Raw genomic sequence first — 226531 nt, 5'->3', positions numbered from 1 at the left:
CGGGTCTTGCCGTCGCGACCTTATTCCTGGCGGCGCCTGCCAATGCGCTGACCATGGCCGAGTGCAGCACCAAGTATAACGCGGCCAAGGATGCGGGAACGCTTGGCGGGCAGAACTGGAACCAGTTCCGCAAGGCCCAATGCGGCACCGATGCCACCGCCGCTACAACCGAACCCGCGCCAGCCAAAGCCACGGCCAAGGCCGCCGACACGACCAAGGCAGCCGCCGCCGACGGTGCGGCGCCGGGCCTGACGGCGAAGGAGTGCAGCACCAAATACCAGGCCGCCAAGGCTGCCGGCACGCTCAACGGCATGAAGTGGAACGATTTCCGCAAGACCCAGTGCGCCGCCGGCGCGACGGCAGCCGCACAACCCGCCGCCACGACCAAAGCAGCGGCGGCCAGCAGCGATGACGCGGCGCCTGGGCTGACGGCCAAGGAATGCAGCACCAAATACCAGGCCGCCAAGGCTGCCGGCACGCTCAACGGCATGAAATGGAACGACTTCCGCAAGAGTGAATGCGCCGCCGGCGCAACTGCAGCCGCACAGCCTGCCGCGGCACCTGCCAAGGCGACGACAGCCGCCGCGACCGATACCGACAAAGGCCTCAGCATGGCGGATTGCAGCGCCAAATATCAGGCTGCCAAGGCCGGCAACACGCTGAACGGCATGAAGTGGAACGACTTCCGCAAGAGCCAATGCGGCGCCGGCGCAGCCGACGACGACACCCTGCCGGCTCCCGATGCCAAGTACACCGGCGATCCGCAACCGCCGACCATCACCGCCCCCCAGGGCGTGAAATTCCCGACGGCGATCTCCAAGAAGTATGCAACCGAGACCCCGGCCAAGGGCCGCATGCACACCTGCCTCGACCTCTACTACGCCAACAAGGACGCCAACACGCTGGGCGGCCTCAGGTGGATCCAGAAGGGCGGCGGCTTCTACAGCCTCTGCAACGCCAAGCTGAAGAGCTGACCGGCGCCACCGTCCGACGACATGAGCCCGCGAGCCGCAAGGTTCGCGGGCTTTTTTGTTGCTGCCGAACACGTGCGAGGAGCGCCATCCGCGCGCAAGCGGCGCCGCTGCCAATCTGCCCCTCGTGGGGGAGATGTCCGGCAGGACAGAGGAGGGCGCTGTCCTGGGACACTGTCCCGCCGACATCGATGGTCGCCAGCACGCGCGACGCTTGGTCGAAAAGGAGCCTGAAATAAAAAAACCCGCCTCGGCGGGCGGGTCATCAGCGCCAATTGGCACCATACCTAAATTAGTAGCATAGCTGCCGGCACAAAGCAAGAACAAAATGTGGCGCCGCCGGCAAAAAATGCGAGCTTCATTCTCCGGCGCGCTTTGTCGATCTTCCCGAAATCGTCAACGAGGACGATAGAAGGCCCCGTTCCTTCGCGCCCCGCTCTGGCCTGCCGGACATCTCCCCACGAGGGGGGAGATTGGCCGTCATCGTCACTTTCGCCAATTTCCAGCGATGCAGGAAGGGTCGCATTCCCCAAGAGAAAACGCCGCGGTTAGAGCCGCGGCGTTTCGAAGTCGATCTGTCCTGGGCCGGAGCCTAGCTTGATGGCTGGGGTTCCATGCCGCCTTCGGGCTCGGGGCCCTTCTTGCGGCGGCCGGACTTCGGCACGGCCGAGCCGCGGCTCGGCGGCGTGTCGTCGCCAAGGTCGCGCGCGGGCTTATTGCCGGCGATCAGCTGCTTGATCTCCTCGCCGGACAGCGTCTCGTATTCGAGCAGGCCCTGCGCCAGCGCGATCCATTCCTTCTTTTTCTTGGTCAGGATGGACCTTGCCGTCGAATAGGCCTCGTCGATCAGCCGGCGCACTTCGGCGTCGATGATCTGCGCCGTCTCTTCCGAGATGTTCTGCGTGCGCGCCACCGAATGGCCGAGGAACACCTCCTCCTGGTTGTCGCCATAGGCGACATGGCCGAGCTTGTCGGAGAAGCCCCAGCGCGTCACCATGGCACGCGCCAGCTTGGTCGCCTGCTCGATATCGGAGGAGGCGCCGGAGGTGATGTTCTCCTTGCCGAATTTGAACTCCTCCGCGACACGGCCGCCCATCATGATGGCGAGGCGCGAGATCATGTATTTGTAGCTCATCGAATAGCGGTCGCCTTCCGGCAGCTGCATGACCATGCCGAGTGCCCGGCCGCGCGGGATGATGGTCGCCTTGTGCAGCGGATCGGCCGACGGCACGTTGAGCGCCAGGATGGCATGGCCGGCCTCATGATAGGCGGTCAGCTCCTTCTCGGCCTGCGTCATCGCCGACGAGCGGCGCTCGGCGCCCATCATGATCTTGTCCTTGGCGTCCTCGAATTCGGCCATGGTGACGAGGCGCTTGTTGCGCCGCGCCGCCATCAGGGCGGATTCGTTGACCAGGTTCATCAGGTCGGCGCCGGAAAAGCCCGGCGTGCCGCGCGCGATCACCTTGAGGTCGACATTGGGCGCCAGCGGCACGTTGCGCACATGCACTTTCAGGATCTTCTCGCGGCCGACGATGTCGGGGTTCGGCACCACCACCTGGCGGTCGAAGCGGCCCGGCCTCAGCAGCGCCGGATCGAGCACGTCTGGCCGGTTGGTGGCGGCGATCAGGATGATGCTTTCGTTGGATTCGAAGCCATCCATCTCGACCAGCAGCTGGTTCAGCGTCTGCTCGCGTTCATCATTGCCGCCGCCGAGGCCGGCGCCGCGATGGCGGCCGACCGCGTCGATTTCGTCGATGAAGATGATGCAAGGCGCGTTCTTCTTGGCCTGGTCGAACATGTCGCGGACGCGGCTTGCGCCGACGCCGACGAACATCTCGACGAAGTCCGAGCCCGAAATGGTGAAGAACGGCACGTTGGCTTCACCCGCGACCGAGCGGGCGAGCAGCGTCTTGCCGGTTCCGGGAGGACCGACGAGCAGCACGCCGCGTGGGATCTTGCCGCCGAGCCGCTGGAATTTCTGCGGGTCGCGAAGGAACTCGACGATCTCTTCCAGATCTTCCTTGGCTTCGTCGACGCCGGCGACATCCTGGAAGGTGACGCGGCCATGTGCTTCGGTCAAAAGCTTGGCCTTCGACTTGCCGAAGCCCATGGCGCGGCCGGAACCGGACTGCATCTGGCGCATGAAGAATATCCAGACGCCGAGGATGAGGATCATCGGCAGCCAGGAGATCAGGGTGCCGAACAGCGAATTGGAGCCGTCGGATTCAGGACGCGCATTGATGGTGACGTTCTTGTCCTGCAGACGCGAAACCAGTGACGGGTCCCCAGGCGAATAGGTCTGGAAGCCGTTGGAACTGTCCGTGTAATTGCCGGAAATACGGGCGCCGGCGATGGTCACCGACTTGATCCGTCCCGCCGCGACTTCCTGCAGGAACTGCGAATAGGGGACATCGCTCGAGGCTCCACGCGTCTGCGGCGTCTGGAAAAGATTGAAGAGAGCGATGAGCAGGACCGCTATGATCGCCCAGAGCGCGAGGTTGCGATAATTTGGATTCATCAATTGTCCCGTTGGCGCCGCTGGGCGGACACGCGTCGTGAGAGGAAACTTGGCCCTAACATAGGGAGAGCGTTCCCCCTTGCCAAGCATAACAGCAGGTCTCGGTTAAGCATTCGCCCGTGGTAGGCCGGCACTGTGGCCACCGAATGGCGAGGCTGGAACCGGCGCCGCGCCAAGCAAGGCGGCGACGGCATCGGCCGGCGCCAGATCGAAGGACGGCAGGAAACGGGCGAAGGGCGCGACTGCCGGATATGCGGCGACAGCCGCCGGCATCGGGCCTTCCCCGGGCAAACCCGGGCCTTCCCCAGGCAGACCAAGGCATTCGCCATCCCGCCATAGCGCCGGCTCGGCGGCCAGGGCTGCGCGTACAAGGCTTGCCGGCGTGCCATGCCCGGCAATTGCCCGCTTTGCGGCAAGAGCCGCCCCGAGCGGGGCTACCAACAGCGGCGCGATCAACAATGCACCTGGACTGTCGCCCAACGTGATCCGTCTGCGGCCGTCCCACAGGGCATTGTCGGAAAACGCAACAGCGGGCGGCAGATCCCGCAATTCGCGGTGCAGAAAGATGCCGGTACGCCGGGCATCGATCACGGTCCGCGACAATGTGGCACAAAGCGGCCCGGTGCGGAACCGGCCGAAAAGGGCTTCGCTGCGGGCCTGGTCGGGAAGGAAGGCGGTGCCGCCGGTCGCCGCCAGCAGGATGCGCAGCGCATAAATGGCCGCCCGGCTGTCGGCGGCCGTCGCAAAATCCCGATCGAGGCGGACGAGGCCGGCGGCCGGCCTGGAGGCCAAGCTGCGGATCAGCATGGCCGCGCGATGTCCCAGCTGCTCACGCTCGGCCGCCGCCTTTCTGGCCAGCGCTATCGCTTCAGCCACGCGAGGCGCACCATCGCCTTCGGCAAGTGCTGCGCGGACGCGCGGCCGCTCGAAAGCGGTGTCGGCATTGGTCGGATCTTCGATCCAGGCGACCTGTTCACGCCGCAGGAATTCGCGCAGCTCAGCACGCCTTACGCCGAGCAGCGGCCGCACGATCCAGTGCCGCCACTCGTAGAGGGTTGCCGGCGCCATGCCGGCAAGGCCCCGCCCTTCCTCGCGCGGCCTCTCCTCACCTGGCCCGTCGTCACGTGCTTGCCGCATCAGCACGGTCTCGGCCTGGTCGTCGGCTGTGTGGCCGGTCAGGATCAGGCCGATGTCTTCCGCGTCGGCGGCCTCGGCGAGCAGCCGGTATCGGGCTTCGCGCGCGGCGGCGGGCAGGCCGGTCGATGGTTTGTGCCCCGACCAGGCGAGGATGCGATGGGCAATGCCGCGCGCCGCACACAGCCTGGCCACGGCTTGCGCTTCCGCTGCCGCTTGCGGCCGCAATTGATGATCGATCGTTACCGCCAGCAATTTCGTTGCCGGGGCGTTACGGTCGAGATGGGCTTTGAGGAGGAGGAGAAGGGCGGTCGAGTCGCTGCCGCCGGACACGGCTGCAACAGCGCCGTTGGAAAAGTCGATCCGTGAAAAATCCGAAAGGTCAGGCTCGGTGTCGAGCGTCATGCATGTCGTCCAAAAGTGGACCCGGTTTTGGGGCTACGACATGCAACAGAAATACTAGCACGCCGCGAGCGCCCTTTCCTGCTTGACCCGCTCCTTGAGCGCGCCGGAAATATCGGGGTAGCGCTTGCCGATCTCGCTGAAGGTGGCACAGGCCACGTCGCGCTGCTTCAGCCCGACAAGTGAAACGCCGAGCTTCAGCAGCATGTCGGGCGCCTTCTTGGCCTTGGGATAGTCCTTGCTGGCAGCGAGGAAAGTCTCGGCCGCATCGCGGTATTTCTGCTGGCCGAGCAGCGATTCACCGAGCCAGTAATGCGCGTCCGCCGCCTTGGCGTCTCTGGGAAAACGGGCGATATGGTCGCGGAAACCCTGTTCGGCGGTGCTGTAGTCGCCCGACAGGATGAACTGGTAAGAGTTGCGGTAAAGCTCCTCCGGATCGTTGGTCGACGGGAGTGCCGCGACCACCGTATCGTCGGATTTACCGGCCTTGTTGCCGGCTGCGCTGGCGCCGTTGGCTGGGGCCGTATTCTGCTCCGGCGCATTGCCGTCGGCTTCGACGACATTGCCGTTTTTGTCGACGGTGATGGTGCCGAACGTCTTGGGCGGCGCGCCGGGGATCAGCTTGCCGGGATCGCCGCTGGGCGATTCGACGATGACGTCCTCGACGCTCTTGTCGCCGTCTGCCGCCTTGCCCGCATCGGCCGGAGCCGGCGTCCCCGGCGCCTCCGCCACGTTACTGTCGCCGCTGGGGCTGTCGCTGCTAGGCGCCGCCTCGGACTTCTTCTGCTCGGCCGGCTGCTGCGCGCCTTGCGGACCGCCTTCCAACTGCTGGAAGCGGAATTCGTTGTCTTCCTGCTGCTTGCGGATCTGCTCCTGCATCTGCAGGACCTGGAAATTGAGTTCCTCGATCTTGCCATTCATCTGCCGGAGCTGTTCCTCCAGCGCCGGAGTGCCGGTGCCATCCTGTTGCGCGAATTGAACCTGATCCGGCTTTTTCTTTTCGCCGAAAATGCCGGGCAGTTTGATCGTCGGCAGGTGGAAGGAAAAACCGCTTTCCGATGACTGCCCGGTGCCGTTTGCCCCGTCAGCAAGTGCCGCGATACTTGATACGAGCAGCAGCGCAAGCGTGCCGCTCAAGACCGATCTGAAATGCATGTGCCTCTCGCCGTGAAACCATTGTTGCGCGCCTCTCATTCGAAGTAGACCAGTCAACCGGGGACTAGCCAGACGCTCTCGGCTCTTAACAGGACGTGAGACTTCGGCCAAATTTTGTTTGGAGCGAGCAGATATGAAAAAGGCGGCCTTTTGGCCGCCTTTCGCACCAAGTGTTGCATTTATGCCGATCAAGAACCGGCGCCGCCCAGCGTGGTTACGGCGCGGCGGTTCTGCGACCAGCAGGAGATGTCGTCGCAAACCGCGACCGGACGCTCCTTGCCGTAGGAAATGGTCTTCAGGCGCTGCGCCGAAACACCCTTGGCGACCAGGAAGTCGCGTGTGGCGGCAGCACGGCGGGCGCCGAGCGCCAGATTGTATTCGCGCGTGCCGCGCTCGTCGGCATGGCCTTCGATGACGATGGCATACTGCTTGTACTGGTTCAGCCACTGCGCCTGGCGCGACAGCGTCGTCTGCGCATCGGCGCGGATCGAGGACGAATCGGTATCGAAGAAGATGCGGTCGCCGATGTTGACGGTAAAGTCCTGGGCCGACCCGGGCGTTGCCGCGCCGGCGCCGTTGAGGCCGAGATCGGCGGCGCTGTTCGGCGTCTTCTTCGAGGCGCAACCGGTGATCGCGAGCATAGCGACCAGCGCGATCATGACCGGGTTTGTGGTAAGTGCTGCGATACGGCCCATGCCGCCTCTCCTTCGCAATTCGAGTGATTTCATTGATCGTCCAGTAACCAGGTTTGGGTTAACCGGCGCTCAAGAAACACGGTTAAAATTTGGTTTCGGCTGCCGTCCGCAACCGTTCTGCCGAGGGGCGACAATGAGCGCGGACCGTAGGCGGAAATGCGGCCAAAACATGAAAAAGAGGGAATTGAGGAACTGAAGAACTGAGGAATTGAAGAAAAAGGAATTACGTCAGCTTCTCTCTGAGGCTCACGAGCATCCCATGGATTTGGGCATAAGATTGCCGCCAGGCGTCGAGTTGGGACTGCGTGATGTATTGAAGATCGAACGCGTAACATATCCACGTCTCCACTTCGCTGCATGACCCAACGCCATCGAAACGAAGCGAGCGAATTCGGCTTTGGAATGGCTCTGCTTGGCAAATCCCTCAGCTAAATTGGCGCAGATTGCCTTACTCGAGCGACGCAATTGATCGGCTAGCGCGTATTGCTCAATTTTCGGAAAAGCAAGCGTGGCTCTATGCACCTCAAGAGAAACCGCGTAGGCGCGTTTGTAGACCTCCAGGTCCCTCGCGCGCTCAACGTAGCGCCCCGGCTTCTCCATCTCCTCAGTTCTTCAGTTCTTCAATTCCTCAGTTCTTCTTCCATCACTCCAGCAGCGGCGACCAGGCCGGATCCGAGGCGAAGTTCGCCGTCGGGATCGACTGTTCGTTGCGGCCGGTGAGATCGACCGAAACAAGTTTTGGTCCGCCATTGGAATCGCGGAAGAACATCAGCACCCGGCCGTTGGGCGCCCAGGTCGGCCCTTCCTGCTGAAAGCCGGTGGACAGGATGCGCTCACCCGAACCGTCGGTGCGCATGACGCCGATCTGGAATTCGCCGCCGGTCTGCTTGGTGAAGGCGATGAGATCGCCGCGCGGCGACCACACCGGCGTCGAATAGACGCCGTCGCCGAACGAGATGCGGGTCTGGCCCGAGCCGTCGGCGCCCATCACATAGATCTGCGCGCGGCCGCCACGATCCGAGGTGAACACCACCTTGCTGCCGTCAGGCGAGTAGGACGGTGAGGTGTCGATGGCGGTCGAGTTGGTGAGCCTGGTTGTCGAGCGGCTTCTCAGATCCATGGCGAAGATGTTGGAATTGCCGTCATCGCGCAGCAGGCTCATGATTACCTTCTGGCCGTCCGGCGAAAAGCGCGGCGCAAACGTCATGCCGGGGAAATTGCCGACCAGCTCGCGCTGCCCCGTCTCGATCTGCAGCAGGTACACCCGCGGCTGACCGCTTTCATAGGACATGTAGGTGATTTCCTGCCGGTTCGGCGAAAAGCGCGGCGTCAGCACGATCGATTTGCCGTTCGAGAGATAGCGGACGTTGGCGCCGTCCTGGTCCATGATGGCTAGCCGCTTCTTGCGCGCATTCTTGGCACCGGACTCGTCGATGAAGACGACGCGCGTGTCGAAATAGCCCTTCTCGCCGGTCAGCCGCTCGTAGATCGCATCGGCGATGATATGGCCGACGCGCCTGGTATTGGCGTCGTTGGCGAAGAACTGTTCGCCCGAGAGCTGCTGGCCGGCAAAGGCGTCCCACAGCCGGTACTGGGCGCGGACACGGCCGTCGGCTTCCTTGCCGACGCTGCCGGTGACCAAAGCCTGGGCGTTGATTACCTTCCAGTCCTCGAAGCGGGGCGTGGCATCCGGGTTGGAGATCTTTTCAATGAAAGCGCTCTTGTCGATCGGAGCAAACAGGCCCGAGCGCTTCAAATCGTCGATGACGATCCCCGATATCTCCGCGCCCAATGCGTCGCCCGATTGAAAGTCGGTGATGGCGATCGGCAGAGGCTCGATATTGGGTTGAGTCAAATCGAGTTGGACCAACGCCTTTGCCGGCAGCGTGGCGAGCCCGCTCATGGCGGTCGCAATCGTGCCGATCAGTATCAGCGTCGTAAGCAACTTCTTCATTCGTTCAGCCTCGTTGTTCTCTCGGCAATCAATACATGTCGCTGGGGATGAAATTGACCTCGACCTCGTTCCATCCCAGCTCGCCGTCATATTTTGCGACGGGCAGATTGTAGGGCGCACATCGCAGCACTGCGCGCCGCGCTGCTTCCGAGGCGACTCGGGAGCCCATTGAGCCATCGCCCGCGGATCCGACTTCCGGAGCGCCGTCGATCTCGCCATTTTGCGTGAGCTTCATCCTGATGGTGACTTTTTGGCTGTCGCCATCGAATGTGCCGGGTGTCACACTCCAGCAGCGTTTGATCTGGGCCTTCAGGCCATCAAGCTCGCTCTGCGAGAGTTTGGTGCCTTGGTTCTTCTCGCCGCCGAGCGAAGCCTGCTGGGTCGAGCGCTTGGCGCCGCCGCCGGACGGCTTCCGCTTGTCGAGCAGAGCCGAAATCTCGTCGGCGTTGAATTGCTTGTCGTCCGATTTCGGCTTGGATGAGGCTTCCTTGATCGGCTTGTCGGCGTCCTTGCGCTCCGGTGCCTTGGCGCTCTCGGCCTGGGCCGGCTGCGGCTTTGGCCGAGCCTCGGGTGCTGGCGCCGAGTCCGGAAGCTGCGCCTCCTCGGTTGGCGGTTGCTTGGCAATCGCCTCGGCGACGGCATCCGGCTTGACCTCGGGCTGCGGATCGATCGCGGCAGTCTTGTCCTGCGGCGGCGTGGGCGTCGGCTCCTTGGCCGGCGTCGGCTTGGGCTCGGTCTGCTTGACAGGTTCGGGCTTGACCTCTTCCTTCGGCTGCGGCACCGGCGCCACCTCCGTAGCGGGAATAGGCTTCGGCTCTTCCTTCGGCTTCGGCACGTCCTCGGGCTTGGGCTTTTCGACCGGCGTCGGCGCGGGTGGCGGAGCCGCCGTCATGTCGACTGGCTGGGGCTTGGGCTCAGGTGTCGGCGGCTTGTCGGTGTCGACGCTGTTATCGCCGACTTTCTGGGCATCGGGAACGATGTCGGGACGCTGCGTCGGTACCGGCGCCGGCTTGTCGTGCATTACAGCCTTCTTGTCGCCTTGCAGGACCTGTGCCGTCGCTTCCATCGGCACGATCTCGACCGACACCGATTCCGCGTCGGACGCAGGCATCGCGGGCGGCGAGGACAACGTGAACAGCCCGAAGGCGATCGCCACCGTATGCAAGATCACCGATGTGGTGAGGCCGGTCCTCATCTTGCGTCTACTGATCCTGTTCCTGCAGTGAAACCAGGCCGATATTCTTGTAGCCAGCAGCCGAGATGCGGGCCATCACCTTCATGGCAGTGCCATAGTCGGTGGACTTGTCACCCCTGATGAAAATGCGCTCGTCATAGCCGGTCTTCGAGATCGCCTGCAGCTTTGCCACCAGCTCCTCGATCGGGGTCTCGGTTTCCTGGAGGTAGATCTGACCGGCCGAGTTGATGGACACGGTTATAGGCTGGGTATCGGCGTTCATCGCTTTGGCCTGGGTATCCGGCAGGTCGATCGGCACGCCGACCGTCAGCAACGGCGCCGCGACCATGAAGATGATCAGCAGCACCAGCATCACGTCGACCATCGGCGTGACGTTGATCTCCGATATCAAGGCGTGATGGCGGCCGCGCCGCCTGTGGCCGCGCCCGCCGCGTCCTCCGCCACCTGCGCTTACGGACATTCCCATGATCGTTCCTCAGGCCTTCTGCGCGACTTTTTCATCGATTTGGCGCGAGAGTATGGCGGAGAACTCGTCCGCGAACCCTTCCATGCGCACCGCGATCTTGCTCGCGTCGGACGACAGCTTGTTGTAGGCGATGACGGCCGGGATGGCGGCTAGCAGGCCGATCGCGGTCGCCAGCAGCGCTTCGGCGATGCCGGGCGCGACCACCGACAGGCTGGTGTTCTTCGAGGCGGCGATCGCCTGGAACGAGGTCATGATGCCGATAACCGTGCCGAACAGGCCGATGAAGGGCGCCGCCGAGCCGGTGGTGGCGAGGAAGCCGAGCCGCCCTTCCAGCTTTTCCATCTCGCGGGTCAACGCCAGATCCATAGCTTTGTCGATGCGGGTCTGCAGGCCCAGCGGCGATTTCGCGCCCTTCTCGAAGCTTTTCTTCCATTCGCGCATGGCGGCGACGAAGATCGCGCTCATGCCGGTCGTCTTGCGGTCGGCGAGCGTGCGGTAAAGTTCTTCCAGCGACTGTCCCGACCAGAACACCTGTTCGAAGCGGTTGAGCGCCAGCCGCATGCGGGCATAGGCGACGAGCTTGTCGACGATGATCGCCCAGGTCCAGATCGAGGCGCAGAGCAAGCCGATCATGACCAGCTTGACCACCCAACCGGCCTGCATGAACAAGGCCCAAATCGATAAATGCGCGCCCGGGTCGGCGAGAGCGATGTTTTCCATGTTACGTCCTTAAAGATTTTCCGGGCATGGCTGGCGGCTGGCCCATGGGCATCCCTTGTGGTCCGTTCGCGTTAAGCTTGCGGAATAACCCCAAATGCACCGTTGGCGGCCTTTTCGGGGCAAATATTGGTGAAAGGAAGGCGCTTGGATTCTTCCAATCTTAACCAATCCCTTCATGGACCGTTATGGTTAAGGATGGGTTAGGACGTACAGCGCGGCGCATTGCCGCGCCTTGTGGGCCGCCCGGCGATCCTGGCCCGGACGAGAGCTCCGAGATCGACCGCCTCTGAACCCTTATTTGCTCGCCCTGGGCATGAAGGCTGCGATCCAGTCCTTGGGAAAGCGCCGCGGCCGCCCGTTCTCGCCGACGATCGCCGCTTCGACACGCGCCTCGACCAGCACTTCGCTGCCGCGCTTCAATTGCTGCGCCATGACGATGCGCGCACCGGAAATCTCGTCGGTGCGCGTGTCGATGGTCAGGATGTCGTCCATGCGGGCCGAACCGCGGAAATCGATCTCCATGCGCCGCACCACCCAGACTATTTTCTCGCCATGCTTGCCGTCGGCAAGCTCGGTGTGGTGGACGCCGGCCAGCCGCAGATAGTCGGAACGGCCGCGCTCGAAGAATTCGAGATAGCGTGCGTGGTAGACGACGCCGGAAAAATCGGTATCGGCATAATAGACCCGCGCCATCAATCGATGGCCGAATTCCGTCAGCGCGCCGGAAAGTCCGGCGGACAATGCCGATTCACCGTGATCGTCCATTGCGCTGTCCTTTTGGCCCGACAGGCCCTGTTTCAAGCAACACCTGTTTTGCGCATAGACCGGCGATGATCAAGACCTGGAGGGCTGGGCCGGGGAACTGCCAGCACCGAAGCCATAAGCAGCGGAACTTAGGGTTCTTCCTGGAACAGGCTGATCTGCTGCTGCGCCAGGTCCTTTGGCGCGTCGAGGCCGAGATGCCGCCAGGCATTGGCCGCCAGCACGCGGCCGCGCGGGGTACGCATGATGAAGCCTTGCTGGATCAGAAAGGGTTCGATGATGTCCTCGATGGCATCGCGTGGCTCGGAAAGCCCGGCAGCGATTGTCTCGATGCCGACCGGCCCGCCGCCGAAATTCCGGGCGATCATCGACAGATAACGGCGGTCGAGCGCGTCGAGGCCGAGCCCGTCGACCTCCAGCCGCGTCAGCGCCTCGTCGGCGACCTTGCGGTCGACATGACCCTCGCCGGCAACGCTGGCGAAGTCGCGCACCCGGCGCAACAGCCGGCCGGCGATGCGCGGCGTGCCGCGCGCCCGCCGGGCGATCTCCAAGGCACCGTCGTCGCCGAGCGGCATGGCAAGGATGCGGGCGCCACGCCGCACGATCTGCTCGAGTTCCTCGACCGAGTAAAAATTGAGCCGCACCGGAATGCCGAACCGGTCGCGCAGCGGGTTGGTCAAAAGGCCGAGCCGGGTGGTGGCGGCGACAAGCGTGAAGCGGGCCAGGTCGATCTTGACCGAGCGCGCCGCCGGCCCCTCGCCGATGATCAGGTCGAGCTGGAAATCCTCCATCGCCGGATAGAGGATTTCCTCGACCGCCGGGTTGAGCCGGTGGATCTCATCGATGAACAGCACGTCACGGTCTTCGAGGTTGGTGAGCAGCGCCGCGAGATCGCCGGCCTTGGCGATGACCGGACCCGAGGTCGAGCGGAAATTCACGCCGAGCTCGCGCGCCATGATTTGCGCCAGCGTCGTCTTGCCGAGGCCGGGCGGGCCGACGAACAGCACATGGTCGAGCGCTTCGCTGCGCCCCTTGGCGGCCTCGATGAACACTTTGAGATTGGCCCGCACCGCCGCCTGGCCGACGAAGTCGCCAAGCGTCTGCGGCCGCAAGGTCTGCTCGGCGTCCTCGCCGCGTCTGTCGGGAGCAATGAGGCGTGGCGAAAGGCTCATGCGCATACCGCCCGAAAGAAAAAGTTTGTATCGATACCGATCAACGTCACCCGGCACCCTCTCGTTCGTCGCCGTGCTCCTCGCCAACAACATGGCGGCCCACTGCATCTCTTACCACCGCGTCGATCTGTTCCAGCGCAGCAGGCCCGTCAGGTGGATCGCCTAGAAATCCAGCGAGGTCGGCAAATTCGAGATTGCGCGGCGTTCCTATCAGGAGACCATCCACGACCGTCCACGCAACAGTATCGCCTGACTTGAGCGACAACTCGTTCCGGACTTTCTTTGGAATCGTAAGCTGCCCCCTGGAGGTCAAGCTTGCATATCCGACCATGCTCTTGTTCCTAGTCGGAATTTATTTGTCGGGCAACGTCTCACCGTGCCAGCTCCTTCAGGCCGAAGCGGATCAGCTTCGAGGCGTCCGCCTCCTCGCCTGCCGTCTTCAGCGCCGCCGCCACCGCATTGGCGGCGGTGTCGCGCGAATAGCCGAGATTGACCAGCGCCGAGACGGCGTCGGTGATCGGCGCCGAGGCGACGCCCTCGCCGAGCTCCTGCTTCAGGCCGATGGTGCCGGAGGCAGTGCCCGCATAGGCCGGCGCCTTGTTCTTCAATTCGGTGACGATGCGCTCCGCGACCTTCTTGCCGACGCCCGGCGCACGGCTGACCATGGCGATATCGCGCAACGCAATCGCATTGGCGAGATCGGCCGGCGCCAGCGTCGACAGGATGGCCAGCGCCACCTTGGCGCCGACGCCTTGCACATTGTTCATCAACAGCCGGAACCATTCGCGCTCCAGCACCGACTGGAACCCATAGAGCCGCAGCATGTCCTCGCGCACATAGGTCTCGATGAACAGCACGACCGCCTCGCCCGGCCGCGGCAATGCCGCCAGCGTGCGCGCCGAGCAGTAGGCGACATAGCCGACGCCATGCACGTCGACGATGCAGAAATCCTCGTCGATCTCATCCAGCGTGCCTTTTAGCTTGCCGATCATTTGAGCGTGCCGATCATGCCGGGTGGGTTTCCGGAGAGATGATATCGAGGTCCGGGAAATAGCCGCGATAGCGCGCAGCATTGCGCGTCAGCAGGCGATGCCCAGCGACAACCGCATGGGCTCCAATAAAGAAATCCGGCAAGGTTCGTTCGCGAATGCCGCCGGCGCGGCGATAGCGCGAGTGCGTGACACCAGCGAGGAAGGCTGCTTCCCACGGCAGAAATTCGCGATCCATCTTGAGCATGTCGGCTGCTTGACGAAGAGCCTGTTCGGTCGCAATCAACGGCGCGAGCTCGGACCAGACGATTGCATTGATTACGAGTGCGCCGTCGCGCCGGCATGCGGTAATCGCGGATGCCGACCATTTCGTCTCCCGTCCGGCAGGACCCCAAACGTCGATCAAGACATTTGTGTCAATCAATGTCGAGATCTTCACGTGGGCCCCTCAGCCATTCCACATATTCATCCGCCGTCAAGCCTCCCAGATCCAGCGTACCGGCCATACGATCGAGCATCTGGCTGAATCTGCGCGAGGCTTCCTCCTCCGACACGTTTTCGTCGACGGCTATGACACGAGCGCCGTCCTCGGTGGGGACGAACTCCACCTCCGAGCCCGGGCCGATACCGAGATGATCCCGTATTTCCTTCGGGATGGTCACTTGGCCCTTGGTGGTAACGCGCATGGTAATACCTCGTTGGTATTACTTATTGCCCACTGGAGACAAGTCAAGAACATACTTATCCGGCCAGCGCCGCCATCCTGTAGGCGATGCTCTGCCGGTGATGCGCGTGACAGATGGCGATAGCCAGCGCGTCGGCGGCGTCATCGCTGTCGAAAGTCGCCTTCGGCATCAGCACCTTGACCATCATGTGGATCTGCTTCTTGTCGCCATGGCCGACGCCGATTACCGCCTTTTTGACGGCGTTTGGCGCATATTCGGCAACGACAAGGCCGGCACGCGCCGGCACCAGCATGGCGATGCCGCGCGCCTGGCCGAGTTTCAGCGTCGCCGCCGCGTCCTTGTTGACGAAAGTTTGCTCGACCGCCGCCTCGTGCGGCATCGCGGCATGCAGGATTTCGGAGAGCCCGTCATGCAACTGGCAAAGACGCACCGCCAGCGCGGCCTTGTCGTCGGACCGCACTGTGCCGGAAGCGACGAAGCGCAGCGAATTGCCGAGGCTTTCGACGATGCCCCAGCCGGTGCGCCTCAGCCCTGGATCGATGCCGATGATGCGAATCGCTTCCCCCATCCGTCAACTTTAACCCCGGCGAGCAGCGATGCCAGCGAAATGTGAACAAACCAGAAACCAGGGCTCGTCATGTCCAGAGAGCCTCTGAGACCGTTTCGAAAGTCGCTCCGGCGAGTCATATGGTGGTGGTTTCGAGAACCGGAGCGCAGCGGACATTTGGGTCCGTGAGCCCACGCGTGATCCCGAGGGGATCATGCTCAATCAAAGTGCTGCAGCGTCCTTTGCGCGTCCAAAAGGACGCGGCGCTGCAGGGGTAGAGTTTCCAAACGTTCTCTCAGCCGCGGGCGAAAGCCGTGTTGAGCAGCGTGATCTGGTCCGACACCGGATTGACGCGACGGCTCGACGGCGGCACCTCGGCGAGGCCGCCGTAGATCTCCTCGTCCATGCGGCGCACCAGCGCCTGCAGCCGCAGCGAGCGGTTGACGAGGTCGATGAAATCCGTCGGCAGCTCGGCCCAGCCGGGCGCCTCCTCATGCGCCGAGGCAGTGTCGAGACGCACCTTGGATTTTTCTGAGGCCACCTGATCGCGGGTCATCTCGCCGGAATTCGCCGCCCGCTGCAAAAGCAGCCACGAGGCGACCTGCATCAGCCTGGTGGTCAGCCGCATCGATTCGGCCGCATAAAGCGTCGCCGCCAGCCTCGACAGCTTCTTGGCCTCGGCGCGGCCCTTGCCGTCGAGATATTCGGCGGCCTGCTCGACCAGGCCCATGCCTTCCTGATAGAGCGGCTTGAAGGATTGGGAGAAAACCCGGCGCTCCGCCAGCTTGATGGTTTTCGCGCTCGCCTTCGAAGGCTCGTTCATCGCTACGCCCCTGCACTTGCCTGACAGCCGGCCGATTCGGCTCTTGGCCGCCATATCCGGCAGCCTAAACGACTGAAGCTTGAAAATGCGCTTCGCTGCCAGCGAAGGCAAGCACATGTTTAACAAACGGTTAACGGCCGCATTTAGCCGGAAGAACGCCCATGCCGGCGGACAAAAAAAGAGCCGCGGATAAGGCGGCTCTCAGGAGTTTAACAGGGAGGCGTCAAACAAAGTGGCTCCAACCACTCGGTAAGAATCCAGATCACTGGATGGACATAGTAAACGCCTGTAAAGCTTAACGAAGCCTTAACGCGGGGCATATTTTTCGATCAAGCGCCCAGCATCTGTGCCGTAACAGCACAGCTGACTGGCCACGGCGCCGTTCACACCACCGGCTGGAAAGTCGGGGCGACGCTTGCGCCGTGGTTTCCTCCAAATGGTGACCGGCTTACCGAAACAAAACGGCACTGCGCGCGACATCGTTCCGAAACAGGCGCCGCGCTAAACGCCCGTTCCTCGCAACGAGGCGGAGCAAACCTTGCGCTCCGGCAAATCATCAAATCTCTCAAGGAGCGAATAATGGACTGGTACTCGGCCGTTAAATTTCTGCACATCGTCTCGGCGATCCTCTGGGTCGGCGGCGGCTTCACGCTGATGCTGCTCGCGGTACGCGCCGGCCGCGCTGGAAACGTCGAAGGCATGCTGCAGGCGATGCGCGCCACCGGCGAGCTCGGCAACCGGTTCTTCGCGCCGATGTCGATGCTGACATTGCTTTTCGGCCTCATCATGTGCGGCTTCTGGGTCGGCTTTTCCGATCTGTGGGTGCTGATCGGCCTTGCCGGTTATGCGACGACCTTCTGCATCGGCATGTTCATCTTCAAGCCGACTGCCGACCGCATGGCAGGCATGATCGCCAAGGATGGCGTGACGCCGGCGGTGCTTGCCCAGGGCCAGCGCGTCCTCAGCGCCGCGCGCTTCGACTATTCGGTGATGCTGGTGATCATCGCGGACATGGTGCTGAAGCCGACGCTGCACGACATCACCATTCTGGGCTGCATGGCGTTCGTACTGGCAACCGGCATTGCCCTGGCGCTTGGCAGGACGCGGCAGCTGCTGCCGAGTGCCGCCTGAGGTTTTAGGAATCCGGCGGCGGCCGAATGGGGCCGCCGTCTTACAGGAGGCCGGCGATGCCGTCCCACAGAAGCTTGACCGCGACGACCGCCACGGTCGCATAGGTGAAGGGATAGAACAGCTCCGGCCGCATCCGCCGCACCAGCCAGGCGCCGGCGATTGTCGACAGCGGCGCCAGTGGCATCAGCACCGCCGACGCGGTCAAATTGGTGGTGTCGAACTGGCCGAGCGCGAAATAAGGGATGAGCTTCAGCGCATTGGTGACGGCGAAAAAGATCGCCGCGGTGCCCGACAGCACCTTCGGATCGAGCCTGATCGGCAGCGCATAGACCTGAAAAGGCGGGCCGCCGACATGGGCGACGAAGCTGGTGAACCCGGCAACGGTACCCCAGAAGCCCGCGGCGACGCGGTTGGGCTCCGCTGCGTGGCCGGCACCGTGGCGGAGTTGCAAATAGAGCCAGCGCAGCACGAAAATCAGGGCAACCGCGCCGACGATCAGCCGCACCATCTCTTCGGTTACAAGTGCCGCCGTCAGCCAGCCAAGGGCGATGCCGATCACGGCGCCCGGCATCATGTCGGCCAGCATCTTGCGGTCGAAGATGCCCCACCACGTCCACACCGAGACAATGTCCATCAGGCACAGAATTGGCAGAAGGATTGCGGCAGCCTGAACCGGCGGCATGGTCAGCGCCATCAACGGCACGCCGACAAAACCGACGGCGCCGCCGAAGCCGCCTTTCGACAGGCCGACGAGGATAACGGCCGGAATAGCCGCGGCATAGAACCAGGGATCGACGAGCAGGCCTGACATGGGGAAAGGACGCTGGAGGGAAAGTTGAACTCTGGAATAGACCAGAAATGGCCAGACCGCGACCGCAAATATGTGGGCCACGCCACCGAAACCCGTCACATGTTTGGCATGTCGAGCGGCGGCGGGCGTCTCCGGATCGGCTGCGCCTTGATGATGGCGGTGCTGGTTTCGGCCTTGTCGGCGATGCGGTCGAGAATCCGGTCGAGCTCGCCGATCGAGCGGACGAACAGCCGGGCAACGAAGCAGTCATCGCCCGTCACCTTGTCGCATTCGCCGAATTCCGGGATTTCCTCGATCAGCTTCTGGACGATGTGCAGCTTGCCCGGCAATGGCCGGATGCGAACGATCGCCTGCAAGGCGTAGCCGAGCGCCTGCGGATCGATGTCGATGGTGAACGCGCGGATGACGCCGCGATCCTCAAGCCGCCGAAGCCGCTCCGAAACGCTTGGCGACGACAACCCGACCTGCAGCGCCAGTTCCTTCAGCGAGGTCCGTGAATCCTTGACCAGGATATCGAGGAGCTTTCTATCGAGCTCGTCCAGCATTTTACAATTCCAAGAAAGCCGATGTTTACCTAATTTAATGAGGTTCGTCCTGCATATCACCAGCTAGAAGTCATGGAAAGACCCGATCCGCTGTGGGATTATAAAATCTCAACGGGTTTCAGGAGCATCCATGGACAACACGGTACGCGGCACGATCGAAATGACGGCGGCGATGGCGATCCTCGGCACGATCGGCTGGTTCGTCGTCCTTTCCGGCCAACCTATTATGGACGTGGTGTTCTGGCGCTGTGCTTTCGGGGCGGTAACGCTGCTGATCATCTGCGCGGCGCTGGGACTGCTGCGTGGCAGGCTGTCGCTTCGCATTGTCGCGATCGCGGCTCTCGGCGGTGCTGCCATCGTTATCAACTGGCTGTTGCTGTTCAGCGCGTTTTCCCGCGCGTCGATCTCGATCGCCACGGCCGTTTACAACACGCAGCCCTTCATGCTGGTGGGTTTTGGCGCGCTCTTCTTCTCCGAACGGCTGACGGTGACCAAGCTGACCTGGCTCGGCATCGCCTTTTCCGGCATGCTGCTGATCGTGCAGGCCGCGCCCGATGCAGGCGATCATGGTACGGATTACTTTACCGGCATTGCGATGGCGCTGGCCGCGGCTTTCTTCTGGGCCGTTGCGGCTATCGTCACCAAGAAGCTCAAAGGCACGCCGCCGCACCTGATCGCCCTGATCCAGGTCTGCGTCGGCGTTCTCATGCTGGCACCCTTCGCCAATCTCACCCACCTTCCCGTCGATGCGCGGAGCTGGGTCATGCTGGCGACACTCGGCATCGTCCATACCGGCCTGATGTACATCCTCATGTACGGTGCCATCCAGAAGCTGCCGACGCATCTGCAGGGATCGCTGTCCTTCATCTACCCAGTCGTCGCCATCCTCGTCGATGTCGTCGCCTTCGGCCATCGGCTGCATCCGGCGCAGATCGTCGGCGCCGCCGCCATCCTGGTCGCCGCCGCCGGCATGAATCTCGGCTGGTCGCTGTGGAAATCGAAGGTGCCTGCGTAGGGCCGCAAGCGACCAGGCGAAGAGAATTTCGGCCAACGGCAGCCATGCGCCGAGCCCTATGGAATCGTTGACGGCAAACGTGATCCCCCTGCCGCCTGTTCAATCCCCGCACTTTGCTCTATGCCGCAATGCAACCATCTTCGCCCGGCATAGGCGATAACCGGGATCGAATTCAATGAATGACGCAACGCCGCCCAACCGCTGCCGTATCGTGCTGATCGCGCCGCCGAACGTGCCGGCCGCGCGCATCGCCGCGGCCTTCGACGGCGGTGACGTCGCCTCGCTCATCCTGCCGGAAAACGGTCTGGACGAGGCCTCTTTCCAAGCCTTTGCCGAGCAGATCGTGCCGGTGGCGCAAGCGGCCGGCATTGCCGTCATCATTGCCGGCGACACCCGCATCGCCGGCCGTGTCCAGGCCGACGGCATCCATGTCGAGGTCGGCAAGGACGAGCTCGCCGAAACGATCGAACACTTCCAGGCCAGGATGATGGTCGGCACCGGCGGCGCCAAGACCCGCGACGATGCGCTGGAACTCGGCGAGGTCAGGCCTGATTACATTTTCTTCGGCCGCTTCGGCTACGACAACAAGCCTGAGCCGCACCCCCGCAATTTGTCGCTCGGGCAATGGTGGGCGGACGTCATCCAGATCCCCTGCATCGTCATGGCCGGATCGGATCTTGCCTCGGTGGAAGCGGTCGCCGCCACCGGCGCTGAATTCGTGGCGCTGTCCAGCGCCGTTTTCGCCGACGGCGTCGATCCGAAGATGGCGGTCGCCGCCGCCAACGCGCTGCTCGACGAAACCGCGCCGCGCTTCGAGGACTGACGTGCTCTCGCGGAATATCCTTTTCAGCGCCTTTCTTGCAACGGCCGTGACGCAGGCGATAGCGGCGGAACCCGTTCCTCTGCCGCAGCCCAGGCCGGATTCCAGCGAACCTGCCGACAAGCCCATCGCCGCACAATTGCCGCAGCCCGCCACCACCACCCCGTTGCCGTCGGCCGACACCATCAACCCCGACCGCTTCGGCGCAAAGCCGTCCGACGCTGCCTACGGCGCCTTTCAACGCGGGCTCTACAAGACGGCCTACAACCTTGCGCTCTCCCGTGCTCAAAACGGCGATCCGGCGGCACAGACGCTGGTGGCCGAGATAATGTCGCGCGGCCTCGGCGTGCCGGTCGACGCGGCAGGGGCGGCGAAGTGGTATGCGCTTGCCGCCGAGCAGGGCGTGCCGGAATCGCAATTCCAGTATGCGCTGATGCTGCTCGACGGCCGCTACGTCAAAAAGGACGAGAAGGAGGCCTATGCGCTGATGCAGGCCGCCGCCGAGGCTGGCAACCGCCTGGCGCAGTTCAATTTTGCGCAGCTGATGGTCGAACAGGAGCCCGGCGATGCCGGTATTGCCAAAGCCGTGTCCTATTACGAGCGCGCTGCCGCGACCGGGCTTGCCGACGCACAATATGCGATGGCACAGGTCTACGCCAACGGCGCCGGCGGCAAGCCGCGCGACGATGTCCGCGCCCGCGGCCTGCTGGCACAGGCCGCGCGGCAGAACTACGACACCGCACAGATCGATCTCGCAACCTGGATGATCGAGGGGCGCGGCGGCGCCCGCGACCTGAAATCCGGCTTCAACTGGATGAAGCAGGCCGCAGAAGGCGGCAATGTCGCCGCCCAGAACCGTCTCGCGAAGCTCTACATGAACGGCATCGGCACCAACCCGGATCTGATCCTCGCCGGCGCCTGGTATGTTGTCGCCCGCCGCGCCGGGCTCATCGACCAAGAGATGGACGATTTCCTGCAGGGCCTGACCGACGAGCAGACGCAGCAGGCGCTGCAACGGGCCAACCGCCTGCCCTGACCGCGATCTCGGGACTCATTGCACCAGGGTCGTCAGGCGGACTCATTGGGTATGATCGAGCACGACCTTGCCGAAGGGAGAGCCGTGTTCAAGGTACCGAAAGGCTTCGGCGGCCCGGCTCCATGGCACGACCCGGTCGATCACCGGTCTCAACCGGTTGACGACAATGGCGCGGTTCATCGCCTCGAAGGATTCGCGTGAGCCCACCGGTATGCCTCGCGCCCGGACCTGCCGGCGGAAGATGTCGAGCGGGTTGATGGCGCCGTCACTGCCGCCGAGATAGCCGATGACGTTGATCTGGGCGCCGCGCGCCGCTGCCCTCAGCGATTGTGCAAAACTCTGCGGTCCGCCAACCTCGATGATATGGTCGGCGCCGCGGCCATCCGTTAATCCCAGCACGGCCGATGCCCAATCGGGGACGCTGCGATAGTTCACGCCATCCTGCGCGCCAAGTTGCTTTGCCCGCGCAAGCTTCTCGTCGCTGCTCGACGTCACGATGACGCGCGCCCCGGCAGCGGCGGCGAACTGCACCGCAAACAGCGAAACGCCGCCGGTGCCGAGGCAAAGCACGGTGTCGCCGGGTTTGACGCTGCCCTCCGTAAACAGCGCGTGCCATGCCGTCACGCCGGCGCATGGCAGCGTCGCCGCTTCGAGGTCGCTCAGATTGGCCGGCGCCAGCACCGCCGCCTGTTCGTCGAGCCGGGCAAATTCGCTGAGCAGCCCGTCGATCGGGCCGCCACGTTGATAGGATGGCTCGGCCATGGCGAAACTGCCGCCGACCCAGCGCTGCCAGAACGTGCCGCAGACCCGGTCGCCGATCTTGAACCGGCTGACCTCGGCGCCGATGGCAACGACTTCGCCGACGCCGTCCGACAGCGGCACCAGCGGCAATGCAAACTTCGTGTGATAGCTGCCGCGAACGATCTCGGCATCGCGGTAGTTCAGCGCCGTCGTCTTGACCTTCACAATCATCTCCTGGCGCCCTGGCTCAGGCATCGGCCGCTCGACCATTCTGAGGTTCTCGAGGCCGCCCGGGCTCTGCAATTCGATCGCCTTCATCGTCGTTCCTTTCCAGCTGGGGTCCTGCCGGAAGAAAATCGCTTGCCATCCATCGGATTTCAAATTCATAATGTTCAGGATAATTATGCTTCTATGACATGTTCGGGTGTGTCGTGCTTGAAGAACTGAAAACACTGGCCCTCTTTGCCGAGGAGGGTTCGATTCAGAAGGTGGCGCAACGCCTGCCATTGACGCAGCCGGCCGTCACCCGCCAGATCCAGCGGCTGGAGGAGATGCTCGGCACGGAATTGCTCGACCGCCGGCTAAAGCCGTCGCGACTGACCCCGGCCGGCGTAGAGGTGCTGGCACGCGGCAAGGAAATTCTCGCCGCCGTCGCCGCGCTGAGATCATTCGCCAAGGGCGACGAGCCGGAGGGCCTGCTGCGGCTCGGCCTCGCGCATGGACTTTGCGACAAAGCCGTGGCCGCCGCCATTGGTGATGCCGTGGCCCGGTTTCCGAAGGTCTCGCTGCGTCTGAAGAGCGGCTGGAGCCTTGAGTTGGCCGACCAGCACAAGCGCGGACAGCTTGACCTCGCCGTCATCCTGGACGGCAGCAATTCCAAAGCTGGCGACGGCGTTGTCGGAACCGAGGCCCTCGGCGTCATCGCTGCCGAAAGCACTGTCCGGCAAGCCGACGTCAAGACCATGCCCTGGATCCTCAGCCCTGAGCCTTGCGACGCGCGCCGGCGGCTGACGGCTGCCCTTGCTGAGGGCGGGAACAGATTGACTGTCGGCGCCGAGATTCAGGACAGCGCGCTGCAGATCGACTGGGTTCGTCGAGGCCAAGGCCTTGGCCTGCTGCCCAGGCGGCTGCTGCGGGAAAAGCTGCCGCAGGGCATTGCCCTGGTCGACGCTCCCGGCCTCGAGCTGTCGCTGCGAATTGTCGTCCTGCGTTCGCCGCACCTGCATCTTTTGAGAGAGGTCGCCGACGCAGTGACCGAGGCCGTCACCGCGACTGTCAGGACGGACTGAGGCCGCCACGCCGCGCTGCCGGGCCAGCTTCGTTCCCGCTTCATCGGAAGGCGCTCCTTGCCTCTGCTGGCGATTTGTGGTCTTGGAGGCGCCAAATTGCCCTTTGCGGCGATCATCTCATTTCCGGATCACCTCACCATGGCCAAGATCAATGGCAACGAAATCCGTCCCGGCAACGTCATCGAGCACGATGGCGGCCTTTGGGTGGCGGTCAGGACCAACACCGTCAAGCCCGGCAAGGGCGGCGCCTACAACCAGGTCGAACTCAAGAACCTGATCAACGGCACCAAGCTCAACGAGCGCTTCCGTTCGGCCGAGACGGTCGAGCAGATCCGGCTCGATCTGAAGGATTTTTCTTTCCTCTACGAGCAGGGGGACGCGCTGGTGTTCATGGACACCGAAAGCTACGAGCAGCTCGAATTGCAAAAGGAGTTCGTCGGCGATCGCGCCGCCTTCCTGCAGGACGGCATGATGGTGACGGTCCAGCTCTATGACGAAAGGCCGATCGGCATTTCGCTGCCCGACCAGGTGACGCTGACCATCACCGAGGCCGACCCGGTGGTGAGGGGCCAGACGGCAGCCTCGTCCTACAAGCCGGCGATACTCGAAAACGGCATCCGCGTGCTGGTGCCGCCGTTCATCGGCTCGGGCGAGCGCATCATCGTCGATACCAACGAAATCACTTACGTGCGCCGCGCCGACTAAGGCGTGATCCCAAAGAGTTGCAGACTTTTTGGAAAGATGATGCGTCAAGGCAAATAGGCGCAGCGACAGGAAGAACAGCAATGGCGCGTTCCGCGATCCTCAATGTCATGGTCCAGGCCGCAATGAAGGCCGGCCGCTCGCTGTCGCGTGACTTCGGCGAAGTGCAGAACCTGCAGGTCTCGATGAAGGGGCCGGGCGACTATGTCAGCCAGGCCGACCGCAAGGCCGAAGACATCGTCTTTGCCGAACTCTCCAAGGCGCGGCCCGGCTACGCCTTCCTGATGGAGGAACGCGGCGTGATCGAGGGCGACGACGGCCAGCACCGCTGGATCGTCGACCCGCTCGACGGCACCACCAATTTCCTGCACGGCATTCCGCTCTTTGCCGTTTCGATCGCGCTGGAGCGCCAGGGCCAGATCGTCGCCGGCGTCGTCTACAATCCGGCGATGGATGAGCTCTATACCGCCGAGCGCGGCGGCGGCGCTTTCATGAACGACCGCCGGCTGCGCGTCGCCGGCCGCACCAAGCTGGTCGATGCGGTGATCGGCTGCGGCATGCCGCATCTCGGGCGTGGCCAGCACGGCAATTTCCTCATCGAATTGCGCAATGTCATGGCCGAGGTCTCTGGCGTCCGCCGTCTCGGCTCCGCCTCGCTCGATCTCGCCTACGTCGCCGCCGGCCGCATGGACGGGTTCTGGGAAACCGGCCTGTCGGCCTGGGATGTCGCCGCCGGCATTTTGCTGATCCGCGAGGCGGGCGGTTTCGTCTCCGATTTCGCCGGGGGACAGGATGTGCTGAACGCCGGTTCACTGGTCGCCGGCAACGAACTCATCCAGCGCGCGCTGTTGAAGACTATCAAAAGGCCACTCTCAGCCGGCTGATACAGGCACGCCGCGCTGAACCGCCGCAGTCGCAAAACCGCAACCAAAGCTTGAAATACTGTCCCGCGGCCGCCCAGATAAGGTGGCGCAGGATCATCGATGACGAACAGCCGGCCCCAACCCCAGAGCGAACTCTCCCAGCTCGACATTCCCTTTATGGGGCGCTGGCATTACTCGCGCGCCGAGATCATCGCCGACGGCATTGTCCACGCCGTGGGCATCGTGCTGGCGATCGCTGCCGGCTCGACGCTGCTGGCACTGGCCGCCTATCGAACCGGCCCCGGCGAATACGTCGCCGCCGCCTTCTATGTAGTCTCGCTGCTCACCGTGCTGTCGGTTTCGCTGGCCTACAATGTCTGGCCGGTGTCGTCGCCGGCAAAATGGATATTGCGGCGCTTCGACCATGCCGCGATCTATCTGCTGATCGCTGCCACCTACACGCCTTTCCTAGCCCAGCTCGGCGGCTCGCCGCAGGCCGTTTCCATGATCGTCCTGGTCTGGACCGCCGCGGCGGTCGGCATCGCCATCAAGGTCTTTCTTCCCGGCCGTTTCGACCGGCTGGCGATCGTGTTTTATCTGGCTATCGGCTGGAGCGGCATCGTTCTGGTGGAGCCGCTCGTGCGGACGCTGCCGGCGACATCGATCGCGCTCATCGTTGCCGGCGGCATCGTCTACTCCTGTGGCGTGATCTTCTTCGCCTGGAAGGGCCTGCGTTTCCACAATGCGCTGTGGCATGGCTTTGTCGTCACCGGCGCCGGCCTGCATCTGGCCGCCATGGTCGACTGCCTGGTCATCAACCGGCTTTGACCTCCGGTCGCGGACAGTGGCAATATTGCCAAGCGCCATTCAATTTCGTCACAATTCCGTTTAGAGTCGCAAACACAAATTGATCGGCGGCGACGGCATCGGAAACGGGGCACGGATGACTCTTCTCAGATCCTTCGGCATGGGCAGGCGCTCCGACGTTCTGATCTACGACCCGCACAAATTGTCGAGCCCGCAGGTGTTTCTGCTGACCATGGTGATCTTTCTGTTCATCGTGGCCTTCATCGCCGCCATCCTGACCCGCCAGATCTCGACCGCCTTCGTCACCAATCCCGGCCTCAACGGCCTGATCATCGGCGTGCTGGCGGTCGGCATCCTGCTGGCCTTCGTCCAGGTCGGCCGGCTGTTCCGCGAGGTGCGCTGGGTCAACTCGTTCCGCGCCGGTTCCGAAACCACCGAACCGGTGTTGCTGGCGCCGATGAAGGCGATGATCGGCCGCTCCTCGACGATTGCTTTCTCGACCAGTTCGATGCGCACCATGCTGGATTCGATCGCCACCCGCCTCGACGAAAGCCGCGACACGTCGCGCTACCTTGTCGGACTGCTGGTGTTCCTCGGCCTGCTCGGCACCTTCTGGGGCCTGCTCAACACGATCGGCTCGATCCGCGAAACCATCGAGTCGCTCGATCCCGGCACCGGCGATGCCGCGGCCGTGCTCGAATCCCTGAAGCAGGGGCTTTCCGCTCCGTTGGCCGGCATGGGCACCGCCTTCTCGTCCTCGCTGTTCGGCCTCTCCGGCTCGCTGGTGCTCGGCTTCCTCGACCTGCAGGCCGGCCGTGCCCAGACGCGCTTCTATACCGAACTCGAAAACTGGCTATCCTCGGTCACCGACCTGTCCTCCGACATCGTCGTTGCCGACGCGGCCAAGACCGAACCCTCCGAGGAAATCCGGCTGTTGTCGGAAAAGCTGCGCACCCTGCAGGAGAATGGCGGCGGCTCCAATCCGCGCGTGGCCACCGCCATGGCCAATCTCGCCGACGGCATTTCCGGCCTAGTCAAGAACATGCGCTCGGAGCAGCAGATCATGCGCGACTGGGTCGAGGCCCAGTCCGACGAGCAGAAGGCGATGCGCAACACCCTGGAGAAGATCGCCGACGCCTTGAAGAAGCCTGGAGTGCATTGACGTGGCGTTGGCACGAGGCCGGCGCTCCGACCGCCGCATCGATTACTGGCCGGGCTTCGTCGATGCGCTGTCGACGCTGCTGTTGGCGATCATGTTCCTGCTCACGGTTTTCGTGCTGGCGCAGTTCCTGCTCGGCCGCGAGATCTCCGGCAAGGACACGGTGCTCAACCGCCTCAACTCGCAGATCAACGAGTTGACCCAGCTTCTGGCGCTGGAGCGCTCGACGACGCAGGACAAGGAGGACACCCTTGCCAATTTGCAGGCGTCGCTGTCCGCGTCGGAGGCGGAAAAGAGCCGGCTCGAGCAATTGCTGGCGCAAGGCGCCGGTGCCGGCGATGCCGCCAACCAGCGCGCGACGGCACTTTCCGGCGAGCTCGACAGCCAGCGCCAGATCAGCCAGCAGGCGCTGAGCCAGGTCGAGATCCTCAACCAGCAGATTTCGGCGCTGCGCAGGCAGATCGCAGCGCTCGAACAAGCGCTCGACGTGTCCGAAACGCGCGACCGCGAATCCAACACCAAGATCGCCGATCTCGGCCGCCGCCTCAACGTCGCACTGGCGCAACGCGTGCAGGAGCTAAACCGCTACCGCTCCGATTTCTTCGGCCGCTTACGTGAAATTCTTGCCGACCGCGAGAACATCCGCATCGTCGGCGACCGCTTCGTCTTCCAGTCGGAAGTACTTTTCCCGACCGGCTCCGAGGTGATCAACGATGCCGGCAAGGTCGAGATGAAGAAGCTCGCCGATGCCATCATCGAATTGCAAAAGGAAATCCCGCCGGAGATCAACTGGGTGCTGCGCGTCGACGGCCACACCGACAACAAGCCGCTCTCCGGCACCGGCCGCTACCGCGACAATTGGGAATTGTCGACGGCGCGCTCGACGTCGGTGGTCAAGTTCCTGATCGAGAACGGCGTGCCGGCCAACCGGCTGGTCGCGGCCGGCTTCGGCGAATTCCAGCCGCTCGACCCCGCCGATACCGAAGAGGCGCGCAACAAGAACCGCCGCATCGAGTTGAAGCTGACCGAGCGGTGATCTGCAGGCCTTTGGCTTGTATCATGCGCCAGGTCGGGCCAGGTCGAGCCGGCTCAAGTCGGCGGCATTTAGGGCACTGGTGCGGCAGCGGCAAGAGCTGAAAAAAATTACCTTTTTTTAATTACACTTTGCCGCCATGGCCTTTTAGCCTTGGTCATGGGCCGAGAACCGCCGGCGGTGGAACCGCTCATCGCGACGCGACGGAACCTGACGGCCCGCGGCCGGAAGGCAGGACCCTCCCAACCACCGCCTTCCCCAGTAAAGGAGACGCAACCATGCGCTTCTTCGCTCCCAGGAATCTCAGGACTGCTACGCTCGCCACACTGCTCCTCGCCGTTCCGTTTGCTGGCGCTTACGCCGGCCCGCGTGCGACGGCCTTGATCAATCAGATCCAGAGCGTGGAGACGGGTATCCAGGGCGCCATCCGGGCGAACAAGCTAGAGCCGGGCGAGGCGCGCGACTTGCGCACGCAGGTCGCTCAACTCGATCGGGCCGCCCAGAGGGCCGCCCGCCGTGGAACGATGCCGAGCACGCAATATCAGCAGTTGATGGCGCAGCTCGACGATGTCAGCCAAAAGCTGCGCGCTGACACCGGCAGCGCCTTCCTCATCGGCAACGGCGCCGATGGCGGATACTATCCCAACGGCTATGGCCCAACTTATCCAGGCGGCTGAAATCGGCCGCAGTGCCCGGCGCTGTGGCAATTGATTTTGCGCATGATCCTTTTCCAGCTTTCGGTTCAGGGATCATGCGCTAGCCCAACGCCAGCGCAATCAGCGCCAGCACTGCCGGCACTGTCTGGATGAACAGGATTTTACGGCCCGCCGTCGCTGCGCCGTAAAGGCCGGCGATGGCGACGCAGAGCAAGAAGAAGACTTTGAACTGGAAACCGGCTTCGCCGAAGTAAAGCCCCCAGATCAGCCCGGCTGCGAGAAAGCCGTTGTAAAGCCCCTGATTGGCAGCAAGCACTTTCGAGGCACTGGCGAATTCCGGCGTCAGCCTGAATACCATATGGCCGCGCGGCGTGTCCCACAGCACCATCTCAAGATAGACGATGCAGAGGTGGATCACGGCCACCAGCCCGACCAGCACATTGGCGATCATGTTTCGTCTCCGCATCGCGGTCTGCCGCCGCCGGACGACATTGATCACGCACGCCACCGCTTCCACAAGATGCTTTTCGGCCGTTGCAGCTGGCAGTCGATGCGTCGACCGCGGACGGCTTCGGGGTTGCCAACAGTTTTGCATTGGTATCTTTTCCCGCCGTCAAATCAGCGGAACCCACAATGTCCTTTCAAAAACTCGACGACCTCGGCCACAAGCTCGAAGCGCTGGAACACGCCCTCGCCATCCTCGGCGCCGACGAGGCGACCCATATGGCGGTCGGCGGCGGCGAGAAGCGCGCAGAGGCAATGTCGGCGCTTGCGGGCATGCACCATGCCCGGGCGACTGCGCCGGAGATTGCCGACTGGATCGCGGCGGCCGAGCAGGAGGCGCTGAACGAAGAGCAGCAGGCCGCGGTCAGGGAATTCCGCCGGCAATACACCAACCTGACCTGCCTGCCGGTCGAGTTCGTCGAGCGCCAGACGACCGCGCGCATGCGCTCCGAGCAGCTCTGGCGCGACCTGCGCGCCAAGAACGACTGGGCGGGTTTCCTACCGGCGCTCGAAGGCGTCGTGGCGCTGGTCCGCGAGGAGGCGGCCCTTCGCGCCGAGGTGCTCGGGCTCGAGCCTTACGACGCGCTGATGGAGCAATATGACCCGGGCAATCGCGCCGCCGACATCACGCCTGTGTTTGTCGAGTTGAAGACCTTCCTGAAAGGCTTCGTGCCGGAGGCACTGGCCGTGCAGGAAGAGCGGCTGGCGAAACATCCGCTGAAGCCGCTTTCCGGCAGATACCCCTTGGACAAGCAGCGCGAGCTTGGCCTCGCCATGATGGCGGCGGTCGGCTTCGACCTCACCCACGGCTCGCTATCGGTTTCGCACCATCCCTTCTGCGGCGGCGTGCCGAGCGACGTGCGCATCACCACCCGCTACAAGACCTCGGATTTCCTGTCGGCGCTGATGGGCGTGCTGCACGAGACCGGCCATGCGCTGTACGAGCAGAACCTGCCGAAGGCGTGGGCGCATTGGCCTCTGGGCAGAGCGCGCGGCATGGCGGTGCATGAAAGCCAGAGCCTGTTCGTCGAAAAGCAGATCGGCCGCAATCCAGAATTCTGGCGCTGGGCGCTGCCGGTGGTCGAAAGACACCTCGGCGAGAGCTGGACGATCGACGACATCCTGCCGCATGTACACCGGGTCGAGCGCGGCCTGATCCGCGTCGATGCCGACGAGGTCACCTATCCGCTGCACGTCATCCTGCGCTACGAGCTGGAGCAGGAGCTTGTCTCGGGACGGCTGGAAGCAGCCGACCTGCCCGAAGCCTGGGATGCCAAGATGCGCGATTATCTCGGCCTGTCGACATCAGACAATCCGGCTGACGGTCCGATGCAGGACGTCCACTGGCCGGGTGCCGCCTTCGGCTATTTCCCCTCCTACACGCTGGGCGCCATGATGGCGGCGCAGCAATGGGCGGCGCTGACCAGGGATCATCCTTCAGCCGACGAAGACCTCGCCAAGGGAGATTTCGCCGCGATCAACGACTGGCGCCACAAAAGGATCTGGTCGCAAGGCTCGCGCTGGTCGACACCGGAACTGCTCGAACGCGCTACCGGCGAAAAGCTCGATGCCGCACATTTCACTGACCATCTGAAGAAGCGGTACGGGAACTGAGCCGCTTCGTCTATTCCAGGTTCTTGCCGCGGTGACTGCAGAAATCCGCGAAACTGGCCTTTACTTTGGTGGGAAAGGCTCTGAAAAAGGAGTTCTTCCAAGTTGGGCGAGCGTAGATGTCTGTCTGTTACAGTTTTCATAGGATGAAGTCTTTCTGGCCCCGCTTGGTATTTTTCATCTTATTGATCGGCCTGAGTTCTCCGGCCATGTCCGACGACATGGTTCTCAAGGGTCCGGCAGAAAGCTGGGTAAAGCAGCTTGATATTCCGGCTGCCGATCCCACCCGATCGGATCAAATCAAGAATGGCGTTTCATGGCTGCTCTCGGACGATCAGATCAAGCATCGCGCCGGCGGCTATGTCGAGTACTCGCGCACCGTCTATAAAATCGTCGACCGTCCCGGCCTGGATCGTGGCGCGAGTATCGATCTGCAGTTCGATCCGTCCCGGCACAAGGTCACGCTCAACCATCTTCACATCATCCGCGATGGTGCCGTTTTGGACCGGCTGGAAGGCGTCGAATTCGACATCTTCCGCAGGGAAAGAGACGCCGAGAAAGGCGTCTTCGACGGCTGGCTGACAGCACATGTCAACATCGATGACGTGCGTGCCGGCGACATCGTCGATTACGGGTCGACCTACGAAGTAACACCGCTGGTCGGCAAGGGCCTTTTCTTCAAGAATTTCTCCACCGAATGGGAAGAGCCGGTAGCGCTTATCCGCACAAGCATCATTTGGCCTTCGGGCCAGCCGCTCCAGATCAAGACAAGGGGAACCCGACTCAAGCCTTCAATCTCCCCGACTGGGCCGGACACCACCTATCTATGGGAAATTCCAAACCCGAAACCGGTCAATGTCGAGGATAACCTGCCCGTGACCTATCCAGGCTGGGGCTCCATCGATGTCGCGTCTACCGCGAATTGGCAAAGTGTGGTCGATGCCGTTGCGCCCTATTACAAGCCAGCGACCGTTTTTCCCTCGGCTTTTGCCGCAAAGCTCGACGACATCGCTCTGCGGTATCCGGTGCCCGAAGACCGGATGGTCGAGGCAATGCGGTTGGTGCAGGACCAGATCCGCTATGTAAGCCTGTCGATGGGTGCCGGTTCCTACGTTCCGCGTGATCCCGCGACGGTCATCCTGAGCGGGTTCGGTGACTGCAAGGACAAGGCCCTGCTGCTGGTTTCGTCGCTTGTGCGGCTTGGCATTGCTGCCGAGATCGCCTTGGCCGATCTCGACGAGGGACGGGCCCTGGACCAGCATCTGCCGGCGCTCCGCGATTTCGACCATGCCATCGTCAAGGCAAGGATCGGAGCAAAGACATATTGGCTGGACGCCACGAACTATCTTCAGGGCGGCAGGGCGCACAATCTCGCACAGCCCGACTACGGCTTCGCGCTGCCGCTTTCCAGCACCGGCGGGTTGGAGAAGATGCCGAGCCCTCTGCTTACCAGCCCGTCGATCCAGATCGCCGAGGAATTCGACTTTCCGCGGAAACCGGGCGATCCCCTCGTGCTGACGGTCTTCTCGACATATGAGGACGCCGATGCCGATTGGATGCGCGGCAATTTCGCCAGCCGGTCGCTGAGCGAGGTGTCGGACGCCTACCTGAAATACTACAACAAGCAATATCCGGGCATCCAAACCATCGCCAAGCCGGAAATCGTGGATCGCCGCGACGGCAACATAGTGAGCGTGAAGGAAAGTTATCGCTTGCCAGCGGAGGCGCTGACGGCCAACGATCTGGCAAAGAATTTCCCGATCCGCGCGGCCGATCTCGGCAACAACTCTCTTCCAACCCCGACAATCGTCGACCGAACCGGGCCCGTCTCCCTCGGCCCCCAGTTCTACCGCCGCCACAAGGTGACCGTGCGCAACCTCAAGGCGAGGTTTTCCGGCGAGTCGATGAAAAACGTCGTGACGCCCTATCTGTCTCTCAAGGCGTCCTGGTCCAACACGCCCACCGAATTTCAAGTTGAATGGAACTTTCAGACGCTGGCGACTGAAGTACCGGCCAAGGCGATTGCCGATTATCTGAAAACCGTCGATGACGTCGCAGACCAAATTCGCTGGCAGTACGATTTTACCTATGAAGAGCCGCCTGCCGATGTGCAGCTCAGCGATCCGGCAAAGGAGCAGCGACAGACCGTCGCCAGCATGCTTTTGTTGTCGTTGCTTGTCGGCGTTCCCCTGTTCATCGCCTATCGACGCGGCAAACGCCGAGCTTTCGGTAGCTGAAGAATCTCGGCGGCCGCTGGGGACCATGATCCCGAAAAGTGGATGCCGGTTTTCGGAAAAGATCATGGTCAAACAAGAAGATGGAGCCTCATCCCGATTTCATCGGGATGGAGCGATGCTACTCGGCCGCGCCCCTGAAAGCATTCGCCCCGGTATCGAACTGCAGCTTGGCCAGCCGCGCATAGATGCCGCCCTTGGCGACCAGGCTCTGATGCGTGCCTTCCTCGACGATGCGGCCGCCATCCATGACCAGGATGCGATCGGCCTTCAGCACGGTTGCCAGCCGATGGGCGATGACGATCGTGGTGCGGCCCTTCATCAGCCGGTCCAGCGCCGTCTGCACCAGCGTCTCGCTTTCGGCATCTAGCGCCGAGGTCGCCTCGTCGAGCAGCAGGATGGGCGCATCGCGCAAAATGGCGCGGGCGATCGCCACGCGCTGGCGCTGGCCGCCCGACAGCGTCACGCCGCGCTCGCCGACCTGGCTGTCATAGCCCTTTTCGAGTTTCAGGATGAACTCGTCGGCCAGCGCGTCCTTCGCCGCCGCCTCGATCTCGGCCTGGCTGGCGCCAGGCCGGCCAAAGCCGATATTGTCGCGCGCGCTTGCGGCAAAGATGGTGACGTCCTGCGGCACGATGGCGATGCGCGCGCGGATCGCGGCCGGATCGGCCTCGCGCAGATCGACCCCGTCGATGACGATCCTGCCGGCCTCCGGATCGTAGAAGCGCAGAAGCAGCGAAAACACCGTGCTCTTGCCGGCGCCGGATGGCCCGACGATCGCCACCGTCTCACCGGGTTTGATCTGAAAGCTCAGGCCATGGACGGCGGCGCGGTCGGGCCGGGCCGGATAGGAGAAGGAGACATCGTCGAAACTGATCGCGCCTCTCGCCTTTGCCGGCAGCGGCTTCGGATCGGCGGGCGCCTGGATCGCGGGTTTCTCGGCCAGAATCTCGGTCAGCCGTTCGGCAGCGCCCGCTGCCTGGGACAGTTCGCCCCAGACCTCCGACAGGGCGCCGAGCGCGCCGGCGGCGAACACCGAATAGAGCAGGAATTGACCGAGCGTGCCCGGCGACAGCGTGCCGTCGAGCACGTCGCGCGAACCGAACCACAGCACCGCCACGACTGACGAAAAGATCATGAAGATGGCGAAGAAGGTGAGAAAGGAGCGGGCAAAGATCGAGGCCCGCGCCGCTTCGAACGCTGCTTCCACGGCGGATGAAAAATACCCGGTGACAAGCTTCTCGTTGGTGAAGGCCTGCAGGGTGCGCACCGCGCCGATCTGCTCGCTGGCGTAGGCGGTGGCATTGGCCAGCGTATCCTGCGCCAGCCGTGACTTGCGCCGCACCGAGCGGCCGAAGGCGACCAGCGGCAGCACGATTAGCGGAATGGCCGCGATGACCAGGCCGGACAGTTTTGGGCTGGTGAAGACCATCATCGCCACGGCGCCAAGGCCGAGGATGACGTTGCGCAAAGCCACCGAGGCGGTGGCACCGACGGCCGATTTGACCTGTGTCGTGTCGGCGGCGAGCCGCGAGACGATCTCGCCCGACTGGGCCGTGTCGAAAAAGGATGGCGACAGCGTGGTGACGTGGGCAAAGACATCGCGGCGGATATCGGCAACGACGCGCTCGCCGAGCGTGATGACGAAATAGTAGCGGCTGGCCGACGCCGCCGCCAGAACGGCGGCCATCACCACCAGCATGGCGAAATATTCGGCAATGAAGCTGGAATCGGAAGCGGAAAAACCGTGGTCGATCATCCGCCGCACGGCCAGCGGCAGCGCCAGCGTCGTCGCCGCCGCGACGGCCAGTGAGACGATCGCGCCGATGACCATTTTGCGGTAATGCGTGATGTAGGGAAACAGGCGCTGCAGCGGCCTCAGCGAGCGCCTGCGCTCGTCTGCATCGCCGCTGATGTTCGCCATGACCGTTTCCTTTGGCCCTTTGGGGTTTGCGCCATCAATATGCGCTTGCCGCGGCCTTGTGATTCAATTCCGGCTGATGTATAGGCTCGCCGACCGTTTTAGAAGCCGTGGCTCCTCAATAGCTGCGGCTTCGAGTTTTAAAAAGGGGCGCATCGACGCAGGCTTTAGCCCGTCGGCAGCACCCGGCAGCCAGGAACAGACCCATGAAGACCGATATCCATCCCGACTACCACACCATCAAGGTCGTCATGACCGACGGCACCGAGTACATGACCCGTTCGACCTGGGGCAAGGAAGGCGATACGATGAACCTCGACATCGACCCGACCACCCATCCGGCCTGGACCGGCGGCCAGCAGACCCTGCTCGACCGCGGCGGCCGCCTGTCGAAGTTCAAGAAGCGTTTCGAAGGTTTCGGCCTCTAAGCCGCATTGGCGTTTCGCAGATCGAGAAACCCGCCTTCGTGGCGGGTTTTTTGTTGCGAAAATACGGCCCTACTCGCCGAGCAACTCGCGCAGGGCCATGCGCTTGTAGGCTGCGACCAGCCTGTCGCCTTCTTGCCGCCCGACCGAGATCGCCAGCCGCATGGTGGCCTCGCCCAGTTGCCAGATGAGAAACGCCGTCGTTTCGAGCGCTTCCGGATCGGCGGACGGCCGCAGCCGCTTCAGCACTGTGGTGAGGAATTCGGCGTTGGCCCGGCTATCGGCAAGCTCGAGTTCGCGCAACGCCTTGTCGGCCTGCGTGCCCGACCAGATGTCGCGCATCACCGGCTCCGCCAGGAACAACCGGTAATAGATATCCACCAACTCCGAAAACGCCTTGCGCAAGCCGTCGGCGTCACTGACGTCGGCAAGTGCCGCGGCAATGCAGGCCTGGCTTTCGGCGGTATAACGTTCGGCCAGTGCCCAGATGATCGCTCTCTTGTCGGGGAAGAACTGGTAGAGCGAGCCGATCGACACGCCGGCCCTCTCCGCAACCTCGCCCATGCGCATGGCGTCGCTGCCTTGCTCGGCGATCAGCGCCGAGGCGGCAGCCAGCATGCGCTCGACCCGCTCGCGGCTGCGCTGCTGGCTCGGCGCCCGGCGCGGCGATGCGATCTGGCCGTCCTGTGAATCCGATACGGCAGAGCCTTCCATCACTGTCTCCAGACGAACAATCAACAAATTGGCTTGACTCGCAAAATACGAGCGTTTATCACGTTTTGCAAATGTGAGGATTACTCACATTTTCAAACTGAGGAAAATCGACATGAACCCTACTATAACGAAACCAACTTTGATCCTCGGCGGCACCGGCAAGACCGGCCGTCGCCTCGCCGAGCGGCTGACGGCGCGGGGCCTGCCGGTACGGATAGGCTCGCGCTCGGGCACGCCACCCTTCGACTGGGAAAACAAAGCCACTTGGGAACCCGCGCTTGATGGTGTCGGCGCCGTCTACATCAGCTACTATCCTGATCTTGCGGTGCCCGGCGCGGCCGACACGGTCGGCGCCTTCTCTCGTCTTGCTGTGGAGTGTGGTGTGCGCCGGCTGGTGCTGCTGTCGGGGCGCGGCGAAACGGAAGCGCAACGTGCCGAAGAGATGCTGAAAGCCACATGCGCCGATTGGACGATCCTGCGCTGCGCCTGGTTTTCCCAGAACTTCAGTGAAGGCTTCCTCGTCGAATCTTTGGTGGAGGGCGAGGTGGCGTTGCCGGTCGGCAATGTCGGTGAGCCATTCGTCGATGCCGACGATATCGCGGAGGCCGCCTTTGCCGTACTAACCCGGCAGGGCCATATCGGCCAGCTCTACGAGTTGGCCGGGCCGCGGCTGCTGAGCTTCGCCGACGCGGTCGCCGAGATCGGCAGGGCCGCCGGCCGCGACATTCGTTTCAAGCGGATTTCAAACGCCGAGTTCACCGCCGCCATCGCCGAGCATGAGTTGCCGGCCGAGTTCGCGTGGCTGCTCAACGAGCTGTTCACCGAAGTCCTCGACGGCCGCAACGAGTCGCTGACCGACGGCGTCGAGCGCGTGCTCGGCCGCGCCCCAAAGGACTTTTCCGCCTACGCAACCGAAACCGCCTCAACCGGCATCTGGAGCAACTGACATGATCATGAAACTGCTTCCCACCCTCACCTTCGTCGCTGCCATTGGCTCAGGCGTTGTCGGCGGCGTTTTCTTCGCCTTCTCCAACTTTATCATGCCGGCGCTCGCCCGCTTGCCTGCCGGAGGCGGCATCGCCGCCATGAATTCGATCAACATCACCGTGATTACGCCGGCATTCATGACCGCACTTTTCGGCACCGGGCTGATCTGTCTTGTCCTCGCCGCCAGCGCTCTTATCGGCTGGAGCCAACCGGGTTCGTTCTGGCTTCTCGCCGGCGCCCTGATCTATGTCGTCGGCACTCCGATCGTGACGATGATGTTCAACGTGCCGCTCAACAACGCCCTGGCTGCGGTCGATCCGGCAAGCGCCAACGGCGCCGCCGTGTGGGCCACCTATCTCAAGGACTGGGTGATGTGGAACCATGTCCGCACCATCACCGCCATCGTGGCGCTGGGCTGCTTCATCTTCGCGTGGCGGTGAATGCAGGACGGAAGTGTAAAAGGCCTTCAGGCAGGATCTTTTGACTTATCGCCCTTGCGGTCGGCATGGCCGAGATCGCGATCCGGATCGATGACATCGCGAACCAGTTGCTTGAGCTTTGCGGCGTCGGGAAAACCGCCGTCACGCTTGCGGTCCCAGACCAGCGTGTCATTGCAGGAAATGGTGAAGATGCCGCCGGTGCCGGGCACCAGCGTCACCTCGCCGAGATCGGTGCCGAAGGTGGACAGCAGTTCCTGCGCCATCCAGCCGGCCCGGAGCAGCCACTGGCACTGGGTGCAATAGGTGATGCGGACGGTGGGCGCCTGTTCGCTCATGTCTCGGTCTCATCTGCGCGGACTGTGGTTACGGCAAATCGATCGTGTATCGGGTCGTTGCCAAGAGCTATGGATATTGCGATCCAGATCGGCCAGACCATAACTAAGACTAACGCAGCGTATGCACCGACAATCTCCAGCTGGGAGAAGTCCTGCGCGACCCCAGGAGCGCTGCCCCAAGCTTGAAAAGCGTACCACCCTCCTGTGGCCATTATAGGCAAAGCGCCGAGAAATTTCATTCCCTGCCGCCGAACAGCCTTTCGTACGGGTAGTCCGATTCTATTTTTGTCATCCTGGTCATGCACTATGAGCGCCGCGAACCGCTTGCCGATTGGCTGGCCAGAGGTCAACTCCATGACAAGGAGATAAGACGCGAGAACGACCAGTTCGAGGAAACCCAAATCCAATGCTGCCGGTCGGAAATTGCCCTGCGAATCCAAATCAAATGAGACGGAGGGATTTCCTTCAGACTGTGAGCCCGAAGCCGTTCCCAGGGCCCATTCGGCGACCGTCAAACCGAACAGCGACGTTCTGCATACCTGCCAATCGTAACGGGCAAGTGATGGATCACTTGCTCCGTTTAACGAAGCCGCCTGACATATTCTCCAGTTCAACCAAAAGCTGCCTTTGACTCCGCCGTCAGTCAGCAGAAACAAACCCGCTACCAGTGCGTAAAGAGGTATCAGGACGATAAGATAGTCGATGATCGAAGCGAACAGCCGGCGCCATATGTCACCCCGGCGAGGCCAGGACATCGCGTCAGCAAAACGAGCCTCGTCAGTGTCAGTCATCCGTCCCCCATCAGTAACTGACAGCTCTAGAAGAAAGATACGTGATCGGTGCGCGGCGTTCTGAACTTACGCCGCGCTGAGCTTTGCCAAGGTCTCCTCGTCGACCTCGAAATTGGCGTAGACGCTTTGCACGTCGTCGTCGTCCTCGAGCGTCGCAACCAGCTTCATCAGCGATTGTGCCCGCTCCTCGTCGACCGCGATATTGGTCTGCGGCTTCCAGATCGGCTTCACCGATTCAGCCTCGCCGAGCGCGCCTTCCAGCGCCTTCGACACTTCGCCAAGATTCTCGAAAGCGCAGTAGATCGTGTGGCCTTCCTCGTCCGACTGGACGTCGTCGGCACCGGCTTCGATCGCCGCGTCCATCACCTTCTCGGCGCTGCCGGCCGATGCCGGATAGTAGATCTCGCCGACGCGGTCCCACATGAACGATACCGAGCCGGTCTCGCCCATCGCCCCGCCCGCCTTGGTGAAGGCAGCGCGCACATTCGACGCCGAGCGGTTGCGGTTGTCGGTCAGCGCCTCGACGATCAGCGCGACGCCGCCTGGCCCGTAACCCTCGTAGCGCACGGCTTCGTAGGTCTCGGCATCGCCCATCGACGCCTTGTTGATGGCGCGCTGGATATTGTCCTTCGGCATCGACACCGCCTTGGCGTTCTGCACCGCAAGGCGCAGGCGCGGGTTCATCGATGGATCGGGCGTGCCGCTCTTGGCGGCGACGGTGATTTCGCGCGCCAGCTTGGAAAACATCTTCGACCGCACCGCATCCTGGCGGCCCTTGCGGTGCATGATGTTCTTGAACTGTGAATGGCCAGCCATGGCACCCCTGTCATCTTCTCGGCTAGAGCATCTGCCGCCTGGTGAACCACCCGGCATCTTGCAAAATGCTCGAATTCAAAATTTCAGAACGTCCTGCTGCGTCCCTGACGGACGGACGGCGCTCGCTGTCGGAATGGCCGGCTTATAGATAAATCGGCTCAATTCGTCCAGCCGCGCCATTGCTGCCGGCACGCAAGGCTTTCAAGATCCGAAAATCGGCAGGCTTCGGCAAACCTTTCATCCCTCAAGATCGGATTTCAGCCGGTCGAGGATGCTGATCGCGTGCGTGGCATATTGACTGATCCAGCGGTCGTGGATGTGCTTGATCGGCAGCGCGTTGAGATGGTTCCAGCGTTCGCGCCCCTCGCGCCGCGCCACGACCAGGTCGGCCTCCTCCAGCACCTTCAGGTGCAGCATGACCGTGCAGCGGTCCATGTCGGGGAAGGCATCGCACAACATGCCGGTGGTCTGCGGCGCATCCTTCAGCCGGTCCAGCAACGCACGCCGGCGCGGATGCGCCAGCGCCTTGAAAACATTGTCGTCTCGCGATTGGCTTGACATGTTATATATCTATAACATATCCTTGAGCCATTCAAGGAAGGAGCTGTGGATATGTCTCTTGGATTCAGGGTTTCTGGCCGCATCGGCAAACCCGTCGCCGAAGTCTTCGATGCGGTCGTCAATCCGAAGAAACTTAGCGGCTACTTCACCACGATCGGCGGCGCCAGCGCACTGCTGGTGGCGGGCGCCACCGTCATCTGGTGGGGCAAGGTTCCCGTCGAGGTCGACGAGGTGAAGAAAGACAGCCGCATCGTGCTGCGCTGGGATGCCACCGACGCCGACGGCAAGCCAGCCTACAAGACCCGCATCGAGATGAATTTCGAGCCGCTCGACGATGGCGGCACCTTCGTCACCATCGCCGAAACCGGCTGGCACGAGAACGCGGTCGGCCTGAAGAAATCCTACCTCAATTGCGAGGGCTGGTCGCAGATGCTGGCCTGCATGAAGGCCTATGTCGAATACGGCATCAATCTGCGCGACGGCTATTACCGCAGCGAGATGAAGGGCGAGCCGGCCAACGAGAACAACATCTGAAAAGCCACCAAGATGACGGAGGCCTGCGATGAAGCAAGTGACGCCATTTCTGATGTTCGAGGGCAAGGCCGAAGAGGCAATGACCTTCTATTGCGAGACGATCCCCGACAGCAGCGTCCTTGACGTCACACGTTACGGCTCCGGCGAAGACGGCCCGGAAGGAACGGTCAAGCTGGCGCGCGTGTCCATAAGCGGTCTGGAAGTGATGGTCTACAACAGCCCCGTGCACCATGTCTTCACGTTCACGCCATCGGTCTCGCTGTATGTGAATTGCTCCACGGAGGCAGAGCTGAACGGCATTGTCGAGGCTCTGGCCAAGGACGGCAAATTTCTGATGGCGCTGGACAATTATGGTTTCAGCCGCCGGTTTGCATGGCTCAACGACAGGTTCGGAGTCTCCTGGCAAATCAATTTGGCATAGCGAGTTCTGGACCGAACCGGCCAATCGAACCTGAACACGGCAATGGAGTCAGCAAATGACCGCGAAGATCACCGGCGGCATCAACATCGCGATGAAAGTCCCGCCGCATCAATACCAGGCAACGATCGCCTTCTATCGCGACGTCATCGGCCTGAAGCCATTCACGGCCAAATCGCCGGCCGTCGGGTTCGAACTCGGTCCCAATCGGCTGTGGATCGACGAGGCGCCGATGATGAGCCAGGCCGAGATCTGGCTGGAACTGTTCACCGATGATTTTCCGGCCGCTGCGGAGCATCTCGCCGAGGCCGGCGTCGTGCGCTGCGATGCCATTGAGGCACTGGGTGAAGGCTTTCGCGGCGGCTGGATCACCAATCCGGCCAACATCATTCACCTCGTGCGCGAACCCGATGCCTGGTGAACAGGGCGGCGCCGTGGAAAGGAGGACGCTATGAAAATCCGTGAAACACCGACCGCCGAAGCCGGCATGCTGATAAGGCGGCCGGTCGCCGACGTATTCGAAGCCTTCGTCGATCCGGCGATCACGACGAAATTCTGGTTCACCCATGGCAGCGACAAGTTGGACAGCGGCAAGGAAATCAGTTGGGAATGGCGCATGTATGGCGTCTCGACGACGGTCAATGTCAGTGAGATCGTCGATAACAAGAAGATCGTCATGCAATGGAGCGATCCGCCGACCACGGTAGTGTGGACTTTCGCCGAGATGCCGGGCGGCACGACCTTTGTCGAGGTCCGCAATTTCGGCTTTGTCGGCAGCCCCGATGAGCAGGTCAAGCAGGCGATCGGCTCGACCGGCGGTTTTGCGCTGGTGCTCGCCGGCGCCAAGGCGTGGCTGGAGCAAGGCGTGATGCTCGGCCTGATCGGCGACCGCCATCCGAAGGGTGTGCCGGGGAATTAGGTCAGCCGCGGTGGGCCATCCTCAGTGCCCGCCGCCTTTTGCCTTCTTCCGCCGCCGCGCCAGCATGTTGAGCCCTTCGACCAGTGCCGAAAAGCCCATGGCGGCGTAGATGTAGCCTTTCGGCACGTGGTAACCCATGCCGTCGGCGATCAGCGTCATGCCGATCATCAGCAGGAAGCCGAGGGCCAGCATGACGATGCTGGGGTTCCTGGCGATAAAGTCGGCCAGCGGCCCGGCCGCCAGCATCATCACGCTCACCGCCACGATCACCGCGATGTACATGATCGCGATTTCGTCGGTCATGCCGACGGCGGTGATGATCGAGTCGATCGAGAAGACGAGGTCGAGCAGCAATATCTGGAAAATCGCGCCGGCCAGCGAAAGCTGCAGCGTCTCGCCCATCATGGTGTCCTGGTGATCATCGAGATCGACCGTGTGGTGGATCTCCTTGGTCGCCTTCCAGACGAGAAACAGGCCGCCGGCGATCAGGATCAGGTCGCGCCATGAAAAGCCGTGGCCGAAGGCGGTGAATATCGGCGTCGTCAGTTGGACGATGATTGAGATGGTGGCCAGTAGGATCAGCCGCATCACCAGCGCGGCCGAGATGCCGAGCCGCCGGGCGCGGGCCCGCTGCGCTACCGGCAATTTGTTGGTCAGGATCGAGATGAAGATCAGATTATCGATGCCGAGCACGACCTCCAGCACGATCAGCGTCAGCAGCGCGACCCATGCCGTCGGGTCGGAGACAAAGGCGAAATGCGGCGCCAGGAATTCGACTTGCTGCATGGAGGTCGTCCCCTCTACGATCTAGAGCAGTTTCGCCGGCAATTGGGTATTGCAAGCGTCTATATCAATGTCACGACCAGAAGGATGGAGCCGTTTCCTCCAGCCGCGGGCCGCGGCGAAACGGCGCGATCCGTTCGGTCAGGCCGCTACGGTCGGAAATGTCGACGCCGACGCCGCACAATGTCGCCGGTCCGGTCGACGCCTCGAAGCGGCCTTTCGGCACCTTGGACAAGAACCGGTTGAGCGGCTCCTCCTTGTCCATGCCGAGCGAGGAATCGTAATCGCCGCACATGCCGGCATCGGAAATATAACCGGTGCCGCCATTGAGGATCTGGTGATCGCCGGTCGGCTGATGCGTATGGGTGCCGACAACAAGGCTGGCACGGCCGTCGACGAAATGAGCGAAGCACATTTTTTCCGAGGTCGCCTCGGCATGGAAATCGATGACGATCGCATCGGCCTGCTCGCCAAGCGGGCAAGCGGCAAGTTCGCGCTCGCCGGCCTGGAACGGATCGTCGAGCTCGGGATGCATGAACACCCGGCCCATGATGTTGGCGACCAGCACGCGCGCGCCGTTCCTGGCGATGTAGACGCCTGAGCCGCGCCCCGGCGTACCCTTGGGGAAATTAGACGGACGCAGGAAGCGCTCTTCGCGCGGCGCGAAAATCAGCGCATCGCGCTGGTCCCAGACATGGTTGCCGGTGGTGACGACATCGGCGCCGGCCGAGATCGTCTCGCGAAAAATTTCCTCGGTGATGCCGAAGCCGCCGGCGGCGTTCTCGCCATTGACGATGACGAAGTCGAGCTTGAAATCCGAGATCAGGCCAGGCAGTTGTTCCCACACCGCCGTACGTCCTGTCTTGCCGACCATGTCGCCGAGAAAGAGAAGTCTCATATAAGCGTGATCCCGAACCGAAGGTCAGCGAAGCAACAAGCTGCATGATTTTCGGAAAAGACCATGCGTCCAGGAACTTATCTACAATTTCGGCGCGAAGCGACGCAACCCGCTCTCGGTGAGTATTTCCGGAATGATCACGTCATGCGGCTCGTCAGGCACCACGGCCACCTCCTGGCAGTCGAAGGCAATGCCGATCAGCCGCGGCTGCTGCCCCTTGTCGACCAGCCGCGCGATCGCCCGGTCGTAATAGCCGGCGCCATAGCCGATGCGGTGGCCGCGCGCATCGAAGGCGGCAAGCGGCACCAGCATCAGCTGGGGATCGAGCACCTCGGCTTCCTCGTGTGGCCCGACGGTGCCGAAGCCCATGTCGACCATCGGCGCGCCGCGCACCAGTTCGCGAAAGACGATGATGGTTTTGTCGAGAATGGCCGGCAGGCAGAGCCTTGCCCCCTTTTCGCGCAAGGCAAACATCAGCGGCCGGACGTCGACTTCCGAGCGCATCGGCCAGAAGCCTGAGACGATCTGGCCCGGCGCGACGGTGATCCGGTCGCGCGCCGTCTCGGCCATTTCGAGTGCTGCCTCCACCCGCCAGAAAGGATCGAGCGCGTCGCGGCGCCCGAGGGCTTGGTTGCGGAGATTTTTTTTCAGGTCTTTTGGGGATGTCATGCGCCGACGTTAGAAAAGGTCAGATTTGGATGGAGTTTTACGAGCGACGTTTTGGAGGAGCGGGGCGAACTTTTCGTTCGTGAGAGCACCGCACAAAGCGGCGCGACGACAAGATCCGCCAGACATGGCCTTTTCGATAGGTGACGATCCACACAACCGGTGGAGAGAGCGATCCCGGGAACCTACAAAGTAGGTGGGCGCCGTATGAGAAAACCCACGGGTCTTCCCAGGGACAGCTCCCTAGGGATCATTAAGGCCCCGGGGAAAATGTTCTCCTGCCGGGAAGCGCAGACCGTCTCCGCCAATATAGGCAGACGGCAGACCAAGCGCCAGAGAGACGACATGTTTCGAGTCTTAAATCGACGCAGAACCGCTCGACGAGGGTCGCGCCGGCAAGATCCCCGCTTTGCCAGCAGCGCCTTGCACAGCGAAGGCCGCGTCCTTAGGGTCGCGCGATGAACCCGGGAGCAAAAATGCGTTTCGAAGGCACGGCAGCCTATGTTGCCGACAAGGATCTGATGGTGGCGGTCAACGCGGCGATCGCGCTGGAGCGGCCGTTGCTGGTCAAGGGCGAGCCCGGTACCGGCAAGACCGAACTTGCCCGCCAGATGGCGGCGGCGCTCGGCCTGGATCTGATCGAATGGCACGTCAAGTCGACCACGCCGGCGCAGCAGGGCCTCTATGAATATGATGCCGTCTCGCGGCTGCGCGACAGCCAGCTCGGCGACGAGCGCTTCAACGACATCCGCAATTACATCAAGCGCGGCAAGCTGTGGGACGCCTTTGCTGCCGGCAAGAAAGTCGTGCTTCTGATCGACGAGATCGACAAGGCCGATATCGAGTTCCCCAACGATCTGTTGCAGGAACTGGACCGGATGGAGTTCTTCGTCTACGAGACCGGCGAGACCATCCGCGCCACCGTCCGGCCGATCGTCATCATCACCTCCAACAACGAAAAAGAGCTGCCGGACGCCTTCCTGCGCCGCTGCTTCTTCCACTACATCCGCTTTCCCGACGTCGAGACGCTGCACAAAATTGTCGACGTGCACTATCCCGGCATCAAGCAGAACCTGGTGCGCGCCGCACTCACGCAATTCTATGAAATCCGTGACGTGCCGGGCCTCAAGAAGAAGCCGTCGACCTCCGAGGCACTCGACTGGATCCGCCTGCTGGTCGCCGACGACATCGCGCCCGAAGACCTGCGCGCCGACCCGAAGAACGCGCTGCCGAAACTGCACGGCGCCTTGCTGAAGAACGAACAGGACGTGCATCTGTTCGAGCGCCTGGCTTTCATGGCGAGACGGCAGGGGTGAGGGGCCGGTCGGCCGGAAGCCCACGAAGTCACCGGACAGCGCTTTCCCGGTGCTGGACCGTTGCCTCCAGCCGGGCACGGAGGCAGCTTCAGGTTGCCGACTTCAGAGGGAAACGAAATGACCGAGATCACCGTCCGCCCGCTTGTGCAATCCGACCACGCCGATTGGCGGCGTCTTTGGACCGCCTATCTCACCTTCTACGAAACCAAGCTGCCGGAAGAGGTTTACGCCGTCACCTGGAAGCGGCTGTTCACGGCGGGTGAGTTCGAGCCGAAGGGTTTCATCGCCGCCCTCGACGGCAAGGCCGTCGGCCTGACGCACTATCTCTACCACCGCTCCTGCTGGTCGCAGATAAACAACTGTTATCTGCAGGACCTGTTCGCCGACCCCGATGTGCGCGGCAAGGGCGTCGGCGCCGCCCTGATCGAAGCGGTCAAACAGGAAGCCGGCAAGATCGGTGTCAAGAACGTCTACTGGATGACCCACGAGACCAACACCACCGCACGCAAGCTCTACGACCACGTGGCGCGCAGGACCGGCTTCATCGAATATGATCTGCTGTAGACGGTGAGATGTTCATCCCCTTCTTCCTCGAACTGAAGGCAGCGCGGGTTCCGGTCTCGCTCCGCGAATATCTGTCGCTGCTGGAGGGGCTGGAGGCCGGGCTGGTCGACTATGATGTCGAGGGCTTTTACTATCTCGCCCGCGCCGCTCTGGTGAAGGACGAGCGCCACATCGACCGCTTCGACCAGGTCTTTTCGCACATCTTCAAAGGTGTCGAGGCGCAGGCCGGCGAAAACGCGGTCGATGTCGCAAACATCCCGGAGGAATGGCTGCGGAGGCTCGCTGAAAAGCACCTCTCCGACGAGGAGAAGAAGCTGATCGAGGCGCTGGGCGGCTTCGGAAAGCTGATGGAGACGCTGAAGAAGCGGTTGGAGGAGCAGAAGGGCCGGCATCAGGGCGGTTCGAAATGGATCGGCACCGGCGGCACCTCGCCCTTCGGCGCCTATGGCTACAATCCCGAAGGCGTGCGCATCGGCCAGCACGAGAGCCGCAACCGCCGCGCGGTAAAAGTCTGGGACAGGCGCGAGTTCAGGAATTTCGACGATGCCGTCGAACTCGGCACCCGCAACATCAAGGTCGCGCTGAAGCGCTTGCGCCGCTGGATGCGCGAAGGCGCCGAAGAGGAATTCGACCTGCCCGGCACCATCCACGCCACCGCCGAGCACGGTTATCTTGACGTTAAGACACAACCCGAACGTCGCAATGCCGTGAAGCTGCTGATGTTCTTCGATGTCGGCGGCTCGATGGACGACCATGTCAGGAGCGTCGAGGAGCTGTTTTCGGCCGCCCGCGCCGAATTCCGCCAGCTCGAATATTTCTACTTCCACAACTGCCTCTACGAAGGCGTGTGGAAGGACAATCGCCGCCGCCATGCCGAGGTGATTCCGACCTTCGATCTCCTCCATAAATATGGCCCCGACTACAAGGTGATCGTCGTCGGCGACGCCTCGATGAGCCCCTATGAGATCGCCCAACCCGGCGGCTCGGTCGAGCATTGGAACAAGGAGGCCGGTGCCGTCTGGCTCGACAGGCTGCTGCAGCAATGGCCGAACGCCATTTGGCTCAATCCGGAAGACGCGAAGAACTGGGGCTATACCCATTCGATTGCCATGATCCGCGATATCTTTGGCGGCCGCATGTTTCCGCTGACGCTCGCCGGCCTCGAAGCCGCGACGAAGCAACTTTCAAGGAAGCACTGAATGGATCCACGCAAAACAGGACGGTCGACCTGTTTCCTTTGCCTGCAATGCGGTGTCCAGTTCGCGGCGACAGCGACGCCGCCGCGACATTGCCCGATCTGCGAGGACGAGCGGCAATATGTGCGCTGGGAGGGCCAGGCCTGGACCACGCCGGAAGAGCTCGCCGCCGGGCATCGGCTCGTGATCAAGGATGATGCCGGCGTGCTCGCCTTCGGCATCGAGCCGCGCTTCGCTATCGGCCAGCGCGCATTGCTGGCGCAAACGCCGCACGGCAATGTGCTGTGGGACTGCATCTCAATGGTAAGCGACGAGGCGGTGGCGGAGATCAACCGCCGGGGCGGCCTGGCCGCCATCGCCATTTCGCACTGCCATTATTATTCGGCAATGGTCGAATGGAGCGCGGCGTTTGGCGGCGTGCCGATTTATCTGCACGCCGATGATCGTCAGTGGATCATGCGGCCGCATCCGGCAATCATCAGCTGGGAAGGCGAGACGCGCGCCATAAACCCGTCGCTGACGCTCATCCGCTGCGGCGGCCACTTTGCCGGTGGCCAGGTGCTGCACTGGAAGCACGACGGCGGCAATGCGATGCTGGCCGGCGACATCCTGCAGGTGACGCCGACTCGCCGGCATGTCAGCTTTATGTACAGCTATCCGAACTATATCCCGCTCAACGCGACGAAAGTGCTCGGCATCAAGGCCGCGCTGGAGCCTTTCACGTTCGACCATATCTACGGCGCATGGTGGAACCAGAACGTCATCGGAGATGCAAAGGCGGCATTTTCAGCATCGGTTGCGCGCTATCTCGCGGCCATCGCCTGAGGAATTCGTCGCAGCAGGATAGGAAATACGAGCAAACGCCGTAGCAAATGCCTATTTCAGGCGAAGTTGGGAAGGCAACCCAAATAGCGACATAAGCTAAGAGGAAAAAATGGACAGCCACACCTACCCCGTCACCCGTACCGATGCCGAATGGCGCGCCCGGCTGACGCCTGAGCAATATGCGGTGATGCGCAACCACGGCACCGAGCGGCCGGGAAGCTGCGCCCTGCTGCACGAGAAGCGCGCCGGCACCTTTTCCTGTGTCGGCTGCGACCAGCCCTTGTTTGAATCCAAGCTGAAATTCGAGAGCGGCACCGGTTGGCCAAGCTTCAACGATCCGGTGCCGGGCTCGGTCGAGACCACCGTCGACCGCAGCTACGGCATGGTCCGCACCGAATGCCATTGCGCTCGCTGCGGCAGCCATCTCGGCCATGTCTTCGACGACGGCCCGCCGCCGACCGGCCTGCGCTATTGCATCAACGGCGTGGCGCTCAAATTCGAGCCGGCCGCCTGATCGTCAGGCCACGACCACCAGGATCAGCCACAACGTGGCGCCAAGCGTCATCAGCGAGGCCTTGGTGCCACTCGATTTTCCGGCAGTTCGCCAAACGGCAAAGGTCAGGAAGATATTGTAGGGCACCGGCGCGAAATGCACCGCCAGGACGAGCGCAAGCGGCAGCTTCAGCCCGAGCAGAATGAGTGCCGCCACCGACGACGCGACGTTGATCGCTGTGCCGACAACAACCAGATCGCGCCAGAACAGCCGATCGAGCGGCACCATGCTCAGCCAGCGTGAGCGGAAGAAGGCGGCAACGCGCGACATGATCGTCATCGATCGACCGGCTCCCTCGCTCTGCTCACCAGAGCGATTCTAAGGATTGCGTCTGGAAACCCTGCTTTATTCCTGACCCAGAACTTCGGCAATCGCGCGCTCGAAACGCGAGGCTTCCGTCACCAGCCAGTCGGTCATCGCCGGCCAATTGTCTTCGGCAAAACAATTCACCCGCCACATCGAATTGATGCCGAGGCCGTCGCAACTTTGTTCTGGCCTGAGCTTCAGCCTGTCTTCGATGGCCGGCTGGAACGGCTTCAACCGCGACCAGGCTTGCGTGGCACCGAACTTCTCGTTGCGGCCGAAGAAGACGCCGACATGATTCTGCGCAGGCGCGACATACATGGAAAGGACCAATGCGAAATCGGGCAGCCCACGCTGCCAGAACCACGGTCCGCGCCTCGCCAGCAGAGCCCTTTCATCCGGATGCCGTTCCGCGAACAGCGTCCAGAAGCTGCGTTGGCGGAATTCAGAGGCGCGGCGGCCGCCAAAATCGAATTCGCTCATGGCTGGAATCCATGGTCAGAACCGCTTCTCCCGCGATCGTCTCCGGCGCCGAGGCCGGCCTTCACACCATGCCGAGCGCGGCCTTGTACAGATCGAGAATGGATTCCTCTTCCTGCCGCTCGGCCTGGTCCTTCTTGCGCAGCCGGATGATCGACCGCATCGCCTTGGTGTCGAAGCCGGTGCCCTTGGCCTCGGCGAACACTTCCTTGATGTCGTCGGCAATCGTCTTTTTCTCTTCCTCGAGCCGCTCGATGCGTTCGATGAAGGCGCGCAGCTGGCCGGCGGCAACAGTCTGGCTGGTCTCGGTGATGTCGTCGGCCATAGTCTTCTCTCCGCGTCGTTTTCTCACCGCGACTCGGGGTGACCCGAGCGGCGAATTGCAGCGGTTCGATGCCCGACCGGGCGCGGCGGGTCAAGGTGCTATCGATGCGGCATGAAGGGTTGCTGCCAGGCGCCGACAAGGCTGTCTGATGCCGGCCTATTCACCCGAACGCGATCAGCAGATCCTTGGCATCGATCTGGTCGCCGGCCTTGACCAGCACCTCGGCTATGGTGCCGTCGCGTTCGGCATGCAACGCCGTTTCCATCTTCATCGCTTCGATCGACAGCAGCACGTCGCCGGCCTTCACCGCCTGGCCGGCAGCGACCGCAAGCGCCGAGACGACGCCAGGCATCGGCGCGCCGACATGCGCCTCATTGCCCGGCTCCGCCTTGCGCCGTGCCTTGGCAGCGGACGCGCCATGCGCCCGGTCCGGCACCTTCACCCGGCGCGGCTGCCCGTTGAGCTCGAAGAACACGGTGACCATGCCCTTTTCGTCGACATCGCCCATGGCAAGGCAGCGCACCACCAGCGTCTTGCCTTTTTCGATGTCGACGAAAATCTCGTCTTCCGGCTTCATGCCGTAGAAATAGGTCGGCGTCGGCAGCACGCTGACCGGCCCGTAGGTCTCCTGCGCGGCGGCAAAATCGGAAAACACCTTCGGATACATCAGCCACGACGCGAACTCGAACTCGCTGAGCTTGCGCTCGAGCTTTTCCTCGACCTCCGCGCGACTGGCCTTGAGGTCCGCCGGTTTGAGCAGCGAACCCGGCCGCACCGTGATCGGCTTTTCGCCCTTCAGCACCTTCTTCTGCAATGGCTTTGGCCAGCCGCCCGGCGACTGGCCGAGATCGCCGCGCAACATCGACACCACCGAATCCGGGAAGGCGATGTCCCTCGCCGGATTCTCGACGTCGGCGACGGTCAGGTCCTGGCTCACCATCATCAGCGCCATGTCGCCGACGACCTTGGACGACGGCGTCACCTTGACGATGTCGCCGAACATCAGATTGACGTCCTGATAGGTCTGCGCCACTTCGTGCCAGCGTGTCTCCAGCCCGAGCGAGCGCGCCTGTTCCTTGAGGTTGGTGAACTGACCGCCCGGCATTTCATGCAGATAGACCTCCGATGCCGGCCCCTTCAGGTCGCTTTCGAAGGCTGAATACTGGTTGCGCACCGCCTCCCAGTAGAACGAGATGTTCCTGATCCACTGCGGGTCGAGGCCCGGATCGCGCTCGGTGCCCTTCAGCGCCTCCACGATCGAACCGAGGCACGGCTGCGAGGTGTTGCCGGATAGCGAATCCATCGCCGCGTCGATGGCGTCGACGCCGCTCTCCACCGCCGCCAGCACGGTTGCCGCCGACAGGCCGGATGTGTCGTGGGTGTGGAAGTGGATCGGCAGGTCCGTCGCCTCGCGCAGTGCCTTGAACAGCACGCGGGCAGCGCTCGGCTTTAGAAGCCCAGCCATGTCCTTGACGGCGATGATATGGGCGCCTGCCGCCTGCAATTCCCTGGCCAGGCCGACATAGTATTTCAGATCGTATTTGGCCCGCGCCGGATCGAGTATGTCGCCGGTATAACAGATCGCCGCTTCGATCAGTCTGCCCTCGGCGCCGACCGCATCCATGGCCACGCGCATGTTCTCGACCCAGTTCAGGCAGTCGAAGACCCGGAACAGGTCGATGCCGCCGGCAGCGGCCTGGCGAACGAAATGCTGGACGACATTGTCGGGATAGTTGGTATAGCCAACGCCGTTGGCACCGCGCAGGAGCATCTGCAGCAGAAGGTTGGGTGCTGCCTCGCGCACCAGTGACAGCCGCTCCCATGGGTCTTCGGTGAGAAAGCGCATGGCGACGTCGAATGTGGCGCCGCCCCAGCATTCGAGCGACAAAAGCTGCGGCAGAGCACGCGCATAGGTGCCTGCAATTCCGGCGATGTCATAGGTGCGCATACGCGTCGCGAGCAAGGATTGATGCCCGTCGCGCATTGTCGTGTCGGTGACCAGCACCTCTTTTTGTTCGCGCATCCACGCGGCGAATTTCTCCGGCCCGAGCACGTCGAGCTTCTGCTTGCTGCCTTGAGGCACATTGCCGTTGAGATATGGCACCACCGGTGGCGCCGCATCGGCCTTTGGCTGCGGCCGGCCGCGCGTCTCGGGATGACCATTGACCGAAACGTCGGCAAGGTAGTTGAGCAGCTTGGTCGCGCGGTCCTGCCGCTTCACACTGGCGAACAGTTCCGGCGTCGTGTCGATGAACTTGGTGGTGTAGGAATTGTCGGCGAAGCTCGGGTGATTGATGATCGCCTCGAGGAACGTGAGGTTGGTCGCCACGCCGCGGATGCGGAATTCGCGCAGCGCCCGGTTCATGCGGGCGATGGTCTCGGCCGGCGTCGGCGCCCACGCCGTTACCTTTTCCAGCAGCGGATCGTAGAAGCGGGTGATGACCGCGCCCGAATAGGCGGTGCCGCCATCAAGGCGGATACCGAAGCCGGTGGCACCGCGATAGGCGGTGATGCGGCCATAGTCGGGGATGAAATTATGCTCGGGATCTTCCGTGGTGATGCGGCACTGCAGCGCGTGACCGTTGAGCCTGATGTCCTTCTGCGCCGGAACGCCCGATTCCGCCGTGCCGATGGCAAAGCCATCGAGGATATGGATCTGCGCCTTGACGATGTCGATGCCGGTCACCTGTTCGGTGACGGTGTGCTCGACCTGGATACGCGGATTGACCTCGATGAAGTAGAATTTTCCGGTGTCGGCATCCTGCAAGAACTCGACCGTGCCGGCGCCGATATAGCTGGTTTCGCGCGCGATCCTCAGCGCGTAGCCGCAAAGCTCCTCGCGCTGTGACATTTCGAGGTAGGGCGCCGGCGCCCGCTCGACCACTTTCTGGTTGCGACGCTGGATCGAACAATCGCGCTCGAACAGGTGCACGGCGTTGCCATGTGTGTCGCCCAGCACCTGCACCTCGACATGGCGCGCGCGCTCGATCAGCTTTTCGAGATAGACCTCGTCCTTGCCGAAAGCGGCCTTCGCCTCACGCTTGCCTTCCATCACCTCGCGGGCGAGATCGGCCTCGGACCGGATGGCGCGCATGCCCCGGCCGCCGCCGCCCCAGGACGCCTTGAGCATCACCGGGTAGCCGATCGTCTTGGCGAGTTCCTTTACCGCCGCCATGTCGTCCGGCAAGGGATCGGTAGCGGGAATTACCGGCACACCGACTTCGATTGCGAGATTGCGGGCGGCGACCTTGTTGCCCAGCCTGCGCATCGTATCCGGCTTTGGCCCGATGAAGATGATGCCGGCCTTGGCGCAGGCTTCGGCGAATTCCGGGCTTTCCGACAGCAGGCCGTACCCTGGATGGATGGCATCGGCGCCCGATAGCCTGGCGACGCGGATAACCTCCTCGATCGACAGATAGCTTTCGATCGGCCCCATATCCCTGGCCAAATGCGGCCCGCGCCCGACCTGGTAGCTTTCGTCGGCCTTGAAGCGATGCAGGGAGTATTTGTCCTCCTCTGCCCAGATCGCCACGGTTTTGAGGCCGAGCTCGTTTGCCGCGCGGAAGACGCGGATGGCTATTTCGGAGCGGTTGGCGACAAGGATCTTCGAGATTGCCAAGGACAGGGCTCCGGACGCGGGGAAGGGAACTGCCGGACATGATTAGCGCGAAAATGCTGCAGTGCAAACAAAATCGAAAAGAGGATTAAACCGATTTAATTTGATCTATCGCGCTGACACATTGCGTGTCGATCCGAAGAACGCCTGGGCAGTTCCGATCCAGGCTTTCGGGAACTCTCATAAAAAATGCCCGGCGCGAGGCGCCGGGCATTCTCATGTAGCAACGTCCGGTTATTTGCCGGGTGCGTTCTCGACATAGGTGTACTTGCCGTCGTCACCCTTCTTCCAGGTGTACATGACGTAGTCAGGACGGGTGATATCGCCCTTCGTGTCGTAGCCGATCTCGCCGATCGCGGTCTTCCAGGGGCCGGCCGACTTGATGGTCTCGGCTACCTTCTGAGCGTCATCGGCTGAACCGGTCTTGGTGATGGCGGCCGCGATGATTTCCATCGCCGCGTAGGAGTAAAGGGTATAGGCCTCAGGCTCGAAGCCGGCCGCACGGAACTTCTCGACGAGTTCCTTGGCGTTCGGATTCTTGCGCGGATCCGGAGCGAACGTCATCAGCGTGCCCTCGACGGCGTCGCCGGCGATGGAGGCCAATTCGTTCGACACAATGCCGTCGCCGGACATGAAGGTTGCCTTGAGGCCCTGGTCAGCGAGCTGGCGTATGATCAGGCCGGCTTCGGTGTGCAGGCCGCCATAGTAGACGACCGAGACGCCCGCGTCCTTCATCTTGGCGATGAGGGCCGAGAAATCCTTGTCGCCGACATTGATGCCTTCATACATGGCCTCAGTCACGCCGTTGGCTGCGAGCGCCTTCTTGGTTTCGTCGGCGAGGCCCTGGCCATAAGGCGTCTTGTCATGGATGACAGCGATCTTGGCATCCTTGAAGTTCGCGGCGAGATAGTCGCCAGCGACCTTGCCCTGCTGATCGTCGCGTCCGCAGGTGCGGAAGGTGTTCCACATGCCACGTTCCGTCAACTTCGGATTGGTCGCGGCCGGCGTGATCTCAAGGATGCCGTTCTCGGCGTAGACTTCCGACGCCGGGATCGAGACGCCGGAGTTGAAGTGGCCATCGACATACTTGACGCCGTCGGCGACGAACTTGTTGGCGACCGAGATGCCTTGCTTGGGATCGGAGACGTCGTCGCCGACTTCAAGCTTGAGCTGCTGGCCAAGAACGCCGCCGGCCGCATTGATATCGGCGACTGCCTGTTCGGCACCCTTCTGAAGCTGGGCGCCGAACGCTGCGTTCGGACCGGTGATCGGACCGGCAACGCCGATCAGGATGTCAGCCCACGCGTTGCCGCTGAACGCGACAAGCGCGGTCAGGGCGACGGCGGACAAAAGTGACTTTTTCATTGAAACGCTCCCATTTACCGAGTGGGCGTGGATGTTGCTTTCATGCGATGCCCACTCTTGCTCGCAGAAAGAGTACTTTGCCGATTTTCAGGCACTTGTCACGCCGATTCATCCCTGAAACGCCGTTAATGATAAATGTCAACCTTTTGGTTTCCAGCTCAAAAGAGAGGCTCTTTCGTAAAGCCAATTATACTGCGTTACCATCTGGTTGGTGCGCGTGTATTGGTAGCCGATGAAGCCCAAGATCATCAGCACAATGGTATCGACGATGTAGTAATGCAGCGAGAACATCGTTCCGCCGAACAGCGCGTGATGAATGAACCTTATGCCGATGCCGAGCCCCAGCATGAAGGCGAACAACTGGGCGAAGCTGCGCCACGTCTGCGCACACGCCTTGCCCGTCATCCACGCCGCCCAGCCGCCGAGCAGGCAGGTGACGAAGAAGAACTGCCAGATCGAGGGTTCCTCATAGAGAATGCCCTGCATGATTGATGCCTCCTGAAACTCAGTGATGGCCGCCTTCGAGATAGGCGGCGCGCACTTCCGGATTGGCGAGCAACTCCTTGCCGGTGCCGCTCATCGTCACATTGCCGTTGACCATGACATAGCCGCGCGTGGCGAGTTTCAGCGCGCCGAAGGCGTTCTGCTCGACCAGGAACACGGTCAGGCCTTGAGTCCGGTTCAACTCGCGGATTGCGTCGAATATCTGCTTGACGACCAGCGGCGCCAGGCCGAGCGACGGCTCGTCGAGCAAAAGCAGCTTCGGCCGCGCCATCAGCGCGCGCCCGATCGACAGCATCTGCTGCTCGCCGCCGGACAGCGTGCCGCCACGCTGGGCAATGCGTTCCTTCAGGCGTGGAAACAGCGTGAACACCTTCTCGACGTCCTCGTCATAATGCTCGAGGTTGTCGAGGCTGGCGCCCATTTGCAGATTTTCCATCACCGTCATGCGCGGGAAAATGCGGCGCCCTTCCGGCGACTGGGCGATGCGCATGCGCGCGATCTCGTGGGTCGGCAGTTGGGTGATGTCGGTACCGGCGAATGTGATAGTACCCGCGCGGGCGCGGGGAGCACCGAAGATGGTCATCATCAGCGTCGACTTGCCGGCGCCGTTGGCACCGATCAGCGCTACGATCTCACCTTGCCTGACGGTGACGTCGACACCGTTCAGCGCCCTGATGTTGCCGTAGTAGGTCTGAACGCCCTTGATATCGAGCAGCGTTGTGCCGGCCATCACTTGCGCCCTCCGCGCCGATTGGAGACGCGCGGCGTCTTCGGCTTCACCGGAGCCTTGGTGGCCGGCTTTGCTGCAGAGGATTTCGCGGCAGAAGATTTCGCCGTCGGTTTGGCTTTGGCCTGCGCTGCCGCCTTGCTTGCTGCGGCACTCGACCTCGCATCGAACTGCCCGGCTTTCGAGGCACCTTTCGACACGGTGACGCGCTCGCCCTCGCTATGGCCGACCGTGTCGGCCACCGGTCCGGCGAGATACGAAGCCGATGTGCCTGGGCCGTGGGCGGCATCCGGACCCGTATCCAATTGCTCGATGACGTCTTCGTCGCCGACTTCGGTGAGCACCGTCTCGACCTCCTCGTCGTCGACGCCAAGATAGGCGGCGATGACGCGCGGGTCGGTTCGCACCGATTGCGGGTTGCCGTCCGAGATTTTGCGCCCGTATTCGAGCACCACGACATGGTCTGAAATCTGCATCACCACCGCCATGTCGTGCTCGATCAAAAGGATCGACGTGCCGGTGTTGTCCTTGATGTCCATCAGCAGCGCATTGAGCCCCGCCGATTCTTTCGGATTGAGACCAGCGGCCGGCTCGTCGAGGCACAGAAGCTCAGGCCCGGTGCACATGGCGCGAGCGATTTCGAGCCGCCGCTGCGCGCCATAGGGCAGATCGCCGGCCGGATCGTCGGCGCGGTCGACAAGATCGGCCTTCTCCAGCCAGTGCTCGGCCAGTTCAACCGATTCCGCCGAGGCCTGTCTGTAGCCGCTAAAGCCGAACAGGCCGAGAATGGTGTAACCGGAGGCCTTCATCAGCTTGTTGTGCTGGGCGACGAGAAGGTTCTCCAGCAGCGTCATGCCCGAGAACAGGCGGATGTTCTGGAAGGTGCGCGCCACCTTGGCGCGCGCCGGGATCTCATGGTTGGGCAAGCGTTCGAGCAGGAACGTGGAGCCGTCGCGCCGGTTGAGCGTGATCATGCCTTCCGACGGCTTGTAGAAACCGGTGATGCAATTGAACACGGTGGTCTTGCCGGCGCCGTTGGGACCGATCAACGCGGTGATCTCGCCGCGCTTGGCCTGGAAGGAAAGGTCGCCGATGGCGACGAGACCGCCGAACTTCATCGACAAATGCTCGACCTGCAGGATGGCATTGTTCACGGAGGGGCTCGCGTTCATCAGCCGTGTCCCTCCTTGGTGAAGGACCCAGACACCGCCCTGCGCACCTTGAGGAAAGCTGTCGGCTCGCGGCTGCCGACGAAGCCGCGCGGCTTCCACAGCATGACGATGACCATCGCCATGCCGAACAGCAGCATGCGATACAGTTCCGGCGTGAAGCCGGACCCGAAACCGGGTATGACCGTAGTGTTGCCCCACCTGAGGCCGGTCTTGAGGAAATCCAGTTCGCGCAGGACTTCGGTGCCGCCGATCATCACCATGGCGGCGACGGCAATGCCGACCAGCGAGCCCATGCCGCCAAGCACGACGATGGCGAGGATGATCGCCGATTCCAGGAAGACGAAGGATTCCGGGCTGACGAAGCCTTGCCGCGCGGCAAAGAACGAGCCAGCGAAGCCGCCGAACATCGCGCCCGTGGCAAAGGCGGTGAGCTTGGTGGTGGTGGTGTTGATGCCGAGCGAACGGCAGGCGATCTCGTCCTCGCGCAGCGCTTCCCAGGCACGGCCGACCGGCATCCGCCTGAGCCTCACGGTGACGAAGGCCGTCAGCAGGCAGAGCCCGAGGATCAAATAGTAGAGGAATATCTTGTAGTAGGCACCCGATTGGGCGATGCCGAGCACCTTCGAGATGTAGTTCGGGTCGGAGACGTTGAATGACATCAGGCCGAAGAAAGACACCTTCGGGATGCCGGAAATGCCGGCCGAGCCGTTGGTCACCTCGCGCCAGTTGATGATCACCAGCCTTATGATTTCGCCGAAGGCGAGCGTCACGATCGCCAGATAGTCACCGCGCAAGCGCAGCACCGGGAAGCCTAGCATCACCCCCCAAAACGCAGCCATCAGGCCGGCGGCGGGCAGCAGGATCCAGAAGGAGAGGCCGAAATGCGTGCCGAGCAGCGCATAGGCGTAGGCACCGACGGCGTAGAAGGCGACATAGCCGAGATCGAGCAGGCCGGCCAAACCGATAACGATATTCAGCCCCCAGGCCAGCATCACGTAGATCAGGATCTGGATGCCGTAATTGTCGACATATTTCAGCGAGCCCTGGAAACCGGCGGCCATCGACCCGGCATATAGCGCTAGCACCAACACCACCACGATCGGGTAGAGCGCCAGTGCAGTTATGCCCAATGCCGAGAAATGAGCATGAATGAAGGCCCGGAAATGATAAATCAGCCAGGCCAGCGCATAGATGATTGCAAGCGCCCGCACGAACCGCACGAAATCGGAAAGTTCCGGCCCTAAGGCCTCGGTCAGAAAGCCGCTGAGCGCGAGCAGAATAACGGCGACGGCGAGCGCCACGATGAACGCGGGAAAGCGGAAGAATCGCGAAGCCAGGCTGACCGGCAGCAGGCCGGTGGCGACGTCGACGATCTTCTGGTTCGCCAGGAAGGGTTGGCCATAGGCGACGTAAAGGAAGCGTCCGGCCATGGTGGCGATCACGACGCCGGCGAGCAAGCCCCAGCGCTGCACCAGGATCAGTTCGTTGGAGATGTTCTGGTCGGTCTTCAGGCCGATGAACAGCACGAACAGGCCAAGCGAGATGGCGCCGGCATAGAGCGCTTCGCGAAAAGCGCGCTGGACCGGGGTGGCGACGACGGTGCTTTCCGGAGACACGGTAACCGCCATGATCTCAGACCTTTTCGACTTCTGGCCGGCCGAGAATGCCGGAAGGCAGGAAGATCAGCACGATCGCCAGGATGGAGAAGGCGGCGACGTCCTTGTAGTCGATCGAGAAATAAGCCGACCACATGCTTTCGATGAAGCCAATCATCAGCCCGCCGAGCACGGCGCCGGGCAGTGAGCCGATGCCGCCGAGCACCGCGGCAGTAAACGCCTTCACACCGGGCGTAAAGCCGTCGGAAAACACCACAACGCCGTAATACATCAGGAACAACGTGCCGGCGACGGCGGCAAGGGCGGCGCCCATGATGAAGGTGATCGAGATGGTGCGATCGACGTCGACGCCGAGCAGTGCGGCCATCTTGCGATCCTGCTCGCAGGCGCGCTGCGCCCGGCCGAGCGAGGTCTTGTTGACCAGGTACCAGAACAGCGCGAGCAGGACTATGGTGACCAGGACGATGATGATCTGCTTCAGCGAGACGCTGATGCCTTCGATGTTGTAGACCTTGGACACCATTGGCGGGACCGGCTTGTTGCGCGGCCCTTGCGTCACCTGGACGAAATTGGACAGCGCAATCGACATGCCAATCGCGGTGATCAGCGGCGCCAGCCGGAATGAACCGCGCAAAGGCCGGTAGGCCACCTTCTCGATCGTCCAATTATACAGGCTGGTCAGCAGCATCGCGACGATCATCATGATCAGCAGCGCAACGACGATCGGCAGCGAATAGAACAACGCACCGAGAATAAGGAAAACGATGAGCGCCGTGAAAGCGCCGATCATGAAAATGTCGCCATGGGCGAAATTGATCATGCCGATGATGCCGTAGACCATCGTATAGCCGATCGCGATCAGCCCATAGATCGATCCCAGCGTCAGCCCATTGATAAGCTGCTGGACAAAATACTGCATGCTGTCGTGGCTCCCCTGGAATGTCGCCCATGCAGACGCATTCCTTTTCGTATTTCCCCTAGTCGTAAAGTTTCGAGCCCGGATTGCAACGTGATTTTTCGATCATTATGCGTGTTTTCGCCGCACGCCGTTCGATTGCCCGTTTTGTTCCCGTCCGCCCCCTGGACCATCGCGGACCCTACCATTGGCCTAACGCAAAGTCTTTGACGATTCAATCGCAGCATGCGCTCCATTTCGAAGAAATCGCCGTCAAAATAAGTTGATGAGCGGGATCGTTGCGCCGTTGACGTCAATCCGCTTGCGCTCTCTCTCTTTCCCTTGCGTCAGTGTTTTTTCTATTTGACGACGAAGCCGTGCGCGAACGGGTCGCGGTCGTCGATGAAGATCGTGTTCAATCCGGTCATTCGTGCCCAGCCGCCGATCGACGGAATGATTGCCGGCTTGCCGGCGACGGTGACCTCTTCCTCGACCCCGCCCTTGAACAGCGAACCAATGATCGATTCGTGGACGAAGTCGTCGCCAACCCCAAGCTTGCCCTTGGCGTGAAGCTGCGCCATACGCGCCGAGGTGCCGGTGCCGCAGGGCGACCGGTCGATTGCCTTGTCGCCGTAGAAGACGGCGTTGCGGGCATCGGCTTGCGGGTTGGTCGGCGCGCCGGTCCACAATATGTGCGACAGCGTATTGATGCCGGGATTCTCTGGATGCACGAAGGTATATTTTTCGTTGAGCCGCTGCCGCACCACCGGGCTCCAGGCGATCAGTTCGCCGGCCGAATGGTCGGCCATGTCGCGATAGGTCTTTTGCGGTTCGACGATGGCGTAGAAATTGCCGCCATAGGCGACATCGACGCTGATCTCGCCGAGCCCGGGGCATTCGACGGTCAGTGCCTCGGCATAGAGGAAGGAAGGCACATTGGTGATGCGCACCTCCTCGACATAGTCGCCGACTTGGCTGTACTCCGCTACGACCACGCCCGCCGGCGTATCCAGCCTGAGCACGCCCGGTGTCTTCGGCTTGATCAGCCCATGCTCGACGGCAAAAGTTACCGTGCCGATGGTGCCGTGGCCGCACATCGGCAAGCAGCCCGAGGTTTCGATGAACAGGATGGCGATGTCGCAATCTTCACGCGTCGGCGGATAGAGGATCGAGCCGGACATCACGTCATGGCCGCGCGGCTCGAACATCAGCCCGGTGCGGATCCAGTCATATTCGGCCAGGAAATGCGCTCGCCGCTCCATCATCGTTGAGCCCTTGAGCAAAGGCCCACCGCCGGCGACCAGCCGCACCGGATTGCCGCAGGTGTGGCCGTCTATGCAGAAGAAGGAATTCTTGGCCATACCGGCTCCCAACTGAATGTCTTCGAACTCAAAACCGTTGCGGGCTGAACGGGCCGAGATCGAGCGATGGATTCTGCCCGAGAACGAGCTCGCGGATCAAGCGCCCGGTCGCCGCAGCCTGGGTCAGGCCGAGGTGACCGTGGCCGAAACCATACACCACCGACGGCGTTTGTTGCGACCGCCCGATCACCGGCAGCGAATCCGGCAGCGACGGCCGGAACCCCATCCATTCGCGTCCATTGGCCGGATCCAGTCCCGGCAGGAATTTCTGCGCCTTTTCGAGCAGCGCTTTCGAGCGCGCATAATTGGGCGGCCTCTCAAGGCCGCCGAGTTCGACCGCACCGCCGACGCGCAGGCCCGTCTCGAGCGGCGTGATGACGAAGCCATGCCCGGAGAAGATCAATTGCCGCTTTACGTCGAAGGCAGTCTTCGGCAACGTCGTGTTGTAGCCACGCTCGGTCTCCAGCGGGATTCCGTCGCCGAGATGTCTCGCCAGCAGATGCGACCAGGCCCCGGCAGCGATGACGACGTGCTTCGCCCGTCGCCGCGTGCCGTCGGCCGTGGTCAAGATCGCGCCGTCCTGTCCCGCCTTGACACGCTCGATCCGGGCCCTTTCGAACCCGGCGCCCAACCTCTCGGCATAGGCCCACAAGGCCTTTCCAAGCAGCTTGGGATCGGCAACGGTTTTCCACCCCGGCACGAACGTTCCCTTGACGAAGCGCGGCGACAGACCGGGCTGCAGGGCTGTGAGAGCGCTCCCCTCGACATGGCTGAAGCCGATGCCGAAGCGCTGCCTTGCCGCCCAGCCGGTCAGCGAGGCCTTGAACTCGGCCTCGCTGTCGTAGAGTTCGAGCGAGCCGTCCTCATGCAGCATCGGCCGTGTGCCGGAACGGTCGAGCAAGCCCATCCATTCCGCCTCGGCGAGCTTCATCATCCCGGCCTGCGCGGCAAGGCCGGCTTCGTAGCGGTCGCTTCGGCCGGCGCGCCAGAAGCGGACCAGCCAGGGCAGCAGCTTCGGCAGATACGCGGGTGGGATGCTGAGCGGGCCGAGCGGGTCGGCGAGCCATTTCGGCAACTGCTTGATCATGCCCTTGTGGGCGAGCGGCAGCACATCGGAGAAGGCAAAGGCAGCGGCATTGCCGGAGCTGGTTTCCTCACAGATCCCCGTCCGATCGAAGATCGTGACATTTTGGCCCGCCTCTGCCAGAAAGGCGGCGGCGCAGATGCCGATGATGCCGCCACCAATGATGGCGACATCGAGCGTAGCATTATCATTCATTGCCATGCGCCGCGCTGCACATCTGCAAATGCCTTCAAAGCGACTGGATCAGAATGTCGGCAGCTCTGGCCGCACCGCCAGCGCATCCCTGACGATCTTTTCGACTGCCTTGCGCTGCTCGCCCGACAATGGCTGGCGCGGCATGCGCACGCGGTCGTTGGTGTTGATCGCCAACACTTCGGCGAGCTTGATGTTCTGCACCAGATAGGTCGAGACGTCGAGGTCGAGCAGCGGCCGGAACCAGCGGTAGATCTTCAACGCCTCCTCGCGGCGGCCCTGTCTCATCAGCTGGTAGATGGCGACGGTCTCGCGCGGGAACGCGGTGACCAGGCCCGCCACCCAGCCGATGGCGCCGACCGACAGCGCCTCGAAGGCGAGATTGTCTACGCCGGTGAACAGGTCGTAGCGGTCGCCGAGGCGGTTGATGATCTCGATCGAGCGGCGGATATCGTCGGAGGACTCTTTTATGGCGACGAAGCGTTGGTCCTTCGCCAACTCCTCCATCTGGTCGACGGTGACGTCGACGCGGTAGGCAAGCCGGTTGGAGTAGATCATCACCGGCAGGTCGCCGGCCGCGGCGACGGCGCTGAGTGCCGCGACCGTCTCCTCGGCATTGGTATGGTAGATCGGGCTCGGCACCACCATCAAACCGTTGGCGCCTTCCTTGGCGGCGCGGCGCGCGATCGCCGCCGCCTCGCGTGTACCGGCCTCGTTGACCGTCAACAGCACCGGTTTCTTGCCGGCGATCTTCTGCGCGGTCTTCAGCACCGCGATCTTCTCGTCGTGCGACAGCATCGGGCCTTCGCCGAGCGACCCGCAGACGATGATGCCGTCACAGCCGGCCTCCATCTGCAGCGCAAAGCAGCGCTCCATCTCGGCATGGTCGAGGCCGTCGTCCTCGGTGAATTTGGTCGTAACGGCGGGGAAGACTCCGGCCCACATGTCGATCGCTCCATCTGATATATCAGTCGTATATTTCTTAAGAAGCCGGCTGTCAACGTTGAATCTGATATGATATATCAACAATATATCAGGAGATGTCGCATTGGTATATGACAGACCGGGCTCCGAGCCGGCGACCGCGAAGGCCTACCGCAGGCTCGAGCACATGATCGTAACTCTCGAACTGGCGCCCGCGAGCTTCATCACCGAGGGGGCGCTGATCGACAGGCTCGGCCTCGGCCGCACCCCGGTGCGCGAAGCGATCCAGCGGCTGGCCTGGGAGGGGCTGCTCGAAGTCCGGCCGCGTGCCGGCATTGCCATTGCCCCGCTTCACCCTGGCGACTGGCTGCGTGTCCTCGACGCCCGCCGTGGCATCGAGGTGGTGCTTGCCCGCTCGGCCGCCCGCTTCGTCACCCGCGAGGCCGCCGACCTGTTCCATGACGCTGCCCTTGCCATGCAAAAGGCGGTGATTTCGGAAAATGTGTTTTACTTCATCCAGGCCGACAAGGCGCTTGATGAGGCGCTGGCGCTGGCTGCCGACAACCCGTTCGCCGCGCGCCTGGCGGCGCCCTTGCAAACCCACAGCCGCCGCTTCTGGTTTCGCTACAAGGCCGATACCGGCTTGGCCGAATCAGCCGAGCACCATGTCGCGCTGATCCGCTCGATCCTCGCCGGCGACGAAGAGGCCGCGGCCAAGGACGCCAAGCGGCTGATGGCGCTTTTGCGCGGCCATGCCGAGGCGGCTGCTACGCGCTGAGCCTGCCATTTCGTCATGCGCCCTGGCCGGGCAGGGCCATCACGTTTTCCCAATTGTCGCCGGCCGCGACGATGCAGCTTCTGCCGGCGATATCGGTGACGACGATGGTCCAGGTTCCGGTCTCGGCGACAAAGACTTCCATGACCGCCTCATGACCGATCAGCCCCAAAGCAAACTGCCTTTCCTGGAACTTCTCGCTCAAATGGGCGACGATCTCGCCATGTTCAACGCAGTATTGATACTGCGCGCCTGCGGTGTTCGTACCCACCGCCAATGCGCCAGCAAGAACTAGGGTTTTCACCCATCTCAACAGCGATTTGCGTGCCATAGGGCACCTCCTTTGCCATCACGTTCCGGCAAAGGAGGGGTTTGACGGCCTCATTTTGCCGGAGCGATTCAGGCCGGTTCCGACGTCATCATCATCGCGTCGTTCCTTTCTGTGTTCCGGTCTGCCATTGGTGGGAACAATTCCAGATGTTCCCATTATGTTCTCGATATATGGTATCGGCAATGGAAAAGCGCAAGCAGGCGCCCAAGCGGGCGCCTGCAGATCCGTTTTACGGATGTCGCCGAAAGAATGGGCCACAGGCTGTGCGGCCATGCCGAGGCGCGCAGACCCGTGATAAATCGTTCAGATGCCTGGCAGCGCCGCTGTCGTCATCGCGCTTTCCCAGCCTTCGCCGACTGAAATCACGCAGCTTTGACCTTTTGTGTCGCTGGCGAGGATGGTCCATGTGCCCTTGTCGGAAACGAAGACTTCAAGCACCACATTCGGATTGACGACGCCGACTGCGCTCGGGTTTTCATGAAACTTCTCGCCGAGCGCCTTGACCATATCGGCGCGAGCCGCGCATTGCTCGGCAGCCATTGCCGGTATCGCGGAAACTGCCACTGCAGCGCAAGCTATTGTCGCCATGAGACGTGCCATCTGACACCTCCTTTGCGCCGGACGATATCCCCCGGAGCCGTCACCAGCGCCGTTGGTTGATCTGCCAGCGTCTCCTTCGCGGCAGGACTGCAACCTAAGAAGATTGCTGCCTTCTTGGTTCCATCACATTAGTGTTCATGCCAATGAAGACGGCGACAAAAAAGCCCGGACTCAGAGCCCGGGCCTTTCTCGCGGTCTGTCTTCGCGCGCCCGCAACCGGAAGCGAGGACACGCAAACGGATCGTTCGGTCAGTTCATCGTCGGGATGACGAACTCGGCACCATCCTTCACGCCGGACGGCCAGCGCGACGTTACCGTCTTGGTCTTGGTGTAGAAGCGGAACGCGTCCGGCCCGTGCTGGTTGAGGTCGCCGAAGGAGGACGCCTTCCAGCCGCCGAAGGTGTAGTAGGCGATCGGCACCGGGATCGGCACGTTGATGCCGACCATGCCGACCTGAACCCGCGAGGCGAAGTCGCGCGCCGCATCGCCGTCGCGGGTGAAGATGGCAACGCCATTGCCCATCTCGTGCTCGTTGGCGAGCTTGATGGCGTTCTCGTAGGTCGGTGCGCGCACCACCGACAGCACCGGCCCAAAGATCTCTTCCTTGTAGATGCGCATGTCGGCGGTCACATTGTCGAACAGGCAGCCGCCCATATAGTAGCCGTTCTCGTAGCCCTGCATGGAAAAGCCGCGGCCGTCGACGACCAGCTTGGCGCCTTCCTTGACGCCGGTGTCGACATAGGATTTGACCCGTTCCAACGCCTGCGCCGTCACCAGCGGGCCGAAATCGGCGGAAGAATCCGTCGACGGACCGACCTTCAGGCTCTCGACGCGCGGCACCAGTCTTTCCATCAGCCGGTTAGCGGTGTCGTTGCCGACCGGGACGGCCACCGAGATCGCCATGCAGCGCTCGCCGGCCGAGCCGTAGCCGGCGCCGATCAGCGCGTCGACGGTCTGATCCATGTCGGCATCGGGCATGATGATCATGTGGTTCTTGGCGCCGCCGAAGCACTGCACGCGCTTGCCGGCCGCGCAGCCGCGCGAATAGATGTACTGGGCGATCGGTGTCGAGCCTACGAAACCGATGGCCTTGATGTCGGGATCGTCGAGGATGGCGTCGACCACTTCCTTGTCGCCGTTGACGACATTAAGGATGCCCGCCGGCAGACCGGCCTCGATGAACAGTTCGGCAATCCGCATCGGCACGCCCGGATCGCGCTCCGACGGCTTGAGGATGTAGGCATTGCCGCAGGCGATGGCCGGCGCGATCTTCCACAACGGGATCATCGCCGGAAAATTGAACGGCGTGATGCCGGCGACGACGCCGAGCGGCTGGCGCATCGAATAGACGTCGATGCCGGGGCCGGCGCCATCGGTGAACTCGCCCTTCATCATATGCGGCGCACCGATGCAGACCTCGACCACTTCGAGGCCGCGCTGGATGTCGCCCTTGGCGTCGGCGATGGTCTTGCCGTGTTCGCGCGCCAATATCTCGGCCAGCGCGTCATACTCCTTGGCGACCAGCTCGAGGAACCGCATCAGGACGCGTACGCGTCGCTGCGGATTGGTCGCCGCCCAGCCGGGCTGTGCGGCCTTGGCGTTTTCGACCGCCGCGCGCAATTCCGCCTGCGAAGCCAGCGCCACCGTGCCGCGCACCGTGCCGTCCATCGGCTGCATGACGTCCTGCTTGCGGCCGCTGGTTCCGGCGACGCGCTTGCCGCCGATGAAATGACCGTATTCGATCATGGTCTCTCTCCCTGGTTCGTGATGAGGCATTGTCCGCCTTTGCGGGAGCGATGGCAACGCGAGCGAAAACGCAACCGTTGTGCGGAGAATAGATAGCGGTTGACGGCAGAGCATCAATTCTCGCAAATAGGAAGAATGCAGGTCCCCAGCAGCAAGGATTGAGATTGAGTTCCTTCACCGCCCCCCTCTGTCCTGCCGGACATCTCCCCCTCAAGGGGGGAGATTGGCTGTCACGCCCGCCTTCGGAAATCTTCACCGCGGCAAGAAAGACGCCTGCGGCGAAACTGCCAATCTCCCCCCTTGAGGGGGAGATGTCCGGCAGGACAGAGGGGGGCGCGAAGGAACGCGGTTTTGATCGTTATCGCCAGGACCACCCTCATGAACTGGGATGATGCCCGTATCTTCCTTGCCGTAGCGCGGGCCGGCCAGATCCTCGGCGCCGCCAGGCGGCTGGAGCTTAATCACGCGACCGTCTCGCGCCGCATTGCCGCCCTCGAGGATGCGCTCAGGACAAAACTGTTTCGCCGGCTTACCACCGGCAGCGAGCTGACGCCGGCGGGCGAGCGTTTCCTCGAGATTGCCGAACGCATGGAGGGCGACATGATCGCCGCGCGCTCGACCGTTTCAGGCGAAGGCGACGACGTCTCGGGCACCGTGCGCATCGGCGCGCCGGATGGCTTTGGCGTCGCCTTCCTGGCCAGGCGCCTCGGCGCGCTGACCGCTCTGCACCGTGAGCTCACCATCCAGCTGGTGCCGGTGCCACGCTCCTTCTCTTTGTCCCGGCGCGAGGCCGACATTGCCATCACCGTCGAACGGCCGACGGAAGGCCGCCTGGTGGCGGGAAAGCTGGTCGACTACACGCTCGGCCTGTTCGCGTCGCGGGCCTACGCCGACACCCATGGCCTGCCCGGAACCGCCGCCGAGCTAGGCCAGCATACGCTGATCGGCTACGTGCCGGACCTGATCGTCAGTCGCTCGCTCGACTACGCGGCCGAATTCAGCCCCGACTGGCGCACCAGCTTCGCTATTTCCTCCGCGCTCGGCCAGGCCGAAGCAGTGCGTTCCGGCGCCGGCATCGGCATCCTGCACACCTTCGTTGCCCGCTCGATGCCGGAGCTGGTGCCTCTCGATATCGTCGCACCCATACGCCGCGCCTACTGGCTGGTCTATCATGAATCGGTCAGGCCGCTGCGCCGCGTCCAGGTCGTCGCGAGCTTCATTACCAAGGCCGTCGAACGGGACAGGGGTTTGTTTGCGTGAGCCTGCCGGCCGCTGGCTGTCTTAGCTGGTGGGCGTCTTACTTGGCGTATCGTCCGGGCCCGAGATCGCCGACGTCGATGTCCGGCACCCGGCTGGAGATGATGTCGGCCAGAACTTTGGCCGAGCCGCAGGCCATGGTCCAGCCGAGTGTGCCATGGCCGGTGTTGAGATAGAGATTGGAGAAATCGGTGCGGCCGATCAGCGGCGGCCCGTCGGGTGTCATCGGCCGCAGCCCGCACCAGAAGGTCGCCGATCGCATGTCGCCGCTGCCCGGAAACAGGTCGCCGACCGAATGTTCGAGCGTGCGCCGCCGCGATTCGTGCAGCCGCAGGTCGAAGCCGGAAATCTCCGCCGTGCCGCCGACCCGGATACGGTCGCCGAGCCGGGTGATCGCTACTTTGTAGCTCTCGTCCATCACGGTCGAGACCGGTGCGGCGGCGGCGTCCTTGATCGGCAGGGTGATCGAATAGCCCTTGACCGGGTAGACCGGGATGGGCCGCTTCAGCATGCGCATGAACCGTGCCGAATAGCTGCCCATCGCCATCACATAGGCATCAGCGACCATCCAGCCCTTGCTGGTGCTGACGTTGGTGATGCGATCGCGCTTCTTGACGACGCGCCGTATCTCCGTGTCGTATTCGAAGGTGACGCCGCGTACCGCGCAAAGCTTGGCAAGCCTGTCGGTGAACATCTTGCAGTCGCCGGTTTCGTCGCCGGGCAACCGCAGGCCACCGACGAATTTTTCGCGCACGCCGGCCAGCCCAGGCTCGGCCGCAATGCAGCCGTCGGGGTCGAGGACCTCGTAGGGGACGCCATAGGCCTTCAGCACCTCGACATCGCCGCCGACGCCGTCGATCTGCTTTTGCGTTCGGAAGAGCTGCAGCGTGCCCTTGGCGCGCTCGTCATAGGCGATGCCGGTCGCCTCGCGCAGCGCCTTCAGCGTGTCGCGGCTGTACTCGGCCAGCGGCACCATGCGCGCCTTGTTCAGCGCGTAGCGTTCAGCCGTGCAATTGCGCAGCATCTTGACCAGCCACATCCACATATGCGGATCGAGGGCCGGTCGCACCACCAGTGGACCGTGCTTCATCAAAAGCCATTTGATGGCCTTCAGCGGAACGCCGGGCCCGGCCCAGGGCGAGGCATAGCCGGGCGAGATCTCGCCGGCATTGGCAAAGCTGGTTTCCAGCGCCGGGCCTTTCTGGCGATCGATCACCGTCACCTGATGACCGGCCTCGGCAAGAAAATAGGCGGTGGTGACCCCGATCACGCCGCCGCCCAGCACGAAGATCTTCATCGTTTGGTTCTCCGCGGCGGCATCTCGTCGGGATTCGAGACCGGGATCATCGCCGCCTCATGTCTGCCGGATTCTGTGGCGTCAGCCAAGTGCCGATGCTTAGGGAAAAGACATGCGTGAGGACAACAACCTTGCGTCCTAGCCATTCACATAGCGCCGGTGGAAACGGTGGCCGAGGCTGGTCAAGACCTCATAGCCGATGGTGCCGGCTTGGCCGGCTACCTGGTCCACCGTCTGCGACGACGGTCCAATGAGTTCGACGAGGTCGCCGGCCTTCAGCCTGCCGGGCGGCAATGCGGAAATGTCGAGGATGATCGAATCCATCGAAACCCGGCCGACGAAGGGCAGCCGCACATTTTCGAGCCAGGCGGAGGAAGCGGCGCGTCGATGCCAGCCATCGCCATAGCCGAGCGAAATCGTAGCCGCGGCAAGCGGAGCCTTGGTGTGGAAAGTGTGACCGTAGCCGACACCGGCGCCGGCCTCCAATATCCGCGTCTGGATGACCTTGGCTTGCAATCGCACCACCGGCAGCATCGGATTGTCCTTCGCCGGCGTCGGATTGACGCCATAGAGAGCGGCACCCGGACGAACGAGGTCGTAGTGATAGCGCTGCCCGAGAAAAATGCCTGATGAATTGGCAAAGGAAGCCGGCGCTTCCGGCAGCATCCGGCGCAGCCGTTCGAATTCCAGCCGCTGCCGCTCGTTGGCCGGCTGCTCGGGTTCATCGGCGCAGGCGAGATGGCTCATCACGAACGTCAATTCGACACCGTCGAAAGCCTGCGGATCCTGCGCGACTGCCTTCACCTCGGATGGCGTCATGCCGAGCCGCGACATGCCGCTGTCGACCTGGACGGCGGCTGGCAATTTGCGGCCCACCCGCCCCGCCGCTTCACGCCATGCCGAGAGCTGGCTGGCGCTGTTGAGTACGGTGCAAAGCCCTGCCGCAACCGCTTCCCTTTCCGCACCCGGCGGAATGCCGTTCAGCACATAAATGGCCGGGTCTGAGCCGAGCGCCTTGCGCAGCAAGATGCCGCCGGCCAAATGCGCAACAAAGAAAGTATTACAGCCCTCACCCATCAGCGCCGCCGCCACCGGCGCCGCGCCAATCCCATAGCCGTCGGCCTTGACCACTCCAGCACAGCCGACGCCGCCCAGCCGCGCCTTCAGCCGCCGGTAGTTCTCACGGACGGCGCCGAGATCGATGGTCAGGATCGCCCCTGCCGCGGCTTCGCTGATCGGTTCGCCCAGGGTGACGGTCGGCGGAAGAGATTTGCTGGAGATGTCGTTCATGCCGACCTGTTTTAACGGAAGGCCGGCGGCTACGCCACCAGGTGCCGGAACGCCGCCACCACGTCTTCGTAGACCTTGCGCTTGAACGGCACGATTAGGCCCGGCAATTCCAGCATCGGCCGCCACGCCCACCGGTCGAACTCGGCCTTGTGGCCACCCGGCGGCGGATTGATCGCGATCTCGGTTTCGTCGCCGTGGAAACGGAAGGCAAACCATTTCTGCGTCTGGCCGCGATATCGTCCCTTGAAGGCGACGCCGACCAGATGCGCCGGCAGGTCGTATTTGATCCAGTGCGGCGCCTCGGCCAGCAGCGACACCGAGCGCATGCCGGTCTCTTCGTAAAGTTCACGCGCCGCCGCGGGCAGCGGCTCCTCGCCATCATCGATGCCGCCCTGCGGCATCTGCCAGAGCTGCGTCGTTCCAGCGAATTCGCTGTCCGGCTCGGCAATGCGACGGCCGACCCAGACCAGGCCGGCCTCATTGAGGACCATCACCCCTACGCAGGGCCGGTAGGGCAGCGTCTCGGGGTCAACGAGCTTGTTCTTTGCCATCTCAGCCTTTTTCCGGATCTATGGCCACCGCCGAAACCGGCACGATCTCGATGCCACGCTTCTTGGCCTCGGTCACCCAGGAAGACACGGTATCCACCGTCAGGTCGAAAGCCGAGCCGATGCCGACGGCAAACCCTTTCGCCCGTGCCGTCGCTTCCAGCCCATCCAGTTTCTTCAATATGGCGCCGCGGTCCTGCACCGCATCGATCGCCGTATCGCCGCCGACGAACGGCACGCCGTCCTTCAGCGCCAGTTCGGGTGCCAGGCTGCGCGCCGACGAACCGTCGTCGACATAGGCCAGACCACGCTTGCCAAGCTCGGCCATCAACGGCCCCATCGCCGTCGCGTCGGCCGAAAAGCGGGCGCCCATATAGTTCATGACGCCGGTGTAGTTGGTCGTTCGCGACAGCGCCCAGCGTAAATTCTTCAAATTCTCGTCCGGCGTTGCAGCCACGGTCAGCGTGTTACGGCCGGGATTGACGTTCGGATAGTCGAACGGCTCAAGCGGTACCTGCATGATGACCTCATGGCCGCTCTGCCGCGCCACCTGCATCCAGCGGCCGATGCTGTTGCCTTGCGGCGCGAAGGCCAGCGTCACTTCCGCCGGCAGCTTGGCGATGGCTGCCTGCGTGCCGGTCTGCGACACGGCAAGCCCGCCGATGACGAGCGCGACGCGTGCACCGCGAGCCCCGGACCACGGCCGCGCATAGACATCGAACGGGCGCCTGCCGTCGGCGGCGCGGATCGGCAACGGACCGGTTTCGCTGGCCTCGACCAGCGCCTTGTCGGGAATGTGCGCGATCCTGAGGTTCTGGCCGATCGTCGAAGGGTCGCGGATGACTATGGCCTCGGGTGGACCGTCGCCCCCCTCGGTCTGGACATGGATGATCTGCGGACCGCCCATCTTCGGCCCGCTTACGTTGGCCCCACTTGCGTTGCTTGGCGCAGCCATTTCGGGCGTCGCCTTGGCGGGCGCGGCGGCGGTATCCGCCGCCGGCGTCTTCGGCGTCGAAACGGCTACTTCTTGCAGCTTCCGGAACGGCTTGTCTCGCAAGGCGATGGCGCTGGAGACGCCGACCACGGACAGCACGACAAGCGCGGCCGCGACCGCACCGGCGCTGATCCCGCTGCCTGAGCGCGGCAGCCGGATCGCCTGTCCGAGAGGTCGTTCTATGTCCTTGCCGATATCAGCCAAGCCCGCACCCCCCGGCGTGCATCCCCGAAGTAAACCTTCTCCGGAGGCGCAAAATCCAAAATGTCGGCGCGTCCCCTTGCTTCACTGGACGCGCAGCATGCCGGCCGCGGCCCCCGAATCAAACTGCCGGAGCCTCGCGGCCCCGGCAGCATCGCATCGCTTCGCTCAGGCAGCCAGACCTGTTTGGCCCGGCTTGCCCGCCCTTACTGGTTCAACACGGCCTTTTGCGGATTCGGCGGGAACGCCGGATCGGTCTTCTGGCCGCGCAGCAGTTGCTCGGCATAGATGAGCTGCAAATCGTCCTTGGGTTCCGGCGGCACATAGGCGGCCGAGCCCGAACCGGTCGTGCTTTCGTCGGCGCCCTTGATATGGCCCTTGAGGTCCGATTCGCCGCGCGTCAGGTCCCTGCCCTGCAGTTCCGCCGGCAGCGGCTGGTCGACCTTGATGTCGGGCGTGATGCCCTTGCCCTGGATCGACTTGCCGGACGGCGTGTAATAGAGCGCCGTCGTCAACCGCAGTGCCCCGTTCTCGCCGAGCGGAATGATGGTCTGCACCGAACCCTTGCCGAAGGACTGCGTGCCGACCACGGTGGCGCGGCGCAGATCCTGCAGCGCGCCGGCAACGATTTCCGATGCGCTGGCCGAGCCGCCATTGACGAGCACGATCAGCGGCTTGCCGCCGATGTCGTCGCCGGCCCGCGCGTCGAAGCGGGTGACGTCCTTCGGGTCGCGGCCGCGCGTCGAGACGATCTCGCCACGGTCGAGGAAGGCATCCGACACGCTCACCGCCTGGTCGAGCAAACCGCCCGGATTGAGGCGCAGGTCGAGCACGTAGCCCTTGAGCTTGTCGTTCGGCACCTGCTTCTTGATGGTGTCGATGGCATTCTCGAGGTCGTCATAGGTTTTTTCGGTAAAGGAGGTGATCTTCATGTAGCCGATGTCGTTTTCGACCCGGAACTTGACCGCCTTGACCTTGATGATATCGCGCACGACGGTCAGTTCGATCGGCTTGTCGGCGCCCTGGCGCAGGATGGTGAGCTTGATCGGCGTATTGACCAGCCCGCGCATCTTCTCGACAGCGTCGTTGAGCGTCAGGCCGCGGACCTCCTCGCCGTCGATCTTGGCGATATAGTCGCCGGCGAGCACGCCTGCCTTGGCGGCCGGCGTATCGTCGATCGGCGTGATCACCTTGACCAGGTCGTTCTCCATGGTGACCTCGATGCCGAGGCCGCCGAATTCGCCCTTGGTCTGCACGCGCATGTCCTGCGCTTCTTCGGCATTCATGTAGGAGGAGTGTGGGTCGAGCGACGACAGCATGCCGTTGATGGCATTTTCAACCAGCGACTTGTCGTCGGGCGGCGTCACATAATTCGCCCGTACCCGTTCGAAGATATCGCCGAAGATCGCCAGTTGCTTATAGGTCACGGAGCCCGCAGCCTTCGCTGTCGAGCCGGGCGCGCCATAGACCAGGCTCATCGCCGATGCACCCATCAGCGCACCGGCAAACAGAAGCGACAGTTTCCGCATCATTCACGTCCTTCCAGAAAAACGGTCCGCCCACCATGGGGCCGGATCGACGGGTTTTCCATCCTTGCGGAACTCGACATAGAGCTCCGGCGTGGCATTTCCATTCTTCGATGCCGAGGTGCTCGCCACCCGGGCCTCTCCCATCGCGCCGACCGGCTCACCTGCGAGCACCGACTGGCCAGACGCGACGCTGATTCTGCTCATCCCCGCCAGGACGACATGATAGCCGTCACCCGCATTCAGGATCAAGAGTTGACCGTAAGAGCGGAAAGGCCCCGCATAAAGCACATTTCCATCCGCCGGCGCTGTGACGATGGCTCCCGATTGTGTCGCAACCATGTCACCGAGCATCACCGCGCCGTTACCATCGTTGGCGCCGAAGCGCCGCTTGATCCTGCCGGTGACCGGCAGCGCGATCTGCCCTTGAAGCGCGGAAAACGGCGCGGCAGCGGTGAGCCTGTTGCTCTCCGGCACCGGCAGCGAGGCCAATTCCGTCGGCGCCGCAGCCGATGCCGGGCCCTTGTCGGCGTCGGCCGTCTTTTGCTCGGCTGCCTTGGCCGCATCCGCCGCCTTGCGGGCTCTGTCGGCCTCGAGCGAGGCGATCAGTTCTTTCAGGCTGCCGGCCTTGGCCGCCAGCGTCGCGGACCGCTGCTTTTCGGCGGCCAGCGCGGTTTGCGTATCGGCGGCGAGCTTCTGCTTGGCTTCGAGCAGCATGCCGAGCCGCTTTTTTTCCGCCGCCTGCTCGCCGACAGCTGCCGTCAGCCGCGCCCGTTCGGCCTCGATCGAGGCCGTCACCCGCGACTGCTCCTTGAGGTCGGCCAGCAACATGTCGGTCTGCTGGCGCAGTTCCGGCACCACGGCACCGAGCAGGATGGCGCTGCGCACCGACGACAATGCGTCCTCCGGCTTGACCAGGATCGCCGGCGGCGGATTGAGCCCCATGCGCTGCAGCGCGCCGAGCACTTCGGCCAGAACGTCGCGTCTGGCGGCCAGTGAGGCGCGGATCTTCTGCTCCTGCGCCTTCAGCCCTTCCAGCTTGCCGCCAATGTCCTCGATGTCCTGGCCGAGCTTCTGCTCGGTCATCGCCGACTGGATCAGCGCCGCGGTGATCGAGGCGTGGTCCTTCTTGACAGCCGCTATGTCGGCGGCGAGCTTGGCCAGCCGCTCGGACGACAGCGTGATCTCTTTCGATACTTTTTCGTATTCGGCGCGGCTCTGGTCCGGGTCGGGCGCCAGGTCGAGCGTGTTCTCGGCCCGCGCGACGCCGAGCGAAAGCGCGATCGTCGCCACGGCGATGCCGTAGCGCACGCGCCAGGAGCCCGTTCGTGATTTCCGGTCTTCAGACATTGAAGCCTAACTCTATGCGCGGCTTCGTTAACGAACCATCAACCATGTTCGAGCCCCGGCCGCCATCCGCAAACCCCATGAGCCCAAACTGTCGATGAGCATTGGGGCAAAAATCCGGGCGGCTGGCATCAATTCGCCGACGGAGCCGACTTCATGAACGATGGTAGGGGTGACCGGAAAGGATCGTGGCCGCCCGGTAAAGCTGCTCGCCCAGCATCACGCGGACCAGCTGATGCGGCCAGGTCAGCGCGCCGAGCGACACCGTCAGATCAGCCAGGTCGCGCAGTGACTGGTCATGGCCGTCGGCGCCGCCAATGGCGATCACCAGCGCCTTGCGCCCGCCATCGCGCAGCGAACCTATGCGGCCGGCGAAATCCTCGGAGGAAAGGTTCTTGCCGCGCTCATCCAGCAGCATCAGCGCCGTGCCCGGTTGCAAGTGCGTCTGCAGCTTCTGGCCTTCCTCGCGCCGGCGCTCATTGGCCGTCTGCGCGCGACCTTCCGCAATCTCGACGATCCCGGCGAATTCGAAGCCTACGGCAGGACCGCTCCTGGCAAAACGCTCGAAATAGCGGTCGGCCAACTGCTTCTCGGGGCCGGCTTTCATTCGGCCCACGGCATGAACCGTAATCTTCATCCCTGCCTCGAAGAGCCGCTGATGCATGTCGAACAACGACATACATCAAGACGAATACGGCTCAGTGGAGGGTCTCCTCCTCGAGATCGGGCGCCTGCCACATCTTTTCGAGATTGTAGAAGTCGCGGACCTCGGGACGGAAGACATGGACGATGATGTCGCCCGAATCGATCAGGACCCAGTCGGCGCCAGCCAGCCCCTCGACGCGCGCCGTGCCGAGCCCGGCATCCTTCAGCGCCTTGAGGAGATGATCGGCAACAGCCGAGACATGACGGTGCGATCGGCCCGATGCGACGACCATGTAGTCGCCGAGGCTCGATTTCCCCTGAATATCGATTGAGACGATGTTTTCGGCCTTGGAGTCTTCCAGACTGGCAAGGACTGTCTTGATGGCGCGGGACACGGCGTCGTTTACGCTGATCCCGGCCGGCGAAGGCACGATGTCGGCCTTCTTCCGCAGTGCTGTTCTCAGTGTATTTCCTTTCGCAGCAAGAACAACCAAATCACCTCTGAAATCAGGTGACACTGCTTAGATAGGCAGAGTTAGGTTGCAGTTTCAAGACACCGCTCGCAAGCAGGCACCCGGCAGCGGCCGAATATCCGGCTTTTCGGGCCAGAAAATCGGAACCGCCTCGCCCCGCAGCGGTTATCGGCTCATCCACGAACCGGAATCCCGACATGCCGATCGATCCCCAGAACGCCCTCCTCACCGTGCAATCCGGCCTGGCGCAACTCAGCACGCTGATCGTCTCCTACTCGCTTTCGGCGGTCGGCGCCGTCATCCTGCTGGTCATCGGCTACATCGTCGCCGGCCTCGCCGAGCGTTCGATCTATGCCGGCCTCGGCCATATCAGCGGCTTCGACGAAACGCTCCGCCATTTCTTCTCGCAGGTCGTCCGCTACGCCATCCTGGGACTGGTCGTGATCATGGTTCTCGGCCAGTTCGGCGTGCAGACGGCTTCGATCATTGCCGCTATCGGTGCCGCCGGCCTGGCCATCGGCCTGGCGCTGCAAGGCACGCTGCAGAACATTGCCGCCGGCATCATGCTCCTGGCGCTGCGGCCGTTCCGCATCGGCGAATATGTCGAAGTCGGCGCGATATCCGGCACCGTCGAGGAGATCGGGCTGTTTGCCACAACGCTGAGGACGGTCGAAGGCGTCTACGTGCTTGCACCCAACTCGACCCTGTGGAACCAGCCGGTCCGCAATTTCACCCGCAACGGTGTGCGCCGCGGCGACATCACGCTCAGCATCGGCTCCTGGAACGACATCGATTTTGCGCAGAAGACCATGCTCGGTGTCGCCGCCGCCGACCGGCGCGTCAGGCGGCAGCCGGCGCCGATCGCCTTTGTCGCGACCGTCGGCGACAGCACCGTCGCCATCACCTTGCGCTACTGGACGGCGGCTGCCGATTTCTTCGCCGCCCAGATCGACCTCACCAAGAGCGTCAAGCAAGCGTTCGATGCCGAAGGCCTTTCAATCCCGGCACCGGCGCCGCAAGTGCCGCAGCCGGAGGCCTCAGCCACGCAGCAATAGAGCATTTGAACCCGGCCGGCAGATGGCCCTCAAAGCTCTCCGCGCCCGCGCTGATCTTCGGGCGCGAAGGCGAGATCGACAGGCAACGGCGCCTGCGCCGTCATTGGCGCGAAACTGCCGGTCTCGGTGGCGGGCACCGGCCGGACCATGACGACGCGCCAGAGAACGAACAGGCAGTAGGCGGTGGCAATGACGATTGCCACATAGATGAAGGCCTGCGTGCCGTAGACGGCGGAAAGTCCGGTCACAATGCCGGGTACGACGAAGCCGGATAGCGACCAGGCAAACAAAAGCGAGCTCGACAACGCCACCATGTCGTCCTTGCCGGCGCGGTCGCCGGCATGGGCGCTGGCAAGCGAATAGATCGATTCCGAGGCGCCGTCCCAGACCACATAGATGACGAGCAGCGCCGCCAGCGCGCCGCCGTCGAAACCGAGGGCAAACAGGCCCGCCGCGGCGGCAAGCGCCGACGCCGCGATCAGCACAAAGCGCCGGTCGGTGCGGTCGGAAATCCAGCCGAGCGGAATCTGCAGGATCAGCGTGCCGACCGGCATTGCCGAAAGCAGCAAGGCGACGTCGGCCTGGCTGTAGCCCTTGGCCGTGGCATGGATCGGCGCAAAACCCGAGATCGTCATCGACAGGCCGCCGACGGCAAGCATACCGGCAACGCCGACCGGGGAGATCCGCCAGGCGCGGCCAAGCGCCACGGACGCCGCTTGCGGCGCCGGCGGCTGCGCAAGCCGCGTCAGCCCGACGGGAAGGATCGACAGCGCGGTGAAGGCAATGCCGATCAGCGGCGCGTCGGCCGCGCGGATATCGATCAACGCCAGCGTCGAGTAGCCGACGCCCAGTCCGGCGACATAGGCAACGTAGAAGATAGCCATGACCCGGCCGCGGATGGCGTTGGCGACGACATCGTTCAGCCAGCTCTGCGCGACAATGAACAGGCCGCATATGGCAAAGCCGTAGAGTGCCCGTGCAGCGATCCATGGCAATGGGTGCGGCCCGGCGCCGACCGCGGCGTTGGACAGCACGATCAGCGCCGACAGCACCATGAACACGCGGGCATGGCCGACACGCCGCACCAGCGGCCCCGTCAGGATGCAGCCGGCGAGGCCGCCAGCCGAAAGGCCGGTGACGATCAGCCCCGCCCATGTCGGATCGAAGCCCTCGGCGCCGAGCCGGACTGGGATATAGGCGAACATCAGCCCATTGCCGACGGCGATCAGCGCCATCGACAAAACGATGCTGGCAATGGCGATCGACGGCGCCGGCTGCCCTAGACCGTTCTTGTCCTGGTCGCGCTCGAGAATCGTCATGACCGAGGATCGCCCATCAAGCAGGTCAAGGCAGCGGCAAAAGCGACATCACCGGACTTACCTTCTCCCCTTGTGGGAGAAGGTGGATCGGCGCGTAGCGCCGAGACGGATGAGGGGTGCTGGAAGAAATGCAGCGTAAAAAGACCGAGGGATTTTAAGTGCTTAGTTCTTCAAGATAGCGATCATTCCAGCAACCCTCATCCGACCGAGCTTCGCTCGGCCACCTTCTCCCACAAGGGGACCCACAGGGGGAAAAGGAGACTCCTATCCCTTTGCCACCTTGCGGATCGCGCTCGACGACAGCGACGAACGCGGGCCGTGGATGAAGGTCCAGGCCGGCGCCGTCATGCGGGCGAGCCGCGGTGCGTCGCCTTCGTCGACGCGGGCATAGTCGAAGGTCTTGGCGACCACCGACGACAGGAACGACAGCGTCGCACCTGGCCGGTCGACCACCGCGATCGGAAACGTCATCACGATGCGGCGCCAGCGCTGCCAGCGGTGGAAGTCGCGAAGCGAGTCGGCGCCCATGATCCAGACAAAATCGACGCCCGGGTTACGCGCCTTGACCAGCGCCAGCGTGTCGGCGGTGAAGCGGACGCGGTGGGCCGCCTCGAATGCGGTGACCTTGATCTTCGGGTTCTTCGCGATCTTTTCGGATAGCTGCAGCCGCTCGGCCAGCGGCGCCAGGTCTCCGGCATTCTTGAGCGGATTGCCGGGCGTCACCATCCACCACAGCTGATCGAGCGCAAGGCGTCTGAGTGCGATCTCGGCGACCAGCGCATGGCCGGCATGCGGCGGGTTGAACGAACCGCCGAACAGCCCGACCGCCACGCCTTTCCCGGCATGCGGCATCTTGAGATAGCGGGAGGATATGGCATGTTCGGACAAGGCAAGCATGCGTCAAGCACCCCCCTCTGCCGCGCCGGGCGTCTCCCCCTCAAGGGGGGAGATTGTCAGCTTCATCGCAGGCGCAAATCTTGCAACGCCGCCGATTGGCGAAATCAGAAATGACAGCCAATCTCCCCCCCTGAGGGGGGTGAGGCGTGGTCCGCGTAGCGGACGGAAAGCCAATTGCTTGGCTTTCCGAACGACGAACGCCCGGAGCGACAGCGAAGGGCCGGGTCCGGCAGGACAGAGGGGGGTGGCTGGGCGCACGTCTCAGGCTCTGACTGAGAACAGTTTCAAGGCCTCACCTGTCCCGACCCGCGCACGCGATATTTGAACGAGGTCAGTTGCTCGACGCCGACCGGCCCGCGTGCATGCATCTTGCCGGTGGCGATGCCGATCTCGGCGCCCATGCCGAACTCACCGCCATCGGCAAACTGGGTCGAGGCGTTGTGCAGAAGAATCGCCGAATCGACCTCGTTGAAGAACCGGTCGACCGCTGTGGCGTCCTCGGCGATGATCGCCTCGGTGTGATGCGAGGAAAACGTCTCGATATGCTCGATGGCGCCGCCAATGCCGTCGACCAGCTTCACCGCAATGATGGCATCGAGATACTCGGTCACCCAGTCTGCATCGGTCGCGGGCTGGGCATCGGCATAAAGCCTCAGCGCCTCGGCATCGGCATGGATCTCGCAGCCTGCCGCCCGCAAGGCCTCGAGGATCGGCACCAGGTGCGTGCCGGCGGCGGCACGGTCGACCAGCAGCGTCTCGGCAGCACCGCACACCCCGGTGCGCCGCATCTTGGCATTGACCGCGATCTTGACCGCCATGTCGAGATCGGCCGATCGGTCGATATAGAGATGGCAGATGCCCTCGAGATGCGCGAAGACCGGCACCCGTGCCTCGTTCTGCACACGCTCGACCAGGCTGCGGCCGCCGCGCGGAATGATGACCTCGAGATTGCCGGAAAGTCCTTTCAGCATTTCGCCGACGGCGGCGCGATCGGTGGTCGGCACCAATTGTATGGCATCCTCCGGCAGCCCGGCTGCCTTCAGCCCCTCGACCAGGCAGGCATGGATAGCGGCGGAAGAATTCGCCGAATCCGAGCCGCCGCGCAGGATCACCGGATTGCCCGCCTTGAGGCAGAGCGCGCCGGCATCGGCGGTCACGTTAGGCCGGCTCTCATAGATGACGCCGACGACGCCGAGCGGCGTGCGCACCCGTTCGATATGCAACCCGTTCGGCCGGTCCCATGCGGCAATGACATCGCCGACCGGATCGCGTAACCCGGCGATCTCGCTGATACCGTCTGCCATGGCGCGGATGCGGGCGGGATCGAGCTTCAGCCGATCCATCGACGCTGCCGATAGGCCAGCCTCCCTGCCATTTCTGATGTCGATGGCATTGGCGTCGAGGATGTCCTGCTCATGCCGAAGGATCGCCTGAGCCATGCCGATCAGCGCCGCGTGCTTGCGCTCGGCCGCAGCTATGGCCAGCGGGCGGGCCGCGGCACGCGCGCGGCGGCCGATATCGGCCATCAGCGCCACGGTATCATCCCGGGATTTTTCATGCAGCGTCAGCATGGCTCATCCTCCGCTATGTAACCTGGTCACCGACTACTTGCTCGCCACCGGCATGGCTCACCACAAGATCGTCGCGGTGGATCATCGCCGAACGCGCCTCGCAGCCGAGCACGGTTTCGATCTCGGCCGTCTTCAGGCCAGCGATCCTTACGGCATCAGCGGCATCATAGGCAACCAGCCCGCGCGCGATCTCGCGGCCCTCGGGCGACAGGATCGCCACCGTGTCGCCACGCGCAAAATTGCCGCTGACCAGTTTGACCCCGGCCGGCAGCAGCGACTTGCCGGAGAGCAGCGCGCCGATGGCGCCGGCATCGACGGTCAGCCGGCCGGCCGGTTCGAGCTGCCCGGCGATCCAGGTCTTGTAGCCCTTGACCGGATTGGCGCTCGGCCGGAAGAAGGTGGCACGCTCGCCGCGCTCGATTGCCAGCAGCGGCGACAGCCGCGTGCCCGATGTGATGATCATGGCGGTGCCGGCGGCGGTCGCGATCTTGCCGGCGTCGAGCTTGGTGCGCATGCCGCCGCGCGACAATTCCGAAGCAGGGGCACCCGCCATCGCTTCGATGTCGGGGGTGATGCGGTCGACGACCTGAATGAATCGAGCTTGCGGGTCACGCGCCGGCGGTGCCGTGTAGAGCCCGTCAACGTCGGAGAGCAGCACCAAAAGGTCGGCGCCCATCATGGTGGCGACGCGCGCCGCCAGCCGGTCGTTGTCGCCATAGCGGATTTCGGAGGTGGCCACCGTATCGTTCTCGTTGATGACCGGCACCGCCTTCATCTTGAGCAGTGTCGAAATCGTCGCCCGCGCGTTGAGATAGCGGCGGCGCTCTTCGGTGTCGCCGAGCGTCAGCAGGATCTGGCCCGATTTCAAGCCATTCTTGCCGAGCGCATCCGACCAGGCGCCGGCCAGCGCGATTTGCCCGACGGCGGCCGCCGCCTGACTCTCCTCGAGCTTCAGCGCCCGCTTGCCGAGGCCGAGAATGGTGCGGCCAAGTGCAATCGCGCCCGAAGACACGACGAGAATTTCGGCGCCGCCATTGGCCAGCACGGCGATGTCGTCCGCAAGCGAGGCCAGCCAGTCGCGCTTCAGGCCCGTCGTGCGGTCGACAAGCAGCGCCGAGCCGATCTTGACGGCAATGCGCCGATAATTTTTCAGCGATTGCGCGGCCATGGCTATGTGTTCCAGCGCGTCTCGACCGGCGCAGCGACAGCCTCGCGTGCATCGGCCACCACAGCGATCAGCGCGCGCAACACCGCCTCGACGCCTTCGCCGGTGACCGCCGAAAGCAGCATCGGCGCGCGGCCGGCGGCACGTTTCAGCGAGGCGGTCTTTTTCTTGCGTGCGTCGGCATCGAGTATGTCGACCTGGGAAAGCGCGACGATTTCGACCTTGTCGGTCAGCCCATTGCCGTAGGCTTCGAGCTCGGCACGCACGGTCTTGTAGGCATTGGCCGGATTTTCTTCCTGCGCCGAGACAAGATGCAGAAGGACACGCGTGCGCTCGACATGGCCAAGGAAGCGGTCGCCGATGCCGACACCTTCATGCGCGCCTTCGATCAGGCCCGGAATATCGGCAATGACGAATTCGCGACCGTCGATGCGGGCCACGCCAAGGCCCGGATGCAGCGTGGTGAAGGGATAGTCGGCGATCTTCGGCTTGGCCGCGGTGACCGCCGCCAGGAAGGTCGACTTGCCGGCGTTGGGCAGCCCGACAAGGCCGGCATCGGCGATCAGCTTCAGCCTGAGCCAGATGTTGAGCTCTTCGCCCGGCAGTCCGGGATTGGCGCGGCGCGGCGCCTGGTTGGTCGAGGTCTTGAAGTGCTGGTTGCCGAAACCGCCATTGCCGCCCTTGGCCAACAGAAAGCGCTGGCCGACGACCGTCAGATCGCAGATAAGCGTCTCATTGTCCTCGGCAAAGACCTGTGTTCCGGCCGGCACTTTCAGCGTTACGTCGGCACCCTTGGCGCCGGTCATGTTGCGGCCCATGCCGTGCGTCCCGGTCTTGGCCTTGAAATGCTGCTGGTAACGATAGTCGATCAGCGTGTTCAGCCCATCGACCGCCTCGACCCATACATCGCCGCCGCGACCGCCGTCGCCGCCGTCCGGGCCGCCGAACTCGATGAACTTTTCGCGCCGGAACGACACCGAACCGGCGCCGCCGTCGCCGGAGCGGATGTAGACCTTGGCTTGATCGAGAAATTTCATCGGATTGTATGGTTTCTGCTATTGGCTTTGCGGGATTGCTCTAAACCAAGGCGGGTCGAAGGGCGAGGGCCGTTTTTGCTACTGTAACGTCGCGCGTAGCTCTGGACGCGTACCATTTGGTTGACCCTTGCCGAAAATCGATCCTCGGCTTCCAAGCGCGAGATGTCGGAATGAAGCTGGTAACTTACAATATCCACTACGGCGTCGGCCTCGACGCCCGCTATGATGTCGGCCGTATCGCCGATGCCGTGCGCGGCGCCGACGTGATCGCGCTGCAGGAGGTCACCCGCGCCAACCCGAAGAATGGCGGCCGCGACATGGTGGCCGAGCTCGGCGAGGCGCTGCCCGACTATTTCGTCGTCTACGGCAGCAATTTCGAGGCCGACGCCGGCTCGCGCCTGGAGAACGGCCGTGCCATCACGACCACCTTCCAGCTCGGCAACATGGTGCTGTCGAGGACGCCGATCCATCTGTCGCGCAATCTCCTTTTGCCGCGCAGCCGCAGTGTCGAGGCGATGAACTTCCAGCGCGGCGCGCTGGAGGCGCTGATCGAAACGCCGCTTGGTCCGATCCGCTTCTATTCCACCCATCTCGACCACCGCAGCCCGGTTGAACGGCTGAGCCAGATCCGCTTTCTGCGCCAGCGCCTGTTGAAATACCCGCTCGAGGGCGGCGGGCTCTCCGGCGTCGCCGAGATCGGCTTGCCGGACCTGCCTTGTCCCGAAGCCTTCGTCGTCATGGGCGACTTCAACATGCTGGCCGGATCGCCGGAACATGTCGAACTCGCCGGCCAGGCTGACCATGAATTCGGCATGCCGGTGACCGCTGACCTCGCCGTCGATGCCGCCACGCGCCTCGGCGCCGCCGGCGCCGATCTCGTCACCTGGGTCGACCCCAAGCGGCCGGGCGATACCAGCCGCTACAAGCGCATCGACTACGTCTTCACCAGCGCCTCGCTTGCCAAATCGCTGAGGCGCCTGTGGGTCGACCGGCAAGCGGCCGGTTCGGACCACTTGCCGGTCTGGCTCGAGATGACGTGAGCCGCATCCATCAAAAATGCACCCAGTTCCGCAGGCTGGTCCAGGTCTTGCGATCGAGGCGGTAGCGCTCGACCGGCACCTGACCGGCAACGATCGAGTTCAGCATGCCCTGGCCGGCATACTGGAAGCCGCATTTGTGGATGACCCGGCGCGAGGCCGGATTGATAACCCGGGTCGAGGCGTGCAGCACCTGGATCGTGGTTCTCTGGAAGGCAAGATCGACCAGTGCGTGCGCTGCTTCCGTCGCGTAGCCGCGTTTCCAGTACGGCTCGCCGATCCAGTAGCCGAGCTCCAGCCCACGATCCGTAGTGTTGAGCCCGGCACAGCCGACGAAGGTCTCGGTGCCGGCCAGCGTCAACGCATAGGCGATTCCGGCCCGGCGCGATGCCGTCATGGCCAGGAAAGCGCGTGCCTCCGCCTCGCCATAGGGATGCGGCATGCGAGCCAGCATTTCCGCGACATGGCGGTTGTCGGCGAGCGCCACCAATTGCTCGATGTCGCTTTCACGCGGGGCACGCATGACCAGCCGCTCGGTCGCGAGCACCGGGCAATCTATCGTGTAACTTTCGTCGTCTGTCGCTTCCGCTTCGGCAACCATGTCAGTCCTCCAGGCAAGAAAAAAGGGAGATGGAAACCCATCTCCCCTGATCCATTTCCTGGCTTGGCCAGACACCGGTCCCGAGATGGGTGCCGGTGTTCTCGTGCGGAACCGGCTACTCCGCTGCCTTCGTCATCGGGTTCACCGATACGTAGGTTCGGCCATTGGCTTTTTTGTTGAAGGTGACTGCGCCAGCTTCGAGCGCAAACAGCGTGTGGTCCGTGCCAATGCCGACATTGGTGCCGGGATGCCACGTCGTGCCACGCTGACGAATGATGATGTTGCCCGGAATCACGGCTTCGCCACCGAACTTCTTCACGCCGAGCCGCTTGGAATGGGAGTCGCGACCATTGCGCGACGATCCGCCAGCTTTCTTGTGTGCCATCTAACTACTCCGATGCGCCGCGAGGCGCCTAAACGATCTTATGAACGCGTTCGCGTTCCGTTTCAAGTCCGATCCGGCGCCGATTGCGCCGGTTCGTTCTACTTCTTCGCCAATTCCTTGGCCTGCTCGCGCCAGTCCTTGATCTGGTCGGCGCTGAACGGCATGTGCTCGTCGATCTTGGCGACGTCCTTGTCGGACAGCTTGGCGATCTGGGCAAAGGTGGTGATGCCCTGTTCGTTGAGCTGGCCGGCGGCGACCGGGCCGATGCCCTTGATCACGGTCAGGTCGTCCGGCTCGCCCTTCGGCGCCTTGAACAACGGCGCGGCGGCTTCGGCAGCCTTGTCCTCGGTCGTCTCGGCTTTGGCTTCCTTCTTCGGCGCAGCCTCTGCCTTCGCTGCTGCCTTCGGCGCGGCTTCAGCCTTCGCCTCGGTCTTGGCTGCAACTTCGGCCTTCGCTTCGGTCTTGGCGGCGGCCTTCTTCGCCGGCTTGGCGCCACCCAGCAGGATTTCGGCAATCCTGACGGTGGTCAAAAGCTGGCGATGGCCGATCTTGCGGCGCGAATTCTGCCGGCGGCGCTTCTTGAAGGCGATGACGGTGCGGTTCTTGCCTTGCTCGACGACTTCGGCGGTGACCATCGCACCATCCACGAACGGCGCGCCGAACGTGACGTTTTCGCCTTCGCCATGCGCGAGCACATTACCGATCTCGACGATGTCGCCGACATTGGCTTCGAGTTTTTCGATCTTCAGGAGATCGTTGGCGGCAACGCGATACTGCTTGCCGCCCGTTTTGATGACTGCGAACATTTTTTGCCTTTCGCTGTTCGGTCGGCCTTGATGAACCGCCACAGGCGGTTCGGCCGTCTTTTTGTCAGTCTGCGGGTTCAAAAAACAAGCGGCGCGGAAGATCCCTCCACGCCGATTGCGCGCTGTCCCTAACCGAAGGTTCGGCTTGAGTCAAGGCAAGCGCCGCGGGCAAGCTGCGAACGGGTTGAGCCCAGTCCTTGCAAATATCGAGCAACGGCCACCGGAGCCTCAAGGAAGCACGGACAGAAGCTGCGGTGCCGGGGCAGATTGGCCCTTGTAACCTGCCTGTCCAGTCGTTATCTAGTGCGCCGCGCCGGCAACGGCGGACCATGACCGCGGAGAGGTGGCAGAGTGGTCGAATGCACCGCACTCGAAATGCGGCATGGGTGCAAGCCCATCGGGGGTTCGAATCCCTCCCTCTCCGCCACTTCGGAATGTGTCCATTCCGGACCCATAGGTAACAGCATCTCTCATCGCGCCGGCAATGGCTTAAGATCGCGGGCCTATGCAGCCTTCCGCCGCAATTGGCTCACGCTCAGCCACACCGCCGAAACCAGGAAGTAGAGGGCGCCTACTGCGGCATAGCCGGCCACGTTGGTGATGGATGGCGGCATCGGCATCCGCGCCTGCGCGATGAAAAACGTGCCTGCCAGTGCTGATTGCCCTCCGCTCAGGACCATCGCCCACTGCGCACCAGAGCTCTTCCAACGGCGGACAGCGGTGCCGAGTTGAAGCAGGCCGGACAGGATCGCCCATAGGCCGAACACCCCGAGCACCCAATTCATGCTCATCTTCAGCGCAAAAACGACCGCGAGCGTTGTCGCCACACTGACCACGACGTTGATGGTCTGGGTGCGATTCTGTCCCAATCCTCCGCTGCGCGATGCGTCGACAAAATTGGCCAGGGCATCCCATGCAGGATAAGCCACGAGCAAAACCGCCGCGACCACCCCGGAATGCTGTCCCACCGTAAAGGCAGCCGCCACCCAGACAGCCGAGAACGCCGTCCGAGCGAAGAAATAAAGCTTGAGCCATTGTTCCTGGCTGGCGCGGGAAAGATCGCCACTGTGAACCGTCATTGGATTGTCCTTTCGACTAGTAGGTAGGGACTCTCGACGAACGTCGCAGAGTGATTGCTATTATGGTTAGTTGAGATCTAGGCCCGCATCCGGGGGGAAGCGCGGAGCCGCTCCAGGAGCGGGCCCGTCACGACGGCGAATGCCTTCGGATCGCCATAGGCCCGTGCTGAAAGCATCGCGCCGTGAACGGTCGCCATGAACGCTTCAGCCTCGGCACGAGGGGTACTCATCAGTCGAAATTGGCCGTGCCGCGCACCGCGCTCCATCACGGACGTCAGCCAAGCCGACAGCGAGCGGAAATGCGCCCGGACCTCAAGGCCAACTTCCTCGGGCAGCACGGGGAGCTCGCTTGCCAACAGCGCGCAGATACAAAACGGGGCGCTGGCGTTCGCGATGCAAGCTTCCCAATACCCGGCATAGATCCGCAACTGTTCGAGCGGATCGGATTCGTGAAGTTCGACATTTGTCATCCCCGCTTCAGTTTCTTCGCGATACCGCGCAACCAGCGTCCGAACCAGATCGACCTTGCTTGGGAAATGGTGATGGATGCTCGCCTTACGGATCCCGACCACTTCAGCAATGTCGGCATAACTGAAACCGTTATAGCCGCCAGCGACGATCAGTGAACGTGCACAAGCCAGGATGGCATCAGAGGTGGTAGACAAGTTGCTCATGCTTTTACCTACCTTCTGGTAGGATGGCAGTCAAGCCTCCTTGCACCGCGAGTAGCGTGAAATTGCGTGGCTATGGCGTAGACGTCATTCGATCTTCATTGTTTTCGGCCCGCCATCCATTCAGAAAGCTCCGGGTGTTTGTCGATCGAGGTAGCCATCCCACTTCGAGGACGAGGCAACACCCTCCGGCCGACCGGACCACCGCTAATCGCCGTGCGGCACTAGGCGTTTGCACCGACTGCGCTATCTCCCCATCGTTAGCTTGTTCTATCGCTGGTTGAAGACTGGGAGGTTTCCATGGATCGGCGGCTATTTTTGACAGGAATGTTTGGCATTGCCGGGGCCGCGGCCCTTGCAAGCACAGTTCGGCCAATCAACGCAGTGGCCGGCGTTCCAACTGCCAGAAGCGGCATTCTCGATGAACTCGAGGCGCCGGATGTCGAGACCTTCGACGACGACGAAACTCAAGCAGAGTTGCAACCAGTCTATCATCGCCGGTGGCACCGGCCGCGCCGGCGCCGCCGGCGCGCTTGGAGAAGGGTCTGTCGCGTTTACTGGCGAAATGGCTATCGGCGCAGGCGGTGCTTCCGCAGGCGCGTTTGGGTCTGGTTTCGATTCTAGCAACTGGCCGGCTTGAACCCTGGCCATCGCGGCCGGGGTTTTCGCCCCAGGCGGCCGTTAGCGCCCTTAGGGAGCTTTCCTAAGGGCGCGGAGGAGGCTGACGGTGTTTGCAGGTTTCAGAGCCACCAGCCTACGACTGGACGATACGACGATTTTCGCAAGGGTCGGAGGCACCGGTCCGCCGCTGCTGCTTCTTCACGGTTTTCCAGAAACGCATCTGATGTGGAGGGATATCGCCGCAGCCTTGGCGCTCCGCTTCACGGTGGTCGCCGCCGACCTTCGAGGCTATGGGCAAAGCGGATGTCCGATTTCCTCTGCCGATCATAGCCCATACGCCAAACGCGCCATGGCCGGCGACATGGTTCAGGCCATGAAGCAAGTGGGTTTTGAGCGGTTCATGGTTGCCGGGCATGATCGTGGCGGGCGGGTTGCCTATCGCCTGGCGCTGGACCATCCCGACAAAGTGCTCAAAATCGCCGTCCTCGACATCATCCCCACCGCCGCAACATGGGATCGGGCGGATGCCAGACTGGCGCTTGGCTTCTGGCCCTGGAACCTTCTTGCCCAGCCGGAGCCCCTACCGGAGCGTCTGATCGGCGCGGCTCCCGATGCTGTCGTCGACGATGCAATAACGCAGTGGGGATCGTCAGCGAAAATGGTCTCCAAAGAGGTCAGGAACGCCTATGTTGATGCGCTTCGCGATCCCGCGCATATTCATGCCATCTGCGAAGAGTATCGCGCCGCTGCGACGATCGATCGTGAACATGACGCGTTGGACCACGCAAACGGTCGTCGCATCGACTGTCCGCTACTGGCGCTATGGAGTGGCGAAGGCGCCCTGGAGAACTGGTATGCGCAAGAAGGCGGGCCGCTGGCCATCTGGAGGAAATGGGCCGACAGAGTGGCAGGACGCGCTGTCCAAGGCGGGCACTTTTTCCCGGAAGAGCACCCCGACAAGACGGCAGCGGCTCTCTCGGAATTCTTTGAAGACAAACAGGTCGGTCAGCACAGAGTATTGTAGAGGTCACATGCTTCAGTTACGCGGAACCTCGCGAGCGCTTCGCGGCCCTAAATCGAGAACCCTCCGAAAATCCGCCCGTCCGGCATCAACGTGCTTGATAAGGGAATGAAGGCGATCTCCACGGCCACGCCTCTGATATGCAGCCTCATGTTTGTCGGAAGTTGCGCATCGCCTTTGCCGGCATCCTTTGATGCTGCGAAATACGACAAGATGAGTTGCGTCGAGCTCAACGTGGCGATAGGCGCGGTCGCCGACGAAATGTCGGCGACAGCCATCGCTCGTGGCAAAGTCGTCCACACCAACATTCCGGGCTGGCTGTTGGGAGGGCAGCGTGTCGCCTCGACCGTGGCTGCTCGCCAGAGTGCGAAGATCGAGCGCTTGCGGCAGCAGGAGGCTGCGATTGCCGCGGCGAGACGAAGCCGGTGCTAATCGTCTCTTAGCCGTTCGATAAAACGCCTCTTATGGATATGCCGATCGCGGATCGCCTGCAGCCTGCGAGCAAAATCGTGGGTCGTGCCACATTCCTCGGCGATTGCCTTGAGGTCGAGCAGAAGGCTGGCGGCCTCATCGTAGCCGGGAGGGTTGCGGCGTTCGATCTCGCTCTCCACCTCACGCCAGACGCTTTCGCCGCGCCGCGAGAGCGCATCGAGCCGAATACGGCGGGCGCGCGCCTCTTCCGCCGCCTGCCGTTTTCTTTCAGCCTCTCGTTGCTCCTCCTGCGCGCGCTCGCGGGCCTGACGGATCGCCTCGGCACGGGCTCGCAGTTCGCCGGCCGAGCGGGGAACAGTGGCCATGGGGCTTCCAACAGAGACTTTCAACATCGAGCGATTCCGGACGAACGCCCGAAGCTCGTTTTCAACATGCCGATCGCCGTCGACGAGACGAACGAGCAGCGTCGTCTTTTCATGATCGGACAAGGCGCCGACTGAACGCCGGACCATATCCGGCGACAATTCCATTGTCGTGCCGGCGGGACGCTCGGCCGCCGCAGCGACGAGGTCGGCGTCGAGCTGAAAGAAGCGCGCGAAAGCGTCGAGCGCGGGCGTCATCGGGCCGATCCCCGGCAAAGGCTCCGCCTCGTCCGGCTTGACGGAACCGATCTCGGCCGCCTTCAGCCACAGCAGGTAGAAAAGCCTCAGATCGCCGCCGAGCACGTCGGCGCGCAGCGGCGCCAGTGCTTCGAGCCAGTGCGAGTCGTCGTCCCAATTATCCCAATCGTCCGCAGGTTCCAGTTCTTCGCACAGGATATCGACGATCAGGTTCTCGCCGGACGTGCTGATCTCGAGGCAATCGACCGCATGCAGGAATCCCTCGAGACGCTGCCGGTCGATTAATCGCGCTGGAAACCGGATCATCAGCCGGTGGGTGCCCCAATTCGCCAAATAGAGATGAAGATCGAACCAACGCCGCATCAACGCGACCGGATCGCCTTTGAAGTCGCCCCACTCGTAGAAATTCGTGAAGCTCGTGGCCGTAATCCGCGCCCGCGTCGACACATCGCGCAAGTCCCGGCGATCCGCTTCGCTGAGTGGGCGGTCGACCGCCCGAAACTCGTAGTATTGATATTCGCTCATGCTTGCTTGGCTGCTGGCCGATCCTCGTCCCACAGGTCAGTTCAGGATAGAGCTGTGTCGAGATCGAACTCGCCCCGTCTGGCACTTTCTGCACAGGAATTTGCCGTTTGTGCGGATGAACTGTTGAAAGGCAGCCGGCCTGTCGTAGATTTGGCAAGCGCGAACGGCAGCGAGGATGCCATGAAGAAGGAAGAACTGGACTCCGTCCTTGGCCGGGGCAAGCCCGGCTTCGATCTCGGTCCGATAGAAGATCAACTACATGCCGTGGCAAACGAGCAGCAATTGCCGGATGTCGCAATCATTCACTGCATAGCGAGGATTGAAGAATCGGCTCCCGCGCTGCGTGCCGTCGTCACAAGAGCGGCCGAAGGAGAGGCTCTGTCGCGGGATGATCAGATGCTGCTCTTGCGAGGCATCTACATTCTGGGCGGCGCTCGCGACACTAGAACGTTCGGGCCCTTGTTGCGCCTGCTGCGCCGGCCGGGACGCGACCTCGATGACCTGCTCGGCGACGTGGTGACCGAGAGCATGGCGCGTATCGTCGCCGGCGTATTTGATGGCGACGCCGACGCTTTGTTCAGCTTGATCAGCGACCGCTCCGTCGATGAATTCGTCCGCGATGCAGTTTTGGGCGCAGCGACCTTCCTGACCTGGGAAGGCCGCATCGAGCGTGACCGAATGCGAGATTTTCTCGAGCGGTTCCACACCGAGAGGCTGGCCGATGACGACGATTTCGCCTGGATCGCCTGGCTGGGGGCGATCGCCCTGCTTGGCTTGCGCGATCTGGCGTCACTTGTTCACAGCGCATGGAACGACGGCCGCATCCCCGAAGGGGTAATCGACCGCCGCGATTTCGAAGACGATCTCCTGGCCGCCGAGCAAAGCCCAAACGACATCGATCGATTCGAGCGCGCCGCTTTCGGCTATATCGACGACGTGCTTGAAGCGTTGGAATGGACCAGCCACCTTGAGTATTTTGGCGAGGAAGATTGGCAATCGCCCTTGCCGGAACAAACTTGGCTCGACGAGTTATCGAGATTGACAGCGCCGGTCACAAATCCTTGGCGCCATGTCGGACGCAATGATCCGTGTCCCTGTGGAAGCGGCAAGAAAGCAAAGAAATGCTGCCTGGCAAACTAACCTGTTACAGTGTCGCGCAATTGCGAGTTTGATTTTTGGCTACCCTCACGCCGACACACCGGATTGATGCGCAGCGATCGCGCCGAGGAATATCTCGCCGAAATCCTTGAGCTTGGCGGCGCCGACGCCGTTGACCGCGGCGAAGGCGTCCAGATCACGCGGGCAGCGTTCGGCCATATCGATCAGTGTACGATCCGAAAAGATCACGAAGGCCGGCACCTGGCGTTCCCGGGCAAGACGCAGCCGTACAGCCTTGAGCGCGGCCAGCAGCACCGAATCCAGACCTTCCGTGCCTGCTGCGGTATCCTGTATGTTGCGTATCTTGCCTCGCGATGACTGGCGCGCGTCCACGCGATACCGGAATGAGGCCTCGCCCCGAGCCAGCGCACGGCCCTTCTCGGCAATGGCGAGGCCGCCATGGCCGGCTGAGTCCAATGTCAGGAACCCTCCCGCGACGAGTTGGCGGAGCAGCGACAGCAAGAAACTCCTTTTATGCGCGACACCGGTGCCGAAGCTGGCAAGCCTGTGGTGGTTCCTGTCCAGGACCTTCTCGGTCTCATGGCCGAGCAGGACATCGACGACATGGGCGACGCCGAAGCGCTCGCCGGTCTGTGCGATCGCCGCCAGGATGATCCGCGCCTCCGCCTCGCCATCCGCATGCGGCGCCTGATCAAGGCAGTTGTCGCAATTGCCGCAAGGCGAGGCGTTTTCGCCGAAATAGCCAAGCAGGATCTGACGCCGGCACTGCGTCGTCTCGCAATAACCGATCAGCGTTTCGAGCCGGCCATGCGCGCGCCTTTTGTGCTCAGCCGGCGCATCCTCGTCTTCGATGAAAAGCCGGCGCATGCGTATATCGCCGAGACCGAACAGCATATGTGCCTCGGCCGCCCGCCCGTCGCGGCCCGCCCGCCCGATTTCCTGATAATAGGCCTCCAAGCTGCCCGGCAGGTCGGTGTGGAAGACATAGGCGACGTCCGGCTTGTCGATCCCCATGCCGAAGGCGATGGTCGCCACCATCACCACGCCGGACAAGGTCATGAAAGCGTTTTGATTCGCTTCACGCGCGTCCTTGCTCATGCCGGCATGATAGGCCAGCGCGCGTACGCCGTTCCGCTCGAGGAACGCCGCCATCTCTTCGGTCTTTTTGCGTGACAGGCAATAGACGATCCCGCTGCGGCCCGCATGGCGCTGCACGAAGCCGAGCAGTTGGCGCTTGCTGTCCTGCTTGGGCTCGATGCCTAGTTTGATGTTCGGCCGGTCGAAGCCGAGCACCACGGTATCGACGCGCCCGTCGAACAGTTGCGCGGCAATGTCGGTGCGCGTCGTCTCGTCCGCCGTCGCCGTCAACGCAATGATCGGCACTTTCGGGAAGATATCACGTAGTCTCGACAATTCTTCGTATTCGCGCCGGAACGCCGGTCCCCATTGGGAGATGCAATGTGCCTCGTCGATGGCGATCAGCCGGACATCGAGCTTGGTCAACGCCTCGAGCATTCGCACCGTCATTAGCCGCTCCGGTGCAAGATAGAGCAGGCGCGTCTGGCCTGCCGCGACACGGCGCCATGCAGCGACATTGGCATCGCGGTCGAGCGACGAATTGATCGTATCGGCCGCCACGCCGGCAAGGCGCAATGCGGCGACCTGATCCTGCATCAGGGCCACCAGCGGCGAAACGACAATGGTGAGCCCGCCCAGCACCAGCGCCGGGACCTGGTAGCAGAGCGATTTGCCGGCGCCGGTCGGCATGACGGCCAGCACATGATGCCCGGCCAGCAGCGCCTCCATCACGGCCGCCTGGCCGAGACGAAAATCATCGAAGCCGAATACATCCCTGAGGACGCGCCGTTTGGAATCCTCTGCAGGGATGCTCGCTGCTACCTGCATTACAGAACTTTCGGGGATACGACCTGCCGAAATGCCGCGGCGAATCGCCAGGTGATTGCCTGGACAGCAGATTCGAACATTTATCGACCCCTCTGGTCCTGTCCGCGGCACCGCCTGAGGCGAACTTCTCTCTCATTGGCCGATATGAGGCCGTCGTTCCAGCCCCTATTCGCCTTGGCTGTGAATATCGCACCGCTTCGGAGCGGTTAATCCTATCTTCACCATCATTTGGCAGGTTCAGGTTCTGCGGTGATGTTTTGAGTACCGCGGCGCCACAAGCGCCCAGGCAACACGCCCGCGTCTCTCCGGAGGCGCGGGTTTTTTGTTCCGAGAACCGGCTACCTGATCTTCAGGCCCGCAGCTCAGTCGAGGAAATCGGCGCGGTGCGGCGTAAAGCTGTCGACCAGCCGTCCCGCCTCCAGCGCCTTGACGCCATGGACAAGGTTGGACGGGACGATGAAGCTGCTTCCGGCTTCCAGGATTTCGGTCCTGCCGTCGATGGTGACTTCGAAGCGGCCTTCGGCGACATAGCTCGCCTGGACGTGCGGGTGCGAGTGCAGCGCGCCGACGCCACCCTTGTCGAAACCGAATTCGACCATCATCAGCTCATCCGTGTGCAGGAGCACGCGCCTGCGGTTGCCATCCGGCGTCGGCGTCCACGCAGCCTCGCCGGCATGCGAGAAGATTTTGGTTCCGGTCATCGCCAAACTCTCACCTTTTGTTGTTCATCGTGCCAGCCAGCCGCCGTCCACCGGCACCACCGCGCCGTGCATGTAGTTGGACGCTGGCGCCAGCAGGAAGACGGCTGCGTCGCCGATGTCTTCCGGCGCGCCCCAGCGGCCGGCCGGAATGCGCGCCAGGATCGAAGCGCTGCGGTCGGGATCGGTGCGCAGCGCCTCGGTGTTGTTGGTCTCGATATAGCCCGGCGCAATGCCGTTGACATTGATGCCCTTTGCCGCCCATTCACATGCCAGCAGGCGGGTGATGCCGAGCACGCCGTGTTTGGAGGCGGTGTAGGAGGCGACGCGAATGCCGCCCTGAAAGCTCAGCACCGAAGCGATGTTGACGATCTTGCCACGCCGTCCAGATTCGGCAAGCACGCGCCTGGCAAAACTCTGGCTGAGGAAGAACACCGTCTTCAGATTGACGCCCAAGACGTCATCCCAGTCGGCTTCGGTCAGGTCGACCGCATCGGCACGCCGGATGATGCCCGCATTGTTGACCAGGCCATCGAGCGGTCCGGTGCCGTCCCAGACGCGGTCAAGCATCGCCTGGGCAGCTGCATCATCACCAAGGTCGCAGCGGACCGCCTCGAAGCGGCCGCCGACAGCCGCAATCTTCTCCGCCGTCTCGTCCATCGCCGACCGGCCGACGCCGACGACCGCGCCGCCTGCGCGGGCGATCGACACGGCGATGCCCTGGCCGATGCCGGTATTGGCGCCGGTGACGAGGATGCGCTTGCCGGCAAGGCTGAAGGCCGAGAGATCGCTCACTTGAGCTCCTCCATCGCCACCAGGTCGACATCGGTATAGTCGACATTATCGCCGGCCATCGCCCAGATGAAGGCGTAGTTGGAGGTGCCGGCGCCCGAATGGATCGACCATCCCGGCGACAGCACCGCCTCCTCGTTGCGCATGACGAGATGGCGCGTTTCGTCCGGCTCGCCCATGAGGTGAACCACCCGCGCCGCCTCCGGCAGGTCGAAATAGAGATAGGCCTCCATGCGCCGGTCATGCACATGGCATGGCATGGTGTTCCAGACGGAACCGGGGGCAAGCTGCGTCATGCCGACGACAAGCTGACAGGTCTTTACCCCATCGGCATGAATGAACTGGAAGATCGAGCGCTCGTTGGAGGTTGCCTGGCTACCGAGATCGAGCCGCTTGGCATCGCCGATGCGGATCAGCCGGTTGGGGTGGCCCTGATGCGCCGGCGCGCTGAGCAGGTAGAACTTAGCCGGCGCTGCCGGATTGGTCGCAGCGAACGATACCTCATCCGTGCCCATGCCGAGATAGAGCATGTCGCGCGCCTGCAGCTCGTAGGATTGGCCGCCAGTTTTGACGACGCCTGCACCGGCGATGTTGACGATGATCATCTCACGGCGGTCGAGAAAATTCTTGGTCCCGGTCGGCTTGATCGCCTGCAGCGGCAGCGGTGCGCCGGCGGGCACGGCGCCGCCGACGATCATGCGGTCGTAATGGGTGTAGGTCAGGCCGATGCGGCCGGGCTGGAACAAGTCCTCGATCAGGAAATTGTGTCGCAGCTCGTCCGTTCCCATGGCTGCGGCAGAAACAGGATCGATGGCGAAGCGGGAGGTGAAATCCGTATGATTGTCGGTGTGATTCATTGCTGTCCCATGGGGCTGCCTCAATTGCTTATTCAGTTGCCGCGGCCTTGACCGAGTCGGCATAAAAAATCTGGCGCGCGTGCAGGCGCTCGCGATAGCGCTGCTGGCTGGCACCGAGATGCGCGCGCATCGCCTCCCGCGCCGCTTCGGCATCGCCTGCCGAGATGGCGTTGAGGATCATCAGGTGTTCGCGCTGCAGGCCGCGCTGGTAGGCGTCGGACTGTGCGAACTCGGTCGACCAGGGCGAGGTCACATCGCAAGGAATGGCGCGCCGGCCGAGCACGTCGAGCATCTCGACATAGAACGGATTGTTGGTGGCGCTGGCGATTGCGCGGTGGAAGGCAAGGTCGGCCGGTCCAGTCGGCTCGCTGTTGAGGAGCAGCCGTTCGAACTCGAAGAAGGCTTCCTGGATTGCCGCTTCCTGCGCGGCGTTGCGCCGGATGGCGGCGAGCCCGGCGGATTCGATCTCGATCGCCAACCTGACTTCGAGCACGTTGAGGGCAATCGAATCCTTGCTGCCCATCTCCGCTGTCAGAGCACCGAACGCTGTCGAGATATGCTCGGTGACGAAAACGCCGGCGCCTTGGCGCGGCTCGACCAGGCCGTCCGCGGCAAGCTTGGCCAGCGCCTCGCGTATTACGGTGCGGCTGACCCCGAAGGTTTCAGTCAGCTGGCCCTCGGTCGGCAGCTTTTGCCCAGGCTGGATCTCGCCCGCCTGCAGCTGCTTGCGGATCGCCGCGACGACGGTTTCCGAAAGCTTCGGTCTTCGTTCGACGCGGAGCCCGACGGCAGTGTCCGATGCCATGTCGCATCCCCTATTTGAAGACGCTCGGCAGCCATAGCGAAATGGCCGGAATGTAAGTGACGAGCGCCAGCACCACGAGGCCTGCGCCATAGAATGGCCAGATCGAGCGCATCGATTCCCAGACGGATATCTTGCCCACGGCACACGCCACGAACTGCACTGCGCCCACCGGCGGCGTGTTCAGCCCGATGCCGAAATTGAGGATCATGATGACGCCGAAATGCACCGGATCGACGCCGTAGGCCTGCGCCACGGGCAGGAAGATCGGCGTGCAAATGATGATCGTCGGCCCCATGTCCATGAACGTGCCGAGGAACAGCATCAAGAGGTTGAGCAGCAGAAGCACGACCAGCGGATCGTCCGAGATCGCATTCATGGAGGCGATGAGCGCTGCCGGCACTTTCAGGAAGGCCATCAGCCACGAGAACGCCGCCGCCATGCCGATGATAAGCAGCACCATGGCAGTGGTGCGCACGGCGCCATGGGTGGCATGAACGAACCCTTCCCAGGTCATCTGCCGGTAAACGAAGACGGTCACGAGCAGCGCATAGATGACGGCGATACAGGAACTCTCGGTGGCGGTGAAGACGCCCGATCGCACGCCGCCGAAGATGATCGCGATCAGCAGCAGGCCGGGCACCGCGACGGCGAAAAGATGCGCGACCGCGGTGAAGCCCGGAAACGCCTCGGTCGGATAGCCGCGGGAGCGCGCCACGATATAGGCGGTGACCATCAGCGACAGGGCCAGCAGCAGGCCCGGGATGATACCGGCCGTGAACAGATCGGCGATCGAGATCTTTCCGCCTGCCGAGATCGAGTAGATGATCATGTTGTGCGACGGCGGCAGCAGCAGCGCGATCAGTGCCGCCATCGACGTGACGTTGACGGCGTAGTCCGCTCCATATCCACGCGCCTTCATCTGCGGGATCATCAGGCCGCCTACCGCCGCTGCCTCCGCCACCGCTGAGCCGGAAATGCCGCCGAACAGTGTAGCGGTTGCAATGTTGACCTGCCCGAGGCCGCCACGCAAATGGCCGACGAGCGAGCCGGCGAAGGCAACGATCTTGCTGGCGATGCCGCCGCGCACCATCAAGTCGCCGGCGTAGATGAAAAACGGAATGGCCAGCAGCGAAAAGACGCTCATGCCGGAATTCAGGCGCTGGAACACGATGAGCGGCGGCAGGCCCATATAGAGGACGGTGGCGAGGCTTGCGACGCCGAGGCAGAAAGCGATCGGCGTGCCGATAAGCATCAGCAGGGTGAAGACGCCGAAGAGAATCCACAGTTCCATGGCGTCAGACCTTCACGTTGGCGGTGTCGAGTTCGGCCGCGACTTCGGCCGGCGGCAGTTCATCGAGGGCATCGTCGATCGGCGCGCCGGAGAGGCGAAGCACGATGCGCTCCAGCGTGAAGAGCACGATGAGCGCGCCTCCCGCGACAAGCGGGACATAGTCCCAGCCCCCCGATATGCCGAGTGACGGCAAGACGGAGCCCCAGGTCAATGCGACCAGCTGGCTGCCATACCAGATCATGCCGATGCCGAAGGCGAGCGCGACAAGATCCGAAATCATCCGCAGCCAGCGCTTGCCGCCTTTCGGCAGCACGTAGAGCAGTACGTCGAAGCCAAGATGGTAGTTCTCGCGCACACCGACGGCAGCGCCGAGGAAAATGAACCAGCTCATCAGCATCACCGAGCCGGGCTCGGTCCAGCTCGGCGAGCGGTTCAGAACATAGCGGCCGAACACCTGCCAGGCGACGAAGGCGGTCATCAGCACCAGCCCGATGCCGGCGATCGACAGCGCCGCCGTGCTGACGCGCGACATCACTTGCGCGACGCCGGACAGGAGCGGTGTTGGTTTTGGGCTGGAAGTCACCGGTTGTCTCCCCAGGAGGATGGCGGCACGGAATGTCCGCGCCGCCGGTTGATCACTGCACGGCCTTGATGGCTTCGACCATGGCCTTCAGCTTGTCGTCCTTGACGTGCTTCTCGTAGACCGGCCCCATCGCGTCGATGAAGGGCTGCTTGTCCGGCGTCGTGATCTGCGAACCGGCCGCCTCGACCTTGGCGCGCGATTCCTTGACCTTGGCGGTCCACAGCTCGCGCTGCTTGGCGACGCTTTCCTTGGCGGCCGCCTTGAAGATCGCCTGGTCTTCCGGCGTCAGCTTGTCCCAGCTCGACTTCGCCATGACGAAGGCTTCCGGCACCATCGTGTGCTCGTCGAGCGAATAGTACTTGGCGACTTCCGCATGCTTGGCGGTGTCGTAGCTCGGAAAATTGTTCTCCGCGCCGTCGATCACTCCGGTCTCAATCGCCGAATACACCTCGCCATACGGCATCGGCGTCGCGTTGGCGCCGAGTGCCGCCACCATGTCGACGAAAATGTCGGACTGGATGACGCGGAACTTCATCCCGGCCATGTCGGCTACAGTGTTGATCGGCTTCTTCGAATTGTAGAAGGAGCGCGAGCCGCCGTCGTAAAAGGCGAGCAGCACCAGCCCGACCTGGTCGAACGCCGCCGCGATCTGGTCGCCGATCGCCCCGTCCATGACCTTGTGCATATGCTCTTCCGAACGGAAGATGTAGGGCAGCGAGGGCACGGTGGTCTCCGGGATGAGCCCGTTGAACGGCGCCATCGAGACGCGGTTGAGATCGATCACGCCGGTACGCACCTGCTCGATCGTGTCCTTTTCCTCGCCGAGTTGCGCGGAAGGATAGATCTCGACCACATAGCGGCCGGCCGTGCGCTCCTTCACCAGCTCGCCGAAATATTTGACCGCCTCGACCGTCGGATAGCCGTCCGGGTGGGTGTCGGACGAGCGCAGGACCGTCTGGGCGCTTGCCGATCCGGCCAGCAGTGCGGCGGCAAGTAGCGTAGCTCCCGCCAGTCTTGAAAAATGCAGCATTGGTTTCCTCCCGTTTGAACGATGGCGGCAAGCGCCGTTAGAGCCGGTACGCCTTTTTCGCGAGCGTATAGGCAAGTTCCTGCGCCAGCTCGTGCGCCTCGTCCTCGCCGAGCCGATGCTCGGCGACGAGACGCGCCAGATATGCGCAATCGACCCGGCGCGCCACATCATGGCGGGCCGGTATGGATGGAAAGGCGCGGGTGTCGTCGTTGAAACCGACGGTGTTGTAGAAACCGGCCGTTTCGGTGGTCATCTCACGGAACCGGCGCATGCCTTCGGGGCTGTCGTGGAACCACCAGGCCGGGCCGAGCTTCAATGCCGGGTAGACGCCGGCGAGCGGCGCCAGCTCGCGCGCATAGCTGGTCTCGTCAAGGGTGAAGAGGATGATGGTGAGGTCGCGCGCCAGCCCGACGCAGTCGAGCAGCGGCTTCAGCGCCGTCACATAATCGGTTCGGATCGGAATGTCGAAGCCTTTGTCCCTGCCGAACCTGTGAAAGATAGAAGGCGAATGATTGCGCCAGGAGCCGGGATGGATCTGCAGGACCAGCCCGTCGTCGCGGCTCATCTTGGCCATCTCGGTCAGCATCTGGGCGCGAAACAGTTTTCGCTCGCGCTCGTCGTCCGAGCCCCGGCGGATGCGGTTGAACAGCTCCTGCGCGGCGGCATCCGAGAGATTGGCGGTTTCGGCCGTAGGATGGCCGTGATCGGAGGAAGTCGCGCCGAAACTCTTGAAGAAGGCGCGCCGCTGGCGGTGCGCCTCGAGATAGCCGGTCCAATTGCCGGTATCGCACCCGGTGATCTCGCCAAGCCGGTCGAGATTGGCCGAGAACCCTTCGAAGTCGGGATCGACGATCGCATCCGGCCGATAGGCGGTGATGACGCGGCCCTCCCAGCCGCTGTCGCGGATCATCTGGTGCCATCTGAGATCGTCGAGCGCGCCTTCGGTCGTCGCGATGACTTCAATGTTGAAGCGCTCGAACAGCGCTCGCGGGCGAAAATTCTCCCACTGCAGCAAGGTCGAGATCATATCGTAATGGCGGTCGGCGGTTGCGGCCGTCAGCGGCTCGTCGATGCCGAACAGATGGGCAAGCACATGGTCGAACCACAGCCGGGTCGGCGTGCCGCGGAACAGGTAATAATGCTCGGCGAAGCACCGCCAGATCGTTCTGCCGTCGGTTTCCACCGGCGAGCCGTCAAGCGTCGGCACACCAAGCTCCTCAAGCCGAACGCCCTGGCTGAACAGCATGCGGAAAATGTAGTGGTCCGGCACGATCAGCAACTGCGCCGGATCGGGAAACGCCTCGTTGAGCGCATACCAGCGCGGATCGGTGTGGCCGTGCGGGCTGACGATCGGCAGGTCCTTGACCGCGGCGTAGAGATCACGGGCCAGCGAACGCGGGCGCGCCTCGGCGGCAAACAGCAAATCCGGATCCGTCAATGCGGCCACGCAAATCCTCCCAATCCGGACATCGGTAGGGTTGGAAAGAAATAATGTCAACATACAAAAACTGGGTTGTTGTATGATGACTTTTCGTCGGCCATTGCCCATTGTGCGTGACGGCATCGGGTGTTACGCCGCCTGACAGCAGTGACCCAACAATCTCGATCAGACACGTGGCGCAATGACCAATAGACGCCTTTCCAACAGCACGCTGAAGGCACTGCCGGCTTCGGTCGCGATTCCGCGCTACGACCGCGGCGGCGTCGCACCTGGCATCGTCCATCTCGGCGTCGGTGCCTTCCATCGCGCCCACCAGGCGGCCTATGTCGACGACTGCCTGGCGGCGGGCGAGGCGGACTGGGGCATTGTCGGCGTGTCCTTGCGCAGTCCTGACACGCGCGACGCACTGGCGCCGCAGGATGGCCTCTACACGCTGGCGATCAGGAGCAGCATCGGCGAAGAGCTGCGCGTCGTCGGCTCGATCCTGTCGCTGCTGGTGGCGCCGGAAGATCCGGCTGCGGTGCTCGCCGCCCTGACCGATCAGCGCACCCGCATCGTCACGCTCACGATCACCGAAAAGGCTTATCTGAGAGCAGCCGGCGGCGGTTTGGACAGCACCCATCCGGACATCGTCCATGATTTGGCTAGCCCGCAAATGCCACGGACGGCGCATGGTTTTCTCACCGAAGCGCTGTCGCGCCGCCGTGCCGCCGGCATCCAGCCTTTCACCGTGCTCTGCTGCGACAACCTTCCGGCCAATGGCGCCACGCTGCACCGCCTGCTGGTCGAATTCGCCGCGCTGCGCGATTCCAGGCTCGCCACTTCAGGCGATGCCAGGCTCGCCGCTTCAGGCGATGCCAGGCTCGCCGCACACATTGCCGACGGCGTCGCGTTTCCGTCGAGCATGGTCGACCGTATCGTGCCGGCGACCACCGACGCCGACCGAGCGCGTATCGCCGTCGAGCTCGGCGTCGAGGATGCCTGGCCGGTGATGACCGAGCCGTTCTGCCAATGGGTGGTCGAAGACGATTTCCCGGCTGGCAGGCCGGCCTGGGAAAAGTTCGGCGTCACCATGGTCGGCGACGTCGGGCCCTTCGAGGACATGAAGCTGCGGCTGCTCAACGGCTCGCATTCGGCAATCGCCTATCTCGGCCTGCTCAGCGGCGACGACACGGTCGACCGCGCCTTTGCCGATCCGGCGATCCGGCAATTCGTCGACGGACTATGGGCCGAGGCGATCCCGACGCTGCCGCAGGACGCCGGGCTCGATACGGCCGGCTACACGGCCCAGCTCGCCGAACGCTATTCGAACACGGCGCTCGCCCATCGCACGGCGCAGATCGCCAATGACGGCAGCCAGAAGCTGCCGCAGCGCATCGTCGCCTCGGCCCTCGATCGACTGGGCGCCGGTGACCCGCCCGCGCATCTCATGCTGGTGGTGGCGGCCTGGATCGCCGCTTGCGAGGCGCGCGGCAAAACCTTGCCGGAAGCCCATTTTACCGACCCGATCGACGCTCGGCTTACGGCGCTCGGCAGCCGGCCGGCTGATGAGACGGTGACAGCGATATTCGATCTCGCCGGCTTCGCCAAGGACCATTCCCACCGCATGACACTGATCGATCTGACGGCAGCCCATCTCGAGCGCCTGCGGCGGGGCGGCACTGCCGCAGCTTTGGCGGCGCTTGGCATAGGGAGTGAGAAGCCATGAGACAGACCTGGCGCTGGTTCGGGCCGGACGATCCGGTGACGCTTGCCCATGTCCGTCAGGCCGGCGCCGTCGGCATCGTCAGCGCGCTGCACCACCTCAACGACGGCCGCGCCTGGCCGGCAGACGAGATCGCCAGGCGCAAGGCCGAGATCGAGGCAGCAGGGCTGACCTGGGACGTGGTCGAGAGCATCGTCGTGCATGAGGACATCAAGACCCGCAGCGGCGACTGGCGCAGCCTGATCGACAATTACAAGGCCTCGATCCGCGCCGTCGCCGCCGCCGGTATCAACACCGTCTGCTATAATTTCATGGCGATCACCGACTGGACGCGGACGGACCTCGATTACCCGATGCCGCATGGCGGCACGGCGCTGCGCTTCGATGTCGTCGAGCTCTGCGCCTATGACGTCTTCATCCTTGAGCGAGAAGGGGCGGAGGCCGATCACCCACCGGCCCGCGTCGAGGCCGCGCGTGTGCGACTGCAAGGGATGAGCGACAGCGACAAGGCAAGGCTGGAGCGCAACCTGATCGGCTGGGTCCCGGCGCGCGAATTCATCTTCGATCGGGCAAGCTTCCGCCGCGCCCTCGACCTCTACAAGGACGTCTCCACCGAAGGCCTGCGCGAAAACCTGTTTGCCTTCCTGCGCGAGATCGTGCCGGTGGCCGAAGAGGCCGGCCTCAGGATGGCGATCCACCCCGACGATCCGCCTTTTTCGCTGTTCGGCCTGCCGCGAATCGTTTCCAAGGCAGCCGATGCCCGCGCGCTGCTCGACGCCGTCGCTTCGCCGGCAAACGGGCTGACACTGTGCACCGGCTCCTATGGCGCGGGCGCGCAGAACGATCTGCCGGCAATGGCAAAGGCCTTCGCCGAAAACATCCATTTCGCCCATCTGCGCGACGTCACCAAGGAGCCAGACGGCTCTTTCCACGAAGCCGAGCACCTCGACGGCGACACCGACATGGTGGCGGTCGTGTCGGCGCTGATTGGCGAAGAGCGGCGGCGCAAGGCAGCCGGCAGGGCGGACTGGCAGGTGCCGATGCGTCCCGACCATGGCCACGCCATCATCGACGACATCGGCAAGAAGGTGAACCCCGGCTATTCCTGCATCGGCCGCCTGAAGGGCCTCGCCGAACTGCGCGGCGTCATGCGCGCAGTAGAGGCACTGATAGTTTGAGCTACTTGCTCGCCTGGCCGTTCAGCGTCTGTCGAGACGAATAATCGGTACCTTTGGAATTCCAGAACAGCCGCAGGGCCTTGCCGACCAGATTTTCATAGGGAACAAACGCGACACTGAACCGGCTGTCGGAGGCATTGTCGCGGTTGTCGCCAAGCACGAAGTAGTGGCCTGCGGGCACCTCAAACACGCGCGTATTGTCGCCGATCGAGTTGTCGGTGAGGTTGAGAACGGAATGGGTGACACCCCCCGGCAAGGTTTCGCTTTGGAGCTTGGCTCTCGAGAACTCGTCGGACGAAAAAGTACCAATATCGTCGAGTCCCACCGCGACATCGTTGATGTGAAGCACCCCGTCGATGATCTGGATCTTCTCGCCGGGAAGGCCGACAATCCGCTGGATGTAGTCCACGCTCGGATCGGGCGGGAACTTGAAGACAACCACATCTCCCCTTTTGGGTTCCGCGCCGAATATACGTCCATCAACGGGAAGCAAGTTGAACGGCACGCTGTAGCGGCTGTAGCCGTATGCCATTTTGGAGACGAAGAGATAGTCGCCTTCCTGCAACGTCGGCACCATGCTGCTGGAGGGAATCGAAAAAGGCTGGAGCAGGAACGCGCGTATTGCGAATGCAGCCGGATACGAGGTCAGAAAGACGAGCACCAGCACCGAAAGCCCACGCGCGTACCATCTGTCCGGCTTGAACCGGTGCGCGAAGGGAACAACGATCGCTGCCCACAGGGCCATCAAACCGATCCCTGAAAAATTGGCCCACCAAGCAAGATCGACGCCAGGCAATACCGGAAAGCCAATGTAAATAAGCGCGAAAACGACGACGCTGATCACCACCAGGCTGGCGACCGCCAGTTTGCCGCTGCCGATCCAGAGGAACCCGCCAAACGGGCCGCCAAGGCCGAAACCAGGGCCGTCGACCATCTGGATCGCGAGATAGTTTCTTGTTGCACTGCTTGTTCTGTCATCGGCCACCCCCCACGCCAAGGCAGCCAGACTGTCCACCAAACAAAAAAGCGGGGCAAGCCCGCTTTTTCAGTTAGTCATTTGACCGGAACTCACGCCGGCAACAGCGCACCTTCAAGCGTCGTAAGCTGGTTGAGGAACTGCTCGGCCTTGCTGCGGGTCTGGTCGTCCTTGGCGTCGGCGGCGTCTTCCCTGGCCTCCTGGATGCGGCGGGCAAGGTCGGCGCGGTCGATGTCGCCGACGGCTACCGCCGATTCCGCCAGAAGCGTGCAGCCGGCCGGAACGATGTCGGCAAAGCCGCCGAACACCACATAGCGCTCTTCCTTGCCTTGCGCGGTCTTCAGCGTAACGACGCCCGGCTTGATTGTGGTCATGACCGGCGCGTGATGCGCCATGACAGTCATCTCGCCTTCGGCGCCCGGAATGACGACGGATTCGACCTGCTCGGAAACCAAGAGGCGCTCCGGCGAGACCAGTTCGAATTTGAAAGCTTCAGGCATGATCAGTTTAGCGACTGGTGAATGGTGAATGGTGAACGGTCAGAAAGAATGACCTTCACTCAGCCCCGATTTCCTATCCGCTACTCCCCATTCACAATTCACTATTGACCATTCACCATCAGGCCGCTTCGGCGGCCAGGCGCTGTGCCTTCTCGACCGCTTCCTCGATGCCGCCGACCATGTAGAAGGCGGCCTCCGGCAGATGGTCGTAATCGCCGTTGCAAAGGCCCTTGAAGCCCTTGATGGTGTCGGCGAGGTCGACCAGCTTGCCCGGTGCGCCGGTGAACACTTCGGCGACGAAGAAGGGTTGCGACAGGAAGCGCTCGATCTTGCGGGCGCGGGCCACGGTCTGCTTATCCTCTTCCGACAGCTCGTCCATGCCCAGGATGGCGATGATGTCCTGCAGCGACTTGTAACGCTGAAGGATCGACTGCACCTGGCGGGCGACCTGGTAATGCTCTTCGCCGACAACCATCGGGTCGAGCATGCGCGAGGTCGAATCGAGCGGATCGACGGCCGGATAGATGCCCTTTTCCGAAATCGCGCGGTTGAGCACGGTCGTCGCGTCGAGGTGGGCGAACGAGGTCGCCGGTGCCGGGTCGGTCAGGTCGTCGGCCGGCACATAGATCGCCTGCACCGAGGTGATCGAACCCTTGGTCGTCGTGGTGATACGCTCCTGCAGCGCGCCCATGTCGGTAGCCAGCGTCGGCTGGTAGCCCACGGCCGAAGGAATGCGGCCGAGCAGCGCCGACACTTCCGAGCCCGCCTGCGTGAAGCGGAAGATGTTGTCTACGAAGAACAGCACGTCCTGGCCCTGGTCGCGGAAATATTCGGCAACCGTCAAGCCGGTCAGGCCGACGCGGGCGCGGGCGCCCGGCGGCTCGTTCATCTGGCCATAGACGAGCGCGGCCTTGGAGCCTTCGCCGCCGCCCTTCTTGTTGACGCCGGACTCGATGAACTCGTGATAGAGGTCGTTGCCTTCGCGGGTGCGCTCGCCGACGCCGGCGAACACCGAGAAGCCGCCATGCGCCTTGGCGACGTTGTTGATCAGTTCCTGGATCAGCACCGTTTTGCCGACGCCGGCGCCGCCGAACAGGCCGATCTTGCCGCCGCGGGCATAGGGGGCCAGCAGGTCGAGCACCTTGATGCCGGTGACCAGGATCTGCGCTTCCGTCGACTGCTCGACATAGGTCGGCGCCGGCTGGTGGATCGAGCGCATCTCGATGCCGTCGACCGGGCCTGCCTCGTCGACCGGCTCGCCGATGACGTTGATGATGCGGCCGAGCATGCCCGGGCCGACCGGCACGGTAATCGGTGCACCGGTGTCATAGACGTCCTGGCCGCGGACCAGACCTTCGGTCGAGTCCATGGCGATGCAGCGCACGGTGTTTTCGCCGAGATGCTGGGCCACCTCTAGCACCAGGCGATTGCCGACGTTGATCGTCTCAAGCGCGTTCAGGATCGCCGGCAGATGTTCGCCAAACTGGACGTCGACAACGGCGCCGATGACCTGGCGAACCTTGCCTGCCAGGCCGGTTTTCTTGATGGTGGCGGCCGGCGTATTCACAGCGGCGGCCTTGGTTGCTGCCGCCTTCTTGGCCGGAGCGGCCTTTGCTGCTGCCGGAGCCTTCGCTGGTGCCGCGGCCTTAGGGGCTGCCGTCTTCGGGGTCGCTGCTTTCGCCATCGTCTTTACCCTTTTCGTCTCTTTGTTTCTCACACGCTTGAGGTCGATGACCTCCTTGTGGGCGTGCCTAGAGCGCCTCGGCGCCCGAAATGATTTCGATCAATTCCTTGGTGATCTGCGCCTGCCGCTGGCGGTTGTAGGTGATCGACAATTTGTTGATCATGTCGCCGGCGTTGCGCGTCGCATTGTCCATGGCGCTCATCTTGGCGCCCATCTCGCCGGCAGCATTCTCGAGCAGCGCGCGAAAAACCTGCACGGAAATGTTGCGTGGGATGAGATCGGAGAGGATCTCGCCCGGCTCCGGCTCGTATTCGTAGACGGCGCTGCCGCCGTCCTTCACTTCCGCGCCAGCCGCAGGCGCGCCCGCCGGGACAATTTGCTGCGCCGTCGGGATCTGGCTGATCACCGACTTGAACTGCGAATAGAACAGCGTGCAGATGTCGAAGCCGCCTTCGTTGAACAGGTGGATCACCTTCTTGGCGATGGCATCGGCATTGACGAAGCCCAGCGTCTTGACCTCGCGCAGGTCGACACGCTCGATGATCAGCGCCCCGTAGTCGCGGCGCAATATGTCGAACCCCTTCTTGCCGACGCAGATGATCTTGACCTGCTTGCCGTCGGCCAGAAGCTTGCGGATGTGGTCGCGGGCAAAGCGGGCGATCTGCGAATTGAAACCGCCGCACAGACCGCGTTCGGCCGTGCAGACGACAAGCAGATGCACGTCGTCCTTGCCGGTGCCGGTCATCAGCGCCGGGGCATCGCCGCCGCCGCCGATCGCCTGGGTGATATTGGCCAGCACCGCGCCCATGCGCTCCGAATAGGGACGCGCCGCTTCCGCCGCTTCCTGCGCGCGACGCAGCTTCGCCGCGGCGACCATCTGCATCGCCTTGGTGATCTTCTGCGTCGCCTTGACCGAGGCGATACGGTTACGAAGGTCTTTTAACGAAGGCATGCTTCAAACCTGATCCCGTCCGTCCTGCTCAAGCAAAGGTCTTGGCGAAGGCGTCGATTTCTGCCTTCAGCCTGGCGCGCAGATCGTCGGACAGCGCCTTCTCCTTGCGGATGCCGTCGAGCACGTCCTTGCCGGCCGAGCGCATATGCGACAGCAGACCATGCTCGAACTTGCCGACCTGGTTGACCGCCAGCTTGTCGAGATAGCCGTTGACGCCGGCGAAGATCACCGCGACCTGCTCCTCGACTTTGAGCGGCGAGAATTGCGGCTGCTTCAACAGCTCGGTCAGACGCGAGCCGCGGTTTAGCAGGCGTTGCGTGGCGGCGTCGAGATCGGAGCCGAACTGCGCGAAAGCAGCCATTTCGCGGTACTGCGCGAGCTCGCCCTTGATCGACCCGGCAACCTGCTTCATCGCCTTGATCTGCGCCGAGGAGCCGACGCGCGACACCGAAAGGCCGACATTGACCGCCGGGCGCACGCCCTGGAAGAACAGATTGGTTTCCAGGAAGATCTGGCCGTCGGTGATCGAGATGACGTTGGTCGGGATATAGGCCGACACGTCGTTGGCCTGCGTTTCGATGATCGGCAGCGCCGTCAGCGACCCACCGCCGTTTTCGTCATTGAGCTTGGCGGCGCGCTCGAGCAGGCGCGAGTGCAGGTAGAAAACGTCGCCGGGATAGGCTTCGCGGCCCGGCGGACGGCGCAGCAGCAGCGACATCTGGCGATAGGCGACGGCCTGCTTCGACAGGTCGTCGTAGCTGATCAGCGCGTGCATGCCGTTGTCACGGAAATATTCGCCCATGGTGCAGGCGGTGAACGGCGCCAGGAACTGCATTGGCGCCGGATCGGAGGCGGTCGCGGCGACGATGATCGAATAGTCGAGCGCGCCGCGCTCTTCCAGGACCTTGACGAACTGCGCCACCGTCGAGCGCTTCTGGCCGACGGCGACATAGACGCAGTACAGCTTTTCCTTCTCAGGGCCGTTGTCGTGCACCGATTTCTGGTTGAGCATGGTGTCGAGGATGATCGCGGTCTTGCCGGTCTGGCGGTCGCCGATGACCAGTTCGCGCTGGCCGCGGCCGACCGGGATCAGCGCGTCGATGGCCTTGAGGCCGGTCGACATCGGCTCGTTCACCGATTTGCGCGGGATGATGCCGGGCGCTTTGACGTCGACGCGCTTGCGTTCGGTGGCCTGGATCGGGCCTTTGCCATCAATCGGGTTGCCGAGCGCGTCGACGACGCGGCCGAGCAGGCCCATGCCGACGGGCGCATCGACGATGGCGCCGGTGCGCTTGACGGTGTCGCCTTCCTTGATGTCGCGGTCGGCGCCGAAGATGACAACGCCGACATTGTCGGCTTCGAGGTTGAGCGCCATGCCGCGGATGCCGCCGGGGAACTCGACCATCTCGCCGGCCTGGACATTGTCGAGGCCGTAGACGCGGGCGATACCGTCACCGACGGACAGCACCTGGCCGACTTCGGAGACCTCGGCCTCCTTGCCGAAATTCTTGATCTGGTCTTTCAGAATTGCGGAAATTTCCGCGGCGCGGATGTCCATCAGCCGACCTCTTTCAGTGCAAGCTTGAGCGAATTGAGTTTGGTTTTGAGCGACGTATCGATCTGGCGCGAGCCGATCTTGACCACCAGTCCGCCGAGCAGCGACGGATCGACGGTGACCGTGATCGCCACATCCTTGCCGGCGACACTTTTCAGCGCTGCCTTCAGCTCGGTTTCCTGGGCAGGCGTCAGCGCATGCGCCGAGGTAACCTCGGCGGCGGTCTCGCCGCGGTGTTCGGCGGCGATCTGGCGGAACGCCTTGATCATGCCGGGCACGGCAAATAGCCGGCGATTCTGGGCAACGACGCGCAGGAAATTGCCGGTGAGGCCGGTGATCCCCGCTTTGTCGGCGATCGCGGCGATCGCCTTGGCCTGGTCCTCGCTGGAGAAGACAGGGCTCCTGATCAGCCGCGAAAGGTCAGCGCTGCCTTCGAGCATCGTTTCGAACCTATTGAGGTCGGCCTCGACGCTGGCGACCGAATTGGCCTGCAGCGCGAGTTCGAACAGCGAACCCGCATAGCGTTCTGCGACACCTGAGATTGGCGATGACGATTGGGCCACGGACCGTCTTTTCTCTTGTCTGACAGGCCGCAGATTGTTGGCGCGAGCAAAAACTCTGGCTAAATCTTTGACCTTACTGCATTTTTCCAAGCACGGAGGCGCGGCTTCCGCTATCCCCGGTCGAAAGTCGATTGCCGTCTAGCACAGGCATTTTCAGACCGCAATGCGTCGTCCGGCATGGTTTTCAGGCACTATTGTCGCATCCGCCGGCCGAGTTCAGCAACCAACCCCGGATTGATCCCTGATTCAGGGCAAAAAGCCGAAGGCGAAGGCCAGAGGCAGCGCCGCCAGCACCAGCTCGACGACGATGGATGCCCAGTTGAACGGCGTGTTGGCGCCGTCCGACATCATCGACAGCAGCCGGCCGAAGGCGGTGAACAGCCAGGAGAAGCCGAGCGCCATATAGAGCAGCGGCTGCGCCAGGAGGATGCAGCACAGGCTGAGGCCGAGATAGAAGCCCGACATCCGGCCGCGCCCCTCGGCGATCGCCGCTGCCTTCTCCGGTCTGACCTGCAGCCGCAGGATCCGGAAGGCCAATCCTGGCGCCAGGAACAGCAGCAGGCCGAACAGCAAGGTCACCACGGCGCTCGACCATGCCAGCCACTCGCCCTGGCTCATCGGCCACGGAAACGCAAATTCCATGTTGTCCCCTCGTAAATGGATATTCAAAATTTCGGGCATTCTAACGAAGCAAGAGACATACGCCAGATGGGCATCGGCAATTTACGGAAGCCTGTCCTCTGAGCCCCTTCACAAAAAGCTCTGCGGGTCGATGTCGACCTGGACTCGCACCGAGCCCCTTATCTTCGGTCCCTCGGCCAGCATGGTGCGAATGAACCCTTGCATGTCGGCGCGCCGTTCGCCCTGGATCAGCAGGCGAAAGCGATGGCGGCCGCCGATCAACGACAGCGGCGCCTCGGCCGGGCCGAGCACGAACAGGTCGCTGGCCTGCGGCGCGGCGCGACGCAGGCCACGGGCGTGCCCTTCGGCTTCGGCCCGTGTCGCCGCGCTGACGATGACGCCGGCGAGCCTGCCGAAGGGCGGCAGCCCCGCCCGCTCACGCTCGGCGATCTCGCGCTCGTAGAAGGCCTCGGCATCGCCTGAGACGATCGCGCGCATCACCGGGTGGTCGGGTTGGAAGGTCTGCAGCAGGCCGAGGCTTTTCTTGCCGGTGCGGCCGGCGCGGCCGGTCACCTGGCTGAGCAGTTGGAAGGTGCGCTCGGCGGCGCGCGGGTCGCCATTGGCAAGGCCGAGATCGGCATCGACCACACCGACCAGCGTCATGTTGGGGAAATTATGGCCCTTGGCGACGAGTTGTGTGCCGATGACGATGTCGGCCTCGCCATTGGCGATGGCTTCAAGCTCGAGCCGCAGCCGCCGCACGCCGCCCATCAGGTCGGACGACAAGACGATGGTGCGGGCATCGGGGAAATGCGCGACGACCTCCTCGGCGATGCGCTCGACGCCTGGCCCGCAGGCGACCAGATGATCGAGCGTGCCGCATTCCGGACAGGCTTCGGGCCGGCGTTCATTGTGCCCGCAGTGGTGGCAGACGAGCTGGCCGCGAAAGCGGTGCTCGACCAGCCAGGCCGAGCAGACCGGACAGCCGAAGCGGTGGCCGCAGACCCGGCAGAGCGTCAGCGGCGCATAGCCGCGCCGGTTGAGGAACAGCAGCGACTGTTCCTTTCTTTCCAGCGTCTGCCGTATATGGCCGAGCAGTACAGGCGACAGGAAGCCGCCGCGTGCCGGCGGCGCGCGGCGCATGTCGATCGTCTTGAGATCGGGAAGTGCCGCCTCGGCAAAGCGCGCCGAAAGCACCGCCCTGCTGTAGCGGCCCTGGCTGGCATTGACCCGGCTTTCGACCGACGGTGTCGCCGAGGCGAGCACGACCGGAAAGCCGCCGATATGGCTGCGCACCACGGCCATGTCGCGCGCGTTGTAAAAGACGCGATCCTCCTGCTTGTAGGCGGGATCGTGCTCTTCGTCGACGACGATCAGTCCAAGCTCCCTGAATGGCAGGAACAGCGCCGAGCGCGCGCCTGCGACGACCCGCACGCCGCCTTCCGCTACCTGCCGCCAGACCTTTTCGCGCATCCTTGGCGGCAGGTCCGAGTGCCACTCCGCCGGCTTGGCGCCGAACCGCTCCTGGAAGCGTTCGAGGAAGGCGTGGGTCAGCGCGATTTCCGGCAGCAGGATCAGCACCTGCTTGCCGCGATCGAGCGCGGCCGCGACCGCCTCGAAATAGACCTCCGTCTTGCCGGATCCGGTTACACCGTCGAGCAGGGTGACGCCGAATGTACCGGTCGCGACATTGGCGCGCAGCGTCTCGGCGGCATCGCTCTGGTCGGGCATCAGTGAAGGCACGGCGTAGCCGGGATCGGGTGCTGCGACCACCGGCCGCGGCGGGATCATCACCGTCTGGAATACGCCCTGCACCCGCAGCCCGTCCACCACCGTCGACGACACGCCTGCCGCATGCGCCAGGCCGGATCGCGTCCAGGCAAGTCCGCCTTCGGCCGTCTCCAGCACGCGCGTCCTCGCCTCCGTCATCCGGTCGGGCTTGGCGAACGTGCGCTGCAGCCCTTCGATCCACGGCTCCGGGTCGAACGCCTCCGGCGCCCTGAGCAGCATGCGCGCCACCATGCCGGGCGGCGACAGCGTGTACTGCGCCACCCAATCGACAAAACGCCGCATCGCGCGGTCGATCGGCGGGCAGTCGAAAACCTGCTCGATCGGCCGCAATTTCTTCGCGTCGACCTTTTCGACGGCGCCGTCCCAGACGATGCCGGCGACCTGGCGGGGCCCAAGCGGAACGCGCACGATCGAGCCCGGCACCACGCGCATGCCAGCCGGCACGGCATAGGTGTAGGGGCGCTCGGCGGGCATCGGCACCAGCACCGGTGCGGCCGCGACAAAGGGCGAATCTTCGATCATGAGGCGTGACCTTGCCCCGACTTTGGTCTAGATCAAAGTCCGACCCCAAATGTGCATGACGTGCACATGAAAAATCTTCAGGAGACCGCCATGAAATTTTTTGTCGACACCGCCGATGTCAAGGAAATCCGCGAGCTGAACGATTTGGGGCTGCTCGACGGCGTAACCACCAATCCGTCGCTGATCCTGAAATCCGGCGGCAAGATCGCCGACGTCACAAGAGAGATCTGCGAGATCGTCAAGGGCCCAGTCTCGGCCGAAGTCGTCGCCACCGAATACAAGGACATGATGGCGGAGGCCAAGATCCTGGCCAGGATCGCCGACAATGTCTGCATCAAGGTGCCGCTGACGCTCGACGGCCTGAGAGCCTGCAAGGACATCCGGTCGGACGGCCGCATGGTCAACGTCACGCTGTGCTTCTCGGCCACCCAGGCGCTGCTCGCCGCCAAGGCCGGCGCCTCCTTCATCTCGCCCTTCGTCGGCCGCATCGACGATAGCGGCTGGGACGGCATGGAGCTGATTGCCGATATCCGCACCATCTACGACAATTATGACTTCCAGACTGAAATCCTGACCGCTTCGGTGCGTACCGTGAACCATGTCAAGCAGGCGGCGCTGATCGGTGCCGATGTCATCACCGCGCCGCCGGCGACGCTCAAGGCGCTGGTCAAGCACCCGCTGACCGACAAGGGCCTGGAACTGTTCCTCGCCGACTGGGCAAAGACCGGGCAGAAGATCGGCTGAAGCGACTATCCTACGAACAAAAAAAGCCGAGCAATCGGCCTTTTTTGCAGATTGCGCACTCTGGAAAGACCTAGCTTGCCGCCGGCTTGCCGTGCTTGATCAGATCCTGGGCAATCGACAGCCGCAGCACATCTGCCAGCTCGCGCGCCGCACGGTTCTCGGCGTCGATCTGGGCCCGGTATGACGCGAATTCCTGGCGCGGCCTGTCGTATGACGACGGAATCGAGCGCTTGCCCCTCGCTATGACCGTGCCCGTCTTGGCATCGCTGAGCACATAGTTGGCAGTCAGCGTCACAGTGCCGGCGGTCGGCTCGTCTTCGTCGGTCGTGACCTGCTCGATTGCCGCCGATTCGACGAGTTCGGAGACGCCGAGATCAAGCGAATAGACCGGCGAAGCCGGCTCGCCGGCGCCCTGGCCGAGCGCGAAGATCAAATTGTTGCGGACCTGCTGGGCGTAGCGGGTCTTGACCGGCTTGACCGAGATCGATGCCAGTTCGGCAGCAGCGCCGACCTGCGAGCCGGCGATCAGCGGCGCGCTCGAATAGAGCGGCCGCACCGTGCAGGCGGAAACCAGCGCCACCGAGGCGAGCAGCCCGCAAAGCACAACGCGGCGCAGCGTCAACTCTGTCTTTCGCGGATCAGGCAACGACATTGACGATCCTCTGCGGCACTATGATCACCTTGCGCGGCGCCTTACCTTCGAGCGCTTTCTGCACGAAGTCGAGAGCCAGAACCGCCTTTTCGACCGCACCTTGATCCGCGTCACGGGCAATTGTCAAATCGCCGCGTTTCTTGCCGTTGACCTGGACCGGCAGCACGATCTCGGCGTCGACGACAAGCGAGCGATCGTAATCCGGCCAGGGCCGTTCGGCGACAAGGTCGGTGCCGCCGAGCGTCTGCCAGCACTCCTCGGCCAGATGCGGCATGACCGGCGCGATCAGGTGCACCAGGATCTCGACGGCCTCACGGCAGGCCGCTTGCAGCGCCGGACCGGCCCTGCCCTCTGCCGCCTCGTTGAGCGGTACGGTCAAGGCATTGGCGAGCTCGTAGATGCGGGCGATGGCGCGGTTGAAGGCGAGCTTTTCGATATCCTCGCCGACCGACTTCAAGATCTTGTGCGCGGCCTTAGACACTGTCCCGGCCTCGCCGTCCTTCGCCGCCTCTGGCCGGACTCCGGCGAGCGATTCGGCAGCCGTCGACACCAGGCGCCAGATGCGCTGGATGAAGCGATGCGCGCCGGCCGCACCCTCGTCGGTCCATTCGACATCGCGCTCGGGCGGCGAGTCCGACAGCATGAACCAGCGCGCCGTATCGGCGCCGTAGCCGTCGGTGATCTCTTCCGGACTCACCGTATTCTTCTTCGACTTCGACATTTTTTCGAGCGGACCGATCACCGCCTCTTCGCCGGTGGCGATTTCGAAGGCGCGGCGCTTGCCGTCGGCGTCTTCCAGCCTGACCTCGCTAGGCGCAAGCCAGCGGCCGTTCGAGGCGCCGCCAACCCGATAGGTCTCGTGCACCACCATGCCTTGCGTGAACAGGCCCCTGAACGGCTCGGCGAGATCGACATGGCCGGTCTCGCGCATGGCGCGGGTGAAAAAGCGCGAATAGAGCAAATGCAGGATCGCATGCTCAATGCCGCCAATATACTGGTCGACCGGCAGCCATTCAGTCGCGGCCTTGGGATCGGTCGGATCGTTTGCCCACGGCGCGGTGAAGCGAGCGAAATACCAAGAAGAATCGACAAATGTGTCCATCGTGTCGGTTTCGCGCCGCGCATCCTTGCCGCAACGCGGGCATTTGACGTGCCGCCATGTCGGATGGCGATCGAGCGGATTGCCCGGCCGGTCGAACTCGATGTCGTCCGGCAGCTTGACCGGCAGGTCGGCCTTCGGCACCGGCACCACGCCGCAATCCTCGCAATGGATCATCGGGATCGGGCAGCCCCAATAGCGCTGGCGCGAAATGCCCCAGTCGCGCAGGCGGAAATTCACCTTGCGCTCGGCCATCGGCCGGTTGCCGATGGTCCTTTGTTCCAGCAGCTTCGCCACCTCGTCGAATGCCTGATCCGGCTTCATGCCGTCGAGGAAGCGCGAATTGATCATCGCGCCATCATCGACATAAGCCTCGTCGATGACCTGGAAGCTTCCTTGATTCTCGCCTTCCGGCATCACCACCGGAATGACCGGAAGGCCGTATCTGTTGGCGAAGTCGAGGTCGCGCTGGTCATGTGCCGGGCAGCCGAAGATGGCGCCGGTGCCATAGTCCATCAGCACGAAATTGGCGACGTAGACGGGCAGCGTCCACCTCTCGTCGAACGGATGGACAACGCGAATGCCGGTATCGAAACCCTTCTTCTCGGCCGTCTCCAATGCCGCCGCCGAAGTGCCCATATGGCGGACTTCGTCGATGAACTTTGCCAGCGCCGGATTGTCCTCGGCGGCCTTTTTGGCCAGCGGATGGTCGGCCGCAATCGCCATGAAGGACGCGCCGAAGATGGTGTCGGGCCTGGTCGTATAGACTTCGAGCTCATGCTCGCCGGCGACTGGCTTGGCCAGCGGCCAGCGGATCAGCAGCCCTTCCGAACGGCCGATCCAGTTCGCCTGCATCAGCTTCACTTTTTCCGGCCAGTCGTCGAGTTGGTCGAGCGAATCCAGCAGATCCTGCGCGTAATCGGTGATCTTGAAGAACCACTGCGTCAGCTCGCGCTGTTCCACCAGCGCGCCTGAGCGCCAGCCGCGTCCGTCGATGACCTGCTCGTTGGCAAGCACCGTCATGTCCTCCGGATCCCAGTTGACCTTGGAGGATTTGCGCGTCACCAGCCCCTTCTCGACGAAATCGAGGAACAGCATCTGCTGGCGGTGATAGTAGTCGACGTCGCAGGTGGCGAACTCGCGGGCCCAATCGAGCGAAAGGCCCATGACCTTGAGCTGCTCGCGCATGGCGGCGATGTTCTGATAGGTCCAGTCCTTGGGATGGACCTTGTTCTGCATCGCCGCGTTTTCGGCTGGCATGCCAAAGGCGTCCCAGCCCATCGGGTGCAGCACGTTGAAACCCTTGGCCCGCTTGTAGCGCGCCACCACGTCGCCCATCGTATAGTTGCGGGTATGGCCGATATGGATGCGCCCCGACGGATACGGGAACATCTCCAGCACGTAGTATTTCGGGCGCGGGTCGTCATTGTCGGCTTCGAACAGCTTCTTGGCGTCCCAGGCGTTCTGCCATTTGGGCTCTGACGCGCGCGGATTGTATCGTTCGGTTGCCATCGGGTGTTTTTCACTTAAAAGCATGCGCGAGCCGCCGGACAATGCCCGGGCGGCTCAGGAAATGTCGTCGCGGTGTTCACCATGGATTGCCGGACCCGTCAACTGCGGCGATCCGGCGAAAAGCCAAACACAGGCAGGATATAGGCATGGCGAGCGCCGTCGAACAGCTTTTCACGGTCAAGGCAAGGATCGCTGCCGCCGAGCGCGAGGCAGGCCGTGAGGCCGGAGCGGTGACGCTGGTCGCAGTCTCGAAAACCTTCGACGCCGCCGATATCCGCCCGATTATCGAGGCCGGCCAGCGCGTCTTCGGCGAAAACCGCGTCCAGGAAGCACAAGCGAAATGGCCGGTGCTGAAGGAGGCATTTTCCGACATCGAGCTGCATCTGATCGGTCCGCTGCAATCGAACAAGGCCAAGGAAGCGGTGGCATTGTTCGATGTCATCGAAACCGTCGACCGTGAAAAGATCGCCGCAGAGCTGGCCAAGGAGATCGCCAGGCAAGGCCGGTCACCAAGGCTCTATGTCCAGGTCAACACCGGCTCCGAGCCGCAAAAGGCCGGCATCGAGCCGCGCGAGGCTGTCGCCTTCGTGGCCCGCTGCCGCTCGGTTCACGCCCTCGCCATCGAAGGGCTGATGTGCATTCCGCCGGCCGACGAGAACCCCGGTCCGCATTTCGCGCTGCTGGAAAAGCTTGGGCTTGAGGCCGGCGTCGACAAGCTCTCCATGGGCATGTCCGGCGACTACGAAACCGCGATCGCCTTCGGCGCGACCAGTGTCAGGGTTGGATCGGCAATTTTCGGCGCCAGATGAGGCGCAGCCGACCTTAGGCCACAGGCTGACATTGACTGCGCCAGCGTATAGAAACGGAACGTTTCGTTCCTATATGGGTCGAGTTATTCTCAACCCGTCTGGAGCCACCCATGCGTTACAATCAACTTGGAAATACGGGGATGTTCGTCTCCGAACTTTGCCTCGGCACGATGACGTTCGGCGCGGCCGGCGAGAATGCCCAATGGGGCCTGATCGCCAGCCTCGACCAGAAGGGCGTCGACGAGATCGTTGCCCGCTCGCTCGCCGCCGGCGTCAATTTCTTCGACACGGCGGATGTCTATTCCTTCGGCGCCTCGGAACGGCTTCTCGGCCAGTCGCTCAGGAATCTTGGCGTCAACCGACAGGACGTGATCATCGCCACCAAGGTCCATGGCGCCATGGGCGGGGGCCCGAACCAGCGTGGTTCCTCGCGCGGCCACATCATGGATTCGGTCGAAGGCAGCCTCGAGCGGCTGCAGCTCGATCACATCGATCTCTACCAGCTGCACGGCACCGACACGGTGACGCCGATCGACGAGACACTGCGGGCGCTCGACAACCTCGTTGCCGCCGGCACGGTCCGCTATGTCGGCGTCTCGAACTGGCAGGCCTGGCGCGTTGCCAAGGCGCTGGGTATTGCCGAGCGCAAGGGATTTGCCCGCTTCGAGACCGTGCAGTCGTACTACTCGATCGCCGGCCGCGATCTCGAGCGCGAAATCGTGCCGCTGCTCAACGAGGAGAAGCTCGGGCTGATGGTCTGGTCGCCGATGGCTGGCGGCCTGCTCTCCGGCAAATACGGACCGGGCGCCCCCGGCAATGGCGAGGGCCGCCGCGCCAGCTTCAATTTCCCGCCGGTCAATGAGGACCGTGCCTGGGCAGCAGTCGCCGTCATGCGCGAGATCGCCGTCAAGCACGGCGTCAGCGTCGCCACGGTGGCGCTCGGCTATGTCCTGGCCAAGCCATTCGTGATGAGCGTCATCATCGGCGCCAGCCGCATGGAGCAGCTGGAACAGAACCTTGCAGCCACCGAGTTGAAGCTCGATGCCGATGATCTCGTTCGCCTCGACGAAGTCAGTGCCCTGCCCGCCGAATACCCCGGCTGGATGCTGGAACGTCAGGCTGCCGGCCGGCGTCCGGCGCCCGTTGTGCCGAAAACGTAACTCAATCTCACCTTCGATTCGATGCTTCGGGAGCCGGCAGGCTCCCGATCTTTTTTGGGCTCAGGTCAGCCGGACCGTCTCGACCAAAAAGTCCAAAAACGCCCGCACCCGCGCCGGCAGATGCTTGCCTTGGCCGACATAGACGGCGTGGGTGAGTTCCTCGTCGCCGGGGTTGAACTCTTCCAGCAGCGGCAGAAGCCGGCCGGCGGCAATGTCGGCCTCCACATGCCAGCGTGCCAGCCGGGCGAGGCCCGCCCCCGAGAGCGCCATCAGCCGCATCGCCTCGCCGTCGCTGACCAGCGTATTTCCGATGATCGACAGGGTGATCGGCTTGCCGGCCGCGTCGATAAAAGGCCAGCCCTCGAGGTGACGTACGAAACGGAAGCCCATCCGGTTGTGACGATCGAGATCGGCGGGCGTCTTGGGCGTGCCACGCGCTTCGAGATACGATGGCGCCGCAACGACGACCACCCGGCTCTGCCCGAGCTTGCGCGCCACCAGCCGTGATTCGCCGAGCGGTCCGGCGCGGATGGCGACGTCAGCGCGCTCCTCCATCAGGTCGATGACATCGTCGGTCAACACCAGATCGACCGAGATTTCGGGGTAGCGTTCTAGGAAACGCGGCAAAAGCGGGATCAGCCGATGCTGCCCGAAAGGCACGTAGCTGTTGATCCGCAGCCGGCCACGCGGCGCGGCACCCGCCGCTGCCTCGCGCTCGGCCGCCGCCATGTCGGCCAGGACGCGCACGCCGCTGTCGAAGAACGCCGCCCCCTCCGGCGTCAGTTGCAGCTTGCGCGTCGAACGGCTGACCAGCCGCGCACCAAGCCGCGCCTCCAGCCGCGCGATCAGCTTGCTCACCGCCGACGGCGTCATCCGCAACGCGCGGGCAGCGGCTGAAAAGCTGCCCGCCTCGACGACGCGGACGAACACTTCGATCTCGCCGGAGCGATTGATGTCGGGCCTGGCCATTGGTGAATCTATTTCACAGACGATGTGCCCGATGCAAGGCTGGTTCACAGCACATCGCGGCACGATCTTCCGGATCGGGGCGTGGGAGGACACGGCGCCCGTCGTCAAAACTGGTCGTCATCGAAGTGGGAACCGCCATGCCCCTTGCTCTTTACGCTCTTGCCGCCGGTGCGTTCGGCATCGGCGTCACCGAATTCGTCATCATGGGCCTGCTGCTCGACGTCAGCACCGATCTCGACGTCTCGATCTCGGCTGCCGGCCAGCTGATTTCCGGCTATGCGCTGGGCGTTGTCATCGGCGCGCCGCTGCTGACGATCGCAACCGGCCGTTGGCCGCGCAAAACCGTGCTTCTGGCGCTGATGGCGATCTTCACGCTGGGCAACCTCGCTTGTGCGCTTGCCCCAGACTACTGGACGCTGATGGGTGCGCGCGTACTGACCGCCTTCGCCCACGGCACCTTCTTCGGCGTCGGCTCGGTCGTGGCGACCGGACTGGTGGCGCCCAACAAGAAAGCCTCGGCGATCGCCCTGATGTTCACCGGCCTGACCATCGCCAACATCCTCGGCGTGCCCTTCGGCACATGGCTCGGCCAAGCCTTCGGCTGGCGCGCGACCTTCTGGGCGGTGACCCTGGTCGGCATCGCCGCCTTTACCATCATTCTGCTGCTGGTGCCGGGCAGCCGAACAGAGCCTGAGAAGAGCAATTTGCGCGCCGATCTCGCCGTGCTCGGCCGCACGCCGGTCCTGCTTGGCTTTGCTACCACCGTGCTTGGCTATGCCGGCGTCTTCGCCGTCTTCACCTACATCGCCCCGTTGCTGACCGAGATCACCGGTTTTGATGAAGCAGCGGTGTCGCCGATCCTGCTGGTCTTCGGCGGCGGCCTCATTGCCGGCAACCTCGCCGGCGGCAAGTTCGCCGACCGCTGGTTGGTACCGTCCGTTCTCGGCAGTCTCGTCGTCCTGGCGATGGTGCTCGGCACCATGACCTTCGCCCTGCACAGCCAGGTCATGGCCGTTATCTATGTCGGCCTGCTCGGCGCCGCCGCCTTCGCCACCGTCGCGCCGCTACAGTTATGGGTGTTGCAGAAGGCACAAGGCGCCGGCCAGAGCCTCGCCTCATCCTTCAACATCGCCGCCTTCAACCTCGGCAATGCTGCCGGCGCCTGGCTCGGCGGCGTGGTCATCGCCCATGGTCCCGGCCTCGATGCCGTCACCTGGGTCGCGGCCCTGTTGCCGCTTTCAGCGCTTGCCGTGGCGGCGTTTGCGCTGCGCCTCGACCGAGATCCTGTCCTCGCCACACCGGAAATCGCGCGGTCATAGAACGGCAAACCTCAACCAATCTTTGAAACAGCCATCCTTCCACAAGGAGCAAACCCATGGATTATCGAAATCTTGGCGCATCAGGCCTGAAGGTCCCGGCGCTCTCGTTCGGCGCTGGAACCTTCGGCGGTTCAGGCCCGCTGTTCGGCGCCTGGGGCAACAGCGATGCGACGGAAGCACGGCGGCTGGTCGACATCTGCCTTGAGGCCGGCGTCAACCTGTTCGACACCGCCGACGTCTATTCGAATGGCGCTTCCGAACAAGTGCTCGGCGCTGCCATCAAGGGCCGCCGCGACGCCGTGCTGATCTCGACCAAGACCTCGCTGCCGATGGGCGACGGTCCCAACGATGCCGGATCGTCCCGTTCACGCCTGATCAAGGCCGTCGAAGACGCGCTGGGGCGCCTTGGCACCGACTACATCGACCTGCTGCAACTGCACGCCTTCGACGCAGCAACACCGATCGAGGAGGTGCTGTCGACACTGGACAGTCTCGTGCGCGCCGGCAAACTGCGTTATGTCGGCGTCTCCAATTTTTCCGGCTGGCAAGTGATGAAATCGCTCGGCCTGGCGGGCAGATACGGCTATCCCCGATACGTCGCCCATCAGGTCTATTACTCGCTGGTCGGACGCGACTATGAATGGGAGTTGATGCCGCTCGGCCTCGACCAGGGTGTCGGTGCGCTGGTGTGGAGCCCGCTCGGCTGGGGCCGCCTGACCGGCAAGATCCGCCGTGGCCAGAAGCTGCCTGAGAAAAGCCGGCTGCACGACACGGCAAGCTTCGGACCGCCCGTCGAGGATGAGCATCTCTATCGGGTCGTCGACGCGCTTGATGTTGTCGCCGAGGAAACCGGCAAGACCATACCGCAGATCGCCATCAATTGGCTGCTGCAGCGGCCGACCGTCGCCTCCGTCATCGTCGGCGCGCGCAACGAGGAGCAGTTGCGCCAGAATCTCGGCGCCGTCGGCTGGTCGTTGACAGCCGAGCAGATGAAGAAGCTCGACACGGCAAGTGAGGTCACCGCACCCTATCCGTATTTTCCCTATCGCCGGCAGGAGGGTTTTGCCCGGCTGAACCCGCCCGCAGTCTGACGCTCCAAAAGCTGGGCGGCGGCTCCCAGGCTGCCGCCCGCCCGGCTAATGCAGAACGAACTCGCCGTCGACCTTGCGCCATTCGTTCGGCGCGATCAGCTTCTGGTGCGTGTAGCTGACCGAATGCAGCGGGCCTTCGAGCTTGGCCTTCCAGAACTCGATGAAACGGATCAGCACGGGAAATTTCGGGGCGATGTCGTAATCCTGCCAGATGAAGCTCTGCAGCAGATGCGGATGATCTGGAAAGTGATAAAGAATCTTGGCCGTGGTCAAGCCATAGCCCTTGAGCATCAGGTCCATTTCGGAATGGTCGCGCATTGCGGTCCCCTGGTTGATTCTCCTTCCTCCCAGGCTGAAATTGTGCACCCCATTTGCTTAATCGTCTATTGATATTTCTATGATCGAACCAGATTACTTCCGCAAAAACATGCGCTTAGCAGCCGACTCACGAGAGTGCTGACACCGCCTGGTAAGGCGCCTGCGGCATCCCGCCGCGCGAATCCAACGTCTAATGTTGCCGTCGCGGCCGAACTGTTAATAATGCGCGCGAATTCGCGGCCGCATCGCTGCGATCCTGCCGGCGGTCAAGCCGGCGGTTTGGTTTTGGGGAGGAAGGCGAAGAAATGTCCGATGTTCATGTCCATCGCGTCCAGCCGGCGTGGAAGAAGAACGCGCTGATTGACAATGACACCTACCTGAAATGGTACGCCGACAGCGTCAAGAACCCGGACAAGTTCTGGGGCAAGCACGGCAAGCGCATCGACTGGTTCAAGCCGTACAGCAAGGTCAAGAACACGTCCTTCGACGGCCAGGTCTCAATCAAATGGTTCGAGGATGGCCAGACCAACGTTTCCTGGAACTGCATCGACCGGCATCTGAAGAAGCGCGGCGAACAGACCGCCATCATCTGGGAAGGCGACAATCCCTACGACGACAGGAAGATCACCTATAACGAGCTTTACGCGCATGTCTGCCGCCTCGCCAATGTGATGAAAAAGCACGGCGTCAAGAAGGGCGACCGCGTAACCATCTACATGCCGATGATCCCGGAGGCCGCTTATGCGATGCTCGCCTGCACGCGCATCGGCGCCATTCATTCGGTCGTCTTCGGCGGCTTTTCGCCGGATGCGCTGGCCGGACGCATCGATGACTGCAAGTCGACCTTCGTCATCACCGCCGACGAAGGCCTGCGCGGCGGCAAGCCGATCCCGCTAAAGGAGAACACGGACAAGGCGATCGAGATCGCCGCCAAGGCCGGAACGAAAGTCGAAAAGGTCTTGGTAGTGCGCCGCACTGGCGGCAAGACCGGCTGGGCCGCCGGGCGCGACGTCTGGTACCATGACGAGGTCGCGACGGTTAAGGCCGAATGCAAGCCCGAGAAGATGAACGCCGAGGACCCGTTGTTCATCCTCTACACATCCGGCTCGACCGGCAAGCCGAAAGGTGTGCTGCACACCACCGCCGGCTATCTCGTCTATGTCTCGATGACCCACCAATATGTCTTCGACTATCATGACGGCGATATCTACTGGTGCACCGCCGATGTCGGCTGGGTCACCGGCCACAGCTACATCGTCTACGGGCCGCTCGCCAACGGCGCCACCACGCTGATGTTCGAAGGCGTGCCGAACTACCCGTCGCAGTCGCGTTTCTGGGACGTGATCGACAAGCACAAGGTCAACATCTTCTACACGGCGCCGACGGCGTTGCGCGCGCTGATGGGCGCCGGCGATGCCCATGTCACCAAAACGTCGCGCAAGTCGCTGCGCGTGCTCGGCACCGTCGGTGAGCCGATCAATCCGGAAGCCTGGGAGTGGTATTTCAACGTCGTAGGCAACGGCAAGGTGCCGATCGTCGATACCTGGTGGCAGACCGAGACCGGCGGCATCATGATCACGCCGGTTCCGGGCGCCACCCACCTCAAGGCGGGTTCAGCGACGCGGCCCTTCTTTGGCGTCAAGCCGCAGCTGGTCGATACCGACGGCAAGGTGCTCGAAGGCGAAGCCAGCGGCAATCTTTGTATTGCCGACTCATGGCCGGGCCAGACGCGCACCGTCTATGGCGATCACGACCGCTTCGTGCAGACCTATTTCTCGACCTACAAGGGCAGATACTTCACCGGCGACGGCTGCCGCCGCGATGCTGACGGCTACTACTGGATCACCGGCCGCGTCGACGACGTCATCAACGTCTCCGGCCACCGCATGGGCACCGCCGAGGTCGAATCGGCGCTGGTTTCGCATGAGAAGGTCTCGGAGGCCGCCGTCGTCGGCTACCCGCACGATATCAAGGGCCAGGGCATCTACTGCTATGTCACGCTGATGGCCGGCGAAACGCCAAGCGAGGAATTGCGCCAGGAACTCGTCGCCCATGTCCGCAAGGAGATCGGCGCCATCGCTTCGCCCGACAAGATCCAGTTCGCGCCCGGCCTGCCGAAGACCCGTTCCGGCAAGATCATGCGACGCATCCTGCGCAAGATCGCCGAGGATGATTTTGCCGCGCTCGGCGATACCTCGACGCTGGCCGATCCGGCGGTCGTCGACGACCTTATCGCCAACCGGCAAAACAAGAAGGGCTGATGCAACCCGCATTGGGCGCCGTCACCGAGCTTTGGCGCTATCCCGCGAGCTCGCTCGCCGGCGAGTTTCAGCAGGCGATCTCCGTCGACCGGCATACCGTCGAAGGCGACCGCCTGTTTGGTCTTGTCGATACCTCGACCGATGAAATCGCACGGCCCGACCGCGAAGCGAAATGGCACAAGGTGCCCCGCATCCGCACCCGGCTGTCGCAGGCCGGCAGGCTGGAGGTCGCCATCCCCGACGGACGCTGGCTTTCGGCACCTGGCGCGCAAAGTGATCGCGCCATTTGCGCCTATCTCGGCTTTGCGGCTTCCATCCGGCCGTTCCGTCGGGAAAATGCGGCTCCGGATTACGCCGGCCCTCTGCTGACGGAACGCTACGTCAAAGCCCCTATTCATCTGCTGACCACCGCCTCACTGGCGCGTTTGAAAGTGCTGCATCCAAAGGGCACCGCCGACGCGCGCCGCTTCCGCCCCAACATCGTCGTCGATGTGCCGGAGGTCGAGGGGTCGTTCCCCGAGACGGAATGGATCGGGCGCAAGCTGGCGATCGGCGACCTGCTCCTGACCATCTCCGAGCCGTGCCGCCGCTGCGGCTTCACCATCATTGGCCAGGACGGGTTCGACCACGACCCGGCAATCCTGCGCAGCCTGGTCCGCCACAACGCCCATAACCTCGGCGTCTACTGCACCGTCGATCGACCGGCCCGCGTCGAGATCGGCGCCACGATGCGCCTCCTGTAGCTATCGGTACAAATCCGCCCGCGTCGGCGGCAGGCCGCTCGGCCCACGCGCGCGCCTTGTGGCGACGGTCTGGAAAACCTGCGCCGAGGCGCGTTCGAAGGTAATCGAGCAGCCGGTGAGATAAAGCAGCCAGAGCCGCGCCTTGGCTTCGCCGACCTCGGCGATAGCTTCGTCGAAGCGTGCGTGGAGGCGCTCGGCCCATAGCCTGCAGGTGCGCGCATAGTGCTCGCGCAAATTTTCGACGTCGTAGACGAGGAAGCCGTGGGCCTCGAGATTGCCGAGCGTCATGCCGATCGTGTCGAGTTCGCCGCCCGGAAAAATGTATTTGATCAGCGCCTTGAATTCCGGCCCCTTGCGCAGCGTCTTCTTCAAGCTGCCCTTGTCGCGCCGGGTGATGGCGTGGTGCAGATAGATGCCGCCCGGCTTGAGCAGGCGATGGATCCTCGAGAAATAGGCCGCATGGTTGGCAAGCCCCAGATGCTCGAACATGCCGATCGACGAGATCTTGTCGAAGGAGCCGGACAGCTCGGCATAGGACTTTATCTCGATGGTGATGCGGTCCTCCAGCCCCTCGGCGCGGATGCGTTCACGGGCGAGCTCGGTCTGTGCTTCCGATAGCGAAACGCCGTGGCCGACGACGCCATAATTCTTCACCGCATGGATGAGCATCGCTCCCCAGCCGCAGCCGATGTCGAGCAATCTATCGCCGGGCTTCAGCCGAAGCTTGCGGCAGATATGGTCGAGCTTGTCTCTCTGGGCCTGATCGATATCGTTGGCGAAATCCTTGAAGTAGCCGCAGCTATAGACCATGCGCTCGTCGAGGAAGAGCCGGTAGAATGCGTTGGAAATGTCGTAATGATGCTCGATCGCCTCCTTGCTCGAACCGCTGACGAAAGGATTGCGGCCGGAAAGATCGGTTCGCGTCGTCATCTGTTTTCGCGAAAACAGCACCGCCGGCAGGTCGCGCAGGATCGCCAGCTTCGGCAATGTCTTGAGCTTCGTCCTGAGCTTGCCGTGCGTGGGCAAGGCGTAGAAATCGAACAGCGATCCGTCTTCGACGTCGACCGCCTTGGCAATCCACATCTCGATCAGCGTCGATAAAGAGGGCCGACGTACGATCTGCCAGACGATGTCCTGGTCGTTGATGGTGAGCACCGGGCCGGCAGCCGGGCCGATCCGCTCGCCTGTCCACAGCCTCACCGCAAAACCCGGCTTCAGCGTCTCGATGACCGTCCGAACAATCCGGGCCGCTCTCTCGGCTGCCTCCATCCCGTCCTCCCTTACCCGGCAAAATAGTGGCCCGGAACAATAGCGGCTCGATCTTGCCTGCCCGATCGGCCGGCCGCAAGCCGCCCGAGTGCACAAGCAGGCTTGTTCAGGATTTTCGGGTGCCGCGCCTTGCCATTTGCCGGATGACACCCCATCATGAGGGAGTGTTCAACAAATCGAAAGGAGGTGATCCGATGTCGAGTGATTTCGTTTTCCAGAACGTGGCCTCAGCGGATCGCACTTTCGGGAAGCAGTCTTCCCGCTAAGGCGCGAGATGCGCGGCTGGCGACCAGGGTCGCCGCCAGGAGCCGCGCCATGGACGGAAACACGGAAGGCCGCCGGCTTCGCGAGAAGCGGCGGCCTTTCCTTTTTGGGCTGTTGTCCCCTATTTGGTTACGGTTAACATCTCGACGTTGCGCGCTATATCCTGGAAAGCCTGGTTGAGTTCCGTTCCATTGGCCGCCTGATAAAAGTGCTTGATCTTGGCGGTGTCCGGGCTCGCGCAATCCTGGAGCGTCGCCTTGGCATTCGTTTCGTTTAGGTCAAACCCAATGGTGAAGACCTCGATGCCCTTGTCGCGCATGGCAGCGCAAAGTTTCTTGGCGGCCGTGCGGGTCGGCTCCTTGCCGGCGTCATTGTAGACGTCGCTGACCGTGCTCGCATCGAAGTAGGACAGGTTGAATTCGCCATCGGTCATCAGGATCGCGATCTTGGCAACCTTCTTTGGATCCATCTTGGCCGGCCGTTCCGAGGCTTTCATCACACTGCCCCAGTTTTCCGAAAGCATGTACCAGGTCCACTGCACGCCGATATGGCCGGCGGTGCCGGCGGAGGCGACGAAATTCTTGATGACCGTCTTGAGCGCCGTCGCATCCGCTGTCAGCGGCATCAGCGCGGCGATCGGGCAGGCGGCGGTGCCGGTCTGCCAGGCGAAGGATGACAGCAGGTAGTCGCGATTGACCATGCTGACGTCGGGGCCCGCATCCGAATACTGATAGGTCCCCTTGCGCTCGGTGGCGCAATTATCGGGACGGATAAAGCCCGAGACATACTGCACGGCGTCATTGGCCGGCGCCTGTTTGCGTTGACTGGCGGTGGTTTCCACATAGACGCTGCTGGCGGCAAGTGTACCGGCATTCACCGAATTGGCATAAGGCACGATGGCAACCCGCACACGTGGCTTGGAGGGGTCCTGGCCGCCCAGGAAGCTGTCGACAGCATTCGCCGCGGCCGCCCGCAGATCGATGATTTTCTGGCCGGCCATCGACCCGGTCACGTCCAGCATCATCGCGACTTCGATCTGCTTGTCCGAATAGAGCGCCGTCGTCGATGCGGGGACGCGTTGCATGCCACCCGTGCTGAAAAGCGGGAAATAGTAGTTGACGTTGACATGGACGTCCGCCTGGACAGTCTTGGCTGTCCTGTCGACAACCAGATTGTCGAGGACGATCTGGTTGTCCTGGAGGATACCCGCCGTGCTGTTGGCATCGAGAAGGCCTGCACCGATTTGCTGGCGTCGGCCTCGCTGATGACGCCGGTTGTCAGGTCGCGGGCCGTCGAGGTGACCGCTGCATCGACCACGCCTTGCAGGCTCGATTTTACATTGTAGAGTTGGGACACGTTGACCGCAAAGCCGACACTCAGTGCCAGCACTGAGCCGATTATCCCAAACAGGACCGCGAAATTTCCGCTGCGATCCCCGGCAAAGCCGCCGATCGTCTGAACAAGACCCCCGAAACGCCGCATTCCTTCCGCCTCCATTCGCTACAGCCTGCAGCTGTCCGAACGCGCATTGCAGGAATCCGGCCGGATCGCGCCGCCAGGCCCGGGAAAGCGACCGGCCCGCGATCAGGTCATTGTTTCCAAACGGTTTCGAGCGGCGGCAGGGTAAACAGAGGGTAAACGAAAGCTGCGCCGGCACGGCTTTGTCGACAAAGCGCTTACCACGAACAGGCTCGCAATTCAGGACGACTGGACTGCGTCCCAATCCGGTACAGACGAGATGTATCGAACCGGTTCAGCACGATCGCGGTGGCGGGAAATGGAAACACGGACTGTGAATGTGTCCCGAAAGACTAGGCCAGCATCCGTGCGCTGACCGTCTTGTCGACGCCACGACAAGGCGGCTTGAACAGATTACCTTCCTGCTCGTGCGTCCAGACCTTGAACAGGGTGAGCCGATGCGGGCCAAAACTGTGCAGCAGCGGCACGTCGGTGGCGTCGCGGCCGCGGGCGATGACGACGCGGCCGATCCTCGGCACATTGTGGCGAGGATCGAAAGTGTACCACCTGCCGTCGAGGAACACTTCCACCCACGCCGAGAAATCCATCGGCGCCGGATCGGCGGGCACGCCGATATCGCCGAGATAGCCGTTCACGTAGCGGGCCGGGATGTTCATGCAGCGGCAGAGCGTGATCGCCAGATGGGCAAAGTCGCGGCAGACGCCGACGCGTTCCTCATGCGCCTGCGCCGCCGTGCGGGTCGAGCGCGCATAGCCGTAGCCGAAGGACAGGCGGTTGTGGACATAGTCGACGATGGCCTGCACCCGCGCCCAGCCCGGTGGAAGCTGGCCGAAAAGTTGCCAGGCCAGGTCGCCGAGATGGTCGGTCTCGCAGTAACGGCTGCCGAGCAGATAGCCGAGCACCTCGTCCGGCAATTCGGCAACCGGGACTTCTCTCGCCAGCGTGTTGACTTCGTCCGTCTCGCCGCTGTCCTCGACCACCGCGTCATAAAGGATGCGAAAGCTTCCGGCCGGCGCCGTGAAGCGGCGGCAGCTATTGCCGAAAAGGTCGTGGTAGACCCTGGTCGGGACCGACGGCGAGGTCAGCACGCGCGTCTGCCGCTTGATGTCGGCCTGGCGATCCCCGTGGATATCGAGCAATGAAACGACCGGCGTTGCTGCAACGCATTCAATGGCAATTTCATAGCCGAGCCGAATCAGCATCGCCCTCCCCTGCGATCGTCATGGAAGATAGTGCCGATCAACGCGGGACAGTGCGTGGCGGTTCCTTGTGGTCGTCAAAAACGACGCCTCGCGGCTTCCCATACGGACGCGGCAACGTTACGGTCGATTGACACGCGTCTTTCGAAATAATCCCTCCAAGATGACCCCGGGAAACCGATGTTTGCAGGCAGAAAATTCGCGGCCTTCCTGTTCGATATGGACGGCACGATTCTCAATTCGATCGCCGCAGCGGAAAGGGTCTGGGCAGCGTGGGCGCATCGGCAAGGTCTTGACGTCGCCGCATTCCTGCCGACCATCCACGGCGTGCGGGCGATCGAGACCATCGGCCGGCTGGCGCTCCCAGGCGTCGATCCTGCCCGCGAAGCCGATTCGCTTTTGCAGGCCGAGGCGGCCGATGTCGAGGGCATTCGCCCGATTGCCGGCGCCGCGGCCTTCCTGGCGTCGCTGCCGCCTGGAAGCTGGGCGATCGCCACTTCGGCACCGCGCGAGCTCGCCCTGCTGCGCCTGCAGGCCGCGGGTATTCCGGCTCCCGCCGTGATTGTTGCGGCGGAGGATGTATCGCGCGGCAAGCCGGCGCCCGACTGCTTCCGGCTGGCGGCCGAACGGCTCGGCGTCGATGTGGGCGACTGCCTCGTCTTCGAGGACGCGCCGGCCGGCATAGCGGCGGCCGAAGCCGCGGGCGCTGCGGTCGTGGTGATCAGCGCCACGCACCGGCATCCGTTGGAGACGCCGCATGCCACCATCGCCGGCTATGACGCGATCGGCATCGCCGTCGATTCCAGCGGCTGGATTGCCATCGGAGTGGAGCGGGCCGCGCTGCCTGTTTGACTAGCACCCTGCCTGGGCTAAAAGTCGCTGGTCAGGCCCTTGACCTCCCAGTCGCCATAGCGGCCAGGCTCCTTGCCGCCGCGCCCGCCCATCTCCCTCGGCAGCGTGGCTTCCTGCTCGCGATATTTCTCCCGCCGGGCCTCGGCCTCGACCAAGGCGCGCCTGGCTGCCGGGGTCAGCGGCTTTTGCGGCGAGCCGTTAGCATGCGTTTGGCTGGTTTTGTCGATCATGCGATCTTCCGCTAGATTGAAACAGGCCCCGATTGAAACGGGAACCGCTGTTTCCCATCATATAGCGATGGGCCCACAAGGATCGACCCCTTTGTTGGGCCAGAACGGAGCAGACGATGAACACCCTTCGCACCGCCATGCTTTTGGCCGCAATGACGGCCCTGTTCATGGGTGTCGGCTATCTCATCGGCGGATCCGGCGGCATGATGATCGCGTTGCTGATCGCCGCCGGCACCAATTTGTTCAGCTATTGGAACGCCGACAAGATGGTGCTGTCGATGCACCGTGCGATCGAAGTCGACGAACGCAACGCGCCTGAATATTACGCCATCGTGAAGGGTCTCGCGCAACGTGCCGGCCTGCCGATGCCGAGAACCTATCTCATCGACAATCCGCAGCCCAATGCCTTCGCCACCGGCCGCAATCCGCAAAATGCCGCTGTCGCCGCCAGCACCGGCCTGCTCGAGCGGCTATCGCATGAAGAAGTCGCGGCGGTGATGGCACACGAGCTCGCCCATGTGCAGCACCGCGATACGCTGACCATGACGATCGTCGCCACCTTTGCCGGCGCAATTTCGATGCTCGGCAATTTCGCCTTCTTTTTCGGCGGCAACCGCGACAATAACAATTCCTTTGGCATCGTCGGCGTGCTGGTGGCGATGATAGTCGCGCCCCTGGCCGCCATGATCGTGCAGATGGCGGTGAGCCGCACCCGCGAATATGAGGCCGACCGGCGCGGTGCCGAAATCTGTGGACACCCGCTGTGGCTCGCCTCGGCACTTGACAAGATCGCGCGGGGCGCCGAACGCATCCGCAACCCGGATGCCGAGCGCAATCCGGCAACCGCCCATCTCTTCATCATCAATCCTCTTTCCGGCGAGCGCATGGACAGTTTGTTTTCCACTCACCCGAGCACAGAAAACCGCATCGCCGCGTTGCAGAGGATGGCGAGCGAAATGGCCGGCGCACCCGAAGCGGCCGCGACGCCAAGGCCGGCGCCGGAAGGGACCGGGCAGCAGCCGTCTGGTCCGTGGGACAGGGCCGCGCGGCCCGAGAGGCCGGCTGAGCCGGCCAAGCCGAGACCCAATCCCTGGGGACGCAATCCGACCGGCCCCAAAGGTCCGTGGTCGTGAGTTCAGCGAAGCGCCGGCACGGAATTTCAGGCGATCGTGAACACAATTCGAGCGGCGAGGCCGTAGCCGGCCTCGCCGCGCGCAAGGCAGCCGCGCGCCTGCTTGCCGCGGTTATAGACGCGAGGACGCCGCTCGACGGGCTGACCGACCAAGAGAACGGCCATCCGCAGTACAAGGCGCTCGACCTGCGCGACCGCGCCTTGGTGCGCGCCATTCTGGTCACCGCCCTGCGCTACCGCATGACCATATCAGGCCTTTTGGCCCGTCGCCTGGAAAAGCCGCTGCCGCCCAACGCCACGGCGCTTTCGCACATTTTGCATGTGGCGGCAGCGCAGATCCTGTTCCTCGATGTTCCCGACAGCGCCGCCGTCGACCTCGCCGTGACACACGCCAAGTCCGATCCGCGCACGGCGCGCTTTTCCGGCCTCGTCAACGGCGTGCTGCGCACGCTGGCGCGGGCCAAGCAGGACGAGCTCGCCGCAGCACGTGCCGCTACCGACGAGGCGCCAAAATGGTTTTCCGACCGTTTGAAAACGGTCTACGGCCTCGACAAGGCCAGGCAGATACTGCTCGCCCATCGCCATGAGGCACCGGTCGATTTCTCGGTCAAGTCGGACCCGGCGCTGTGGGCCGAACGGCTCGGCGGCTTTGTCTTGCCGACCGGCACGGTGCGGGTGGAAAAGCTCAGCGCTTCCGTGACCGAACTGCCCGGCTTTGGGGAAGGCGCCTGGTGGGTTCAGGATGCAGCGGCCAGCCTGCCGGCCCGGCTGTTCGGCGACATCAATGGTTTGCGAATCGCCGACCTCTGTGCCGCGCCGGGCGGCAAGACCGCCCAGCTGATCCTCGCCGGCGCCCACGTCACCGCGCTCGACATGTCCAAAACGCGGCTGGCACGGCTGACGCAGAACCTCGAACGGCTCGGTCTGGCCGCCGAGATCGTCCAGGCCGATCTGCTCAAATACGAGCCGAAGGACCTCTTCGACGCCGTCCTCCTCGACCCACCATGCTCTTCGACCGGGACGGTGCGGCGGCATCCCGACGTTCCCTGGACGAAGACGGCGGCCGACGTCGAAAAACTGGCCGACCTGCAACGCCGGCTGCTTGCCCGCGCCGTCACCCTGGTCAAGCCTGGTGGACGCATCGTCTTTTCCAACTGTTCGCTCGATCCGCTGGAAGGCGAAGAGCTCTATCGCGACTTTCTCGCCGGCAATGCGGAGATTGTCGACGACCCGCTTCGGCCGGGTGAGATCGCCGGCATCGACCCGTTTCTGACGCCGCAAGGCACGTTGCGCACCACGCCTGCCGATCTGGAGCTAGGCTCGCCGGGCCGCTCCGGGCTGGACGGCTTCTTCGCCGCCCGCATGCGCAGAGCCGGCTAAGGGACGATCTTGAAGTGCCGTCCGGCTTCATGGGGCGAGGAGGCATGGAAAACAGGCTGAACGGCCCCACCGCCGCGGAATTCGCCTTCGCACAAGTTCTTGAATCATATAAACTTGTGCTTGGGTGAGGACGATCAGGAGGGGTTTTGGCAATCGCTGCCGGTAACACGACGCGTCTGTGGACGCTTGTCGCGAGGGAGTTCTGGCGCAAGACGCGCCGGCGCTTGCGCGCCGGGCCACTCTATCGCTGGCGCTACTCAGGCCGCACGCCGGAGCGCGTCCTGATCGCCCCACCGGACCTGCGGCTCGCCGATCCTCAGATCGCGCTCGAGATCTATTACGGCCGCTATCCGCTTTCGGGGCATCTGGTCGAGACCGGCGGCAAATCGCCCTTCCAGATCGACGTGCCCAATCCCGGCTGGCAAAAAACGCTGCATGGCTTTCGCTGGCTGCGCCATATGCGTGCCGCCGGTACCGAGCTCGCCGCCGCCAACGCGCGGGCGTTGGTTTCCGACTGGATTGCAATCCATGGCAGCCATATTTCCGGCGTCGCCTGGGAGCCCGGCACGACGGCCAAGCGTGTCATTGCCTGGCTGCAGCATTCCTCGATCGTGTTGCAGGGCGCCGAATTTCCGTTCTACCGCGCGTTCTTGAAATCGCTCGCCGTCCAGATCCGCTATCTGCGCGCCATGGTGCGCGAGATGCCGGACGGCAAGGACAGGCTGCGCGCCCGCATTGCGCTGGCCTTTGCCGCTTTGTCGCTGCCGGCGCCGGCCTCGGCGCTACGCGGTGCTACCCGCAATCTCGCCGAGGAGCTCGACCGCCAGATCCTGCCTGACGGCGGCCATATCTCGCGTAATCCGATGACCGTGCTTGAAATCCTCGCCGACCTTCTGCCGTTGCGCCAGACATACGCCAATCAGGCCGAGACGCCGCCGGCCGCCCTGATCGGCGCCATCGACCGGATGCTGCCGGCACTGCGCTTCTTTCGCCATCAGGACGGCAGCCTTGCCCGCTTCAACGGCATGGGCGCCACCATTCACGACCGTATCGCCAGCATCCTGCATCACGACGACACCGCCGGCGCACCGTTGCTGCACGCGCCGCATTCGGGTTATGAGCGCCTGTCGATGGGCGGTGTCACTGTGATCGCCGATACCGGCCCGCCGCCCCTCGTCGACGTATCCAATGCCGCTCACGCCGGATGCCTCGCCTTCGAATTGTCGTCGGGCCGCCAGCACTATATCGTCAACGCCGGAATAGACACTTATGGCGCCGCCGAGTTCCGGCCGCTTGCCCGCGCCACCGCCGCCCACTCGACCGCCACCATCAACGACACGTCGTCGGCGCGCTTCAATCACTCCTTGCGCGTCAACGACCTGCTCGGCACGCCTTTGATCGGCGGGCCGCAGCATGTGCCTTGCAAGCGCACCGACCAGAAGGGCAGCCAGGGCTTCATCGCCCGCCATGACGGCTATGTGGCGCGCTTCGGCTTCCTGCATGAGCGCGAGCTGAAATTATCGACCGACGGCAATGTGCTTGCCGGCAGGGACCGTTTCCTGCGCCCGGGCGGCGCTTCTATCCGCAACAATGGCCGTGACTTCGTCACGGTGCGTTTCCATGTCCATCCCGATATAAGCCTGCTCCAGGATGAGCATGACCGTCTGGTGCTGGCCGCCGACCATGCCGACACCTGGGTGTTTACCTCTACCGAAGTGGTGCCCGAGGTCGAGGAATCGATCTATTTCGCAGGGCTTGGCGGCCCGCGCCGCAGCCGCCAGATCGTGCTTGCGTTCAAGGCCTCGGAAATTTCCGAGGTCCACTGGCAATTGACGCGCACCATCATCGCCGGCCGTCCGGAAAAAGCTGAAGCCGGTGGCAACGGCAGACACTGATCAAGTCTTGCGGCTTGATTTCCGGGCCTCATATGCTACGGCCCGCGGACGCTCCCAACCAGAACTGGAAAGGCCGCCAGCCCATGGCCGTCGCCGCCAAGAACATTCCCGCGCCCGACCTTGTACCCATCCGTCGCGCGCTCCTTTCCGTCTTTGATAAGACCGGCCTGATCGATTTCGCCAGGGCGCTGGCTTCGGCCGGCGTCGAGCTAGTCTCGACCGGCGGCACCGCAAGGGCCCTTGCCGAGGCGGGCATGGCGGTGCGCGACGTGTCCGAGCTCACCGGCTTTCCCGAGATCATGGACGGCCGCGTCAAGACGCTGCACCCGTCGGTGCATGGCGCACTGCTTGGCGTGCGCGACGATCCCCAGCACGCCGCAGCGATGCGCGACCACGGCATCGAGCCGATCGATCTCGTCATCTCCAATCTCTATCCGTTCGAAGAGGTGCGTCGCTCCGGCGCCGACTACGCGGCGATCGTCGAGAACATCGACATCGGCGGCCCGGCGATGATCCGTGCCTCGGCCAAGAACCACGCCTATGTCGGCATCGTCACCGATCCCGATGACTATGCCTCGGTGCTCAACGCGCTGGAGATGAATTTCGGGTCGTTGTCGCTGGATTTCCGCAAGAAGCTGGCAGCCAAGGCCTTTGCCCGCACCGCCACCTACGATGCGGCAATCTCGCGATGGTTCGCCGAGGCGCTTGAGATCGAGCATCCGACATGGCGCGCCTTCGGCGGCAAGCTGCAGTCGGTGATGCGCTATGGCGAAAACCCGCATCAGGGCGCCGGCTTCTATGTCAACGGCGACAGGCGGCCGGGCGTCGCCACGGCGCGCCAGCTTCAGGGCAAGCAGCTTTCCTACAACAACATCAACGACACCGACGCTGCCTTCGAGCTGGTCGGCGAGTTCGACCCGTCGCGCTCCGCAGCAATTGCCATCATCAAGCACGCCAACCCGTGCGGCGTCGCTGAGGACGCTTCGCTGCAGGCGGCCTATGCCAAGGCGCTGGCCTGCGACCCGGTCTCGGCCTTCGGCGGCATCGTCGCCATGAACCGCATCCTCGATGCCGGAACCGCCGAAGAGATCGTCAAGACCTTTACCGAAGTGATCATCGCACCGGAGGCGTCCGAAGAAGCAGTCCGCATCATTGCCGCCAAGAAGAACCTACGCCTGCTGGTCACCGGCGGCCTGCCCGACCCGCGCGCGGCGGGCCTTGGCTTGAAATCGGTTGCTGGCGGTTTGCTGGTCCAGGGCCGCGACAACGCGGTGGTGGATGACCTCGAGCTGAAAGTGGTGACCAGGCGCGCTCCGACGCCGGCCGAATTGGCCGATCTGAAATTCGCTTTTCGCGTGGCAAAGCACGTCAAGTCGAACGCCATCGTCTATGCCAGGGATGGCGCTACAGTCGGCATCGGCGCCGGCCAGATGAGCCGGGTCGATTCCTCGCGCATCGCGGCGCGCAAGGCGCTCGACGCGGCCGAGGCTGCCGGCCTGACGGAGCCTTTGACCAGGGGCTCGGTCGTCGCCTCGGATGCCTTTTTCCCGTTCGCGGATGGGCTTTTGTCGGCAATCGAAGCCGGCGCCACCGCCGTCATCCAGCCCGGCGGCTCGATGCGCGACGACGATGTCATCGCCGCCGCCGACGCTCACGGCATTGCCATGGTCTTCACCGGAGTGAGGCATTTCCGGCATTGAACGCGTTACCCTCCCGCTGTGGGAGAAGGCAAGAGCAGCTCACTCCGCCGGCCGATCTGCCGGATAGGGCGTGCCGATCAGGATCGCCATGCCGGCGCCAAGGAACAGCACGATCGCCGCCATGCCGAGCCGCGCCGAGCCGCTGGCCAGGGTGATCGTGGCCACCATGAAGGGCGCGGCAAAACTGGTTGCCCGGCCGGCCAGCGCATAGATGCCGAAATAGCGGCCCGATTCGGCTGCGGTGACGCTGCGCGCCATGTAGGAGCGCGACGATGCCTGCACCGGCCCGAAGGCAAGCCCGATCAGCAGGCCGTAGAAAATGTAGGCTTTTTCCGCCGCCGTGCCGAACAATCCGCCACCATCCAGTCCGGGCATCACCCAGGCGCCGAACAGCGTATAGCCCGGTCCGGTCGAAACGATGCCGATCGTGGCAATGCTCAGCATGACCAGCGAAATCATCACTATGGTCTTGGAACCCAGCGCTGTGTCGAGGCGTGCGGCAACCAGGCAGCCGACGATGGCAACGACGTTGAGGATGATGCCGAACAGGCCGATCTCGGTAATCGACCAATGGAACATTGCCGCCGCAAACGTTCCGCCCAGCGCCAGCAGTGCGTTGACGCCGTCCTGATAGATCATGCGGGCGACGAGAAAGCGAAAAATGCCGCTGCGCTTGCGCACTTCGGCCAGCGTCGACTTCAGTTCCGATAGTCCCTCGCGCACCGCCGGCCCGATTGGAATGCCTTTGATCGCATCAGGCGTGAAGAAGAACATCGGCAGGATGAACAGGAAATACCAGGCCGCCGACAACGGCCCGGTAGCGCGCGCGTCCTCGCCGAGCCTGGGGTCGAGGCCGAAGATCGGGTCGAGCCCAACGACGGTCTTGCCGGTTTCAGGCGAGCCGGCCATGACGGTAACGACGAAGATCAGTGCGATCATGCCGCCGAGATAGCCGAGTCCCCAGGCCATGTTCGAGATCCTGCCGATGTCGCTCTTCGGCACCAGGCGGGGCATCATCGAATCATTGAACACGGTCGAGAATTCCGCCGCGACCGACGCCAGCGAGAACAACGCCACGACCAGAAAAAGATCAGAGCCGGGCGCGGCGAACCACAGCAGGGTGAGGCAGGTGATTTTAACCGCGGCGAAGAAGGCGATCCAAGGTTTGCGTGGTCCGGTCTGATCGGCGATCGAGCCGAGGACCGGCGACAAAACGGCAATGACGAGGCCGGCGGCGGCAATGCCGTAGCCCCAGGCCGCTTGCCCGGTCTCCGGATTGCTGGCCATGCGCGAGACGAAATAAGGACCGAAGATGAAGGTGGTAACGACCGTGAAAAACGGCTGTGCCGCCCAGTCGAACAGCATCCATCCCCAGATGCCGCGTCCCGATGCCCGCTGCACTGCCATCTCAGCCATGTCCCCTCCGCTGGAGCTTGCTCCATGCCGATCGAATCGGAATGACGCTCCGTCTTCTGTTGAGCACGATCTTGTCCAAAAGCCGATCGTCACTTTTTGGGATCATGCTCCGGCCCCCCAAAGCAGGGCGCCGTTCGCTCTATAGCGCAGTTCTTCCCGGCAATCCCGCGCGATATGGAAGACGTCTCACAGCTGCGTCAGATCACTCATCAGGCCGGATGCCACCGACAGCCGCGACACGGTGATGTCGCCGCCCTCGGTCAGCGCCTGCAACCGCTCGCGGATGCGTCCGACCCGTTCGCCGCCGGCCTCCAACCATGCCGACACCGGATCCGCCGCCTCGGCATGGCCGGTCAGCGCCGCCACCGCGATGCCGCGCCTGGCCGCGCCGATCGTGTCGGTGGCGCGGGAAAGCGCCAGTTGATCGTAATAATCCGAGGGCGTGATCGAGCGCGCAGCATCTTCGACGCGCGGGATGCGGAAGACATCGCTGACTGCAAAAAACGCCTTGGCGGCAGCGACGATGCCGGCATTTGCCGTCCGCGCCGTCAGCGCTATGTCGGGGATGAGTTCCGCCACATCGGTCAACGCCAGCTGTTCGGCAAGGCTCTCGGGCGCGCCACCCTTCGACAGGCTGTGCCGCCGCTCCTCGATCCGCTCGCGCGAGAAGGCCGGCAGCAGCGAAACGAGCTTCGGCTCCAGCGCCTTGCGCGCATCCTGCAACTCGGCAATCCGCTGCCCGAGCAGTGCAGTGTCGGCATCGTTCTTCAGGTACCAGCCGCTGGTCACATAGATCAGCCGGCTGACCGCCTGATAGAGGTCGAGCTGGATCTGCCCGTCGATCTGGTTATCGAGTGCATCGATCTGGCGATAGAGCGCCGGCAGTGCAAAGCCATCGCGCACCACGGCGAAGGTGCGCACGACATCGGCGGCACTGCGCCCTGTCGCTTCTTGCAGCCTGTTGACGAAGGACGGGCCGCCGCGATTGACCAGATCATTGGCGACGACACGGGCGATGATCTCGCGGCGCAGGCGATGGCCGTGGATTTCCGCCGCATATTTCTTTGCCATGCGGTCGGGAAAGTAACCCATCAGGTCGCGGTCGAAATGCGGATCGTCCGGCACGTTGCTGGCGACGATATCGGAAAACAGCACGATCTTGGCATAGGCAAGCAGCACGCCGAGCTCGGCCCGGGTGAGCGGCTCGCCGCGCGCATCGCCCGCGGCAAGAGCCGCCGGCGACGGCAGCGTCTCGACGGCACGGTCGAGCAGCCCGCGCGCCTCGAGCGCCTCCATGAAGCGGCTCTGATGGGCAATGTCGGCAAGGCCGCGCTTGCGAGCAAGGGACAGCGCCAGCGTCTGCTGGTAATTGTTGGACAGCACCAGGGCGCTGACCTCGTCGGTCATCTCGGCCAGCAATTTGTTGCGCGACGGCCGCGTCAGCGATCCCTTTCGCATGGCGGAAGCCAGCGCGATCTTGATGTTGACCTCGACGTCTGAGCAGTTCACGCCGCCCGAATTGTCGATCGCATCTGAGTTGCAGCGGCCGCCATTCAATCCGAATTCGATGCGCGCCCGCTGCGTGACGCCGAGATTGGCGCCTTCACCGATGACCTTGGCACGCAGGTCGAGCGCGGTGATGCGGATCGCGTCATTGGCACGGTCGCCGACGTCCTGGTTGGTCTCGCCCGATGCCCTGACATAGGTGCCGATGCCGCCGAACCACAAAAGATCTGCCGGCGCCTTGAGGATGGCACTCATGATCTCGACCGGCGTGGCCGTTGTCTTGCCGAGGCCGATAGCTGCAGCCGCGGCGGCCGGCAAGGTGATCGACTTCTGGCTGCGCGAGACGATGATGCCGCCTTCGGACAGCTTCGTCTTGTCGTAATCCTGCCAGCTTGAGCGGGCGAGAGCGAACATACGCCGGCGCTCGGCCATCGAAGCCGCCATGTCGGGATCGGGATCGATGAAGATGTCGCGATGATCGAAGGCGGCGATCAGCCGGGTCTGCTCCGACAGCAGCATGCCGTTGCCGAACACGTCGCCCGACATGTCGCCAACGCCGACGACGGTGAACGGCGCGGTTTGGATGTCGCGGTTCATCTCGCGGAAATGCCGCTTGACCGCTTCCCAGGCGCCCTTGGCGGTGATGCCCATCTTCTTGTGGTCGTAGCCGGCCGAACCGCCGCTGGCGAAAGCGTCGTCGAGCCAGAAGCCGTGCCTTTCGCTGATGGCGTTGGCGATGTCCGAGAAGGTCGCCGTGCCCTTGTCCGCGGCGACGACGAAATACGGATCATCCTGATCGCGCCGCACGACGCCGGCTGGCGGGATGACGCCGTCCAGCCCGATATTGTCGGTGATCGACAACAGGCTGGAAACGTAATTCTTGTAGGCGGCCGTGCCGGCCTCGAAAATTGCGTCGCGCCCGGCGCTCATCGGCAGCTTTTTCGGGTAGAAGCCGCCCTTGGCGCCAACCGGCACGATCACCGCATTCTTGACCTGCTGTGCCTTGACCAGGCCGAGCACCTCGGTGCGATAGTCCTGCGCACGGTCCGACCAGCGCAGGCCGCCGCGCGCGACCGGGCCGAAGCGCAGATGCACACCCTCGACCTCGGAGCCGTAGACGAAGATCTCCCGCCATGGCCGCGGCGCCGGCAGCCCGTCGACCGATTGCGAATCGAGCTTGATCGCCAGCGATTGGCCTTTCTGTTTCGTATCGGCAACGAAATGATTGGTGCGCAGCGAGGCTTCGACCAGATTCAGATAACGGCGGATGATGGTGTCGTCGTCAATGTTGGGAACGTCTTCCAGCGCATCCGTGATCTTGGCTTTCAGATGTTTGGCCTGAACGACGCCTTCCGTCTCGGCCGTCGGGCTGAGGCGGGCGACAAACAGCGCATGCAGGCCGCGGGCGATCTCGGGATAACGGTTGAGTGCGGCGGCGATGAAATCCTGGCTCTGCGGGATGCCGGCCTGCTGCAGATAGCGGCCATAGGCGCGCAGGACGGTGATCTCGCCCGACCACAGGCCGGCGGTCTGGGCAAGGCCGTTATAGCCGTCATTGTCGACATCGCCGCGCCAGACGGAAAGGAACGCATCCTCGAACAGCGCGCCGCCATTGCCGAGGTCGATCGGCCTGCCGTAGCTGTTCTCGAGTTCCATGTCGTGGATGAAGACCATGCCGGATTGAATGTCGCCGACCTCGAAAGTGCGCTCGCTGATGACGCGGAAACCGATGTTTTCCAGCACGGGCACGCGCCGCGACAGCGCCACCGGGCTGCCATGGTGATAGATCTTCAGCGCCGCCTGATGCGGCTTCTGGACGGTGTGACGGTAATAGTCGATGGCGATCGGATTTGACGCATCGAGCTTGGCGATGCGCCCGGCGTCGGCCAGCGCCACGGCCGGCGGAAAACTGTCGCGATAACTTTCCGAAAAACGCGAGGCGATGGCCGTGAGTCTCGCATCGGCGCCGGTCTCTGTCGCGGTCTCGCGCAGTGCATCGTCCCAGGTCCGTACGATGTCGCGGATCGCCGCCTCGATCGTCGCCTGCTCGACCTTCGGCGTCCTGCCGCCGGAGCGGCCGATGATGAAATGGACGCGCGCCAGCCCGCCTTCCGGGAAGGCCGGATAATAGGCCGACAGCCGGCCTTCGAAGACGGTCTTCAGATAGGTGCCGATCTTCTCGCGCACGACGCTGTCGTAGCGGTCGCGCGGCACGAAGACGAGCACGGAGACGAAGCGGTCGAACTGGTCGACACGCACCAATGCCCTGACGCGCGGTCGCTCGATCAAGCCCAGTATGGCTTCGGCATGCTTGCGCAGGATCGGCACCGAAACCTGGAACAGCTCGTCGCGCGGATAGCTCTCCAGCACGTTGATCAAAGCTTTGCCGGAATGGTCGCTTGGATTGAAGCCGGATTTGGCAATGACGGTTTCCGCCTTCGAGCGCAGGTAGGGGATTTTCATCACCGAGCGCGTATAGGCAGTCGAGGTGAACAGGCCGACGATACGGAGCTCGCCTGAAAGCACGCCTTTGCCGGTGTAGGTCTTGACGCCAATGTAGTCGAGGTAGATGCGGCGGTGCACCGATGACTTGGCGTTGGCCTTGGTGACGATCAGCGGTTCCGGCCCATGCAGGAAGGCACGGATTTCCGGGGTCGTGCTCACCGCTTCGGTGCCGCGCCTGAGCACCAGCACGTCGGGATCGGAAAGGATGCCGAGGCCGGGCTTTTCGGCGCGCTCGAGCATGCCGCTCGTCTCGCCGCCAGTGTAGTTGAATTCGCGCATGCCGAGAAAGGTGAAATTGTCGTCGCGCAGCCATTCGAGGAAGGCGATCGCCTCGGTGACATGGGCCTTGTCGAGCGGCACTGGCGAGTAGCGGAATTCCGAGATCGCCTGGTCGAGGCGGGCAAGCATCGGCTTCCAGTCGGTGACGGCGGCTCGCACCTGGCCGAGCAGCTTCGTCAGGCGTGCGGCCAGGCCTTCGGCCTGCTCGGCCGAAAGGCGGCCGATATGGACATGGATGACGCTCAGTCGGTCATGGCTGTGGTCGCCCTTGGCATAACCGCCATCGCCGAGGATTTCCTCGACGCCGTTCTTGCCGTGCCTGACGACTATGACCGGATGGGTAACCAGCAGCGGCTCGCCGGCGCTTTCTGTAATCTCGCCGAGGACGGAATCGAACAGGAACGGCATGTTGTCGTTGACGACGGTGATCACCGTCATCGGCCGGCCCTGGCGGACGACACCGGAATCAACGTCTATGGCAACGACGCAGTCGTCCTTCTTGTGCCTGGCCACTGCGCGGCCGGCGAGTTCGGCAGCGCGTTCGAGATCGATGACGTCGTAGGCGGCGACATCTTCGGCCGGAGCTCGGGCCAGCAAGTAGTCGGCAAGCCTGCCGGGCTTTTCGCCACCCGCGGCTTCACCCCTCGTCACGCCGGCCTTTTTCAACCGGCTCGCTGACTTTACGCTGGCCATGAGTCCCTCCCGTCACATGTTTTTGCGGCTATGCTAACAGATGACGGGTATTTGGCGACAAAGGTTTGACGGCTTGCGACGAAATGTCGGAATTCACCGGCAGCCTGGCGAAAACGAGGAGAAATCCGCCATGACGGAGAAAATTACCGCGCTTGACCTGGCACCGGCGGAGCTGAGCGACGCGACCAAGGCCTATTTCGCCAAGTGCCGGGAGAAGCTCGGCCTCGTTCCCAATGTGCTGCTCGCCTATGCCTTCGACGAGAAGAAGCTGCGCGCTTTCACCGACATGTACAATGATTTGATGCTGGGTGAATCCGGCCTGTCGAAACTCGAGCGCGAGATGATCGCGGTGGCCGTCTCGTCGGTCAACCATTGCTACTATTGCCTGGTCGCGCATGGCGCGGCGGTGCGCCAGCTTTCCGGCGACCCGGCCTTCGGCGAGATGATGGTGATGAATTTTCGCGCCGCCGAGCTGTCGGACAGGCAACGCGCCATGCTCGAATTCGCGGTGAAGCTGACCGAGCAGCCGGCAAAGATCGTCGAAGCGGACCGGGCGGCGCTGCGGCAAGTCGGCTTTTCCGACCGCGACATCTGGGACGTCGCCTCGACCGCGGCGTTCTTCAACATGTCGAACCGGCTGGCATCGGCAATCGACATGCGGCCGAACGATGAATACCATGCGATGGCGCGATAGGGCACCGCCGTTGCGAGCCAACCGCACATTATATTAGCTACTTCGCATTCTCGTTGCTTGTTTGCCGGTTTGGTCCGATGATCGGCATGCGGCATGACCGCATGCCGGTTCGATGCCGCCGATCAAAGGAGGAGAACATGGCGAAATTTCTCTACGTCTATCACGGCTCGGGCAAGATGCCGACCGAGGAGGCCGAACGGAAGGCAGCGATGGATGCCTGGAACGGCTGGTACGGCAAGCTTGGCTCAGCCGTGGTCGATGGTGGCAATCCAGTCGGCATGTCGAAGACCCTGCTGCCCGGCGGCAAGGTCGAGAACAATGGCGGTAGCAATCCGACCGCCGGTTACACCATCATCGAAGCGAAAGACATCGACGATGCCGTCGGCAAAGCCAAGGATTGTCCTATCCTGACGGACCCGGGTTTCAGCGTCGAGATTGCGCCGATAATCGAAATGGGTTGACGCGCCGGCTCAGGACCGCGCCGCGATAGCCGCCGCAGCGCCGGCCATGGTTCCGGCGCTGACGCGGTTGGCGATCTTCATCGCCCGCTTGCTTTTGAGCAGCTTGCGCGCCTGTGATGCGGCGAGCACCCAGGTCAAATCGATAGCGACCAGGACAACGGCCATGGTCGCGGTCAGCTCGACCCAGCCGATCATGCTGACCGAACCGAGGTCGATGATGGTCGGCAGCAGCGCCAGGTAGAACATCATGATCTTGGGATTGCCGAGCGTCACCGCCATGCCGGCAAAGAACAGTCTGACGGGCGAATCTTCGCGCGGCAGCGCGCCTTCCTTGGCCTCGACCGGTGCCGTCCACATCTTCCAGGCCAGCCAGCCGAGATAGGCGACGCCGACCCACTTCACGACGACAAAGGCAAAGTGGAACGTCTGCGCCACCACGGCGAGGCCAAACACCGCCAGGGACAGCCAGATCGCTTCGCCGATCCACATGGCAAGCAGGAACGGAAACACGTCGCGAAACCCTTTCGAGATGACCCGCGCCACAAGAGCGGCGATCGATGGGCCGGGCGAGCCGGCTGCAACAAGCAGGGCGCCGGCAAAAATCAGCAGCGACGTGAAATGCATGACGCGGTCTCGTTTGAAATGTTTGGGTCGTTCAACATAACCCAACTGTTCCGGCGACGGTAGCGTCTACCGAAAGAAGGCTTGTCGGCCAGGCACCTCACGGCTAGAGATGTCGTTCCGAAATCTTTTCCGAGCTTCACTTTGCCTACGTAACCGCCGGTCTCGTCAACTCCCCCAACACAGAGCAGGGCGTCGCAGTCGCGATGCCTGTTTTCACATCATGTGTTCCTCGGGTGGCGGTTCGAGACCGGTTTGGCACTGCTGAACCGCTGTCGCGCATAACCACCCGCGACACCTGATTTCCGACTGCCGCAGTCTCTCGCCACGCCGTGCCCGCAAGGGTTCTCGATATCGCCGATCTGACGAACTTCCCGACGGGAAGGGCTTTTCGGCATGCCTTCGATACTGCGTATCCGCTGGGCGATCACACCCAAGACCGCACCTCGACCTCACCTCAACTGCAATCGCTGCGGCAGCTTGAAAGCCTATCGCTGCAGCGGCAAATTCCGCGTCAATGCCAATGGCAAGCGCATTGACGCCTGGTTGATCTACCGCTGCATCGACTGCGACAATTCCTGGAATTTCGGCATTCTGGAGCGCTGCAGCCGCCGCGATATCGAACCGGCAATATTGCAGGCGCTCGAAAGCAACGATCCGGTCCTGGCGCGGCGCCATGCCTTCGATGTTGCCGCATTGCGAAGCAGGATCGGGCGCGTCGAGGAGTTTCCTGAAGCCATCGTTCATAAGCAGGTGCTCGGGGACAGGCCGGAAAATACCAGCGCTCTCGAACTTCAGCTCTGGCTCGAAATGCCGACAACGCTGCGGCTCGACCGGTTGCTGGCCAGCGAACTCGGTGTCCCGCGATCGCGGCTACAGGTTTGGGAAGAGAAACGATTGCTGGTCATTGGTCCGGACGGGGGCAAAGCCTTGCGCAAGCCGGCTCGAGCGGGAACGACGATCCGCGTCTATCTCGTCGGCGAGCCCGACCGGGAAGCCATCATCTCGGCTGCCGGCGGATGAAACAACGAGGGAAGGGAGCACACGAGTGCTCCCTTCCCTCGTTGTTGTAGACTACAAGAAAGAAACTTGCGCCGCGCCGACCACTTTCGCCGATTTCCCGAAACGCAATCCTAAGCTGTTTCCAAATCCTTGGCATTTTTCCTTCGGTGAAACGCGCCAAGGAATCGCAAGGGAAGAGTAAGCATCGATAGATTGGGATGTGCCTTGCGCATCATTTTCCATGCGTAACGGTCTGCCTGCCGTTCCTGATCAGGATCCTGTCCAGATTCGACATGCTGCAGCGCGTGGTGTCCTACCTCATGATAGAGCGTTTTCTCGATCATGAATCTCCGAACTACGTTCCCAATCCTGTGCTCGGATGGGCGTCGCCAGACAATCTCGATGACCGATACCGCCTGGAGGTAGGTACCGGCGAATTCGGGCTCGGGAGGTTCCGGGATTATGTAGATTCGCGAAATGCCAACCAGATCGGCTTCAGGTACATTTGCCAGCCAGCGGCCAACGTGCCGAGAGGCTTCAAAGCGACTGTCGAGCTTGCCATGCTCCAGAACAATGATGCCGCCGACCGAAGACCGCCGCCAGTCGTCCATTGCAAAGCGGACGATGCTGCGGAGCGCAGCTCGCATGAGGGGAGTTATCGGTCTTGCGAGCGAAGCCGACATATATCGTCGGGATGCGTCTTCGTTGATATCGTGCAGAGCAGTAGCGAGGCCCGCCACAAGCGTTGCGATTTCGTGATGGGAAACCTTGCCTAGATCGATCCTTGCAAGTTCGTGCTCGATCGCTGGCAATACTGCATTGCCAAATCCAACAAGATTCTTGTGAGCAACGAGCCTTCGCCGCATGTCATCTTGCATAAGGCTCCGGACGAAAGCCAGAACGGCATTTCCCACACCCGTTTCCCCGCCTTTACCCACAGCTAAACTACCGTGACAAAGAAGGAGAGAGCGAAAATATCATGGTATTGCGACGACTCCGCTGTAGCCTCTGAAGAGACACTGAGCGGCCGGCGCCACATTCCTTCTGGCGACAAGCCGTGTCCGCTCAGCGGGAAGGAACGCGTGTTTCGCCCCTCCATTCCGCCCAGAATAAAAGCTCTTACGCCGCGCCGACCACTTTCGCCGACTTCTCAAAACGCTTGCGCTCGTTCGGATCGAGATAGAGCTTGCGCAGGCGGATGGTCTTCGGCGTCACTTCGACCAGCTCGTCGTCCTGGATCCAGGCCAGCGCGCGTTCCAGCGTCATGCGGATCGGCGGTGTCAGCTTAACCGCCTCGTCCTTGCCGGCGGCGCGGATGTTGGTCAGCTTCTTGCCCTTGAGCACGTTGACTTCGAGGTCGTTGTCCCTGGAATGGATGCCGATGATCATGCCCTGATAGACCTTGACGCCGGGGTCGATGACCATCGGGCCGCGGTCTTCCAGGTTCCACATGGCGTACGCCACCGATTCACCCTGTTCGTTGGAGATCAGCACGCCGTTGGTACGGCCCGGCAGCTCACCCTTGTAAGGTTCATAGGCATGGAACAGCCGGTTCATCACAGCGGTGCCGCGCGTGTCGGTCAACAGTTCCGACTGGTAGCCGATCAATCCGCGCGTCGGTGCGTGAAAGACGATGCGCTGGCGATTGCCGCCCGAAGGGCGAAGCTCGACCATCTCGGCCTTGCGCTCCGACATCTTCTGCACGACGACGCCGGCATGCTCCTCGTCGACGTCGATGACGACTTCCTCGACCGGCTCCAGTAATTCGCCGCTGTCGCCCTTCTGCATGACAACGCGCGGCCGCGACACGGCGATCTCAAAACCTTCGCGGCGCATCGTCTCGATCAGCACGGCCAGCTGCAATTCGCCGCGGCCGGAGACGAAGAACGAATCCTTATCCGGCGATTCCTCGATCTTCAGCGCGACATTGCCTTCGGCCTCGCGCAGCAGGCGGTCGCGGATGACGCGGCTGGTCACCTTGTCGCCTTCGGTGCCGGCCAGCGGCGAATCATTGACCAGGAACGACATCGTCACGGTCGGCGGATCGATCGGCTGCGCATGCAGCGGTTCCGTCACCGACGGGTCGCAGAAGGTGTCGGCGACGGTGCCCTTCGACAGGCCGGCAATAGCGACGATGTCGCCCGCCTGCGCCTCGTCGATGGGCTGGCGCTCGAGCCCGCGGAAAGCGAGGATCTTCGAAATGCGGCCGGTTTCGACCTGGGTGCCGTCATGGTGCAGCACCTTGACAGCCTGGTTGGATTTCAGCGTGCCGGATTCGATACGGCCGGTGATGATGCGGCCGAGGAACGGATTGGCTTCCAGGATGGTGCCGATCATGCGGAACGGGCCGGGATGAACGGTCGGCGCCGGCACGTGCTTGATGACGAGGTCGAACAGCGGCGCCAGAGCCTGGTCCTTCGGACCTTCGGGGTTTTCCGAGACCCAGCCGTCGCGGCCTGAACCATAAAGGATAGGGAAGTCGAGCTGCTCGTCGGTGGCGTCAAGTGCTGCAAAAAGATCGAACACCTCGTTGACCACTTCGACGTGACGGGCATCGGGCCGGTCGATCTTGTTGATGACGACGATCGGCTTCAGTCCAACCTTGAGCGCCTTGCCGACGACGAATTTGGTCTGCGGCATCGGCCCCTCGGCGGCGTCGACCAGCACGATGGCCGAATCCACCATCGACAGAATGCGCTCGACCTCGCCGCCGAAGTCGGCGTGGCCGGGCGTGTCGACGATGTTGATGCGGGTGTCCTTCCAGTCGACCGAGGTCGCCTTGGCCAGGATGGTGATGCCGCGTTCCTTTTCGAGGTCGTTCGAATCCATGGCGCGCTCGGCGACGCGCTGGTTGTCGCGGAACGAGCCGGACTGTTTCAGAAGCTGGTCGACAAGGGTGGTTTTTCCATGGTCGACGTGCGCGATGATCGCGATATTGCGGATTTTCATGTTTCGGTCTCGGGAGCGTTGCAGGCAGCAGGCCAAAAGGCGCTGCCTCTTTCGGTTGGGCGGCTCATACAGGGTTTTTCGCAATTGCGAAAGAGGAGGCGAGCCACCAAATAAAGTCACCAAATCTTAAATGTCTTGGTGTGAAGTGGAATTATTAACCAAGGCGGAACCTTTCATGGTCCGGACAGTTCGAATTTCATGATCGAGATAGGCATCAAACTCCGGCCGATTTTGGCATGTACCGCGCTCGCCGTCCTCCTCGCGGCCGGCGCGGCGCAGTCGGCGGCGTCGTTCAAGGAGACGCGGTCTGCTTTGCCGTCCGACAAGCCGTCGGCGGAGCAGCTTTTTGCCGATGCTCCCGATGGCGTCGATCCGGTGGTGACCGGGCCGGTCAGCGCCGCCTTCAAGCAGCGGCAGCAAAATGCCGGATGCGACAGCGCCGTCTGGCCCAACATTCCCGTCGTCTGCTATCCCGATTGATATACGCCCTACCCTCGGGCTGGCCCGAGGGTAGTGGCGCCGTCGCTCACGCCGACCGCACCGGATCGAGCGTGACCTTGTAGAGTTCGCTGTCGTCGCGATCCATCAGCCGCACCGTCAACTGCTCGGTGGCGCCATCGATTTCGACGAGCCCGAAGAACTGCAGGCCGGCCGAAGGCGCCAGGTTTTGACCCTGTTCGGCAGTTGGTGCCTTTATGAACTTCAGCTCCGGGCCGAATGTCATATCGAAACCATTAGGCCCGAACGTGCCGGAATGGATCGGACCCGAAACGAATTCCCAAAACGGATTGAAGTCCTGGAACTGCGCCTTGTCCGGATTGTAGTAATGCGCGGCTGTGTAATGCACGTCTGCGGTGAGCCAGACAGTGTTGCTGATACCCGCATTCTTTATATAGCGAAGAAGGTCGGCAATTTCCAGCTCACGCCCTTTGGCCGGGCCATTGTCGCCATTGCTGACCGCCTCGGCCCCTACCTTCTTGGTGCCGTCGTTCCAGACGACGAGGCCGAGCGGCATGTCGGCGGCGATGATTTTCCAGGTTGCGTTGGAATTCGCCAGTTCACGCTTCAGCCATTTGATCTGCTGTTCACCGAGGATGCGCGATTGCGGCGTCATCGTCTCCTGCATATCCGGACCGTTGGGGCCGCGGTAGGAACGCATGTCGAGGAAGAACACGTCGAGCAGCGGACCATAGGCGATCTTGCGGTAGACGCGGCCGGGCTCCGACGGCTCGTAACGGATCGTCGTCATTTCGTGGAAGGCGCGCGCCGCACGTGCCGTCAGCACATGGATGGATTTTTCAGTGTAGCGATCGTCGGCGCTCAGGTCCTTCGAGTCCGACCAGTTGTTCAGCACCTCGTGGTCATCCCACTGATAGAAGGTCGGACAGATGGCGCTGAGCGCCAGCACATGCCTGTCCATCATGTTGTATTTCCACTGCGCCCGGTATTCGTCCAGCGTCTCGGCAACCTTGCGCTTCTCGTCGATCAGCACTTTGTTTTTCCACTTGCCGCCGTTGGGCAGGTCGACCTCGTCCTTCATCGCACCATCGGCATAGATCGTATCGCCCGAATGCAGGAAGAAGTCGGGCGTGTGCTTGGCAATGGTGGCGTAGGTCTTCATGCCGGTCTCGTCGATGCCCCAGCCTTGGCCGGCGGTGTCGCCCGACCAAGCAAAGCGAATGTCGCGCTTCGAGGCAGGTGCCGTGCGGAAGCGGCCGACGACCGGCTCGGAAACGGCGTTGATGTCGGCAAGATCGGCCGCGACCATGCGGTAGAAGATGTCCTGGTCGGAGGCGAGATCGGTAAGCAGCCGCTTCACCGTATAATCGCTGGCCGGCGAGGTATCGAGCGGCGCCAGGCGGACGGCATTGGTGAAGCTTTCGGTCGGCGACACCTCGAACATGACGCGCGACGGCCGGTCGGTGCGTGTCCAGACCATGCCGCTGGTGGCGTCGACGTCGCCGGACTGGATGCCATGGGTGAAAGCCGGGCGCTGATTGGCGCGCGAGTAATAGGGAAGCGCCAGGCCCGAGGCGCCGACCAGGCCAACGGCGCTGGCCGACGTGACGAAAGCGCGCCGCGTCATCGAAATCTTGTTCATGGCTGTCTCCTGGATGGCATTGAACGTCGCCGCCAAGCTCCAGCTTCAATGTTTCAGGCACATTTCGAAACGATGAAGGTTTCGTAACAACCAACAGGAGCGCTAGCTCTTTCCTTCTCCCCTTGTGGGAGAAGGTGGATTGGCGCGCAGCGCCAAGACGGTTGAGGGGTGCTGGACGGAGTGCCGGCGGTTCCAAGCTGGAACACCCCTCATCCGGCCGAGCTTCGCTCGGCCACCTTCTCCCACAAGGGGAGAAGGGAAAGCCGCACCGTTGGCGCACCCCTAAGCCGCTTGCGGTTCCGGGTCGAACGCCTGGCGGCTGGTGTTGATCAGCAGCGAAATGCAGGCGGCGGCAATCGCGGTCATGCCTGCTATCATGAAGGCAAGCTCGTAATTGCCTTGCAGCTCGCGCATGGTGCCGCCGAAGAAGGCCGCTGTCGCGGCGCCAACCTGATGGCCTGCGACGATCCAGCCGAAGACGATCGGCCCGCTGCGGTCGCCGAACGCCTCGTTGGAAAGCCTGAGCGTCGGCGGCACCGTGGCGATCCAGTCCAGTCCGTAAAACACGGCGAAGATGATCAGGCTGGTCGCCGAGAAGCCGGAATAGGGCAAATAGATCAGCGACAGGCCGCGAATACCGTAATAGACGCCGAGCAGCTTGCGCGGGTCGAAACGGTCGGTGAGCCAGCCCGACAGCGTCGTGCCGATAAGATCGAAGATGCCCATCATCGAGAGCAGGCCTGCAGCCTGCACTTCGCCAATGCCCATATCGCCGCAAAAGGCGATCAGGTGAGTGCCGACCAACCCGTTGGTGGTGAAGCCGCAGACGAAGAAAGTGGCGAACAGATACCAGAACACGCGCGTGCCGGCGGCGCGGCGCAGCGTGCTCAGCGTGTGCGAAAGGAAATTGCCTTGCGAGGCTGGCGGCACCGGCGGCACGTCGTCGGCATCGGCGCCATAGCGGACCATGCCGATCGACGCCGGGCGCTCCGGCACCAGCATATAGACCAGCGGCACCAGGCAGGCGGTGGCCACGGCAATGGCGATGGCGACCGGCTTCCAGCCGCCCGACTGGGCGAGCGAGGCGAGCAGCGGCAGGAAGACCAGCAGCCCGGTGGCACTGGACGCCGACATCAGTCCCATCACCAAGCCGCGATTGGTCTTGAACCAGCGGTTGACGATGGTCGCGCCGAGCACGGTGGCGACGGCGCCCGAGCTGACGCCGGAAAACACGCCCCAGGTGAGGAGCAGATGCCACGGTTTGGTCATCAACAGGCTGAGCGCGGTCGATCCCGACATCAACAGCAGCGCGGCAAGCAAGGTGCGGCGCAGCCCGATCCGCTCCATCAGCGCCGCGGCAAACGGCCCGGTCAGGCCATAGAGGAAGATGCCGGTGGCCGCCGCCAGCGACACCACGTCGCGCCGCCAGCCGAAACTGTTCTCCAGCGGCAGCATCATGACTGCCGGCGCCGAACGCAGGCCCGCTGCGATCAGCAGGCAAAGGAAGATGACGGCGACCACTACGAAAGCGTAGCGCTGGCCAAACGGGCGGGATTGAGCTATCATGTTACTGACCGGTACGTTGCGGGAGCGCGAAACATACGTACCGACCGGTAACATTGTCAACCAGCTAACCGGCAGACCAGGCATGAAAAGCATTGAACCAACGATCAAGGCGAATGACGCACCCCCGCCTCGCGCCGCCGAACGGATTCTCCAGGTGGCGCGAGACCTGTTCTACCGGCAAGGCATCAGGGCGATCGGCGTCGACGAGATCGTGCGGCGTGCCGGCGTCACCAAGCCCAGCCTCTACCGCAGCTTTCCGTCCAAGGATGAGCTGGCCGCATCCTATCTTCGGCACTATGACCTCGAATTCTGGGAGCGCTTCGACGAGGCGGTGAATGCCCATCCCGGCGATCCGCGCGCGCAGATCGTCGCCTTCCTGACGCGTGTCGGCAAGCGTACGCAAAAGCCCGACTATCGCGGCTGCGGCATGACCAATGCCGCGGTCGAATATCCCGAACATGGCCATCCGGCCCGTGTGGTGAGCGAGGCCAACAAGCAGGAATTGCGCCGGCGCTTGCGTGCCATGGCGGCAGAGATGGGCGCCGGCGACGCCGACACGCTGGGCGACGGGCTGCTGCTCCTGATCGAGGGCGCCTATATCAGCGGCCAGCTGTTCGGTGTCGGCGGGCCGGCGCAGTCGGTGGCCCGCAACGCCGATCTTCTGATAGAGGCAAGTTTGAAGAAATAGTGTTCCGTTTTACCAGACCACTGTGCGCAGCCTGACTTCCTCTAGGCTGCTGCTAAATTTGACGGTACGCTGCGCCCCCCGAACTGAGTTGTTCCGCCATGCGCGCTCTCTTGATCCCGCTTGCCCTCGCCGGTTTCTGCCAGGCGGCCCGGGCCGGCGACATATCCAGCGTCTATACCGATCTCGATTGGGAGAAGGACTGCGTCACCTATGCCCAAGCGGAAGAAGGCGACGGGGACTGGGCCGATCTCGCCTGTTCGGGCTACCGCGGTTACCCGGTGCTGGTTTCCTACGACGATGCGCGGGAATCGCTGTTCTACGGCTTTCCACCTGGCGATATGACCACGGTCTGGGAAAGCTTTTCCGGCCTCAATTCGGCTGGACCCAAAGTCGAGTGGCGGATCGAAACCAACGGCAAAACTGCCATTCCCTTCGCCGTCATTCATCGTCGCTCGATCAGCGATACCGAGGGCGAGAACAAGTCGACGGAAGTGCTGATCGTCGCCAAGGTTGCCCAGCCTGACGCCCACGAAGGCTGCACGATCGGCCTTGTGCTCGCCACCGGCAATCCCGCCGCCAACGATCAGGCGCGCAAGCTTGCCGACGAGAAGGCACGCACCTTCGCCTGCGGCAAGGACAAGCGTGAGGTGCTTGGCGACGCGCCCGCTTTCGGCCGCGTCGACAACTGATTATTTGTGATTATTTGCGCCCGACAATTACTTGCGCCTGGCCCGCTCGATTGCCTCGACGATCATCTTCTTGGCATAGGCCGCATCGTACCAGCCTTCGATCTTGACCCATTTGCCGGGTTCGAGATCCTTGTAGTGCTCGAAAAAGTGCTGCACTTGCTGACGGGTGATGTCGGGCAATTGCGTGTATTCGTGGACGTCCTCGTAACGCAAGGTCAGCTTGGGTGAAGGCACCGCGATCACCTTCTCGTCCTGGCCGGCATTGTCCTCCATCACCAGCACGCCGATCGGCCGCACATTGATGACGCAGCCTGGCACCAGCGCGCGCGTGTTGCAGACTAGCACGTCGATCGGGTCGCCGTCGCCCGACAGCGTATGCGGTACGAAACCGTAATTGCCGGGATAACGCATCGACGTGTGCAGAAAGCGGTCGACGAACAGGGTGCCGGCTTCCTTGTCCATCTCGTACTTGATCGGCTCGCCGCCGATCGGCACCTCGATTATGACGTTGACGTCCTCGGGCGGGTTCTTTCCGCTGGCAATCGCTTCGATACGCATCGCTTTATCCCTCTCTCGATTGGAGATCGATAGCGGGCGACGGCGAATGGTGCAATGCGGCGAATGGTACGGGGAGATCGTCCGAACCGAAAACCGGCCGGATCATGCGCTGGCCGTCATTCCCAGACGAAAGCGACCTTCTTCAGCGCCTTCTGCTCGAATATCTCGACGCCTTCGGCAACATCGCGGCCACCGGCGCCGGCATAGAAGGCAAGTGCGTTCTGATTGTCTTCCAGCGCCCAGACCACCATGCCTTTCAGGCCATGGTCGGCCAGCCGTGCCCGCGCGGCCGAGAACAGCCGGCTGCCGAGCCCGATGCCTTGATATTCCGGCCGCAGGTAAAGTTCGTAGATCTCGCCCTGCTGCCTGAGTTCGCGGGCACGGTTCTTGCCGATCGTCGCATAGCCGGCAATTTTGCCGCCGATTTCGACGACCAGGACGGTGGCAGCGCGGCGAATGGCATTCGCCCACCAGTCGGCGCCGCGGCGGTTGATCATCGATGTCAGCGTGCGGTGTGGGATGATGCCCGAATAGGCGCCGCGCCAGGCCTCGAGATGCACGTCGGCGATGGCGGCTGCATCGCGCGGTTCGGCTTTCCTGATGTCGATGCTCAGCGTATTCATGATTAGTTAACCATAAACCCGCCGCGCCCGATTGCAAGAGTCCGGTCAACCGCCACGATGCTTTCACACAGCCGGACGGTGCGTCCTTGAGACGCTGCGAAACCGCTTTTGGCGAGATCAAATCTCGACCAGATGGTCGTCCAGTTCGTTGCTGTCGCCAGTCGAGACCGGAAAATGTTCGGCCAGTACCGCACCGACTGCTTGGATCGCCTTGACGAACCCCTCGGCAAGCCGATCGTCGCCGGCATGCGCCGTAAGGTCGCGGACGACACCGTCCCAGACATGCTGGCCGACACGAGAATCGATCCCGCTGTCGGCGACCACCTCGGCGTAGCGCTCGGCAATCGAGACGAACACCAGCACGCCAGTGCGCGCCGTGGTGCGGTGGACGTTGCGGGCGAGGAACTGCTTCATCGCATTGGCGTGGGCGGCCTGGTAGCGCAGCCGCCTCGGCACCAAATGGATGCGCAATGCCGGCAATGCCCACAACAGGATGAGCACACTGGCAACCGCCAGAAGCTCGGCGATGACGAAATGCGGCAAGCGGATCGACAGCCACCAGGCTTCCAGCCCATAACCGACGGCGAGGCTGACGACGAGCATGCCGAGCATCGCCATGAAAGCGGCCGGAAAGAAATAGCCGTCGCTGGCATGCGCCACGACGCAGTAGATCTCGCCGTCGGTCTTTGATTCGGCAGCGCGGATCGCATCGGCGATGCGCTCATGATCCTCGGGGCTGATCGGTCGTGTTGCCATGATTGATGTCTCACCAGCTTCCTGAAGAACCGCCGCCGCCGGACGAACCGCCGCCGCCTGAAAACCCGCCGCCCGAATGTCCAGACGACCAACCGCTGCCGGAACTTCCAGACGACCAGCCACTGCCAGACGAGGTCCCAGACGTCCAGCCACCGCCACCGGAGGATGACGAAGCTGGCCCACGGCCGTAGCGGAACGTCATGCCCAGCCACTTGTAAACGCCCGGCGACAGCTTCGTGCCGAAGATCGGCGGCAGGAACGCCATTGCCAAGCCGCCGAAGAACATCGTCGCCCACAGGACAATGAACAGCATGAAGATGGGATCGACAGGATTGTCATTCGCCGGATTGCGCTTGCCGCGCGCCTCCAGTTCTTCGGGATTGCCTTCCAGCACCATGATCATGTCGTCGACGGCCTTGCTGATGCCGCCGGAGAAATCGCCGGCACGGAAGGCCGGCACCATGTCGTTTTCGATGATCAGCTTGGTGTGCAGGTCGGTCAGCGTGCCTTCCAGCCCATAGCCGACCTCGATGCGCATCTTGCGGTCGTTCGGCGCCACCAGAAGCAGGACGCCGTTGTTCTCCTTCGCCTGGCCGAGTCTCCAGGCGCGGAACAGCCGGTTGGCGTAAGGCTCGATCTCCTCGCCGTCGAGGCTGGGGATGGTCGCGACGACGATCTGGTCGGACCCTTTGGTCTCGAACTCGGCAAGCTTCTGCGTCAGCGCCGCCTCGGTCGCGGCATCGATGATGCCGGCATTGTCGACGATCCGTCCGGTCAGCGCCGGCAGTGCGGCGGCGAAGGCCGCGAAGCCGACCAGCAGCACCGCCATGGCCAACAGCGCGGTGCCGATCATTTTGATGAAACGGCCGGATTCCACCGGGCTGATGGCGTGTCTTGTCATCTCGTCACCAACTTCCCGAGGAGCCGCCGCCGCCGGACGAACCGCCGCCGCCGGAAAACCCGCCACCGCTTGAACCCGACGACCATCCCCCGCCGGAACCTCCCGACCAGCCGCCGGACGACCGCCGGTTTGGCTCGAAGGTCATGCCCAGCCAGCGATAGCGGCCGGGACCGATCTTCTGGCCGAAGATCGGCGGCAGGATGGAGGCTGCGAGGCCGCCGAAAAAGATGATTGCCCAGATGGCTATGAAGATCGTGAAGAACAGATCGTCGCTGTTGAACGGCGGCTGCTGGTTGCGTTCGCCGCGCGCCTCCAGTTCTTCGGGATTGCCTTCCAGCACCATGATCATGTCGTCGACGGCCTTGCTGATGCCGCCGGAGAAATCGCCGGCACGGAAGGCCGGCACCATGTCGTTTTCGATGATCAGCTTGGTGTGCAGGTCGGTCAGCGTGCCTTCCAGCCCATAGCCGACTTCGATGCGCATCTTGCGGTCGTTCGGCGCCACCAGAAGCAGGACGCCGTTGTTCTCCTTCGCCTGGCCCAGTTTCCAGGCGCGGAACAGCCGGTTGGCGTAAGGCTCGATCTCCTCGCCGTCGAGGCTGGGGATGGTCGCGACGACGATCTGGTCGGACCCTTTGGTCTCGAACTCGGCAAGCTTCTGCGTCAGCGCCGCCTCGGTCGCGGCATCGATGATGCCGGCATTGTCGACGACCCGTCCGGTGAGGGTTGGCAGGTCGGCGGCGAAGGCGATGACAGGGAGGAGGAGGAGAAGGCTTTGGAAGACGAGCAGGAAGGCCAGGCAGGCGTTCTGTCGCGCCCCCCTCTGTCCTGCCGGACATCTCCCCCTCAAGGGGGGAGATCGGCTGTCACGGCTGTTTTCGCCAATCTCCAACGTTGCAGGATGGGCGGTGAGGCCAAAGCTGCCAATCTCCCCCCTTGAGGGGGAGATGCCCGGTAGGGCAGAGGGGGGCGCTACGGAGTGCAAGGCCAATAGGGACCACGCTCACCGGCTGTTCTTCACCCGCCTTGCGTGGTGTTGGTGCCGAAATCGACCTTCGGCGGCTGCATCTTATCCTCCTCGATGGTGAAATTCGCAAACGGCTGGTTGCCGCGGAACCAAAAGGTCGCCCAGATCACCGACGGGAAGGTCCTCAGCGTCAGATTGTACTCTCTCACTGCCTGGATATAGTCGCGGCGGGCGACCGTGATCCGGTTCTCGGTGCCTTCGAGTTGTGCTTGCAGCGCCAGAAAGTTCTGGTTGGCCTTGAGATCGGGATAGTTCTCCACCACCGCCAGCAGGCGCGACAGCGCGCTGGTCAGGCCGGCCTGGCTGTCCTGGAATTTCTTGAAGGCTTCCGGATTGTTCAGCGTTTCCGGCGTCACGGTCACCTGCGTCGCCTTGGCGCGCGCTTCGACCACGGCATCGAGCGTGTCCTTCTCGTGCGCGGCGTAGCCCTTGACCGTGTTGACCAGATTGGGGATGAGATCGGCGCGGCGCTGGTATTGATTCAACACCTCGCTCCATGCGGCCTTGGCGTTTTCCTCAGCCGTCGGAATGGTGTTGTAGCCGCAGCCGGCAAGCAGCGGCAGCATGACGGCCATGACCAGGAACGCAGCTAAATTACGAAAGATTGGCGGCGAAGAAAGGCGCTGGGCAAGCATGATAAGTCCCCTCGATAGCATTGGCAGGCGAAGCATTAGCACAATCCTTGCGTAAGAAAATGACTTCGGCCGAGAAGTGTTACTGGTTTCTGCCATTCGCCGTCGGGCCCTGTGACAGACGAGGCGAACGGGTTAAGCTCGGCATAAAACGGGACATCACCATGGCGAAACGCCACGACAGCGACGCGGAATCGCGCCGCATCATCGAACGGGTGGCGCGCGAGACCGACCCGGGCGGCACCTCGTTCCTCGCGCGAACCACTAAAGGTGCGCGCGACCACGTCACCGCGGCCGATGCCGACCGGTCGGATCCGATCGAATATTGGGGCACTCGCATCGGTCGGGCAGCGGGCTTGCTTATTGCCATCGGCCTGTTGATCTGGCTCGTGCTTTTCGTCACCAGGGGCAGTTAGGAAAATCAATGAGTGCCGAAAAAACCGAGGCGCCGCGCGCGGTCATCGTCGTCTCCAGCCATGTCGCCCGTGGCTCGGTCGGCAACCGTGCCGCTGTCTTTGCGCTGGAGACGCTCGGCTTTCCGGTTTGGGCGGTACCGACCGTCATCCTGCCCTGGCATCCGGGCCATGGCCGGGCCACCCGCATCGTGCCGCCGCTGGACCAGTTCAAGGCGCTGATGGCCGACCTCGAGCGCGCGCCGTGGCTGGGCGAGGTCGGCGCCGTGCTGTCCGGCTATCTCGGCGAGGCTGGCCAGGCCGAAGCCGTCGCTTCGCTGGTCGGCGCAGTGAAGGCGAAGACGCCGGACGCCCTCTATATCTGCGATCCGGTGATGGGCGATTCGGGCGGGCTCTACGTACCTGAGCCGACCTCAATCGCCATGCGCGACCGGCTGATGCCGATCGCCGATATCGCCACGCCCAACCGCTACGAGCTGGAATGGATGGCCGGAGCGCCGCTGCCAGACCTGAAATCGGCAATGGCTGCAGCCCTGCAGGCCGGCCCACCGGCCATGTTGGTCACTTCGGCGCCGGCGATGATGGCCGGCGGCACCGGCAATTTGCTGCTCACAGGCAGGGAGGCGCTGCTTGCCGAACACCGGCTCATCGACAAGCCGCCGAATGGGCTCGGCGACCTGACGGCGGCCGTCTACCTGGCGCGGATCCTGTCCGGCCAGCCGGCCGCCAAGGCGCTGCAATCGACCACGGCGGCGGTCTACGAGATCCTGGCGCGGACCGCCAAGCGCGGCGGCGACGAGTTGCAGCTCGAGACCGATGCCCAGAGCCTGTCGCACCCGATGGCGATGGTGCAGCTTCGCCATCTCCTGCATCCGGAACGGGACCGCCGGGCGTGACGCAGGCCGAAGACGCCGTGCCCCAGGATGGTGCGCCCAAGGATGTTGCGCCCGACGATGTTATGCCCTGGGGTGTTGTGCTTGTCGGCGTCGACGGTTGCAAGGCCGGCTGGATAGCCGTCCGCCGCGATCCCGGTGCGGCACCGTCGACAGCCGTTTTCCCAAGCTTCGCGGCGTTGCTCGACCGACTGCCCGCCGACTCGTTGGTAGCGGTCGATATGCCAATCGGCCTGCCCGATTTCTCCCAAAGAGGCGGTCGCGGCCCGGAGGCGCTGGTGCGGCCGCTGCTTGGGGCCCGGCAGTCCAGTGTCTTTGCCATCCCCTCCCGCGCCGCGCTCTACGCGGAGATCGAAGCCTTCACCACGGTCGACGCCTGGTACGCCGCACATCGCAAGGCAAGTGAGGTAGCCAAGACGACCTCAGATCCGCCGCGCGGTGTCTCGATCCAGGCCTTCGGCATCTTCGCCAAGATCCGTGAGGTCGATTCGCTGCTGATCGCGCGCCCCGAACTACGCAGCCGCGTGTTCGAATCGCATCCGGAAGTTGCCTTCTGCAAACTGAACGGCGACCGGGCGATGCGCCTGCCAAAGAAGATCAGGGGCAACATCAATCCGGCCGGCATGGCCGAACGCAAGGCGCTGCTTGCCCGGCATGGTTATAGCCAGGATTTTCTCGACCACGCGCCGCCGCGCGGCGCGGCCGCCGACGATTTCCTCGATGCCGCTGCGATGATGCTGGTTGCCGGACGCATCGTCAAAGGCGAGGCAATGCCGTTTCCGGATCCGCCGCTCGCCGATCGTTTCGGCATTCCCGTCGCCATTTGGGCCTGAGGACCAGGGCGTCAGGAGCGTGATCTGAGCGCCTCGTTGAGTGCCCACATATCCTTCTCCTCGGGCGCGGTCTCCAATCCGAGCACGGGAACTTGCTTGCGCAAATGGTCGTGGTGGGTGCGCACGCCATATTCGAGATCGGAGAGGTAAAAACCTCCGAAGGCTTCGGACAGCATGGATTCGTTGGACCATATCGAAAGCTGTACATCCTCGGCCAGCGTGTCGCGGTCGATGCGGTAGGATAGGTAGCGGGCTGCCGCCTGCTCCCTGGTCTCGTCGCGATAGCGGTAGATGGCGCCGCGCAGCAGCGTCTCACCCGTCGACAGCGGAAATTCCTGATAGAACTGCACCGATTCCGGCATGATCGACAGCGCGTTGTTCGGGAAGATGCCGTAGTAGATCCAGGCCTTGCGCAGGTGTTCCGGCAGGTGCTTCGCCTCGGGTGCGAGCTTGATGTATTGCGCGACGCTCCAGCGCCGTCCGGCATACGGATTGTAGGTGGCGAACGAGCGCGACACGCCGTTGACGAACGGCTCGTCGAAATAGGTCGCACCGTAAAGGTCCTGCAGCGCCGGATGCGCCATGGCGACGTGGTAGCCTTCATTGTCGACATCGCGCACCGACTTCCAGTTGACCGGCGTCTTTTGGGTCCAGATGCCCCAGGACGGCACCATCTCGGCGACGCCGTAATGGGCAATCTCGGCTTCGATCGGCTTCAACAGCTCGGCCACCGATGGCTGCGGCCCACCCTTGCGGAAACGGATGAAGATGAAGCCCATCCAGATTTCGAGCTCGAGCGGCATCAGGCCGAATTCGGTCTTGTCGAGGTCGGGGAAGGAACGGGGGCGGGCAGCACCGCGCAGCGTGCCGTCGAGATTGTAGACCCAGCCATGAAAGGGGCAGACCAGCGCATTCTTGCAAGTGCCCTGGCTGTCGGCAACGACGCGACTGCCGCGGTGGCGGCACATATTGTTGAAGGCGCGCACAACGCCATCCTTGCCGCGCACGATCAGCGCCCGCTCGCCGACCACATCCATCGTCAGATAGTCGCCGGCGTTCGGCACGTCGCAGACATGGCCGGCGATCTGCCAATGGTTGCGGAAGACGTGCTCTTTCTCGAGTTCGAGCAAGGCGTCGGAATGATAGCTCCAGCCAGGCAGCCCCCGCCGATCCCAATCGTTGGGGATTGCCACGTCACGCAGATGCGGGTTCATAAAAGGCTCTTTATTTATTGAATGCTCGTTCAATAAAAGCATATTTTCCGTTGAAATGCAATGGTTTGGGAAAATGGAGAGAATTCTTGACGGGAAATCAAGCGGGATTCGAGAGCCCAGTCCGAACGATCGAAGCCGGGAAAATCCCGGGAATTCCAGACGTTAATCCCCTTACACTTGTTGAGCGCTCGACGCTCTGTGGGCCTGGAAAAGCGACGTGGATCTGGTGCCGTGGGTAGCGGAAAACGAGCACAGAATGCCACCGGTGCTGCCAGCTACGCCGGATCGGTTTGCCCAGGAATGGCCGCGGGCTTGGTTTCATGCCGGTTACACAATCGTTAATCCATCATCGTTGGCCGGTTACAAGGTGCGATTAAGTTCGTTTCAACAGGGAAAAGAAGAAGACCGAAGGAAACGACGATGCGTACGAAAATCCAGATCACCGATACCGACCTTCGCCAGCAGGGTCCCCAGCGTAACGACCGGCGCCCGAAGCTGGCGCTGCGCCAGCGCGCCAGTGATCATCCGATGGCGATGTTCATGCTGCTGGCGGCTGCCGCATTTGCCGGCATGGCGTTGACGCCGACCGTCGGTCCGGCCTTCGCCTCACTGAACCCGCCGGCCAACCTCATCGACGGCGCGACAACCACCACCAAGACGGCGCGCCTGCCGATGCCGGAGATCGATTTTGCCTGCAAGGGGCAGGCCTGGGGCGCCGAGAGCCTGGATTGCCTGCGCGTCATCGCTGCCCAGTCGGGCAAGGCACGACCGGTCCGCATGATCGCCAATGCCGCCCCGCTGGCTGATACGCCGAACGTTTTTTGATTTTTTTGCGAGCGCCCTCCAGCACTCCAGTCAGGCTCCCGCCGCAATGTCGGCCGGGAGCCTTTTTCTTCCGGGGCGAGATCGCGGAGTCTAGCCGCCCAGAGCGGCCTGCTCGGCAATGGCCGAGAGCACGCCGCGCACATCCAGCGTGCTGAACGGTTTTTCGAGGATCGGCGGTCGCTGCTGCGCCGGCAGCGCTTCGATCTCGCCTTTCGCGCCGATCAGATCGCCGGTGACAAGCACGAAGCGCCGCGCCAGACCCGGCATTTCGGCGAGTAGCTCGCGATAGGCGGCTATGCCGCTGGTGCCGGGCATGCGCAAATCGGAAAACACGATGTCCGGCGGCACATGGCCGCTCAGCGTCGCGGCGGCCGAGACCCAGGCCGGCACGACCCGCGACTTGATGCCCATCAGCTCCAGAATATCGGACAGCGACGCGGCGACATCCGGCTCATCGTCTATGATCAGCGCGTGACGCAAGCCGCTCGACCGCGACGGAGCTTCGCCGGCGGCGGCCGCGCCGGCAGCGATCGCCGGCAGCTGCACGACAAAACGCACACCTCTCGGCGAAACCTCCTCGAACCAGATATTGCCATTGTGCCGCTCGATGATCGATTTCGAGATCGACAGGCCGATGCCGGTACCGACACCGACCGGCTTGGTGGTGAAATAGGATTCGAATATGCGTGAGCGTATCGCTTCCGGCACGCCTGGCCCGTTGTCCTCGACCGAGAATCCGGGATTGCCGCGGTCGCTGCGAAACGTCCGGACCTTGATCCTGCGGTCGCCGGCAACGCCGGCCAAGGCGTGCTGGCTGTTGATGAGGAAGTTGGCGGCCACCTGCGTCACGTGGTCGGCATCGGCCATGGCCAGCAACGGGCCGCTGGCGAAATCGGTGTCGATGATGATGCCGCTCGACCGTGCACCATAGGCGGTCACTTCGAGTGCGGCGCGGATCACCTGGTTGAGGTCGGTTTCGGCTTGTGCGGCCGGGTGCAGGCGGACCATCGACAGGAAGCTCTTGACGATACGGCCGCAGCGCTCGGCAGCGGCGCGCACCTTTTCGGCGCGCACCTTGGTCTGGGGATCGGCGGCGAATTCGTGCAGCAGCGTCGACTGGGCGACAACCACGGCCAGCGGATTGTTGAGCTCGTGCGAAACGCCGGCAAGCAGCGAGCCCATTGCCGCCATCTTCTCGTTCTGGTGCAGTTTTTCGCGCTGGCGGTTGATTTCCTCCTCGGCCCGCAACTTGTCGCGCAGGTCGCGGATGGAGCCGAAGATCAGCTGGCGATCGGCGACCCGCATCTCGGTTGCCGTCAGCTCGATCGGAAAAACCTCGCCGGCGGCATTCTGGGTGACCGTTTCAAGCCGTTGGCCGACCATCGGCGCGCCGCGGCCCGACATGTATTCGGCACCCGACGCATAGCCCTTGCGGTAATATTCCGGCACGACCGTATCGAGCAGGTCCTTGCCGAGGATATCGCTGCGCCGATAGCCGAACATCTTCTCGGCGGCCGGATTGAATTCGATAATCGAGCCGGTCTCGTCGATGACGATGATGGCGTCGAGAGAGGCCTGCAGCATGGTGCGGCGAATGACGTCGCTGGCATGCGCGTCGGAGGGCGACCGTTCGATGGCATCGCCGATGGCGAGTGCCACCATGTGCAGCGCCGCCTCTTCCTGGTCGGTCCATTCGCGTTCGTGGATGCAGTCGTTGACCGCCAGCGTGCCCCACAAATTGCCGTGCGAAAAGACCGACACCGACAGGAATGACTTGATGTTCTGCTTTTCGAAATCGGTCCGCAGAAAGCCTTCGAGATCGCGTGTGTGCCCGGCGAAGATCTTGCCTTGACGCTCGTCCTCCGCCAGCCGTTCCAGCAATGGGTCCGAATCGACGACCGACTGCATGATGACGGTCGGTGACGCCAGTTCGCCGCCAAACCGGGGAGCGATCCAATAAGCGGCGACCGACTGGGCGAAGCCCTGGCCGGGCAGTTCGCGCAGGCGAAACAGGATGCCGCGGTGACAATCCATGGCTTCGCAAAGCGTCTGGAGAATACCCTCCATTTCGCGTTGCCAGTCGCCGGCTTCGCGCAGCCGGCGAACCACATGCACGGCCGCCATCGCCGCGCCCTGCCTGGCGCCCTGCATGTCCGCGCGTGTTGTTTCAGCCGTCATGGTCAGCCGTCATTTCCTGGCCGTGGCTTGCTCAAGCCGCCGGGCCTTAGTTGTTTTCCCCGACTGGCAGCGAGAAGATATAGCCTTCGCCGCGCACCGTGCGCAGGAATTTCGGATTGGCCGGATCCGCCTCGATCTTCTTTCTCAGCCGCATGATGCGGATGTCGACGGCGCGGGACGACTCCGGGTCCTCGACGAAACCGATCGCCTCGGAGATCGCCGCCCGCGTCAACAGCCGGTTGGCGCGCGTCAGGAACACCTCCAGCACGTCGAACTCGCTCTTGGCCATGTCGATGACCGCGCCGTTGGCGCCGGTGACGAGCCTGCCGTCGAGATCGGCGTGAAAGGGTCCGAAGCTCACGGACCGGCGGCCGCCGGATGTTTCAGCCTTGGCCTTTTGTGGCTCGGTCGGTTCCGGAACGCGGCGCAGCACGCTGCGCACCCTGGCCAGCACTTCGCGCAATTCGTAAGGCTTGACGATGTAGTCGTCAGCGCCGAGCTCCAGTCCGACGATGCGGTCCAGCGCGGTACCGGCCGCCGTCGCATAGATGATGCCGATCGGCATTTTCGACCGCATCCAGCGGCCGAGCGACAGGCCGTCCTCGCCCGGCATGGCGATGTCGAGAATGGCCAGATGGAAGGACTGGGTTTCCAAAAGGTCGCGCGCCGCCGCCGCACTTTCGGCCGTGGCCACATCATAGCCGCTGGCGCCGAGATACTCGGCGACCGCATCCCTCAGGTCGGGCTCGTCCTCGACAATGACAATTCGTGCCCGCACGATGCTTTCGCTCCCGCTTTCAGCGGAAAGTAGATTGGGTATAAACATGATGTCCAGCACTCTTCTTGGGTTGCCGTATGCGGGGTAGAAAAACATGGCTGCACGATCCGTTATCGCGCTTGTTTCCGTCGCTGAAGTAATTGCGACCGATCTCGCCGATCATCTCGAGCGGCGCGGTCATGACGTCCGCGCGGCGCGACAGCCGTGGGAGGCCGAATCGCTGCTTTCGGAAAAGGGTATCGATGTCGTGGTTGTCGGCGACAGCGTCAGCCAGGCAGAGGGGCGCGACCTGCTCAGGCGACATGGCGGCGAAGGTGGACCGGATTTCATCCTGATCTGCCGCCCGGCCGATCTGGTCGACAAGGTTCTGGCGCTCGAACTCGGCGCCGCCGACGTCGTCGAAAGCCCGCTCAATGTCAGGGAGCTTGCCGCTCGCGTAGGCGGCCTTCTGGCTCGGCGCGGCAGGAGCGCCGGGGAACTGATCGTGCTGGAGAACGCGACCGTCGATCTCCGATCGGCCATCGTCATGCACCGCTCGGGCACGGAAGAACAGCTGTCCCCCGGGCAGGTGGCGCTGCTCAGGCTGTTCCTGGCCAGCCCACGCAAGGTGCTGACGCGGGACGACATCATCGCCGCCGCGCCCGCCGAAAATGCCGAAGCCTTCGATCGGTCGATCGATTCGCGCATCGTGCGGCTGCGCCGCAAGCTCGATACCGAAACCATCACCACCATACGGGGTGCGGGTTACCGGTTCGATCCGCCGACGCAATTCGCCGATTGAAGGCAGGACGGCCACCCTCTTGTCTCGAGCATCGGGTTTTCCCAAAACCGGTTTCCACTTTGGGGTCCGATGCTCTTCAGCGCACCACGAGAAGCGACGGGCCGGACAGCATGTCACTGTTCGTACTGACCTCGCCGGCATGGGCACGTTCCTTCAGCAGCACGGTGGCGAGGCCGGCAATGCCGAGCAGGCCCTGGACGTAAAGCAGGGCGGAAAGCACGGAAGCGGCGAATTTCGTTTTCATGCTGTTCGTTCCTCAAAATTGGAATTTACGGGCACTTCAGGGGAACCCCCGAAGCGCCCGCGCCGCCAGCGGAGCCCCCCGTTGCGGCGCGGGCCTTCGGTCCTCTCGGCTGCAAGTTGCCGGAGGCGCCGCGCATCCTCAACGGCCCTAAGCCGCCCCCGCCAGAGGGACTTGAGCAGGTCGACGCGCAGGCTGGAAACTGTCCAGACCAATCCAGACCGTAGCGAAAACAGTGTTGGCTTCCGATCGTTCGTTGACCGCTGTTTTCGTTAGGTCAACTTACCCTGTTCGCTGTATCCGGATCATGCCGCCGAGGCTGCGCTTTGTTGCAGCTCGGTTTCGGAGTCAGGTGAATTCCTATCAAACGAAAGGCAATCGCGTATTCGCGCCGCGGTTTGGCCGATCCGCCTAGGCAAACACGCCACCGTCATGACGACGTCGTGCAACTGCAAGCTGCTTTGCACGGACCTTTTCTGTTAACCAGGGGAAACAGAAACGAAACACAAACGAGCACGTAGCGAAATCGGCTGGAAACATGACGCCCCGATAAGCCGGTCATCGAATTGAGCCGGCCCCGACCGGCAGAATAGGGGAGACATCATGTACACTGCCATTTCCGCCAAGCTCATCAACATCGCTGCCGCCGTGATCACCGGTACTGCCTTGCTTGTCAGTGCCGGCAACGGCGCAGCCCACGCCGCCGCCAACAAGATCGTTGCGCGTGTATCACTGTCACAGCAGACCATGGAAATCCTGGTCGACGGCCGGCCGACATTCGCCTGGAAGGTCTCGACCGGCGACAGGACGCACGTCACGCCGACCGGTTCGTTCAAGCCGACCCGCATGCATGAAATTTGGTATTCGAAGAAATACGACAACGCCCCGATGCCGCATTCGGTGTTCTTCAGCGGCGGCTACGCCGTACATGCGACAAGCGCCATCAAGCGCCTCGGCCAGCCGGCCTCGCATGGCTGCGTGCGTCTGCATCCGGATAACGCCGCCGATTTCTACCAGCTCGTCGAGGTCTTCGGCCCGGCCAACACCAGCATCGTCATCGTCAACTGAGCGATGCTGCTCTCGTCGCTCTCACAAAAGGCCGGAAAATCCGGCCTTTTTATTGTACAATATTAGTACAGTCTAATCCGGCATCACCGGCATCAGGTTCGGATCCGGCTTTTCGGCGTGATGCGGCAGGTCCTTGCTGGCGATAAAGGTGTAGAACATCGGCACCACGAACAGCGTGAACATGGTTCCGACCAGGATGCCGGTGAAGATCACCAAGCCCATCGAATAGCGTGCCGCGGCACCAGCGCCGCTGGAGATGATCAGCGGCACCACGCCGAGCGCCATCGCCGCCGTCGTCATCAGGATCGGCCGCAGCCGCACCTTGGCCGAGGCGATGATCGCATCGCGCCGCCGCATGCCGTGCATTTCACGCTGCTGGTTGGCGAACTCGACCAGAAGGATGCCGTGCTTGGTGATCAGGCCGATCAGCGTGATCAAGCCGACCTGCGTGTAGATGTTGAGCGTGCCGAGCCCGACATTAAGCGGCACGATCGCGCCGAAGATCGACAGCGGCACCGCCATCATGATGATCAGCGGATCGCGGAAACTTTCGAATTGCGCCGCCAGCACCAGATAGATGACGAGCACCGCCGCCGCAAACGCGATGATGATCGTGTAGCCCTGTTCCTTCTCCTGCCGCGATTGACCGGTATAGTCGATGAAGAAGGTGTCGGGCAGGCTTTGCTTGGCAATGTCCTCGATCGCCTGTAGCCCATCCCCGGTGGTGATGCCGGGCCGCGGCAAGGCAGAGATCGTCGCCGAGTTGAGCTGGTTGAACTGCTCGATGGCGGCCGGCGACGCGTTGGTCGAGATCTTCACCACCGCCGAGAGCGGCACCATCTCGCCCGATACGCTGCGCACGAAATACTCGCCCAGTTTTTCGGGATTGTCGCGGAATTGCTGCGGCACCTGCGGAATGATGTCGTAGCTATTGGATTCGCGGTCGAATTGCGCCACTTCGGCGCCACCGACCAGGAGCGTCAGCGTCCGGCCGATGTCGGCTATCGGCAGGTTGAGCGCGGCGGCGCGATCGCGGTCAATCGTCACTGTCACTTGCGGCGCGTCGAAGGTCATCGAATTCTGCACGACGATGAAGCGGCCGGAGGCCTGCGCCTTGTTCTTGATGTCTTCGGCCGCCTCGTACACCTGCGAGGCGTCGCCGGTCGAGCGCACGACCATCGTTATCGGCAGGCCGCCGCCGGAGCCGGGCAGCGTCGGCGGCGCGAAGACGAAAGCTTCGACGCCCGCCACCTTGCTCAGGCGGCCCGTAATGTCTTGCTGGATTTCCTTCGAGTTGCGCGTGCGGTCAGCCCAGTCCTTGAACGCAAAGCCGACGAAAGCGCTGTTTGTCTGGCCACCACCGAAGGCGACCGCGGAGAACTGTGCCCGCGTCTCAGGCAGATCCTTGACCAGGCCGAGTATCTGATTGACGTAGGTTTCGGTATAGTCCGACGTCGCGTACCGCGGCGCGGTCACCAGCGAAAGCAGGAAACCCTGGTCCTCTTCCGGCGCCAGTTCGCTCGAGGTCTTGGTGAACATGAAACCGGTCGTGGCGACCAGCGCGAGGACGATCATCAGCGTCACCGGGCGATAGTTCAACGAACCGGTGACGAGCCGCTCATAGATGTGTTCGACCCGCCCGAACGTATTGTCGACAATGCGCTGAAAGCGGCTGTGCGAGCCGGACCTCAGGATACGTGCCGACATCATCGGTGTGATGGTGAGGGCGACGACACCCGAAAGCACCACCGAGCCGGCAAGCGTCACCGCGAATTCGCGAAACAGTGCGCCTGTCAGGCCGCCGGTGAAGGCCAGCGGCGCGAACACGGCGGCCAATGTTATCGTCATGGCGACGACGGCGGACGAGATCTCCCGCATGCCGTTGAAGGCTGCCTGCATCGGCGACAAGCCGTCTTCCTCCATGTGGCGGTGGATGTTTTCCACCACCACGATGGCATCGTCGACGACAAGTCCGATCGCCAGCACCATGGCCAGCAACGACAAAAGATTGATCGAATAGCCCACCGAAAACAGCAGGAAACAGACGCCGATCAGCGACAGCGGAATGGTCACGATCGGCATCAGCACCGAGCGGAACGAGCCGAGGAAGAGCAGGATGACGACGATGACGATGGCGACCGCCTCGCCGATGGTCTTGAACACCTCCTCGATCGACGCGCTGATCTGCTCGGTTGAGTCGTAGACGATCTCCATCGTCATGCCGAGCGGCAGCGTCTCCTGGATGGTCGGCACAATCTTGTGGATTGCCGCCGCGGTGGTCAGCGGATTGGCGGCCGGCGTCGGAAAGATAGCGAGAAAGATGCCGGGCTTGCCGTTGAAGCTGACCCTGGTGTCGGTGTTCGCCGCGGCGAGTTCGACGCGGGCCACGTCGCGCAGTCTCACCACATTGCCGTCCTTCGACCGGAGTGGAAGGGCGGCGAAAGCCTCCGGCGTCTGCAGCGTCGAGCGAACGGTGATCGAAGAAACCACATATTCGTTTTCGGTGTCGCCGGGCGCGGAAAGGAAATTCGATTCGTTGATGGCGGCCAGCACTTCCGCCGCCGTCACGCCGCGCGCCGCCAGTTTGATCGGGTCGATCCAGACCCGCATCGAATATTCGGCTGCGCCGAAGATCTGCACGTCGGCGACGCCTTCGACCGTCGAGATACGCGGCCGCACGACGCGCTCGATATATTCGGTGAGCTGTTCCGGCGTCATGTTCGGGTTCTGCATCGAGATGTACATCATCGCGAACTGCTGGCCGGTGCCCTTGACGATCACCGGGTCTTTGGTTTCGTCCGGCAGATCGCCGCGAACGCTCTGCACCTTCGACAAGACTTCGTTCAGCGCGACGTCGGGGTCGGAGCCGAGTTTCATCTGCACCGTCACGGTGCTGGATGACGGCCGGCTCGCCGACGTCACATAATCGATGTTTTCGGTCGACGCGACAGCACGCGCGATCGGCGCGGAAATGAACCCCTGGATCAGGTCGGCGCTGGCGCCGGGATAGGCCGTGGTGATGGTGATGGCCGTTTCTTCAACCTCTGGATACTGCCGGATCGAAAGGTTGAAGATGCCCTGAAAACCCAGAAGCAGGATCATGCAGGCAAGCACGGTCGAAAGGACCGGGCGGCGGATGAAGAGGTCGGAAAAGCTCATTGCTGGGCTGCCTGCTGGTTCCCTGGCTTGCTCGGATCGATCGTGTTGTCGACGGCAACGGACATGCCGTTGGAGAGCCGGTTCTGGCCGGCGGTAACGACTTCGTCGCCGGGCGCGATGCCCTCCAGAATCTCAACGAGGCCGGCGTTGCGGCGGCCTGGCTTGACGAACACCTGGGCTAGCACGAGCTGCGGCTTCTGTTCTTCCGCTGCCGGCTTGGCTTCCTCTGCCGGTTTGGCTGGGGTAGCAGCCGGCTTTTCTTCGGGTTTTGCCGCGGGTGCTTCGGCTGCGGGCTTGGCAGCATCTGCAGCCGGCTTGTCTTCCGGCTTTGCCTCGGGCGCCGCGCCGTTGGCTTCGGCGGATTTGGCCGGGCGCACCACGAAGACGAAGTCGCCGTACAGGCTGGAAGTCAGCGCCGTCTGCGGCAGCGCCAGCACGTCGTTCTCCTCGGGCAGTTCGACGCGCACCTGGACGAACTGACCGGGCGTCAGCTTGCCTTCGGGATTGCCGACCTCCGCTCTCACCGTCACCAGCCGGCTGGTCGGGTCGATCTTCGGATCGATACCGCGGATACTGCCGGCGAACGGCATGTCGCCGCCGCCGACGCCCAACCGCACCGTCTGTCCGATCTTCAGCTGCGGAAGCTGCTGCTCCGGGACGGTGAAATCGACACGCATCGTGTCCATGTCCTGCAAGGTCACCACGGCGGTGCCGGGTGTGAGATACTGGCCAATGTCGATTTTCGGAATGCCGACGGTACCATTGAAAGGGGCCGTCAACTGCTTTTGGTCGAGCACCGCTTGCAGCTTGTTCACCTGCGCGGCGGAGACCGATGCTGCTGCCTGCGCTGTGTCGAGCGTAGCGTCGGTGCCGACCCCGCGCTTCTGCAGCTCAAGCGCGCGCATCAGCGTCGTCTGGTCGGAGGTCGCTTGCGCCTTCGATGCCACGAGGTCGGCTCGCTCGACTTCATCGTCGAGCTGCAGCAGCACGGCGTTGGCGGCGACCTTCTGATTGGCATGGAACAGGATGTCCTTGACGATGCCCGCGGTTTCGACCGTCAGGTCGACGCCGCGTACGGCACTGACAGTGCCGATCGCCTCGATGCCGGGCGTCCAGGACATCGGTTTGACGATGACCGTCGACACGGTCGCGGCCGGCGGCTTCATGGTGGCGAAGAACTGTTTGATCGCATTGTCGCGAAACAGGTTGAAGCCGACGATGCCGCCGCACACCAGCACGAGCAGAATGAAGGCGATGATGAAGCGCTTGATCACGAACAGTCCCCTCGGCCACGGCCCAGCATAACGGTCGGACGACCGGAACACATACCTGTGACTGGTCCCAATTTCAAATGACGGCGATCTTACTGTACCGTCTGGACGGTCTTGTCAATTCCGCCTAAGCTAATGAATGGGGAACCCTTGATGAAAGTCCGCAGAGCAAATTCGCGCGAGAAGATTCTCGCCGCCGCCGCCGCCGTGGCGCGCGAGACGGGTCCTGGCAGCCTGTCGCTGGATGCGGTCGCCAGCCGTGCCGGCGTGTCGAAGGGTGGTCTTCTCTACAATTTCCCGACCAAGGCGAAATTGATGCAGGCGCTGGTAGAGGATTACCTGCGCGCCTTCGAGCAGGCCCTGGAGTCCGCCCGCACGGCCGGCGTCAACAGCGAAAGCCCGCTTGCAACTTATATCAAGCTGTCGGCCGAGCATGCCGAGGAATCGAAACCGTCGGCATCCTGGATATTTTCGGCGATTGCCGAGGATCCCGATTTCCTGACCCCGATAAAATCGTTCAGGCGGCAGCTGTTCGAGCGGCTGAAGCAGGAAACGCCGAACCTCAAGGCGCTGCTGGTCTGCTATCTCGCCATCGAAGGGCTTCGCAGCATGAACCTGTTCGGTTCGGACATTCTCTCCGCCGAAGAGCGCCGGCTGCTGATATCGACCCTGCTGGAGATCGCGGAATAGTCTAGGAATGCGCTGGCCGGGTTCAACTGCCTCGGTCGCGTCGATCGCCCGTTGCGTCAACCCAAAGTGCCCGCCGTCACACAGGCTTCATCGTGCCGACATAGCGTCCTCCCATTCTTTGCTGCAACGCAGGAGGAGTGGGGTGTGGTCGATATTGTTTCAAGCGAGGCAGGAATTCCAAGGCCGGAGCATCCGCTTGACCGGCCAAACGACACCGGTAAATGGTTTCTGCCGGCCTTTGCCGTCATCATTCTGGGCGGCCTTGCCTATGTCGGCTACGCGCTCAGCCAGGACCTGACCAGCACCATCGCGGTGCCGTGGATCCTGCTTGGGCTGGCGCTGCTGATCGCGCTCGGCTTCGAATTCGTCAACGGTTTTCACGACACTGCCAATGCGGTGGCAACGGTGATCTACACGCATTCCATGCCGGCCGAGCTTGCAGTGATGTGGTCCGGCTTCTTCAACTTTCTGGGCGTGCTCACCGCCAGCGGAGCGGTCGCCTTCGGCATCATATCGCTGCTGCCGGTCGAGCTGATCCTTCAGGTCGGATCGAGCTCCGGACTGGCCATGGTCTTCGCGCTGCTGGTTGCGGCGATCATGTGGAATCTCGGAACTTGGTATCTCGGCCTGCCTGCCTCGAGCTCGCACACACTGATCGGCTCGATCATCGGCGTCGGTCTCGCCAACCAGTTCATGGCCCCGGCCGGCTCCGTCACCAGCGGCGTCGACTGGTCGCAGGCGTCCAATGTCGGCCTGTCGCTCCTGATCTCGCCGCTGGTCGGTTTTGGCCTGGCTGCACTGCTGCTTCTGGTGATGAAGCTGCTGGTCAGGAACCGCGAGCTCTACGAGGCGCCCAAGTCGAGCGCGCCGCCGCCGCTGTGGATCCGGGCGTTGCTTATCTTCACCTGCACCGGCGTCAGCTTTGCCCACGGCTCCAATGACGGGCAAAAGGGCATGGGCCTCATCATGCTCATCCTGATCGGCGTCGTGCCGACCGCCTTCGCGCTCAACCGCACACCGGACGTGAACTATCTCGAAGCTTACAAATCGGCGGCGACGCAGGTCGAAACGGTACTCGGCAAATACGTCAAGCCCGGCATCGCCGTGACCGATGCGGCAATCGTGGTCGGCGACGCCGTTCGCACCAAGACCTGGAAGGACGAGACCACGCCTGCCCTGCGGAGCTTCATCCACGACACCAGCGCCATGTTGTCGCCCTATCCGTCCGTGGAAAAGCTGCCGACAACTCTGGTCAGCAACGCCCGCAACAACATCTATCTTATCGGTGAAGCGCTGAAGCTGATCGACAGGAAGAAGCTGCTGCCGATGGAGGCAGACGACCTGAAGGCGGTGACAACCTACCATAAGGCGGTCGACAACGCGACGAAGTTCATCCCGCTCTGGGTCAAGGTCGCCATCGCGCTGGCGCTCGGCCTCGGCACCATGGTCGGCTGGAAGCGCATCGTCGTCACCGTCGGCGAGAAGATCGGCAAAAGCCATTTGACCTACGGTCAGGGTGCGTCCGCCGAGCTTGTCGCGATGGCGACGATCGCATCGGCCGACTATCTCGGCCTGCCGGTCTCGACCACCCATGTGCTGTCCTCGGGCGTTGCCGGCACCATGGCGGCGAACGGCTCTGGCCTGCAATGGTCGACGGTGCGCAACATGCTGATGGCCTGGATACTGACCCTTCCGGTCTCGATCTGTCTTGCCTTCGTGTTGTTCGTCATCTTCCGCCAGGTGTTCTGAGCGGGGGCAGGGTTTGACCAGAATGTCGCGGCACCGGCCCCGGCGCGGCCCTGATCGCCTGAACGTGCATTATTTCGGCGGCGGCCATGAATGACGCATCGCATCTGACATTGCTTGCCGCGGACGACCAGCATCATGCTCCCGGGCTGGTCTGGGCCTATCATGCTGCTCCCGGCAAAGCTCCCGAACCACTGGCGCCCCGAGACATAGAGGCCGCGCTCGCCTCAGCGGACGGCTGGGTCTGGCTGCATGTCGACCTTGTCGACCGGCGCGCCCATTCCTGGGTCAGCCATGCCTGCGCGCTGCCGGCGTCGGCTCATGCAATCCTCGAAGGACATGAGGACAGCCTAGTGCTGGCGCATGAGAATGGCGTCGTCCACGGCATTTCGGCCGACTTGCACGGCGAGATCGCCCATCAGTCGACGACCATCGGCAGATTGCATTTTGCGGTCTCCGAGCGGCTGCTGGTCACCGGCCGCCGGCATCCGCTGGCGGCGGTGGAGGAAGTGCACACTGCCCTTGCCGCGGGACTGCGGCCGGCCACGGCATTCGAGCTGTTCGAAATGCTGGTCATGGCTTTTTGCAAGACCACCAGCCTGCGGCTCGCTACAGCGACGAAGCGGCTCGATGCAGTCGAGGATCATCTCGTGACCGAGCGGCTTGCCAACGAAAGACGGCAGCTGAAGGATGTGCGCCGCCTTGCCGTATCCCTGCATCGGCCGATCGCGGCCCTGGCAGCGCTTTTCCAGGGTGAAGACCGTTCCGCCTGGAACCTTTCCGCCGACGCACATGAAGTTCTGCGCCGGCTTGCTGCGCGCCTTGAACGGCTCGACCGCGAGGTCGTCATGATCAACGACCGGGCAAGACTGCTGCAGGAGGAGCTTGCCGCCGAGCTTGCCGACGAATCGAACCGTAGCCTCAAGGCGCTGGCGGTGATGAGCGCGCTGCTTTTGCCGGGCACGCTGATCGTCGGCATTTTCGGCATGAACACAGGCGGACTGCCATTTGCCGAGAGTCCCAGCGGCTTCTTCCTGGCGATGCTGCTGGCGGCTGGCGCTACCGGCCTGTTCTACTGGCTTCTGCTGCGTGCCGGCGCCAATCTGCGGTTCTGAACCCGATTAATGGCGGCGTTCGTTCACCTGTGTCAAAGTACGGGCTGGCACGTTGAAACCACGCCTCGCCTTCCGAAAATCGGTTCCGATTTTCGGGCCGATGCGCTAGAGCCTTTCGGGATTGAACCGAGCTGCCTTCAACCTGGAAAGGCTCCCACCGCTGCCCATGCCCCATCTTCCCGAGCATCTTCTCACCGGCTACCGCAGTTTCATGAGCGGCCGCTATCTCACCGAAAGCGGCCGTTATCGCTCGCTGGCGCGGGAGGGCCAGGCACCGGAAACGATGATCGTCGCCTGCTGCGATTCGCGGGCCGCGCCCGAAGCGATCTTCGATGCCGGGCCCGGCGAGCTGTTCGTGCTGCGCAATGTCGGCAATCTGGTGCCGCCCTATGCGCCCGACGATCAGTTCCACTCGACATCGGCGGCGCTCGAATTTGCCGTGCAGAGCCTCAAGGTCAAGAACATCGTGGTGATGGGCCACGGCCGCTGCGGCGGCATCCGCGCGGCACTCGACACCACGGCCGCACCCTTGTCGCCGGGCGATTTCATCGGCAAGTGGATGAGCCTGATCGCGCCGGCGGCCGAGACCGTATCGTCGAGCACCTTCATGACCGCGACCGAGCGCCAGACGGCGCTGGAGCGCATCTCGATCCGCTATTCCATAGCCAATCTGCGCACCTTCCCTTGTGTTTCGATCCTCGAAGGCAAGGGGCGACTGTCACTGCACGGTGCCTGGTTCGATATTTCGACCGGCGAGCTTTGGGTGATGAACAAGGACACAGGCGATTTCGAGCGGCCGGAGACGGAGTAGGAGACGAGGCATGATGCGAGCTCGGTTCGCGTTCGCGGCGGCAGCGCTGCTGTGCTCGGCAAATATCGCCCGCGCCGACGATAGCGCGATCATAGACCGCTGGTATTCGGCACTGCTGGTCGCCGACCGCACCGAATTGTCGGACCTGCTTGCCGACAACGTCCGCATCAAGCTCGACGACCTCGGCGTCGTGCAAAGCAAGCAGGAATTCATCGCCTCGATCGCCGAGTGGCAGGACGCCGTCGCCGGGGCCGAAATCCGCCATCGGATCGAGAAGACGGAGGGCGGCGTCACCACTGTGATCGCCTGCTATGATTTTCCCAGTAACGACATGCTGATGCAGGAGACTTTCGCGATCGCCAACGACCAGATCAGCGCCAGTTCGCAAGCCGCGATCGCCGAAAACTGCGACGGCTACTGACGAAATTTGGTCTTGAGCTTCTCGGGGGATAGGCGCTGGAATTGCCGGCGTCAATTCGGACCTGTCCACGTCACGTGGTTACGCAGGTGGGAACGCCAATGCGACAAGCCATGCGGTCAATCCACTCACAACGACGGTCGCGCCCTGCAAAAGTGCACTGTTACCGGAATTCGAAATCTTATGTGTTGGAGGGCAATGATGGGCAATCAATTCAATCTTTTCCTGTCGCACAGAGATGAAATCGTTTTCAACCATGCCTTGTCCAAGGGTGTTGAGAATATAGTATTCGTCAAGCCGTCCATCGAAGATGGCGATACCCCCATTTTTTGGGAGCCCATCCGAGAAGAAGAACGGTCTTTTAAAAACAGAAGAGTTCTGATATCGTCAAAGGATTTTTTAAACAACATAGTCCTTGAGCGTGACGCTGAAAATAAATGTTTGCAAGTTAGTTCAAGATTATCTCCGGTAATTGAATATGATATAAATCTGTGGCGCGGCGATGTAATGTTGCCTGGCAGAATGTACTATAATTTAGACTGGTCGGAAGGCGATATGAGGAAAGAATACGACGCATACTTTAGTCGTGTTTTCAAGTTGTCTAAATCTAACCTAAATAAAATTAGAAATAGTCACGGAAGCGTTATCTATCTCGGAAACGAAATGATGCCTGAATTTTACAACGAGACCATGGATTTTAGATTATTATAGATGGGAATTACCGTTACAGTGCACTTTTTGCTGCGCTGCGCGCGAGTGGGCATCCTGGTTCGCATACGAGTCGTGGGCACGCATCAGTGTTAACCAGCCGCGCTGTTGCGCGCAATCGGCCGGCGCCCTACATCGGTGACGCCCGCCTCCCGCCACTCAGCGAAAGTTTGCCCATGCCGTCCACCGTCGACCTCGCCGCCCATCCGCTGACCGCATGGCAAGGGCCGCTCGGCCTGCCTGATTTCACGCGCATCGGCGACGGCGATTTTTCTCCGGTCTTCGACGCGGCCATGAAGGCGCACGAGGCCGAGATCGAGGCGATTGCCGGCAACACCGGGACACCGACGATCGAAAACACGCTTGCCTCGCTCGAGCTTGCCGGCGAGGCGCTCGACCATGTCTCCTCGATCTTCTGGTGCCGCGCCGGCGCCCACACCAATGAGGCGATCCAGGCGCTGGAGCGCGACATCTCGCCAAAGATGTCGCGGCACTTCTCGGCAATCTCGATGAACGAACGCCTGTTCGCCCGCATCGACCACCTCTATCAGCACCGCGATGCTTTGAAGCTCGATGCCGAAACGCTGCGGGTGCTGGAAAAGACCTGGAAAAACTTCGTCCGCTCCGGCGCCAGGCTCGACGCCGAAGGCAAGAAGCGGCTGGCCTCGATCAACGAGGAATTGTCGTCGCTCGGCACCAATTTCAGCCAGAACGTGCTTGCCGATGAGCGCGACTGGGCGTTGTTCCTCGACGAGGCCGACCTTGCCGGCCTGCCGGAGTTCCTGAAAAGCTCGATGGCGGGAGCCGCCGAGATGCGCGGCCAGAAGGGCCGCTACGCCGTCACTTTGTCGCGTTCAATCTACGAGCCGTTCTCGACCTTCTCAGAGCGCCGCGATCTACGCGAGACAGCGTTCCGCGCCTTCATCATGCGTGGTCAGAATGGCGGCGCCACCGACAACACGGACGTGGTGCGCGACATGCTGCGCCTGCGCGCCGAGAAGGCGAAGCTGCTCGGCTATCCTTCCTACGCCGCATTGAAGCTCGACGATACTATGGCCAAGACGCCGGAGGCGGTGCACGCGCTGCTCGATCCGGTCTGGGAAAAGGCGGTGGAAAAGGCCGCAAGCGACCAGGCCGAATTGCAGCGGCTGGCGGCCGAGGCCGGCAGCAACGAGAAATTCGCTGCCTGGGACTGGCGCTTCTATCAGGAGAAGCTGCGCGCAGAGAAATTCGCCTTCGACGAGGCCGAGCTGAAGCCGTACCTGCAGCTAGACCGCATCATCGACGCCTGTTTCGACGTGGCAACACGATTGTTCGGCATTTCTTTCGAAGAAAAGAAGGGCATTGCCACCTGGCATCCGGACGCACGTGTTTTCGTGGTGAAGAATGCCGACGGCAGCGAGCGCGGCCTGTTCCTCGCCGACTATTTCGCGCGGCCCTCGAAGCGCTCCGGCGCCTGGATGAGCGCGCTGAAATCCGGTTATAGGCTTGGCCCTGGCTCGAAGCCGGTCATCTACAACATCATGAATTTCGCCAAGCCGCCGGCCGGCGAGGCCGCCTTGCTGTCGGTCGATGAGGCCAAGACCCTGTTCCACGAATTCGGTCATGCCCTGCACGGCATGCTGACCGACGTCACTTGGCCGTCGGTCGCGGGCACGTCGGTCAGCCGCGATTTCGTCGAACTGCCCTCGCAGCTTTACGAGCACTGGCTGACGGTGCCGGCGGTGCTGGAAAAACATGCGCTGCATGTCAAGACCGGCATGCCGATGCCAAAGGCGCTGGTCGACAAAATGCTGGCGGCGCGCACCTTCGGTGCCGGTTTCGCCACGGTCGAGTTCACGGCCTCGGCGTTGGTCGACATGGCCTATCACGCGCGGCCGGACGCGGCGGATCAGCCGCTTCGTTTCGAAGCCGAAACGCTCGAAAAGCTCAACATGCCCGACACCATCGCCATGCGTCACCGCACCCCGCATTTCGGCCACATCTTTGCCGGCGATGGCTATTCTGCCGGCTATTACTCCTACATGTGGTCGGAAGTGCTTGACGCCGATGCGTTCGCCGCCTTCGAGGAAACAGGCGATCCCTTCAACCCGGCGCTGGCCGAGCGGCTGCGCAAGAACATCTACGCCGCCGGCGGCTCGAAGGACCCGGAAGAACTCTACACCGCCTTCCGCGGCAAGATGCCGTCACCGGAAGCGATGATGGCCAAGCGCGGGCTGGTGTGATGCATGCCCGCTCTTGTCACCGGTTCTCTTTCCATCCTGATTGATCTCGGCCGCCGTCATGGCGTCGGGTTACGCACCGCCTGATCCGGTTTCCGCCGGTCCCGTTCGGCCTCGTTGGTTGCGGCCGCGTCGTTGAGGTGACTGCACTTAATGCGGTCTCCATCGTTCCGGCCGAAGGAGCCGCGTTCATGGCGGCGCTACGGGCTGTGCGGGGTAGGCAACGACAGCTTGCCCGCTATGCTGATCGGCCGCTGCCGCATCCGGACCGCGCCTTGCGACGACCGCTACGGAAACTCTCAGTCGCGAACGTCAGCCCCGCCAACGGAAGGCGGGGCTGGTAAGTTGATTGTCCCGGCAAGCTTTTTTGCCGGGGCGATTGGCCTAGGCAGGCACAAAGCCAAAATAGGCTTTGTAGGAAGCCCCCTCGCCGGAAATCAGGGGCGTTTCCACTTTGAACCCAATCCCGCTGAAGGTGGTATTGTTCGTACGTGCCGCGAGCAACACCATCTGCTTTGCGGAGATGGTCACTGTCGCGCTCCCGATCCTGTCATCGCCCCAATCGAAGAGATCGCTGATGGCGCCGCCGATCGATGGCATCAAGGATCCCAGGGCCGGGCCGGCTATCGCGGCAATGATAGGTCCTGCCACCGGAATGAGGCCCAAAGCCAGCGTACCCGCCGTATGGACGCCCATCACGACCTTCTGCACTTCGTCCTTGTACTTGTTCGGATCGCCGAAATCATTTTCCATCAGCACCGTACCGATATTGATGCCGTAGGGCTTACCTCGATAGACCTCCATCAGGTCGGGTCTCGTATCTCCCGCATCGACGTCGCCATAGACCTGGCTGCGCTTGGTGTCGGCGATCCGCGGCGTTGCCACGCTGACGATGACATAGGGCTCGTCCGCACCACCCGGCCCCTGATCCCAGTCGGTCTCGCCGAAGCAATGGAGGCCGGTATAGTGGACGACGACGTCTCGAAGGTCGATCGCGCCGGTGTCGGGCCACCAGTATATGCCGCCGTTTTCAAACAGATTGGCGCGGCCTCCTTCGGCAAATTCGGTCTCGTCGGTCGTGGGATAGCCCAGATATGACTGTTCCCAGCCCAGGCTCTCCCACTTCTTGCGGATGTCACCGTACACCACGTTGGCTCCTGTGTTCGGTGTCCAGTAGATCGAGCCGGCATTGGCAAAATGGTTGTAGCGCCCGACGCCGTCGGGAGTTCCGGTTTCGTCGGTGACCGGATAGCCGAGAACCGAGCGCTCCCAGCCCATTGCTGCCCATTTGCCGCGAATTGCCCCCCAAATCGCTTGAGCACCGGTGTTCGGTGTCCAGTAGATCGAAGCGGTATTGTTGTTGAAGTGATTGTATCGGCCGACGCCGTCGGGAGTTCCGGTTTCGTCGGTGCAGGGAATGCCCCACGCGAGACCGCCAAGCGCAATCCACTTCCTGTAGATTTCGCCATGGATCTCAAAGGCGTTGTGCATGGCATCGTTGTAGCAAATGCATGAGCCGTTCTTGAGATACCAGGCTTTTCCAGTGTCCTTCCTGTCGATCTCGGCGAAGCCGGCGCCTCCAAGGGAGTTGTACTTTTGCTGTATGACGGCTTCCGGCGAGAGGAGCGACCAAGGCCCGATCCTGAGCTGATCGGAAAGTCTTGTGGCTCCAGCGCGGATGGTGCCGGCACGCACTCTCGAAGTTGCTCTGGCAGTATACGGCATGACCTTTTCCTTCCTGTGAGTGTTGGTATCGGGGGCTTCAGGCCTCCGGCGATCGGTTTTGATCGACGGGCCGAGGTTCCCAGACCGCGACTTACGGACGGCTTACGGAGTTCCGAGCTGCGCCAGAGCAATTCCAGGAAAAGTGTGGAACGGTTTTCCGTCCGGAATTGCGCAAAAATAAAGAGATAGAGCGGTTCGGCGTTTCCGTGAAACGATGAACCGGTCTAGAGAAACGGGCGCACGAGCGAACGCAGCAAAGGCGAGGGCTCGTCATCGCCGGTCGAAGCGAGCGCGCGTTCATAGCGCCGGTAATCCTCGATGGCGCCGGCATGGTCGTTCCTGGAGAGGCTCTCCTGGATGAGCGTGCCATGGAGTTTGGCCGATTCCGGGTAGAAATCGAGCGCACGCCGGCACGCCTGGCGTGCCCGATCCGCGTTGCCTTGGCTCTGCCAGTGTTTGGCGATCCGCACGGCGAGCTCCACAAACCCGTCCCGCACCCGGTCGGCCGCGGCGTTCGACCAGACGGGCATCGGGCCATTCGAGAAAAGCGGGCCGACAAAGCCTTCCAGCAGCATCTCCTGCTCCTCGATTGCGCTGTCTCTTGGGCCCGACAGAACGGGTTTCAGCCGGTCTTCCCAATCCTGCAGATCGATCCAGACCTTGTCGGCAGCGAGCCGCAAACGGCCTTCTCTCAGCGTTACGAGTTCGCCTTGCCCGAGCAATTTGCGCAGACGATGCAGCGCCTGCTCCAAGGCCGCTTTGGCCTGGTCGCCGTCGAGGTCGGGCCAGAGCCAATCCTGCAGGGTTTCCACCGAACAGACCTGGTCCCTCGACAGGCAGATAATGCGCAATATGTCGAGCGCGCGGGTAGGTTTGGCACCGGGCGCGACCTCGGCGCCATCGATTTCGAGGCGGAAGCCTCCCATCAAGTGGATCCTGAGCGGCCAAGGCCACTGGGCGGGTCGGCCAGCGGGCGGGACCAGATATCGCGCCCGAACGACGCGGCGGCAGAGATCGATGTCGATCTTTCGCTCCAGCGCATCGGCGACCAGATCGGCCAATAGGTCCGGCAGGTTGAGCAGGATTGCGGAGGGGTTGACCTGGCGCAACGCCTCCATGAATTCAGCCAGACGACTGCCATAGGACGCGCCGCCGTTCCACTTCTGCTCCAGGGCCTGAGCGGCCAGAATGTTGAGTTCGACGCGCTGGCGAGGGCCGCCGCTCAGCCTTTCGACGATCTCCTGGAGTAGCGCAATGGCCTCCGCTGGACGCCGATCGGCCAGCAGGACCTGGTATTTGGTGACGTAATGCGGCCAGCGTTCGATCATCGGCTCATTCGCCCGCTCGATCGCATCCATGAAGGCATCGCAGTCGAGATAAGCCTTGACGAAGTTGCCGTTGCGCGTGTGCATCGCCGCGTGGCAGTCGGCGACTACAGCGACCTGGGTTGTGAACCTGCTGTCCGCGATCTCGCCCAGCCGGGAGACGAGCGCATTGAATTCCGAGAACCTGTTGTGAAGCTTCATCAGCAATTGAAGCTGATAGAGCGCGCTGAACTCGACGCCCCGTAAGGCGTGCTGCTCGCCTATCGCCGTTGCGCGTCGCAACGCATCCTCGGCCGAGGCATAGACAAAACCGCGCCGCGAATAGGGGAAGTAACGGCCGCTGGCCGAGCCAAAGGACACCAGCCACATGCCGAGCACCAGCGGCGGGATATCCGAATGTTCGAGATCGGCGGCAACGCTGTCCACGGCATTGGCAAAAATGTCGCGCTGCCCCGACGAGGTCGCGTAGTCGATGAGCGCTTCGCTTGCCAGCAGGCGCAACTCGACCGAATCCTCGATCGGCAGATGTGTCAGGCGCTGCTGGATATCATTCACGAGGCGTTTCGCGTCATGGGCGTCGAATTCGCCAGGTTCGGCGAAATCGACGGCCCGCAGGATGCCGAGCCTGACCATCATGAGTTCCTCCGGATCCAACTCCGGCAATCCCTTGGCAAGAACCTGTGAGGCTCGGCGCGTCCAATCCGCCAGCCCCTCATGCGTACGCCAGCTGGCGGTCTTGACTACGACCGCCCGCGCGACCGTCAGGCATTGGCCGCGCATGTCGGTGTTCTCGAATGCTTGCCATGCCTTGGAGAAGTGCGGTTCGGCCTTCGCATCGTCCGATGCGAAGGCGACGCCCAGCCAATAATGGACCCACCCGTCCATCTGGTCGGGGGGCAGCCTGTTGCACCATTCGACCAAGCTGGCCCGGCGCCCTTGCGAGAGAACGCCGTTAGCGCACTCCAGAATGAGCTGGCGTGCCAGCGGCCAGGCGCCCGCCTGCAACGCCAGCACGATTGCCGCGTCGGTTTTGCCTGCCTCGTGCAGGACCTTTGCTGCCTGCTCGCGCAGCCTGGAACGGTCCGATTCCGTCACGCGCCGGTCCAGTAGGCCGGCAAGGTATTCGCGCAACAAGTCATGCAGTTGGAAGGCGGCGCCGCCCGGACCGTCGCGCGTGATCAGCAGCTGGCGATGCTGCAGCCGCACCAGCAGGCGAGCAGCCTGCGGCGAGCCCAGGAACGCATCGGCAAGCTCCGTGCTGATCTCCGGCAGAACGTTGAGCCTGATAAGCAGATCCTGGTCCTCCGGTGCGATGTCGCGCAGGAAATAACGTCCGACAATCTCCCGAAGGCCGGCGCCTCCGGCAAGGCCGGTCTGCGAAAGCGGGTAGTACATTCCGGCGTTGGCCAGCAGGAGAAGGCCCACCGCCCAGCCGCGCGCCTCCGAAATGTCGCCGACCTCGGACGGCGATTGCGAGCGGGCGGTGACGAGGTTGCGAGCCTCCGCAGGCGAAAACTCCAGCAGCGTTTGGTTGAGGACCGGCAACTGTCCCGACAGCACGAGGTCGGCGACATCGCCCTCGGGCAGCATCCGCGATGTGCAGATGCAGCGGACGGTGTTGGGGCGTTCGCGCAACAGGATCGCCAGTGTCCGGCGAAAGCCTGGCGCATCGGCACGATGCAGATCGTCGAGGACCAGGATCGTGCCCGGATCAAGCCGCGAGAAATAGGTGCGGAAGAACAGCCGCGCGAAATCGTCGGAATTGTCGGCATATTCCGGACCAAAGACCGGCATGCCGGCATGCCTGCCGTCGAGCGACAGCGTCAGATAGTGGAAAAGGCGCGCAACGTCCTGGTCCTCGGTGTCGACCCGATACCAGTTGTACGCCGATTCGCCTTGCTTCATCCCGCCTTGTTCCAGCCCTCCGTGTTCCAGCCCTCCGTGTTCCAGAAAGTCGATCACCGCGGTGGTCTTGCCGTATCCACCAGGCGCAGCCAGCCAGCATGCACCGCTGTCGAGGGCCTGCGAAAGCAGCGCCACTACGCGCGGACGGCTGACAATTCCCACTGGCCGGGGTGCCGAGAGCTTCGCTATGTCGCGCGGCGCGTCGCGGAAGGATTTATCCATTGTGAGGACTCTCGCAGCGCAGTCGCCTCGCGAAAACAGGTAATCGGTTCGCCCGCAACAACAAATCGCCGGCCGGCGTTGTGCTCGCCTGACGTGCCGTGCTCGCCGGCAAGGTCGCGGTTATCCCTTGTGCGACATGATATGCGAAACCCCGACACTCACGTCGGCGGTGTGTCTTGCCATCACTGCGTTCATTCGCATTGCAATCGTCGCATAGGCGTTTCGTTCGTGGTCGGTAACTTCCGAGGGCTTGAAGAGCCAAGGAAGGGGTGCAACCTGCGCGTCCTCGAAATTGGCCGGCAGATTCGATGGCAAGGCCTTTTTTCCTAAAGGCAGCTCTAGCCCAAGGTCACTAAATTCGTCCTCGAGGCTGGCGTGCAGATGAGAAAGCACCACATAGATCGCCAGCTTTGATCTAGTCCTTTCTGTGTTGTTTTGATTGTACTCGTGAAGAACCTCATCGAACGATAGCGATACGTCGCTTTCAGCAGCGGTAGCTCGTGTTGCAACAGCACCGGCCAGGGCAGTCGCTGCCACTCCTGTAAGACCTACAAAATCACGTCTTGTCGTGCTGGTCATAGTGAATTCCCCTCGGTTTTGAAGACGGGCCAAGTCTGGCAAGGACGAGGCGCAGTAGCAATAGGCCGCATACGCTACTGGTGTAGAGGGCCTTTACATCGCCGATGTGAATCCACCCGGCGATGACAGTGCCAAGCCGGCAGAGTCTCGCGATGCATTCGGTTGCTTCAGCTGAGGATAGCCATGGACTCCAAGCGGGTCTTCGGCATGCAACCAGGCAAGGGATTCTAAAAATCCGCTGGTGGAGCTGAGGAGGATCGAACTCCTGACCTCGTCATTGCGAACGACGCGCTCTCCCAGCTGAGCTACAGCCCCGTCCAGCGGATGGGGCTTTTATCGGCCGCTGCGGTTTCCTGTCAAGGCTGCGCTTGCTGCCGAAATGCCGTTCGGCCGTTCGTGCGCCCTCGCCCATGCGGCGGAAGACGGCTCTTGCCGCTTTCACCTACAGTGGCTACATGTCGGCAGCAATCGGAGACCGGCATGATCGCCCTCATTCAGACCATTGTCATGGCGCTTGACCTTTACTGGTGGATCATCATCGCCTCGGCGATATTTTCCTGGCTCTACGCCTTCAACGTCGTCAACTCTCGCAACCAGTTCGTCGACACCATCAGCAACATGCTCTATCGGCTGACCGAGCCGGCGCTGCGGCCGATCCGCCGCTTCATGCCCGACCTCGGCGGCATCGACATCTCGCCGATCATCCTGCTGCTGATCCTGTTCTTCATCCGGCAGTTCCTGCTCACCACCGTGCTTTCGCTGGTCGTCTGAGCCCAGGGCGCCCATGAGTGCGCCGTTCCGCACGCGCGCCGACGGCATCGACCTGTTCGTCCGGCTGACGCCGAAAGCGGCGATGGACAGGCTGGAGGGAATCGAAACATCGGTGAATGGGCGAAGCCATCTGAAGGCTCGCGTCCGCGCCGTGCCGGAAAACGGCGCCGCCAATCGAGCGCTGGAAAGGCTGGTCGCCAAGGCGCTTGGCGTGGCCGCTTCGGCCGTCTCGATCGTCGCCGGCGGCACCGCTCGGCTGAAGACGGTCCGTGTGCTTGGCGATCCCGCGGCGCTGGCGAAACGCATCGATACGCTGGGCACGCCTGCGCCGTGATCTCGGCTCGCTCACTTACCCCGCAAAAAAAGGCCGGGCTGCAAAGCCCGGCCAGATGTGAAGGTCGAAAACCTTCAGAGGGGAACGCGCCGGACGAATGGGAGGAAACATCCGACGCCAATTGCATATGGGTTGGCATCGACGACGTTTCAATGAGGTCGGAGGAAAGCTCAATATGACCGCCACTCGAGTCCTATTCTTCGATGTTCTGGGAACCGTCGTTGATTGGCGCAGCGGTATCGCAAGGGAGGCCGGCGCCTTCCTCGCGCGAGTTGGTGCAGAGCAGGTCGATCCCGGTGAATTCGCTGATGCGTGGGCGTCGCGCTATGACGCCTCGACCGAGGCGGTGCGGACGGAGCACCGGCCTTTCGTTTCACTTGACGTGATCAACAGGGAGAATCTGGACGCCACCCTCGTCCAGTTCGGGCTGACCCCATCCGAGCTGCCGACCGCCGAACTTGAGGAACTCAACCTCGCCTGGCACCGGCTGGAGCCGTGGCCCGATTCGCTGAAAGGCCTTGCGAGGCTGAAGGAACGCTTCATCATCGTGCCCTTGTCGGGGGCCAATACCCGGCTGTTGCTGGATATGGCCAAGCGCGCCGGCCTGCCTTGGGACACCGTCCTTGGCTCGGATGTGTTCGGCACCTATAAGCCTGCGCCGCAGGCTTATCTCCGCGCAGTGGAGATCCTGGGGGTTCGACCTCCGGAGGCCGTGTTAGTCGCCGCGCATAACGACGACCTGGCCGAGGCACGAAAATGCGGTATCGGAACCGCGTTTGTTGCTAGGCCAAAAGAGCATGGCCCGGCACAAACGACCGATCTCTCGCCCCTTGAAGATTGGGACTTCCTGGCCGACGACCTTGTCCATCTCGCCCAAGTTCTCCCGTAGGCACAGGGCAAAAAACCTAAGCGATGTCGTCGCGGATGCAGGCCTTCAGATGGCCCTCGGCTGTCGCCCTCAGCGGCGGTACAGCCCCGGCGCAAGCCTCCAGCGCAAACGGGCAACGGGTTCGGAAAACGCAGCCCGACGGCGGGTTTGCCGGGCTTGGAATATCGCCCTTGAGCACCTGCCGGCCTTGCCTGGCCAGCGGATCGAGCGATGGAATGGCTGACAGCAGCGCGCGCGTGTAGGGATGCTGCGGCCGGGCATAAAGGTCGGCCGCCGGCGCAACCTCCATGATGCGCCCGAGATAGAGCACGATGACCGTGTCGCAGATGTACTCGACGACGGCCAGATCGTGCGAAATGAACAGCATGGTCAGGCCGAGCCGGAGCTGCAGGTCGCGCAACAGATTGATGATTTGCGCCTGGATCGAGACGTCGAGTGCCGAGACCGGCTCGTCGGCAACGATGAATTCCGGCTCGAGCGTCAGCGCCCGGGCGATGCCGATGCGCTGGCGCTGGCCGCCCGAAAATTCATGGGCGTAGCGGTCATAGGCGTCGACCGGCAACTCGACCGCGGCAAGTGCCTTCTCGGCCTTCGCCCGCCGCTCGGACTTCTTGCCGATGCCTTGAATGTCCAGGCCTTCGGTGAGGATCTGCCCAATCGTCATGCGCGGCGACAGGCTGGCGAAGGGATCCTGGAAAATATACTGCATCTTGCGGCGCTGGCGGCGCAACTGGGCGGCACCCAGCCTGGTGATGTCGGTGCCGTCATATTTGATTTGGCCGGATGTCGGCTCGATCAGACGCAGCACCGAGCGGCCGATCGTCGTCTTGCCGGAGCCGGATTCGCCGACCAGGCCGACCACCTGGCCACGCCCGATATCGAAAGAAATATCCTCCGACGCCCTTACGACGGGTCCGCGCGAGAACGCTGTCGGCGCAAAATGCTTGGTCAGGTTTTTGACCGAAAGGAAAGGGGCGTCGGCCATCAGAGCTCCTCCCAGCGCAGGCAGCGGCTTTGCTGGGTCGGCGTCGCCCCAAACAATGGAGGGACCGCGGCGCGGCAGGCAGCGATAGCCATCGGGCAACGCGGCGCGAAGGAACAGCCTTTGGGCAGCAAGGCGGGCGACGGAACATTTCCGGCAATGGTCGGCAGCGGCGTTCCCGCCGCCTTCAGCGCCGTGGCCTGTCCGAGCCGCGGCACCGAGCGCATCAACCCGGCGGTGTAGGGATGACGCGGACGGGTGAACACTTCGCTCACCGGACCTGTTTCGACGATACGCCCCGCATACATCACCGCTACCCGGTCGGCGATTTCGGCGACGACGCCGAGATTGTGGGTGACGAACAGGATGCCCATGCCGCGCTGCGCCTGCAGCTCGGCCAAAAGATCGAGTATCTGGGCCTGTATGGTGACATCCAATGCGGTTGTCGGCTCGTCGGCGATCAGCAAGCCCGGATCGCAGGACAGCGCCATGGCGATGGTGGCGCGCTGGCGCATCCCGCCCGAAAGTTCGTGTGGATATTGCCGCGCCCGCTGCTTCGGATCGGGAATGCCGACCTGTTCCAGCAGCCGCACCGCGTCCGCTGCTGCCTCGCGGTGCGATTTGCCGAGATGGATGCGGATCGGTTCGGCGATCTGCTCGCCGATCGTGTAGACCGGGTTGAGGCTGGTCATCGGCTCCTGGAACACCATGCCGATCTCATTGCCGCGTATCTTGCGCAGCGACTCGGCATCGAGGCTGGTCAGCTCGGTGACCGTGCCGTTCTTGCGCCGCAGCGCGATCGATCCCTCGGCAATATGTCCGACCCTTTTCGGCAACAGGCCGATGATCGACAGGCTGGTGACGGATTTGCCGGATCCGGATTCGCCGACGAGCGCCACCGTCTCGCCGGAGCCGATCGTCAGGTCGACATCCGTTACCGCCGCGATGTCGCGCCCCGCGATGCGGAACACCGAGCGGAGGCCGGAAATCGAGAGGATCGGCGCGGCACTCAGCGGAGCAGCCCCACATCGCGAAGGATCATGTCGATCTTTGCGGTTTCCTCGTCGTTCAGGCTGCGCTGCGGCCGCGCCATGGTGTTCGAGGCGATGATGCCGAGGCTCTTCATCGCCGCCTTGAAGGCGCCGACGCCGGCCGAGCCGGCGCTGGTCCTGCCGAGCGAGATCCAGACGATCTCGAACAGTTTCAACAACCGCTCCTGCTCCAGGCGGGCTTCGGCATGCTGGCCCGCCTGCGTCAGCTTCCACAGCCTGACATAACCATGCGGGTCGACATTGGCGAGCCCCGGCACGACGCCATGCGCACCCATCGCCAGCACGCTATCGACCAGTATCTCGGAGCCGGTCATGCCGAAGAAGCCGGGGTCGTCGGCCATGTCCTTGAGCACGTAACGCAGATTGCCGTCATCGCCGCTGGAATCCTTGATGCCCGCGATGGCGCCTTCCCTGGCGAGGCCGACCGTGGTCTTGCGCTCCAGCTTGACGTGGACGCAGACCGGGATGTCGTAGGCGATGACCGGAATGTCGATCGCATCCTTGATATAGCGGAAGTGGTCGCCGATCTCCGGCTGGCTGGTGCGGGTATAAAACGGCGCGGTGACGACGATGGCGTCGGCGCCGGCCGATCTGGCGATCCGGGCGTGGTTGATGACGCGGTCGGTCGTCGGGTCGATGACCCCGGCGAAGATCGGAACCCGGCCGTTATTGACCTTGACCGCGTGCTCGAGGACGGCCCTGCGGCCCGCCTCGTCGTGGAAGACCACCTCGCTGGTCGAGCCGAGCACGAACAGCCCGTGAACGCCGCCGTCGAGCAGGTTCTCGATGGTGCGGGTGAACGACGGAAAGTCGATGCTGAAATCGGCATTGAGCGGGGTGACGACAGGTGGCACGACGCCGGTAAACAGGGGCATTTTGATGAACCTTTGAGGTCAGTTGAGATCGGAGCGGGGGTCGAATGCGTCGCGCAAGCCGTCGCCGATGAAGTTGATGGCGAGCACGGTGAGCACCAGTGCGGCGCCCGGGAACATCCATTGCCAGGGGTAATTTTCAAGCACGACGGTGGAGCGGGCGAGATTGAGCATGTTGCCCCAGCTGGCTTCGGGCGGTGCGATGCCGAGGCCGAGGAAGGACAGGCCGGCCTCGAGCAGGATGGCGTTGGCGATCTGCAAGGTGGCGTAGACGACCAGGATATCGATGCAATTGGGCAGGCCGTGCCGGAACAGCAGATGCGGCAGCCCTGCCCCCATGCCGCGGGCGGCAACGACGAAATCGCGCTCGCGCAGTTCGAGCAGCCGGGCGCGCACCATGCGCGACAGCACCGGCCAGGAGAGCAGCGAGATCACCAGTATGGTCGGCGCGATGCCGGTGCCGGCGATCGAAGCCAGCACCAGCAGGAAGATCACCGGCGGCAGCGTCATCGCCAGATCGACCAGGCGCATCACCGTGCCGTCGACGAGGCGCCCGCCAAAGCTGGCGACGGCGCCGACCAGGAAGCCGATGACGGTGGAGATGGCGACCGAGCTGACGGCAACCAGCAATGAGATCCGCCCGCCTTGCAGCAACCGGGCCATGACGTCGCGCCCGACGCCGTCGCTGCCCAGCCAATGAATGGCCGACGGCGCCTTGTTCATTGCTCGGAGGTCGATGGTGTTAGGACCGAACGGCCACCACAAAGGATACGTCGAAACCGCCAGCAGGATCGGGATGACGATCAAAAGCCCGGCACGCGCCGCGCGGTTTTCAAAAAAGCGGTCGAGCGCGCGGCGAAGCGGGCCTTTGGTTTGCGGCACGGCTGTCGGGTCAACTGTAGGATCTGGCGCCGTGATTGCCATCATGCCACCTGAATGCGCGGGTCGACGACGGCATAGACGACGTCGGTCAAGAGGTTGACCAGGATGACGCAAACGCCGATCACCAGGGTAGCGCCCATGATCACCGGGTAATCGCGGGTGCCGACGGCGTTGACCAGAAGCAGTCCCATGCCCGGCCAGTTGAACACGCTTTCCAGGAAGATGGCGCCGCCGATGGCGATGCCGACAGTCGAGCCGATCAAGGTAATGACCGGCAAGAGCGCATTGCGGGTCGCGTGCTTGATGATAACCCAGAACTCGCGCACGCCCTTGGCACGCGCCGTCCGCACGTAATCCTGGTTGAGCACTTCCAGCAGCGAGGCGCGCATGTAACGCATGATCAGCGCGGCATGGCCGACGGACAGCAGGCAGGCGGGCAGGACGAGGTGCGCAAGCACATCCGTCGCCGAGAACGGCGCACCCGCGGTCTGCATGCCGCCGGACGGCGCCCAGCGCAGCAGCACCGAGAAGAAATAGAGACCGAGCAGCGCTGTCAGAAAAGCCGGGCTGGAGATACCGATAAACGACAGCACCGACAGCGCGATGTCGGATGGTTCGTTACGGCGCACCGCGCTGAAAATGCCGGCGGAAATGCCGAGCACGATGGCGATCGCCAGGCCCGTACCCATCAGCAGCGCCGTCGGGCCGATGCGTTCCATGACCAGTGGCAGCACGGCAACGCCGCTGCGCTGGATCGAATAGCCGAAGTCACCGCTCAGCGCCGCGCGCAGCCAGGCGAGATATTGCACGGGAAGCGGCCGATCGAGCCCGAGCCGTTCGCGCAGGCCCTCGAGGTCGGAAGCCGACATGGGGACCGATGGGTTGATATAGGCGTCGATCGGATCGCCCGGCGCCAGCCGCAACAGGATGAAGATGAGGACGCTGAGCGCGACCAGCATCAGCAATCCTGTGGCGCTGCGGCGGGCGATGAAGCTCAACATGGGCTTTCCGTGGCGGTGGCAGGCGGCGCCAAAGTGGTCCCGCCTGCTCGCTTGGTTGCGGGTTTCTTACTGGATGTCCCAGCGCTCGGGGTGAGCTGCGTAGGGGCCGCCGCCCGGCGCCGGCGTCCAGACGAAGTCATGCAGCTTGTTGGAGGCTACGCCATAGCGGTTGGCCACCCACAACGTCGCCCAGGGTAGCTCCTTGTTCATCACCTTGCAGACCCCCTGCCAGGATTGATCGAGCTTGGCCGGATCGGTTTGGCCTAGCGCGGCGTCCAATGCGGTGCTCAGATCGTCGAACTCGATGCGCATGGTGTTGAAGCCTGCCGGCGGGATCTGCGACTTGTTGAGGCCGGGATTGAGGCCGGCCGGGTTGGGGCCGTTCTGCAGGCCGGCATAGACCATCGGAAAGGCGTTCCAGTCCGGCGTGCCTTGCTTGTAGACGATGCCGTTGTAGGTCGGCGTATCGACGACCCGCGGCACCACATTGATGCCGACCTCGGCCAGCATCGACTGGACAGCGGCCATCACATTGGCCGCTTGCGGCGAGCCGTAATAGGTCAGCAAGGTGATCGGCTTGTCGCCGTTGATCTTGTCCCAGCCGGCCTCGCTCAGCAGCGCCTTGGCCTTTGCCGGATCGTAGGCATAGGGTTCGAGGCCTGCGGGAACGAGATGCGGCGCGACATAGCCGCAATTGGCTGGCTCGGCGGCACCGCCGTAGAGGCTGTCGATGATGGCGTTGCGATCGATCGCGTACATGATCGCCTGGCGGACACGGATATCCCTAAACAGGTCGACCTTCTGGTTCAGGCCGATATAGTTGACCACGTACGAGGCACCTTCGATCACCTTGAAATTGCTGTCGCTCTTGAACGATGCCGCATCGTCGGGCTCGACATAGGTGAACTGGATTTCGCCGGCACGGAGTGCGGCAACGGCCGCCGCCGGCGACTCGAAATAGCGGTTGATGAGCACGTCTACCTTCGGCTTGCCGCCGCGATAATCGTCATCGGCTGCCAGTTCGACATATTGGTCGGTCACGTAGCGCTTGAACTTGAACGGGCCGGTGCCGACCGGTGTGGTCGACCACCAGGTGCTTGTCGCCAGCGATTCCGGCGGCAGAGCGGCCAGGGCATGCTCCGGCAGGATCATCAGCTGCGAGAGGATGGATAGAAACGAGCCGTTCGGTTTCGATAGCTTCACCACTGCGGTGTGGTCATCCGGGGCATCGACCGAGGCGATGTTGGCGAGGCGGGCGGCAAACAGGCTGCCGGAGGCCTTGTTCTTGGCAAGCTCGAGGGTGAACTTGACGTCCTTCGAGGTGAACGGTTTGCCGTCATGCCAGGTCTCGTTGACCAGGTTGAACGTATAGCTCAGCTGGTCGTCGCTGATCTTGTAGTCCTTGGCGAGGTCGCCTTCGATATCGGCCAGCCCGGCATTGTAGATGACCAGCGGTTCAAAATAGGTGCTGAGCCAGGTGTAGCCGCCGGTCGCCACCAGCGGGTTGAAGTTCTTGGGAAAACCGCCGGGGCCGACGTCGAAGCCGCCCGCAATGGTCTTGGCGCTTTGTGCCTGGACACTGGTCAATGGGGCAATGCTGGCGAGCAGCAGCCCGGCGACTGAGAATGCGATGGTCCTGATACGCATGGTTTCCTCCCTTGGCATAGTCAGGTTGTTCTTCAGCTTGTTCGGTTTTTTGCGATAACCTGCTGGATCCCCCGGTAATGGTCGTCGAGCCGCCGACGCGCCTGGTCGACATCCTTGGCGGCGACAGCCTCGACGATCTCGTGATGGTCGCGCCATGTCGCCAGCGGCGTCGGATTATCGAGATTGGTGAAATTCGAGGCCTTGTTGAACGCCGTCCAGAAGATGTCGATCAGCGCGCTCAGCATGTGATTGTTCTGGCAGCGGAACAGCAGCTGATGGAATTGCTGGTCCTCTTCGGCGAAGCTCTCATGGCGCTCGGCACGTTGCCGCATGCGCTCGGTCAACTGGCGCAGCGCCTCGATGTCCTCGGCACTGATCATCTCGATCGTCTTGGCGATGAGGCCGGTTTCCAGCACGCGACGGATTTCGCGCAGCTCTTCGACATCGCGCAGCGAATCCTGCAAACCGTAGGCCAGGTTATCCAGCAGCGGCTTGAACGAGAATTCCTTGACGAACACGCCGATGCCGCGTCGCGTCTCCAGGATGCCGATCGATTCCAGCGCCTTGATGGCTTCCCGCACGGAGTTGCGGCCGACGCCGAGCCGCTGCGCCAGGAACGTCTCCGGCGGCAGGGGATCGCCTGCCTTGAGCTGGTTGCTTTCGATATAGGCCCTGAGGGTTTCCTGCACGGTGACGTGAAGCAGCGGCGGTCTGCTCAACGGTTCGATCGACTTCAGTTCCGCCATCCCACTGCCTTCATCATCCGCTGAAGCTTGCCCGCCGCTTGTCGTATAGCCACTTGTAGGATATCCTGCAAGCCCATAACAAACCTGCTGCCTCCGAATGAAGATTACCCTCGCCGGCTCGAGCCACTGGCACGCCGAAATACACCTCGACGCCGCACGCTTTTACGGCACGGAGATCACCGGTATCTGGGACGAGGATCCTGGCCAAGCGCAAGCGTTCGCCGCGCATCACGACCTGCCGTTTATCGAAGATTTCAAGGAGATACTCTCCAGCCCGCCGGATGTGATCCTGTTGATGGGGCACCCTTCGATGGTGCCGGCGCGGGCACGTGCGATCATCGCGGCAAGGATACCGCTGATCCTGGAGAAGCCGGCGGCCAGCCATACGAGGGAACTGATGGCGCTGCGCGACCTTGCCAGGCAGCACCAGGCTTTTGTCGCTGTTCCCCTGCCCAACCGTTTCGGGCCGGCCGTTGCCGGCCTTGAACGGCTGCGCCGGCAAGGTCGCGCCGGCCCCGTGGCGCATTGCCAGTTCCGGCTGGTCAACGGCCCGCCGCAACGCTACATCGCCGACGGTGTCGCCTGGGTGCTCGACCCGGCGGTTGGTGGCGGGGGTGCGTTGAGGAATCTCGGCATACACGGCGTCGACGCGGCACTCAGCCTCGCAACCGGCAAGCTCGGCCTGAAAAGCGTTTCGATCGCGAACCGCATCCATCCCGGCCCGGTCGAGGATCACGCACTTCTGGTGCTGGAAGACGAAGCCGGCGCGCTGTTCATCGTCGAGGCCGGTTACACCTTTGCTTCGATGCGCCCCGGCGGTGACTTCGAGTGGCGCATCGTCAGTGCCAATGCCACCCTCATCGATCATGGCGACCATGTTATCTGCGCAACGCTCGACGACGCGGCAATCGTCGACTTGCCGGTCGAACTGCCGGCAACGCGCTATCGTCTGTTCATGCGCGATACGCTTGACCGGCTGGCCAGAAAGGCGCCTCCGCCGGTGTCCATCGAAGATTATGTTGCGGCGATGTCGCTGATCGACGCCGCTTATCAAAAGGCAGGACCATGATTGGAATAGGAATTATCGGCGCCGGCGATTTCGGCGCAGCCCATGCGCGGGCAATCCGCGAGGTTGGAAATATTCGCCTCGTCGCCGCCTCTCGAGGAAATGCCGACGCACTGCAGCAATTCACCGCTGAACATGGCGGCCGCGGCTACGCGGACTGGCGAAGGCTGCTGGACGACAAGGAGGTCGATGCGGTCCTCATTGCCAGCCCGCACCATCTCCATGCCGAAATGGCCATCGGCGCGGCAAAGGCCGGCAAGCATATCCTGCTCGAAAAACCGATGGCGCCGACGGTGGCTGCCTGCGATGCGATCAACGCCGCCGTGGCCAAGGGTGGCATCAAGCTGATGGTCGCCCACCTCATGCATTTCGCCCTGCCCTGCATGGCGGCCAGGCAAATTCTGGAGGAAGGCGAGCTCGGCCGGCCGCTCGCCGGATCGAGCTGGATCATCAAGCTGTGGATGGAGCACAATCGCCGCGACTGGCATCTGCGCAAGGCGACCGGCGGCGGCATGCTGTTGACGGCCGGCATCCACGCGGTCGATCGCCTGGTCTGGCTGATGGATGACGATGTCGTGTCGGTGAGCGGCATGCTCGGCGCCAAGTTCCATGACCAGGAAGCAGACGACAGCGCTCTGCTCGGATTGCGCTTCGCCGGCGGCGGCATCGGCCAGGTGCAGAGCGTCGGCTATCGCACCGGCGCCACCACCTATGCCATGGATCTGGTCTGCGAGCGGGGAACGCTGCGCATCGACATGGACCGCGGCACCATGCTTGGCCGCGAGACGGTCTGGACCGAGCTGCCCGGTTCCTTTGAGCCGAACTGGATGCATAACGCGCTGGTGCGCGAATGGAACGCAATGCGCGATGCCATTGCCGATGACACGCCTGTGCCGGTCGACGGCATCTATGCGCGCAAGATCATCGCTATTATCGAGGCTGCCTTCGCGTCGAACGAAACCCGCCGCGAACACGAGATCGCCGGTGGACGCTGACCTCGACGACCATCTGGCCCGCTTGCCCGCACACGCACCGCGCGGCATCTGGGGCGCGGTGATGCTGGCCATCGACGATCGCGGAGCGATCGACTGGCAGGCGACGGAAGAGACGATCGCCCGACTCTGCGCCTCAGGCGTCGACGGCGTCTATTCCAATGGCACGGCCTGCGAATTCCATTGCCAGACCGAGCCCGAATTCGACCGGCTTTGTGAGTTGGTCGCAACCATAGCCGGCCGCGCGCGCCTTCCTTTCCAGATCGGCATCAGCCAGTCCAATCCGCGCGTTGCGCTGGAGCGACTGACGCGGGTCGCCGGACTTCGCCCGGCGGCGGTGCAGTTCACGCTGCCCGACTGGTGGCCGCCCAGCGACGACGAGGTCATGCGCTTTGCCGGCGGCCTGTGCGACGCCGCGCCTGAAACGCCGCTGGTGCTCTACAATCCGCCGCACGCCAAGCGCCACCTGACGCTCGACGGCATCGCCAGTCTGCGTGCGGCCGTGCCATCGCTGGTCGGCGCCAAGCTGCCGGGCGGCGACGCCGGCTGGTATGCCGACATGCGCCGCAAACTGGACGGATTTTCCGTCTTCGTCCCCGGCCACACGCTGGCAGCAGGCTATGCTGGAGGGGCCCATGGCAGCTATTCCAACGTTGCCTGCCTCAACCCGAAGGGCGCGATGATGTGGTGGCAGATAATCCGCACCGACATGGCCGCCGCTGCCGAGGTCGAGGCCCGCACAAAGGCCTTCCTCGCCGCACATGTCCTACCGTTTCGCACCCGTTACAATGTCGGTGATGCAGCACTCGATAAGGCGATGGCGGCGGCCGGCGGCTGGGCGCCGCTCGGCCCACGACTGCTCTGGCCCTACAGCTCCGTTCCCGATCAGGAAATACCGACGCTGGCCAGGGCGGCTCACGCGGCTTTCCCGGAATGGTGGTAGACCTGTCACCAAGGCGCGGGACGACGGAGGCTCTTCAGCAGCCGGCGCGTGCTCCCTGTGTCGCGCGTGACGCAAACGCCCCCGGCTGAGGGACATCGGCCTCGCGCCGTGCCAGCGAATTGCGCAGCAGTGCGATCGCCTCGCGGCTGGCGGTCGCAATCTCGCGTGGCCTGTCGATGCCGACGATCATGAACTCCTTGATCCCCAAAGCGGCGTAGGAAAGCAGCGAAAGCGCGACCTGCGCCGGCGGCCCGGCAAGTTCGAGCGCCTTCTGGCAGGAAGCGGCCGGTTTGTCTTCCGAACGGATTCGGACGGGAAGCGCGAAACGCAGCTTGCCGGCCCGGCCGTGTTCGGCAGCAGCGCCGCGTACGCGCTCCATTGACTGGCGGATTTCTGCAAGTGAGCCAGGCGCCAGCTCGAACACGTCCGCATGCCTGCCCGCGACCCTGAGCGCAGTGCCCGACTGCCCGCCCATGCGGATGGTCACATCGGCACCATGCGGCCCCTTGCGCGGCACATAGCCGCCTTTGATGCTGTAAAAGGTGCCTTCATGGTCGAACGGCCTGTCGTTCGACCACAACCGCTTCAGCAGCACCAGATATTCGTCGATGCGTTGCCAGACCACCGTATGGCCGGCCGGACGTGCCTCGGCATCGTCGTCGCTCAGCGGCTCGCTGAGCATCCTGAGCGACAGCCGGCCACCGCTTCTCGCGTCGAGGGCAGCGAGCTGCCGCGCCGCCACGGTTGGTTCGATCACGCCTGCCCAATGCGTGAGCACGACCTCCAGGGACGAGGTCCGGTCCAGCGTCTGGGCGGCAAGGTCCATATTGGTCAGCAGCCCGGCCTGGTCGTCGATGACGATCTTCCGGAATCCGGCATCCTCGATCAGTGACAGCTTCGTCGCGGTCTCGACAAAGTCGTAGAAAAAGCTGGCGTTGGTGGCGTGGATCTTACCGGGAACATGCGTGAACTCGATTGGCATTGCCATCTCCTCCATCACGTTGGAATCAGGGCGCGCAAAAGCGCACCGACATTCGGTTCATCAACTCCGGAATTTCTGCAAACGGCAGGCCGCTATCCCGAGGAAGCCTCGATGATCAGAGCCTTGACAATCAGGGGATCAGCCCCAGTACCACTGCCCCGGTGAATACAAACGCAAGGGCAAAGACGAGATAGGCGAAAGCGCCGGCATAGGCCGGCCGCCACACCTGGTCGGAACCCAGCCTTTGGCCTTTGCGGGCAGTCTGAGCGTTCTGGCTATAGGACATATCGACCTCCGTCTCGGCGCTTAATCTATAAAATCAGTAGACTTTGTCGAGTGCTATTTTCGCGCGATCCTTAGAACAATTTTCTCCAAATGATAGACACATTAGTGCTTTTACTGCTTAGCGCTGCCTTTCGAGGCATGCCAGGGTGACGGCAGGAAACGTCAGGTCCATGTGTCTGTGGCTCCTTGGCCATCCAATGGATGAGGGATAGCATCGCTTCAGCGGAAAGCCGCGACGTCACGGCAAGGCAGCAGGGAGCAAACCATGGGCACAAGACTGGCCGGCAAGGTCGCCATCATTTCGGGCGGCGCGACGGGAATGGGCGGTGCGGCCTCGGAGCTTTTCGCGGCCGAGGGCGCCAAGGTGGCGATCGTCGACCGCAACGGCGAAGCGGCGGCGGCCACCGCAGCGGCGATCAGGCAACGCGGCCATGTCGCCGAGCACTGGGTCGCCGACGTATCGGATGAGGCGCAGGTCGAAGCGGCGGTGAAGGGCGCGACGGAAAAATTCGGCCCGGTCACGGTTCTGTTCAACCACGCCGGCACCCTCGTCATCAAACCCTTCCTGGAGACCACGCTGCAGGAATGGGACTGGCTGCATGCCGTCAATGTGCGTTCGATGTTCCTGATGACGCGTGCCGTGCTGCCCGGCATGATCGCCGCCGGCGGCGGTTCCATCGTCTGCACCTCGTCGATCTCGGCGGTGGCGGCGACGCCGATGGAGGTGCTTTACGACACCACCAAGGGCGCCTGCCATATGTTCGCGCGTGCCATCGCCGTCGAGTTCCGCGACCGCAACATCCGCTGCAATGCGGTCTGTCCAGGCTTCATCAGGACACCGCATGGCCTGCGCGAGGTCGCCGATCTCGACAAACTCGGCGTCGATGTCTCCGACGCGGCAATGGCGGCGCAACAAGGGCGGATCGGCGAGCCGGAAGAGGTCGCGAAGGCAGCCCTGTTCCTGGCCAGCGACGAGGCCAGCTTCGTCAACGGCGCCCATCTGTTCGTCGATAACGGCTTCACCGCGATGTGAAAGGCGAAGCGCCGCTACCGCTCTTCGCGCCGGAACGGCTTGAGCAGCGCCGACGGGGCCACCGCATTGCGCGACATCACCGCCATAGCGACGATGGTGAAGATGAACGGCAGCATCAGGAAGGCCTCGTAGGGGATATGGCCAAGCCCGCTCGCCTGCATGCGCAACTGCAGGGCATCGACGAAGGCAAACAGCAGTGCCGCGCCTGCCGATCGCCACGGATCCCAGCGGCCGAAAACGACGAGCGCGATTGCCACCCAGCCACGCCCCGAAACCACGCCGAAGGTGAAGGCGTTGAATTGCGCCATCGACAGGAAGGCACCGGCCAACCCCATCAAGGCACCGCCGAGGATCACCGCCTGGAAGCGTGTTGCAATGACGCTGACGCCGGCAGAATCGGCGGCACGCGGGTTTTCGCCGACCATGCGCACCGACAGGCCCCAAGGCGTGCGGTAGAGCACGAAGGCGGCCAGCGGTATGGCCAGCATCGCCATGTAGACCAGCGAGAACTGGTTGAACACCGCCGGCCCAAGCACCGGAATGCCGGACAGGATCGGGATCGGCAGCGTCTCGAATCCCTTGATGTTCGGCGGTACCGATTGCTGGCCGAAGATCAGCCGGTAGAGGAAATAGGCAAGGCCGGAGCTAAACAGCGTCACGCCGATGCCGCAGACATGCTGGCTGAGGCCGAGCGCTACAGTGAACAGCGCGTGCACGGCGCCCATCAGCGCCCCGGTCAGCACCGCCGCTAGCACGCCAAGCCAGAGGCTGCCGCTGAGGCTCGCCGCGGTGAAGCCGGTCATCGCCGACAAAAGCATGATGCCTTCGATGCCGAGATTGAGCACCCCGGCGCGCTCGGAGAACATCTCGCCCAGCGTCGCGAAGGCTAGCGGCGTGGCGATGCGGATGATCGCGGCAAGGAAGCCGACCTGGAAGATCTGTTCCAGCACCACGCTCATTTGGCTATTCCCACGCGGCGGAGGCGATAGGCCGTGAACAGCAGCGCCACCAGCATGGCAAGCAATGCGGTTCCCTGAATAACATCGCTGAGGAAGGCCGGAACGCCGGTGGCCCTCGACATCGCCTCGGCGCCGGTCATGACGGCGGCAAGGAAGATCGCCGCCGGCACCACGCCGAGCGGATTGAGCCTCGCCAGCATGGCGACGACGATGCCGGAATAGCCATAGCCCGGCGAGATGTCGCTCATCACCTGGAAATGCACGCCGCCGACCTCGCCGACGCCCGCAAGGCCGGCCAATGCGCCAGACAGCAGCGCCGTCGAAATCAGCACCCGCTCGACATTGATGCCGCCATAGCGCGCCGCCTCGGGGTTTTCGCCGGTGACCCTGATGCGGAAGCCGAGCGTGGTGCGCGCGACCACGAACCAGATGACCGGTGCGGCGACCAGCGCCGCGACGACCCCGAGATGCAGCCGCGTGCCTTCGAGCAGCACCGGAAAATTGGCCGTATCCTCGATCGGCGGCGAGATCGGGTAGCCGCTGAAACTGTCCTTCCATGGCCCCTCGATCAGCGCCATCAGTGCGTAGAAAATGACCGAGTTGAGCAGCAGCGAGCTGACCACGTCATCGACCCTGAATTTTACCCGCAGCGTGGCGGGGATCAGGGCGACGGCCGCGCCGGCGGCGGCACCCGCCAGCGCCATCAGCAGCATGGCGAGCGGCCCCGGCATCGGGATTGCACCGACGGCACAGCTCGCCACCGCACCAGCCAGCAATTGCCCTTCGGCGCCGATATTCCAGAATTTGGCGCGGAAGGCGACTGCCACGGCAAGTCCGGTGAAGATCATCGGGGTGGCACGCACCAGCGTTTCGGTGACGGCGTAGCTGTCGCCCAGCGACGCCGAAAACATAACGCCATAAGCCTCGACGACGCCGGCGCCAGCCAGTGCAACGAGGCCGCTGCACAGGATCAGCGTCGCGCCGATGGCGAGCAGCGGCAGCGCCAGATTGAACCAGGCGGGCGTTGAGGTGCGGGCCTCGAGACGGAACATCAGGCTTTTCCCTCCGCTCCGGTCATCATCAACCCGAGTCTGGCGATGCTGGCGTCGGCGCTGTTCAGCGTGCCGACGATGCGGCCCTCATACATCACCGCGATACGATCCGAGAGCATCAGCAACTCTTCCAGATCCTCGCCGATGACGACGATGCCGCAGCCCTTGGCGCGCATGTCGAGGAATTTTTCGTGGATGAAGCGCGCGGCGCCGATATCGAGGCCACGAGTCGGCTGCGAAACGATCAGCACCTTCGGATCGAAAGCGAGTTCGCGCGCCAGAAGCGCCTTTTGCAGATTGCCGCCGGAAAGCGCCCCGGCGCGCGTCATCGGCCCCGGGCAACGTATATCGTAGGCCTTGATCTGCGCTTCGGCGAAGGCGCGGATCGCATCCGGCTTGAGCAGGCCGTTGCGGCTGAACGCCGCCGTGCCGATGCGCGGCAGCACCATCGAATCGGCGAGCGGCAGATTGGTGACCAGCCCTGTCGTCATACGGTCTTCCGGGATGCGGCCGAGGCCGAGCGCCTGCACTGTGCTCGGCGAGAACCGCGAAACCGTTTTGCCGGCTATGGTCATCTTCCCGGCATCGGGCGCACGCACGCCGGAGATGACCTCGGCAAGCGCGCGCTGGCCATTGCCGGAGACGCCGGCGATGCCAAGGATCTCGCCGCCACGAACCGACAGCGAAACATCGCGCAGCGCCATGCCGGAATGATGAGATGTCGAGATACCGTCGAGGGTCAGCACGGCCGCACCGGGCATCGACGGTCCTCTGGCCGGAGGCACGATCTCGTGGCCGCACATCAGCCGCGCCATCTCCGAGGACGTGGTGCTGGCCGGCGCATCGACGCGGCCGGCAACGCGCCCATGCCGGAGCACGACGCAGCGGTGCGTCAGCGCTCGCACCTCGTTGAGCTTATGCGAGATGAAGATGATGCCGAGCCCTTGTGCCGTCATCGAGCGCAGCGCCGAAAACAGCCCGTCGACCTCGGTTGGTGCCAACACCGCCGTCGGCTCGTCGAGGATCAGCAGCCTTGCGCCGCGAAACAGCGCCTTGACGATTTCGAGCCGCTGTTGCTCGCCGACCGACAGCGCCGAGACGGGGAGGTCCGGGTCGAGCGTCAGCCCGTGCTGGCGGCCGATCTCGGCGAGCCGCGCCAGCCCGCCGGCGCGGTCGATCCGGCCCGATCTGCCGGGAATGCCGATCAAGAGGTTCTCCAGCACCGAAAGCCGCGGTGCGAGATGAAAATGCTGGTGCACCATGCCGATGCCGGCGGCCAGCGCATCGGCCGAACTGTTGATCGCCACCGACCGGCCCTGCACCAGGATCTCGCCGGCATCGGGCGCATAGGCGCCGAACAGCACGTTCATCAGCGTCGTCTTGCCGGCACCGTTTTCGCCGAGCAGCCCGAGGATTTCACCCGGCGCGACGCTGAGATCGACGGCTTCGTTCGCCTTGACGGCGCCAAAGCTCTTGGAGATGCCGCGCATTTCGATGAGAGGGGCAGGCGTTGACAAGGGTGCTCCCGATCGGAATTGGCTTACGATTCAGCTTGGACCTGCGGGTGGCGCTCGTCGCACCCCCCTCTGGCCTGCCGGCCATCTCCCCCTCAAGGGGGGAGATCGGATGTCACTTCTGCTTTCGCAAATCGTCAACGCTGAAGAGGAGGGCGCTGTCGGCGAAGCTGCTAATCTCCCCCCTTGAGGGGGAGATGGCCGGCAGGCCAGAGGGGGGTGCGACAAGCACCAACCCCAAAAGACAGAGCCCTAATCCGAGACCGGCGTATTCTCATCGACGTCGACGCGGAAATTGCCGTCGAGGATCTCTGCCTTCTTCTTCTCGACCAGTTCCTTGACCTCGGCCGGCAGCGTCTTGTCGAACTTGTGGTAGGGCGCGAGGTAGGAGCCGCCCTTGGCCATGCGCGAGAAATCGCCGTAATCCTGCGCGGTGAAGACGCCGGCCTTGACCAGCTTGATCGCCTGCTCGACGGTCGGATACATGTCCCAGACCGGCCCGGTGATCACCGTGTCGGGGCCGAGGCTCGACTGGTCCGACATGTTGGAGATGGCGAGGATCTTCTTCTCCGCCGCCGCTTCGATGACGCCGAAGCGCTCGGCATAGATGATGTCGACGCCGGCATCGATCTGGGCGACGGCCGCTTCCTTTGCTTTTGGCGGATCGAAGAACGAGCCGATGAAGGCGACCTTCTTCTTGATGTCGGGATTGACCTCCCTGGCGCCGGCAAAGAAGGCGTTGACCAGCCGGTTCACTTCCGGAATGCCCATCGCCGCGACGGCGCCGACCGTGCCTGACTTCGACATTTTTCCGGCGATCATCCCGGACAGATAGGCCGGCTCGTGAATCCAGTTGTCGAAAACGCCGAAATTCGGCTCGGCCGGCCCGGCGCCGGAGCCGAACAGGAAGGCGGTCTTCGGGAACTGCTTGGCGGTCCTACGCGATTCGCGCTCGGCGGCGAAGGCATCGCCCAGCACCAGCTCATAGCCGCCCTGCGCATATTCGCGCATGACGCGGCTGAAATCGGCCGTCTGCACCTTCTCCGACCATTTGTATTCGATGCCGAGTTCCTTCTCGGCCTTCTGCAGGGCAACGTGGATCTGGTTGTCCCACGGCTCCTCGATCGGCGTGGCGAAGATCGCCGCCACTTTCAGCTTCTTGGTCTTGGCAAAGGCGCTGCCCGGCAGCATCGCCGCCGCCAGGCCGAGCGCGCCCAGCTCCAGCACGTTGCGTCGCGAAAGCCCTTCGCGTTTCGATTGGATTCTGCTCTTCCCGTTGTCCATTGCATGCCCCTCTGATTGGCGCCGTGTCGAGCCGGCTCTCTTCTCCGGAATATCGGCGAAGGAACTATGGAGCGGTGCCCGGCTTTTGTCCACATGGTCAAATTTGAGTGGGCGGAACGCGCCATTAGATGGCCCGGCAAATCGACGCTTGCTCACAATCTCTCCAGCGCCACCGCGATCCCCTGGCCGACCCCGATGCACATGGTGGCAAGTGCATAGCGGGCGCTACGTTCGCGCAGCTCCAGCGCCGCCGTGCCGGTGATGCGCGCGCCGGACATGCCGAGCGGATGGCCGAGCGCGATGGCGCCACCATTCGGGTTGACGTGCTCCGCATCCTCGGCAATGCCGAGCTGGCGCAGCACGGCGATGCCTTGCGAGGCGAAGGCCTCGTTGAGCTCGACGACGTCGAATTGCTGCGGCGTCAGGCCGAGCCGGGCACACAGCTTTTGCGTGGCCGGCACAGGGCCGATACCCATGATGTGCGGCGCCACGCCGGCGGTGGCACCGCCCAGAACACGGGCGATCGGCGTCAGCCCATATCTTTTCGCGGCTGCTTCCGAGGCGACGATCAGCGCCGCCGCGCCGTCATTGACGCCCGAGGCATTGCCGGCCGTAACCGTGCCGCCTTGTCGGAACGGCGTCGGCAACTTGGCCAACGCTTCGATCGACGTGCCCCCGCGGGGATGCTCATCTCTGTCGACAACGACCGGATCGCCCTTGCGCTGCGCGATCGTCACCGGCGTGATTTCCTTTGCCAGCCGGCCATTGGCTTGTGCGGCTACAGCCTTGTCCTGGCTGCGCACGGCAAATGCGTCCTGGTCGGCGCGGGAGACAGCGAACTCTTCCGCCACGTTCTCGCCGGTCTCCGGCATCGAATCGACGCCGTATTGCTTCTTCATCAGCGGATTGATGAAGCGCCAGCCGATCGTGGTGTCGTAAATCTCGGCATTGCGCGAAAAGGCGGTCTCTGCCTTCGGCAGCACGAACGGAGCGCGGCTCATCGATTCGACGCCGCCTGATATCATCAGCTCCGCCTCGCCGGCCTTGATGGCGCGGGCAGCAATTATCACCGCATCCATGCCCGAACCGCAGAGACGGTTGACGGTCGAGCCCGAAACCTCCTTGGGCAGGCCGGCCAGCAGCAGCGCCATGCGCGCCAAATTACGATTGTCCTCGCCGGCCTGGTTGGCGCAGCCATAGACGACATCGTCGATAGCAGCCCAATCAATGCCTGGATTACGCTCGACCAGCGCCCTCAGAGGTATCGCGCCGAGATCGTCGGCACGGACCGCCGACAGCGAGCCGCCGAAGCGCCCGATCGGCGTGCGGATGTAGTCGCAGATATACGCCTCGGCCATTATGCCGCCTCTCTCTTGCACTGACGATTTCTGCTCCCGGCCCGCCATCTTGGCCGCATTCTCCTTGAGACGAAAGCACATCTCGCTGCCGGCCGTTAGGCCAACGAGAATTTCAGCTGCCGCCCGCCGGGAGCGGCGGATCAGCCGATGCTTTCTCCACCGTCGATCACCAGCGCCTGACCGGTCATGAAGGACGAGCGGTCGGAGACGAGGAACAGGATCGCTTCGGCGATTTCCTCCGCGCTGGCCCAGCGCTGCATGGGAATTTTGGTGCGGACATAGTTCTCGATCGCCGCCCGCCCGCCCATCTGCGCGATGAACGGCTCGTTGAAGGGCGTATCGACCCAGCCGGGGCACAGCGCGTTGATGCGGACATTGTGTTTGGCATAGTCGAGCGACATCTGCCGGGTCATCGCCACCACTGCATGTTTTGACGTTGCGTAGGCGATCATTTCGCGGTCGTAGAACACACCCGAATTCGAGGCGGTATTCAGGATCACCCCGCCGCCTTGCGCGATCATCGACGGCATGACCAGCCTGGCCGCGAGGAACTGCGCCCGCACATTGATCCGCCAGGAGGCATCCATGCCGTCGGCGCCGACTTCGGTCAGCGTGCCGCCGACCTGGATCCCGGCATGATTGTGCAGGATGTCGATCCGCCGATGCCGCCCCAGCGTTCCCGCAATGAGCTGCTCGACCGCCGCATCCTCGCCGACGTCGGTGGCGACGGCCTCGGCCCGACCGCCGGCCGCACGAACGTCGGAAGCGGTTGCTTCCCCCGCCGCCTGGTCCCTGTCGGCGATCACCACGAGCGCGCCTTCCCTGGCCATCATCATGGCGCCGGCACGCCCGATCCCCGACCCGGCACCCGTCACCACGGCGATGCGATCTCTCAGAATCATGTTTTTGTCTTTCAGTGTGATGGTTTTCGTTGCCGCAGTTGCCATTGGGCAAGCACAACGAGCAGAACGGAGGCGACGAGCACGATCGTCGCGATGGCATTGATCTCCGGCGTGACCCCGCGCCGGATCGAGGCGAAGACATAGATCGGCAATGTCGTCTGTGCGCCGGCGACGAAGAAAGCGACGATGAAATCGTCGAAGGAGAATGTGAAGGCGAGCAGGAAGCCGGCGATCACCGCCGGCATGATCTGCGGCAACACGATGCTGCGGAACGTCGTCAGCGGGGTAGCGTAAAGATCGCTCGAGGCCTCGACCAGATTGCGGTCGAGGCTGCCGAGGCGCGTGCCGACAATCATCGCCACCAGCGCCATCGAAAACAGCCCGTGCGCGGCGATGATCGAGCCATAGCCGAGCGCCAGGCGCGGTGGCTGGTCGTTCGGCCACAGCGAAGCGACAAACGGGTTGACCACCCCGAATAGCTGGACCAGCGCGACCAGCGTCGAGATGCCGATGACGACGCCAGGAACGACGATCGCAGCACCCAAAAGCGCATCGAAGACGGCTCGCGTCCGCGCGCCGACACGCGCCAGGCCAAGCGCGGCCGCCGTGCCGCACAGCGCCGCCAGCAAGGCGCTGGTCGTGGCGATGAACAGGCTGTTCTTCAGCGCTTCGACCAGGAACGGGTTTGCCAGGGCCTTGCCGTACCATTGCATCGAGAAGCCAGTGAACTCGCTGGCGTGGTGGCCGGCGTTGAACGAAAACAGCACCACCAGCGTGATCGGCAGGTAGAGAAAGGCAAAGACCGCAACGACGAAGGCACGCATCAGATCAGGTCCACCCGGCGGGCACCCGAAAGCCGGGTCGAAATGCGGTTCGCGGCAAGCAGCACGACCACTGAAACCGCCACAAGTGTGATGGCGATTGCCGATCCGAATGGCCAGTTGCGCGATTGCAGGAACAGATCGACCAGCGCGTTGCCGATGAAGAAGACCTTGCCGCCGCCGAGTAGCGTCGGGATCAGATATTCGCCGAGCAGCAGGATCATGACCAGCGAGAAGCCGGTCATCACACCTGGCAGCGACAGCCGCAGCGTCACGCCGAGGAATGTCGAGATCGGCGTCGCGCCGAGATCGGCGGAGGCCTCCAGCAGCCGGCGGTCGAGCCGCTCGAGGCTGACATAGATCGGCAGGATCATCAGCGGCAGATAACCATAGACGATGCCGAGCAGAACCGCTCCCGGCGTGTTGATCAGCCGCACGTCCTCCAGCCCGACATAGGCCAGCAGAGCTGGGATGCCGCGCCCGCCAAGCACATACATCCAGGCATAGGTTCGCATCAGCAGGCTGGTCCAGAACGGGATGACGACAAGCGCCAGCAGGATCAGCCGCCACCGTTCCGGCGCGCGCAAAGCGAGGTAATAGGCGACCGGATAGGCAACGAGAAGACAGGCCAGTGCGCCCGCCGGCGCCAGCATCATGGTGTTCCAGAAGGCGGTCGCCCGCGCCGGAAGATTGGCATACTGCGCCAAGGTGAAAGCGGCCTGATAGCCGCCTTCCGGCGCCCGCTCGCCGACGCTGAAAACGGCGATCGCCACGAACGGCAAAACTAAAAACACCACCAGCCACGCCGTTGCTGGACCGAGCAGCAGGGCGGTCAGGAGATTGTGACGAAGGAAGTTGCTGCGCATTGAAAAAACCGCCCCGGTGCCGGCGGACATCTGTCCGCCGGGGAGTTGCCTGCATCGAGCCTGTGGCCTGCCCGGTTCAAGCCGACTTGAAGCGTGCCATCAATTCGGCCCGGCCCGGATCGGTTAGCGTCGCAGCCGCACCGAATTCGAGCGGCTTCAGCAGATCCGCCGCCGGATAGAGGATCGGATTGTCCAGCACCTCCTTGGGCAGCAGCGCATTGACCCGCGCATCGGTGGAAGGCGCACCGTTGGCCAGGTGCTCCTTGACGGCGACTTTCGGGTTCATCAAATAGTTGAGCAAGGCATAGCCGGCAGGCTTGTTCGGCGCATCCTTGGGTATTGCGTAGAAGTCGGTCCAGATCTCGCCGCCTTCCTTGCCAAGCACGTAGGCGATTTCGGGGATGTCGCGGTGGAGCTGCGCCCCGTCATTGGTCCAGCACATTGTCATCCAGGCGTCACCGGCACGCATCGACGGCTGATAGTCGCTGGAAACGGCGAACAGATGCCGCTTGACCTTCAGCAGCAATTCCTCCGCCTTGGCGAGTTCGTCCGGCTTCAGCGAGTTGAACGAGAAGCCGAAATATTTCAGCGCGTTGCCGATCGTGGTCAGCTGGTAATCATGAACCATGGTCCGGCCGTCGCCCTCGGCCATGGCCGTGTCCCAGAATTCCTTCCAGCTTGTCATCGGCTTGGTCAGTTTCTTGGTGTTGACGGCAAAGCCGGTGGTGCCCCAATTCTTCGGCACCGCATAGGTCACCCCATCGATCGTGCCTTCCCCAGTGAAGCGCGGGTCTTCTTGCGAGCCGTCATAATTGGCAAGCTTGGCCATATCCAGCGCCTCGATGATGCCAAGCTTCTTGTAAGTCGAGATCGTGTAGTTGGTCGGAACGAAAAGGCTCCAGCCCGAGGCGCCGGCCTGCAGCTTGGCCAGCATCTCCTCGTTTGACCCGAACACGTTCACCTCGACGGCAACGCCGGTTTCGGCCATGAAATTCTCGAACGTCACCGGGTCGTGATAATTGGGCCAGGTGGCAATCGACATGCGGTCGCCAAGCCCCTCCTGGGCGAAGGCTGGCGACGGCATGATGCCGAGTTCGCGGGCCATTACTGCCGTTGCGATGCCTAGGCCGGTGACGCCAAGGAACTCGCGGCGGCCGATGGAACCGCGCTTGAGGCGCATCAACTGGTCGACGAATTTTTCAGGGCTTATCGGCAGTCCGTCACGATACGATTTCGACATTTTTGTTTTCCCTCTGGTTGGTCCCGTTATTCTCCGGAAACGCCAGCGGCGTTCCGGCTGTAAAGCCGACGGCGACGGGTTCACCCGGCTTGAAGAGATTTCCACCGCCAACCAGATGATCGGCCTTGGCGAGCAGTGTCCCGATGCCTTGGACCTCGATTGCATATTCCGCGGTGGAACCGAGAAAGATCCGGTTGCGGACAAGCCCGTTCAGCCGGCCGCTTCCGGGCGCGCCGAGACTTAGGGATTCAGGACGCAGGCTGACCGAGACGGCTTCGCCCTGGGCTAGCGAAGTGCGCTTGCGCGCGGCGATGACGGTGCCGTCGGCAAGCGCTACCTCGACGAGCTTGCCCGAGAGCCCGACGACCTTGCCGCTCAAGAGATTGGTCTTGCCGACGAAATCGGCGACGAAGAGGTCGGCGGGTTCGTCGTAGATTTCGCTCGGCTGCCCAAGCTGGACGATGCGCCCGCCATTCATGACGCAGACGAAATCGCTCATCGACAGTGCCTCTTCCTGATCGTGGGTGACCAGGACGAAGGTGATGCCGATCTCGCGCTGCAGGTTCTGCAGCTCTATCTGCATGTCGGTGCGCAGCTTCTTGTCGAGCGCCGCCAGGGGCTCGTCGAGCAGCAGCACCGCCGGCTTGTTGACCAGCGCCCGCGCCAGGGCGACACGCTGCTGCTGGCCGCCGGAAAGCTCATGGATCTTGCGGCGTCCATAGCCGGCAAGCCGAACCATGGCGAGCGCCTCGCCTGCCTTCAGGCTGATCTCCCGCGACGACAGGCGCGGCCGCGCCTGGCGTAGGCCATAGGCGACGTTGTCCGCCACATCCAGATGCGGAAACAACGCATATTGCTGGAACACCATGTTGACCGGCCGCCGATAGGGCGGCGTGCCGGCCATGTCGCGGCCACGGATGAATACCACACCTTCGCTTGGCTGTTCGAAACCGCCGATCATGCGCAAACAGGTTGTCTTGCCGCAGCCGGACGGCCCGAGCAACGCGACAAAGGCAGACGGCGGGATGGCAAGATCGATGCCGCTGACCGCGATCACGCTGCCGTAGCGTTTGGTGACCCCGCGAAACTCGATGTCGGGCACTGCGGTCAAGGCTGCGGGCTCCAGCGGCTGGTTGGTCTCGAAACGCTATCAGAGCCAATGGCCGCTAGTATATACCTCCCACGTGGTATATTTCATCTATTTTCTCGTCTGGAGGGGTATGAATTGGGCGTTTCACGCAGCGATGAATACAGCCGGCTCGCTGCGCTCATCGCAGCGACGCGGGAGACGAGCGGCGAGCTTTTCGGCAAGGCGATGGTCGCCTGGCTCCGCCAGCATGTCAGCTTCGATCATTGCGTGATCTTCGGCTATCGCGGCGCCTCACGCCCGCCGCTGCTGTTCGAGACATTCTCGCCGGCCGAAAGCCACGTCTTCGTCGCGCTCTATCAGGAAGGGCCTTATCTGCTCGATCCGTTCCACCATGCGGCAGTCGAGCGCAAGGAAGGCTTTTGGCGCATGCGCGAATTGGCGCCGGATCGCTTCTATGCCAGCGAATATTACCGCTCCTATTACAGCCAGACCAGGCTTGCGGAGGAGGTCGGCTTTTTCGTGCCGCTGCCGGGAAAGGACGCGCTGGTGGTCTCGCTAATGCGATTGCGCGCTTCGGGGCCGTTCGGAACCGCCGATGCCAGGTTGCTGCGCGACATGGCGCCTGCGGTGATCAGCCTCGTCAGGCTGCGCTGGCCTACCCTTCCGGCTGACGGACCGGTTGGGACGAAGCAAGACGAGGCGATTGCTCCGGTCAGTGAGTTCGAACGTGCTCACATCTGGAAGAGCCTTTCGCTCACGCCGCGCGAACAGCATGTTGTCGATCTGGTGCTTCAGGGCCATTCCACGGAATCGATTGCCAGGGCGATGCGCATCGTGCCGGGAACCGTAAAAGTTCATCGCCGCAACATTTACCGCAAGCTCAAGATAAAGTCGCAGGCGGGTCTGTTCGCGCGTTTTGTCGAGATCATGGACGCACGGATTCGGTAGTCCCGAGTTCAGCCGGCAGCGCCGTCCCAGGAACCGGTTTCGGCCATCTGCCTGAGCCCGGGTGCCACTCGAAAGACATCCTTGCCGGTCTGCTGGTGCCAGTGATCCAGCCGCCGGATGATCTTGTCCACGCCTTCGAGGCTCGCCCAGAACATCGGCCCGCCCTTGCCGACCGGGAAGCCGTAGCCGTTGACCCAGACGACGTCGATATCGGAGGCGCGGGCGGCAATCTTTTCCTTGAGGATTTTGGCGCCCTCGTTGATCATCGGATAGAGCGTCCGCTCGATGATCTCCTCGGCGCCGATCGCGCGCGGTGCAATACCGCGCTCGGCAGCCTTGTTGCGGATCAGCGCCTCGACATCGGGATCGGGCAGCGGCGTGCGCGAACCGCCTTCGTAGCGATAGAAGCCGCTGCCGGTCTTCTGGCCGAAATGTCCCTGTTCGCACAACGCATCGGCGATCACGGCCGTCTGGCCACGCGCCTTGCGGTTGCGCCAGCCTATGTCGAGGCCGGCGAGATCGCTCATCTCGAACGGCCCCATCGGCCAGCCGAAATCGGTGAACACCTGGTCGACCTGGCGCGGCATTGCGCCTTCCAGCAGAAACGTCTCCAGCTCCGCACCGCGCGCCGCCAGCATGCGGTTGCCGACGAAGCCGTGGCAGACGCCGACAACGACCGGCACCTTGCCGATCCGCCGTGCCAGATCGACGATGGTCGCCAGCACGTCGGGCGAAGTCTTGTCGGCGCGGACGATTTCCAAAAGCTTCATGACGTTAGCCGGCGAAAAGAAATGCATGCCGAGGAGATCCTGCGGCCGCGACGTCGAAGCGGAGATTTCGTTGACGTCGAGATAGGAGGTGTTGGTGGCGAGGATCGCGCCCGGTTTGGCCACGGCATCGAGCCTGCCGAAGACATCCTTCTTGACCGCCATCTCCTCGAACACGGCCTCGACGATCAGGTCGCAATCGGCAAGATCGGCATAGTCGGTGGAACCCTTGAACAACCCAAGCCGTTGGCGCTTGGCGTCTTCGCTCAGCGAGCCGCGGATGACGGAAACGGCATAATTCTTGTTGATCGTCGCCAGCCCGCGTTGCAATGCCTCCTGCGTTGTTTCCAGCAAGGTCACGGGAAGACCGCCGTTGGCGAACGCCATGGCGATGCCGCCGCCCATCGTGCCGGCACCGATGACGCCGACCCGGGCGATCTTGCGCCTGACGACGTCCTTGCCGGCAATCTTTGCCGCCTCACGTTCAGCGAAGAACAAATGCCGCTGCGCGCGTGATTGGTCCCCGGCGACAAGCTTGACGAACAGGTCGCGCTCCGCCGCCAGCGCTTCGTCGAAGGGCAGCGTCAGGGCGTTGCGGACCGACTGCGCACAGGCGATCGGCGCCTCGAGGCCGCGTGCTTTGCCGGCAAGCACTGCCGCTTCCTTGTCGAACGCCGGCAAGTCGGCCTGGTCGAGGCGATCATTGCGGTCGCGCACCGGCGTGAACGGACCGCCTTTCGCGGCCGTTTCGTTGGCGAAACTCACCGCTTGCGCGGTCAGGTCGCCATCGAAGACGGCATCCACCAGGCCGGCGGCGAGCGCCTCGGCCGCACCGATCGGCGTTCCCGAAACGATCATGTTGAGTGCCTTCAGCGGACCAACCAAGCGCGGCAGGCGAACCGTGCCGCCGCCGCCGGGCAGCAGGCCGAGCTTGACTTCCGGCAGGCCGAGCCTTGCCGTTCGGTCGGCAACACGGAAATGGCAGCCGAGCGCCAGTTCCAGGCCGCCGCCGAGCGCAGTGCCGTGAATGGCCGCGACCGTCGGCTTGGCGATGGTTTCCAGCATGGCGACTAGGGCGCCCAGGTCCGGTTGCCGCGCCGGCCTGCCGAATTCGGTGATGTCGGCGCCGGCGACGAAGGTCCGCCCGGCGCATGCTATCACGATTGCTCCGACCGACGGCTCGTCGCGCAGGGAAACGAGCGCCTGCATCAGCGGCTCGCGCACATGGAAGCTCAGCGCGTTGACCGGCGGATTGTCGATGCTCACCACCGCGACGTTGCCGTGCCTTGTAGTGCTGACGAAATCGAACACGCAAACCTCACGCAATGATGTTGGCCAATAGCGCGACGGGATTTACAGCGCTGGCATGCGGATGGGAACCACGTGTTTTGCGGGCCGGATCGATATCCCCTCGCCGCCGGGTGGCCTTGCCTTAGCGCAGCGCCTTCTGCCCACCGGCGGCGGTGATGACGCCGACGATGATCAGCCCTGTCAGCACCAGGCGGACGCCGACGCTGACGCCGAATGTGTTGAGCATGGTCAACAGCAGCACCAGGAACAGCGCCGCGCCCCAGACCCCCGGCACATTGGCCTTGCCGCCCGCCACCGACGTGCCGCCGATGACGACGACCGCGATCGAGGCCAGCAGATACTCATTGCCGATATCGACATTGGCGCCGCGGAAATAGCCGGCGAGCAGTGCGCCGTCGAGGCCGCCGAGCGCGCCCGACAGCGTGTAGGTGAGGAAGCGGGTGCGGCCGACATTGACGCCGGCCAGCCAGGCAGCGCGGATGTTCTGGCCGATCGCCAGCACCGAGCGTCCGTAGATCATGCGCTGCAAAACGATGCCGGCGCCGATGGTGAACAGCACGGTGAGGATCGCCAGCACCGGGATGCCGAAGACCTGCCAGTTGGTGAAATCGGCAAAGCCCGGCGGCGGCTTGATCTGCAGGCCCCGCCCATAGCTGATATCGACCGACTGGATGACGAAGCTGGCCGACAGCGTCGCGATGATCGGCGGAATGCGCAGCGCCCAGATCAGCAGATAGTTGACGGCGCCGATCGCCATGCCGCAGGCAAGCGCTGCCAGCAGGCCGACCGCGATCATCGCATCATTGCCGTCCATGACCTTCATGGCGACGGCGCTGGCAAGGCCGATATTGGCCGGCAGCGACAGGTCGACATTGCCCGGCCCGAGCGTGATGACGAACATCTGCCCGACGCCGACGATGACCGTGAAGACGGCGAGCGACAGCGCCGCCGTGATCATGCCGCCGCCGCCATAGCCGCCGGTGAAGGCGATGGTCGCCAGCCACACTAGCAGCGCCCCGAAGAACGACCAGATCCAGGGTCTGGCGAGCAGTGTCCGCAGCGAAGCCATGCTCACCTCTCCCTGCGGCTGATCAGCACCCGCGCCGCCAGCACGATGATCAGGATGGCGCCATTGGCGGCGACCTGCCAGTCGGGCGGAATGTGCATGAACGTCAAGAGGGGCGATGCCGCCAGCGCCAGCGTCAGCGCGCCGATGACGGCGCCGATCGGCGACACCCGGCCGCCGACGAACTCGCCGCCGCCGAGGATGACGCCGGCGATCGAAAGCAGCGTGTAGCCATTGCCGATATTGGCATCGGCCGAGGTGGTGATGCCGATCAGCGCCATGCCGGACAAAACGCCGAACAGGCCGGTCAGCGCAAACAGCGCGATCTTGGTGCGCAGCAGCGACCAGCCGGCGCGTTTGAGTGCGGCTGAATTGCCGCCCGATCCACGCAGGATGACGCCGTAGGAGGTGCGCATCAGGCCAAAGTGGACGACGGCTGCGATCAGCAATGCCGCGATGATCGGGAACGGAATGAAGGGTGGCTTGAAGGCCATCAGCGCCAGCAGCCAGTCCGGCGCCTTGCCGCCGGGCTTGGGCAGGATCAGGATGGCCATGCCCTGCCAGACAAAACTCATGCCGAGCGTCACCACGATAGAGGGCAGGTTGCGCAGATGGATCAGCGCGCCGAGCAGCGCGTAGACGCCGATCGACCCGAGCAGGATCACGACGCCGAGCAGCGGCGCGTCCTTCAGCCATGTCGCCGTCACGCAGCCGACGAAGCCGACAAAGGTGCCAATCGACAGATCGAGCTCGTTGCCGGCGATGACGAACATCTGCGCGATCGTCGCCAGAGCGATCGGGATCGCCAGATTGAGCATCAGGCTGAAACCGAAATAGCTGATGGCGCGCGGGTTGAGCCAGGCGATGGCGATGAGCACCAGCGCCAGCGACAGTGCCGGCAGCAGGCTGCGCAGCATGCGCGCCCGCCTCGTGGCGCGAGCCGAAGATTTTAGCCCATTCTCGACGGATACCGCTGTCATCTCAGGCCGCATCGCCGAACGACGACTGGATGATCTTTTCCTCCGTCAGTTCGTCGCGACGAAGGTTGGCGACGATCCGGCCGTTCTTGAACACATAGATGTGGTCGCAATTGTCGAGCTCTTCGGTTTCGGTGGTGTACCAGAGGAAAGTGCGGCCATGGCGAGCCTCCTCGCGCACCAGGTCGTAGACTTCGAGCTTGGTGCCGATGTCGACGCCGCGCATCGGATCGTCCATCAGCACGATCTTGGCGTCGGAGCCGAGCGCCCGCGCGAACAGCGCCTTCTGCTGGTTGCCGCCGGACAGCGAGAAGATGTTGTTGTTCATGTCGGGCGTACGGATGCCGATTTTCCGCTGCCACAGCTCGGCGAGCTCGGCTTCGCGCTGCGGCGAGATCAAGAGGCCGTTGCGCAATCGCGCCAGCGAACGGATGCCAATGTTCTCGGCAATCGACCATTGCGGAAAAATCCCGTCCGACTGGCGGTCGCCGGCAACCAGCGCCACCGGCGCGGTGACCTCGATGCCGGTCTTGGCACGGGAAGCCGCAGCAAAGATAGCCAGCAAAAGATCGGTCTGCCCATGCCCGGCAAGTCCGGCAAGACCGATGATCTCACCGGCACGGGCGACGAGCTCGTTGCCGTCCTGCTGTCGCGCCGGGCGCGCCCGGACCCGCAGCGGGCCGGGCTCCGGCTTGCCGCTCGCAATCTCTGCGGCGGTCTTCTCGCGCGCCTCCGCTCCGCCCATCGCCGTCACCAGCCTGTCGCGGTCGAAGGCGTCGGCCTGCCCGGCGGCGACCACCTTGCCGTCGCGCATCACCACGATGCGGTCGGCATTTCCGAGCACTTCGCCCAACACATGCGAGATCAGGATGCAGCTCTTGCCGGCGGCGATGAAGCGGCGCACGAACGCCAGCAGCTGGCCGGCGGTATGCGCGTCGAGCGAGGATGTCGGCTCGTCGAGGATAACCAGCTCGAGCGGCTCCTGCGTGACCGTGAAGGCGCGCGCCACCTCCACCATCTGCCGGCTGGTGATGGAAAGATCACCGACGATGTCGGATGCCGAGATGCTGTGGCCGGGGAAGATCTCGTCGAGCTTGGCGGCGATCAGATCGGCCGCCTTGCGCCGCCAGCCGAAGCCATGCAGCGACGCGTGGTTGATCCGCGTGTTCTCGGCGACGCTGAGGTTCGGGCAGAGCGACAGCTCCTGGAACACACAGCGTATGCCGAGCTGCTGCGCGCGCGGCACCGAATAACTTGCCTCGACACCGCCGCGGACCGCGATCTGCCCGCTGTCGGGGGCAAGCGTGCCCGCCACCATATGCATGAGCGTCGATTTTCCGGCGCCGTTATGGCCGACGAGACCGACGCATTCTCCGGCACAAACGCTGAAATCGACACCGGCGAGCGCCCTGACGGCGCCGAAATGTTTTTCGGCTCCGTCCAGTCTTATGATGTCCAAACTGACGGCGCCGAAAAGCTTTTCGGCGCCGTCCGGCATGATGATGTCTGCATTGGCCTCGGGCATCCCTCAACGATACCCGTTTATCCGTGGCGGCAACAATAGTGCCATGCTCACTTGATGTTGGCCTTGATCGCCGCGATGGCGTCTTCCTGCGTGTATTCGTGGCTGGCGACGCCGCCCTTCGGAATCTTCGGCAGCGCGGCCTCGAAATCGTCCTGGGTGAAGGCAAGATAGGGCACCAGCAGGTCGTGCGGCACGTCGGTGCGGCCGTCGAGCACCTGCTGCGCCACCCAGAAGGCAAGCGTCGATACGCCCGGTGCGATCGATGCCGACCAGGTCTGGTAACCGTCCTTTTCCTTCTGCTCCTTCCACCACTGCAACTCGTCCTGGCGATTGCCCATGATGATGGTCGGGCGTGGCTTGCCGGCGGCGGCGAAAGCCTGCGCCGCGCCGTAGCCGTCACCGCCCTGGTCGACGACCCCGACAACATCCGGCAGCGAAGGCAGGATCGTCGCTACGGCTTTCTGTGCCGTGGTCTGGTCCCAGTCGCCGGTCACCGAGCCGACGATCTTGAACTCGGGATGGGCAGCGACGCCTTCGAGGATGCCGGCATGGATGGCATCGTCGATCGAGGTGCCGGCGAGGCCGCGGATTTCCAGCAGGTTGCCGCCCTTGGGCTGGAACTTGGCCATCTGCTCGACTTCCTGCTTGCCCATGTCCTTGAAGTCGACAACGACGCGGTAGGCGCAGGGTTCGGTGACGATGCCGTCGAAGGAGACGACGACGATGCCGGCGTCGCAGGCCTGCTTGATGGCGCCGTTGAGCGCATCCGGAGACGCCGCGTTGATGACGATCGCGTCATAGCCCTGCAGGATCAGGTTCTGCACCTGGGCTGCCTGCGTCGGCACTTCCTTGTCGGCCGTCGTGAAGACGTCCGCGGCGCCGACCACCTTGTCGGCAACCGCCTTCTTGGTAACGATGGCGTAGCTGTCCAGCATCGCCTGCCGCCAGGAATTGCCGGCGTAATTGTTGGAGAAGGCGATTTTCTTGCCGCTGGTGTCGGCAAGCGCTGTACCTGCGGCGAGCATCGCCGCAAGAGCCCCCAAAACGAATATTTTCCTCATGTCATACTCCTCCCGTGAGTTGCTGTCTTACTGGTGGTTAATGGCTGGCTGGTGGGTATTGGCTGATACGCTCACAATCTTGTTTTTTATCTATTATCAGACAAATGCAGATAGGCGGCAAGCTGTCAACAGCAATCCATGGCCGGCGATCAACTTGCGGTGCAATCATTGAAACCGGTTCGGCTCCTGGTCTAGGGATGGCACTGGAGACCGATCGAATGGCAACGAACCTTGCCCCGGGTGCACCCGGCATTCCGGCGCGCTGGACCTCGAGCGCCAAGAGCGGCGTCGGCACCGCGCTGTCGCCGGCCTGCCCGATCTGGTTCACCATCAGCCACGGTATCCTCAACGAGATCTACTACCCGCGCCTCGATAGCGCCTGCACCCGCGACCTGGGGCTGATCGTCACCGGACCCGACGGCTATTTCTCGGAAGAAAAACGCGACGCCGAACACAGTATCGAACCCCTGGCGGACGGGGTGCCTGCCTACCGGCTGGTCAACACCGCAAGCGATGGAACCTACAGGATCGACAAGCGCATCCTGACGGATCCGGAACGTCCCGTCTTGCTGCAGGAGATCATGTTCACGCCGCTCAAAGGCGCGGGCGCCGACTACCGCGTCTACGCGCTGCTGGCACCGCACCTCGTCAACGCCGGCATGGGCAACACCGCCTGGATCGACGACCATGAAGGACAGCCTGTCCTGTTTGCATCGGGACGCGGCACCTGCCTGGCGCTCGCCTCGTCGCTGCCGTGGAAGGTGTGCTCGGCCGGCTATGTCGGCGTCTCCGACGGCTGGCAGCAGCTTCGTCAAGGCGGCCGGCTCGATCCGGCCTGCCGCAGGGCCGAGGACGGCAATGTCGCGCTGACCGGCGAGATCGCCTTTTCGGCTGCGAACCCCAAAATATTGCTGGCACTGGGCTTCGGCACGACGCCGCAACAGGCGGCGGAAACTGCTTTCGCCAGCCTGAAGCAAGGTTTTGGGCCCGCAGCCAGATCCTACGTCGACAAATGGCGCAAATGGCAGGCCGGATTGCTGCCGCTGGACCGGCATGCGGCGTCCGGCCTCAACAGCTACCGCCTCAGCACGGCGGTGCTGGCGGCACACCGCTCGTCTGCCGGAGCAGCCGTTGCCAGCCTGTCGATCCCGTGGGGCTTCAACAAGGGCGACGACGACCTCGGCGGCTATCACCTGGTCTGGCCGCGCGATCTGGTCGAAACCGCCGGCGGCTTCCTCGCCGCCGGCGACCCGGCGGAAGCCTTGCGCATCCTTGGCTATCTGCGCGCGATCCAGGAGCCGGACGGCCGTTGGCCGCAGAACGCCTGGCTCGACGGATCGGCCTATTGGCCGGGCATCCAGATGGACGAATGCGCCTTCCCGCTGCTGCTTGCCGACGCACTGCGCCGCGCCGGCCATTTGCCGCCTGCCGCACTCTCCTCCTTCATGCCGATGATCGAGCGCGCTGCCGCCTATGTCGTGCGCAACGGCCCCGTCACCGGCGAGGACCGCTGGGAGGAAGACGCCGGCTACAGCCCGTTCACGCTTGCCGTCGAGATCGCCGCATTGCTAGCGGCTGCGGACATCTTCGATGCCGCCGGCAAAACAGAGCCGGCAAACTATCTGCGCGAAACCGCCGATGTCTGGAACGATCAGATCGAACGCTGGACCTACGTCGCCGGTAGCTCCTCAGGCGATGAAGCCGGCGTCGAGGGCCACTATGTCCGCATTGCGCCGCCCGACAAAGCCGGCGCGGCATCGCCGAAAGACGGCTACGTCCCGATCAAGAACCGCCCGCCGGCGGATACGGACCGGCCGGCCGAGGCGATCGTCAGCCCCGATGCGCTGGCGCTGGTCCGCTTCGGCTTGCGGGCAGCCGACGATCCGCGCATCCTCGACACGGTCAAGGTCATCGACGCGCAATTGCGCTGCGAACTGCCGCAGGGCCCGCTCTGGTACCGCTACAATGGCGATGGCTATGGCGAGCATGCCGACGGCGCGCCCTTCGATGGAACCGGCCGGGGCCGGCCCTGGCCGCTGCTGGTCGGCGAGCGCGCTCATTACGAGCTGGCGGCAGGCCGCAGGGATAGTGCGGCAAGCCTGCTCAGGACGTTCGAGAACTCTGCCGGATCGGGCGGCCTGCTACCGGAGCAGGTCTGGGACGGTCCCGACATGCCGGAGCGCGAATTGCGGCATGGCGGGCCCTCCGGCAGCGCCAAGCCGCTGGTCTGGGCGCATTCCGAGCACATCAAGCTGCTGCGGTCGCTGCGCGACGGCACGGTGTTCGACATGCCGCCGCAAGGCGTCAAGCGCTATATCGAGGGCAGGACGGTGTCGCGCTTCAGGGCATGGCGCTTCAACCACAAGATCCGTACCATCCCGGCAGGCAAGGCGCTGCGCATCGAACTTCTGGCCCGGGCGCTGGTTCATTGGAGCAGCGACAATTGGGCAACCGTCCATGACACCGAGACCACCGCGAATGCTTTCGGCATCCATCTTGCGGAATTGCCGGTTGCCGAGATTGCTCCGGGCAATAGCCCGGGCAATAGCATTGTCTTCACTTTCTTCTGGCCCGATAGCGGCCATTGGGAGAATGCTGACTTTTCTGTCGGCATCGGCGATACCGGATAGAGCATGATCCCGCAAAGTGGAGACCGGTTTTCGGAAAAGATCATGCTTCAATCACAGCGCCACTAGATCATCGATCCCTCAAGTAAGGCAGGACGAGACTATGCAGATAGGAATGATGGGACTGGGCCGGATGGGCGCCAACATGGTTCGGCGCCTGCTGCGTGATGGCCACGAATGCGTCGTCTACGATATCAACCCGGCGAGCGTCGCCGCGCTTGTGAGCGCCGGCGCGGTCGGAGCCGCCTCGATGGAGGAGTTCGTCGGCAAGCTGGCGAAGCCGCGCAGCGCCTGGCTGATGCTGCCTGCGGCGATCACCGGCAAGATCGTCGACCAGGTGGCTGCCCTGATGGAGCCGGGCGACATCATCATAGACGGCGGCAATTCCTATTATCACGAGGCCGTCGACCACGCCGCGCGCCTCGCCTTGAAAGGCTTGAGCTATGTCGATGTCGGCACCAGCGGCGGCGTCTGGGGCCTCGAGCGCGGCTACTGCCTGATGATCGGCGGCCCCGACAGCGCGGTCCAGCATCTCGATCCGGTCTTCGCAACGCTGGCGCCGGGCGCCGACGCCGCTTCGCCCGCCCCTGGCAAGGATGCCGGAACCGCTCCCTTCGGCTATCTCCACTGCGGACCAAGCGGCGCCGGCCATTTCGTCAAGATGGTCCATAACGGCATCGAATATGGCGTCATGGCCGCCTATGCCGAAGGCATGAACATCCTGAAGTCGGCGAATGCCGGCAAACGGCAGCGCACCGTCGACGCCGAAACCAGCCCGCTGGAAAACCCGCAATATTACCAGTTCGACATCGACATCGCTGAAGTGGCCGAGGTCTGGCGGCACGGCAGCGTCATCGGCTCGTGGCTGCTCGACCTGACGGCCGGCGTACTGAAGGCCGATTCGTCGTTGACGCAGTTCGGCGGGCGGGTCTCGGATTCCGGCGAAGGCCGCTGGACGCTGAAGGCGGCGATCGACACCGGCGTGCCGGCGCCGGTGCTGTCCTCGGCGCTGTTCGACAGGTTCTCCTCGCAAGGCGAATCCGAATTCGCCGACAAGCTTCTGTCCGCCATGCGCTATGCCTTTGGCGGCCATGTCGAAAAACCCAAAGCCGGCTCGTGACGGGCGACAGGGAGGCACGCCCATGAGCCAGGAACGATCGGACACGCTGGTGCTTTTCGGCGCCACCGGCGATCTCGCCCACAAGAAGATCTTCCCCGCCCTTTACGCCATGGTGGCCAAAGGGACGCTGAACGAGCCGGTGATCGGCGTCGCCTTCGATCCCTGGGACCTCGCCAAGCTGCAGGCGCGCGCCCGCGACGGCATCGTCAACGCCTTGGGCAGCATCGACGACAAGATCTTTGCCAGGCTTGCATCGCTGCTGCGCTATGTCAGCGGCGACTATCGGGCGCCTGCGACCTTCGAGAAGCTGAAGACCGCGCTCGGCAGCGCTGAGCGGCCGCTGCACTATCTGGCGGTGCCGCCGGCGATGTTCGAGGTGGTCGTCCAGGGGCTGGAGCAGTCGGGCGCCGCCCAGGGCGCGCGCCTGATGGTGGAAAAGCCGTTCGGCCACGATCTGCAATCGGCGCGCTGGCTGAACCGGGTGCTGCATCTGGTCTTCGACGAGAAGTCGATCTTCCGCATCGACCATTATCTCGGCAAGGAGGCGATCCAGAACCTGCTCTATTTCCGCTTCGCCAATTCCTTCCTCGAGCCGATCTGGAACCGCAATTACGTCGAGAGCGTGCAGATCACCATGGCCGAGGATTTCGGCGTCGAGGGCCGCGGCCGCTTCTATGACGAGGTCGGCTGCATTCGCGACGTCATCGAAAACCATCTGCTCAACATCCTCTTGCTGCTCGCCATGGAACCGCCGGTCGGCCGCTCGGCCGACGATCTCATCGACGAGAAGGTGCAGGTCCTGCGGGCGATCCGGACGCTGACCAGGGACGATGTGGTGCGCGGCCAGTTCGACGGCTATCTCAAGGAGCCGGGCGTGGCGCCGAACTCGCCGGTCGAGACCTTCGCGGCGGTGCGCTTTTTCGTCGATACCTGGCGCTGGCAGGATGTGCCGTTCTTCATTCGCGCCGGCAAATCCCTGCCGGTGCACGCCACCGAGGTCATCGTGCGGCTGAAGCGGCCGCCGCTCGACGTCTTCGATCCGATCAAGCCCGGCGACTGCAATCACGTGCGCTTCCGCATCGATCCTCAGGTGGCGATCTCGATCGGAGCCCGGCGCAAGGCGCCCGGCGATGACATGGTCGGTGAGCAGGTCGAGCTCACCGCGCTGGACGATTCGAAGGGCGACATGCCGCCTTACGAGCGGTTGATCGGCGACGCCATGAACGGCAACGGCCAGCTGTTCACCCGCCAGGACGCCAGCGAGCTCGCCTGGCGCATCGTCGGCCCGGTGCTCGGCGACACCACGCCGCCCCTTGTCTACGCGCCAAAGACCTGGGGGCCGGCCGAAGCCATGGCTGGATTCGGGCCGCAGAACGGCTGGATCAATCCAGCGAAATGATTTCTGGGAGGCGAAAGCGATGGCCAAGGCGATGAAGCAACCGGCATCGGAGGAAGAAAAGATCGTGCTTGCGATCGATATCGGCGGCTCGCACGTCAAGATCCGCACCAGCGCCGGCGGCGACGAGCGCAAGACCGCTTCCGGACCGGAGCTTACGCCGCAGCAGATGGTCGCGGCGGTGAAGGCGCTCGCCGAAGGGCTGCACTACGATGTCGTCTCGATGGGCTATCCGGGCCCGGTGCACCACAACCGGCCGCTGACCGAACCCGCCAATCTCGGCAAGGGCTGGGTCGGCTGCGATTTCGCCGCCGAGTTCGGCAAACCGGTCAAGGTCGTTAACGATGCGCTCATGCAGGCCATCGGCAGTTATGAGGGCGGCCGCATGCTGTTCCTTGGCCTCGGCACCGGCCTGGGGGCCGCGATGATCGTTGATAACGTTGCCCAGCCGATGGAGCTTGCCCATCTTCCCTACAAGAAGCGCGGCAGTTTCGAAGACTATGTCGGCGAACGCGGCCTGCAAAAGCGCGGCAAGAAGAAATGGCGCAAACACGTCTTCGACGTGGTCGACCGGCTTCGCGCCGCCATGCAGCCGGATTACGTGGTCATCGGCGGCGGCAATGTCGACGAACTCACCGACTTGCCCGCCGATTGCAGACGCGGCGACAACACACGCGCCTTCGAGGGCGGATTTCGACTATGGCGCGACAAATCCCTGATTATTTGATATTGCTGATTGTCTGATATTATCGAGCACCGGCTCAGGGTTGTTAATCCCGCGCTGCCGTTAGTATTATTATTCAAAATAATGTGTGACGTGGTGCGGCGTCATTGCATTGCGCAGATTTGCCGACTAGGAATTTCTGCGACCCCCACGGACGGAGAAATAGATTGACCGACGACAGCAACAACGCTCGCAAAAATATCGACCTGCTCGAGCTGACCGCCCATATCGTGTCCGCCTATGTCGAGAAGAACCGCTTGCCGGCTTCCGGCCTCGGCGACCTCATCGCCAGCGTCAGCGCTGCCATAGGCGGGCTCGGGCAACCGGCAGTGCCGGTCGCCGCGCCGCTGACGCCCGCCGTCAATCCCAAGAAATCGGTGACGCCGGACTACATCATCTGTCTCGAGGACGGCAAGAAGTTCAAATCCTTGAAGCGCCATATCGGCGTTCATTTCGGGCTGACGCCCGACGCCTATCGCGCCAAATGGGGCCTGCCGTCGGACTACCCGATGGTCGCCCCCAACTACGCGGCCTCGCGTTCGCAACTGGCCAAGGCGATCGGCCTCGGCCGCAAAGCCGCCCCGCCCGCGCCCGTCAAGGGCCGGGGCAGGAAGGCCAAGGCGACGGCCTAAAGCATCGTTCGAAGCCCTGCAAACGCAAGCCTCGAAGATTGGCGGGACAGCGCCCCATAGGCGCTAACTTAGATGTGGACTGGTGGAATCGAGATGTGATTCCTCGGCCAGATGGGAACGAATGATTCGATCGAAACC

Annotated in this window: 213 protein-coding genes, 2 tRNA genes, 1 other RNA gene and 3 pseudogenes; 80 read left to right on the top strand and 139 right to left on the bottom strand. The window is 63.2% G+C overall.

The annotated features are described in order from the left end of the window. The first annotated feature begins 311 nt into the window (after nucleotides 1-311). A complete protein-coding gene (locus NKK47_RS01095) occupies nucleotides 312-974 on the top strand; it encodes a hypothetical protein (RefSeq protein WP_502904970.1) in 663 nt (220 codons plus the stop codon). 589 nt (nucleotides 975-1563) lie between these two features. On the opposite strand, the gene ftsH is transcribed toward NKK47_RS01095, so the two are convergent. The 17 genes and pseudogenes from ftsH to rcdA form a co-directional block, all read right to left on the bottom strand. Beyond that, nucleotides 1564-3489: an ATP-dependent zinc metalloprotease FtsH gene (ftsH, locus tag NKK47_RS01090; protein WP_023677989.1), complete on the bottom strand. Its 1926-nt coding sequence runs from the start codon at nucleotides 3487-3489 to the stop codon at nucleotides 1564-1566. Between the two features lie 105 nt (nucleotides 3490-3594). Next, nucleotides 3595-5028, bottom strand: a complete 1434-nt coding sequence (gene tilS / locus NKK47_RS01085; protein WP_352574729.1) for a tRNA lysidine(34) synthetase TilS — start codon at nucleotides 5026-5028, stop codon at nucleotides 3595-3597. A gap of 54 nt (nucleotides 5029-5082) precedes the next feature. Further along, on the bottom strand, nucleotides 5083-6180 hold the full coding sequence (gene ybgF / locus NKK47_RS01080) for a tol-pal system protein YbgF (RefSeq protein WP_352574727.1): 1098 nt from the start codon (nucleotides 6178-6180) through the stop codon (nucleotides 5083-5085). Nucleotides 6181-6368: 188 nt separating this feature from the next. Then, the gene (pal, locus tag NKK47_RS01075; protein ID WP_023677992.1) at nucleotides 6369-6875 is read right to left on the bottom strand and encodes a peptidoglycan-associated lipoprotein Pal; all 507 of its coding nucleotides are present in this window, start codon (nucleotides 6873-6875) and stop codon (nucleotides 6369-6371) included. A gap of 223 nt (nucleotides 6876-7098) precedes the next feature. Then, nucleotides 7099-7475: pseudogene (locus tag NKK47_RS01070) on the bottom strand (four helix bundle protein). 43 nt (nucleotides 7476-7518) lie between these two features. Then, nucleotides 7519-8829, bottom strand: a complete 1311-nt coding sequence (tolB, locus tag NKK47_RS01065) for a Tol-Pal system beta propeller repeat protein TolB (RefSeq protein ID WP_352574725.1) — start codon at nucleotides 8827-8829, stop codon at nucleotides 7519-7521. Between the two features lie 28 nt (nucleotides 8830-8857). Continuing rightward, nucleotides 8858-10024 carry a cell envelope integrity protein TolA gene (gene tolA, locus NKK47_RS01060; protein WP_352574724.1) on the bottom strand — a complete coding sequence of 389 codons (1167 nt, stop codon included), beginning with the start codon at nucleotides 10022-10024 and terminating at the stop codon, nucleotides 8858-8860. Nucleotides 10025-10031: 7 nt separating this feature from the next. Beyond that, nucleotides 10032-10490 carry a protein TolR gene (tolR, locus tag NKK47_RS01055; protein ID WP_352574722.1) on the bottom strand — a complete coding sequence of 153 codons (459 nt, stop codon included), beginning with the start codon at nucleotides 10488-10490 and terminating at the stop codon, nucleotides 10032-10034. A 9-nt stretch (nucleotides 10491-10499) separates the two neighbouring features. Further along, on the bottom strand, nucleotides 10500-11210 hold the full coding sequence (gene tolQ / locus NKK47_RS01050) for a protein TolQ (RefSeq protein ID WP_352489260.1): 711 nt from the start codon (nucleotides 11208-11210) through the stop codon (nucleotides 10500-10502). A gap of 294 nt (nucleotides 11211-11504) precedes the next feature. Further along, nucleotides 11505-11975: a tol-pal system-associated acyl-CoA thioesterase gene (gene ybgC, locus NKK47_RS01045; RefSeq protein ID WP_352574720.1), complete on the bottom strand. Its 471-nt coding sequence runs from the start codon at nucleotides 11973-11975 to the stop codon at nucleotides 11505-11507. 128 nt (nucleotides 11976-12103) lie between these two features. Continuing rightward, nucleotides 12104-13144: a Holliday junction branch migration DNA helicase RuvB gene (gene ruvB / locus NKK47_RS01040; RefSeq protein ID WP_352574718.1), complete on the bottom strand. Its 1041-nt coding sequence runs from the start codon at nucleotides 13142-13144 to the stop codon at nucleotides 12104-12106. A gap of 46 nt (nucleotides 13145-13190) precedes the next feature. Beyond that, nucleotides 13191-13475, bottom strand: a complete 285-nt coding sequence (locus NKK47_RS01035) for an AbrB/MazE/SpoVT family DNA-binding domain-containing protein (RefSeq protein WP_023678000.1) — start codon at nucleotides 13473-13475, stop codon at nucleotides 13191-13193. Nucleotides 13476-13515: 40 nt separating this feature from the next. Continuing rightward, nucleotides 13516-14136, bottom strand: coding sequence for a Holliday junction branch migration protein RuvA (gene ruvA / locus NKK47_RS01030; protein ID WP_023678001.1), 621 nt, complete (start codon nucleotides 14134-14136; stop codon nucleotides 13516-13518). Between the two features lie 13 nt (nucleotides 14137-14149). Beyond that, nucleotides 14150-14572, bottom strand: coding sequence for a type II toxin-antitoxin system VapC family toxin (locus tag NKK47_RS01025; protein WP_023678002.1), 423 nt, complete (start codon nucleotides 14570-14572; stop codon nucleotides 14150-14152). Next, nucleotides 14550-14819, bottom strand: a complete 270-nt coding sequence (locus NKK47_RS01020) for an AbrB/MazE/SpoVT family DNA-binding domain-containing protein (protein WP_352574716.1) — start codon at nucleotides 14817-14819, stop codon at nucleotides 14550-14552. The genes NKK47_RS01025 and NKK47_RS01020 overlap by 23 nt, the downstream gene beginning before the upstream one ends. A 55-nt stretch (nucleotides 14820-14874) precedes the next feature. After that, nucleotides 14875-15387: a crossover junction endodeoxyribonuclease RuvC gene (gene ruvC / locus NKK47_RS01015; protein ID WP_352574714.1), complete on the bottom strand. Its 513-nt coding sequence runs from the start codon at nucleotides 15385-15387 to the stop codon at nucleotides 14875-14877. A gap of 274 nt (nucleotides 15388-15661) precedes the next feature. Further along, nucleotides 15662-16189 carry a protease adaptor protein RcdA gene (rcdA, locus tag NKK47_RS01010; protein ID WP_352574712.1) on the bottom strand — a complete coding sequence of 176 codons (528 nt, stop codon included), beginning with the start codon at nucleotides 16187-16189 and terminating at the stop codon, nucleotides 15662-15664. Nucleotides 16190-16768: 579 nt separating this feature from the next. Between rcdA and NKK47_RS01005 the strand changes: the two genes are divergently transcribed. Next, nucleotides 16769-17320, top strand: coding sequence for a DUF2269 family protein (locus tag NKK47_RS01005; protein ID WP_352574711.1), 552 nt, complete (start codon nucleotides 16769-16771; stop codon nucleotides 17318-17320). A gap of 40 nt (nucleotides 17321-17360) precedes the next feature. Here NKK47_RS01005 and NKK47_RS01000 read toward each other — a convergent pair whose 3' ends face one another. Further along, nucleotides 17361-18131, bottom strand: a complete 771-nt coding sequence (locus NKK47_RS01000) for a sulfite exporter TauE/SafE family protein (protein ID WP_352450835.1) — start codon at nucleotides 18129-18131, stop codon at nucleotides 17361-17363. Between the two features lie 95 nt (nucleotides 18132-18226). Beyond that, on the bottom strand, nucleotides 18227-18676 hold the full coding sequence (locus tag NKK47_RS00995) for an Lrp/AsnC family transcriptional regulator (RefSeq protein ID WP_352574709.1): 450 nt from the start codon (nucleotides 18674-18676) through the stop codon (nucleotides 18227-18229). A 130-nt stretch (nucleotides 18677-18806) separates the two neighbouring features. Between NKK47_RS00995 and NKK47_RS00990 the strand changes: the two genes are divergently transcribed. The 3 genes from NKK47_RS00990 (at nucleotide 18807) to NKK47_RS00980 (ending at nucleotide 21547) form a co-directional block, all read left to right on the top strand. Further along, nucleotides 18807-19691, top strand: coding sequence for a DMT family transporter (locus NKK47_RS00990; RefSeq protein ID WP_352574707.1), 885 nt, complete (start codon nucleotides 18807-18809; stop codon nucleotides 19689-19691). A 175-nt stretch (nucleotides 19692-19866) separates the two neighbouring features. Beyond that, a complete protein-coding gene (locus NKK47_RS00985; RefSeq protein WP_352574705.1) occupies nucleotides 19867-20514 on the top strand; it encodes a thiamine phosphate synthase in 648 nt (215 codons plus the stop codon). A 1-nt stretch (nucleotide 20515) separates the two neighbouring features. Further along, nucleotides 20516-21547 carry a tetratricopeptide repeat protein gene (locus tag NKK47_RS00980; RefSeq protein WP_352574703.1) on the top strand — a complete coding sequence of 344 codons (1032 nt, stop codon included), beginning with the start codon at nucleotides 20516-20518 and terminating at the stop codon, nucleotides 21545-21547. 42 nt (nucleotides 21548-21589) lie between these two features. On the opposite strand, the gene NKK47_RS00975 is transcribed toward NKK47_RS00980, so the two are convergent. Beyond that, the gene (locus NKK47_RS00975) at nucleotides 21590-22606 is read right to left on the bottom strand and encodes a zinc-dependent alcohol dehydrogenase family protein (protein ID WP_352574701.1); all 1017 of its coding nucleotides are present in this window, start codon (nucleotides 22604-22606) and stop codon (nucleotides 21590-21592) included. Nucleotides 22607-22719: 113 nt separating this feature from the next. Here NKK47_RS00975 and NKK47_RS00970 point away from each other — a divergent pair, with 113 nt between their 5' ends. The 7 genes from NKK47_RS00970 to NKK47_RS00940 all read left to right on the top strand — a co-directional run bounded on the left by NKK47_RS00970 (nucleotide 22720) and on the right by NKK47_RS00940 (nucleotide 28818). Then, complete coding sequence (locus NKK47_RS00970; protein WP_198023577.1) at nucleotides 22720-23577, top strand: LysR family transcriptional regulator; 858 nt, start codon at nucleotides 22720-22722, stop codon at nucleotides 23575-23577. A 138-nt stretch (nucleotides 23578-23715) separates the two neighbouring features. Beyond that, entirely contained in the window at nucleotides 23716-24282 is a 567-nt protein-coding gene (efp, locus tag NKK47_RS00965) for an elongation factor P (protein WP_023678016.1), read from the top strand. Nucleotides 24283-24362: 80 nt separating this feature from the next. Next, a complete protein-coding gene (locus NKK47_RS00960) occupies nucleotides 24363-25163 on the top strand; it encodes an inositol monophosphatase family protein (protein WP_023678017.1) in 801 nt (266 codons plus the stop codon). Nucleotides 25164-25262: 99 nt separating this feature from the next. Further along, entirely contained in the window at nucleotides 25263-25970 is a 708-nt protein-coding gene (gene trhA, locus NKK47_RS00955) for a PAQR family membrane homeostasis protein TrhA (protein WP_352569585.1), read from the top strand. Between the two features lie 115 nt (nucleotides 25971-26085). After that, the gene (locus tag NKK47_RS00950; protein ID WP_023678019.1) at nucleotides 26086-27111 is read left to right on the top strand and encodes a MotA/TolQ/ExbB proton channel family protein; all 1026 of its coding nucleotides are present in this window, start codon (nucleotides 26086-26088) and stop codon (nucleotides 27109-27111) included. Between the two features lies 1 nt (nucleotide 27112). Further along, nucleotides 27113-28144, top strand: a complete 1032-nt coding sequence (locus tag NKK47_RS00945) for a peptidoglycan -binding protein (RefSeq protein ID WP_023678020.1) — start codon at nucleotides 27113-27115, stop codon at nucleotides 28142-28144. Nucleotides 28145-28419: 275 nt separating this feature from the next. Beyond that, on the top strand, nucleotides 28420-28818 hold the full coding sequence (locus NKK47_RS00940; protein ID WP_352569584.1) for a hypothetical protein: 399 nt from the start codon (nucleotides 28420-28422) through the stop codon (nucleotides 28816-28818). A gap of 79 nt (nucleotides 28819-28897) precedes the next feature. Here NKK47_RS00940 and NKK47_RS00935 read toward each other — a convergent pair whose 3' ends face one another. Continuing rightward, a complete protein-coding gene (locus tag NKK47_RS00935) occupies nucleotides 28898-29248 on the bottom strand; it encodes a DUF1304 domain-containing protein (protein ID WP_352569583.1) in 351 nt (116 codons plus the stop codon). A gap of 182 nt (nucleotides 29249-29430) precedes the next feature. Here NKK47_RS00935 and NKK47_RS00930 point away from each other — a divergent pair, with 182 nt between their 5' ends. After that, nucleotides 29431-30915: a carboxypeptidase M32 gene (locus NKK47_RS00930; RefSeq protein WP_352574699.1), complete on the top strand. Its 1485-nt coding sequence runs from the start codon at nucleotides 29431-29433 to the stop codon at nucleotides 30913-30915. 206 nt (nucleotides 30916-31121) lie between these two features. Then, entirely contained in the window at nucleotides 31122-33149 is a 2028-nt protein-coding gene (locus NKK47_RS00925; RefSeq protein WP_352574697.1) for a DUF3857 domain-containing protein, read from the top strand. A gap of 118 nt (nucleotides 33150-33267) precedes the next feature. Here the strand turns inward: NKK47_RS00925 and NKK47_RS00920 are convergent, their stop codons facing one another. Then, a complete protein-coding gene (locus NKK47_RS00920) occupies nucleotides 33268-35070 on the bottom strand; it encodes an ABC transporter transmembrane domain-containing protein (protein ID WP_352574695.1) in 1803 nt (600 codons plus the stop codon). 203 nt (nucleotides 35071-35273) lie between these two features. On the opposite strand from NKK47_RS00920, the gene rpmE reads away from it, so the two are divergent. Beyond that, nucleotides 35274-35495, top strand: a complete 222-nt coding sequence (gene rpmE, locus NKK47_RS00915; RefSeq protein WP_006327661.1) for a 50S ribosomal protein L31 — start codon at nucleotides 35274-35276, stop codon at nucleotides 35493-35495. Nucleotides 35496-35564: 69 nt separating this feature from the next. Here the strand turns inward: rpmE and NKK47_RS00910 are convergent, their stop codons facing one another. Beyond that, nucleotides 35565-36206 (bottom strand): TetR/AcrR family transcriptional regulator, encoded by a 642-nt coding sequence (locus tag NKK47_RS00910; protein ID WP_352574693.1) that lies wholly within the window; start codon nucleotides 36204-36206, stop codon nucleotides 35565-35567. A gap of 112 nt (nucleotides 36207-36318) precedes the next feature. On the opposite strand from NKK47_RS00910, the gene NKK47_RS00905 reads away from it, so the two are divergent. Together NKK47_RS00905 and NKK47_RS00900 are read left to right on the top strand one after the other, a co-directional pair. Continuing rightward, nucleotides 36319-37152: a Rossmann-fold NAD(P)-binding domain-containing protein gene (locus NKK47_RS00905; protein WP_352574691.1), complete on the top strand. Its 834-nt coding sequence runs from the start codon at nucleotides 36319-36321 to the stop codon at nucleotides 37150-37152. A 1-nt stretch (nucleotide 37153) separates the two neighbouring features. Then, entirely contained in the window at nucleotides 37154-37633 is a 480-nt protein-coding gene (locus NKK47_RS00900; RefSeq protein WP_352574689.1) for an anthrone oxygenase family protein, read from the top strand. A gap of 26 nt (nucleotides 37634-37659) precedes the next feature. Here NKK47_RS00900 and NKK47_RS00895 read toward each other — a convergent pair whose 3' ends face one another. From NKK47_RS00895 to NKK47_RS00880, 4 genes are all read right to left on the bottom strand, one after another. Further along, nucleotides 37660-37968, bottom strand: a complete 309-nt coding sequence (locus NKK47_RS00895; RefSeq protein ID WP_352574687.1) for an Rdx family protein — start codon at nucleotides 37966-37968, stop codon at nucleotides 37660-37662. After that, on the bottom strand, nucleotides 37965-38759 hold the full coding sequence (locus NKK47_RS00890; RefSeq protein WP_352574686.1) for an RDD family protein: 795 nt from the start codon (nucleotides 38757-38759) through the stop codon (nucleotides 37965-37967). The genes NKK47_RS00895 and NKK47_RS00890 overlap by 4 nt, the downstream gene beginning before the upstream one ends. 66 nt (nucleotides 38760-38825) lie before the next feature. After that, the gene (locus tag NKK47_RS00885; protein WP_023678028.1) at nucleotides 38826-39575 is read right to left on the bottom strand and encodes a YebC/PmpR family DNA-binding transcriptional regulator; all 750 of its coding nucleotides are present in this window, start codon (nucleotides 39573-39575) and stop codon (nucleotides 38826-38828) included. 237 nt (nucleotides 39576-39812) lie between these two features. Then, the gene (locus NKK47_RS00880; protein ID WP_023678030.1) at nucleotides 39813-40136 is read right to left on the bottom strand and encodes an ArsR/SmtB family transcription factor; all 324 of its coding nucleotides are present in this window, start codon (nucleotides 40134-40136) and stop codon (nucleotides 39813-39815) included. Nucleotides 40137-40187: 51 nt separating this feature from the next. On the opposite strand from NKK47_RS00880, the gene NKK47_RS00875 reads away from it, so the two are divergent. The 4 genes from NKK47_RS00875 to NKK47_RS00860 are packed head-to-tail and all read left to right on the top strand — an operon-like array spanning nucleotide 40188 to nucleotide 42007. Next, nucleotides 40188-40670: an SRPBCC domain-containing protein gene (locus NKK47_RS00875; RefSeq protein WP_352574684.1), complete on the top strand. Its 483-nt coding sequence runs from the start codon at nucleotides 40188-40190 to the stop codon at nucleotides 40668-40670. A 28-nt stretch (nucleotides 40671-40698) separates the two neighbouring features. After that, nucleotides 40699-41091, top strand: coding sequence for a VOC family protein (locus tag NKK47_RS00870; RefSeq protein ID WP_352574682.1), 393 nt, complete (start codon nucleotides 40699-40701; stop codon nucleotides 41089-41091). A gap of 55 nt (nucleotides 41092-41146) precedes the next feature. Continuing rightward, nucleotides 41147-41509 (top strand): VOC family protein, encoded by a 363-nt coding sequence (locus NKK47_RS00865; protein ID WP_023678033.1) that lies wholly within the window; start codon nucleotides 41147-41149, stop codon nucleotides 41507-41509. Nucleotides 41510-41539: 30 nt separating this feature from the next. Then, complete coding sequence (locus tag NKK47_RS00860) at nucleotides 41540-42007, top strand: SRPBCC family protein (protein ID WP_352574681.1); 468 nt, start codon at nucleotides 41540-41542, stop codon at nucleotides 42005-42007. A 21-nt stretch (nucleotides 42008-42028) separates the two neighbouring features. Here the strand turns inward: NKK47_RS00860 and NKK47_RS00855 are convergent, their stop codons facing one another. From NKK47_RS00855 to ssrS, 4 genes are all read right to left on the bottom strand, one after another. Continuing rightward, a complete protein-coding gene (locus NKK47_RS00855) occupies nucleotides 42029-42793 on the bottom strand; it encodes a TerC family protein (protein ID WP_352574679.1) in 765 nt (254 codons plus the stop codon). 70 nt (nucleotides 42794-42863) lie between these two features. After that, entirely contained in the window at nucleotides 42864-43688 is an 825-nt protein-coding gene (locus NKK47_RS00850; RefSeq protein WP_023678036.1) for a TIGR00282 family metallophosphoesterase, read from the bottom strand. Between the two features lie 81 nt (nucleotides 43689-43769). Further along, nucleotides 43770-44357: a 5-formyltetrahydrofolate cyclo-ligase gene (locus NKK47_RS00845; RefSeq protein ID WP_023678037.1), complete on the bottom strand. Its 588-nt coding sequence runs from the start codon at nucleotides 44355-44357 to the stop codon at nucleotides 43770-43772. Between the two features lie 141 nt (nucleotides 44358-44498). Continuing rightward, nucleotides 44499-44654, bottom strand: a non-coding RNA gene (gene ssrS, locus NKK47_RS00840) — 6S RNA. A gap of 176 nt (nucleotides 44655-44830) precedes the next feature. Between ssrS and NKK47_RS00835 the strand changes: the two genes are divergently transcribed. The 5 genes from NKK47_RS00835 (at nucleotide 44831) to msrB (ending at nucleotide 48769) form a co-directional block, all read left to right on the top strand. Continuing rightward, nucleotides 44831-45670: an AAA family ATPase gene (locus NKK47_RS00835; RefSeq protein WP_352574677.1), complete on the top strand. Its 840-nt coding sequence runs from the start codon at nucleotides 44831-44833 to the stop codon at nucleotides 45668-45670. 117 nt (nucleotides 45671-45787) lie between these two features. Then, entirely contained in the window at nucleotides 45788-46234 is a 447-nt protein-coding gene (locus NKK47_RS00830; protein WP_352454922.1) for a GNAT family N-acetyltransferase, read from the top strand. Nucleotides 46235-46242: 8 nt separating this feature from the next. Further along, on the top strand, nucleotides 46243-47433 hold the full coding sequence (locus NKK47_RS00825; RefSeq protein WP_352574675.1) for a vWA domain-containing protein: 1191 nt from the start codon (nucleotides 46243-46245) through the stop codon (nucleotides 47431-47433). Beyond that, nucleotides 47434-48255 carry an MBL fold metallo-hydrolase gene (locus NKK47_RS00820; RefSeq protein ID WP_352574673.1) on the top strand — a complete coding sequence of 274 codons (822 nt, stop codon included), beginning with the start codon at nucleotides 47434-47436 and terminating at the stop codon, nucleotides 48253-48255. It begins immediately after the preceding gene. A 109-nt stretch (nucleotides 48256-48364) separates the two neighbouring features. Beyond that, nucleotides 48365-48769 carry a peptide-methionine (R)-S-oxide reductase MsrB gene (gene msrB / locus NKK47_RS00815; RefSeq protein WP_352489224.1) on the top strand — a complete coding sequence of 135 codons (405 nt, stop codon included), beginning with the start codon at nucleotides 48365-48367 and terminating at the stop codon, nucleotides 48767-48769. A gap of 3 nt (nucleotides 48770-48772) precedes the next feature. On the opposite strand, the gene NKK47_RS00810 is transcribed toward msrB, so the two are convergent. The 13 genes and pseudogenes from NKK47_RS00810 to NKK47_RS00750 all read right to left on the bottom strand — a co-directional run bounded on the left by NKK47_RS00810 (nucleotide 48773) and on the right by NKK47_RS00750 (nucleotide 63393). Further along, nucleotides 48773-49087: a hypothetical protein gene (locus NKK47_RS00810; RefSeq protein ID WP_352574670.1), complete on the bottom strand. Its 315-nt coding sequence runs from the start codon at nucleotides 49085-49087 to the stop codon at nucleotides 48773-48775. A 66-nt stretch (nucleotides 49088-49153) separates the two neighbouring features. After that, nucleotides 49154-49594, bottom strand: coding sequence for a hypothetical protein (locus NKK47_RS00805; RefSeq protein ID WP_352574668.1), 441 nt, complete (start codon nucleotides 49592-49594; stop codon nucleotides 49154-49156). Between the two features lie 61 nt (nucleotides 49595-49655). Continuing rightward, nucleotides 49656-49916 carry a DUF2312 domain-containing protein gene (locus tag NKK47_RS00800; RefSeq protein ID WP_023719653.1) on the bottom strand — a complete coding sequence of 87 codons (261 nt, stop codon included), beginning with the start codon at nucleotides 49914-49916 and terminating at the stop codon, nucleotides 49656-49658. A gap of 160 nt (nucleotides 49917-50076) precedes the next feature. Next, nucleotides 50077-53535, bottom strand: a complete 3459-nt coding sequence (gene pyc / locus NKK47_RS00795; RefSeq protein ID WP_352574666.1) for a pyruvate carboxylase — start codon at nucleotides 53533-53535, stop codon at nucleotides 50077-50079. A gap of 231 nt (nucleotides 53536-53766) precedes the next feature. Beyond that, nucleotides 53767-54897 (bottom strand): branched-chain amino acid ABC transporter substrate-binding protein, encoded by a 1131-nt coding sequence (locus NKK47_RS00790; RefSeq protein WP_352574664.1) that lies wholly within the window; start codon nucleotides 54895-54897, stop codon nucleotides 53767-53769. Nucleotides 54898-55035: 138 nt separating this feature from the next. Further along, nucleotides 55036-55383 carry a DUF6867 family protein gene (locus tag NKK47_RS00785; RefSeq protein WP_023678048.1) on the bottom strand — a complete coding sequence of 116 codons (348 nt, stop codon included), beginning with the start codon at nucleotides 55381-55383 and terminating at the stop codon, nucleotides 55036-55038. A gap of 19 nt (nucleotides 55384-55402) precedes the next feature. Then, complete coding sequence (locus NKK47_RS00780) at nucleotides 55403-56131, bottom strand: ABC transporter ATP-binding protein (RefSeq protein ID WP_352574931.1); 729 nt, start codon at nucleotides 56129-56131, stop codon at nucleotides 55403-55405. Nucleotides 56132-56139: 8 nt separating this feature from the next. Further along, nucleotides 56140-57300: pseudogene (locus NKK47_RS00775) on the bottom strand (ABC transporter ATP-binding protein); the annotation flags it as partial. Beyond that, the gene (gene livM / locus NKK47_RS00770) at nucleotides 57300-58928 is read right to left on the bottom strand and encodes a high-affinity branched-chain amino acid ABC transporter permease LivM (protein WP_352574662.1); all 1629 of its coding nucleotides are present in this window, start codon (nucleotides 58926-58928) and stop codon (nucleotides 57300-57302) included. The pseudogene NKK47_RS00775 and the gene livM, both read right to left, overlap by 1 nt. Before the next feature lie 4 nt (nucleotides 58929-58932). After that, nucleotides 58933-59835, bottom strand: a complete 903-nt coding sequence (locus NKK47_RS00765) for a branched-chain amino acid ABC transporter permease (protein ID WP_352454929.1) — start codon at nucleotides 59833-59835, stop codon at nucleotides 58933-58935. Nucleotides 59836-60170: 335 nt separating this feature from the next. Next, entirely contained in the window at nucleotides 60171-61172 is a 1002-nt protein-coding gene (locus tag NKK47_RS00760; RefSeq protein ID WP_352574660.1) for a 4-hydroxyproline epimerase, read from the bottom strand. A 28-nt stretch (nucleotides 61173-61200) separates the two neighbouring features. Then, a complete protein-coding gene (locus tag NKK47_RS00755; protein WP_352574659.1) occupies nucleotides 61201-62451 on the bottom strand; it encodes an NAD(P)/FAD-dependent oxidoreductase in 1251 nt (416 codons plus the stop codon). 48 nt (nucleotides 62452-62499) lie between these two features. Continuing rightward, a complete protein-coding gene (locus tag NKK47_RS00750) occupies nucleotides 62500-63393 on the bottom strand; it encodes a dihydrodipicolinate synthase family protein (protein WP_352574657.1) in 894 nt (297 codons plus the stop codon). Nucleotides 63394-63559: 166 nt separating this feature from the next. Between NKK47_RS00750 and NKK47_RS00745 the strand changes: the two genes are divergently transcribed. Then, nucleotides 63560-64150 carry a GntR family transcriptional regulator gene (locus NKK47_RS00745; protein ID WP_502894516.1) on the top strand — a complete coding sequence of 197 codons (591 nt, stop codon included), beginning with the start codon at nucleotides 63560-63562 and terminating at the stop codon, nucleotides 64148-64150. A 13-nt stretch (nucleotides 64151-64163) separates the two neighbouring features. On the opposite strand, the gene NKK47_RS00740 is transcribed toward NKK47_RS00745, so the two are convergent. The 3 genes from NKK47_RS00740 to NKK47_RS00730 all read right to left on the bottom strand — a co-directional run bounded on the left by NKK47_RS00740 (nucleotide 64164) and on the right by NKK47_RS00730 (nucleotide 66824). Next, nucleotides 64164-64478 (bottom strand): hypothetical protein, encoded by a 315-nt coding sequence (locus NKK47_RS00740; protein WP_023678057.1) that lies wholly within the window; start codon nucleotides 64476-64478, stop codon nucleotides 64164-64166. Between the two features lie 303 nt (nucleotides 64479-64781). Then, on the bottom strand, nucleotides 64782-65078 hold the full coding sequence (locus NKK47_RS00735; RefSeq protein ID WP_352574655.1) for a hypothetical protein: 297 nt from the start codon (nucleotides 65076-65078) through the stop codon (nucleotides 64782-64784). Between the two features lie 249 nt (nucleotides 65079-65327). Continuing rightward, nucleotides 65328-66824 (bottom strand): CoA-acylating methylmalonate-semialdehyde dehydrogenase, encoded by a 1497-nt coding sequence (locus tag NKK47_RS00730; protein ID WP_023678059.1) that lies wholly within the window; start codon nucleotides 66822-66824, stop codon nucleotides 65328-65330. Between the two features lie 378 nt (nucleotides 66825-67202). Between NKK47_RS00730 and NKK47_RS00725 the strand changes: the two genes are divergently transcribed. Continuing rightward, nucleotides 67203-68084, top strand: coding sequence for a LysR family transcriptional regulator (locus NKK47_RS00725; RefSeq protein WP_023678060.1), 882 nt, complete (start codon nucleotides 67203-67205; stop codon nucleotides 68082-68084). 37 nt (nucleotides 68085-68121) lie between these two features. Here NKK47_RS00725 and NKK47_RS00720 read toward each other — a convergent pair. The 8 genes and pseudogenes from NKK47_RS00720 to rsfS form a co-directional block, all read right to left on the bottom strand. Next, nucleotides 68122-69399 (bottom strand): annotated as a pseudogene (locus NKK47_RS00720) (D-amino acid dehydrogenase); the annotation flags it as partial. A gap of 117 nt (nucleotides 69400-69516) precedes the next feature. After that, nucleotides 69517-70668 carry an alanine racemase gene (alr, locus tag NKK47_RS00715; protein ID WP_352574654.1) on the bottom strand — a complete coding sequence of 384 codons (1152 nt, stop codon included), beginning with the start codon at nucleotides 70666-70668 and terminating at the stop codon, nucleotides 69517-69519. A gap of 29 nt (nucleotides 70669-70697) precedes the next feature. Next, a complete protein-coding gene (locus tag NKK47_RS00710) occupies nucleotides 70698-71219 on the bottom strand; it encodes an RNA pyrophosphohydrolase (RefSeq protein WP_352574652.1) in 522 nt (173 codons plus the stop codon). A gap of 1 nt (nucleotide 71220) precedes the next feature. Next, entirely contained in the window at nucleotides 71221-72414 is a 1194-nt protein-coding gene (locus NKK47_RS00705; RefSeq protein ID WP_352574650.1) for a divergent polysaccharide deacetylase family protein, read from the bottom strand. A gap of 203 nt (nucleotides 72415-72617) precedes the next feature. Next, entirely contained in the window at nucleotides 72618-73943 is a 1326-nt protein-coding gene (locus NKK47_RS00700; RefSeq protein ID WP_352574648.1) for a S41 family peptidase, read from the bottom strand. After that, nucleotides 73944-75287 carry a murein hydrolase activator EnvC family protein gene (locus tag NKK47_RS00695; protein WP_352574646.1) on the bottom strand — a complete coding sequence of 448 codons (1344 nt, stop codon included), beginning with the start codon at nucleotides 75285-75287 and terminating at the stop codon, nucleotides 73944-73946. A gap of 151 nt (nucleotides 75288-75438) precedes the next feature. Further along, nucleotides 75439-75921: a 23S rRNA (pseudouridine(1915)-N(3))-methyltransferase RlmH gene (rlmH, locus tag NKK47_RS00690; protein ID WP_352574644.1), complete on the bottom strand. Its 483-nt coding sequence runs from the start codon at nucleotides 75919-75921 to the stop codon at nucleotides 75439-75441. 61 nt (nucleotides 75922-75982) lie between these two features. Further along, the gene (gene rsfS, locus NKK47_RS00685; protein WP_023678068.1) at nucleotides 75983-76360 is read right to left on the bottom strand and encodes a ribosome silencing factor; all 378 of its coding nucleotides are present in this window, start codon (nucleotides 76358-76360) and stop codon (nucleotides 75983-75985) included. Nucleotides 76361-76599: 239 nt separating this feature from the next. On the opposite strand from rsfS, the gene NKK47_RS00680 reads away from it, so the two are divergent. Continuing rightward, nucleotides 76600-77457, top strand: a complete 858-nt coding sequence (locus tag NKK47_RS00680) for a mechanosensitive ion channel family protein (RefSeq protein WP_023678069.1) — start codon at nucleotides 76600-76602, stop codon at nucleotides 77455-77457. A gap of 29 nt (nucleotides 77458-77486) precedes the next feature. Here the strand turns inward: NKK47_RS00680 and NKK47_RS00675 are convergent, their stop codons facing one another. The 5 genes from NKK47_RS00675 to obgE form a co-directional block, all read right to left on the bottom strand. After that, a complete protein-coding gene (locus NKK47_RS00675; RefSeq protein ID WP_352574642.1) occupies nucleotides 77487-78776 on the bottom strand; it encodes an MFS transporter in 1290 nt (429 codons plus the stop codon). 264 nt (nucleotides 78777-79040) lie between these two features. Then, nucleotides 79041-79628, bottom strand: a complete 588-nt coding sequence (locus NKK47_RS00670) for a nicotinate-nucleotide adenylyltransferase (protein WP_031212055.1) — start codon at nucleotides 79626-79628, stop codon at nucleotides 79041-79043. A gap of 329 nt (nucleotides 79629-79957) precedes the next feature. Beyond that, on the bottom strand, nucleotides 79958-81244 hold the full coding sequence (locus NKK47_RS00665; RefSeq protein ID WP_352574641.1) for a glutamate-5-semialdehyde dehydrogenase: 1287 nt from the start codon (nucleotides 81242-81244) through the stop codon (nucleotides 79958-79960). 13 nt (nucleotides 81245-81257) lie between these two features. Next, nucleotides 81258-82412 carry a glutamate 5-kinase gene (proB, locus tag NKK47_RS00660; protein ID WP_352574639.1) on the bottom strand — a complete coding sequence of 385 codons (1155 nt, stop codon included), beginning with the start codon at nucleotides 82410-82412 and terminating at the stop codon, nucleotides 81258-81260. Nucleotides 82413-82414: 2 nt separating this feature from the next. Next, nucleotides 82415-83446, bottom strand: a complete 1032-nt coding sequence (gene obgE / locus NKK47_RS00655) for a GTPase ObgE (RefSeq protein WP_352450880.1) — start codon at nucleotides 83444-83446, stop codon at nucleotides 82415-82417. Between the two features lie 170 nt (nucleotides 83447-83616). Here obgE and NKK47_RS00650 point away from each other — a divergent pair, with 170 nt between their 5' ends. Further along, a complete protein-coding gene (locus NKK47_RS00650; protein ID WP_352574637.1) occupies nucleotides 83617-84486 on the top strand; it encodes an endonuclease/exonuclease/phosphatase family protein in 870 nt (289 codons plus the stop codon). Nucleotides 84487-84496: 10 nt separating this feature from the next. Here NKK47_RS00650 and NKK47_RS00645 read toward each other — a convergent pair whose 3' ends face one another. From NKK47_RS00645 to NKK47_RS00635, 3 genes are all read right to left on the bottom strand, one after another. After that, entirely contained in the window at nucleotides 84497-85084 is a 588-nt protein-coding gene (locus NKK47_RS00645) for a GNAT family N-acetyltransferase (RefSeq protein ID WP_352471260.1), read from the bottom strand. Between the two features lie 115 nt (nucleotides 85085-85199). Next, on the bottom strand, nucleotides 85200-85469 hold the full coding sequence (gene rpmA / locus NKK47_RS00640; protein ID WP_023678077.1) for a 50S ribosomal protein L27: 270 nt from the start codon (nucleotides 85467-85469) through the stop codon (nucleotides 85200-85202). A gap of 98 nt (nucleotides 85470-85567) precedes the next feature. Continuing rightward, nucleotides 85568-86275 (bottom strand): 50S ribosomal protein L21, encoded by a 708-nt coding sequence (locus NKK47_RS00635; protein WP_352450883.1) that lies wholly within the window; start codon nucleotides 86273-86275, stop codon nucleotides 85568-85570. A gap of 337 nt (nucleotides 86276-86612) precedes the next feature. Here NKK47_RS00635 and NKK47_RS00630 point away from each other — a divergent pair. Continuing rightward, a tRNA-Ser gene (locus NKK47_RS00630) sits at nucleotides 86613-86702 on the top strand. Nucleotides 86703-86778: 76 nt separating this feature from the next. Here the strand turns inward: NKK47_RS00630 and NKK47_RS00625 are convergent. Next, nucleotides 86779-87354, bottom strand: coding sequence for a DUF308 domain-containing protein (locus NKK47_RS00625; protein WP_352574635.1), 576 nt, complete (start codon nucleotides 87352-87354; stop codon nucleotides 86779-86781). Nucleotides 87355-87431: 77 nt separating this feature from the next. Continuing rightward, complete coding sequence (locus NKK47_RS00620; RefSeq protein ID WP_352574633.1) at nucleotides 87432-88028, bottom strand: TetR/AcrR family transcriptional regulator; 597 nt, start codon at nucleotides 88026-88028, stop codon at nucleotides 87432-87434. Nucleotides 88029-88752: 724 nt separating this feature from the next. On the opposite strand from NKK47_RS00620, the gene NKK47_RS00615 reads away from it, so the two are divergent. Both NKK47_RS00615 and NKK47_RS00610 read left to right on the top strand, forming a co-directional pair. Then, nucleotides 88753-89670, top strand: coding sequence for an alpha/beta fold hydrolase (locus tag NKK47_RS00615; protein ID WP_352574631.1), 918 nt, complete (start codon nucleotides 88753-88755; stop codon nucleotides 89668-89670). Nucleotides 89671-89880: 210 nt separating this feature from the next. Further along, nucleotides 89881-90099, top strand: coding sequence for a hypothetical protein (locus NKK47_RS00610; RefSeq protein ID WP_352450887.1), 219 nt, complete (start codon nucleotides 89881-89883; stop codon nucleotides 90097-90099). On the opposite strand, the gene NKK47_RS00605 is transcribed toward NKK47_RS00610, so the two are convergent. Next, on the bottom strand, nucleotides 90096-91244 hold the full coding sequence (locus NKK47_RS00605; protein ID WP_352574629.1) for a hypothetical protein: 1149 nt from the start codon (nucleotides 91242-91244) through the stop codon (nucleotides 90096-90098). The genes NKK47_RS00610 and NKK47_RS00605 overlap by 4 nt on opposite strands. 6 nt (nucleotides 91245-91250) lie before the next feature. Here NKK47_RS00605 and NKK47_RS00600 point away from each other — a divergent pair, with 6 nt between their 5' ends. Beyond that, the gene (locus NKK47_RS00600) at nucleotides 91251-92384 is read left to right on the top strand and encodes a DUF1186 domain-containing protein (RefSeq protein WP_352574628.1); all 1134 of its coding nucleotides are present in this window, start codon (nucleotides 91251-91253) and stop codon (nucleotides 92382-92384) included. A gap of 45 nt (nucleotides 92385-92429) precedes the next feature. Here NKK47_RS00600 and recQ read toward each other — a convergent pair whose 3' ends face one another. From recQ to uxaC, 9 genes are all read right to left on the bottom strand, one after another. Further along, nucleotides 92430-94268: a DNA helicase RecQ gene (gene recQ, locus NKK47_RS00595; protein WP_352574626.1), complete on the bottom strand. Its 1839-nt coding sequence runs from the start codon at nucleotides 94266-94268 to the stop codon at nucleotides 92430-92432. Between the two features lie 362 nt (nucleotides 94269-94630). Beyond that, the gene (locus tag NKK47_RS00590; RefSeq protein WP_352574624.1) at nucleotides 94631-94969 is read right to left on the bottom strand and encodes a cupin domain-containing protein; all 339 of its coding nucleotides are present in this window, start codon (nucleotides 94967-94969) and stop codon (nucleotides 94631-94633) included. 24 nt (nucleotides 94970-94993) lie between these two features. Then, a complete protein-coding gene (gene kduD, locus NKK47_RS00585) occupies nucleotides 94994-95761 on the bottom strand; it encodes a 2-dehydro-3-deoxy-D-gluconate 5-dehydrogenase KduD (protein ID WP_352574622.1) in 768 nt (255 codons plus the stop codon). Next, nucleotides 95758-96615, bottom strand: coding sequence for a 5-dehydro-4-deoxy-D-glucuronate isomerase (kduI, locus tag NKK47_RS00580; protein WP_352574621.1), 858 nt, complete (start codon nucleotides 96613-96615; stop codon nucleotides 95758-95760). The genes kduD and kduI overlap by 4 nt, the downstream gene beginning before the upstream one ends. 28 nt (nucleotides 96616-96643) lie before the next feature. After that, nucleotides 96644-97420, bottom strand: coding sequence for a FadR/GntR family transcriptional regulator (locus NKK47_RS00575; RefSeq protein WP_352574619.1), 777 nt, complete (start codon nucleotides 97418-97420; stop codon nucleotides 96644-96646). A gap of 10 nt (nucleotides 97421-97430) precedes the next feature. Further along, on the bottom strand, nucleotides 97431-98711 hold the full coding sequence (locus tag NKK47_RS00570; protein ID WP_023678089.1) for a TRAP transporter large permease: 1281 nt from the start codon (nucleotides 98709-98711) through the stop codon (nucleotides 97431-97433). Between the two features lie 4 nt (nucleotides 98712-98715). After that, complete coding sequence (locus NKK47_RS00565; protein ID WP_023719697.1) at nucleotides 98716-99243, bottom strand: TRAP transporter small permease; 528 nt, start codon at nucleotides 99241-99243, stop codon at nucleotides 98716-98718. A 103-nt stretch (nucleotides 99244-99346) separates the two neighbouring features. Continuing rightward, nucleotides 99347-100324, bottom strand: coding sequence for a TRAP transporter substrate-binding protein (locus NKK47_RS00560; protein WP_023678091.1), 978 nt, complete (start codon nucleotides 100322-100324; stop codon nucleotides 99347-99349). Nucleotides 100325-100361: 37 nt separating this feature from the next. Then, the gene (uxaC, locus tag NKK47_RS00555; protein WP_352574616.1) at nucleotides 100362-101771 is read right to left on the bottom strand and encodes a glucuronate isomerase; all 1410 of its coding nucleotides are present in this window, start codon (nucleotides 101769-101771) and stop codon (nucleotides 100362-100364) included. A 175-nt stretch (nucleotides 101772-101946) separates the two neighbouring features. Between uxaC and NKK47_RS00550 the strand changes: the two genes are divergently transcribed. Together NKK47_RS00550 and uxuA are read left to right on the top strand one after the other, a co-directional pair. Next, nucleotides 101947-103473: a mannitol dehydrogenase family protein gene (locus tag NKK47_RS00550; protein WP_352574614.1), complete on the top strand. Its 1527-nt coding sequence runs from the start codon at nucleotides 101947-101949 to the stop codon at nucleotides 103471-103473. Then, entirely contained in the window at nucleotides 103470-104648 is a 1179-nt protein-coding gene (uxuA, locus tag NKK47_RS00545) for a mannonate dehydratase (RefSeq protein ID WP_352574612.1), read from the top strand. The genes NKK47_RS00550 and uxuA overlap by 4 nt, the downstream gene beginning before the upstream one ends. 1 nt (nucleotide 104649) lies before the next feature. Here uxuA and lepB read toward each other — a convergent pair whose 3' ends face one another. The 8 genes from lepB to NKK47_RS00505 form a co-directional block, all read right to left on the bottom strand. Next, on the bottom strand, nucleotides 104650-105633 hold the full coding sequence (lepB, locus tag NKK47_RS00540; protein WP_502904967.1) for a signal peptidase I: 984 nt from the start codon (nucleotides 105631-105633) through the stop codon (nucleotides 104650-104652). Between the two features lie 83 nt (nucleotides 105634-105716). After that, a complete protein-coding gene (locus tag NKK47_RS00535; protein WP_023678096.1) occupies nucleotides 105717-106124 on the bottom strand; it encodes a F0F1 ATP synthase subunit epsilon in 408 nt (135 codons plus the stop codon). Nucleotides 106125-106242: 118 nt separating this feature from the next. After that, a complete protein-coding gene (gene atpD, locus NKK47_RS00530; protein WP_023678097.1) occupies nucleotides 106243-107808 on the bottom strand; it encodes a F0F1 ATP synthase subunit beta in 1566 nt (521 codons plus the stop codon). Nucleotides 107809-107875: 67 nt separating this feature from the next. Beyond that, complete coding sequence (locus NKK47_RS00525; RefSeq protein WP_023678098.1) at nucleotides 107876-108760, bottom strand: F0F1 ATP synthase subunit gamma; 885 nt, start codon at nucleotides 108758-108760, stop codon at nucleotides 107876-107878. Between the two features lie 28 nt (nucleotides 108761-108788). Then, nucleotides 108789-110318 carry a F0F1 ATP synthase subunit alpha gene (gene atpA / locus NKK47_RS00520; protein ID WP_023678099.1) on the bottom strand — a complete coding sequence of 510 codons (1530 nt, stop codon included), beginning with the start codon at nucleotides 110316-110318 and terminating at the stop codon, nucleotides 108789-108791. Then, a complete protein-coding gene (locus tag NKK47_RS00515) occupies nucleotides 110318-110878 on the bottom strand; it encodes a F0F1 ATP synthase subunit delta (protein WP_023678100.1) in 561 nt (186 codons plus the stop codon). Before NKK47_RS00515 ends, atpA begins: the two co-directional genes overlap by 1 nt. 246 nt (nucleotides 110879-111124) lie before the next feature. Next, on the bottom strand, nucleotides 111125-111520 hold the full coding sequence (locus NKK47_RS00510) for an AGROH133_08824 family phage infection protein (RefSeq protein WP_023678101.1): 396 nt from the start codon (nucleotides 111518-111520) through the stop codon (nucleotides 111125-111127). Between the two features lie 108 nt (nucleotides 111521-111628). Further along, nucleotides 111629-113812 (bottom strand): primosomal protein N', encoded by a 2184-nt coding sequence (locus NKK47_RS00505; protein WP_023678102.1) that lies wholly within the window; start codon nucleotides 113810-113812, stop codon nucleotides 111629-111631. Nucleotides 113813-113902: 90 nt separating this feature from the next. Between NKK47_RS00505 and fsa the strand changes: the two genes are divergently transcribed. Next, nucleotides 113903-114556, top strand: a complete 654-nt coding sequence (gene fsa, locus NKK47_RS00500; protein WP_023678103.1) for a fructose-6-phosphate aldolase — start codon at nucleotides 113903-113905, stop codon at nucleotides 114554-114556. 70 nt (nucleotides 114557-114626) lie between these two features. Here fsa and NKK47_RS00495 read toward each other — a convergent pair whose 3' ends face one another. Continuing rightward, complete coding sequence (locus NKK47_RS00495; RefSeq protein ID WP_023678104.1) at nucleotides 114627-115208, bottom strand: LPS assembly lipoprotein LptE; 582 nt, start codon at nucleotides 115206-115208, stop codon at nucleotides 114627-114629. After that, nucleotides 115195-117819, bottom strand: a complete 2625-nt coding sequence (gene leuS, locus NKK47_RS00490; RefSeq protein ID WP_023678105.1) for a leucine--tRNA ligase — start codon at nucleotides 117817-117819, stop codon at nucleotides 115195-115197. The genes NKK47_RS00495 and leuS overlap by 14 nt, the downstream gene beginning before the upstream one ends. A 146-nt stretch (nucleotides 117820-117965) precedes the next feature. Between leuS and NKK47_RS00485 the strand changes: the two genes are divergently transcribed. Continuing rightward, nucleotides 117966-118628, top strand: a complete 663-nt coding sequence (locus NKK47_RS00485) for a YggS family pyridoxal phosphate-dependent enzyme (protein WP_023678106.1) — start codon at nucleotides 117966-117968, stop codon at nucleotides 118626-118628. A gap of 110 nt (nucleotides 118629-118738) precedes the next feature. Continuing rightward, nucleotides 118739-119788 carry an aldo/keto reductase gene (locus tag NKK47_RS00480; RefSeq protein WP_352574610.1) on the top strand — a complete coding sequence of 350 codons (1050 nt, stop codon included), beginning with the start codon at nucleotides 118739-118741 and terminating at the stop codon, nucleotides 119786-119788. A gap of 60 nt (nucleotides 119789-119848) precedes the next feature. Here NKK47_RS00480 and NKK47_RS00475 read toward each other — a convergent pair whose 3' ends face one another. Beyond that, nucleotides 119849-120757 carry a LysR family transcriptional regulator gene (locus NKK47_RS00475; protein WP_023678108.1) on the bottom strand — a complete coding sequence of 303 codons (909 nt, stop codon included), beginning with the start codon at nucleotides 120755-120757 and terminating at the stop codon, nucleotides 119849-119851. A gap of 137 nt (nucleotides 120758-120894) precedes the next feature. On the opposite strand from NKK47_RS00475, the gene NKK47_RS00470 reads away from it, so the two are divergent. Beyond that, entirely contained in the window at nucleotides 120895-122076 is a 1182-nt protein-coding gene (locus NKK47_RS00470) for an MFS transporter (RefSeq protein WP_352569514.1), read from the top strand. Between the two features lie 56 nt (nucleotides 122077-122132). Then, on the top strand, nucleotides 122133-123167 hold the full coding sequence (locus NKK47_RS00465) for an aldo/keto reductase (protein WP_352574608.1): 1035 nt from the start codon (nucleotides 122133-122135) through the stop codon (nucleotides 123165-123167). A gap of 45 nt (nucleotides 123168-123212) precedes the next feature. Here NKK47_RS00465 and NKK47_RS00460 read toward each other — a convergent pair whose 3' ends face one another. Further along, nucleotides 123213-123485 carry an usg protein gene (locus tag NKK47_RS00460; RefSeq protein ID WP_023678111.1) on the bottom strand — a complete coding sequence of 91 codons (273 nt, stop codon included), beginning with the start codon at nucleotides 123483-123485 and terminating at the stop codon, nucleotides 123213-123215. Between the two features lie 305 nt (nucleotides 123486-123790). Here NKK47_RS00460 and acs point away from each other — a divergent pair, with 305 nt between their 5' ends. Together acs and NKK47_RS00450 are read left to right on the top strand one after the other, a co-directional pair. Beyond that, nucleotides 123791-125746, top strand: a complete 1956-nt coding sequence (gene acs, locus NKK47_RS00455) for an acetate--CoA ligase (RefSeq protein ID WP_023678112.1) — start codon at nucleotides 123791-123793, stop codon at nucleotides 125744-125746. Then, nucleotides 125746-126489, top strand: a complete 744-nt coding sequence (locus tag NKK47_RS00450) for an MOSC domain-containing protein (RefSeq protein ID WP_023678113.1) — start codon at nucleotides 125746-125748, stop codon at nucleotides 126487-126489. The genes acs and NKK47_RS00450 overlap by 1 nt, the downstream gene beginning before the upstream one ends. Here the strand turns inward: NKK47_RS00450 and NKK47_RS00445 are convergent, their stop codons facing one another. The 4 genes from NKK47_RS00445 to NKK47_RS00430 all read right to left on the bottom strand — a co-directional run bounded on the left by NKK47_RS00445 (nucleotide 126490) and on the right by NKK47_RS00430 (nucleotide 130703). Continuing rightward, complete coding sequence (locus NKK47_RS00445; RefSeq protein ID WP_023678114.1) at nucleotides 126490-127758, bottom strand: class I SAM-dependent methyltransferase; 1269 nt, start codon at nucleotides 127756-127758, stop codon at nucleotides 126490-126492. A 385-nt stretch (nucleotides 127759-128143) separates the two neighbouring features. Beyond that, nucleotides 128144-129106 (bottom strand): VWA domain-containing protein, encoded by a 963-nt coding sequence (locus NKK47_RS00440; protein WP_352574605.1) that lies wholly within the window; start codon nucleotides 129104-129106, stop codon nucleotides 128144-128146. After that, a complete protein-coding gene (locus tag NKK47_RS00435) occupies nucleotides 129043-129504 on the bottom strand; it encodes a TadE/TadG family type IV pilus assembly protein (protein ID WP_352574603.1) in 462 nt (153 codons plus the stop codon). Before NKK47_RS00435 ends, NKK47_RS00440 begins: the two co-directional genes overlap by 64 nt. A 329-nt stretch (nucleotides 129505-129833) precedes the next feature. Beyond that, the gene (locus NKK47_RS00430; protein WP_023678116.1) at nucleotides 129834-130703 is read right to left on the bottom strand and encodes a transglutaminase-like domain-containing protein; all 870 of its coding nucleotides are present in this window, start codon (nucleotides 130701-130703) and stop codon (nucleotides 129834-129836) included. 177 nt (nucleotides 130704-130880) lie between these two features. Between NKK47_RS00430 and NKK47_RS00425 the strand changes: the two genes are divergently transcribed. Then, on the top strand, nucleotides 130881-131552 hold the full coding sequence (locus NKK47_RS00425) for an HAD-IA family hydrolase (RefSeq protein WP_023678117.1): 672 nt from the start codon (nucleotides 130881-130883) through the stop codon (nucleotides 131550-131552). Between the two features lie 17 nt (nucleotides 131553-131569). Here NKK47_RS00425 and NKK47_RS00420 read toward each other — a convergent pair whose 3' ends face one another. Then, complete coding sequence (locus NKK47_RS00420) at nucleotides 131570-131782, bottom strand: DUF1674 domain-containing protein (RefSeq protein WP_023678118.1); 213 nt, start codon at nucleotides 131780-131782, stop codon at nucleotides 131570-131572. A gap of 116 nt (nucleotides 131783-131898) precedes the next feature. Here NKK47_RS00420 and htpX point away from each other — a divergent pair, with 116 nt between their 5' ends. The 4 genes from htpX to purH all read left to right on the top strand — a co-directional run bounded on the left by htpX (nucleotide 131899) and on the right by purH (nucleotide 137889). Continuing rightward, complete coding sequence (gene htpX / locus NKK47_RS00415; protein WP_023678119.1) at nucleotides 131899-132915, top strand: zinc metalloprotease HtpX; 1017 nt, start codon at nucleotides 131899-131901, stop codon at nucleotides 132913-132915. Beyond that, nucleotides 132906-134294: an RsmB/NOP family class I SAM-dependent RNA methyltransferase gene (locus tag NKK47_RS00410; protein WP_023678120.1), complete on the top strand. Its 1389-nt coding sequence runs from the start codon at nucleotides 132906-132908 to the stop codon at nucleotides 134292-134294. The genes htpX and NKK47_RS00410 overlap by 10 nt, the downstream gene beginning before the upstream one ends. 146 nt (nucleotides 134295-134440) lie before the next feature. Continuing rightward, a complete protein-coding gene (locus NKK47_RS00405) occupies nucleotides 134441-136189 on the top strand; it encodes a heparinase II/III family protein (RefSeq protein ID WP_352569506.1) in 1749 nt (582 codons plus the stop codon). An 83-nt stretch (nucleotides 136190-136272) separates the two neighbouring features. Then, nucleotides 136273-137889, top strand: a complete 1617-nt coding sequence (purH, locus tag NKK47_RS00400) for a bifunctional phosphoribosylaminoimidazolecarboxamide formyltransferase/IMP cyclohydrolase (RefSeq protein WP_352574600.1) — start codon at nucleotides 136273-136275, stop codon at nucleotides 137887-137889. Nucleotides 137890-137928: 39 nt separating this feature from the next. Here the strand turns inward: purH and NKK47_RS00395 are convergent, their stop codons facing one another. Beyond that, on the bottom strand, nucleotides 137929-139305 hold the full coding sequence (locus tag NKK47_RS00395; RefSeq protein WP_352574598.1) for an MFS transporter: 1377 nt from the start codon (nucleotides 139303-139305) through the stop codon (nucleotides 137929-137931). A gap of 186 nt (nucleotides 139306-139491) precedes the next feature. Next, the gene (locus NKK47_RS00390) at nucleotides 139492-144288 is read right to left on the bottom strand and encodes an NAD-glutamate dehydrogenase (RefSeq protein WP_352574597.1); all 4797 of its coding nucleotides are present in this window, start codon (nucleotides 144286-144288) and stop codon (nucleotides 139492-139494) included. A 130-nt stretch (nucleotides 144289-144418) separates the two neighbouring features. Between NKK47_RS00390 and NKK47_RS00385 the strand changes: the two genes are divergently transcribed. Further along, nucleotides 144419-144982 (top strand): peroxidase-related enzyme, encoded by a 564-nt coding sequence (locus tag NKK47_RS00385; RefSeq protein WP_352574595.1) that lies wholly within the window; start codon nucleotides 144419-144421, stop codon nucleotides 144980-144982. A gap of 137 nt (nucleotides 144983-145119) precedes the next feature. Then, on the top strand, nucleotides 145120-145443 hold the full coding sequence (locus tag NKK47_RS00380; protein ID WP_023678126.1) for a YciI family protein: 324 nt from the start codon (nucleotides 145120-145122) through the stop codon (nucleotides 145441-145443). Between the two features lie 9 nt (nucleotides 145444-145452). Here NKK47_RS00380 and NKK47_RS00375 read toward each other — a convergent pair whose 3' ends face one another. After that, nucleotides 145453-146067 (bottom strand): LysE family translocator, encoded by a 615-nt coding sequence (locus NKK47_RS00375; protein WP_352569503.1) that lies wholly within the window; start codon nucleotides 146065-146067, stop codon nucleotides 145453-145455. A gap of 393 nt (nucleotides 146068-146460) precedes the next feature. On the opposite strand from NKK47_RS00375, the gene NKK47_RS00370 reads away from it, so the two are divergent. Further along, complete coding sequence (locus NKK47_RS00370; protein WP_352574594.1) at nucleotides 146461-147087, top strand: DUF1062 domain-containing protein; 627 nt, start codon at nucleotides 146461-146463, stop codon at nucleotides 147085-147087. 110 nt (nucleotides 147088-147197) lie between these two features. Here the strand turns inward: NKK47_RS00370 and NKK47_RS00365 are convergent, their stop codons facing one another. Further along, nucleotides 147198-147944 carry a M48 family metalloprotease gene (locus tag NKK47_RS00365; protein WP_352574593.1) on the bottom strand — a complete coding sequence of 249 codons (747 nt, stop codon included), beginning with the start codon at nucleotides 147942-147944 and terminating at the stop codon, nucleotides 147198-147200. Nucleotides 147945-148185: 241 nt separating this feature from the next. Then, nucleotides 148186-150015 (bottom strand): translational GTPase TypA, encoded by a 1830-nt coding sequence (gene typA / locus NKK47_RS00360; protein WP_023678130.1) that lies wholly within the window; start codon nucleotides 150013-150015, stop codon nucleotides 148186-148188. A gap of 198 nt (nucleotides 150016-150213) precedes the next feature. On the opposite strand from typA, the gene NKK47_RS00355 reads away from it, so the two are divergent. Further along, nucleotides 150214-150495 (top strand): hypothetical protein, encoded by a 282-nt coding sequence (locus NKK47_RS00355; protein ID WP_352451242.1) that lies wholly within the window; start codon nucleotides 150214-150216, stop codon nucleotides 150493-150495. A 46-nt stretch (nucleotides 150496-150541) separates the two neighbouring features. Here the strand turns inward: NKK47_RS00355 and NKK47_RS00350 are convergent, their stop codons facing one another. Both NKK47_RS00350 and NKK47_RS00345 read right to left on the bottom strand, forming a co-directional pair. Beyond that, nucleotides 150542-152116 (bottom strand): alkaline phosphatase D family protein, encoded by a 1575-nt coding sequence (locus tag NKK47_RS00350; protein WP_023678132.1) that lies wholly within the window; start codon nucleotides 152114-152116, stop codon nucleotides 150542-150544. Nucleotides 152117-152398: 282 nt separating this feature from the next. After that, a complete protein-coding gene (locus tag NKK47_RS00345) occupies nucleotides 152399-153682 on the bottom strand; it encodes an MFS transporter (RefSeq protein WP_352574591.1) in 1284 nt (427 codons plus the stop codon). Nucleotides 153683-153764: 82 nt separating this feature from the next. Between NKK47_RS00345 and NKK47_RS00340 the strand changes: the two genes are divergently transcribed. Together NKK47_RS00340 and NKK47_RS00335 are read left to right on the top strand one after the other, a co-directional pair. Beyond that, the gene (locus tag NKK47_RS00340) at nucleotides 153765-154370 is read left to right on the top strand and encodes a TetR/AcrR family transcriptional regulator (protein ID WP_352574589.1); all 606 of its coding nucleotides are present in this window, start codon (nucleotides 153765-153767) and stop codon (nucleotides 154368-154370) included. Nucleotides 154371-154468: 98 nt separating this feature from the next. Beyond that, entirely contained in the window at nucleotides 154469-155059 is a 591-nt protein-coding gene (locus NKK47_RS00335; RefSeq protein WP_352569497.1) for a hypothetical protein, read from the top strand. Nucleotides 155060-155086: 27 nt separating this feature from the next. Here the strand turns inward: NKK47_RS00335 and ppa are convergent, their stop codons facing one another. The 6 genes from ppa to NKK47_RS00305 form a co-directional block, all read right to left on the bottom strand. Continuing rightward, nucleotides 155087-155617: an inorganic diphosphatase gene (gene ppa, locus NKK47_RS00330; RefSeq protein WP_352451245.1), complete on the bottom strand. Its 531-nt coding sequence runs from the start codon at nucleotides 155615-155617 to the stop codon at nucleotides 155087-155089. A 116-nt stretch (nucleotides 155618-155733) separates the two neighbouring features. After that, nucleotides 155734-156240: a GNAT family N-acetyltransferase gene (locus NKK47_RS00325; protein WP_023678138.1), complete on the bottom strand. Its 507-nt coding sequence runs from the start codon at nucleotides 156238-156240 to the stop codon at nucleotides 155734-155736. Nucleotides 156241-156357: 117 nt separating this feature from the next. After that, nucleotides 156358-156996 carry a TPM domain-containing protein gene (locus NKK47_RS00320; RefSeq protein WP_352574587.1) on the bottom strand — a complete coding sequence of 213 codons (639 nt, stop codon included), beginning with the start codon at nucleotides 156994-156996 and terminating at the stop codon, nucleotides 156358-156360. A gap of 10 nt (nucleotides 156997-157006) precedes the next feature. After that, nucleotides 157007-157849 (bottom strand): TPM domain-containing protein, encoded by an 843-nt coding sequence (locus NKK47_RS00315; RefSeq protein WP_352574929.1) that lies wholly within the window; start codon nucleotides 157847-157849, stop codon nucleotides 157007-157009. Between the two features lie 52 nt (nucleotides 157850-157901). Beyond that, entirely contained in the window at nucleotides 157902-158747 is an 846-nt protein-coding gene (locus tag NKK47_RS00310) for a TPM domain-containing protein (protein ID WP_502897735.1), read from the bottom strand. A 167-nt stretch (nucleotides 158748-158914) separates the two neighbouring features. After that, entirely contained in the window at nucleotides 158915-159559 is a 645-nt protein-coding gene (locus NKK47_RS00305) for a LemA family protein (protein ID WP_023678141.1), read from the bottom strand. Nucleotides 159560-159720: 161 nt separating this feature from the next. Here NKK47_RS00305 and NKK47_RS00300 point away from each other — a divergent pair, with 161 nt between their 5' ends. From NKK47_RS00300 to NKK47_RS00290, 3 genes are all read left to right on the top strand, one after another. Beyond that, complete coding sequence (locus tag NKK47_RS00300) at nucleotides 159721-159972, top strand: hypothetical protein (RefSeq protein WP_023678142.1); 252 nt, start codon at nucleotides 159721-159723, stop codon at nucleotides 159970-159972. 8 nt (nucleotides 159973-159980) lie between these two features. Then, nucleotides 159981-160865 carry a pyridoxal kinase PdxY gene (pdxY, locus tag NKK47_RS00295; RefSeq protein ID WP_352574585.1) on the top strand — a complete coding sequence of 295 codons (885 nt, stop codon included), beginning with the start codon at nucleotides 159981-159983 and terminating at the stop codon, nucleotides 160863-160865. Between the two features lie 62 nt (nucleotides 160866-160927). Then, nucleotides 160928-161695, top strand: a complete 768-nt coding sequence (locus NKK47_RS00290) for a DUF429 domain-containing protein (protein WP_352574925.1) — start codon at nucleotides 160928-160930, stop codon at nucleotides 161693-161695. Nucleotides 161696-161706: 11 nt separating this feature from the next. Here the strand turns inward: NKK47_RS00290 and NKK47_RS00285 are convergent, their stop codons facing one another. Next, the gene (locus tag NKK47_RS00285) at nucleotides 161707-162909 is read right to left on the bottom strand and encodes an aromatic ring-hydroxylating oxygenase subunit alpha (RefSeq protein ID WP_352574584.1); all 1203 of its coding nucleotides are present in this window, start codon (nucleotides 162907-162909) and stop codon (nucleotides 161707-161709) included. Nucleotides 162910-163329: 420 nt separating this feature from the next. Here NKK47_RS00285 and NKK47_RS00280 point away from each other — a divergent pair, with 420 nt between their 5' ends. Further along, entirely contained in the window at nucleotides 163330-163734 is a 405-nt protein-coding gene (locus NKK47_RS00280) for a hypothetical protein (RefSeq protein WP_023678146.1), read from the top strand. Nucleotides 163735-163824: 90 nt separating this feature from the next. Here the strand turns inward: NKK47_RS00280 and NKK47_RS00275 are convergent, their stop codons facing one another. After that, on the bottom strand, nucleotides 163825-165912 hold the full coding sequence (locus tag NKK47_RS00275; RefSeq protein WP_352574582.1) for a PAS domain S-box protein: 2088 nt from the start codon (nucleotides 165910-165912) through the stop codon (nucleotides 163825-163827). A gap of 46 nt (nucleotides 165913-165958) precedes the next feature. Next, complete coding sequence (locus NKK47_RS00270) at nucleotides 165959-166738, bottom strand: response regulator (protein WP_198023578.1); 780 nt, start codon at nucleotides 166736-166738, stop codon at nucleotides 165959-165961. Between the two features lie 46 nt (nucleotides 166739-166784). Between NKK47_RS00270 and NKK47_RS00265 the strand changes: the two genes are divergently transcribed. Beyond that, entirely contained in the window at nucleotides 166785-167471 is a 687-nt protein-coding gene (locus NKK47_RS00265; RefSeq protein WP_292663715.1) for a response regulator transcription factor, read from the top strand. A 76-nt stretch (nucleotides 167472-167547) separates the two neighbouring features. Here the strand turns inward: NKK47_RS00265 and NKK47_RS00260 are convergent, their stop codons facing one another. Next, nucleotides 167548-167715: a hypothetical protein gene (locus NKK47_RS00260; RefSeq protein ID WP_352451255.1), complete on the bottom strand. Its 168-nt coding sequence runs from the start codon at nucleotides 167713-167715 to the stop codon at nucleotides 167548-167550. Nucleotides 167716-168315: 600 nt separating this feature from the next. Between NKK47_RS00260 and NKK47_RS00255 the strand changes: the two genes are divergently transcribed. Then, nucleotides 168316-168780, top strand: a complete 465-nt coding sequence (locus NKK47_RS00255) for a L,D-transpeptidase (protein WP_352574580.1) — start codon at nucleotides 168316-168318, stop codon at nucleotides 168778-168780. Nucleotides 168781-168852: 72 nt separating this feature from the next. Here the strand turns inward: NKK47_RS00255 and NKK47_RS00250 are convergent, their stop codons facing one another. Then, nucleotides 168853-171939, bottom strand: a complete 3087-nt coding sequence (locus tag NKK47_RS00250) for an efflux RND transporter permease subunit (protein WP_352574578.1) — start codon at nucleotides 171937-171939, stop codon at nucleotides 168853-168855. Continuing rightward, entirely contained in the window at nucleotides 171936-173213 is a 1278-nt protein-coding gene (locus NKK47_RS00245; RefSeq protein WP_502904966.1) for an efflux RND transporter periplasmic adaptor subunit, read from the bottom strand. Before NKK47_RS00245 ends, NKK47_RS00250 begins: the two co-directional genes overlap by 4 nt. Before the next feature lie 150 nt (nucleotides 173214-173363). Here NKK47_RS00245 and NKK47_RS00240 point away from each other — a divergent pair, with 150 nt between their 5' ends. The 7 genes from NKK47_RS00240 (at nucleotide 173364) to NKK47_RS00210 (ending at nucleotide 180923) form a co-directional block, all read left to right on the top strand. Next, nucleotides 173364-173900 carry a TetR/AcrR family transcriptional regulator gene (locus tag NKK47_RS00240; RefSeq protein WP_352574576.1) on the top strand — a complete coding sequence of 179 codons (537 nt, stop codon included), beginning with the start codon at nucleotides 173364-173366 and terminating at the stop codon, nucleotides 173898-173900. 144 nt (nucleotides 173901-174044) lie between these two features. Then, nucleotides 174045-175649, top strand: a complete 1605-nt coding sequence (locus tag NKK47_RS00235) for an inorganic phosphate transporter (protein ID WP_352574574.1) — start codon at nucleotides 174045-174047, stop codon at nucleotides 175647-175649. 86 nt (nucleotides 175650-175735) lie between these two features. Beyond that, nucleotides 175736-176761, top strand: a complete 1026-nt coding sequence (locus NKK47_RS00230; protein ID WP_352574572.1) for a transporter — start codon at nucleotides 175736-175738, stop codon at nucleotides 176759-176761. A gap of 166 nt (nucleotides 176762-176927) precedes the next feature. Beyond that, nucleotides 176928-177572, top strand: coding sequence for a carbonic anhydrase (locus NKK47_RS00225; protein WP_352480025.1), 645 nt, complete (start codon nucleotides 176928-176930; stop codon nucleotides 177570-177572). Between the two features lie 13 nt (nucleotides 177573-177585). Next, nucleotides 177586-177993, top strand: coding sequence for a nuclear transport factor 2 family protein (locus NKK47_RS00220; protein WP_352574921.1), 408 nt, complete (start codon nucleotides 177586-177588; stop codon nucleotides 177991-177993). 195 nt (nucleotides 177994-178188) lie between these two features. Further along, entirely contained in the window at nucleotides 178189-178701 is a 513-nt protein-coding gene (locus NKK47_RS00215; protein ID WP_352574570.1) for a hypothetical protein, read from the top strand. Between the two features lie 167 nt (nucleotides 178702-178868). After that, nucleotides 178869-180923 carry a M3 family metallopeptidase gene (locus tag NKK47_RS00210; protein WP_352574919.1) on the top strand — a complete coding sequence of 685 codons (2055 nt, stop codon included), beginning with the start codon at nucleotides 178869-178871 and terminating at the stop codon, nucleotides 180921-180923. 381 nt (nucleotides 180924-181304) lie between these two features. Here the strand turns inward: NKK47_RS00210 and NKK47_RS00205 are convergent, their stop codons facing one another. The 4 genes from NKK47_RS00205 to NKK47_RS00190 form a co-directional block, all read right to left on the bottom strand. Beyond that, complete coding sequence (locus NKK47_RS00205) at nucleotides 181305-182645, bottom strand: LGFP repeat-containing protein (protein WP_352574568.1); 1341 nt, start codon at nucleotides 182643-182645, stop codon at nucleotides 181305-181307. A 224-nt stretch (nucleotides 182646-182869) separates the two neighbouring features. Then, nucleotides 182870-186097, bottom strand: coding sequence for an AfsR/SARP family transcriptional regulator (locus tag NKK47_RS00200; protein WP_352574566.1), 3228 nt, complete (start codon nucleotides 186095-186097; stop codon nucleotides 182870-182872). A 120-nt stretch (nucleotides 186098-186217) separates the two neighbouring features. After that, nucleotides 186218-186676, bottom strand: a complete 459-nt coding sequence (locus tag NKK47_RS00195; protein WP_352574564.1) for a hypothetical protein — start codon at nucleotides 186674-186676, stop codon at nucleotides 186218-186220. A 239-nt stretch (nucleotides 186677-186915) separates the two neighbouring features. Beyond that, nucleotides 186916-186991, bottom strand: a tRNA-Ala gene (locus tag NKK47_RS00190). A 165-nt stretch (nucleotides 186992-187156) separates the two neighbouring features. On the opposite strand from NKK47_RS00190, the gene NKK47_RS00185 reads away from it, so the two are divergent. The 3 genes from NKK47_RS00185 to NKK47_RS00175 all read left to right on the top strand — a co-directional run bounded on the left by NKK47_RS00185 (nucleotide 187157) and on the right by NKK47_RS00175 (nucleotide 188670). Continuing rightward, entirely contained in the window at nucleotides 187157-187447 is a 291-nt protein-coding gene (locus tag NKK47_RS00185; RefSeq protein ID WP_023678162.1) for a YggT family protein, read from the top strand. A 13-nt stretch (nucleotides 187448-187460) separates the two neighbouring features. Beyond that, nucleotides 187461-187781, top strand: coding sequence for a DUF167 family protein (locus NKK47_RS00180; protein ID WP_352574562.1), 321 nt, complete (start codon nucleotides 187461-187463; stop codon nucleotides 187779-187781). A 175-nt stretch (nucleotides 187782-187956) separates the two neighbouring features. Further along, nucleotides 187957-188670, top strand: a complete 714-nt coding sequence (locus tag NKK47_RS00175; protein ID WP_352574560.1) for a haloacid dehalogenase type II — start codon at nucleotides 187957-187959, stop codon at nucleotides 188668-188670. Between the two features lie 16 nt (nucleotides 188671-188686). On the opposite strand, the gene NKK47_RS00170 is transcribed toward NKK47_RS00175, so the two are convergent. The 7 genes from NKK47_RS00170 to NKK47_RS00140 form a co-directional block, all read right to left on the bottom strand. After that, complete coding sequence (locus NKK47_RS00170; RefSeq protein WP_352574558.1) at nucleotides 188687-189655, bottom strand: ABC transporter ATP-binding protein; 969 nt, start codon at nucleotides 189653-189655, stop codon at nucleotides 188687-188689. Further along, nucleotides 189655-190665: an ABC transporter ATP-binding protein gene (locus tag NKK47_RS00165; protein ID WP_352574917.1), complete on the bottom strand. Its 1011-nt coding sequence runs from the start codon at nucleotides 190663-190665 to the stop codon at nucleotides 189655-189657. The genes NKK47_RS00170 and NKK47_RS00165 overlap by 1 nt, the downstream gene beginning before the upstream one ends. Continuing rightward, on the bottom strand, nucleotides 190662-191579 hold the full coding sequence (locus NKK47_RS00160; protein WP_352451273.1) for a dihydrodipicolinate synthase family protein: 918 nt from the start codon (nucleotides 191577-191579) through the stop codon (nucleotides 190662-190664). The genes NKK47_RS00165 and NKK47_RS00160 overlap by 4 nt, the downstream gene beginning before the upstream one ends. An 18-nt stretch (nucleotides 191580-191597) precedes the next feature. Then, nucleotides 191598-192503, bottom strand: a complete 906-nt coding sequence (locus NKK47_RS00155) for an ABC transporter permease (RefSeq protein WP_023678168.1) — start codon at nucleotides 192501-192503, stop codon at nucleotides 191598-191600. Beyond that, complete coding sequence (locus NKK47_RS00150) at nucleotides 192500-193459, bottom strand: ABC transporter permease (protein WP_023678169.1); 960 nt, start codon at nucleotides 193457-193459, stop codon at nucleotides 192500-192502. The genes NKK47_RS00155 and NKK47_RS00150 overlap by 4 nt, the downstream gene beginning before the upstream one ends. Nucleotides 193460-193525: 66 nt before the next feature. Beyond that, nucleotides 193526-195106 carry an ABC transporter substrate-binding protein gene (locus NKK47_RS00145; RefSeq protein WP_023678170.1) on the bottom strand — a complete coding sequence of 527 codons (1581 nt, stop codon included), beginning with the start codon at nucleotides 195104-195106 and terminating at the stop codon, nucleotides 193526-193528. A gap of 32 nt (nucleotides 195107-195138) precedes the next feature. Beyond that, nucleotides 195139-195852: a FadR/GntR family transcriptional regulator gene (locus NKK47_RS00140; RefSeq protein ID WP_352574555.1), complete on the bottom strand. Its 714-nt coding sequence runs from the start codon at nucleotides 195850-195852 to the stop codon at nucleotides 195139-195141. Nucleotides 195853-195949: 97 nt separating this feature from the next. On the opposite strand from NKK47_RS00140, the gene NKK47_RS00135 reads away from it, so the two are divergent. From NKK47_RS00135 to NKK47_RS00125, 3 genes are read left to right on the top strand one after another with little or no spacing between them, the layout of a single operon-like run. Continuing rightward, nucleotides 195950-196921, top strand: coding sequence for a Gfo/Idh/MocA family protein (locus NKK47_RS00135; RefSeq protein ID WP_031212079.1), 972 nt, complete (start codon nucleotides 195950-195952; stop codon nucleotides 196919-196921). Continuing rightward, a complete protein-coding gene (locus NKK47_RS00130) occupies nucleotides 196918-197913 on the top strand; it encodes a Gfo/Idh/MocA family protein (protein ID WP_023678173.1) in 996 nt (331 codons plus the stop codon). Before NKK47_RS00135 ends, NKK47_RS00130 begins: the two co-directional genes overlap by 4 nt. Beyond that, complete coding sequence (locus tag NKK47_RS00125) at nucleotides 197903-198853, top strand: dihydrodipicolinate synthase family protein (protein WP_352574553.1); 951 nt, start codon at nucleotides 197903-197905, stop codon at nucleotides 198851-198853. The genes NKK47_RS00130 and NKK47_RS00125 overlap by 11 nt, the downstream gene beginning before the upstream one ends. A gap of 34 nt (nucleotides 198854-198887) precedes the next feature. Here the strand turns inward: NKK47_RS00125 and NKK47_RS00120 are convergent, their stop codons facing one another. Next, nucleotides 198888-199835, bottom strand: coding sequence for an LLM class flavin-dependent oxidoreductase (locus NKK47_RS00120; RefSeq protein WP_352574551.1), 948 nt, complete (start codon nucleotides 199833-199835; stop codon nucleotides 198888-198890). A gap of 130 nt (nucleotides 199836-199965) precedes the next feature. After that, the gene (locus tag NKK47_RS00115; RefSeq protein ID WP_023678176.1) at nucleotides 199966-200121 is read right to left on the bottom strand and encodes a hypothetical protein; all 156 of its coding nucleotides are present in this window, start codon (nucleotides 200119-200121) and stop codon (nucleotides 199966-199968) included. Nucleotides 200122-200385: 264 nt separating this feature from the next. On the opposite strand from NKK47_RS00115, the gene NKK47_RS00110 reads away from it, so the two are divergent. Continuing rightward, nucleotides 200386-201153 (top strand): SDR family NAD(P)-dependent oxidoreductase, encoded by a 768-nt coding sequence (locus NKK47_RS00110; RefSeq protein WP_352470743.1) that lies wholly within the window; start codon nucleotides 200386-200388, stop codon nucleotides 201151-201153. A gap of 14 nt (nucleotides 201154-201167) precedes the next feature. Here NKK47_RS00110 and NKK47_RS00105 read toward each other — a convergent pair whose 3' ends face one another. The 10 genes from NKK47_RS00105 to NKK47_RS00060 form a co-directional block, all read right to left on the bottom strand. Beyond that, nucleotides 201168-202112, bottom strand: a complete 945-nt coding sequence (locus NKK47_RS00105; protein WP_352574549.1) for an ABC transporter permease — start codon at nucleotides 202110-202112, stop codon at nucleotides 201168-201170. Beyond that, on the bottom strand, nucleotides 202109-203164 hold the full coding sequence (locus NKK47_RS00100) for an ABC transporter permease (RefSeq protein ID WP_352574548.1): 1056 nt from the start codon (nucleotides 203162-203164) through the stop codon (nucleotides 202109-202111). The genes NKK47_RS00105 and NKK47_RS00100 overlap by 4 nt, the downstream gene beginning before the upstream one ends. Then, a complete protein-coding gene (locus tag NKK47_RS00095) occupies nucleotides 203164-204654 on the bottom strand; it encodes an ABC transporter ATP-binding protein (protein WP_502904969.1) in 1491 nt (496 codons plus the stop codon). Before NKK47_RS00095 ends, NKK47_RS00100 begins: the two co-directional genes overlap by 1 nt. 276 nt (nucleotides 204655-204930) lie before the next feature. After that, nucleotides 204931-205962, bottom strand: coding sequence for a BMP family protein (locus NKK47_RS00090; protein ID WP_352574546.1), 1032 nt, complete (start codon nucleotides 205960-205962; stop codon nucleotides 204931-204933). Nucleotides 205963-206114: 152 nt separating this feature from the next. Continuing rightward, on the bottom strand, nucleotides 206115-207320 hold the full coding sequence (pcaF, locus tag NKK47_RS00085) for a 3-oxoadipyl-CoA thiolase (protein WP_352574544.1): 1206 nt from the start codon (nucleotides 207318-207320) through the stop codon (nucleotides 206115-206117). Between the two features lie 140 nt (nucleotides 207321-207460). Then, nucleotides 207461-208222: an SDR family NAD(P)-dependent oxidoreductase gene (locus tag NKK47_RS00080; protein ID WP_352574542.1), complete on the bottom strand. Its 762-nt coding sequence runs from the start codon at nucleotides 208220-208222 to the stop codon at nucleotides 207461-207463. Nucleotides 208223-208233: 11 nt separating this feature from the next. Then, on the bottom strand, nucleotides 208234-209046 hold the full coding sequence (locus tag NKK47_RS00075; protein ID WP_352574540.1) for an ABC transporter permease: 813 nt from the start codon (nucleotides 209044-209046) through the stop codon (nucleotides 208234-208236). Further along, nucleotides 209046-209909, bottom strand: a complete 864-nt coding sequence (locus NKK47_RS00070) for an ABC transporter permease (protein ID WP_352574538.1) — start codon at nucleotides 209907-209909, stop codon at nucleotides 209046-209048. Before NKK47_RS00070 ends, NKK47_RS00075 begins: the two co-directional genes overlap by 1 nt. Before the next feature lie 76 nt (nucleotides 209910-209985). Next, nucleotides 209986-211149, bottom strand: a complete 1164-nt coding sequence (locus NKK47_RS00065) for an ABC transporter substrate-binding protein (protein ID WP_352574536.1) — start codon at nucleotides 211147-211149, stop codon at nucleotides 209986-209988. Continuing rightward, nucleotides 211130-212260 carry an ABC transporter ATP-binding protein gene (locus NKK47_RS00060; protein ID WP_023678187.1) on the bottom strand — a complete coding sequence of 377 codons (1131 nt, stop codon included), beginning with the start codon at nucleotides 212258-212260 and terminating at the stop codon, nucleotides 211130-211132. Before NKK47_RS00060 ends, NKK47_RS00065 begins: the two co-directional genes overlap by 20 nt. Before the next feature lie 114 nt (nucleotides 212261-212374). Between NKK47_RS00060 and NKK47_RS00055 the strand changes: the two genes are divergently transcribed. After that, complete coding sequence (locus NKK47_RS00055) at nucleotides 212375-213187, top strand: helix-turn-helix domain-containing protein (RefSeq protein ID WP_292657193.1); 813 nt, start codon at nucleotides 212375-212377, stop codon at nucleotides 213185-213187. A gap of 8 nt (nucleotides 213188-213195) precedes the next feature. Here NKK47_RS00055 and NKK47_RS00050 read toward each other — a convergent pair whose 3' ends face one another. From NKK47_RS00050 to NKK47_RS00030, 5 genes are all read right to left on the bottom strand, one after another. Then, on the bottom strand, nucleotides 213196-215265 hold the full coding sequence (locus NKK47_RS00050) for a 3-hydroxyacyl-CoA dehydrogenase NAD-binding domain-containing protein (protein WP_352574534.1): 2070 nt from the start codon (nucleotides 215263-215265) through the stop codon (nucleotides 213196-213198). Nucleotides 215266-215386: 121 nt separating this feature from the next. Beyond that, entirely contained in the window at nucleotides 215387-216334 is a 948-nt protein-coding gene (locus NKK47_RS00045; protein WP_023678189.1) for an ABC transporter permease, read from the bottom strand. A gap of 2 nt (nucleotides 216335-216336) precedes the next feature. Beyond that, complete coding sequence (locus NKK47_RS00040) at nucleotides 216337-217311, bottom strand: ABC transporter permease (RefSeq protein WP_023678190.1); 975 nt, start codon at nucleotides 217309-217311, stop codon at nucleotides 216337-216339. Nucleotide 217312: 1 nt separating this feature from the next. Continuing rightward, nucleotides 217313-218806 (bottom strand): sugar ABC transporter ATP-binding protein, encoded by a 1494-nt coding sequence (locus tag NKK47_RS00035; protein ID WP_352574915.1) that lies wholly within the window; start codon nucleotides 218804-218806, stop codon nucleotides 217313-217315. Between the two features lie 74 nt (nucleotides 218807-218880). Then, nucleotides 218881-219894, bottom strand: coding sequence for an ABC transporter substrate-binding protein (locus NKK47_RS00030; RefSeq protein ID WP_352574532.1), 1014 nt, complete (start codon nucleotides 219892-219894; stop codon nucleotides 218881-218883). Between the two features lie 218 nt (nucleotides 219895-220112). Here NKK47_RS00030 and NKK47_RS00025 point away from each other — a divergent pair, with 218 nt between their 5' ends. The 5 genes from NKK47_RS00025 (at nucleotide 220113) to NKK47_RS00005 (ending at nucleotide 226393) form a co-directional block, all read left to right on the top strand. Next, on the top strand, nucleotides 220113-222524 hold the full coding sequence (locus NKK47_RS00025) for a glucan 1,4-alpha-glucosidase (RefSeq protein WP_352574530.1): 2412 nt from the start codon (nucleotides 220113-220115) through the stop codon (nucleotides 222522-222524). Nucleotides 222525-222624: 100 nt separating this feature from the next. Then, nucleotides 222625-223641: a phosphogluconate dehydrogenase (NAD(+)-dependent, decarboxylating) gene (gene gnd, locus NKK47_RS00020; protein ID WP_352569460.1), complete on the top strand. Its 1017-nt coding sequence runs from the start codon at nucleotides 222625-222627 to the stop codon at nucleotides 223639-223641. A 22-nt stretch (nucleotides 223642-223663) separates the two neighbouring features. Next, nucleotides 223664-225040: a glucose-6-phosphate dehydrogenase gene (zwf, locus tag NKK47_RS00015; protein WP_352569459.1), complete on the top strand. Its 1377-nt coding sequence runs from the start codon at nucleotides 223664-223666 to the stop codon at nucleotides 225038-225040. A 19-nt stretch (nucleotides 225041-225059) separates the two neighbouring features. Next, nucleotides 225060-225764: an ROK family protein gene (locus tag NKK47_RS00010; protein ID WP_352574529.1), complete on the top strand. Its 705-nt coding sequence runs from the start codon at nucleotides 225060-225062 to the stop codon at nucleotides 225762-225764. Nucleotides 225765-225928: 164 nt separating this feature from the next. After that, nucleotides 225929-226393, top strand: coding sequence for a Ros/MucR family transcriptional regulator (locus NKK47_RS00005; RefSeq protein ID WP_352574527.1), 465 nt, complete (start codon nucleotides 225929-225931; stop codon nucleotides 226391-226393). Nucleotides 226394-226531: the final 138 nt, after the last annotated feature.

The sequence above is a fragment of the Mesorhizobium sp. M0019 genome (assembly GCF_040323975.1).
Classification (GTDB): domain Bacteria; phylum Pseudomonadota; class Alphaproteobacteria; order Rhizobiales; family Rhizobiaceae; genus Mesorhizobium.
Note: the sequence above shows the minus strand (reverse complement) of the source record. Positions and strands in the feature narration are given on the sequence as shown.

What these genes read in the sequence shown, in the direction of transcription:
- NKK47_RS00285 (WP_352574584.1), bottom strand. Translation starts at nt 162,909, where the DNA reads ATGAACCCGCATCTGCGTGACGTGGCAATCCCCAACGATTGGGATCGG.
- NKK47_RS00460 (WP_023678111.1), bottom strand. Translation starts at nt 123,485, where the DNA reads ATGCGCGACCATTCCGAAATGGACCTGATGCTCAAGGGCTATGGCTTG.
- NKK47_RS00345 (WP_352574591.1), bottom strand. Translation starts at nt 153,682, where the DNA reads ATGATAGCTCAATCCCGCCCGTTTGGCCAGCGCTACGCTTTCGTAGTG.
- NKK47_RS00895 (WP_352574687.1), bottom strand. Translation starts at nt 37,968, where the DNA reads ATGAGCGAACAGGCGCCCACCGTCCGCATCACCTATTGCACCCAGTGC.
- NKK47_RS00380 (WP_023678126.1), top strand. Translation starts at nt 145,120, where the DNA reads ATGGCGAAATTTCTCTACGTCTATCACGGCTCGGGCAAGATGCCGACC.
- NKK47_RS00135 (WP_031212079.1), top strand. Translation starts at nt 195,950, where the DNA reads ATGAAGATTACCCTCGCCGGCTCGAGCCACTGGCACGCCGAAATACAC.
- NKK47_RS00875 (WP_352574684.1), top strand. Translation starts at nt 40,188, where the DNA reads ATGTCTCTTGGATTCAGGGTTTCTGGCCGCATCGGCAAACCCGTCGCC.
- NKK47_RS00375 (WP_352569503.1), bottom strand. Translation starts at nt 146,067, where the DNA reads ATGCATTTCACGTCGCTGCTGATTTTTGCCGGCGCCCTGCTTGTTGCA.
- NKK47_RS00730 (WP_023678059.1), bottom strand. Translation starts at nt 66,824, where the DNA reads ATGATCGAATACGGTCATTTCATCGGCGGCAAGCGCGTCGCCGGAACC.
- NKK47_RS00275 (WP_352574582.1), bottom strand. Translation starts at nt 165,912, where the DNA reads ATGACGGCTGAAACAACACGCGCGGACATGCAGGGCGCCAGGCAGGGC.
- NKK47_RS00890 (WP_352574686.1), bottom strand. Translation starts at nt 38,759, where the DNA reads ATGACTGACACTGACGAGGCTCGTTTTGCTGACGCGATGTCCTGGCCT.
- NKK47_RS00565 (WP_023719697.1), bottom strand. Translation starts at nt 99,243, where the DNA reads ATGTCGCGCGTCAGCACGGCGGCGCTGTCGATCGCCGGCATCGGGCTG.
- NKK47_RS00440 (WP_352574605.1), bottom strand. Translation starts at nt 129,106, where the DNA reads ATGCAACGCGTCCCCGCATCGACGACGGCGCTCTATTCGGACAAGCAG.
- NKK47_RS00870 (WP_352574682.1), top strand. Translation starts at nt 40,699, where the DNA reads ATGAAGCAAGTGACGCCATTTCTGATGTTCGAGGGCAAGGCCGAAGAG.
- NKK47_RS00240 (WP_352574576.1), top strand. Translation starts at nt 173,364, where the DNA reads ATGAAAGTCCGCAGAGCAAATTCGCGCGAGAAGATTCTCGCCGCCGCC.
- NKK47_RS00830 (WP_352454922.1), top strand. Translation starts at nt 45,788, where the DNA reads ATGACCGAGATCACCGTCCGCCCGCTTGTGCAATCCGACCACGCCGAT.
- NKK47_RS00930 (WP_352574699.1), top strand. Translation starts at nt 29,431, where the DNA reads ATGTCCTTTCAAAAACTCGACGACCTCGGCCACAAGCTCGAAGCGCTG.
- alr (WP_352574654.1), bottom strand. Translation starts at nt 70,668, where the DNA reads ATGAACGACATCTCCAGCAAATCTCTTCCGCCGACCGTCACCCTGGGC.
- NKK47_RS00010 (WP_352574529.1), top strand. Translation starts at nt 225,060, where the DNA reads ATGGCCAAGGCGATGAAGCAACCGGCATCGGAGGAAGAAAAGATCGTG.
- NKK47_RS00485 (WP_023678106.1), top strand. Translation starts at nt 117,966, where the DNA reads ATGGCGAGCGCCGTCGAACAGCTTTTCACGGTCAAGGCAAGGATCGCT.
- tolR (WP_352574722.1), bottom strand. Translation starts at nt 10,490, where the DNA reads ATGGGAATGTCCGTAAGCGCAGGTGGCGGAGGACGCGGCGGGCGCGGC.
- NKK47_RS00845 (WP_023678037.1), bottom strand. Translation starts at nt 44,357, where the DNA reads ATGACATCCCCAAAAGACCTGAAAAAAAATCTCCGCAACCAAGCCCTC.
- NKK47_RS00270 (WP_198023578.1), bottom strand. Translation starts at nt 166,738, where the DNA reads ATGTTTATACCCAATCTACTTTCCGCTGAAAGCGGGAGCGAAAGCATC.
- NKK47_RS00080 (WP_352574542.1), bottom strand. Translation starts at nt 208,222, where the DNA reads ATGATTCTGAGAGATCGCATCGCCGTGGTGACGGGTGCCGGGTCGGGG.
- NKK47_RS00145 (WP_023678170.1), bottom strand. Translation starts at nt 195,106, where the DNA reads ATGCGTATCAGGACCATCGCATTCTCAGTCGCCGGGCTGCTGCTCGCC.
- NKK47_RS00315 (WP_352574929.1), bottom strand. Translation starts at nt 157,849, where the DNA reads ATGATCGGCACCGCGCTGTTGGCCATGGCGGTGCTGCTGGTCGGCTTC.
- NKK47_RS00100 (WP_352574548.1), bottom strand. Translation starts at nt 203,164, where the DNA reads ATGTTCCGTCTCGAGGCCCGCACCTCAACGCCCGCCTGGTTCAATCTG.
- NKK47_RS00040 (WP_023678190.1), bottom strand. Translation starts at nt 217,311, where the DNA reads ATGACAGCGGTATCCGTCGAGAATGGGCTAAAATCTTCGGCTCGCGCC.
- NKK47_RS00635 (WP_352450883.1), bottom strand. Translation starts at nt 86,275, where the DNA reads ATGTTCGCAGTCATCAAAACGGGCGGCAAGCAGTATCGCGTTGCCGCC.
- pdxY (WP_352574585.1), top strand. Translation starts at nt 159,981, where the DNA reads ATGAGTGCCGAAAAAACCGAGGCGCCGCGCGCGGTCATCGTCGTCTCC.
- NKK47_RS00280 (WP_023678146.1), top strand. Translation starts at nt 163,330, where the DNA reads ATGCGTACGAAAATCCAGATCACCGATACCGACCTTCGCCAGCAGGGT.
- tolB (WP_352574725.1), bottom strand. Translation starts at nt 8,829, where the DNA reads ATGAAGAAGTTGCTTACGACGCTGATACTGATCGGCACGATTGCGACC.
- NKK47_RS00905 (WP_352574691.1), top strand. Translation starts at nt 36,319, where the DNA reads ATGAACCCTACTATAACGAAACCAACTTTGATCCTCGGCGGCACCGGC.
- NKK47_RS00230 (WP_352574572.1), top strand. Translation starts at nt 175,736, where the DNA reads ATGAATGACGCATCGCATCTGACATTGCTTGCCGCGGACGACCAGCAT.
- NKK47_RS00535 (WP_023678096.1), bottom strand. Translation starts at nt 106,124, where the DNA reads ATGCCTGAAGCTTTCAAATTCGAACTGGTCTCGCCGGAGCGCCTCTTG.
- NKK47_RS00340 (WP_352574589.1), top strand. Translation starts at nt 153,765, where the DNA reads ATGAAAAGCATTGAACCAACGATCAAGGCGAATGACGCACCCCCGCCT.
- NKK47_RS01020 (WP_352574716.1), bottom strand. Translation starts at nt 14,819, where the DNA reads ATGCGCGTTACCACCAAGGGCCAAGTGACCATCCCGAAGGAAATACGG.
- NKK47_RS00995 (WP_352574709.1), bottom strand. Translation starts at nt 18,676, where the DNA reads ATGCTGGACGAGCTCGATAGAAAGCTCCTCGATATCCTGGTCAAGGAT.
- NKK47_RS00175 (WP_352574560.1), top strand. Translation starts at nt 187,957, where the DNA reads ATGACCGCCACTCGAGTCCTATTCTTCGATGTTCTGGGAACCGTCGTT.
- NKK47_RS00305 (WP_023678141.1), bottom strand. Translation starts at nt 159,559, where the DNA reads ATGCTTGCCCAGCGCCTTTCTTCGCCGCCAATCTTTCGTAATTTAGCT.
- obgE (WP_352450880.1), bottom strand. Translation starts at nt 83,446, where the DNA reads ATGAAATTTCTCGATCAAGCCAAGGTCTACATCCGCTCCGGCGACGGC.
- NKK47_RS00940 (WP_352569584.1), top strand. Translation starts at nt 28,420, where the DNA reads ATGCGCTTCTTCGCTCCCAGGAATCTCAGGACTGCTACGCTCGCCACA.
- NKK47_RS00185 (WP_023678162.1), top strand. Translation starts at nt 187,157, where the DNA reads ATGATCGCCCTCATTCAGACCATTGTCATGGCGCTTGACCTTTACTGG.
- NKK47_RS00725 (WP_023678060.1), top strand. Translation starts at nt 67,203, where the DNA reads ATGAACTGGGATGATGCCCGTATCTTCCTTGCCGTAGCGCGGGCCGGC.
- atpD (WP_023678097.1), bottom strand. Translation starts at nt 107,808, where the DNA reads ATGGCGAAAGCAGCGACCCCGAAGACGGCAGCCCCTAAGGCCGCGGCA.
- NKK47_RS00765 (WP_352454929.1), bottom strand. Translation starts at nt 59,835, where the DNA reads ATGCAGTATTTTGTCCAGCAGCTTATCAATGGGCTGACGCTGGGATCG.
- NKK47_RS00470 (WP_352569514.1), top strand. Translation starts at nt 120,895, where the DNA reads ATGCCCCTTGCTCTTTACGCTCTTGCCGCCGGTGCGTTCGGCATCGGC.
- typA (WP_023678130.1), bottom strand. Translation starts at nt 150,015, where the DNA reads ATGAAAATCCGCAATATCGCGATCATCGCGCACGTCGACCATGGAAAA.
- NKK47_RS00090 (WP_352574546.1), bottom strand. Translation starts at nt 205,962, where the DNA reads ATGGACAACGGGAAGAGCAGAATCCAATCGAAACGCGAAGGGCTTTCG.
- NKK47_RS00755 (WP_352574659.1), bottom strand. Translation starts at nt 62,451, where the DNA reads ATGAATGATAATGCTACGCTCGATGTCGCCATCATTGGTGGCGGCATC.
- NKK47_RS00250 (WP_352574578.1), bottom strand. Translation starts at nt 171,939, where the DNA reads ATGAGCTTTTCCGACCTCTTCATCCGCCGCCCGGTCCTTTCGACCGTG.
- NKK47_RS00835 (WP_352574677.1), top strand. Translation starts at nt 44,831, where the DNA reads ATGCGTTTCGAAGGCACGGCAGCCTATGTTGCCGACAAGGATCTGATG.
- ppa (WP_352451245.1), bottom strand. Translation starts at nt 155,617, where the DNA reads ATGCGTATCGAAGCGATTGCCAGCGGAAAGAACCCGCCCGAGGACGTC.
- NKK47_RS00160 (WP_352451273.1), bottom strand. Translation starts at nt 191,579, where the DNA reads ATGCCCCTGTTTACCGGCGTCGTGCCACCTGTCGTCACCCCGCTCAAT.
- NKK47_RS00370 (WP_352574594.1), top strand. Translation starts at nt 146,461, where the DNA reads ATGCCTTCGATACTGCGTATCCGCTGGGCGATCACACCCAAGACCGCA.
- NKK47_RS00120 (WP_352574551.1), bottom strand. Translation starts at nt 199,835, where the DNA reads ATGCCAATCGAGTTCACGCATGTTCCCGGTAAGATCCACGCCACCAAC.
- rlmH (WP_352574644.1), bottom strand. Translation starts at nt 75,921, where the DNA reads ATGAAGATTACGGTTCATGCCGTGGGCCGAATGAAAGCCGGCCCCGAG.
- NKK47_RS00785 (WP_023678048.1), bottom strand. Translation starts at nt 55,383, where the DNA reads ATGCAGGGCATTCTCTATGAGGAACCCTCGATCTGGCAGTTCTTCTTC.
- NKK47_RS00620 (WP_352574633.1), bottom strand. Translation starts at nt 88,028, where the DNA reads ATGAGCAACTTGTCTACCACCTCTGATGCCATCCTGGCTTGTGCACGT.
- NKK47_RS00710 (WP_352574652.1), bottom strand. Translation starts at nt 71,219, where the DNA reads ATGGCAAAGAACAAGCTCGTTGACCCCGAGACGCTGCCCTACCGGCCC.
- fsa (WP_023678103.1), top strand. Translation starts at nt 113,903, where the DNA reads ATGAAATTTTTTGTCGACACCGCCGATGTCAAGGAAATCCGCGAGCTG.
- NKK47_RS00695 (WP_352574646.1), bottom strand. Translation starts at nt 75,287, where the DNA reads ATGTCTGAAGACCGGAAATCACGAACGGGCTCCTGGCGCGTGCGCTAC.
- NKK47_RS00445 (WP_023678114.1), bottom strand. Translation starts at nt 127,758, where the DNA reads ATGGAGGCAGCCGAGAGAGCGGCCCGGATTGTTCGGACGGTCATCGAG.
- purH (WP_352574600.1), top strand. Translation starts at nt 136,273, where the DNA reads ATGGCCGTCGCCGCCAAGAACATTCCCGCGCCCGACCTTGTACCCATC.
- NKK47_RS00650 (WP_352574637.1), top strand. Translation starts at nt 83,617, where the DNA reads ATGAAGCTGGTAACTTACAATATCCACTACGGCGTCGGCCTCGACGCC.
- NKK47_RS00820 (WP_352574673.1), top strand. Translation starts at nt 47,434, where the DNA reads ATGGATCCACGCAAAACAGGACGGTCGACCTGTTTCCTTTGCCTGCAA.
- NKK47_RS00495 (WP_023678104.1), bottom strand. Translation starts at nt 115,208, where the DNA reads ATGTCGTTGCCTGATCCGCGAAAGACAGAGTTGACGCTGCGCCGCGTT.
- NKK47_RS00550 (WP_352574614.1), top strand. Translation starts at nt 101,947, where the DNA reads ATGACCAATAGACGCCTTTCCAACAGCACGCTGAAGGCACTGCCGGCT.
- ybgC (WP_352574720.1), bottom strand. Translation starts at nt 11,975, where the DNA reads ATGGACGATCACGGTGAATCGGCATTGTCCGCCGGACTTTCCGGCGCG.
- kduI (WP_352574621.1), bottom strand. Translation starts at nt 96,615, where the DNA reads ATGAATCACACCGACAATCATACGGATTTCACCTCCCGCTTCGCCATC.
- NKK47_RS00990 (WP_352574707.1), top strand. Translation starts at nt 18,807, where the DNA reads ATGGACAACACGGTACGCGGCACGATCGAAATGACGGCGGCGATGGCG.
- NKK47_RS00025 (WP_352574530.1), top strand. Translation starts at nt 220,113, where the DNA reads ATGGCAACGAACCTTGCCCCGGGTGCACCCGGCATTCCGGCGCGCTGG.
- NKK47_RS00680 (WP_023678069.1), top strand. Translation starts at nt 76,600, where the DNA reads ATGCCGATCGATCCCCAGAACGCCCTCCTCACCGTGCAATCCGGCCTG.
- NKK47_RS00665 (WP_352574641.1), bottom strand. Translation starts at nt 81,244, where the DNA reads ATGCTGACGCTGCATGAAAAATCCCGGGATGATACCGTGGCGCTGATG.
- NKK47_RS00700 (WP_352574648.1), bottom strand. Translation starts at nt 73,943, where the DNA reads ATGATGCGGAAACTGTCGCTTCTGTTTGCCGGTGCGCTGATGGGTGCA.
- NKK47_RS00430 (WP_023678116.1), bottom strand. Translation starts at nt 130,703, where the DNA reads ATGCTGATTCGGCTCGGCTATGAAATTGCCATTGAATGCGTTGCAGCA.
- NKK47_RS00195 (WP_352574564.1), bottom strand. Translation starts at nt 186,676, where the DNA reads ATGACCAGCACGACAAGACGTGATTTTGTAGGTCTTACAGGAGTGGCA.
- NKK47_RS00180 (WP_352574562.1), top strand. Translation starts at nt 187,461, where the DNA reads ATGAGTGCGCCGTTCCGCACGCGCGCCGACGGCATCGACCTGTTCGTC.
- NKK47_RS00350 (WP_023678132.1), bottom strand. Translation starts at nt 152,116, where the DNA reads ATGAACAAGATTTCGATGACGCGGCGCGCTTTCGTCACGTCGGCCAGC.
- NKK47_RS00450 (WP_023678113.1), top strand. Translation starts at nt 125,746, where the DNA reads ATGCAACCCGCATTGGGCGCCGTCACCGAGCTTTGGCGCTATCCCGCG.
- gnd (WP_352569460.1), top strand. Translation starts at nt 222,625, where the DNA reads ATGCAGATAGGAATGATGGGACTGGGCCGGATGGGCGCCAACATGGTT.
- NKK47_RS00920 (WP_352574695.1), bottom strand. Translation starts at nt 35,070, where the DNA reads ATGGCGAACATCAGCGGCGATGCAGACGAGCGCAGGCGCTCGCTGAGG.
- NKK47_RS00335 (WP_352569497.1), top strand. Translation starts at nt 154,469, where the DNA reads ATGCGCGCTCTCTTGATCCCGCTTGCCCTCGCCGGTTTCTGCCAGGCG.
- efp (WP_023678016.1), top strand. Translation starts at nt 23,716, where the DNA reads ATGGCCAAGATCAATGGCAACGAAATCCGTCCCGGCAACGTCATCGAG.
- NKK47_RS00385 (WP_352574595.1), top strand. Translation starts at nt 144,419, where the DNA reads ATGACGGAGAAAATTACCGCGCTTGACCTGGCACCGGCGGAGCTGAGC.
- NKK47_RS00170 (WP_352574558.1), bottom strand. Translation starts at nt 189,655, where the DNA reads ATGGCCGACGCCCCTTTCCTTTCGGTCAAAAACCTGACCAAGCATTTT.
- NKK47_RS00740 (WP_023678057.1), bottom strand. Translation starts at nt 64,478, where the DNA reads ATGGCACGCAAATCGCTGTTGAGATGGGTGAAAACCCTAGTTCTTGCT.
- NKK47_RS00605 (WP_352574629.1), bottom strand. Translation starts at nt 91,244, where the DNA reads ATGAGCGAATATCAATACTACGAGTTTCGGGCGGTCGACCGCCCACTC.
- tilS (WP_352574729.1), bottom strand. Translation starts at nt 5,028, where the DNA reads ATGACGCTCGACACCGAGCCTGACCTTTCGGATTTTTCACGGATCGAC.
- NKK47_RS00975 (WP_352574701.1), bottom strand. Translation starts at nt 22,606, where the DNA reads ATGAAGGCGATCGAATTGCAGAGCCCGGGCGGCCTCGAGAACCTCAGA.
- rcdA (WP_352574712.1), bottom strand. Translation starts at nt 16,189, where the DNA reads ATGAACGAGCCTTCGAAGGCGAGCGCGAAAACCATCAAGCTGGCGGAG.
- NKK47_RS00525 (WP_023678098.1), bottom strand. Translation starts at nt 108,760, where the DNA reads ATGCCTTCGTTAAAAGACCTTCGTAACCGTATCGCCTCGGTCAAGGCG.
- NKK47_RS00140 (WP_352574555.1), bottom strand. Translation starts at nt 195,852, where the DNA reads ATGGCGGAACTGAAGTCGATCGAACCGTTGAGCAGACCGCCGCTGCTT.
- NKK47_RS00035 (WP_352574915.1), bottom strand. Translation starts at nt 218,806, where the DNA reads ATGCCGGACGGCGCCGAAAAGCTTTTCGGCGCCGTCAGTTTGGACATC.
- NKK47_RS00395 (WP_352574598.1), bottom strand. Translation starts at nt 139,305, where the DNA reads ATGGCTGAGATGGCAGTGCAGCGGGCATCGGGACGCGGCATCTGGGGA.
- NKK47_RS00760 (WP_352574660.1), bottom strand. Translation starts at nt 61,172, where the DNA reads ATGGCCAAGAATTCCTTCTTCTGCATAGACGGCCACACCTGCGGCAAT.
- NKK47_RS00570 (WP_023678089.1), bottom strand. Translation starts at nt 98,711, where the DNA reads ATGGAACTGTGGATTCTCTTCGGCGTCTTCACCCTGCTGATGCTTATC.
- tolQ (WP_352489260.1), bottom strand. Translation starts at nt 11,210, where the DNA reads ATGGAAAACATCGCTCTCGCCGACCCGGGCGCGCATTTATCGATTTGG.
- NKK47_RS00800 (WP_023719653.1), bottom strand. Translation starts at nt 49,916, where the DNA reads ATGGCCGACGACATCACCGAGACCAGCCAGACTGTTGCCGCCGGCCAG.
- NKK47_RS01005 (WP_352574711.1), top strand. Translation starts at nt 16,769, where the DNA reads ATGGACTGGTACTCGGCCGTTAAATTTCTGCACATCGTCTCGGCGATC.
- NKK47_RS00155 (WP_023678168.1), bottom strand. Translation starts at nt 192,503, where the DNA reads ATGATGGCAATCACGGCGCCAGATCCTACAGTTGACCCGACAGCCGTG.
- recQ (WP_352574626.1), bottom strand. Translation starts at nt 94,268, where the DNA reads ATGCAGGTAGCAGCGAGCATCCCTGCAGAGGATTCCAAACGGCGCGTC.
- uxuA (WP_352574612.1), top strand. Translation starts at nt 103,470, where the DNA reads ATGAGACAGACCTGGCGCTGGTTCGGGCCGGACGATCCGGTGACGCTT.
- ybgF (WP_352574727.1), bottom strand. Translation starts at nt 6,180, where the DNA reads ATGCATTTCAGATCGGTCTTGAGCGGCACGCTTGCGCTGCTGCTCGTA.
- msrB (WP_352489224.1), top strand. Translation starts at nt 48,365, where the DNA reads ATGGACAGCCACACCTACCCCGTCACCCGTACCGATGCCGAATGGCGC.
- NKK47_RS00880 (WP_023678030.1), bottom strand. Translation starts at nt 40,136, where the DNA reads ATGTCAAGCCAATCGCGAGACGACAATGTTTTCAAGGCGCTGGCGCAT.
- NKK47_RS00950 (WP_023678019.1), top strand. Translation starts at nt 26,086, where the DNA reads ATGACTCTTCTCAGATCCTTCGGCATGGGCAGGCGCTCCGACGTTCTG.
- NKK47_RS00590 (WP_352574624.1), bottom strand. Translation starts at nt 94,969, where the DNA reads ATGACCGGAACCAAAATCTTCTCGCATGCCGGCGAGGCTGCGTGGACG.
- ruvA (WP_023678001.1), bottom strand. Translation starts at nt 14,136, where the DNA reads ATGATCGGCAAGCTAAAAGGCACGCTGGATGAGATCGACGAGGATTTC.
- pal (WP_023677992.1), bottom strand. Translation starts at nt 6,875, where the DNA reads ATGGGCCGTATCGCAGCACTTACCACAAACCCGGTCATGATCGCGCTG.
- NKK47_RS00265 (WP_292663715.1), top strand. Translation starts at nt 166,785, where the DNA reads ATGGCTGCACGATCCGTTATCGCGCTTGTTTCCGTCGCTGAAGTAATT.
- NKK47_RS00780 (WP_352574931.1), bottom strand. Translation starts at nt 56,131, where the DNA reads ATGGCCGGCACAACGCTGCTCGATATCAAGGGCGTTCAGACCTACTAC.
- NKK47_RS00745 (WP_502894516.1), top strand. Translation starts at nt 63,560, where the DNA reads ATGATCGTAACTCTCGAACTGGCGCCCGCGAGCTTCATCACCGAGGGG.
- NKK47_RS00130 (WP_023678173.1), top strand. Translation starts at nt 196,918, where the DNA reads ATGATTGGAATAGGAATTATCGGCGCCGGCGATTTCGGCGCAGCCCAT.
- NKK47_RS00290 (WP_352574925.1), top strand. Translation starts at nt 160,928, where the DNA reads ATGCCCTGGGGTGTTGTGCTTGTCGGCGTCGACGGTTGCAAGGCCGGC.
- NKK47_RS00115 (WP_023678176.1), bottom strand. Translation starts at nt 200,121, where the DNA reads ATGTCCTATAGCCAGAACGCTCAGACTGCCCGCAAAGGCCAAAGGCTG.
- NKK47_RS00425 (WP_023678117.1), top strand. Translation starts at nt 130,881, where the DNA reads ATGTTTGCAGGCAGAAAATTCGCGGCCTTCCTGTTCGATATGGACGGC.
- NKK47_RS00625 (WP_352574635.1), bottom strand. Translation starts at nt 87,354, where the DNA reads ATGACGGTTCACAGTGGCGATCTTTCCCGCGCCAGCCAGGAACAATGG.
- NKK47_RS00030 (WP_352574532.1), bottom strand. Translation starts at nt 219,894, where the DNA reads ATGAGGAAAATATTCGTTTTGGGGGCTCTTGCGGCGATGCTCGCCGCA.
- NKK47_RS00480 (WP_352574610.1), top strand. Translation starts at nt 118,739, where the DNA reads ATGCGTTACAATCAACTTGGAAATACGGGGATGTTCGTCTCCGAACTT.
- NKK47_RS00465 (WP_352574608.1), top strand. Translation starts at nt 122,133, where the DNA reads ATGGATTATCGAAATCTTGGCGCATCAGGCCTGAAGGTCCCGGCGCTC.
- NKK47_RS00215 (WP_352574570.1), top strand. Translation starts at nt 178,189, where the DNA reads ATGATGGGCAATCAATTCAATCTTTTCCTGTCGCACAGAGATGAAATC.
- proB (WP_352574639.1), bottom strand. Translation starts at nt 82,412, where the DNA reads ATGGCCGCGCAATCGCTGAAAAATTATCGGCGCATTGCCGTCAAGATC.
- NKK47_RS00575 (WP_352574619.1), bottom strand. Translation starts at nt 97,420, where the DNA reads ATGGCATCGGACACTGCCGTCGGGCTCCGCGTCGAACGAAGACCGAAG.
- NKK47_RS01000 (WP_352450835.1), bottom strand. Translation starts at nt 18,131, where the DNA reads ATGTCAGGCCTGCTCGTCGATCCCTGGTTCTATGCCGCGGCTATTCCG.
- NKK47_RS00110 (WP_352470743.1), top strand. Translation starts at nt 200,386, where the DNA reads ATGGGCACAAGACTGGCCGGCAAGGTCGCCATCATTTCGGGCGGCGCG.
- NKK47_RS00225 (WP_352480025.1), top strand. Translation starts at nt 176,928, where the DNA reads ATGCCCCATCTTCCCGAGCATCTTCTCACCGGCTACCGCAGTTTCATG.
- pcaF (WP_352574544.1), bottom strand. Translation starts at nt 207,320, where the DNA reads ATGGCCGAGGCGTATATCTGCGACTACATCCGCACGCCGATCGGGCGC.
- NKK47_RS00200 (WP_352574566.1), bottom strand. Translation starts at nt 186,097, where the DNA reads ATGGATAAATCCTTCCGCGACGCGCCGCGCGACATAGCGAAGCTCTCG.
- NKK47_RS00825 (WP_352574675.1), top strand. Translation starts at nt 46,243, where the DNA reads ATGTTCATCCCCTTCTTCCTCGAACTGAAGGCAGCGCGGGTTCCGGTC.
- NKK47_RS00150 (WP_023678169.1), bottom strand. Translation starts at nt 193,459, where the DNA reads ATGTTGAGCTTCATCGCCCGCCGCAGCGCCACAGGATTGCTGATGCTG.
- NKK47_RS00065 (WP_352574536.1), bottom strand. Translation starts at nt 211,149, where the DNA reads ATGTCGAAATCGTATCGTGACGGACTGCCGATAAGCCCTGAAAAATTC.
- leuS (WP_023678105.1), bottom strand. Translation starts at nt 117,819, where the DNA reads ATGGCAACCGAACGATACAATCCGCGCGCGTCAGAGCCCAAATGGCAG.
- ruvC (WP_352574714.1), bottom strand. Translation starts at nt 15,387, where the DNA reads ATGGGGGAAGCGATTCGCATCATCGGCATCGATCCAGGGCTGAGGCGC.
- rpmA (WP_023678077.1), bottom strand. Translation starts at nt 85,469, where the DNA reads ATGGCACACAAGAAAGCTGGCGGATCGTCGCGCAATGGTCGCGACTCC.
- NKK47_RS00320 (WP_352574587.1), bottom strand. Translation starts at nt 156,996, where the DNA reads ATGGCAACACGACCGATCAGCCCCGAGGATCATGAGCGCATCGCCGAT.
- NKK47_RS00645 (WP_352471260.1), bottom strand. Translation starts at nt 85,084, where the DNA reads ATGGTTGCCGAAGCGGAAGCGACAGACGACGAAAGTTACACGATAGAT.
- acs (WP_023678112.1), top strand. Translation starts at nt 123,791, where the DNA reads ATGTCCGATGTTCATGTCCATCGCGTCCAGCCGGCGTGGAAGAAGAAC.
- NKK47_RS00855 (WP_352574679.1), bottom strand. Translation starts at nt 42,793, where the DNA reads ATGCAGCAAGTCGAATTCCTGGCGCCGCATTTCGCCTTTGTCTCCGAC.
- tolA (WP_352574724.1), bottom strand. Translation starts at nt 10,024, where the DNA reads ATGAGGACCGGCCTCACCACATCGGTGATCTTGCATACGGTGGCGATC.
- htpX (WP_023678119.1), top strand. Translation starts at nt 131,899, where the DNA reads ATGAACACCCTTCGCACCGCCATGCTTTTGGCCGCAATGACGGCCCTG.
- NKK47_RS00355 (WP_352451242.1), top strand. Translation starts at nt 150,214, where the DNA reads ATGATCGAGATAGGCATCAAACTCCGGCCGATTTTGGCATGTACCGCG.
- NKK47_RS00325 (WP_023678138.1), bottom strand. Translation starts at nt 156,240, where the DNA reads ATGAATACGCTGAGCATCGACATCAGGAAAGCCGAACCGCGCGATGCA.
- NKK47_RS00205 (WP_352574568.1), bottom strand. Translation starts at nt 182,645, where the DNA reads ATGCCGTATACTGCCAGAGCAACTTCGAGAGTGCGTGCCGGCACCATC.
- NKK47_RS00390 (WP_352574597.1), bottom strand. Translation starts at nt 144,288, where the DNA reads ATGGCCAGCGTAAAGTCAGCGAGCCGGTTGAAAAAGGCCGGCGTGACG.
- NKK47_RS00960 (WP_023678017.1), top strand. Translation starts at nt 24,363, where the DNA reads ATGGCGCGTTCCGCGATCCTCAATGTCATGGTCCAGGCCGCAATGAAG.
- NKK47_RS00860 (WP_352574681.1), top strand. Translation starts at nt 41,540, where the DNA reads ATGAAAATCCGTGAAACACCGACCGCCGAAGCCGGCATGCTGATAAGG.
- NKK47_RS00420 (WP_023678118.1), bottom strand. Translation starts at nt 131,782, where the DNA reads ATGATCGACAAAACCAGCCAAACGCATGCTAACGGCTCGCCGCAAAAG.
- NKK47_RS00805 (WP_352574668.1), bottom strand. Translation starts at nt 49,594, where the DNA reads ATGAGCGAATTCGATTTTGGCGGCCGCCGCGCCTCTGAATTCCGCCAA.
- NKK47_RS00365 (WP_352574593.1), bottom strand. Translation starts at nt 147,944, where the DNA reads ATGCAAGATGACATGCGGCGAAGGCTCGTTGCTCACAAGAATCTTGTT.
- NKK47_RS00910 (WP_352574693.1), bottom strand. Translation starts at nt 36,206, where the DNA reads ATGGAAGGCTCTGCCGTATCGGATTCACAGGACGGCCAGATCGCATCG.
- livM (WP_352574662.1), bottom strand. Translation starts at nt 58,928, where the DNA reads ATGGCGGTTACCGTGTCTCCGGAAAGCACCGTCGTCGCCACCCCGGTC.
- NKK47_RS00850 (WP_023678036.1), bottom strand. Translation starts at nt 43,688, where the DNA reads ATGAGACTTCTCTTTCTCGGCGACATGGTCGGCAAGACAGGACGTACG.
- ftsH (WP_023677989.1), bottom strand. Translation starts at nt 3,489, where the DNA reads ATGAATCCAAATTATCGCAACCTCGCGCTCTGGGCGATCATAGCGGTC.
- NKK47_RS00900 (WP_352574689.1), top strand. Translation starts at nt 37,154, where the DNA reads ATGATCATGAAACTGCTTCCCACCCTCACCTTCGTCGCTGCCATTGGC.
- NKK47_RS00475 (WP_023678108.1), bottom strand. Translation starts at nt 120,757, where the DNA reads ATGGCCAGGCCCGACATCAATCGCTCCGGCGAGATCGAAGTGTTCGTC.
- NKK47_RS00255 (WP_352574580.1), top strand. Translation starts at nt 168,316, where the DNA reads ATGTACACTGCCATTTCCGCCAAGCTCATCAACATCGCTGCCGCCGTG.
- NKK47_RS00045 (WP_023678189.1), bottom strand. Translation starts at nt 216,334, where the DNA reads ATGGCTTCGCTGCGGACACTGCTCGCCAGACCCTGGATCTGGTCGTTC.
- NKK47_RS00670 (WP_031212055.1), bottom strand. Translation starts at nt 79,628, where the DNA reads ATGCCGCATGCCGGGAAAGGCGTGGCGGTCGGGCTGTTCGGCGGTTCG.
- NKK47_RS00505 (WP_023678102.1), bottom strand. Translation starts at nt 113,812, where the DNA reads ATGATCGAAGATTCGCCCTTTGTCGCGGCCGCACCGGTGCTGGTGCCG.
- NKK47_RS00075 (WP_352574540.1), bottom strand. Translation starts at nt 209,046, where the DNA reads ATGCGTGCCTTCGTCGTTGCGGTCTTTGCCTTTCTCTACCTGCCGATC.
- NKK47_RS00510 (WP_023678101.1), bottom strand. Translation starts at nt 111,520, where the DNA reads ATGGAATTTGCGTTTCCGTGGCCGATGAGCCAGGGCGAGTGGCTGGCA.
- atpA (WP_023678099.1), bottom strand. Translation starts at nt 110,318, where the DNA reads ATGGACATCCGCGCCGCGGAAATTTCCGCAATTCTGAAAGACCAGATC.
- NKK47_RS00610 (WP_352450887.1), top strand. Translation starts at nt 89,881, where the DNA reads ATGAGTTGCGTCGAGCTCAACGTGGCGATAGGCGCGGTCGCCGACGAA.
- NKK47_RS00735 (WP_352574655.1), bottom strand. Translation starts at nt 65,078, where the DNA reads ATGGCACGTCTCATGGCGACAATAGCTTGCGCTGCAGTGGCAGTTTCC.
- NKK47_RS00675 (WP_352574642.1), bottom strand. Translation starts at nt 78,776, where the DNA reads ATGACGATTCTCGAGCGCGACCAGGACAAGAACGGTCTAGGGCAGCCG.
- rpmE (WP_006327661.1), top strand. Translation starts at nt 35,274, where the DNA reads ATGAAGACCGATATCCATCCCGACTACCACACCATCAAGGTCGTCATG.
- NKK47_RS01035 (WP_023678000.1), bottom strand. Translation starts at nt 13,475, where the DNA reads ATGGTCGGATATGCAAGCTTGACCTCCAGGGGGCAGCTTACGATTCCA.
- NKK47_RS00560 (WP_023678091.1), bottom strand. Translation starts at nt 100,324, where the DNA reads ATGCTGCATTTTTCAAGACTGGCGGGAGCTACGCTACTTGCCGCCGCA.
- NKK47_RS00435 (WP_352574603.1), bottom strand. Translation starts at nt 129,504, where the DNA reads ATGCGGCGTTTCGGGGGTCTTGTTCAGACGATCGGCGGCTTTGCCGGG.
- zwf (WP_352569459.1), top strand. Translation starts at nt 223,664, where the DNA reads ATGAGCCAGGAACGATCGGACACGCTGGTGCTTTTCGGCGCCACCGGC.
- NKK47_RS00105 (WP_352574549.1), bottom strand. Translation starts at nt 202,112, where the DNA reads ATGAGCGTGGTGCTGGAACAGATCTTCCAGGTCGGCTTCCTTGCCGCG.
- NKK47_RS00220 (WP_352574921.1), top strand. Translation starts at nt 177,586, where the DNA reads ATGCGAGCTCGGTTCGCGTTCGCGGCGGCAGCGCTGCTGTGCTCGGCA.
- NKK47_RS00070 (WP_352574538.1), bottom strand. Translation starts at nt 209,909, where the DNA reads ATGCGCAGCAACTTCCTTCGTCACAATCTCCTGACCGCCCTGCTGCTC.
- NKK47_RS00885 (WP_023678028.1), bottom strand. Translation starts at nt 39,575, where the DNA reads ATGGCTGGCCATTCACAGTTCAAGAACATCATGCACCGCAAGGGCCGC.
- NKK47_RS00985 (WP_352574705.1), top strand. Translation starts at nt 19,867, where the DNA reads ATGAATGACGCAACGCCGCCCAACCGCTGCCGTATCGTGCTGATCGCG.
- NKK47_RS00865 (WP_023678033.1), top strand. Translation starts at nt 41,147, where the DNA reads ATGACCGCGAAGATCACCGGCGGCATCAACATCGCGATGAAAGTCCCG.
- NKK47_RS00925 (WP_352574697.1), top strand. Translation starts at nt 31,122, where the DNA reads ATGTCCGACGACATGGTTCTCAAGGGTCCGGCAGAAAGCTGGGTAAAG.
- NKK47_RS00935 (WP_352569583.1), bottom strand. Translation starts at nt 29,248, where the DNA reads ATGATCGCCAATGTGCTGGTCGGGCTGGTGGCCGTGATCCACCTCTGC.
- NKK47_RS00790 (WP_352574664.1), bottom strand. Translation starts at nt 54,897, where the DNA reads ATGAAAAAGTCACTTTTGTCCGCCGTCGCCCTGACCGCGCTTGTCGCG.
- NKK47_RS01095 (WP_502904970.1), top strand. Translation starts at nt 312, where the DNA reads ATGAAGTGGAACGATTTCCGCAAGACCCAGTGCGCCGCCGGCGCGACG.
- ruvB (WP_352574718.1), bottom strand. Translation starts at nt 13,144, where the DNA reads ATGAGCCTTTCGCCACGCCTCATTGCTCCCGACAGACGCGGCGAGGAC.
- NKK47_RS00810 (WP_352574670.1), bottom strand. Translation starts at nt 49,087, where the DNA reads ATGACGATCATGTCGCGCGTTGCCGCCTTCTTCCGCTCACGCTGGCTG.
- NKK47_RS00095 (WP_502904969.1), bottom strand. Translation starts at nt 204,654, where the DNA reads ATGCGCGGCATCTCCAAGAGCTTTGGCGCCGTCAAGGCGAACGAAGCC.
- trhA (WP_352569585.1), top strand. Translation starts at nt 25,263, where the DNA reads ATGACGAACAGCCGGCCCCAACCCCAGAGCGAACTCTCCCAGCTCGAC.
- NKK47_RS00260 (WP_352451255.1), bottom strand. Translation starts at nt 167,715, where the DNA reads ATGAAAACGAAATTCGCCGCTTCCGTGCTTTCCGCCCTGCTTTACGTC.
- NKK47_RS00300 (WP_023678142.1), top strand. Translation starts at nt 159,721, where the DNA reads ATGGCGAAACGCCACGACAGCGACGCGGAATCGCGCCGCATCATCGAA.
- NKK47_RS00750 (WP_352574657.1), bottom strand. Translation starts at nt 63,393, where the DNA reads ATGTGGGCCGGAGTCTTCCCCGCCGTTACGACCAAATTCACCGAGGAC.